Source organism: Campylobacter pinnipediorum subsp. caledonicus, from assembly GCF_002022005.1.
Classification (GTDB): Bacteria; Campylobacterota; Campylobacteria; order Campylobacterales; family Campylobacteraceae; genus Campylobacter_A; species Campylobacter_A caledonicus.
Genome location: NZ_CP017258.1, coordinates 980415 through 1211100 on the forward strand (window position 1 = coordinate 980415; position 230686 = coordinate 1211100).

The 230686-nt window shown below is 30.5% G+C and carries 240 protein-coding genes, 1 tRNA gene, 3 pseudogenes and 2 riboswitches (1 of these 246 running past the window's edge); of the genes and pseudogenes, 130 read left to right on the top strand and 114 right to left on the bottom strand.

The features are described from left to right. Positions 1-528, bottom strand: partial view of a DUF4910 domain-containing protein gene (locus tag CPIN18021_RS04950; RefSeq protein ID WP_078424554.1) — the 5' end (the start) only. It extends 756 nt beyond the left edge of the window; the window shows 528 of its 1284 coding nt (coding positions 1-528); it begins with the start codon at positions 526-528; the stop codon falls past the left edge of the window. Positions 529-716: 188 nt separating this feature from the next. On the opposite strand from CPIN18021_RS04950, the gene CPIN18021_RS04955 reads away from it, so the two are divergent. Continuing rightward, positions 717-1043 carry an L-arabinose ABC transporter gene (locus tag CPIN18021_RS04955; RefSeq protein WP_226995972.1) on the top strand — a complete coding sequence of 109 codons (327 nt, stop codon included), beginning with the start codon at positions 717-719 and terminating at the stop codon, positions 1041-1043. Beyond that, a complete protein-coding gene (locus CPIN18021_RS04960; protein ID WP_078423413.1) occupies positions 1040-1453 on the top strand; it encodes a pyridoxamine 5'-phosphate oxidase family protein in 414 nt (137 codons plus the stop codon). The genes CPIN18021_RS04955 and CPIN18021_RS04960 overlap by 4 nt, the downstream gene beginning before the upstream one ends. Before the next feature lie 28 nt (positions 1454-1481). Here the strand turns inward: CPIN18021_RS04960 and nspC are convergent, their stop codons facing one another. After that, positions 1482-2615: a carboxynorspermidine decarboxylase gene (gene nspC, locus CPIN18021_RS04965; RefSeq protein WP_078424555.1), complete on the bottom strand. Its 1134-nt coding sequence runs from the start codon at positions 2613-2615 to the stop codon at positions 1482-1484. 83 nt (positions 2616-2698) lie between these two features. On the opposite strand from nspC, the gene CPIN18021_RS04970 reads away from it, so the two are divergent. From CPIN18021_RS04970 to CPIN18021_RS04990, 5 genes are all read left to right on the top strand, one after another. Continuing rightward, the gene (locus CPIN18021_RS04970) at positions 2699-2920 is read left to right on the top strand and encodes a MoaD/ThiS family protein (RefSeq protein WP_078423415.1); all 222 of its coding nucleotides are present in this window, start codon (positions 2699-2701) and stop codon (positions 2918-2920) included. Positions 2921-2928: 8 nt separating this feature from the next. Beyond that, the gene (locus CPIN18021_RS04975) at positions 2929-3366 is read left to right on the top strand and encodes a molybdopterin synthase catalytic subunit (RefSeq protein ID WP_078423416.1); all 438 of its coding nucleotides are present in this window, start codon (positions 2929-2931) and stop codon (positions 3364-3366) included. Continuing rightward, positions 3367-4560 carry a molybdopterin molybdotransferase MoeA gene (locus CPIN18021_RS04980; protein ID WP_078423417.1) on the top strand — a complete coding sequence of 398 codons (1194 nt, stop codon included), beginning with the start codon at positions 3367-3369 and terminating at the stop codon, positions 4558-4560. It begins immediately after the preceding gene. Positions 4561-4687: 127 nt separating this feature from the next. Next, positions 4688-5770, top strand: coding sequence for a Fic family protein (locus CPIN18021_RS04985; protein ID WP_078423418.1), 1083 nt, complete (start codon positions 4688-4690; stop codon positions 5768-5770). A gap of 187 nt (positions 5771-5957) precedes the next feature. Beyond that, entirely contained in the window at positions 5958-7613 is a 1656-nt protein-coding gene (locus tag CPIN18021_RS04990; RefSeq protein ID WP_078424556.1) for a DNA polymerase III subunit gamma/tau, read from the top strand. A 2-nt stretch (positions 7614-7615) separates the two neighbouring features. Here CPIN18021_RS04990 and CPIN18021_RS04995 read toward each other — a convergent pair whose 3' ends face one another. Genes CPIN18021_RS04995 through CPIN18021_RS05005 form a run of 3 tightly spaced genes read right to left on the bottom strand, consistent with a single transcriptional unit; the run spans position 7616 to position 9906 of the window. Continuing rightward, positions 7616-7984: a hypothetical protein gene (locus CPIN18021_RS04995; RefSeq protein ID WP_078423420.1), complete on the bottom strand. Its 369-nt coding sequence runs from the start codon at positions 7982-7984 to the stop codon at positions 7616-7618. Between the two features lies 1 nt (position 7985). Next, complete coding sequence (locus tag CPIN18021_RS05000; RefSeq protein ID WP_078423421.1) at positions 7986-8801, bottom strand: phosphatidylserine decarboxylase; 816 nt, start codon at positions 8799-8801, stop codon at positions 7986-7988. Next, positions 8794-9906, bottom strand: a complete 1113-nt coding sequence (locus CPIN18021_RS05005; RefSeq protein WP_078424557.1) for a metallophosphoesterase — start codon at positions 9904-9906, stop codon at positions 8794-8796. Before CPIN18021_RS05005 ends, CPIN18021_RS05000 begins: the two co-directional genes overlap by 8 nt. 115 nt (positions 9907-10021) lie before the next feature. After that, positions 10022-10113, top strand: a riboswitch (TPP riboswitch). Positions 10114-10225: 112 nt separating this feature from the next. Between CPIN18021_RS05005 and CPIN18021_RS05010 the strand changes: the two genes are divergently transcribed. Genes CPIN18021_RS05010 through CPIN18021_RS05020 form a run of 3 tightly spaced genes read left to right on the top strand, consistent with a single transcriptional unit; the run spans position 10226 to position 12608 of the window. After that, complete coding sequence (locus CPIN18021_RS05010) at positions 10226-10897, top strand: ABC transporter permease (RefSeq protein WP_078423423.1); 672 nt, start codon at positions 10226-10228, stop codon at positions 10895-10897. A gap of 16 nt (positions 10898-10913) precedes the next feature. Then, positions 10914-11873: an ABC transporter substrate-binding protein gene (locus CPIN18021_RS05015; protein WP_078424558.1), complete on the top strand. Its 960-nt coding sequence runs from the start codon at positions 10914-10916 to the stop codon at positions 11871-11873. Between the two features lie 3 nt (positions 11874-11876). Beyond that, positions 11877-12608: an ABC transporter ATP-binding protein gene (locus CPIN18021_RS05020; protein WP_078424559.1), complete on the top strand. Its 732-nt coding sequence runs from the start codon at positions 11877-11879 to the stop codon at positions 12606-12608. A gap of 43 nt (positions 12609-12651) precedes the next feature. On the opposite strand, the gene CPIN18021_RS05025 is transcribed toward CPIN18021_RS05020, so the two are convergent. From CPIN18021_RS05025 to CPIN18021_RS05070, 10 genes are all read right to left on the bottom strand, one after another. After that, complete coding sequence (locus CPIN18021_RS05025; protein WP_078424560.1) at positions 12652-15909, bottom strand: TonB-dependent receptor domain-containing protein; 3258 nt, start codon at positions 15907-15909, stop codon at positions 12652-12654. Positions 15910-16096: 187 nt separating this feature from the next. After that, a complete protein-coding gene (locus tag CPIN18021_RS05030) occupies positions 16097-17212 on the bottom strand; it encodes a CAP domain-containing protein (protein ID WP_078424561.1) in 1116 nt (371 codons plus the stop codon). A 97-nt stretch (positions 17213-17309) separates the two neighbouring features. Continuing rightward, positions 17310-17495 carry a hypothetical protein gene (locus tag CPIN18021_RS05035; protein WP_078424562.1) on the bottom strand — a complete coding sequence of 62 codons (186 nt, stop codon included), beginning with the start codon at positions 17493-17495 and terminating at the stop codon, positions 17310-17312. Next, positions 17464-19041 carry a phosphoenolpyruvate carboxykinase (ATP) gene (gene pckA / locus CPIN18021_RS05040; protein WP_078424563.1) on the bottom strand — a complete coding sequence of 526 codons (1578 nt, stop codon included), beginning with the start codon at positions 19039-19041 and terminating at the stop codon, positions 17464-17466. The genes CPIN18021_RS05035 and pckA overlap by 32 nt, the downstream gene beginning before the upstream one ends. A 16-nt stretch (positions 19042-19057) precedes the next feature. Next, on the bottom strand, positions 19058-20383 hold the full coding sequence (locus CPIN18021_RS05045) for a sodium ion-translocating decarboxylase subunit beta (RefSeq protein ID WP_078423431.1): 1326 nt from the start codon (positions 20381-20383) through the stop codon (positions 19058-19060). After that, positions 20383-22200, bottom strand: coding sequence for a biotin/lipoyl-containing protein (locus tag CPIN18021_RS05050; protein WP_078424564.1), 1818 nt, complete (start codon positions 22198-22200; stop codon positions 20383-20385). The genes CPIN18021_RS05045 and CPIN18021_RS05050 overlap by 1 nt, the downstream gene beginning before the upstream one ends. 19 nt (positions 22201-22219) lie before the next feature. Then, the gene (locus CPIN18021_RS05055; RefSeq protein ID WP_078423433.1) at positions 22220-22456 is read right to left on the bottom strand and encodes an OadG family protein; all 237 of its coding nucleotides are present in this window, start codon (positions 22454-22456) and stop codon (positions 22220-22222) included. A 17-nt stretch (positions 22457-22473) separates the two neighbouring features. Then, positions 22474-23817 (bottom strand): sodium-dependent transporter, encoded by a 1344-nt coding sequence (locus CPIN18021_RS05060; protein ID WP_078423434.1) that lies wholly within the window; start codon positions 23815-23817, stop codon positions 22474-22476. After that, positions 23817-25148 carry a sodium-dependent transporter gene (locus tag CPIN18021_RS05065; protein WP_078424565.1) on the bottom strand — a complete coding sequence of 444 codons (1332 nt, stop codon included), beginning with the start codon at positions 25146-25148 and terminating at the stop codon, positions 23817-23819. The genes CPIN18021_RS05060 and CPIN18021_RS05065 overlap by 1 nt, the downstream gene beginning before the upstream one ends. Before the next feature lie 5 nt (positions 25149-25153). Continuing rightward, on the bottom strand, positions 25154-26488 hold the full coding sequence (locus CPIN18021_RS05070) for a sodium-dependent transporter (protein ID WP_078423436.1): 1335 nt from the start codon (positions 26486-26488) through the stop codon (positions 25154-25156). 652 nt (positions 26489-27140) lie between these two features. Between CPIN18021_RS05070 and CPIN18021_RS05075 the strand changes: the two genes are divergently transcribed. After that, positions 27141-28310: an alpha-hydroxy acid oxidase gene (locus CPIN18021_RS05075; protein WP_078423437.1), complete on the top strand. Its 1170-nt coding sequence runs from the start codon at positions 27141-27143 to the stop codon at positions 28308-28310. A 367-nt stretch (positions 28311-28677) separates the two neighbouring features. Here CPIN18021_RS05075 and CPIN18021_RS09200 read toward each other — a convergent pair whose 3' ends face one another. The 3 genes from CPIN18021_RS09200 to CPIN18021_RS05090 form a co-directional block, all read right to left on the bottom strand. After that, positions 28678-28878 (bottom strand): tyrosine-type recombinase/integrase, encoded by a 201-nt coding sequence (locus CPIN18021_RS09200; RefSeq protein WP_078424878.1) that lies wholly within the window; start codon positions 28876-28878, stop codon positions 28678-28680. A 4-nt stretch (positions 28879-28882) separates the two neighbouring features. After that, positions 28883-29134 carry an Arm DNA-binding domain-containing protein gene (locus tag CPIN18021_RS05085; protein ID WP_078424566.1) on the bottom strand — a complete coding sequence of 84 codons (252 nt, stop codon included), beginning with the start codon at positions 29132-29134 and terminating at the stop codon, positions 28883-28885. A gap of 189 nt (positions 29135-29323) precedes the next feature. Continuing rightward, positions 29324-29413: transfer RNA gene (locus tag CPIN18021_RS05090), tRNA-Ser, on the bottom strand. Positions 29414-29601: 188 nt separating this feature from the next. Here CPIN18021_RS05090 and CPIN18021_RS05095 point away from each other — a divergent pair. Next, positions 29602-30375, top strand: coding sequence for a complement resistance protein TraT (locus CPIN18021_RS05095; protein ID WP_078424567.1), 774 nt, complete (start codon positions 29602-29604; stop codon positions 30373-30375). Positions 30376-30412: 37 nt separating this feature from the next. On the opposite strand, the gene CPIN18021_RS05100 is transcribed toward CPIN18021_RS05095, so the two are convergent. The 11 genes and pseudogenes from CPIN18021_RS05100 to CPIN18021_RS05150 form a co-directional block, all read right to left on the bottom strand. Continuing rightward, positions 30413-31057, bottom strand: a complete 645-nt coding sequence (locus CPIN18021_RS05100) for a LutC/YkgG family protein (RefSeq protein WP_078423440.1) — start codon at positions 31055-31057, stop codon at positions 30413-30415. Continuing rightward, entirely contained in the window at positions 31050-32477 is a 1428-nt protein-coding gene (locus CPIN18021_RS05105; RefSeq protein WP_078423441.1) for a LutB/LldF family L-lactate oxidation iron-sulfur protein, read from the bottom strand. The genes CPIN18021_RS05100 and CPIN18021_RS05105 overlap by 8 nt, the downstream gene beginning before the upstream one ends. Continuing rightward, positions 32474-33214 (bottom strand): (Fe-S)-binding protein, encoded by a 741-nt coding sequence (locus tag CPIN18021_RS05110; RefSeq protein WP_078423442.1) that lies wholly within the window; start codon positions 33212-33214, stop codon positions 32474-32476. Before CPIN18021_RS05110 ends, CPIN18021_RS05105 begins: the two co-directional genes overlap by 4 nt. 24 nt (positions 33215-33238) lie before the next feature. Further along, complete coding sequence (locus tag CPIN18021_RS05115) at positions 33239-34894, bottom strand: L-lactate permease (protein WP_078424568.1); 1656 nt, start codon at positions 34892-34894, stop codon at positions 33239-33241. 241 nt (positions 34895-35135) lie between these two features. Continuing rightward, positions 35136-36002: a DMT family transporter gene (locus CPIN18021_RS05120; RefSeq protein ID WP_078424569.1), complete on the bottom strand. Its 867-nt coding sequence runs from the start codon at positions 36000-36002 to the stop codon at positions 35136-35138. Next, on the bottom strand, positions 36002-39019 hold the full coding sequence (locus CPIN18021_RS05125) for an efflux RND transporter permease subunit (RefSeq protein ID WP_078424570.1): 3018 nt from the start codon (positions 39017-39019) through the stop codon (positions 36002-36004). Before CPIN18021_RS05125 ends, CPIN18021_RS05120 begins: the two co-directional genes overlap by 1 nt. A 6-nt stretch (positions 39020-39025) precedes the next feature. Then, complete coding sequence (locus tag CPIN18021_RS05130) at positions 39026-39763, bottom strand: efflux RND transporter periplasmic adaptor subunit (RefSeq protein WP_157886668.1); 738 nt, start codon at positions 39761-39763, stop codon at positions 39026-39028. Further along, positions 39760-41034, bottom strand: a complete 1275-nt coding sequence (locus tag CPIN18021_RS05135) for a TolC family protein (RefSeq protein WP_078423448.1) — start codon at positions 41032-41034, stop codon at positions 39760-39762. The genes CPIN18021_RS05130 and CPIN18021_RS05135 overlap by 4 nt, the downstream gene beginning before the upstream one ends. A gap of 13 nt (positions 41035-41047) precedes the next feature. Beyond that, positions 41048-41779 carry a flagellar type III secretion system pore protein FliP gene (gene fliP, locus CPIN18021_RS05140; RefSeq protein ID WP_078387819.1) on the bottom strand — a complete coding sequence of 244 codons (732 nt, stop codon included), beginning with the start codon at positions 41777-41779 and terminating at the stop codon, positions 41048-41050. Positions 41780-41787: 8 nt separating this feature from the next. Beyond that, positions 41788-42555, bottom strand: a complete 768-nt coding sequence (locus tag CPIN18021_RS05145) for a flagellar motor protein MotB (protein ID WP_078423449.1) — start codon at positions 42553-42555, stop codon at positions 41788-41790. Positions 42556-42558: 3 nt separating this feature from the next. Then, positions 42559-43324 (bottom strand): annotated as a pseudogene (locus CPIN18021_RS05150) (motility protein A). Between the two features lie 145 nt (positions 43325-43469). Between CPIN18021_RS05150 and glmU the strand changes: the two are divergent. The 11 genes from glmU to CPIN18021_RS05205 all read left to right on the top strand — a co-directional run bounded on the left by glmU (position 43470) and on the right by CPIN18021_RS05205 (position 56670). Then, positions 43470-44768, top strand: a complete 1299-nt coding sequence (gene glmU, locus CPIN18021_RS05155) for a bifunctional UDP-N-acetylglucosamine diphosphorylase/glucosamine-1-phosphate N-acetyltransferase GlmU (protein WP_078424571.1) — start codon at positions 43470-43472, stop codon at positions 44766-44768. Next, positions 44768-45940 (top strand): bifunctional phosphopantothenoylcysteine decarboxylase/phosphopantothenate--cysteine ligase CoaBC, encoded by a 1173-nt coding sequence (coaBC, locus tag CPIN18021_RS05160; protein WP_078424879.1) that lies wholly within the window; start codon positions 44768-44770, stop codon positions 45938-45940. The genes glmU and coaBC overlap by 1 nt, the downstream gene beginning before the upstream one ends. Beyond that, on the top strand, positions 45937-46617 hold the full coding sequence (locus CPIN18021_RS05165) for a hypothetical protein (protein WP_078423452.1): 681 nt from the start codon (positions 45937-45939) through the stop codon (positions 46615-46617). The genes coaBC and CPIN18021_RS05165 overlap by 4 nt, the downstream gene beginning before the upstream one ends. Before the next feature lies 1 nt (position 46618). Continuing rightward, complete coding sequence (uppS, locus tag CPIN18021_RS05170) at positions 46619-47290, top strand: polyprenyl diphosphate synthase (protein ID WP_078424572.1); 672 nt, start codon at positions 46619-46621, stop codon at positions 47288-47290. Between the two features lie 62 nt (positions 47291-47352). Beyond that, entirely contained in the window at positions 47353-48150 is a 798-nt protein-coding gene (locus CPIN18021_RS05175) for a prepilin peptidase (protein ID WP_078424573.1), read from the top strand. Next, the gene (locus CPIN18021_RS05180; RefSeq protein ID WP_078423455.1) at positions 48143-49168 is read left to right on the top strand and encodes an LptF/LptG family permease; all 1026 of its coding nucleotides are present in this window, start codon (positions 48143-48145) and stop codon (positions 49166-49168) included. Before CPIN18021_RS05175 ends, CPIN18021_RS05180 begins: the two co-directional genes overlap by 8 nt. 1 nt (position 49169) lies before the next feature. After that, positions 49170-49892, top strand: coding sequence for a tRNA pseudouridine(38-40) synthase TruA (truA, locus tag CPIN18021_RS05185; protein ID WP_078423456.1), 723 nt, complete (start codon positions 49170-49172; stop codon positions 49890-49892). A gap of 114 nt (positions 49893-50006) precedes the next feature. Then, the gene (sstT, locus tag CPIN18021_RS05190) at positions 50007-51251 is read left to right on the top strand and encodes a serine/threonine transporter SstT (RefSeq protein WP_078423457.1); all 1245 of its coding nucleotides are present in this window, start codon (positions 50007-50009) and stop codon (positions 51249-51251) included. Then, the gene (locus tag CPIN18021_RS05195) at positions 51248-52960 is read left to right on the top strand and encodes a M3 family oligoendopeptidase (RefSeq protein ID WP_078424574.1); all 1713 of its coding nucleotides are present in this window, start codon (positions 51248-51250) and stop codon (positions 52958-52960) included. The genes sstT and CPIN18021_RS05195 overlap by 4 nt, the downstream gene beginning before the upstream one ends. 1 nt (position 52961) lies before the next feature. Continuing rightward, positions 52962-53408, top strand: coding sequence for a hypothetical protein (locus CPIN18021_RS05200; protein WP_078423459.1), 447 nt, complete (start codon positions 52962-52964; stop codon positions 53406-53408). Between the two features lie 178 nt (positions 53409-53586). Beyond that, positions 53587-56670 carry a TonB-dependent receptor domain-containing protein gene (locus CPIN18021_RS05205; protein ID WP_162273640.1) on the top strand — a complete coding sequence of 1028 codons (3084 nt, stop codon included), beginning with the start codon at positions 53587-53589 and terminating at the stop codon, positions 56668-56670. Positions 56671-56706: 36 nt separating this feature from the next. On the opposite strand, the gene CPIN18021_RS05210 is transcribed toward CPIN18021_RS05205, so the two are convergent. The 7 genes from CPIN18021_RS05210 to metK all read right to left on the bottom strand — a co-directional run bounded on the left by CPIN18021_RS05210 (position 56707) and on the right by metK (position 64648). Further along, positions 56707-57390 (bottom strand): response regulator transcription factor, encoded by a 684-nt coding sequence (locus CPIN18021_RS05210; RefSeq protein WP_078423461.1) that lies wholly within the window; start codon positions 57388-57390, stop codon positions 56707-56709. A 1-nt stretch (position 57391) separates the two neighbouring features. Next, a complete protein-coding gene (locus tag CPIN18021_RS05215; protein ID WP_078423462.1) occupies positions 57392-59002 on the bottom strand; it encodes a sensor histidine kinase in 1611 nt (536 codons plus the stop codon). A gap of 16 nt (positions 59003-59018) precedes the next feature. Then, positions 59019-59573, bottom strand: a complete 555-nt coding sequence (locus CPIN18021_RS05220; RefSeq protein WP_069636615.1) for a cytochrome c3 family protein — start codon at positions 59571-59573, stop codon at positions 59019-59021. 9 nt (positions 59574-59582) lie between these two features. Further along, positions 59583-59966: a cytochrome c3 family protein gene (locus CPIN18021_RS05225; RefSeq protein ID WP_078424576.1), complete on the bottom strand. Its 384-nt coding sequence runs from the start codon at positions 59964-59966 to the stop codon at positions 59583-59585. Between the two features lie 3 nt (positions 59967-59969). Further along, positions 59970-61517 carry a flavocytochrome c gene (locus tag CPIN18021_RS05230; RefSeq protein WP_078397951.1) on the bottom strand — a complete coding sequence of 516 codons (1548 nt, stop codon included), beginning with the start codon at positions 61515-61517 and terminating at the stop codon, positions 59970-59972. Between the two features lie 13 nt (positions 61518-61530). Then, on the bottom strand, positions 61531-63153 hold the full coding sequence (locus CPIN18021_RS05235; RefSeq protein WP_078424577.1) for an HAL/PAL/TAL family ammonia-lyase: 1623 nt from the start codon (positions 63151-63153) through the stop codon (positions 61531-61533). 295 nt (positions 63154-63448) lie between these two features. Further along, positions 63449-64648 (bottom strand): methionine adenosyltransferase, encoded by a 1200-nt coding sequence (metK, locus tag CPIN18021_RS05240; protein WP_078424578.1) that lies wholly within the window; start codon positions 64646-64648, stop codon positions 63449-63451. Between the two features lie 209 nt (positions 64649-64857). Here metK and CPIN18021_RS05245 point away from each other — a divergent pair, with 209 nt between their 5' ends. Genes CPIN18021_RS05245 through CPIN18021_RS05275 form a run of 7 tightly spaced genes read left to right on the top strand, consistent with a single transcriptional unit; the run spans position 64858 to position 71324 of the window. Next, the gene (locus tag CPIN18021_RS05245) at positions 64858-65262 is read left to right on the top strand and encodes an RrF2 family transcriptional regulator (RefSeq protein WP_069631968.1); all 405 of its coding nucleotides are present in this window, start codon (positions 64858-64860) and stop codon (positions 65260-65262) included. Positions 65263-65266: 4 nt separating this feature from the next. Then, positions 65267-67435, top strand: coding sequence for a flagellar biosynthesis protein FlhA (flhA, locus tag CPIN18021_RS05250; protein ID WP_078424579.1), 2169 nt, complete (start codon positions 65267-65269; stop codon positions 67433-67435). A gap of 9 nt (positions 67436-67444) precedes the next feature. Then, positions 67445-68455, top strand: a complete 1011-nt coding sequence (locus CPIN18021_RS05255) for a DHH family phosphoesterase (protein ID WP_078423467.1) — start codon at positions 67445-67447, stop codon at positions 68453-68455. A 2-nt stretch (positions 68456-68457) separates the two neighbouring features. Next, a complete protein-coding gene (locus tag CPIN18021_RS05260; RefSeq protein ID WP_078423468.1) occupies positions 68458-68688 on the top strand; it encodes a hypothetical protein in 231 nt (76 codons plus the stop codon). A gap of 14 nt (positions 68689-68702) precedes the next feature. Beyond that, positions 68703-69101 (top strand): tetratricopeptide repeat protein, encoded by a 399-nt coding sequence (locus CPIN18021_RS05265; protein WP_078423469.1) that lies wholly within the window; start codon positions 68703-68705, stop codon positions 69099-69101. Between the two features lie 5 nt (positions 69102-69106). Continuing rightward, the gene (locus CPIN18021_RS05270; RefSeq protein WP_078423470.1) at positions 69107-70039 is read left to right on the top strand and encodes an aspartate carbamoyltransferase catalytic subunit; all 933 of its coding nucleotides are present in this window, start codon (positions 69107-69109) and stop codon (positions 70037-70039) included. Between the two features lies 1 nt (position 70040). Next, positions 70041-71324 carry a dihydroorotase gene (locus tag CPIN18021_RS05275; protein ID WP_078424580.1) on the top strand — a complete coding sequence of 428 codons (1284 nt, stop codon included), beginning with the start codon at positions 70041-70043 and terminating at the stop codon, positions 71322-71324. Between the two features lie 70 nt (positions 71325-71394). Here the strand turns inward: CPIN18021_RS05275 and galE are convergent, their stop codons facing one another. The 5 genes and pseudogenes from galE to CPIN18021_RS08905 form a co-directional block, all read right to left on the bottom strand. Then, a complete protein-coding gene (galE, locus tag CPIN18021_RS05280) occupies positions 71395-72378 on the bottom strand; it encodes a UDP-glucose 4-epimerase GalE (RefSeq protein ID WP_078424581.1) in 984 nt (327 codons plus the stop codon). 11 nt (positions 72379-72389) lie between these two features. Further along, on the bottom strand, positions 72390-72590 hold the full coding sequence (locus tag CPIN18021_RS05285) for a thiamine phosphate synthase (RefSeq protein ID WP_078423473.1): 201 nt from the start codon (positions 72588-72590) through the stop codon (positions 72390-72392). A gap of 17 nt (positions 72591-72607) precedes the next feature. Next, positions 72608-72808: pseudogene (locus CPIN18021_RS05290) on the bottom strand (thiazole synthase); the annotation flags it as partial. 2 nt (positions 72809-72810) lie between these two features. Continuing rightward, positions 72811-73263: a sulfur carrier protein ThiS adenylyltransferase ThiF gene (gene thiF / locus CPIN18021_RS05295; protein WP_078423474.1), complete on the bottom strand. Its 453-nt coding sequence runs from the start codon at positions 73261-73263 to the stop codon at positions 72811-72813. Beyond that, positions 73227-73418: a ThiF family adenylyltransferase gene (locus tag CPIN18021_RS08905; protein ID WP_078435802.1), complete on the bottom strand. Its 192-nt coding sequence runs from the start codon at positions 73416-73418 to the stop codon at positions 73227-73229. The genes thiF and CPIN18021_RS08905 overlap by 37 nt, the downstream gene beginning before the upstream one ends. Positions 73419-73443: 25 nt before the next feature. After that, positions 73444-73544, bottom strand: a riboswitch (TPP riboswitch). Between the two features lie 268 nt (positions 73545-73812). Between CPIN18021_RS08905 and CPIN18021_RS05300 the strand changes: the two genes are divergently transcribed. Both CPIN18021_RS05300 and CPIN18021_RS05305 read left to right on the top strand, forming a co-directional pair. After that, positions 73813-75000 (top strand): tetrahydrodipicolinate N-succinyltransferase N-terminal domain-containing protein, encoded by a 1188-nt coding sequence (locus CPIN18021_RS05300; RefSeq protein ID WP_078424582.1) that lies wholly within the window; start codon positions 73813-73815, stop codon positions 74998-75000. 32 nt (positions 75001-75032) lie between these two features. Continuing rightward, on the top strand, positions 75033-75515 hold the full coding sequence (locus CPIN18021_RS05305) for a type 1 glutamine amidotransferase family protein (RefSeq protein WP_078424583.1): 483 nt from the start codon (positions 75033-75035) through the stop codon (positions 75513-75515). A 2-nt stretch (positions 75516-75517) separates the two neighbouring features. Here the strand turns inward: CPIN18021_RS05305 and CPIN18021_RS05310 are convergent, their stop codons facing one another. Genes CPIN18021_RS05310 through CPIN18021_RS05325 form a run of 4 tightly spaced genes read right to left on the bottom strand, consistent with a single transcriptional unit; the run spans position 75518 to position 78360 of the window. Continuing rightward, positions 75518-75742, bottom strand: a complete 225-nt coding sequence (locus tag CPIN18021_RS05310) for a hypothetical protein (RefSeq protein ID WP_078424584.1) — start codon at positions 75740-75742, stop codon at positions 75518-75520. Further along, complete coding sequence (fliS, locus tag CPIN18021_RS05315) at positions 75735-76115, bottom strand: flagellar export chaperone FliS (RefSeq protein WP_069631953.1); 381 nt, start codon at positions 76113-76115, stop codon at positions 75735-75737. The genes CPIN18021_RS05310 and fliS overlap by 8 nt, the downstream gene beginning before the upstream one ends. 8 nt (positions 76116-76123) lie before the next feature. Further along, complete coding sequence (gene fliD, locus CPIN18021_RS05320) at positions 76124-77971, bottom strand: flagellar filament capping protein FliD (RefSeq protein ID WP_078424585.1); 1848 nt, start codon at positions 77969-77971, stop codon at positions 76124-76126. A 2-nt stretch (positions 77972-77973) separates the two neighbouring features. Then, a complete protein-coding gene (locus CPIN18021_RS05325; RefSeq protein WP_078423479.1) occupies positions 77974-78360 on the bottom strand; it encodes a flagella length regulator FlaG in 387 nt (128 codons plus the stop codon). Between the two features lie 122 nt (positions 78361-78482). Here CPIN18021_RS05325 and CPIN18021_RS05330 point away from each other — a divergent pair, with 122 nt between their 5' ends. Further along, positions 78483-78824 (top strand): ornithine carbamoyltransferase, encoded by a 342-nt coding sequence (locus CPIN18021_RS05330; protein WP_078424586.1) that lies wholly within the window; start codon positions 78483-78485, stop codon positions 78822-78824. A 33-nt stretch (positions 78825-78857) separates the two neighbouring features. Further along, the gene (gene rsmD / locus CPIN18021_RS05335; protein WP_078424587.1) at positions 78858-79427 is read left to right on the top strand and encodes a 16S rRNA (guanine(966)-N(2))-methyltransferase RsmD; all 570 of its coding nucleotides are present in this window, start codon (positions 78858-78860) and stop codon (positions 79425-79427) included. A 34-nt stretch (positions 79428-79461) separates the two neighbouring features. Here the strand turns inward: rsmD and CPIN18021_RS05340 are convergent, their stop codons facing one another. The 3 genes from CPIN18021_RS05340 to CPIN18021_RS05350 form a co-directional block, all read right to left on the bottom strand. Next, positions 79462-81099 (bottom strand): autotransporter domain-containing protein, encoded by a 1638-nt coding sequence (locus tag CPIN18021_RS05340; protein ID WP_078424588.1) that lies wholly within the window; start codon positions 81097-81099, stop codon positions 79462-79464. A gap of 707 nt (positions 81100-81806) precedes the next feature. After that, positions 81807-82430, bottom strand: a complete 624-nt coding sequence (locus CPIN18021_RS05345; protein WP_078424589.1) for an ORF6C domain-containing protein — start codon at positions 82428-82430, stop codon at positions 81807-81809. Continuing rightward, positions 82427-82789 (bottom strand): helix-turn-helix transcriptional regulator, encoded by a 363-nt coding sequence (locus CPIN18021_RS05350; protein WP_078422779.1) that lies wholly within the window; start codon positions 82787-82789, stop codon positions 82427-82429. The genes CPIN18021_RS05345 and CPIN18021_RS05350 overlap by 4 nt, the downstream gene beginning before the upstream one ends. Before the next feature lie 119 nt (positions 82790-82908). Here CPIN18021_RS05350 and CPIN18021_RS05355 point away from each other — a divergent pair, with 119 nt between their 5' ends. The 13 genes from CPIN18021_RS05355 to CPIN18021_RS05405 all read left to right on the top strand — a co-directional run bounded on the left by CPIN18021_RS05355 (position 82909) and on the right by CPIN18021_RS05405 (position 90186). Beyond that, positions 82909-83127 (top strand): helix-turn-helix domain-containing protein, encoded by a 219-nt coding sequence (locus CPIN18021_RS05355; protein WP_078422780.1) that lies wholly within the window; start codon positions 82909-82911, stop codon positions 83125-83127. Next, a complete protein-coding gene (locus CPIN18021_RS05360) occupies positions 83127-85145 on the top strand; it encodes a TnsB C-terminal domain-containing protein (RefSeq protein WP_078422781.1) in 2019 nt (672 codons plus the stop codon). Before CPIN18021_RS05355 ends, CPIN18021_RS05360 begins: the two co-directional genes overlap by 1 nt. A 73-nt stretch (positions 85146-85218) precedes the next feature. After that, on the top strand, positions 85219-86139 hold the full coding sequence (locus tag CPIN18021_RS05365) for an AAA family ATPase (protein ID WP_078422782.1): 921 nt from the start codon (positions 85219-85221) through the stop codon (positions 86137-86139). A 14-nt stretch (positions 86140-86153) separates the two neighbouring features. Next, complete coding sequence (locus CPIN18021_RS05370) at positions 86154-86399, top strand: hypothetical protein (RefSeq protein ID WP_078422783.1); 246 nt, start codon at positions 86154-86156, stop codon at positions 86397-86399. Between the two features lie 66 nt (positions 86400-86465). Beyond that, positions 86466-86843 carry a DUF1937 family protein gene (locus CPIN18021_RS05375; protein WP_078422784.1) on the top strand — a complete coding sequence of 126 codons (378 nt, stop codon included), beginning with the start codon at positions 86466-86468 and terminating at the stop codon, positions 86841-86843. Beyond that, the gene (locus CPIN18021_RS09135) at positions 86837-86968 is read left to right on the top strand and encodes a hypothetical protein (RefSeq protein WP_257787929.1); all 132 of its coding nucleotides are present in this window, start codon (positions 86837-86839) and stop codon (positions 86966-86968) included. The genes CPIN18021_RS05375 and CPIN18021_RS09135 overlap by 7 nt, the downstream gene beginning before the upstream one ends. 64 nt (positions 86969-87032) lie before the next feature. Further along, entirely contained in the window at positions 87033-87452 is a 420-nt protein-coding gene (locus CPIN18021_RS05380) for a hypothetical protein (protein ID WP_078424590.1), read from the top strand. A gap of 78 nt (positions 87453-87530) precedes the next feature. Then, complete coding sequence (locus tag CPIN18021_RS05385; RefSeq protein ID WP_078422786.1) at positions 87531-88163, top strand: hypothetical protein; 633 nt, start codon at positions 87531-87533, stop codon at positions 88161-88163. Further along, on the top strand, positions 88160-88567 hold the full coding sequence (locus tag CPIN18021_RS05390) for a phage protein GemA/Gp16 family protein (protein ID WP_078422787.1): 408 nt from the start codon (positions 88160-88162) through the stop codon (positions 88565-88567). The genes CPIN18021_RS05385 and CPIN18021_RS05390 overlap by 4 nt, the downstream gene beginning before the upstream one ends. After that, entirely contained in the window at positions 88560-88838 is a 279-nt protein-coding gene (locus CPIN18021_RS05395; protein WP_078422788.1) for a hypothetical protein, read from the top strand. The genes CPIN18021_RS05390 and CPIN18021_RS05395 overlap by 8 nt, the downstream gene beginning before the upstream one ends. Positions 88839-88867: 29 nt before the next feature. Continuing rightward, entirely contained in the window at positions 88868-89044 is a 177-nt protein-coding gene (locus CPIN18021_RS08910; protein WP_157886643.1) for a hypothetical protein, read from the top strand. Next, entirely contained in the window at positions 89041-89727 is a 687-nt protein-coding gene (locus tag CPIN18021_RS05400; protein WP_078422789.1) for a hypothetical protein, read from the top strand. Before CPIN18021_RS08910 ends, CPIN18021_RS05400 begins: the two co-directional genes overlap by 4 nt. Positions 89728-89748: 21 nt before the next feature. Then, complete coding sequence (locus CPIN18021_RS05405) at positions 89749-90186, top strand: hypothetical protein (protein WP_078424591.1); 438 nt, start codon at positions 89749-89751, stop codon at positions 90184-90186. A 64-nt stretch (positions 90187-90250) separates the two neighbouring features. Here the strand turns inward: CPIN18021_RS05405 and CPIN18021_RS05410 are convergent, their stop codons facing one another. From CPIN18021_RS05410 to CPIN18021_RS05455, 10 genes are all read right to left on the bottom strand, one after another. Continuing rightward, on the bottom strand, positions 90251-90712 hold the full coding sequence (locus CPIN18021_RS05410; RefSeq protein WP_078424592.1) for a phage virion morphogenesis protein: 462 nt from the start codon (positions 90710-90712) through the stop codon (positions 90251-90253). A gap of 123 nt (positions 90713-90835) precedes the next feature. Further along, positions 90836-92050, bottom strand: a complete 1215-nt coding sequence (locus CPIN18021_RS05415) for a phage head morphogenesis protein (protein ID WP_078422795.1) — start codon at positions 92048-92050, stop codon at positions 90836-90838. Continuing rightward, a complete protein-coding gene (locus CPIN18021_RS05420; protein ID WP_078424593.1) occupies positions 92043-93401 on the bottom strand; it encodes a phage portal protein family protein in 1359 nt (452 codons plus the stop codon). Before CPIN18021_RS05420 ends, CPIN18021_RS05415 begins: the two co-directional genes overlap by 8 nt. Before the next feature lie 3 nt (positions 93402-93404). Next, positions 93405-95048: a phage terminase large subunit gene (gene terL / locus CPIN18021_RS05425; protein ID WP_078424594.1), complete on the bottom strand. Its 1644-nt coding sequence runs from the start codon at positions 95046-95048 to the stop codon at positions 93405-93407. Next, complete coding sequence (locus CPIN18021_RS05430; protein WP_078422798.1) at positions 95048-95545, bottom strand: DUF1804 family protein; 498 nt, start codon at positions 95543-95545, stop codon at positions 95048-95050. The genes terL and CPIN18021_RS05430 overlap by 1 nt, the downstream gene beginning before the upstream one ends. Positions 95546-95554: 9 nt before the next feature. Then, positions 95555-95950: a phage protein Gp36 family protein gene (locus CPIN18021_RS05435; protein WP_078422799.1), complete on the bottom strand. Its 396-nt coding sequence runs from the start codon at positions 95948-95950 to the stop codon at positions 95555-95557. Between the two features lie 131 nt (positions 95951-96081). Continuing rightward, positions 96082-97053 carry a major capsid protein gene (locus CPIN18021_RS05440; protein ID WP_078422800.1) on the bottom strand — a complete coding sequence of 324 codons (972 nt, stop codon included), beginning with the start codon at positions 97051-97053 and terminating at the stop codon, positions 96082-96084. Between the two features lie 3 nt (positions 97054-97056). Beyond that, on the bottom strand, positions 97057-97386 hold the full coding sequence (locus tag CPIN18021_RS05445) for a hypothetical protein (protein ID WP_078424595.1): 330 nt from the start codon (positions 97384-97386) through the stop codon (positions 97057-97059). A 2-nt stretch (positions 97387-97388) separates the two neighbouring features. Continuing rightward, positions 97389-98204 (bottom strand): phage protease, encoded by an 816-nt coding sequence (locus tag CPIN18021_RS05450; protein WP_078422802.1) that lies wholly within the window; start codon positions 98202-98204, stop codon positions 97389-97391. Further along, a complete protein-coding gene (locus CPIN18021_RS05455; RefSeq protein ID WP_078422803.1) occupies positions 98201-98689 on the bottom strand; it encodes a hypothetical protein in 489 nt (162 codons plus the stop codon). Before CPIN18021_RS05455 ends, CPIN18021_RS05450 begins: the two co-directional genes overlap by 4 nt. A gap of 110 nt (positions 98690-98799) precedes the next feature. Between CPIN18021_RS05455 and CPIN18021_RS05460 the strand changes: the two genes are divergently transcribed. The 15 genes from CPIN18021_RS05460 (at position 98800) to CPIN18021_RS05530 (ending at position 107695) form a co-directional block, all read left to right on the top strand. Beyond that, on the top strand, positions 98800-99267 hold the full coding sequence (locus CPIN18021_RS05460; protein WP_226995921.1) for a DUF5675 family protein: 468 nt from the start codon (positions 98800-98802) through the stop codon (positions 99265-99267). Then, entirely contained in the window at positions 99267-99620 is a 354-nt protein-coding gene (locus CPIN18021_RS05465) for a hypothetical protein (RefSeq protein WP_078422805.1), read from the top strand. The genes CPIN18021_RS05460 and CPIN18021_RS05465 overlap by 1 nt, the downstream gene beginning before the upstream one ends. Beyond that, on the top strand, positions 99613-99852 hold the full coding sequence (locus CPIN18021_RS05470; RefSeq protein ID WP_078422806.1) for a hypothetical protein: 240 nt from the start codon (positions 99613-99615) through the stop codon (positions 99850-99852). Before CPIN18021_RS05465 ends, CPIN18021_RS05470 begins: the two co-directional genes overlap by 8 nt. Next, positions 99849-100034, top strand: coding sequence for a hypothetical protein (locus tag CPIN18021_RS05475; RefSeq protein WP_078422807.1), 186 nt, complete (start codon positions 99849-99851; stop codon positions 100032-100034). The genes CPIN18021_RS05470 and CPIN18021_RS05475 overlap by 4 nt, the downstream gene beginning before the upstream one ends. Before the next feature lies 1 nt (position 100035). Continuing rightward, positions 100036-100308, top strand: coding sequence for a hypothetical protein (locus CPIN18021_RS05480; protein ID WP_078422808.1), 273 nt, complete (start codon positions 100036-100038; stop codon positions 100306-100308). A 3-nt stretch (positions 100309-100311) separates the two neighbouring features. Beyond that, entirely contained in the window at positions 100312-100854 is a 543-nt protein-coding gene (locus CPIN18021_RS05485) for a phage baseplate assembly protein V (protein ID WP_226995973.1), read from the top strand. A gap of 100 nt (positions 100855-100954) precedes the next feature. Then, entirely contained in the window at positions 100955-101239 is a 285-nt protein-coding gene (locus CPIN18021_RS05490) for a GPW/gp25 family protein (protein WP_078422809.1), read from the top strand. Beyond that, positions 101236-102321: a baseplate assembly protein gene (locus CPIN18021_RS05495; RefSeq protein ID WP_078422810.1), complete on the top strand. Its 1086-nt coding sequence runs from the start codon at positions 101236-101238 to the stop codon at positions 102319-102321. Before CPIN18021_RS05490 ends, CPIN18021_RS05495 begins: the two co-directional genes overlap by 4 nt. Then, complete coding sequence (locus CPIN18021_RS05500) at positions 102318-102938, top strand: phage tail protein (RefSeq protein ID WP_078422811.1); 621 nt, start codon at positions 102318-102320, stop codon at positions 102936-102938. Before CPIN18021_RS05495 ends, CPIN18021_RS05500 begins: the two co-directional genes overlap by 4 nt. Beyond that, positions 102935-104374, top strand: coding sequence for a phage tail-collar fiber domain-containing protein (locus CPIN18021_RS05505; protein WP_078424596.1), 1440 nt, complete (start codon positions 102935-102937; stop codon positions 104372-104374). Before CPIN18021_RS05500 ends, CPIN18021_RS05505 begins: the two co-directional genes overlap by 4 nt. Positions 104375-104383: 9 nt before the next feature. Next, complete coding sequence (locus CPIN18021_RS05510) at positions 104384-104995, top strand: hypothetical protein (RefSeq protein ID WP_078424597.1); 612 nt, start codon at positions 104384-104386, stop codon at positions 104993-104995. Positions 104996-104997: 2 nt separating this feature from the next. Further along, complete coding sequence (locus CPIN18021_RS05515; RefSeq protein ID WP_226995923.1) at positions 104998-105366, top strand: DUF1353 domain-containing protein; 369 nt, start codon at positions 104998-105000, stop codon at positions 105364-105366. Between the two features lie 15 nt (positions 105367-105381). After that, positions 105382-106542 carry a phage tail sheath family protein gene (locus CPIN18021_RS05520; RefSeq protein WP_078424598.1) on the top strand — a complete coding sequence of 387 codons (1161 nt, stop codon included), beginning with the start codon at positions 105382-105384 and terminating at the stop codon, positions 106540-106542. A gap of 174 nt (positions 106543-106716) precedes the next feature. Continuing rightward, positions 106717-107232: a phage major tail tube protein gene (locus CPIN18021_RS05525; protein WP_078422815.1), complete on the top strand. Its 516-nt coding sequence runs from the start codon at positions 106717-106719 to the stop codon at positions 107230-107232. Positions 107233-107452: 220 nt separating this feature from the next. Next, entirely contained in the window at positions 107453-107695 is a 243-nt protein-coding gene (locus CPIN18021_RS05530; protein WP_078424599.1) for a phage tail assembly protein, read from the top strand. Between the two features lie 311 nt (positions 107696-108006). Here the strand turns inward: CPIN18021_RS05530 and CPIN18021_RS05535 are convergent, their stop codons facing one another. Further along, entirely contained in the window at positions 108007-108300 is a 294-nt protein-coding gene (locus CPIN18021_RS05535; protein ID WP_078424600.1) for a hypothetical protein, read from the bottom strand. Positions 108301-108330: 30 nt separating this feature from the next. Between CPIN18021_RS05535 and CPIN18021_RS05540 the strand changes: the two genes are divergently transcribed. The 6 genes from CPIN18021_RS05540 to CPIN18021_RS05565 all read left to right on the top strand — a co-directional run bounded on the left by CPIN18021_RS05540 (position 108331) and on the right by CPIN18021_RS05565 (position 113735). Then, on the top strand, positions 108331-110616 hold the full coding sequence (locus tag CPIN18021_RS05540; RefSeq protein ID WP_078424601.1) for a phage tail tape measure protein: 2286 nt from the start codon (positions 108331-108333) through the stop codon (positions 110614-110616). A 4-nt stretch (positions 110617-110620) separates the two neighbouring features. Next, complete coding sequence (locus CPIN18021_RS05545; protein WP_078422819.1) at positions 110621-110992, top strand: phage tail protein; 372 nt, start codon at positions 110621-110623, stop codon at positions 110990-110992. Further along, complete coding sequence (locus CPIN18021_RS05550; RefSeq protein WP_078422820.1) at positions 110989-111180, top strand: tail protein X; 192 nt, start codon at positions 110989-110991, stop codon at positions 111178-111180. Before CPIN18021_RS05545 ends, CPIN18021_RS05550 begins: the two co-directional genes overlap by 4 nt. Then, entirely contained in the window at positions 111174-112148 is a 975-nt protein-coding gene (locus tag CPIN18021_RS05555) for a phage late control D family protein (RefSeq protein ID WP_078424602.1), read from the top strand. Before CPIN18021_RS05550 ends, CPIN18021_RS05555 begins: the two co-directional genes overlap by 7 nt. Positions 112149-112241: 93 nt before the next feature. Continuing rightward, complete coding sequence (locus CPIN18021_RS05560; RefSeq protein WP_078424603.1) at positions 112242-112997, top strand: DNA adenine methylase; 756 nt, start codon at positions 112242-112244, stop codon at positions 112995-112997. 78 nt (positions 112998-113075) lie between these two features. Continuing rightward, positions 113076-113735: a S24 family peptidase gene (locus tag CPIN18021_RS05565; RefSeq protein ID WP_078424604.1), complete on the top strand. Its 660-nt coding sequence runs from the start codon at positions 113076-113078 to the stop codon at positions 113733-113735. Between the two features lie 69 nt (positions 113736-113804). On the opposite strand, the gene CPIN18021_RS05570 is transcribed toward CPIN18021_RS05565, so the two are convergent. The 4 genes from CPIN18021_RS05570 to CPIN18021_RS05585 form a co-directional block, all read right to left on the bottom strand. After that, a complete protein-coding gene (locus tag CPIN18021_RS05570; protein ID WP_078424605.1) occupies positions 113805-114614 on the bottom strand; it encodes a hypothetical protein in 810 nt (269 codons plus the stop codon). A gap of 135 nt (positions 114615-114749) precedes the next feature. Next, entirely contained in the window at positions 114750-117437 is a 2688-nt protein-coding gene (locus CPIN18021_RS05575; RefSeq protein ID WP_078424606.1) for an autotransporter outer membrane beta-barrel domain-containing protein, read from the bottom strand. Between the two features lie 198 nt (positions 117438-117635). Then, positions 117636-119369 carry an autotransporter domain-containing protein gene (locus CPIN18021_RS05580; protein WP_078424607.1) on the bottom strand — a complete coding sequence of 578 codons (1734 nt, stop codon included), beginning with the start codon at positions 119367-119369 and terminating at the stop codon, positions 117636-117638. 168 nt (positions 119370-119537) lie between these two features. After that, complete coding sequence (locus tag CPIN18021_RS05585; protein WP_078424608.1) at positions 119538-122297, bottom strand: autotransporter outer membrane beta-barrel domain-containing protein; 2760 nt, start codon at positions 122295-122297, stop codon at positions 119538-119540. 145 nt (positions 122298-122442) lie between these two features. Between CPIN18021_RS05585 and CPIN18021_RS05590 the strand changes: the two genes are divergently transcribed. The 6 genes from CPIN18021_RS05590 to CPIN18021_RS05615 are packed head-to-tail and all read left to right on the top strand — an operon-like array spanning position 122443 to position 127129. Further along, positions 122443-123495, top strand: coding sequence for a flagellar basal body P-ring protein FlgI (locus tag CPIN18021_RS05590; RefSeq protein ID WP_078424881.1), 1053 nt, complete (start codon positions 122443-122445; stop codon positions 123493-123495). Beyond that, positions 123495-123791, top strand: a complete 297-nt coding sequence (locus CPIN18021_RS05595; RefSeq protein WP_078387845.1) for a rod-binding protein — start codon at positions 123495-123497, stop codon at positions 123789-123791. The genes CPIN18021_RS05590 and CPIN18021_RS05595 overlap by 1 nt, the downstream gene beginning before the upstream one ends. A 55-nt stretch (positions 123792-123846) precedes the next feature. Then, the gene (locus CPIN18021_RS05600) at positions 123847-124053 is read left to right on the top strand and encodes a flagellar biosynthesis anti-sigma factor FlgM (protein WP_078423488.1); all 207 of its coding nucleotides are present in this window, start codon (positions 123847-123849) and stop codon (positions 124051-124053) included. Positions 124054-124068: 15 nt separating this feature from the next. Next, a complete protein-coding gene (locus tag CPIN18021_RS05605; RefSeq protein ID WP_078424609.1) occupies positions 124069-124488 on the top strand; it encodes a flagellar biosynthesis protein FlgN in 420 nt (139 codons plus the stop codon). 2 nt (positions 124489-124490) lie between these two features. Beyond that, positions 124491-126365, top strand: coding sequence for a flagellar hook-associated protein FlgK (gene flgK / locus CPIN18021_RS05610; protein WP_078424610.1), 1875 nt, complete (start codon positions 124491-124493; stop codon positions 126363-126365). Next, positions 126362-127129, top strand: coding sequence for a TIGR02757 family protein (locus CPIN18021_RS05615; RefSeq protein ID WP_078424611.1), 768 nt, complete (start codon positions 126362-126364; stop codon positions 127127-127129). Before flgK ends, CPIN18021_RS05615 begins: the two co-directional genes overlap by 4 nt. Positions 127130-127414: 285 nt before the next feature. On the opposite strand, the gene CPIN18021_RS05620 is transcribed toward CPIN18021_RS05615, so the two are convergent. Both CPIN18021_RS05620 and pyk read right to left on the bottom strand, forming a co-directional pair. Then, positions 127415-128239, bottom strand: coding sequence for a pirin family protein (locus CPIN18021_RS05620; RefSeq protein ID WP_078424612.1), 825 nt, complete (start codon positions 128237-128239; stop codon positions 127415-127417). Between the two features lie 281 nt (positions 128240-128520). Next, a complete protein-coding gene (pyk, locus tag CPIN18021_RS05625; protein WP_078423493.1) occupies positions 128521-129969 on the bottom strand; it encodes a pyruvate kinase in 1449 nt (482 codons plus the stop codon). 279 nt (positions 129970-130248) lie between these two features. On the opposite strand from pyk, the gene CPIN18021_RS05630 reads away from it, so the two are divergent. The 9 genes from CPIN18021_RS05630 (at position 130249) to tgt (ending at position 138552) form a co-directional block, all read left to right on the top strand. Continuing rightward, positions 130249-130965 (top strand): TorD/DmsD family molecular chaperone, encoded by a 717-nt coding sequence (locus CPIN18021_RS05630; RefSeq protein ID WP_078423494.1) that lies wholly within the window; start codon positions 130249-130251, stop codon positions 130963-130965. A 20-nt stretch (positions 130966-130985) separates the two neighbouring features. After that, a complete protein-coding gene (locus CPIN18021_RS08915) occupies positions 130986-131156 on the top strand; it encodes a Tat pathway signal protein (protein ID WP_141080429.1) in 171 nt (56 codons plus the stop codon). A gap of 18 nt (positions 131157-131174) precedes the next feature. Continuing rightward, a complete protein-coding gene (locus CPIN18021_RS05640) occupies positions 131175-133991 on the top strand; it encodes a formate dehydrogenase subunit alpha (RefSeq protein WP_226995974.1) in 2817 nt (938 codons plus the stop codon). A gap of 10 nt (positions 133992-134001) precedes the next feature. Continuing rightward, positions 134002-134628 carry a formate dehydrogenase FDH3 subunit beta gene (gene fdh3B, locus CPIN18021_RS05645; RefSeq protein WP_078423497.1) on the top strand — a complete coding sequence of 209 codons (627 nt, stop codon included), beginning with the start codon at positions 134002-134004 and terminating at the stop codon, positions 134626-134628. After that, the gene (locus CPIN18021_RS05650) at positions 134625-135566 is read left to right on the top strand and encodes a formate dehydrogenase subunit gamma (RefSeq protein ID WP_078423498.1); all 942 of its coding nucleotides are present in this window, start codon (positions 134625-134627) and stop codon (positions 135564-135566) included. Before fdh3B ends, CPIN18021_RS05650 begins: the two co-directional genes overlap by 4 nt. A 48-nt stretch (positions 135567-135614) precedes the next feature. Continuing rightward, positions 135615-136397: a formate dehydrogenase accessory sulfurtransferase FdhD gene (gene fdhD / locus CPIN18021_RS05655; RefSeq protein WP_078424614.1), complete on the top strand. Its 783-nt coding sequence runs from the start codon at positions 135615-135617 to the stop codon at positions 136395-136397. Then, positions 136390-137136 (top strand): winged helix-turn-helix domain-containing protein, encoded by a 747-nt coding sequence (locus tag CPIN18021_RS05660; RefSeq protein WP_078423500.1) that lies wholly within the window; start codon positions 136390-136392, stop codon positions 137134-137136. The genes fdhD and CPIN18021_RS05660 overlap by 8 nt, the downstream gene beginning before the upstream one ends. Before the next feature lie 14 nt (positions 137137-137150). After that, positions 137151-137339, top strand: coding sequence for a sodium-dependent tyrosine transporter (locus CPIN18021_RS05665; RefSeq protein ID WP_078423501.1), 189 nt, complete (start codon positions 137151-137153; stop codon positions 137337-137339). 85 nt (positions 137340-137424) lie between these two features. Then, complete coding sequence (gene tgt / locus CPIN18021_RS05670) at positions 137425-138552, top strand: tRNA guanosine(34) transglycosylase Tgt (RefSeq protein WP_078423502.1); 1128 nt, start codon at positions 137425-137427, stop codon at positions 138550-138552. Positions 138553-138720: 168 nt separating this feature from the next. On the opposite strand, the gene prfB is transcribed toward tgt, so the two are convergent. Further along, positions 138721-139818: a peptide chain release factor 2 gene (gene prfB / locus CPIN18021_RS05675; RefSeq protein ID WP_078424882.1), complete on the bottom strand. Its 1098-nt coding sequence runs from the start codon at positions 139816-139818 to the stop codon at positions 138721-138723. Positions 139819-139911: 93 nt separating this feature from the next. On the opposite strand from prfB, the gene panC reads away from it, so the two are divergent. From panC to tilS, 3 genes are read left to right on the top strand one after another with little or no spacing between them, the layout of a single operon-like run. After that, on the top strand, positions 139912-140733 hold the full coding sequence (panC, locus tag CPIN18021_RS05680; protein WP_078424615.1) for a pantoate--beta-alanine ligase: 822 nt from the start codon (positions 139912-139914) through the stop codon (positions 140731-140733). A gap of 2 nt (positions 140734-140735) precedes the next feature. Continuing rightward, positions 140736-142043, top strand: coding sequence for a 30S ribosomal protein S12 methylthiotransferase RimO (gene rimO / locus CPIN18021_RS05685; RefSeq protein ID WP_078424616.1), 1308 nt, complete (start codon positions 140736-140738; stop codon positions 142041-142043). Positions 142044-142046: 3 nt separating this feature from the next. Further along, positions 142047-143045: a tRNA lysidine(34) synthetase TilS gene (gene tilS / locus CPIN18021_RS05690; protein ID WP_180375123.1), complete on the top strand. Its 999-nt coding sequence runs from the start codon at positions 142047-142049 to the stop codon at positions 143043-143045. Here tilS and CPIN18021_RS05695 read toward each other — a convergent pair. The 12 genes and pseudogenes from CPIN18021_RS05695 to CPIN18021_RS05750 form a co-directional block, all read right to left on the bottom strand. Next, positions 143003-143656 (bottom strand): 16S rRNA (uracil(1498)-N(3))-methyltransferase, encoded by a 654-nt coding sequence (locus CPIN18021_RS05695; RefSeq protein ID WP_078423505.1) that lies wholly within the window; start codon positions 143654-143656, stop codon positions 143003-143005. The two genes, tilS and CPIN18021_RS05695, sit on opposite strands and share 43 nt — an antisense overlap. A 1-nt stretch (position 143657) precedes the next feature. Continuing rightward, positions 143658-144059: a hypothetical protein gene (locus CPIN18021_RS05700; protein ID WP_078424617.1), complete on the bottom strand. Its 402-nt coding sequence runs from the start codon at positions 144057-144059 to the stop codon at positions 143658-143660. After that, entirely contained in the window at positions 144056-144247 is a 192-nt protein-coding gene (locus CPIN18021_RS05705; RefSeq protein ID WP_078424618.1) for a hypothetical protein, read from the bottom strand. Before CPIN18021_RS05705 ends, CPIN18021_RS05700 begins: the two co-directional genes overlap by 4 nt. Continuing rightward, on the bottom strand, positions 144247-144828 hold the full coding sequence (locus tag CPIN18021_RS05710; RefSeq protein WP_078424619.1) for a 6-pyruvoyl trahydropterin synthase family protein: 582 nt from the start codon (positions 144826-144828) through the stop codon (positions 144247-144249). The genes CPIN18021_RS05705 and CPIN18021_RS05710 overlap by 1 nt, the downstream gene beginning before the upstream one ends. Beyond that, the gene (locus tag CPIN18021_RS05715; RefSeq protein ID WP_226995956.1) at positions 144828-145586 is read right to left on the bottom strand and encodes a 7-carboxy-7-deazaguanine synthase QueE; all 759 of its coding nucleotides are present in this window, start codon (positions 145584-145586) and stop codon (positions 144828-144830) included. Before CPIN18021_RS05715 ends, CPIN18021_RS05710 begins: the two co-directional genes overlap by 1 nt. After that, positions 145586-146554 (bottom strand): GTP 3',8-cyclase MoaA, encoded by a 969-nt coding sequence (gene moaA / locus CPIN18021_RS05720; protein WP_078423507.1) that lies wholly within the window; start codon positions 146552-146554, stop codon positions 145586-145588. Before moaA ends, CPIN18021_RS05715 begins: the two co-directional genes overlap by 1 nt. Positions 146555-146678: 124 nt before the next feature. Then, positions 146679-147443, bottom strand: a complete 765-nt coding sequence (locus CPIN18021_RS05725; protein ID WP_078424620.1) for a flagellin — start codon at positions 147441-147443, stop codon at positions 146679-146681. Positions 147444-147713: 270 nt separating this feature from the next. Continuing rightward, positions 147714-148569, bottom strand: a pseudogene (locus CPIN18021_RS05730) (1-aminocyclopropane-1-carboxylate deaminase). Then, positions 148566-149678 carry an OmpA family protein gene (locus tag CPIN18021_RS05735; protein ID WP_078424621.1) on the bottom strand — a complete coding sequence of 371 codons (1113 nt, stop codon included), beginning with the start codon at positions 149676-149678 and terminating at the stop codon, positions 148566-148568. The pseudogene CPIN18021_RS05730 and the gene CPIN18021_RS05735 overlap by 4 nt, the downstream one beginning before the upstream one ends. Further along, positions 149662-150993, bottom strand: a complete 1332-nt coding sequence (locus CPIN18021_RS05740; RefSeq protein WP_078424883.1) for a MotA/TolQ/ExbB proton channel family protein — start codon at positions 150991-150993, stop codon at positions 149662-149664. Before CPIN18021_RS05740 ends, CPIN18021_RS05735 begins: the two co-directional genes overlap by 17 nt. A 3-nt stretch (positions 150994-150996) precedes the next feature. Beyond that, positions 150997-152061, bottom strand: coding sequence for a class II fructose-bisphosphate aldolase (fbaA, locus tag CPIN18021_RS05745; protein WP_078423511.1), 1065 nt, complete (start codon positions 152059-152061; stop codon positions 150997-150999). Positions 152062-152084: 23 nt separating this feature from the next. Next, positions 152085-152903, bottom strand: a complete 819-nt coding sequence (locus CPIN18021_RS05750) for a peptidylprolyl isomerase (protein ID WP_078424622.1) — start codon at positions 152901-152903, stop codon at positions 152085-152087. An 88-nt stretch (positions 152904-152991) separates the two neighbouring features. Here CPIN18021_RS05750 and nth point away from each other — a divergent pair, with 88 nt between their 5' ends. Further along, positions 152992-153615, top strand: a complete 624-nt coding sequence (nth, locus tag CPIN18021_RS05755) for an endonuclease III (RefSeq protein ID WP_078423513.1) — start codon at positions 152992-152994, stop codon at positions 153613-153615. 158 nt (positions 153616-153773) lie between these two features. On the opposite strand, the gene CPIN18021_RS05760 is transcribed toward nth, so the two are convergent. Both CPIN18021_RS05760 and CPIN18021_RS05765 read right to left on the bottom strand, forming a co-directional pair. Next, positions 153774-155801, bottom strand: coding sequence for a rhodanese-like domain-containing protein (locus tag CPIN18021_RS05760; RefSeq protein WP_078423514.1), 2028 nt, complete (start codon positions 155799-155801; stop codon positions 153774-153776). A 70-nt stretch (positions 155802-155871) separates the two neighbouring features. After that, positions 155872-157848, bottom strand: a complete 1977-nt coding sequence (locus CPIN18021_RS05765) for a cytochrome c3 family protein (RefSeq protein WP_078423515.1) — start codon at positions 157846-157848, stop codon at positions 155872-155874. A 662-nt stretch (positions 157849-158510) separates the two neighbouring features. Here CPIN18021_RS05765 and CPIN18021_RS05770 point away from each other — a divergent pair. The 4 genes from CPIN18021_RS05770 to CPIN18021_RS05785 are packed head-to-tail and all read left to right on the top strand — an operon-like array spanning position 158511 to position 162887. Then, a complete protein-coding gene (locus CPIN18021_RS05770) occupies positions 158511-160472 on the top strand; it encodes a BCCT family transporter (protein WP_078423516.1) in 1962 nt (653 codons plus the stop codon). Between the two features lie 39 nt (positions 160473-160511). After that, complete coding sequence (locus CPIN18021_RS05775; protein ID WP_069638027.1) at positions 160512-161186, top strand: response regulator transcription factor; 675 nt, start codon at positions 160512-160514, stop codon at positions 161184-161186. Continuing rightward, the gene (locus tag CPIN18021_RS05780; RefSeq protein ID WP_078423517.1) at positions 161187-162428 is read left to right on the top strand and encodes an ArsS family sensor histidine kinase; all 1242 of its coding nucleotides are present in this window, start codon (positions 161187-161189) and stop codon (positions 162426-162428) included. It begins immediately after the preceding gene. Positions 162429-162452: 24 nt separating this feature from the next. After that, a complete protein-coding gene (locus CPIN18021_RS05785) occupies positions 162453-162887 on the top strand; it encodes a pyridoxal-5'-phosphate-dependent protein (protein ID WP_078423518.1) in 435 nt (144 codons plus the stop codon). 16 nt (positions 162888-162903) lie between these two features. On the opposite strand, the gene uvrB is transcribed toward CPIN18021_RS05785, so the two are convergent. Further along, on the bottom strand, positions 162904-164883 hold the full coding sequence (gene uvrB / locus CPIN18021_RS05790; RefSeq protein ID WP_078424623.1) for an excinuclease ABC subunit UvrB: 1980 nt from the start codon (positions 164881-164883) through the stop codon (positions 162904-162906). 132 nt (positions 164884-165015) lie between these two features. On the opposite strand from uvrB, the gene CPIN18021_RS05795 reads away from it, so the two are divergent. Genes CPIN18021_RS05795 through CPIN18021_RS05820 form a run of 6 tightly spaced genes read left to right on the top strand, consistent with a single transcriptional unit; the run spans position 165016 to position 169261 of the window. Next, positions 165016-165249 (top strand): hypothetical protein, encoded by a 234-nt coding sequence (locus tag CPIN18021_RS05795; protein ID WP_069632592.1) that lies wholly within the window; start codon positions 165016-165018, stop codon positions 165247-165249. Then, on the top strand, positions 165249-165479 hold the full coding sequence (locus CPIN18021_RS05800; RefSeq protein WP_078423520.1) for a hypothetical protein: 231 nt from the start codon (positions 165249-165251) through the stop codon (positions 165477-165479). The genes CPIN18021_RS05795 and CPIN18021_RS05800 overlap by 1 nt, the downstream gene beginning before the upstream one ends. 10 nt (positions 165480-165489) lie before the next feature. Continuing rightward, positions 165490-165909 carry a type II secretion system protein gene (locus CPIN18021_RS05805; RefSeq protein ID WP_078423521.1) on the top strand — a complete coding sequence of 140 codons (420 nt, stop codon included), beginning with the start codon at positions 165490-165492 and terminating at the stop codon, positions 165907-165909. Positions 165910-165918: 9 nt separating this feature from the next. After that, the gene (locus CPIN18021_RS05810; RefSeq protein ID WP_078423522.1) at positions 165919-167814 is read left to right on the top strand and encodes a primosomal protein N'; all 1896 of its coding nucleotides are present in this window, start codon (positions 165919-165921) and stop codon (positions 167812-167814) included. 60 nt (positions 167815-167874) lie between these two features. Then, positions 167875-168438: a CheB methylesterase domain-containing protein gene (locus tag CPIN18021_RS05815; protein ID WP_069638020.1), complete on the top strand. Its 564-nt coding sequence runs from the start codon at positions 167875-167877 to the stop codon at positions 168436-168438. Next, positions 168428-169261, top strand: coding sequence for a CheR family methyltransferase (locus CPIN18021_RS05820; protein WP_078423523.1), 834 nt, complete (start codon positions 168428-168430; stop codon positions 169259-169261). The genes CPIN18021_RS05815 and CPIN18021_RS05820 overlap by 11 nt, the downstream gene beginning before the upstream one ends. A 15-nt stretch (positions 169262-169276) precedes the next feature. Here CPIN18021_RS05820 and CPIN18021_RS05825 read toward each other — a convergent pair whose 3' ends face one another. The 11 genes from CPIN18021_RS05825 to CPIN18021_RS05875 form a co-directional block, all read right to left on the bottom strand. Continuing rightward, positions 169277-171337 carry a TRAP transporter permease gene (locus CPIN18021_RS05825; protein WP_078423524.1) on the bottom strand — a complete coding sequence of 687 codons (2061 nt, stop codon included), beginning with the start codon at positions 171335-171337 and terminating at the stop codon, positions 169277-169279. A 118-nt stretch (positions 171338-171455) separates the two neighbouring features. Continuing rightward, entirely contained in the window at positions 171456-174497 is a 3042-nt protein-coding gene (locus CPIN18021_RS05830) for a cytochrome c biogenesis protein (protein ID WP_418226049.1), read from the bottom strand. A gap of 144 nt (positions 174498-174641) precedes the next feature. Beyond that, positions 174642-175346, bottom strand: coding sequence for a carboxy-S-adenosyl-L-methionine synthase CmoA (cmoA, locus tag CPIN18021_RS05835; protein ID WP_078423526.1), 705 nt, complete (start codon positions 175344-175346; stop codon positions 174642-174644). A 10-nt stretch (positions 175347-175356) separates the two neighbouring features. Beyond that, positions 175357-176208, bottom strand: a complete 852-nt coding sequence (locus tag CPIN18021_RS05840; protein ID WP_078424625.1) for a bifunctional riboflavin kinase/FAD synthetase — start codon at positions 176206-176208, stop codon at positions 175357-175359. Continuing rightward, positions 176174-176881 carry a 23S rRNA (cytidine-2'-O)-methyltransferase TlyA gene (tlyA, locus tag CPIN18021_RS05845; protein WP_078424626.1) on the bottom strand — a complete coding sequence of 236 codons (708 nt, stop codon included), beginning with the start codon at positions 176879-176881 and terminating at the stop codon, positions 176174-176176. Before tlyA ends, CPIN18021_RS05840 begins: the two co-directional genes overlap by 35 nt. After that, complete coding sequence (ligA, locus tag CPIN18021_RS05850; RefSeq protein WP_078424627.1) at positions 176871-178829, bottom strand: NAD-dependent DNA ligase LigA; 1959 nt, start codon at positions 178827-178829, stop codon at positions 176871-176873. The genes tlyA and ligA overlap by 11 nt, the downstream gene beginning before the upstream one ends. Next, positions 178823-179962, bottom strand: coding sequence for a dihydropteroate synthase (folP, locus tag CPIN18021_RS05855; protein ID WP_078423529.1), 1140 nt, complete (start codon positions 179960-179962; stop codon positions 178823-178825). Before folP ends, ligA begins: the two co-directional genes overlap by 7 nt. Positions 179963-179980: 18 nt before the next feature. Beyond that, positions 179981-180598: a DNA polymerase III subunit delta' gene (locus CPIN18021_RS05860; protein ID WP_078424628.1), complete on the bottom strand. Its 618-nt coding sequence runs from the start codon at positions 180596-180598 to the stop codon at positions 179981-179983. A 1-nt stretch (position 180599) separates the two neighbouring features. Continuing rightward, a complete protein-coding gene (locus CPIN18021_RS05865) occupies positions 180600-181142 on the bottom strand; it encodes a HobA family DNA replication regulator (RefSeq protein WP_078423531.1) in 543 nt (180 codons plus the stop codon). Then, complete coding sequence (locus CPIN18021_RS05870; RefSeq protein ID WP_069636244.1) at positions 181142-182344, bottom strand: aspartate kinase; 1203 nt, start codon at positions 182342-182344, stop codon at positions 181142-181144. Before CPIN18021_RS05870 ends, CPIN18021_RS05865 begins: the two co-directional genes overlap by 1 nt. Continuing rightward, entirely contained in the window at positions 182344-182808 is a 465-nt protein-coding gene (locus tag CPIN18021_RS05875; RefSeq protein ID WP_078423532.1) for an RNA pyrophosphohydrolase, read from the bottom strand. The genes CPIN18021_RS05870 and CPIN18021_RS05875 overlap by 1 nt, the downstream gene beginning before the upstream one ends. Before the next feature lie 144 nt (positions 182809-182952). Here CPIN18021_RS05875 and hemW point away from each other — a divergent pair, with 144 nt between their 5' ends. The 8 genes from hemW to CPIN18021_RS05915 all read left to right on the top strand — a co-directional run bounded on the left by hemW (position 182953) and on the right by CPIN18021_RS05915 (position 191010). Then, the gene (hemW, locus tag CPIN18021_RS05880) at positions 182953-184002 is read left to right on the top strand and encodes a radical SAM family heme chaperone HemW (protein ID WP_078423533.1); all 1050 of its coding nucleotides are present in this window, start codon (positions 182953-182955) and stop codon (positions 184000-184002) included. Between the two features lie 65 nt (positions 184003-184067). Next, complete coding sequence (gene tatB, locus CPIN18021_RS05885) at positions 184068-184436, top strand: Sec-independent protein translocase protein TatB (RefSeq protein WP_069638010.1); 369 nt, start codon at positions 184068-184070, stop codon at positions 184434-184436. Then, positions 184437-185204 carry a twin-arginine translocase subunit TatC gene (tatC, locus tag CPIN18021_RS05890; RefSeq protein WP_069632574.1) on the top strand — a complete coding sequence of 256 codons (768 nt, stop codon included), beginning with the start codon at positions 184437-184439 and terminating at the stop codon, positions 185202-185204. It abuts the gene before it with no gap. Beyond that, positions 185197-186216 (top strand): tRNA preQ1(34) S-adenosylmethionine ribosyltransferase-isomerase QueA, encoded by a 1020-nt coding sequence (queA, locus tag CPIN18021_RS05895; protein ID WP_193431659.1) that lies wholly within the window; start codon positions 185197-185199, stop codon positions 186214-186216. The genes tatC and queA overlap by 8 nt, the downstream gene beginning before the upstream one ends. Next, the gene (locus CPIN18021_RS05900) at positions 186213-187031 is read left to right on the top strand and encodes a hypothetical protein (RefSeq protein WP_078423534.1); all 819 of its coding nucleotides are present in this window, start codon (positions 186213-186215) and stop codon (positions 187029-187031) included. The genes queA and CPIN18021_RS05900 overlap by 4 nt, the downstream gene beginning before the upstream one ends. 471 nt (positions 187032-187502) lie before the next feature. Next, positions 187503-188903, top strand: a complete 1401-nt coding sequence (locus CPIN18021_RS05905; RefSeq protein WP_078423535.1) for an aspartate ammonia-lyase — start codon at positions 187503-187505, stop codon at positions 188901-188903. A gap of 95 nt (positions 188904-188998) precedes the next feature. Beyond that, a complete protein-coding gene (locus CPIN18021_RS05910; protein WP_078423536.1) occupies positions 188999-190339 on the top strand; it encodes an anaerobic C4-dicarboxylate transporter in 1341 nt (446 codons plus the stop codon). A 101-nt stretch (positions 190340-190440) separates the two neighbouring features. Further along, positions 190441-191010: a hydrogenase-4 component G gene (locus CPIN18021_RS05915; protein ID WP_078423537.1), complete on the top strand. Its 570-nt coding sequence runs from the start codon at positions 190441-190443 to the stop codon at positions 191008-191010. Between the two features lie 35 nt (positions 191011-191045). Here CPIN18021_RS05915 and sppA read toward each other — a convergent pair whose 3' ends face one another. Together sppA and mqnF are read right to left on the bottom strand one after the other, a co-directional pair. Continuing rightward, entirely contained in the window at positions 191046-191909 is an 864-nt protein-coding gene (sppA, locus tag CPIN18021_RS05920; RefSeq protein WP_078424629.1) for a signal peptide peptidase SppA, read from the bottom strand. Then, entirely contained in the window at positions 191897-193105 is a 1209-nt protein-coding gene (gene mqnF / locus CPIN18021_RS05925) for an aminofutalosine deaminase family hydrolase (protein ID WP_078423539.1), read from the bottom strand. The genes sppA and mqnF overlap by 13 nt, the downstream gene beginning before the upstream one ends. Positions 193106-193195: 90 nt before the next feature. Between mqnF and aroQ the strand changes: the two genes are divergently transcribed. The 12 genes from aroQ (at position 193196) to CPIN18021_RS05985 (ending at position 203664) form a co-directional block, all read left to right on the top strand. Then, positions 193196-193675 carry a type II 3-dehydroquinate dehydratase gene (gene aroQ / locus CPIN18021_RS05930; protein WP_078423540.1) on the top strand — a complete coding sequence of 160 codons (480 nt, stop codon included), beginning with the start codon at positions 193196-193198 and terminating at the stop codon, positions 193673-193675. Beyond that, a complete protein-coding gene (locus CPIN18021_RS05935) occupies positions 193672-194700 on the top strand; it encodes a M24 family metallopeptidase (protein WP_078424630.1) in 1029 nt (342 codons plus the stop codon). The genes aroQ and CPIN18021_RS05935 overlap by 4 nt, the downstream gene beginning before the upstream one ends. Beyond that, positions 194697-195173: a 2-amino-4-hydroxy-6-hydroxymethyldihydropteridine diphosphokinase gene (gene folK / locus CPIN18021_RS05940; RefSeq protein WP_078423542.1), complete on the top strand. Its 477-nt coding sequence runs from the start codon at positions 194697-194699 to the stop codon at positions 195171-195173. Before CPIN18021_RS05935 ends, folK begins: the two co-directional genes overlap by 4 nt. Positions 195174-195186: 13 nt before the next feature. Further along, on the top strand, positions 195187-196518 hold the full coding sequence (gene flhF / locus CPIN18021_RS05945) for a flagellar biosynthesis GTPase FlhF (RefSeq protein WP_078423543.1): 1332 nt from the start codon (positions 195187-195189) through the stop codon (positions 196516-196518). Then, a complete protein-coding gene (locus tag CPIN18021_RS05950; protein WP_069632563.1) occupies positions 196515-197384 on the top strand; it encodes a P-loop NTPase in 870 nt (289 codons plus the stop codon). Before flhF ends, CPIN18021_RS05950 begins: the two co-directional genes overlap by 4 nt. Before the next feature lie 9 nt (positions 197385-197393). Then, the gene (locus tag CPIN18021_RS05955) at positions 197394-197744 is read left to right on the top strand and encodes a hypothetical protein (protein ID WP_078424631.1); all 351 of its coding nucleotides are present in this window, start codon (positions 197394-197396) and stop codon (positions 197742-197744) included. After that, the gene (locus CPIN18021_RS05960; RefSeq protein WP_078423545.1) at positions 197716-198420 is read left to right on the top strand and encodes an RNA polymerase sigma factor FliA; all 705 of its coding nucleotides are present in this window, start codon (positions 197716-197718) and stop codon (positions 198418-198420) included. The genes CPIN18021_RS05955 and CPIN18021_RS05960 overlap by 29 nt, the downstream gene beginning before the upstream one ends. Beyond that, complete coding sequence (gene fliM, locus CPIN18021_RS05965; protein ID WP_078423546.1) at positions 198420-199520, top strand: flagellar motor switch protein FliM; 1101 nt, start codon at positions 198420-198422, stop codon at positions 199518-199520. The genes CPIN18021_RS05960 and fliM overlap by 1 nt, the downstream gene beginning before the upstream one ends. After that, positions 199510-200364 carry a flagellar motor switch protein FliY gene (gene fliY / locus CPIN18021_RS05970; protein ID WP_078424632.1) on the top strand — a complete coding sequence of 285 codons (855 nt, stop codon included), beginning with the start codon at positions 199510-199512 and terminating at the stop codon, positions 200362-200364. Before fliM ends, fliY begins: the two co-directional genes overlap by 11 nt. Next, positions 200361-200948 (top strand): LOG family protein, encoded by a 588-nt coding sequence (locus CPIN18021_RS05975; protein WP_078423548.1) that lies wholly within the window; start codon positions 200361-200363, stop codon positions 200946-200948. Before fliY ends, CPIN18021_RS05975 begins: the two co-directional genes overlap by 4 nt. A 48-nt stretch (positions 200949-200996) precedes the next feature. Next, positions 200997-202016 carry a tRNA 2-thiouridine(34) synthase MnmA gene (mnmA, locus tag CPIN18021_RS05980; protein ID WP_078423549.1) on the top strand — a complete coding sequence of 340 codons (1020 nt, stop codon included), beginning with the start codon at positions 200997-200999 and terminating at the stop codon, positions 202014-202016. 205 nt (positions 202017-202221) lie between these two features. Then, entirely contained in the window at positions 202222-203664 is a 1443-nt protein-coding gene (locus CPIN18021_RS05985) for a sodium:solute symporter family protein (protein WP_157886669.1), read from the top strand. 32 nt (positions 203665-203696) lie between these two features. Here CPIN18021_RS05985 and CPIN18021_RS05990 read toward each other — a convergent pair whose 3' ends face one another. Further along, positions 203697-204668 (bottom strand): putative transporter, encoded by a 972-nt coding sequence (locus CPIN18021_RS05990; RefSeq protein WP_078423551.1) that lies wholly within the window; start codon positions 204666-204668, stop codon positions 203697-203699. Positions 204669-204831: 163 nt separating this feature from the next. On the opposite strand from CPIN18021_RS05990, the gene CPIN18021_RS08920 reads away from it, so the two are divergent. From CPIN18021_RS08920 to CPIN18021_RS06020, 7 genes are all read left to right on the top strand, one after another. Next, complete coding sequence (locus CPIN18021_RS08920) at positions 204832-204996, top strand: hypothetical protein (protein WP_157888048.1); 165 nt, start codon at positions 204832-204834, stop codon at positions 204994-204996. Beyond that, a complete protein-coding gene (locus CPIN18021_RS05995; protein ID WP_078423552.1) occupies positions 204983-205483 on the top strand; it encodes a TonB-dependent receptor plug domain-containing protein in 501 nt (166 codons plus the stop codon). Before CPIN18021_RS08920 ends, CPIN18021_RS05995 begins: the two co-directional genes overlap by 14 nt. Next, on the top strand, positions 205446-207320 hold the full coding sequence (locus tag CPIN18021_RS06000; protein ID WP_078424633.1) for a TonB-dependent receptor domain-containing protein: 1875 nt from the start codon (positions 205446-205448) through the stop codon (positions 207318-207320). The genes CPIN18021_RS05995 and CPIN18021_RS06000 overlap by 38 nt, the downstream gene beginning before the upstream one ends. Then, entirely contained in the window at positions 207290-207556 is a 267-nt protein-coding gene (locus CPIN18021_RS06005) for a TonB-dependent receptor (protein ID WP_078424634.1), read from the top strand. The genes CPIN18021_RS06000 and CPIN18021_RS06005 overlap by 31 nt, the downstream gene beginning before the upstream one ends. Positions 207557-207624: 68 nt before the next feature. After that, positions 207625-208044, top strand: coding sequence for a TonB-system energizer ExbB (exbB, locus tag CPIN18021_RS06010; RefSeq protein ID WP_078423554.1), 420 nt, complete (start codon positions 207625-207627; stop codon positions 208042-208044). Between the two features lie 47 nt (positions 208045-208091). Next, positions 208092-208421 carry a TonB system transport protein ExbD gene (gene exbD / locus CPIN18021_RS06015; protein WP_372236850.1) on the top strand — a complete coding sequence of 110 codons (330 nt, stop codon included), beginning with the start codon at positions 208092-208094 and terminating at the stop codon, positions 208419-208421. A gap of 61 nt (positions 208422-208482) precedes the next feature. Further along, positions 208483-209172, top strand: a complete 690-nt coding sequence (locus tag CPIN18021_RS06020) for an energy transducer TonB (protein WP_226995975.1) — start codon at positions 208483-208485, stop codon at positions 209170-209172. 73 nt (positions 209173-209245) lie between these two features. On the opposite strand, the gene CPIN18021_RS06025 is transcribed toward CPIN18021_RS06020, so the two are convergent. The 5 genes from CPIN18021_RS06025 to CPIN18021_RS06045 all read right to left on the bottom strand — a co-directional run bounded on the left by CPIN18021_RS06025 (position 209246) and on the right by CPIN18021_RS06045 (position 212485). After that, the gene (locus CPIN18021_RS06025) at positions 209246-209533 is read right to left on the bottom strand and encodes a metal-sulfur cluster assembly factor (protein WP_078423557.1); all 288 of its coding nucleotides are present in this window, start codon (positions 209531-209533) and stop codon (positions 209246-209248) included. After that, entirely contained in the window at positions 209523-210701 is a 1179-nt protein-coding gene (locus CPIN18021_RS06030) for a peptidase M50 (protein ID WP_078424636.1), read from the bottom strand. The genes CPIN18021_RS06025 and CPIN18021_RS06030 overlap by 11 nt, the downstream gene beginning before the upstream one ends. A gap of 3 nt (positions 210702-210704) precedes the next feature. Continuing rightward, a complete protein-coding gene (locus tag CPIN18021_RS06035; RefSeq protein WP_193431642.1) occupies positions 210705-211040 on the bottom strand; it encodes a hypothetical protein in 336 nt (111 codons plus the stop codon). A gap of 87 nt (positions 211041-211127) precedes the next feature. Next, positions 211128-211571: a GatB/YqeY domain-containing protein gene (locus CPIN18021_RS06040; RefSeq protein ID WP_078423560.1), complete on the bottom strand. Its 444-nt coding sequence runs from the start codon at positions 211569-211571 to the stop codon at positions 211128-211130. Positions 211572-211582: 11 nt separating this feature from the next. Further along, positions 211583-212485 carry a Ppx/GppA phosphatase family protein gene (locus tag CPIN18021_RS06045; RefSeq protein WP_078424638.1) on the bottom strand — a complete coding sequence of 301 codons (903 nt, stop codon included), beginning with the start codon at positions 212483-212485 and terminating at the stop codon, positions 211583-211585. 97 nt (positions 212486-212582) lie between these two features. On the opposite strand from CPIN18021_RS06045, the gene CPIN18021_RS06050 reads away from it, so the two are divergent. Next, positions 212583-214121 (top strand): inorganic phosphate transporter, encoded by a 1539-nt coding sequence (locus CPIN18021_RS06050; RefSeq protein WP_069636260.1) that lies wholly within the window; start codon positions 212583-212585, stop codon positions 214119-214121. Here CPIN18021_RS06050 and mnmH read toward each other — a convergent pair. The 9 genes from mnmH to CPIN18021_RS06095 all read right to left on the bottom strand — a co-directional run bounded on the left by mnmH (position 214116) and on the right by CPIN18021_RS06095 (position 223047). After that, complete coding sequence (mnmH, locus tag CPIN18021_RS06055) at positions 214116-215129, bottom strand: tRNA 2-selenouridine(34) synthase MnmH (protein WP_078424639.1); 1014 nt, start codon at positions 215127-215129, stop codon at positions 214116-214118. The genes CPIN18021_RS06050 and mnmH overlap by 6 nt on opposite strands. Beyond that, complete coding sequence (locus CPIN18021_RS06060; RefSeq protein WP_078424640.1) at positions 215116-215601, bottom strand: HIT family protein; 486 nt, start codon at positions 215599-215601, stop codon at positions 215116-215118. The genes mnmH and CPIN18021_RS06060 overlap by 14 nt, the downstream gene beginning before the upstream one ends. A 1-nt stretch (position 215602) precedes the next feature. Continuing rightward, a complete protein-coding gene (gene trpC / locus CPIN18021_RS06065) occupies positions 215603-216385 on the bottom strand; it encodes an indole-3-glycerol phosphate synthase TrpC (protein ID WP_078424641.1) in 783 nt (260 codons plus the stop codon). Then, on the bottom strand, positions 216382-217608 hold the full coding sequence (locus CPIN18021_RS06070; protein WP_078424642.1) for a tetratricopeptide repeat protein: 1227 nt from the start codon (positions 217606-217608) through the stop codon (positions 216382-216384). The genes trpC and CPIN18021_RS06070 overlap by 4 nt, the downstream gene beginning before the upstream one ends. Then, on the bottom strand, positions 217590-217961 hold the full coding sequence (locus CPIN18021_RS06075) for a YkgJ family cysteine cluster protein (protein WP_078424643.1): 372 nt from the start codon (positions 217959-217961) through the stop codon (positions 217590-217592). Before CPIN18021_RS06075 ends, CPIN18021_RS06070 begins: the two co-directional genes overlap by 19 nt. Beyond that, positions 217949-218653 (bottom strand): tRNA1(Val) (adenine(37)-N6)-methyltransferase, encoded by a 705-nt coding sequence (locus CPIN18021_RS06080; protein ID WP_078424644.1) that lies wholly within the window; start codon positions 218651-218653, stop codon positions 217949-217951. Before CPIN18021_RS06080 ends, CPIN18021_RS06075 begins: the two co-directional genes overlap by 13 nt. After that, positions 218650-220623: a coiled-coil domain-containing protein gene (locus tag CPIN18021_RS06085; protein WP_078424645.1), complete on the bottom strand. Its 1974-nt coding sequence runs from the start codon at positions 220621-220623 to the stop codon at positions 218650-218652. Before CPIN18021_RS06085 ends, CPIN18021_RS06080 begins: the two co-directional genes overlap by 4 nt. 9 nt (positions 220624-220632) lie before the next feature. Continuing rightward, entirely contained in the window at positions 220633-221583 is a 951-nt protein-coding gene (locus CPIN18021_RS06090) for an NAD(P)-binding domain-containing protein (RefSeq protein WP_078424646.1), read from the bottom strand. Positions 221584-221706: 123 nt separating this feature from the next. Further along, the gene (locus CPIN18021_RS06095; RefSeq protein WP_078424647.1) at positions 221707-223047 is read right to left on the bottom strand and encodes a class II 3-deoxy-7-phosphoheptulonate synthase; all 1341 of its coding nucleotides are present in this window, start codon (positions 223045-223047) and stop codon (positions 221707-221709) included. A gap of 123 nt (positions 223048-223170) precedes the next feature. Here CPIN18021_RS06095 and rarD point away from each other — a divergent pair, with 123 nt between their 5' ends. The 4 genes from rarD to CPIN18021_RS06115 are packed head-to-tail and all read left to right on the top strand — an operon-like array spanning position 223171 to position 226323. Next, positions 223171-224064, top strand: coding sequence for an EamA family transporter RarD (gene rarD / locus CPIN18021_RS06100; RefSeq protein WP_078424648.1), 894 nt, complete (start codon positions 223171-223173; stop codon positions 224062-224064). After that, positions 224061-224537, top strand: coding sequence for a hypothetical protein (locus CPIN18021_RS06105; RefSeq protein WP_078424649.1), 477 nt, complete (start codon positions 224061-224063; stop codon positions 224535-224537). The genes rarD and CPIN18021_RS06105 overlap by 4 nt, the downstream gene beginning before the upstream one ends. 56 nt (positions 224538-224593) lie before the next feature. Beyond that, positions 224594-225706: an RIP metalloprotease RseP gene (gene rseP, locus CPIN18021_RS06110; RefSeq protein WP_078424650.1), complete on the top strand. Its 1113-nt coding sequence runs from the start codon at positions 224594-224596 to the stop codon at positions 225704-225706. After that, complete coding sequence (locus CPIN18021_RS06115; RefSeq protein ID WP_078424651.1) at positions 225703-226323, top strand: YggS family pyridoxal phosphate-dependent enzyme; 621 nt, start codon at positions 225703-225705, stop codon at positions 226321-226323. Before rseP ends, CPIN18021_RS06115 begins: the two co-directional genes overlap by 4 nt. A 40-nt stretch (positions 226324-226363) precedes the next feature. Here CPIN18021_RS06115 and CPIN18021_RS06120 read toward each other — a convergent pair whose 3' ends face one another. Next, positions 226364-227023 carry a thiol:disulfide interchange protein DsbA/DsbL gene (locus CPIN18021_RS06120; RefSeq protein ID WP_078424652.1) on the bottom strand — a complete coding sequence of 220 codons (660 nt, stop codon included), beginning with the start codon at positions 227021-227023 and terminating at the stop codon, positions 226364-226366. 435 nt (positions 227024-227458) lie between these two features. Between CPIN18021_RS06120 and CPIN18021_RS06125 the strand changes: the two genes are divergently transcribed. Next, positions 227459-227728, top strand: coding sequence for a hypothetical protein (locus tag CPIN18021_RS06125; RefSeq protein ID WP_078424653.1), 270 nt, complete (start codon positions 227459-227461; stop codon positions 227726-227728). Between the two features lie 179 nt (positions 227729-227907). On the opposite strand, the gene CPIN18021_RS06130 is transcribed toward CPIN18021_RS06125, so the two are convergent. Genes CPIN18021_RS06130 through CPIN18021_RS06145 form a run of 4 tightly spaced genes read right to left on the bottom strand, consistent with a single transcriptional unit; the run spans position 227908 to position 230682 of the window. Beyond that, positions 227908-228768 carry an ABC transporter ATP-binding protein gene (locus CPIN18021_RS06130; RefSeq protein ID WP_078424654.1) on the bottom strand — a complete coding sequence of 287 codons (861 nt, stop codon included), beginning with the start codon at positions 228766-228768 and terminating at the stop codon, positions 227908-227910. After that, positions 228765-229154 carry a TOBE domain-containing protein gene (locus CPIN18021_RS06135; RefSeq protein WP_078423577.1) on the bottom strand — a complete coding sequence of 130 codons (390 nt, stop codon included), beginning with the start codon at positions 229152-229154 and terminating at the stop codon, positions 228765-228767. The genes CPIN18021_RS06130 and CPIN18021_RS06135 overlap by 4 nt, the downstream gene beginning before the upstream one ends. Further along, positions 229151-229894 (bottom strand): molybdate ABC transporter substrate-binding protein, encoded by a 744-nt coding sequence (modA, locus tag CPIN18021_RS06140; protein ID WP_078423578.1) that lies wholly within the window; start codon positions 229892-229894, stop codon positions 229151-229153. Before modA ends, CPIN18021_RS06135 begins: the two co-directional genes overlap by 4 nt. Before the next feature lie 2 nt (positions 229895-229896). Continuing rightward, positions 229897-230682, bottom strand: a complete 786-nt coding sequence (locus tag CPIN18021_RS06145) for a TOBE domain-containing protein (RefSeq protein ID WP_078423579.1) — start codon at positions 230680-230682, stop codon at positions 229897-229899. Between the last annotated feature and the right edge of the window lie 4 nt (positions 230683-230686).

The window sequence follows — 230686 nt, forward strand, 5'->3', positions numbered from 1 at the left end:
AATATATGCAGAAATCAATATTTCATCTTTTATTGATTTATTTTTGCTATTTAAAACGTATTCTGCGTATACCAAAGAACCATTTTTATTGTGTTTAGAATCCACAAAAACTTTATAAATACCTTGCTTTAATTGATTTCTTTCTTTTTGAGATATACAAAAACCCCATCTTTTTTTATAATAACTTGTTACGTAAGGTATAGCTTCTTCTATTTCTGGTAAGGAGTATAGATTTTGTTGTAGTTCATTTAAAGAAATATATTTATTTATAGGCTGAGAATAATTTAAAACATGTAAATTATTCTCCTTAAAATCACATATTTTTTTTCCATCTGGAGTTATTATATATGCTTCGTTTATATTCCATTCATCTGGCACAACCCAGTCAAAAACTTTGGTTCCACTTTTAATTTTATACAGTTTTAATTCATTATCGAGTTCTTTGTTTATTATTTCCAAGCTTTCAACTACACCCTTACCTGTAATTGAACGTGATATTGGAAATAATTTTTTGATTAATTCATACATATATCTTTGCTTTTATTTGGATTTATTAAATGCGTGATTATACATTAAAAACGTTTTTTTTTTTTGAAATTTTGCAATTTTTTATAAAATTACTTTATATTTTTAAGGATTCAAAAGTTAAAATTACAAAAAGGATAAAAATGTGTTGTTTTGGTGTTAGGGTTTTTTTGCTATTTTTTATAACTATTATGAGTTTTGTATCACATAAATTTTATAATCAAATTCCAGTAATTGGATACTATTTTATATTTGCAAATATAGTTTCTATGATTATTTTTTCACTATTTTTTAACAATAAACTTCCGACATTTGTAAAAAAAGGTGCCGTTCACTACTTTTCACTTATAGGTGGTGTTATTGGTTCGTTTTTAAGTATGATTTATTTTAAACAAATTTCAAAAAATAGTTTTTTCTTTATAGAGTGTTTTTTGCTTACATTTTGGATAGTCCTTATAACCTTAACTGTAAAAAATTTAAATAATATAAATTTATTTTTAAATGGATTTTTATCATGATAGACAAAAAAATAATCAATTTTTTAAACTCTCAACATCTATGTAGTATTAGTGTAGTTTTAAAAGATGGCACCCCGCACTCATTTTCTGCATTTTATGCATTTGATGAAAAAACAAACACTATAATCATAGCCAGCAATGATGACACATCTCATATACAAGCATTAAATTTTCAAGATATAGTATCTGGAACAATGGCAAAAAACACACTCGTTGTAGCAAAGATACAGGGGATTCAGTTTAAGGGAAAGATGAGTTTTACTAACGATAAAAATGATATATACTTTAAAAAATTTCAATATGCAAAAATACTAAATCCAAAGCTATGGCAGATAAAACTATCTTGGATAAAATATACAGACAATACACTTGGTTTTGGGAAAAAAATTATCTGGCAAGATGAAAATTAAGGCTTTTTAAAAGCCTTAATAATAAATTTTAGTTTCTTTCTTCATACTCTTTAAATCCAAACTCCCTTACAACAACAGCTTCTTTATCTTCACGCAAATATACCAAATCAGGTAATTTTACCCCATTAAATGTTGTGTTTTTTACTATTGTGTAATGGATTTGATCTTCAAAAATAACCCTATCCCCTACTTTTATCTCTTCATCAAAATTATAATCAGGCTCTTGCACACTAAGACCGACTATATCACCAGCCAAACAAGTATTTGCACCAAAACGATAACTAAACTTACCGTTTTTACTCTCACCTCTTATAGCTGGTCTATAAGGCATTAAAATAGTATCTGGCATATGGGCTTCAGCTGAAACATCTAAGATAGCTATGTTTTTTTCATTTTTTACTATATCAAGCACACTAGCTACCAAATATCCACACTGCCAACCAACAGCTTCGCCTGGTTCTAATATAACCTCAACATCATATTTTTCTTTGAAATTTTTAATTAGTTTTATCAAAAGTTCTACATTATAATCTTTTCTTGTTATATGATGTCCTCCGCCAAAATTTATCCACTTCATTTTACTTATATATTTGCCAAATTTTTCTTCAAAATCAGCCAAAACAAATTCCAAACTCTCAGCACTCTCTTCACATAAAGCATGAAAATGCAATCCACTTATACCATCAAGTAAATCTTCTTTGAAATTTGCCCTTGTTATACCAAGACGACTATATCTAGCACAAGGATTATAAGCATCAACTGGAGAGGCTGAACTTTCCGGGTTTATCCTAAGACCACACTCTACATTTGAGCTTAAAGCCTTATCTTTAAATTTTTGCCACTGAGCAAAGCTATTAAAAATAATATGGTCTGAAATTTGTAAAATTTCATCTATATCATCATCTTTAAATGCTGGAGAATAAGTGCAAATTTTACCACTTAGATATTTTTTTGCAAACTTTGCCTCGTATAGTCCACTAGCGGTTGCGCCATCAAGATAACTATCTACCAAATCCATAGCCCCACTAAATGCAAACCCCTTTAAAGCAACCAATACCTTAGCTCCGCTTTGTTCTTTTACATATTTTAAAAGTTCTAAATTTTTGCGTAGTTTAGCTTCCTCACATACATAAGCTGGAGTTTTTATTTCATTTTCTTTCATATTTTATACCTTTTATTTTTTAGTGATTATATAAAAATTTTCTTACTTTTTGCTACAATAATAAAAAATCACAAAGGAAAGATATGGTAAAAGTTGAGTTTTTGGGACCTATAAATAAACCAAGTTTAGAATTAGATGTAAAAAATTTAAAAGAATTAAAAGAGATTTTAAACAAAGATGAAGAGCTAAAAGTTTGGCTAAAAGAGTGTGGTGTTGCAGTAAATGATGAGATAGTAACAAACTTAGATACAGAGCTTAAAAATGGCGATAAAGTAGTGCTTTTAGCCCCTGTATGTGGTGGGTGAGGTAAAAAATGGAACTTTATAATGGCTCATTAGATATATGCGAAATTCAAAATCGTTGGTATAAACAAAGCACTCAAAAAAATTGTGGTGCATTAATAACATTTGTTGGCATAGTAAGACAAGAAGATGGCATAGAGGCTTTAAGCTTTGATATATACGAACCAATATTAAAAAAATGGCTTGAAAAGTGGGAAGATATAGCAAAACAACAAAATGCTAGTGTCTTTTTTGCCCACTCAAAAGGCGATGTAAAAGTAAGTGAAAGCTCATATATAGCTGGTGTTTTAAGTCCTCAAAGAAAAGTTGCATTAAAGCTTATAAATGACTTTGTTGAAGACTTTAAAGCAAATGCCCCTATATGGAAATACGATGTCGTAAAAGGCGAAAGAATATATGCAAAACAAAGAAGTCATCCCGTTTTGGGTGCTGGAATTTTAGGAGATTAGATGGAATTTATGAGTTATGAAGATAGTTTAAAAATCTTAAAAGATAGTATCGTTAAGTGGGATAGAGTAGAAAAAGTAGCTATCACACAAGCCTTAGATAGACACATAGCAATAGATATTATCGCGAAAGACAACTACCCAAAACATCAGACCTCAGCTATGGATGGATATGCTTTTAAATTTCAAGAAGATATCAAAGAACTTGAGCTTTTGGCTGATTTACCAGCTGGAAGCAACAATACAATCACCATAAAAAATAACGAATGCATAAAAACATTTACAGGATCATTGATAACCCAAGGTGCGGATACACTAATTCCTATAGAAAATGTAAAGGTTGAAGGTAAAAAAGTAAGGATAATAAATCCAGTAAAAAAAGGCTTTGCTATACGAAAGATAGGAGAAAGCTATAAAAAAGATGAGATACTAATAAAAAAAGGAACAAAGCTAGGATATGCCGATATAGCACTTTTGGCTGAGCTTGGAGTATTTCATGTTAGTGTATTTGTAAAGCCAAAAGTTGCTGTTTTAGCAACTGGAAGCGAGATAAAAGACTTAGGCGAACAGCTTGAAAACGAAGCACAAATTTATAGCTCTAACCACATAGGTATAGCTATGATGGTTAATAAAATGGGTGCTGATACAATGATATGTGAAATAGTAAAAGATGAACCCGAACTTGTAAAAAACTCCATAATTAATGCACTAAAATCAGCTGATATACTAATAACAACTGGTGGTGTTAGTGTTGGGGATTATGATTTTGTAAAGACTGCATTAAAAGATGAGTTTGATGTGATAATAAATGGTGCTTTTATAAAGCCTGGAAGACATATAAAAATAGCAAAAAACAAAGAAAAATATATATTTGCATTACCTGGTTTTCCGTATTCGGCTATGGTAATGTGTGTGCTATATGTAAGAGTGCTTTTAAACTCTTGGTTTTTACAAGATGAGCCTTACATTAAGGCTATAATGGATGAAACTTATGACAAGAGATCTCCGTTTTTGGAGTTTACGGCTGTAAATTTAGAATACAAAAACGGCAATGTATACGCAAACCTAAATGGCAAAAAATTTGGAAGTTCGGCCATAGTAAATAACCTATCAAATAAAGCAGCTTTGCTGGTTGTACCAAAAGATACAAAAACGATACAAAAAGGCGAAATAGTAGATATACTACTAATGGTATAATCTTAGTGTCTAGCAAACTAGACACTTTTTTGTAAAAATTAAGTTCATATTTCTAACTAACATTAAATTTTATAAAATAAAAAAATATGCTAAAATTAAAATATATCAAACAACAAAAGAGATAAATATGAGTGGTAAAAAAGAATTTATACCAAATAAGTTACCTATCAAGATAAGTATGTCAGATAATTTATACAAAGCATTAAATACTGCTTCAAGAAGTTTAGGAGAGCTAAACGGTTTCATAAAGACTATACCAAATCAAAATATACTTATAAACTCACTTGTATTACAAGAAGCAAAAGATTCAAGTGAGATAGAAAATATAATAACAACTCACGATGATATATTTATAGCTCAAATAAATGATGATAAAATAGCTCGAAACACAAAAGAGGTAATAAACTATGAAAAGGCATTAAAATTAGGTTTTGAGTTAATACAAAAAGATAAACTACTATTAAATCGCCATATATTAAGCATACAAAAAATACTACAATCAAATAACGCAGGTTTTAGAACCCAAAGTGGAACAATTTTAAAAAATCCAGCCACGGGAGAAATTAAGCATATACCACCACAACATATAGATAATATAAATGAACTTATGGATAATTTGCAAAACTATATAAATGATGACTTAGATGACCTTGACCCATTGATAAGAATTGCCATAATACACTATCAGTTTGAAACCATACATCCATTTTATGATGGCAACGGAAGAACCGGCAGGATAATAAATGTATTATATCTAACAAAAATGGGGCTTTTAGATCTGCCAATTTTATACCTAAGTGCTTATATCATACAAAATAAAACCAAATACTATGAGCTTTTAGAAAATGTTAGTAAGTATAATAATTGGGAAGATTGGATTTTATATGTTTTAGTAGGTATAAACAAAACATCTATAGCAACAATAAAGCTTATAAGAGATATAGAATTATCAATTAAAAATTTCACATCTATATTAAAAGAAGAAGCACCAAAGATTTATAGCAAAGATTTTGTCGAACTTTTATTTTCATTCGCTTATACTAAAATTCAATCAGTAGAAGAAAAGTTAAACATAAGTAGACAAACTGCATCAAAATATCTCAAAACTTGTGAAGAACTAGGTCTTTTAAAATGTATCAAATTAAACAATATGAGTTATTATGTAAATTTATCTTTATTTGAAATTCTTAAAAAGGGCATAGTATGTTAAAATTTATTGATTTTTTTAACATACAGATATATCTTTGTTAAAATTTATTGATTTTTTTAACAAAAGCTATTTTGCAGACTTTACACACAAAGTTTACAAAATCAATCAACATTTAAAACAGTTGTATATCTTTAAATTTATATACTTTTTAGTAAAATCCAAAAAAATATTATCAAAAGGATAAAATTTGCAAGCACTAGCATTAAAATATCGTCCAAAAAATTTCAGTGAGCTTATAGGACAAGAAGCTGTAAGCAAAAGTCTAACTTATGCTTTAAAAGATCAAAGAATAAGCCACGCTTATCTGTTTTCAGGACTTAGAGGAAGTGGAAAAACTTCAAGTGCTAGGATATTTTCAAAAGCTTTGGTTTGTGAACAAGGGCCAACTCCAACACCTTGCGAAGAGTGTGCGCACTGCAAAATGGCAAATGAATCAAGGCATATGGACATAATAGAAATAGATGCTGCAAGTCATAGAAAAATAGATGATATAAGAGAGCTTATAGAGCAAACAAAATACAACCCTGCATCTGCAAGATATAAAATTTTTATCATAGATGAGGTTCATATGCTAACAAAAGAGGCATTTAATGCCCTGCTTAAAACACTTGAAGAGCCACCTCCTTATGTTAAATTTATCCTTGCGACCACAGATCCATTAAAACTACCAGCAACTATTTTATCAAGAACTCAACATTTTAGATTTAAACAGATAAACAAATATGCTATTCAAAAACATCTTGAATACATACTATCAAATGAAAATATAAGCTATGAAAAAGAGGCGATTGAAATTTTAGCTCGTAGTGGATCAGGCTCTTTAAGAGATACTCTAACGCTACTTGATCAAGCCATAATCTATAGCAATAACAAAATAACACAAGATAGTGTTGTTGAGATGCTTGGACTTCTTGAACCACAAAGGATAGAAGAGATATACAATATAGTTTTAAGTTCTGATAAAAACAGACTAAAAGAGCTTATAATGGAGCTTGAATCATACGAAGCTGAGATGATTATAGATGAGCTTATAACAAACCTAAAAGGCAAGTTTTTAAACAACGACCCTAGATTTTCACTACTTGTTTATGAGAGATTTTTTAGAATTTTTGCACAAGCTAAAGGTATGCTAAATACAACAAATGACAATAACTTTGTATTAAGTATAATGCTTTTTATGATGATAGAAGCATTAAATTTACAAACCATAGATGAAGCTATAAGCACACAAAAACAACAAACACAACAACCTATAATACAAACTCAAACAATACAGGAAATAAAACCTGAAAATATCAAAAAAGAAGAAAAACCAAAAGATGTCTATACTGTATTTTTAGAAAAAATTTATTATAGGGATTTTGATCTTGGAGAGTGTTTATCAAAAAATACAAAATTTGTTAGTTATGAAAACAATGTCCTTAGTATAACATCAAGTGCTAGCGGAAATGATCAAATGCTTTTAAGAAATAGCTCAAAGATAATAATGCAAATTTTAAAAGCAAATTTTGGAGAAAAAGCAACCATAAAAATAGTTCCAACATCAAAAGAAGCTATCAAAGAAGATGTAGAAATTCAAAAAGTGCAAGATACAAAGCAAGAAGTAGAAAAAAATAATAATCTATCAAGCTTATTAGATGAAGAGCTAGCAAGACTAGATGTAAAAGAACAAGTGCCTATAAAGATAGCTCAAAAATCAGAAACAAAACTAAGTATACAAGATGAAATTCTAAGCCTAAATGCAAACAAAACAAAAGAGGAACTTGAAAGAAATAGACAAGAAAATCTTATCAGAGAGGCAAAAAGGCTATTTGGCGAACCAGAAATTTCAAAAATACAATAAAATCAAAAAAATAACTTTATACAAATAATAGTCGCTATAATGCCAATAAAAAAGCTTATAGCACTATAAGTTATAAGTTGATTTTTGTGTATTCTTTTTGTTTTTTCCATCTGCTTTTCGTGATGTTTTTTTACCCCTTCAAATGTTAGATTCATTATCTTTTCATTTGTTTTGGTTAGTTTTTCTGTAAATTCCTTAACCTGTTCGTTATTTATGTATTGCATAGTTTTTATAGTAGTTTCGGCTAATTTTTCATAGTCATTTGACTCCTGCCAAATCTCAACTAAGTCATTGTTTTCTATAGCTTGTTTTAGCTTTATAGTATCATCTTGCAACTCATTATTTTGTAAAGAAACTACTTCATTGCTCATATTATTCTCCTAACAAAGATATTTTACCTATGCTTTGAGTAAATTTTACCTTTTGCAGCTCACTAAGATTGTATTTTATCAAACCCTTAGGGCTAATTATTACGATGGTAGAACCAAGCTCAAAATTTCCTATCTTATCACCTTTTTTGATAACCAAATCATCATATTTATATATATTTACATCATTTGCTTTTGCATTTGTTTTTATCCTACTATCAAAGACAAAATTCATCTTTCCAACATTTAAAGCACCTACAAATACAAGCCAAATTTTATGGGTATTTTCTATCTCGCATTCAAGTATCACACGTTCATTTTTTGTATAAAGACTGCTTATTTTTTTTAGTTTGCTTATGGCTACACTATATAATCTACCAGGAACATATATAGCTTTTTTTACCTTTATATCAAATGGCGAATGATAATGATGATAATCACTCGGACTAAGATAAAGATTTAAAAAATCATACCCTTTTTGCATATCATCATCACTTATAGCATTCCAAAGCAACTCACTTACACTATATTGCATTCCTTTTACACTAAATGCAAGATCGCCTACGCTACTACCACAACTAAGACAAGTGCCATCACAAGGGCTTATAAATGAGCTTTTATCACTATCGATATCTCTTGGCTTTATAAACTCTCTTGTAAAAAGCTTATTTAAGCTCTCGTAAGTGTCAGGATTCCAAAACTCACTCATATCTATCTTAAAATAGCTTACATACCATCTATTTATCATCTTTTGTATGACTTTTGGAAATTTACAACCAAAAATCGCACCAAATAAATTTGAAATCATCTTATCAAGCATTACTATCTCCATATAAATTTAATACAGCTATCTCACTTTGTGCCAAAATCCTAACAGGTGGACCCCAAAAACCGGCACCAGAGCTAACATATATCTGCATTTTATCATTATGTTGATAAAGACCATATAAATAAGGCTGTTGCAATAGTACAAGAAGTCCAAAAGGAAAAATTTGTCCAGCATGTGTATGTCCACTTAGCACAAGGTCTACATCTTTATCCATATACTCAACAAATTTTGGCTGATGAGACAACAACACAACTGGTTTATCATCATTTACGCCAGACAATGCTTGTTTTAAATCAGGCTTTAGATAATCAAATCTATATCCACTAACATCATAAACACCGCACACATTTATATCATCTAACTCTATACAATCATTTCTTAACACATTAACCCCAAGGCCTTCTATCTTTGCTAAAATCGCATCTACCCCGTGATAATACTCGTGATTTCCTGGCACATAAAACACACCGTATTTACTCTTTATGTCTTTTAACGGGTCTAAAAAATCCCCTATTTCATCGGCTTTCATATCCACCAAATCCCCAGATATAGCAACGATATCAGGCTTTGTTTTGTTTATATCATTTACAATACCTGCTAAAAACTCTTTTTGCAAAAAAGTACCTATATGTATATCTGTTATAAGGGCTATTTTTATATCTTTTTTTAGATTTTTTATCTTGATATTTTTCTCTTTTATCTTAGGTGGCATTATGGCCGAAAATAGACCTTTTAGGAAAAAGCTAACAAACAATATAACAAATGTTATATCAAGACAGATTTTTACAAACTCTCTTCTTGAACTACTAAATTTTTGCTTATTTAAGATAGTTGAGCCTAGATGATACAAAATGCTTATAGCAAACAAAAACCAAGAAAACGCCAAAAAAGTCGCACTAAATATATAAAAAGATGAGTTAAAAAACACAAATCTTAGCTGAGCTATAAACAAAACTTCAAGGATACAAACAAGTATAAAAAAGATTCTTACACTAAAAATATGATTTTTTAAAAAAGCTATCTTTGAAACAAAAAATTTATAAGAATAAAAGTTCATAAAGCACATAGCTATAAGAAAAATAAGTGTAAAAAACATTTAAATCCTTTTGTAAGTTAATTTTATTTGAATTATTATACAAAACAATTAACCAAAAATATCTTTATATCCGATAAGGTGTTTAAAATTTAGATTAAAACAGTATAATGTTGCTTTTAGTTCATTGGGGTGCTTTTATGGCTGAGATCATACCCGTATAACCTGATTTGGATAATGCCAACGTAGGAAAAAGATAGATTTCATTTTAGCACTTGCATTGACAGTTTAAAGGTTAGTGTTGAAACAGAAATTTAAAAGCTTATTAAATTTTTTATACAGATATAGTATCATATGGTTTGTTTTGCTTATATGGCAAATAATGGCGAGTTTACAGATCATACCTGAGTTTTTATTGCCATCGCCCTACTCTGTCATCAAAGCTTTTATAGATGATTTTAACCTTATAATGTATCACACAAAATACACTCTACTTGAAACATTTATAGGCATAAGTATAGCTATAGTTTTGGCATTTTTACTATCCATACTAATGGATACATTTAAAATTTGCTATGATATTTTATATCCGCCTATAATCATCACGCAAACCATACCAACCATAGCAATAGCCCCACTTTTGATAATATGGCTTGGATATCATATGACACCAAAGATAGTGCTTATAGTGCTTACTGGGTTTTTTCCTATACTTATAGCTTTGATAGATGGATACAGATCAGTAGACAAGGATAGCTTGACACTTTTAAAAAGTATGGGTGCTACAAAGTGGCAAACATACTGGCATGCAAAACTTCCAGCAAGTTTAGGGTATTTTTTCGCTGGGCTTAGGGTCTCAATATCTTATGCCTTGATATCAGCTGTGGTATCTGAGTGGCTTGGTGGTTTTTATGGGCTTGGGGTATATATGACAAGGGTAAGAAAGGCATTTGCACTTGACAAGATGTTTGCAATTATCTTTTTTGTATCTATACTAAGCTTGGTTTTAATGGCGATTATAAACTACATACATAAAAAAGTAGTTAAATACTAAAACAAGGAGAATCAAAATGAAAAAACAGATATTTTTTATACTATCTATGTTGCTATTTGTAGGGCTTAATGCTAATGATGATATGAAAAAACTAACTATCGTCTTAGACTGGGTTCCAAACACAAATCACACAGGTCTTTTTGTCGCAAAAGACAAAGGGTATTTTAAAGATGAGGGTATTGATGTAGATATAGTTCAGCCATCAGAAGATAGCTCATCAACGATAGTTGGATATGGCAGAGCAGAACTTGGGGTTTATTTTCAGCCAAATATGGTAAAAAGACTTCTTAAAAAAACTCCTATAACAGCAGTAGCGGCTATACTTCAACACAACACAGGTGGCATACTAAGCCTACAAGAAAGCAACATACTATCACCAAAAGATATGACAGGTAAAAAATACTCAACTTGGCAAGATCCCATAGATGATGCAACCATAAAATACATAGTAGACAAAGATGGTGGTAATTGGGATAAAATAAGCCTAATACCTGGTGAATCAACAGATGCAACAACAGCTTTAAGGCTTAAAATGTTTGATGCAATACTTGTTTATCAAGGCTGGGACTATATATACTCTAAGGTAAAAAATGTAAAAACAAATTTTTTCTTACTTAAAGACTATGCAAAAGAGTTTGATTACTATGCTCCTGTTATTATAGCAAACAATGATTTTTTAAAAAATAGCCCAGAGGTAGCCAAAAAAGCACTAAATGCTATCAAAAAAGGGTATGAGTTTGCCGCCAAAAATCCAGAACAAGCAGCTGAGGTTTTGATAAAAAATGCACCGGAAGGAGATGCTAATCTTATCAGAGAGAGTCAAAAATTTGTATCAACACAATACATAGCAGATGCAAAATCATGGGGCATAATAGATCCAAAAAGATGGAATGCCTTTTATGAATGGCTATACAATCAAAAGCTTATAAAGGAGCCTTTGACAAACCAAGGCTTTACAAATGAGTTTTTAAAGTAAGTCATGAAACTAAGACTAAAAGAGATATCTCATTCATTTGGCGATACACATATCTTAAAGAATATAAATTTTCATATAAATAAAAATGAAATAGTAAGTATCATAGGTCCAAGCGGATGTGGTAAAAGCACTATCTTTAACATAGCAGCAGGACTTATAAACCCAAGCTTTGGACAAGTCTTGCTTGATGATAAAGACATAACTGGCAAAAGTGGAAATGTGGGCTATATGCTACAAAAAGACCTGCTTTTGCCATTTAAAACAGTCCTTGAAAATGTAGCCCTACCACAGATAATAAAAGGTAAAAGCAAATCAGAAGCTTACAGCAAAGCTATGTCGTATTTTAAAGAATTTGGTCTTGATGGCATGCAAAACGAATATCCAAAAATGCTATCAGGTGGTATGAGACAAAGAGCGGCTTTGCTTAGGACTTATCTTTTTGAAAAAGATCTTATACTACTAGATGAGCCATTTTCGGCACTAGATGCGATGACAAAAGAGAGTATTCACAACTGGTATCTTGATGTAGTAAGAGATATGAAGCTAACCACACTTTTTATCACTCACGACATAGAAGAAGCCATACTCTTATCAGATAGGATTTATATCCTAGATAAAAAACCAGCAAGCTTATCACAAGAGATACTCGTGCCACTTTTAAGACCAAGAGATGCATTAAGTGATGATATTATAAAGATAAAAAGAGAGATAAAAAATAAGTTTTTTAGCATTTAATCATCAAGCACTTTCATAATGCTTGATGATTTTTTAATTATAATCAGTATGTAAACTCAAAATCAAGTTTGAAATTTCTTCCTGGTGCGTTAAATCTATTTATACCAAGACTATCTGTTTTTCTAACCATATTCATAGTTCCAAAAGACCTGATAGATCTAGCTGAGTCCCAAGTGATGTATTTTTCATCCGTGATATTGTATGCACCAAGTCTAAATGTAAGATTTTTCTTAGGTCTTACATAGGCTATCATATCTAAGATATTGTATTTATTACTTAGCCAGTGAGCCGATGAGTCTGTGACTAATTTTCCATTTATATAATCCCTATCATCTGGTGGAGTATTTGGTTTTTCATTTTTCCAAAACATATTATATGTTTCATTTGGTTTTTTAGCTTTCACACTTGTAAGATAAAAGTCCACACCAAAGGTATCATTTGGAGCTGTATAGCCAAAGCTATATATTGATTTTTTAGGTTGTATAGCATTCATAGGAACATTTCCATCTTGTTTTGTAAGTATACTTCCTCTTTGATTTGTAAGCTTATATCCTATATAAAATCCTGATAATTTGCTATATATATCTTCAAAATTTAGCCTAGAGCTTATCTCAAATCCATTAACAGAAGCATCTTGTCTATTTACATTTTGATAGATATCAAAGTCAAGAGAGCTATTGGTTTGAGTACCGTTATTATTTTGATTTCCTTGATTTAATTTCTCTGTTCCTTTGTATTCTAAATCCAAAAAGTCTTTATACTCTGTCTTAAAAATACTCATAGTTAAAAAGCTCATATTTTTATGCAAAGTAAGGGCTATCTCTTTTGTCTTTGCTATCTCAGGTTTTAAATCAACATTTGGCTTTATAGTAAAATCAGGATGTTTAAACGCAAGATAAAGCTCTTCATGAGTAGGCACCCTAAAGCCTTTTGAGTACTTAACCTGAACCCTTACAAACTCTGTTGGATCAAGTGTCGCTGCAAGGGCATAAGAGTTGTTTTTAAACTCTCTAGGCTGAGAAAAATACTCTATATTTTTTTGGGGGTTTGTTTCGTTTTCTTTATCAACAAGTTTATTGTATTCTACATCTTTTAAATAGTTCTTATAAGTTTTATCTTTTTCTTCAAATTCTTTAAGATCTTTATTTAATTCAGCTTCATCAATAACTTTTTTATCAGGAGGACATGTATAAGTATTTTTATTATTTTCTTTACATGATTTAAAATATTTAGGTTTATCCCTAGTTGGTTTATCCCAGCTATTTGCTTCATCTGGTGCTTTCTCCGGTAATTTTCTTTTTGGTTTTAATGGCACAAAAAGACCTTTTACCATATCATCAGCTATTTTTGGTGTTCTTCCTGGTATGTAGTTTGGTCTATACTTCACCCTATCATGTCTAAATCCTATATCTAGTGAAATTTGATCACTAAAATGTATCTCATCTTTTAGATACAAGGCACCCTCATCTGACTCAACAGGTATTAAAAAACTTGTAGGCTTTTCTGTCTTTGGACATTTCAAGGCATTACCTATATCAGTAGACTTTTCTGAGCAGTCACCATCAGAGTCAGCCCACCATTGAGGGTTTTTTGCATTATATCCAGCTTTATTTATCATGCTTTTTTTGGTACTAGCATGAGATAGTCCGTATTGTAGATAATGTTCTAAATTTTTTAGTTCTAAATTTTTTGTAAAATCAAGATTAAATTGCTTGGTATCTGTATTTAGATCTCTTTCTTTCCATTGATTTTCTATAAAACCTGGTTGATTTGGGACAAACACATATAAATCCTCATAAGGAGCTGTTACATCATTACCAAATCCGCCTTTGTATTTATATTCTGCTAATATTTTTTTATATCTTCTATTATCCTTATCTACTTTATCTTCTATTGTAAAATCAAGATTTTTACCATTTTGTGAAATATTTTGCTTTTCTTTTTTTGTCAAATCTACTTCTACTGTTTGTCTTTTTCCTGGAGCATAGTCGCTAGTATCATCTACAACTAGCTTTATCTTTTTATCAGGAGAGTCACAGTCATACAAATCACAATAAAATTTATATTCGCTTAATCTTTTTGTAGCAACAAATTTATTATAAGTGTCTTCTTCTTTGTGATTTTTTACCTTTTTAAGACCATTTTCAGAATGCAAACTTAACTCTTGATCGTCTTTATCTACAGTCTTATTGTCTTTTATGTGAAGGCCTGCATGATTTTGTATATTTTGACAACTTGGTCCCTCGCAAGTCTCATCAGTCCTAGCTCTAGCCTTTATCTTTTGATCTGAGTAAGTGATTTTTATACTATCCCAAAACGGCATTTCACTAAAAACTTCATATGTAGCACTAAAGTTTTTCCTTGTTGTTGTATCATTTGTATATCTTCTATCAGCTATTACTTTATCAATTCCTGCTGTATTTGTAATATTTTTAGGTGTAAGAGTATAAGAAAAATCATGCCCTTTTGAATTAACTTTCCCATTATCATAAGCTATGCTTATCCTTGCATTATCTGCTGGCTGAAAGCCAAACTTAAGCAAGGTACTTTCTTTTTTTATATTGTATGGATCGGCTTTTTCTCTTTCTCTACCTAACACACTATCATCATACTCATCATATCCATAGTTTTTTGTTTCTCTTAGTTTTCTTTTTGTGTTTATCAAAAGTACATCAAACCACTTGTATCTAGCAGCTAAGGTATGAGAACCATATCTTTGAGAGTTTGCTGTTGATAAACCTGTTTTAAATCCATAAAAATAGTCTTTATCTAGCAGATAATCCCTTGCGTCTTTTGTCTCAAACATAACAGAACCACCCAAAGCTCCTGAACCAGTTTTTATAGAGTCAGCTCCTTTGGTGATGGTAGCTTGTTTTAGGGTTTGTATCTCTACACCATTTCTTGTATTGTTAAAGTTACCATATCCTTCAAAGATTTCTTTAAAACCTTGGGAGCTTAATGTCTCTGCTTGATGAAGGCCATCTATGGTTATAGCAACCCTGTTTTCATCAACACCTCTTATAGCATAACCACTAGCACCAAATCTACCTGTCTCTACTACGCTTACTCCGGTTTCATATTTTACTAGATCTCTTGTATCTTGAACTTGTTCTTTTGTAAGTGTTTTAGCACTTTTTACTCTTTCACCTACTTTTTTTTGCATAGGATCGTTATCTGATTCACCAGTAACTGTTACACTATCTAGCTCAATGCTATTACTTTCTTCTATATCAACAGCTTGTAAATTTACGTTTAGACCAAGCATTAATATAGTAATCATAGAAAACCTAAGTTTGTTCATGGATGTCCTTGTTGTAATTATGATATTTATTATTTAATTTCAAGTAGATGATAATAAATATTAATTTAAATACTGGTTAAATTTTAAACAAAAAATCAATTTTTTACTAATTTATGACATAAAATTTTAAATGACTGTAAATTTGGCTTTAAAACTAGATATAAAAACATTAGCTTTTATGTAAAAGTTACTTATTTTTTTGATGCTTAAGATCAACAATCATAAACGCAAAAGAGATAAAAACCAAAATAACAAGCACTAAATAATTTAATCTAAACCAAAATATTTTAGTTACATTTTTAGAATCTTTAGCTAGTATTGCTTTAAATTTTACGCTATTATTTGTAGATATGGTGATTTTATCGCCTTTATAACCACTTAAGCTTATTCTTATCATGTTTACCCCGATATCCTTAACATATCCATCCATAAAAGTTGATTTTTTATAAGAATAACTTGTAAATACATCATTGCAATCACGAGGTTTTATAAAGATATCATAAATTCTATCAGGATATATCTCCAAGATATCTCCATCTTTAATAGAAAAATAATTAAACCGTGGTCTTAAAGTTTTAAAGCTCCACCTAATCTCTTTATCTTTATTGTTTTGAGTATATTTAAAAACAGCCAAATACTCTTTATCAAAATCAAATACTTTTTTTGAAAACAACGCAAATTGATTTTTATTAAATTTATGGTTTATATCATTTTGTTTTGTGATGATAACCGTGTCATCTATCTCTTTATTGTCCCTAAAAATTTTAAAACTTTGCATTTTTATATTTTCAATATTTGGATTAAACTCTATGCTTATAGGATTTCCCATAATCTTACAAGATGGAATCGGATCTGGTATCTCACCACTAAAATAAGCAAGCGCTGGATTTTTATATGGAAATTTAATATACTCTGGACTTTTTGGCATAGTAGCTATTTTAAAGCTATCTTGTTGTATTTTATAAATATTATTTTTATATACATTATCTATATAATAACCACTATTTTTAAAATCACCACCTTTTAAACAGATATTGTTTACATATGAATTACCTATATTATAAACATAAAACTTTTCATCACCAAAAGAAACATTCGCAAAACCTATCTCGTTAAAAGAATAGTTTAAAAAACCAAAACGATGATATATAGCGCTGAGTAAATTATCAATGGAGCTTCTTATATTTATTTGATTGTTTGATATATTTTCTATAACATAGCTTGAGCTATAGCCAGCAAACATAGCCCTTTGCGCTACATCTTCACCAGTAAAACCACTTAGATCTTTTTCTTCATCGTGCATACTTACGCTAATTTTATCTTTATTTTTAAGAAGATAATTGGCATGGTTAGTAGCAGAAATTTCTAAATTTTTATTTATACGAAACCAACCAAGGCCATTATCTTCTTATTGTATTTATATAATCAACACTGTCAAATACATTGTATTCTTTTGGTGCTTTTGCAACTAAAAGTTGCTTGTCTTTTGAATTATAAAAACCTAATATATCAGATACTATATATAAAATCAGAAGAAAAAATATAATAGTAAATTTATATTTTAGGACCGGCTTTAGCGAATTCAATGCCTTCTTTTACATCCTCATATCTTTTAAAATTTTGTTCAAACATAAAAGCTAACTTATCTCTTGAAGCCATATACTCATCTTTATTAGCCCAAGTGTTTATAGGATTTAATAACTTTGTGTCAACTCCATCTAATTGTTTTGGGATAGCAAGATTGAACTTTTCAAAATTTTCAAATTCACAAGATTTTATACTACCGTCAAGAATAGCATTTATGCAAGCTCTTGTGGCTTTTATGCTCATTCTTTTACCAACACCATAAGCACCACCGCTCCAGCCGGTATTTACAAGATAAACACTTACATTATGCTTATCTATCTTCTCACCTAATAGCTTTGCATAGACAGTTGGATGAAGTGGCATAAATGGCTCTCCAAAGCATGCACTAAATGTAGCAACAGGCTCCGTTATACCTCTTTCTGTTCCGGCAACTTTTGCTGTGTAACCACTAAGAAAATAATACATAGCTTGTTCTTTTGTAAGCTTTGAAACTGGAGGTAAAACACCAAATGCATCTGCTGTTAAAAATATTATATTGCTTGGATGACCTGCGCTTAAGCTAGGTTCGTGATTTTTAATATGTTCTATCGGATAGCTTACACGTGTGTTTTCTGTTTTGCTACCATCTGTATAATCAACAACACCATCTTTATCCAATACAACATTTTCTAAAAGTGCATTTCTTTTGATAGCTTCATAAATTTCAGGCTCACTATCTTTGTCTAAATTTATACATTTAGCATAGCAACCGCCCTCAAAATTAAACACACCTTCATCATCCCAACCATGCTCATCATCGCCTATAAGCTTTCTTTTAGGATCTGTTGATAGTGTTGTTTTTCCTGTTCCACTAAGTCCAAAAAACAGAGCTGTATCTCCATCATTGCCTACGTTTGCAGAACAATGCATACTTAGTTTTCCTTCAAGCGGTAACCAATAGTTCATCATAGAAAAAATTCCTTTTTTCATCTCTCCGCCATACCAAGTACCACCAATAACTGCAACATTTTCCTCAACATTAAAGATAACAAATACTTCTGAGTTTAGACCATCTTTTTCCCACTCATCATTTACACATTTGCAAGCATTATAAATAACAAAATCAGGTTTAAAATTTTTAAGCTCTTCTTCATTTGGTCGTATAAACATATTTTTAACAAAATGTGCTTGCCAAGCTACTTCAGTTACAAATCTAACTGATTTTTTACTCTTCTCGCTAGCACCACAAAAAGCATCTTGGACATATATATCTTTACCGCTTAATTGTTTTTTTGCTTTTGATATTAGTTTATCAAAAAGCTCTTTTGTCGTGGGCTGATTTATTTTACCCCAAGATATATATTTATTTGAAGGGTCTTGATTTACAAAATACTTATCTTTTGGGCTTCTACCTGTAAAAATACCTGTATCAACTACAAAAGTTCCATTTTCACTAACAACACCTTCGTTGTTTTTAATCTCATGCTTAAATATATCTTCATAACTTAGATTGTGATAAACACTCTTGATATTTTCCAATCCAAGCTTATTAATATCACTTAACATAATTATTTCCTTTTTTTTATTTAAATATTGATAATAATACACCGGCAGCAACAGCTGAGCCAACAACTCCGGCCACGTTAGGACCCATAGCATGCATCAACAAAATATTAGTGCAATCCTCCTTAACACCTTCTTTATTTACAACCCTAGCAGCCATAGGAACAGCACTAACACCGGCTGCACCTATCAAAGGATTTATTTTTGTTTTTGAAAATTTATTCATTATTTTTGCCATTATAACACCGCTAGCTGTTCCTATAGCAAATGCTATAAGTCCCAAAACCAATATACCAAGTGTATTTGGAACTAAAAATTTTTCAGCCGCAAGTTTTGAACCAACAGAAAGACCTAAAAATATAGTGATGATGTTTATAAGTGCATTTTGCATAGTATCACTAAGCCTTGATACTACTCCACACTCTCTAACTAAATTTCCAAATGCCAAAGCTCCTATAAGTGGTGTAGCATCTGGTAAAATAATAACACATAAAATAACAAGAGTTAAAGGAAAAAATATCTTTTCAATTTGACTAACTTCTCTTAATTGAACCATTTTTATTTTTCTTTCTTTTTGAGTTGTTAAAGCTCTCATTATAGGTGGTTGGATTATAGGAACTAAAGCCATATAAGAATAAGCAGCAACAGCTATAGCTCCAAGCAAATCAGGAGCCAGCCTAGAAGCTAAAAATATAGCAGTAGGGCCATCGGCACCACCTATGATACCTATAGCAGCAGCATCTGAAAGTGAAAAATCAAAAAATGATGTATACTGAGATAAAGCCAAAGCACCTATAAGAGTAGCAAATATACCAAACTGAGCAGCAGCACCTAGCAATGCTGTTTTTGGATTTGCAAGAAGTGGACCAAAATCAGTCATAGCCCCTACTCCCATAAATATTATAAGAGGAAATAATCCAGTAGAAATTCCAAAATTATAAATTATCCCTAAAAAACCATCAGGTCCAGCTATATCAGCTATAGGTATATTTGCAAGTAATCCACCAAATCCTATAGGAATAAGAAGTAGTGGCTCAAAACCTTTTTTAATCGCTAAATACAAAAGTAAAAAGCATATAAAAAACATTATAATTTTTCCAAAACTTTGATTAAACTTTGATATAGGGTTACCATCATGATCTTTTACATCATCGCTGGGATTTAAAAAAGTATAAATCCCAGTAGTTTTGTAAAAATTGGTAAATAATTCGCCAATACTCTTTTGTTTGTATTCAACTTTGCTGTTTTGAGAAGTTTGTTCGTTGGCAAAGGTATTTGTAAAACAAAAGCAACAAATAAAACTTAGTAGTAAAATTTTTAAAATAAATCCTTTTTTAAAAATCATTACTTAAACCTAGCCAAAATTTGACCATTTGCTACACTTTGTCCTTGTGAAACCTCTATGCTAGATATGATGCCATCTTGTGGAGACACTATCTCTATTTCCATCTTCATAGCTTCAACTACAAATACAACTTGTCCTGATTTTACGTTATCGCCAGGATTTACAAGTATTTTAAAAATACTACCAGGAAGACTTGAAGTTATACAAGCCGAGTCATCAGATGATGAGTTTGTAAATTGGTTTTGATTTGTTTCTTGACTTGAAACTTGTTTGATTTCTTTTATCTCAACACCATCAGCAAAACCTTCACTAACTTCAACATTATATCTACTTCCATTTACAACAACACTATATTTTCCAATATTTGAATTATTATTGCTATTACTTGGTGCTATAGCTGTTTTTACTGTGTTATCTATCTTTCTTACATTTACTTTAGCTTCACCTTTTAAAAATGCGATACCTTTTTCTTTACAAGCAGCAACTATAAATAAATTCTCATCAGTAACTTCTATATTTTCTTTTTCTAAAATTTGCTGAGTATATTTAAGGGTTTTTGTTTCATCAAGATCTGCTAAATCAATGGCATGTTTTGTAGTAGGTTCTAAGCCAAGCTGCTCACTTGCTAGTTTTACTATGTTTTCATCTGGTTTAACTGGTGTTTTACCAAAATAGCCAAGAACCATTTTTCCATATCCATCGGCAATTTTTTTCCATTTTCCAAACATTACATTATTAAAAGCTTGTTGGAAATAAAACTGGCTAACAGGTGTTACACTTGTTCCATATCCTCCAAGTTCTACAACCTCTCTCATGGCATCTATAACTTCTGGAAATTTATCCAAGATATTATTATCCCTCATCATTTGAGTATTTGCAGTCAATGCTCCACCTGGCATAGGAGAAAAAGGTATTATAGGGCTTACCTGAGTAGCCTCAGGCGGTATAAAATAATCTTTTAAACAATCTTTCAATGTATTTTCATATGTTAAAATTTTATCTATATCTAAACCTAGATCATAATCTTTGCCTTTTAAAGTATGAAGCATAGTAAGTATGTCTGGCTGTGATGTTCCTCCACTTACTGGACTTGCAGCTAAGTCTATACCATCTGCTCCGGCTTCTAAAGCAGCTAAATAACAAGCTATACTAACACCAGCTGTTTCATGTGTATGAAGTCTTAAATGTGTATTCTCTGGAAGCAATTTTCTTGCCATTTTGATAGTTTCATATACTTTTTGTGGATTTGAAGTACCACTCGCATCTTTAAAACAGACGCTATGATAAGGAATACCGGCATCTAGAATTTCTCTTAATATCCTCTCATAAAAAGCAACATCATGAGCGCCAATACATTTTGGAGGAAGATCCATCATAGTTACAACTACCTCGTGTTTTAAACCATGATGGAATATCCTTTCTCCTGAATATTTTAAATTTTCAACATCATTGAGTGCATCAAAATTTCTTACAGTAGTAGTTCCGTGTTTTTTAAACATCTTAGCATGAAGGTCTATTATTTCACGACTTCCAGTATCAAGTGTCACTGTATTTACACCGCGAGCTAAAGTTTGTAAATTTGCATCTTCTCCTACTATCTGTCTAAATTTATCCATCATAACAAAAGCATCTTCATTTAGATAAAAATAAAGACTTTGAAATCTAGCGCCCCCACCAAATTCAAAATGTTTTATACCTGCATTTTTTGCCGCTTCAACTGCCGGAAAAAAATCATCCATAAGAACTCTAGCTCCAAATACAGACTGGAATCCATCTCTAAAAGTTGTATCCATCACATCTATAAATTTCTTAGCCATCTAAATGCTCCCTTAAATTTTATCTTTTTTTAAAATTAGATATAGCAACACTAATAGCTGCAACCAACTCGTTGTTATCCTCTTTTTTAAAACATATTGTTTTGTTATCGTTGTCTATTATTTCATTTTTTATAAATTTATTTATAATCCTACCTTGAATGCTAAGTGTAAAAATCATAATAACTAAAAATAAAAATACGGAACTCATACCAAGAACCATAAAACTAAAACCCTCAGAAACAAGATTTATATTCATAATTCACTCTTTCTTAACTAGTTGAAAAAAATTATGTTAATCATAATAGCAAGAATGCTTATTGGTGCAACAAATTTTATAATAAAATACCATATGTTAAATACTAATTTTGTTGTATATGGAGCAAAAAGTGTTTGCAATGCCTCTTTTTTTATAATATAACCAACAAAAACAGCTCCACCTATTCCACCTATAGGAGAAAGTATATTAGAAGCAACATAATCAAGAAAATCAAAGAAATTCTTACCAAAAAATAAAATGCTATCTCCAACATCTTTTATATATGATAATATACAAAATACCCCTATTATGAATATAGCTAAGCTAACTATAAAAAGTGCTTTTTGTCTTTGTATTTTAAATTCCCTAATCATAAAAAACACGAATGGCTCTATAAGAGAAATAGCAGAAGTTATAGCAGCAAAACTAAGAGATATAAAAAACAAAACTGCTAATGCATTTCCAACAATACCGAGCTTTGAGAATAACGTAGGTAGCGATATAAACACAAGACCTGGTCCTTGAGAAGGCTCTCCTCCAAACTCAAATACAAATGTAAATATAATAAGCCCCATCATTATAGCAAGTAAAATATTTATAGCTACTATACTTATAGTAGATGTAACAAAGTTTGTTTCATTTGACAAAGATGCTGAATATGTAATGATAATAGACATACCTAAAGACATCGTAAAAAATGCAAGACCAAGAGCTAAAAATAGTGAATTTAAAGTTATTTTACTAAAATCAGGAATAAGCAAAAACTTAGCCGAATCAACAAATCCATCCATTGTAAAAGAATAAGCAAGCATCGCCAAAAGAGTAATAAAAAGTCCTGGCATCATCCAAAAACTAATCTTTTCGATACCGCTTTTTACGCCTTTAGAAAGTATAACGATACAAATCAAAAATGCTAATATAAAGAAAAATATTTGTCCATAAATATCAGTTGTTATAAAATCCATAAATAATGTTTTAGAGCTTTCAATATCACTAGGCAATGTTAAAAAAGATATATATATGTATTTTAAAACCCATCCGACTATAACAATATAATAACTAGCAATAATAGCAGCTGTAATCATAGTAAGCATGCCGAAATATCCCCATATTTTTTTATTTTTAGGAGCTAGTTTTCTAAATGAATTAACACTATCACTTTCGCTAAGCTTTCCGATACTAAGTTCCCCTAAAAATACAGGAACTCCTATTAGAAAACATATAAAAACGTAAAGCAAAACAAACGCCGATCCACCATTTTCTCCAACAATATATGGGAATTTCCAAGCACTACCAAGACCAACAGCAGATCCAGCCACTGCTAATACATAACCTAACTTACTAAAATACTCTTTTGCCACTAAATTATTCCTCCAATCAAAACTAAAAATACACAAACTGGCGCTACAAAACGCAATAAAAAATACCAAATTTGAAATATATATTTTCCCATATAAGGTATAAACAATTCCTTTAAACTCTCATATTTCATAAAATATCCAACAAAGACACAAAATATAATACCGCCCAATGGAAGCATGATATTTGAGCTTATAAAATCTAATAAATCAAAAAAACCTTTTCCAAAAAATACTAAATCATCTTTTACCCCATCTATGTTTGATAAAGCACATAAAACTCCGAGTATATAAACAAAACTTCCTACTACAAATATAGCTTTTGTTCTTGTTAGATTGAAATTTTGTGTTAAAAATAATATACAAGGCTCAACCATTGAAATAGCAGATGTAAGACCCGCAAAAACAAGCGCAAGAAAAAACACAAAGCATAAAATATTACCAAGGAATCCAAGCTTTGCAAATAAAGTAGGTAATGAAACAAAAGCAAGTCCTACGCCATCGGCTGGAGATGAATTAAATTCAAAAACAAATGTAAATACTATAAGTCCTATAATTATACTTATTACTACATTTAAAACAACAACATACAAAGATGATGTAAATAAATTTGTCTTATTATTAAGATTTGTAGAGTAACTAAGAACGGCCCCTATTCCGACGCACATAGTAAAAAAAGCAAGTCCTAAAGCCATAAAAATAGTATGAGAGTTTATCTTAGAAAAATCAGGAACCAATAAAAACTCAGCAGCCTTAGAAAAGCCATCCATACTAAAAGAATAACCTAGCATTAACATTAAAAGTAAAAAAATTGTAGGTATTAACCATAAATTTATCTTTTCTATGCCGGCCTTAACACCTTTTGTTAATACAAAAAAATATGCAATAAATGCTATAGTAAAATACAAAATCTGTTCAAAAGAATTTTTTGAAATAAAATCATTAAAAATCTTTCCAGAAATGGCAATATCATTAGGCAAGGTAGAAAAAGATAAAACTACATACTTTATAACCCAACCTATTATAAGAGTATAAAATGATGCGACCAAAACACCTGTTATCATAACTATGCCGGCAAATTTCCATATATTTGGACCTTTGGTAGCTAATGTTTTAAATGCATTAACAGTATCTTTTTGTGAAATTTTACCCATAGCCATCTCAGCAAAAAATATACTAAGACCAACAATCAAAGCAAAAATAAGATAAATAAGAACAAAAGCTGATCCACCATTAACCCCTACCATATATGGAAATTTCCAAGCATTTCCAAGACCTATGGCAGCCCCAACTATAGATAATATAAAACCTATTTTAGAAAATTTATCATTCATTTGCATTACTTATAAATTTGATATATCATAATTAACAAAATAGCTACAGGAGTAACAAACCTTAATAAAAAATACCAAATTTCAAAAAATGTTTTATTCATAAATGAGCTAAATAAAATATAAAGCCCATCTTTTTTGACAACAAACCCAACAAAAAAACTAAATACTATAGCGCCAATTGGCATTATTATGTTTGATGTCAAATAATCAAGAATATCAAAAAATGGATTACCAAAAACCTTAAATGAAGTAGGCTCATAAAATGATAATATACACATAAAACCAAGAATATAAACAAAACAAGCTATGTATAACAAAGCTCTTTTTCTGGAAATTTTTAGTTTATTTATAAGGTAAAAAGTAAAAGGCTCTATCATAGAAACAGCACTTGTTATACCAGCAAATAATAATGAGATAAAAAACATAAAAGATAAAATATTTCCTATAATTCCTAGCTTTGCAAATAAAGTTGCAAGACTTACAAAGATAAGTCCAGGTCCGCCTTGTGTAGTATCTCCACCGTATTCAAATACAAATGTAAATACAACAAGCCCCATCATAATACCAACTAAAATATTGATAGCTATTATTGATAATGTTGATTTAACCAAGTTTGTTCCATCTGGTAAACTAGCAGCATATGTAGGAACAGTGCAAACACCCATAGAAAGTGAAAAAAAAGCAAGCCCTAATGCTTGAAGTATGATATCAGGCGTTATTTTGCTAAAATCAGGGACAAATAAAAATGAAGCGGCTTTTATAAAACCATCACTTATTGATAAAGAATAAGCAAGCATGATTATAAGCAAAATAAAAAGACTTGGCATCATCCAAAAATTTAACTTTTCAATACCGCTTTTTATGCCTTTTGAAACAACAAAAAAAACCATTAAAAATACAACGCTAAAACATAAAAAAGAATTAAAAAATTCATTTGAGATCAAACTATTAAATGCTTTTCCAGCCTCTTGTGTTGTAGTAGGAAGTTTATAAAAACTGAGCATAACATATTTTAAAATCCACCCTATAACAAGTAAATAAAAAGATGCTATCAAGATGCCACCTATCATAAAAAATCCAGCTAAAGACCACTGTTTTTTGTATTTAGGTGCAAGTTTTTCAAAAGAATGCACAGGATCTGTTTCTCCTAATTTTCCTATACTTAATTCTGCTAAAAAAGCAACAAAAGCTACAAAAAATGTGAGTAGTAGATATATAACTATAAAAGCTGAACCGCCATTATTTCCAACCATAGTTGGAAATTTCCATGCATTTCCAAGGCCAACCGCAGAACCAGCCATAGCCAAAACAAATCCTATTTTTGAAAATTTATCTGTCATATAACTCCCAAGATATTACTTAATACAAAAGTAACAAAATATCATAGTACGATACCATAAAAAACTTTTGTTTTATCTAAATAATAAATATTTTTTTAATACTTTTATACACACTGTGTTTTTTTGAAACAAAAGATATTAATTATCGCGTATTTATCCCTTATATAACTATCAAGCAAATAAACTACATTAACAAATAAAATACCATTTTATCCCGCAAAAAAATACAACAAGCAAAACTATCTATACTATAAACCCTAGTAGTGCAAAAACTAGATTTGATATAAATGTAAATAATAAAAATGTGCTTGGTAAAAAAAATAAAAAGTAGAGAAAAATAGTTGATGTGTAAAGTTAAATTTTATTTCAAAAGTTGAGAATTTGAAAACATTTATTTAAACATGCGCACAGCTTGCTGCATCAAGCAAAACCAAGCGGTAGCAATAATAATAAAATAAATTTAGCAATTATTAATTAATCCATAATATATCTATGATGTAATTTTTAAATATAGATGGTTATAATAGCTATCTTTTTTTGATTATTAAAAAACGTTTGTTTACAATTAATAAATAAAAAATTCATTATCATTATTATTTTTAATATATAATAACAAAAAAATTATTTTTTTTATTTTTTCAAGGAGATATAAATGGGTAGACCTCAAAAACCTTTTAACATTGATGTAAGGTATCCAAGCGTAGAACATTTGCGTATAAAAGCAAAAAAAAGAATGCCTCGTTTCGCATATGATTATTTAACAGAAGGTTGTAACGATGATTTAAATGTTACTAAAAATACATCTGAAATCAGAGAGATAGAAATGGTTTCAAGATACTTGACTGATTTTAGAGATTCAGATCCTCAAGTGGAGTTATTTGGTGAAACTTATGACGCGCCATTTGGTATAAGTGCTGTTGGGCTTCAATCTCTCATGTGGCCTAAAACTCCACAATATTTGGCTAAAGCAGCAAAAGAACACAATATACCTTTTATGCTTTCAACAGTTACAACTATGTCTATAGAAGAAACGGCTAAGATTACAGATGGTAAGTTTTGGTTTCAGCTTTACTATCCAAAAGACAAAGACCGCCGCGAAGATATTTTAAAGCGTGCATGGGATAATGGTTGCAAGGTTCTATGTCTTCTTTCTGATGTTCCTACTTTTGGTTATAGACCAAAAGATGTTTACAATGGTCTTGGTATGCCTCCTGCTATGTATATAAGAAATATATTAAACGCTATGACTAAACCAACTTGGGCCTTTGAAACACTTTTAAATGGTGGTATGCCTCGTTTTGAGACATTAGAAAAATACATGACAGAAAAGATGAATCTTCAACAACTTGGTATGTTTATGGATGATTTCTTTGATGGAAAACTAACAGTTGATAGGATAAAAGATATTCAAGATATTTGGCCTGGAAAAATAGTCATAAAAGGTATATCAACTGTTGAAGATACCCAAACAGCTATAGATTTGGGTGTTGATGGCATCATAGTATCTAACCACGGCGGAAGACAACTAGATGCTGGTCCAACGAGTATAAAAACGCTTCCTGATATAGTAAAAGTAGGCAAAGGTAAGATAAAAATCATGATAGATAGTGGTATGAGAACAGGACCTGATATAGCAAGAGTTATAGCTTCTGGTGCTGAGTTTTGTTTCTTAGGAAGACCATTTATGTATGGAACTGGAGCTCTTGGCTCTAAAGGCGGCGATCAAGTAGCCCAAATCCTAAAAAGAGAGTTTATACAAGTTATGCAACAGCTAAACTGCCCTAAAGTAGAAGATCTACCAAATTTCTTATACAAAAAATAAGATACTTAGCCCACTTTTTTCGTGGGCTAAAGCATATAAATTATATACTTATAAATTAAAAATATACTAACTTTTAATTATCGCAATATGATTACTTTTTTATATGTATATATTTTATAATATTTTTTAATATATGCATTTTTTAGAAATTTTATAAAAATAAAATAGTTAATAGCATAATAAATTTCTCTTTCATCTTCATATCTTCTGCTTTTATTATTCGCTCTTTCTTATCTAAATCTATATCTTAACATTTGGCAAACCTAGCATTGCTTGGGCGAAGAGCATAGAGTATGACATAAAACCCTGTACTCATTTATACTAGATATTAAATCTTTGAATTTATCTATATCTGTTATTGCTTTTCTTACAAAGGCAAAAATGCGTTTATAATATCTTTTCTTGTTATGTTGTTTATATCTACCGTAGCAAATTTTGGCAATATAAACCTATCAAATATGCTTTTTATCCTTTGCAGGTGCTTAGGTGTTATATCGTTTCTTGTTTTTATATACTCTTGATAAATTGTTTGAAAATCTTTGTAATTTTGCTCTTGTAAAATATCTATACCATTATTTACTAATTTTTGTAACTCTGTTCTTTTTTTCTCTTGCTTCGCTTAAACTCATTGTTGGATATGTTCCTATTGTATGTCGCCTACGTTTATTTGTCTTTGGACTTTTATATATAAATACAAAAGTTTTATTTCCGTTCGGAGCGACTTTAACTAACATATTAAAACCATCACTTATAAAGTATGGCTTATCTTTTGGCTTTAAATTTTTGATTGATATTGCAGTTAATGTATTTGCGATTTTTGGCATATTTTATCCTTTACTTGTTGACTAAATGCAAAATTTAACTAATTATTTTTTAGTAGTCAATAAAACAGTCAACAAAAAAATATTAAAAGAATTGAAAAGCATAGCAAAGCATTGAAAGGTATAAAGGCTTTAAAAGTTCGATTTTATAAGGCTTTGTGAAAGGTTTTGAAAGGTATTTAAAAGTATTAGTGGCGGACAGAGAGGGATTTGAACCCTCGAGCCCCGTTAAGAGCTGCACCCTTAGCAGGGGTGTGGTTTCAGCCACTCACCCATCTGTCCATTACCAAAGATGAATTGAGATTATAGCTAAATAACATAATTTTTTGCTTAAATTTTTAATTATTTTATAATTTTATTTTATAAATACAAAAATATATTATAAAATAATCATATAAAATTATATTTTTTTGATATAATCTTTGCATTGGATATCAATCTAAAATTTAAAACGTTAAGGAAATAAAGTAATGAAATCAGTAAAAATTATAACATCGGTGGCATTAGCTTCTGTATTATTTGTTGGTTGTGCAACAATTCAATTACAAACAAATGCAAAAATGAGCCAAAGCATATTTATAAATCCTGTCGCTAGTAGCAAAAAGTTAATTTTTATTGCGACAAAAAATACAAGTGGCCAAAATGTAAACATACAAAATCAAATAGAAAATCTTTTAACACAAAGAGGCTATAAAATAGTAGATGATCCGGAAATGGCAACATATATTTTAATGAGCAATATACTTTACTGTGATAAAAAAAGCGAAAATAATGCAGCTGGAGCCGCAGTAACAGGTGGAGCGATAGGAAGTAGCATTGGCGCATATAACCATGGCTCTATAACAGGAACTATTGCAGGTGGAGCTATAGGAGCTGCAGTAACAGGCATAATAGGAAAACTAACAGAAGATACAATATACCAAATGCAAGTTGATATTATCGTAAGAGAAAAAGCAAAAGGAAAAGTTACTGCAAACAAAGGAAATGTTTCTGGTCAAGCAAGTGTAGCTGATAAAAGAAAATCAGGATTTTTAAATGAATTTGGTGGAGAAATAAGAAGAGATGAGGCTAGTGGAAACTTTAATTCAAACTCAACAAATTATGACAACCAAGTATTTGAAAGAGATTATGTAGAACAAAAAACAACAATTTTTGCAGAAGCTACAAAAAGTGGTCTTAATTTAAACGAGGCTATACCAATCCTAGAAAACAAAATAGCTTCACAAATAGCTGGATTGTTTTAATAACCAAAAAAAGGGCTTTTTAAAAGCCCTTTAAATTTTAGTATACTATAACATATGCTATCTGAGAGCCGTGAACACCTATAATAGTTTGAAGCTCTATATCTGCTGTTCTAGATGGACCAGTTATAAAGATTGTATTTGTTGGCAACCTTCCACCCTCTTCTTCCTTAACTTTATGCAAAGCCTCGCTCAAGCTTTTAACTATAGTATCTTTTTTAACAAGCATTACACATATTTTTGGAGATAAGCTCATCATTCTTGGCTGAGTCTTGCTAGAAGCTATACAACAAGTACCATGAGAGCTAACAGCATATCTTGCACTTATAATAGACATATCAAAATCAAAAATTTGTTGTTTAAACTGCTCAATAGGCTTATCGAATTTAAATTTCTTTTCTATATCTAAAGTTTCTGCATCGAAAGGGAGTTTTTCATCTGAATATATAAGATGTTTTGCGCCTTCTTTTTTGATTATGCCATTGATTTCCTCAGCTAATTTATCTTCAGTTGTTTTTATAACAATCGATCTATTTTCTGTGATTCTATCTATAAATTCCTTATACATATCGCCACTTGGCTCTCTTTTAATAAACTGAACTGGATCTGCTGTTGGAGCGTCATCAATCATTTGCATATTATGCTTACCACTTCTTATGCGGTGTAAAATTTCTTCTTTACTCATAGATTACTCCTTCCATTTTTGATATAACATCATTTGTATTAAAGTTAAATGGTGGCAAATCCTTATGCTCAAACCATAATTTTAGCACAGGAATATTTTTACCTTGTGATTGGATTAAGCCATTAAATATCCTAGCACTTGTCATAGCTGTACGCCACATAAATCCACTTGTAGCTACCATAGTAAAACCTTTAAAGCCCATTCTTTCAACAGCACTATGATTTATATTATCTGCACCATAAGGAGGATTTTTGCCATCTCCTACTTTGTCTCTTCTTAGTTTTCTAATCAAATCAGCTAAAGGAATTTCAACAGGACAAACTTCGCTACATCTTCCGCAAAGCGAACAAAGCGAAACAACATCTCCATTTATATCCATGCCAAATATTTGAGGGCTAATAACCGCACCTATAGGACCAGGATATACTGACTGATATGAGTGTCCACTAATCTTATCATAGACAGGACAGAAATTCATACAAGCGCCACAGCGAATACAGCGAAGAGCTTCATAATAATCCTCATGGGCTAGCATATTTGTTCTATGATTATCAAATAAAATTATATGACACTCTTTTGGACCATCAAGCTCACCTTCTCTTCTTGGGCCTGATATAATATTATTATAGTTTGCTATAAATTGACCTGTTGCAGATGGAGTCAATAAACCAACTAGGTTAGATGCATCTTCAATAGTATCACATACTTTTTCTATACCGCAAATTGATACCAAAACATCTGGTATAGTAGTAGACATTCTACCGTTACCTTCATTTTCAACTAACCATATAGCACCTTCTTCTGCTATAGCGAAGTTTGCACCACAAATACCTATAGTTCCGGTTTTAAAATGCTGACGCATATAATCACGAGCAATTGCATTTAATTTTTCTGGCTCATTTTCTAACGGAGCGCCTATTTTTTCATGAAATATCTCGCCTACTTGATATCTATTTTTATGAATAGCTGGAACAACAATATGAACAGGTTTTTCATCAACTAGTTGTATAATTACCTCTCCAAGGTCTGTTTCAAGAGATTTTTTCCCTCTTTTTTCTAGATAATGATTTAACCCAACTTCTTCTGAAGCCATTGATTTTTGTTTGATAACTTTATCAGCACCTTTTTCTAGCATAAGCTGATAAACTATTTCGCATACATCATCGCCAGTATTTGCCCAGTGAACAATCCATCCGTTTTTCTTAGCTTTTTCTTCAAACTTCAATAGTCTTTCATCTAAGCGATAAAGACTATTGTTTTTAGCATGTTTTGCACTATGTCTTTGTTCTTGCCAGTTATTATATTTATTCTCTATAACACGAGCCCTATTACCTTGTAATAAGTGCATAGCATCACCTAAATTTTTTCTTAATTGTTGATCATTTAAGCTTATATTTACTATATTTTCATGATTATTCATAGTGCCTCTCCTTGAATACGGTTCAATAAGAAGTCATAAAGATGTATTAGTTTTACATCTGATTTTTGGCGTTTAAGTGTGCCATATATATTTAACATACATCCACCATCCGCACTGACTAAATACTTGACACCTGCATTATTTATATCATTCATTTTCTCTATAGCCATGGCATGTGAAATTTCAGGCTCTTTTACAGAAAAGGTTCCACCAAATCCGCAGCACTCTTCTTCATATTTTAACTCAACAAGTTCTACATTGCTAAGCTGTTTTAATAGATTCTTAGAACTATCTATACTTTTTGCAACACGAAGTGCGTGACAATTTGAATGCCAAGTTATCTTAACAGGCTCGCCTTTATCTTCATACTTAACACCTAAGACTTGATCAAGATAAACACTCAATTCAACGACACGTGAACTAAATTCTTTTATCTTTTCTTCATTTTTATCGCCATGAAAAAGCTCTAAATAATCGTGCTTCATTACCCCCGTACAAGAACCACTTGGAACCAAGATAGGATAATCACCTTTAAACAAATCAGCATTATAAAGAGCTATTTTTTTACTCTCTTCAAAATACCCTGTATTATAACTAGGTTGTCCGCAACAGGTTTGATCTTTTTTATAGATCACCTCAATACCCTCTCTTTGAAGTAACTTTATAGCACTTACCAAGGTTCTACCCATAGTAGCAGAACCAAGACAAGTAGAATAAAGATAAACTTTTTTACTCATTATACTCTCCTTTATTTTGATTGGTTATATAACACCTAATAAAACATAACCTACACCTACAGCCAAAACGGTGTAAAATAAACACGGTAATAAACTATATGTAAGCAGTCTTCCTTCGCCTTTACCAAGCAGACCAACTGTCGCACATACAGCAACTATATTATTTATACACACCATATGTCCAATAGAACCGCCAACATTTTGCAATGCTAAAATAACTTGGGTGTTTAAACCCACCAATGAAGCAGTTTCATACTGAAGACCTCCGAATAAAATATTTGATACAGTATTAGAACCAGAAAAGAAACTCCCCAATATACCTATCAATGGAGAAACTATTATATAACCTTGACCTGATAAGTCAGCAAAGAACTTAGCCATAATCTTAACCATTGTAAAGCCTTCTTGGGTTCCATATGTAAATTTAAAATCTTTTAAAATATAAACCATTGCAACACCAGCTGCCAGAGGTATAACAGCTTTTGAAACTTGTCCAAAAGTAACACTCCAAGCAGATTTTACATCTTCAATTTTCATTTTATGTAAAAATATTATAATAATGGCAACTAAAATAAATGGTATAGTTCCTGGTAAATAAGCATACTCAAAATCATAAGCTGTCCCCGAAACATCCATAATTGCTGGAAATTCTATTTTTAAGCTTTTTAAAAAATCTTTTAATCCAAATTGCGGAATACGAGTAATAACAAGAACAAGAGATATAATCACATAAGGCAACCAAGCCATAAATAGTGACATATTTTGAGTAACAGTTTCTTTTTTTTCTGAAGATGTATTGATAGGAGCCTTCCAAAAATCTGGCCAAGCTTCAATAGGCTCAAAATCCCATTTATCTTTTGGCACCAAAAATCCAATTTTAGCAGCTAAAACTAATATACCTAAAGATATAAGACCACCAAGCAACGCAGGTAACTCAAAACCAGCAAATTTGGCCATTAAAAAAAATGGAACTATAAAACTAATACTAGCTAATAAACAAAATGGTAAGACTGGAAGCACATCTTTAAAACTTTTGTTTTTACCAAAAATTTTAACCATCATAGCAACAACCAAAAAAGGCACAAATAAAGCACAGACTGAATGTATAGTAGCTGTATATATGCTAACATCTTTCATATAAGCATCCAATGTTGCGGGATCAGGCAAAAAAGAATTTAAAGCCTGTTGGATACCAAAAGTTGGAGTTCCAACTGCACCATAACTAACAGGTGAACTATTTAAGATAAGAGTGGTTATAGCTGCACCAAAAGCAGGAAAGCCAAGTCCCACCAAAAGCGGAGCTGCTAAAGCTGCTGGAGCACCAAATCCAGCTGCACCCTCTATAAATGCACCAAATGACCAACCTATAATAATTACTTGAATACGACGATCTGTCGTAATCTTTGTAAAGCCATTATTTATAGCATTCATGGCACCTGAATACTTCATAGTATTTAATATAAGGATCGCTCCGAATATAATTACGAGTATATCAAAAGCTTTAAGAAAGCCAAACAAAACCCTTGCACTAAGTTCGGTAACACTAGCACCAAACGAAAAATATGAAATAAGCAGAGCAAAGGCTAAAGCGACACTAAGTGAAAGCTTTGAACTCTTTTTAAAACCTATCATCATAACAAGTATTACAATAATAGGAAAAAAAGCTAAGAAAGAATACATAAAATCTCCTTATATTAAAATCGTTTTTTATTTATTTATATTTTAATAAAAAAACCAAAAAACATATACTAAATGTGTAATTATTTTTAAGATTAAAATTAATATGTGAATATTGGTAACATAAAATAATCAACAAAATTAACAGTATTGTTATTTAAACACACTTATGCTAATTAATCATGTTTATATTTTAATAATCAAAATCAAGAATGTGCCACTAAAAGTAACATTAGAAAAATATTTAATTTACATTTGTATTGTAATATTTAATAATTTTATTGTGAATTATAAGTGAAATATAAAGAATAGAACTACCTATAATTAATTTAAACAAATCTGTGTCTTTTTGCCAAAATAATAAATTTACCAATATAGCAGCCGGTATTAAAGCATTATTCATAATAGCCAAAACTCCGCTATCAACATCACAAGCGCCTTTATTCCATAAAAAATAACCTATTCCACTTGCAACAACGCCAAGCCAAATCAATGTTAAAGTCTGAGTTAAATTTGGATTTACTTTTTCAAAATTCCCAAATAAAGCAAATGCTATCAAAACAACTATAAAAGCACCAAAATGAAAATATCCAAATATATCCCTTTGATTAAATCCATTAAATTTTTCAATTAAAATTTTATATAGGCTCTGACCTGCTCCAAAGCATAAGTTTGCACCCTGAACTAACAAAAAACCTTTTAATGAATTATTATTTATGCCGTCATATTTGATAATAAATGCTCCCAAAAAAGCGATACCTATACTAACTAAATATAATTTTTTAAATTTCAAAGAAAAAGCATCATAAACCAAAGTAACATAAAATGGGGTAAAAATAGTAAATAAAGCTACTTCTGCAACACTTAAATACAAAAAAGAATTATAATAAAACAAATACATCAAACCAATCTGAATAGCACCTATAAACATAATACTAAAAGATAATTTTAATGGTATATTTTTAAATTTTGTAAATGGCAAAAAAACAATACTAGCCAAAGCAACACGAACAAGAACAAAAAAATAGCTATCTATCTTTCCAGCTAGAAACTCACCTATCAAGCTAAAACTAAAAGCCCATATAAAAGTAACTAGAACTAAATTTTTCACTATATTTTTTCTCGTTCGTAAAATCTTTTAAAGTATTTATCTAGCTTATACGCAAATGAAAAAAGTGCTGGAACTATCAAAAGTGTTAATATAGTAGAGCTTATAAGGCCTGATATTATAGCTATAGACATAGGCGAGTTTGCTTCATAACCAGCACCTTTTGAAATAGCAAGTGGAAGCATAGCAAATATCATGGCAAAAGTTGTCATCAAAATCGCATGAAGCCTCATAATTCCTGCTTTTTTTATAGCTTCATTTAAATCAATTCCGCTATTTGCATATTTATTGGCAAAATCAACTACTAAAATAGCATTTTTACCAACCATGCCAAAAAGCAAAATAGAACCAACCATAACAAAAAGACTAAAAGAATTTCCACTCATTAAAAGTCCAACAACAACTCCAGCAAAAGCAAGAGGCATAGATATCATGATAACAAATGGCAAAACAAAACTCTCATAAAGAGCGGCAAGTATCATATAAATAAGTAATGCGCTAAGGCTTATAGTAAAGATAAAAGCCTCATTTGTATTTTTCATAAGCTTAATAAAACCGGTATATTTCTTGCTATATCCTTGCGGTAAAATCTCAGGCATATTTTTATCAAGATATGCAGATACATTACCAAGCGGTATATTGTCCAAATTTGCTAAAATTTTTAATTCATTTTGTTTGTTATATCTTGGTATAAACAAAATATCTTTTTTTATCTCAAAATTAGCGATATTATCTAAAGTAAAAAATTCGCCAAAAGCATTTTTTACTCTTATTTTCTTAAGCTCTTGTATATCTTTTTTAAACTTATCATCAAATCCTATCACGATATCATATTGATTAACACCATTATCATACAAACTTATAGTATTTTGAGAAAAAGATGTGTTGATTATCGTAGCTACTTCGTATTTACTAATGTGAAGTTTTGAAAGCTTTTCTCTGTCCATGCTGATTTTTATCTGCTCGCTTTTATCTTCATTTTTGCTTTTTATATCAATAACGCCACCAAAATCAGTAAGCATTTTTTTGACTTTTAAAAATATATTTTCAAGCTCATCAAAACTATCGCCAGTAACTATAACCTGAATAGGTTCATTATCACCGGTATCAACTATAGGCAAATCAGTAATGCTGATATTTAAATCAGAAAAATCAAGTTTACTTCTATAATCAGCCATTATATCTTTTTGTCTTTGATTTCTTTTAGATACAGGAACCAAATGAGCATAGATTTTAGCCTTATAAGCTTGTTTTGCATCATCATAACCAACAAGTGTATAAAAATACTCAATACGTTTATCCTCTTTGATTGTATTTATGATAGGTTGTAATTTATCTTGCATGAAGTCAATTGATGAACTTGGGTCTGCTTTTATGAAAATATTAAACTCGCTATTATCTTCACTTGGCATAAAATCAATACCAACTTTTCCTGCAAACGATATACAAAAAGCAAATATACAAAAAGTAATAATTATAAAAATAACCTTAAATTTCAAAATAAGATCTAAAACCTTACCATATGAATTATCCAAAGCTTCAAATAAAAAACTACTTTTATTATAAAAATAACTTTTTTTTGTATTTAAAAATCTAGTGCAAAGTGCCGGGATAAGCATTATACAAACAAAAAAAGAAACAACAATTCCACCAGCAACACTAATAGCAAAAGAGTTAAAATATCTACCAACAATACCATCCATAAATGCTATCGGAATAAAGACACAAAGTAACACTAATGATATTCCAAGAACACTAAATGCTATCTCACGAACACCATCAAAACCAGCTATAAGTGGATTTTTTTCACCATTTTCTATTTTCTTTGATATATTTTCAATGACAACTATAGCATCATCGACAAATATACCAATCCCGAGCGTCAAAGCTACAAGAGTTAAGCGGTTTATGTCATAACCTAAAATATCCATTATAAAAAATGTCCCTATAATACTCACAGGAATTGCAATAGTTGATATTATAGTTGATGAAACACTTCTTAAAAATAAAAAAACTATCAAAGCAGTAAGAAAAATACCAAGAACCATATCAGAAGCCACTTGCTTTATATGTTTTAAGACAATCTCACTCTCATCAAAAGCTATATTAAAATCAAGTTCATCACCAATCAAATATTTAAAATCTTTTAAACTTTCTTTTATGGCTTTTATTGTATTTATTGTATTTATGCCGTTTATTTTTTTAATTTCAAGCATAACACCATCTTTACCATCCATAATCGCCAGACTATCTGTTTTTGCATAAGAAAAGGAGACATCAGCTATATCTTTTAAAAACAAGCCATCTTTGATTCTTAAATTTTTTAGCTCATCTATACTTTTTGCATTAAAATCAGAACTTAAAACTATTTTTTTATCATCTGTTTGCAAATTACCAAGAGGCATTTGAAAATTTTGTAAATTTATGATTTGTGCCACATCTTTAGCATTTAAATTAAACTTATTTAATAAAAATGGATTTAGTAAGATATTTACTTGTGGCTTTAAAAATCCTACTTTATTTATTCCACCTACCCCATTTATTCTTTGCAAAAATGTTATAGCTTTTTCATCTACAACTTTCATTAAATTTGTTGTATTTTTATCTTTAGAACTTACAAAAATACTAAAAATTGGCTTATCGGAACCAGATACTTTTTCTGTTATACTTTTTACTGGCAAACCAGCTTTTGAAATTTTATCCCTTATATCATTTAAAGCTATTTCAATATTTTTTTCAAGATCAAACTCAATTAAAACAACGCTTAGGTTATCATAACTAACAGAATTTATATTTTTAATACCATCTATTGAAGAAACTTCATCTTCAAGTTTTTTTGTAATTTTGTTATTTATATAGTTTTTATCGCCTTTTGCAAATGTTGTAATTTTAACAAGCGGAATTTCAACATTGGGAAACAAACTTATGCTCATTGTTCTTATAGATATAATTCCAAAAACAAAAAGTGATAAAAAAATCATCAAAGTAGTAATTGGTCTATTTATAGCAAATTTATACACTAGTAATCACTTTATTTTTATAAAACCTTCACCATAACTTCCGATTGTTAAACCATCAGTATAGGCTTCAGCTTTAAATTTTCTAGTTTTGATATCTATTATTGGATAAATAGTTGATATTTTTACTACTTGTCTATCTCCATCTTTTTTATCAAAACAAAACTCATCTCCAACTTTTATCTTGTCAATATAACTTCCATCTATATACATTACAATCTTAACTTCAGGATAAGATACGAGTTCTAGCACACTAGAATTAAGTGCTATGACACCACTTCCGATTTCAGTATTTTTAGCAACTATAACTCCACTAAAAGGAGCAATAAGAGTCTTTTTAGAAAGTCTATTTTTTATATTTTCAACCGCTATTTGAGCTTTTTTTACAACAATTAAAGCATTTTCATAATCAAATTTTACCTTTTCAAAATCATATTTTGATATATCGTCTTCAACTTGTTTAAATTTATTTAAAGTTTGTAATTTAAAATCTTTAACCAATTTTGCATTTTCAAGCTCATTTTGCGCTATCTTTAAAGCTATTTTTTCATCTAAATCATCAAGCAAAACAAGCTTATCACCTTTTTTTACAACACTAGAAACATCTACATTTATTTTTTTTACAATTCCATTTGCTTCAAATACGAGTTTTGAATCCTTAACGGCCAAAACATCAAAATTTGCATATATTTGCTCATCAGCAAAAGAAAAATTTAAAAAAATAAGTAATATAAAAATAAATCTCAAAATCCTATCCTCTCTAAAATATCAACTCCACTTTCAAAATAATATTCAGCTTTTTTTATCTCAAGCTCATTTTTAGCTGTTATCAAACTGCTTTTAGCCCCAAATTCATTAGCAAGTGATAACAAAAAGTCATTATACCCAACAAGTCCTGATTTATACTTATTATCTATCGCTTTTAAACTTGTTTGAGATGATTTTAAATAAAGCTCATTTGCTAGTATTTTATCTTTTAAATTCTGTATCTCTTGTTTTATGTTTTTTAAACTTAATTCATTTTCTCTTTTTTTATAATTTAGATTAAGCATTGCTTGTGCTTTTTTTACTCTTTGAGTCTCTATTTTTTTAAGATTAGATCCGAAATCAAAAATTTTCCATTTAAATCCAATCATAAACTCATTATTTTTTTCCCAATCTTCTTTTAATAAATCATCAGCATAAGATTTAAAAATAGCAATATTACTATTAAGAGAACCTCCTAATTTACTCTTTGTATACATAAATGTATTTTGTAAAAATATATGTGGCAAATACTCAGAATAAGACTCTTTTATACTATCCTCAATAGCAAAAAGTTCTTTACTCATGGCTTTTAACTGCACTTTATCACTTGAAATATTATAATCAGGTTCTTTTAAAGATATAAAATCAAAGCTAGAAACATCTGTATTTGATAAAAGATTGATTGAATTTTTTATTTTGTTTAGTTTTTGTTTTAGTTCAAGCTCCTCGCTTAAACTCAGGTAATACTTAGCTAAAATACTTTCATACTCGCTACTTGAACCAAGTCCAGCATCTTTAAATGATTTTAAACGCTCCAAAGTAGCACTCAAATAGTTTTTCTCACCCTCTTTTGCTTTAATTATGCCAACCAAAGATAAAGCATTATAATAAAGCCTAACAATATTTAAAGATAGATAATTTTTGTATTCATCATTTTTATAAATTTCACTTTGATTTAAATTCGACAAAGCTCTTATCCTGGCCTCTCTTGCACCACCATCATATATCAAAAAATCAAGTTTGGCATAGATGCTATTTATCTCTTTTGGTCTTAAAATCAACTTTTCATCTGAGTTTGTTTTATACCCTCCTCCTATTGAAATGCTAGGAAGATAACCAAGTAAAACATTTTGTTTATTTAACTCAGATTTCACAACATCATATTTTTTTATATTTGCTAATTCTGAGTTTTGAGTGTTTAAAATAACATCTTTTAAACTTGTAGCATTTAAAACCAAGCAAAATAAACATAAAAATAAAAATCTAATCATTTATATACTTCTTTCAGTGAAAACTTTCAACTAAATTTCCAACTAGTAAATTCCACCCGTCAACCAAAACAAAAATAAGTAGTTTAAAAGGTAGTGATATCATAACGGGTGGCAACATCATCATACCCATAGACATAAGAACAGAGCTTACAACCATATCTATAACTAAAAATGGCAGATAAAGCAAAAAAGCTATTTCAAAAGCTGTTTTTAACTCACTTATCGCAAAAGCTGACATCGCTATAGTAAGTGGAATTTCATCTATATTTGCTGGATTTTGTAAATTTCTTATCCTAAAAAAAAGTGCCAAATCTTTTTCTCTTGTATTTCTAACCATAAATTCCTTAAACGGCTTTATACTTTTATCAAAAGACTCTTCATAACCAATCTGTTCTGCCAAATAAGGCTTTATTCCATTTTCATAACTCTGCTTTGCAACTGGTTCCATTATAAAAAATGTAAGAACCATAGCTATAGATATCAAAAGTGTAGAAGGTGGCATTTGCTGAGTACCCATAGCTTGACGCAAAAATGAAAACACTATGACAAGTCTTAAAAAACTTGTCATCATAAATATAAGACCTGGCGCTAATGTTAAAACCGTTAAGGCTATTAAAACATTTAAAGAAGTTACTAATTGTGTTGGGTTGTTTGGAGCTGTTAGGCTTAAATTTATCGTTGGAATTTCAACATCAGCTGAAAATCCAAATAGACCAAAAACAGATAATAAAAATAGTATCCTCATATTAAAATTTAATCCAATATACTTTTACGAGCAGCTTCTTTTTTCTCTTTATCCAAGGATATAAACTTTATCTCTACTCTATTATTTTGAACTCTACCCTCTTGTGTTGAGTTTAGGGCTATGGGCTCATAAGATGCTCTTCCTGATGCTATTAGCTTTTTTGCCTCAACACCATCTTTTAATAATTCATCAACAACACTCATTGCACGAGCTGTTGACAACTGCCAATTGTTTTTATAAATAGAATTAAGATCCGGCTCTAAATCATCAGTATGACCAACAACATTTATATCAATATATGGTGGCAACTTTGTTGCTATCATAGAAATGCGTTTTATAAACAATTTTGCATCGTCACTTTGTATCTCAGCCTTACCATGCTCAAACAATAAACTAGCAGGTAATCGAATAATAAAACCGTCCTCGCTATCTTTCATAACAACCTCAGGAGAGCCAGTAGCATTCAAAAGCTCATTTATAGCCTTTACAGCTTGAGAAAAGCTATTTTCTGATTGTGATTGAATCTTTTCTTTTTTGATTTTAGATTGAAGCTCTATCTCTTGTTCTTTTTGAGTTTCCGGCCTTGCACCGCCTTCTAAGACACTCATAGCTCCTGCTAAAGAACCAACAGCCATTTCAAGCTTTTTTGCATCCATAGTACTCATTGATAATAACAATACAAAAAAGCATAGCAAAAGTGACATCAAATCACCAAATGCAGCAAGCCATTCAGGCATACATTTTGGGCATTCGCTTGGATCTATTTTTTTTGCCATATCTTACTCAAATTGTGATTTTCTATCTTTTGGAGGTAAATAAGACAACAACTTACTTTCAAGTGTTCTTGGATTATCTCCAGCCTGAATTGACATAATACCTTCTAATATAACTTCTTTTTCTAGCATTTCATCATTATTTCTAATAGATAATATATTTGCAACCGGACCACCTATAATATTTCCAATCATAGCACCATAAAGTGTAGTAAGCAACGCAACCGCCATTGAAGGACCAATAGCACTAGGATCTGACATGTTTAAAAGCATAGCAACCAAACCTATAAGTGTTCCTATCATACCCATAGCACCAGAAAAACCACCAACTTGTTCAAAAATTTTAATATTTGAACCATGCCTTGAACTTGTTTGATCCATGTCTATTTCAAGCAAAGATCTTACAGCATCTGGCTCATTGCCATCAACAGCCATGGATAGACCTTTTTTTTAAAAATTCATTAACTTCATTATTTACATCATTTTCAAGAGCAAGTATTCCATCTCTTCTAGCTTTTGTAGAATAATCAACTATTTTTTTTATAGTTTCAGCTAAATTTACTTGACCTGGCTTGACAGCAACACCATAAAATGTAAAAATCTTTTTTAATTGTTCCATTTTAAAACCAACAAGCAAACAACCAGTGGTTCCACCAAAAACAATCATAACTGATGGTACATCAACATATGGTCCTATACCAACACCTATAGCCATGGAGCCAAAAAGTAAAACTACTATCAAAACCCAACCGACAACGGTTCCTAAATCCATATCAACTCTCTTTAAAATTCAGATAAAAACAATATTTTATTAGCTTTTAGTTAAAAATAGCATAAATTCAAATATTTATTTGTCTTTTTTTGATACAATCAAGGACTAAGTTTTGAAAAAATACATTATTTTAAGGTTTTATAAAGTGAAAGAAACTTCTATAATTATACTAGCGGCTGGTCTTGGAACAAGAATGAAATCAAAAACCCCAAAAGTTATGTTTGAAATTTGTGGAGTAAGCATGATATCTCACATACTAAACAAGGCTTACAAAATAACAGATGATGTATGCGTTGTGTTGCATCACCAAAAAGATATGATACAAGAACATATCCTAAAAAACTATCCGAATACAAAAATCCATATACAAGATTTTGAAAATTTTCCAGGAACCGCAGGTGCGTTAATAGGAGCTATTTCAAAAACAAAAAAAACAATAATTTTATGTGGAGATATGCCACTAATAACACAAAATGAACTTGAAAATCTAGCAAAAAGCGATCTTGACCTAACAATAAGTAGCTTTAATACCGAAAATCCTTTCGGATATGGAAGAATTATAAGCGAAAATAATCAAGTTTTATCCATAGTAGAAGAAAAAGATGCAAGTGAAAATGAAAAAAAAATAAAAAGTGTAAATGCTGGATGTTATGCATTTAAAACAGATGCTTTAGAGAAAATTCTACCACTTATAAAAAACAATAATGCACAAAATGAATACTATCTAACAGATGCTGTAAAAATAGCAAACAAACTAAGACTGAAATGTGGCATTATGGAGGTAAAAGAACAAAATTTTATGGGTATAAATGACAAATTTCAACTTAGCATAGCAGAAAAAATAATGCAAGATGAAATAAAAAAAGATTTGATGAAAAACGGCGTATTAATGCGTATGCCAAATACAACATATATAGATTGTAGAGCTAAATTTGAAGGTGAATGTGTCATAGAAGAAAATGTAAGCATAATAGGAGAATGCTTAATAAAAAATAGCATTGTAAAAAGTTCTAGTGTAATAGAATATAGTGAAATACAAAACTCAAGCGTTGGTCCATTAGCCAGAATAAGACCAAAAAGCAAAATAAAAAACACGCGAATTGGAAATTTTGTTGAAACAAAAAATGCAAATTTAGATGGTGTAAAAGCTGGACATTTAAGCTATCTTGGTGATTGTGAAGCGCAAGAAGGAACAAATATCGGTTGTGGTTTTATAACCTGCAATTATGATGGCAAAAACAAATATCAAACAAAAATAGGCAAAAATGTATTTGTAGGTTCAGATACTCAAGTAATAGCGCCTGTAACAATACAAGATGATGTTATGATAGCTGCAGGAAGCACGATAACAAAAGATATTCCAAGTGGAGCATTAGCCGTTTCTAGAACAAAACAGATAAATAAAGATGGGTTTTTTTATAAATTTTTTAAAGAAGAAAAATGATGTTAAAAGATAAAAAAATTTTACTGGGTGTTTGTGGTAGTGTTTCATTTTATAAAGCATACGAGCTAGTATCAAACCTTAAAAAGCTCGGTGCTGATGTAAAGGTTATGTTAAGTGATGGGGCTTTGAAATTTTGCAATCCTTTATCCTTTGAAGCTATCACAAATCATCCGGTTTTATGCACAGGAAACGAGGATTGGCAAAAAAAAATAAGCCATATAGAGTATGCAAAAGTAGATCTTATTTTGATAGCTCCAGCTTCTGTAAATACTATAAATAGCCTTGCTAGTGGGGTTTGTTCAAGTATATTTATGCAAACTCTAATCGCTTCAAATGCACCTATGATAATAGCACCTGCGGCAAACAATAAAATGTTAGAGCATTTTTCTACGGTAAAAAATTTAGATTTTTTGAAAAAAAATGGCGTAAAAGTAGTTGAACCTGTAACAAAAATGTTAGCTTGTAAAGACATAGGAAAAGGTGGTTTGGCAGACATATCAAACATACTATATGAAGTAAAAAAAGCTTTTTTTAATCAAATTTTTAAAGGAAAAAAAGTAATAATAACAGGCGGTGCAACAACTGAAAAAATAGATGATGTAAGAGCCATCACAAATCATTCTAGTGGAAAAATGTCAAAAGCCTTATCTGATGCTTTTTTCTTTTTAGGCGCAGATGTTATGCTTATCTCAAGCGTAAAGTATGAAAATTTACCATATAAATCTTGTGAGTTTAAAAACACAGATGAATTATTATCTTTATGTAAAGCAGAATGCAAAGACTCTGATTTATTAGTCATGTGCGTGGCTGTTAGTGATTATATATGCAAACAAAATTATGATTTTAAGCTTAAAAAAAGTGAATTAGGAAAAGAGTGGAGCTTAGAGTTAAAACAAAATATTGATGTTTTATCAAGTCTAAAAGACTTCAAATGCAAAAAAATAGGCTTTAAATTAGAATACGATAAAAATAGTGCTTATAATAATGCAAAAAATATGCTAATAGACAAAAACCTAGATGCTGTTTGTCTAAATATAATAGAAAAAGAAAATAGTTTTGGAAGTGAAAAAAATAAGATAAACTTTATAACAAAAGAAAAAGACACACTTTTAGAAATTGACACCAAAGAAAACATAGCTATAAAAATAGCAAATTTGGCAAGTGAGTTATGATTTCAAGTATTCAAAAAATACAAAAAATAACAAATAATAAAATAAGCACAATATCGCTAAATACATCATTGCCAGTAAGCTTGTTTGTAAGTGAGAAAATATCTTTTAATAGATATATTTTGAAATTTAGAAATAAAGATTTGGTAACAAAAAGCGCAAAAAGGCTTAAAGTTGGAGCTAAATACTGGGGAGAGATAAAAAGCACAAGTGATAACATAGTCATAAATAATCTTTATGAAAAACCTGATTTCTTGGATTGTGGTTTAGAAAATGGTATTTTTTTGATTGAAAGATTTGTTAGTGAAGAAAACACCAAGTGGTTTCACAAAGAAATAATAAAAAATCTCTCATCAAATATAAGCAAAGATGAGTTTGAAATTTATACAAATATGCTACTAGCTTTAAATCAAAAAATAGTTCATATACCATTTATATACAATGATAATTTCAATCTTTTTCAATTCAAAAAAGATAAAAATAAATCACATATTTATTTGGTGTTTTCAAATTTTGCACCTTTACTTTTTGAGTTTGTTGATGGAATTTTAGATACAATTAAAACCCCATTTCAAAAAGTATCTAGCGTCTTAAAAGAAAATTTTTCATGCAAAATAGAAATTTGCGATATAGATGCGATATGGAAAAAAAATAGAAATTTAATTGATTTTAAGGGATAAGATGAATGAATTAAACCATTTAGCCATTATTATGGATGGCAATGGAAGATGGGCAAAAAAACGCGGTTTTTTAAGGACAAAAGGGCATGAAAGCGGTGCTTTAGTGGTTGAAAAAATTTGTGATTTTTGCATATTAAATAAGATAAAAATCTTAACTCTTTATGCATTTAGTACAGAAAATTGGAAAAGACCAAAAAATGAGATTGATTTTTTACTAGATTTGTTAAAAAAATTTTTAATTTCAAGAAGAGAAAACTTTATAAAAAACGGTATCTTTTTTAATACAGTAGGAGATATAGAAATCTTCAATGATGATTTAAAATTAGAGATAAAAAAATTAAAAAATCTAACAAAAGATAATAAAAAATTAAAATTTAATCTTGCTATAAACTATGGTGCAAAAGATGAAATAATAAGAGCAACAAAAAGCTTAATATCTCAAAAAAAAGAGATAAACGAAGAAAACTTAAACGAGTTTCTTGATGAAAAAGAGCAAATAGACCTACTTATAAGAACCGGCGGTGAACAAAGACTTTCAAATTTTATGCTCTGGCAGGCAAGCTATGCAGAACTTGCCTTTACAGATACGCTTTGGCCCGATTTTGAAAAAGAAGAACTACAAAATATAGTTGACAATTTTAAACTAAAAAATAGGCGTTTTGGTGCAATTTAATATATATATAATCAATAAAATGGCAAATTTACGCACTAAAATATTATATAACTAGGATAATTATGGATAGCCTTAATATAACTTTGTCTATTTTTTTATTTATTTTTGGAATTTGTTTTGGATCTTTTTCAAATGTTTTAATATATCGTTTGCCAAAATTTCAAAGTGTAAGTTTTCCAAGCTCACATTGCACAATATGCAATACACCATTAAAATGGTATCACAATATACCTATTTTTTCTTGGATTTTTCTAAAAGGAAAATGTAGCTTTTGTAAAACAAAAATAAGCATAGTATATCCAATAGCAGAAATAGCTGGTGGTTTTTTTATGCTTATTGGGTTTTATAAAGAAGTTGGCATTTATGTTTTTGATGTAAAAGAGCTTATTTTGGCATTTATCGTTGGTTTGTCTTTTATAAATTTACTTGCACTATCAGTTATTGATATAAGATACAAAGCTGTTCCTGATCAACTTTTATATACGGGATTAGTCCTTGCATTTGCATACGCGGTGCTAAAAAACATAACTCAAAATGATAATTTTTACGATAATTTATTATGTTCTTTTGTGTTTGCATTTGCATTTTGGTTGCTTAGATTTTTAGTTAGTTTTTTTCTAAAAAAAGAGGCTATGGGAAGTGCTGATATTTTTATAGCTGCTGTTATAGGAGCAATGCTTGGATATAAGCTTGGATTGGCAGCTGTTTATCTATCAGCTGTATTGACTTTACCGGTTTATGCGATAGTAAGGAAAAAAAATTACGAATTAGCATTTGTTCCATTTTTAAGTTTAGCATTATTGCTGGTTTATTATTTTGATGATTTTTTTCTAGCTATAATAAAGATGATTTATGTCTAATATAAACAAATATCTTTTAAATAATTTTATAAGCACATTTGCGTCTTTATTTAGTACACTATTTTTAATAATGTCAATTGTCTTTTTTATACAAATAGCAAGAATCACGTCATATATAGAAATAACATTTTTTGAACTAGCAAAATTATATCTATTTTTGCTTCCTAGAATATTGTTATTTGTAATTCCTATATCTTTTTTTGTAGCTATAGCTATGACACTTTTTAGACTATCAAAGGAAAACGAGAGTATCGTTATATTTACACTTGGATACTCTCCGGCAAAGATAAGTAAATTTTTTATATGGCTATCTGGTATTTTTACAATTTTTTTATTAGTTATTGCTATCTTCTTTATACCAAAAGCAGCAGAATTAAACTCTAACTTTATAGACTACAAAAAAACAGTTGCCAAACTAAACCTAAAAGGTGGGAAATTTGGACAAAAATTTTCAGATTGGATGGTGTATATAAACGATGAAGCAAAAGACAAAAATGGAACAATCTATAAAGATATAATAATGTATAATCCTCAAAAAGATGCAAACCGCCTTATAATAGCAAAAACAGCTACAATATCAAATCTAAACTCAATGATTCAGCTTGTTTTGGAAGATGGTAAAATTTATGATATAAAAGATAACATTTATCATCAAAGTAGTTTTAGTTCAATGAAAATAAGAACAGACCAAGACAACAAAATAAGTAAAGTTGGAAATTTCATTCACTACTGGCTACAAGCAAAAACAGATAAAAAAAGAAATAAAGATCTAAACACATATATCTTAATATCACTTTTTCCGTTAGCTTCTGTTTTATTTGCGATAAGTTTTGGAATAGTAACTTACAGATACGATAAAGGTAGCGTTTATACTGGAACTTTTGGTGTTTTGTTTGCATACTTTGCGATAATTATGCTTTTAAGCTCTTATTCGCAAATAATAATACCTATAGTATTTTTTCTATTTATGATGTGCGGTTTTGCATTTTATAAATACAAAATAGTATTGAAATATTGATATGAAAATTCAGCTCATACTAAGCTATGATGGCTCTAAATTTCAAGGTTCACAAACACAACCTCATAAAAATTCTGTTGAAGATGTTTTAAAACAAGCATTGTCACATGTAGGTATTTTTTCAAAGATAGTTTCTAGCTCTAGAACAGATAAAGGAGTTCATGCAAACAATCAAAGCGTATGTGTAGAGTGTGGGGAGCATTTCAATGATTTTAATAGATTAAAACAACTAATAAATCGCCATTCACACCCCTTTATACACATAAAATCAATAAAAAAAGTAGATGATAGTTTTCAGGCTAGATATGATGCAAAAGCAAGAAAATATAGATACATCATAAGCCATGATGAATTTGATGTTTTTAGAAGTAATTATTGTCTATTTTTACCAAAAATAGACATAAAAAAGGCAAATGAATTACTAAAATTATTTATAGGTGAACATGATTTTAGTTTATTTATGAAGGTAGGAAGTGACACAAAAAGCCCTATAAGAACAGTGTATAAAGCTTTTTGTTATAGTCATAAAAACAAAACTATTATAGTTTTTAAGGCGAATGGTTTTTTAAGAGCGCAAGTAAGACTTATGGTATCTGCTGTATTAAAAGGCTTAAAATATGATAATGGAAAAAATCTCATACAAGATCAATTACAAAATAAAAAAATTTTTACAAGAATGCCGGTATCTCCGAACGGTCTTTATCTAAATAAAGTTTTTTACTAACTTAATTTATCATAAAACTTAAAAAAATTAAATAATACTTTTTAAGTTAAAACTTATTTTAACATTTTATTAGATATACTTAATTAAATATTATACAATCAAAAGGGCTATATAATGGGCATTTTTTCAAAATTTATACACTCATATAAAGATGGAAACTTAATAATTCAAATAATAATAGGTATGGTTTGCGGAGCTATGCTCGGTTTTATAGCATTCAAATCTGATTCACAAAGCATAAAACAAATAGTTATGAGTATTTCTATACTCGGAGATCTATTTGTAGGTGGCTTAAAAGCAGTAGCGCCAATACTTGTTTTTGTTTTAATTGTATCTGCAATATCCACAAGAAACATAGATAGCGAATCAAAAGGTTTTAAAAGTGTAATTTTTTACTACGTTGTGGGAACTTTAGGTGCAGCGCTTATAGCTGTCGGAGCTAGCTTTTTGTTTCCAGTATCATTAACTCTTGATGGAGTTGATGCCGTAAGCAAAGCCGCTCCAAAAGAGATATCCGATGTTTTAAAAACACTTCTTTTAAAAATAGTAGATAACCCAGTAAATGCGGTAGCTAGTGCCAACTATATAGGAATTTTAGCTTGGGCTATAGGATTTGGGGTAGTCTTAAGACATTCATCAGGCGAAACAAAAACAATGATAATAAATGTTTCTGATGCTGTTACAAAAATAGTTAGATTTATCATAAGACTTGCTCCATTTGGAATTTTTGGTATAGTTGCTTTTAGTGTATATGATAGCGGCGGAAGCTCTTTGTTGGAATATGCAAAATTATTGATTTTACTAGTTGGTGTAATGCTTACAGTTGCATTGGTTGTCAATCCTCTAATAGTATTTTTATCACTAAGAAAAAATCCATATCCTTTAGTTTTTACTTGCTTGAAAGAGAGTGGAATAACAGCATTTTTTACTAGAAGTTCTGCAGCAAATATACCTATAAATCTAAATTTATGTAAAAAATTAAATATAAAAGAAGAAATTTACTCTGTTTCTATACCGCTTGGTGCAAGTATGAATATGGCTGGAGCAGCTATTACTATAAGTGTTTTAGCATTAGCAGCTGTAAATAGTGTTGATAGCATTAATGTAAGTTTTGCAAATGCATTTATGCTAAGCGTTCTTTCATCGGTATCAGCTTGTGGTGCATCAGGAGTTCCAGGTGGCTCACTTATGCTTATACCTCTTGCTTGCTCACTATTTAATATACCAAACGATGTTGCTATGCAAGTTGTGGCGATAGGCGTAGCGATAGGCGTTATACAAGATTCAGTTGAAACAGCACTAAATAGCTCATCTGATGTATTATTTACAGCAGTAGCTTCTATGAAGGATGAAAAATGATTTGGGACTTAACAGCATTATTTAAAGATCAAAAAGAGCTTGAAAGTTATCTTTCAAATTTACAAAAAGATGTTAAAAATTTTAGCGAGACATATAAGGGCAAGATTGCAAATTTAGACGAAAAAGACTTTATAAAAGCAATGAATGAGTATCAAAGACTTGTTAGTTCTATTTCTAAAATAATGACTTATGCATTTTTGATTTTTGCAAAAGACACAAAACAAGGTGCTTTTTACTCAAAATACGAAGAAGAATGCAACAAGATACAAGAGTATATTTTATTTTTTGAATTAGAGTTCAATACTTTAGAAAACAAAATTCAAGATAAATTTATAGCTTCTTGTAGTGATTTTTCTTACTATCTTTCAAATCTCAAACAGCACAAAAAGCACCAGCTTAGCTTAGAACAAGAACAAGTATTGTTAAGAACTTCAAACACCGGAGCTCAAGCATTTGCAAGGCTTTTTGATGAAACTATGAGTACTATAAAATTTAAGTTTAAAGAAGAATTACTAAGCGAAGAAGAAGTTCTTAGTAAACTTCATAGCCAAGATAGAGAAGAAAGAAGACTAGCTGCTATAAGTTTAAGTGATGAGCTTACAAAACATCAACATCTTTTGGGTTATATTTACAATATGATAAAAACAGATTTATCTACAAGTTGTGAATTAAGAAATTTTGAAAATCCAGAAGACCCAAGACATCTAGATAATCAAATAAGCAAAAAAAGCGTAGATGCACTTATAAAAGCTTGCGAGAACAACTTTGAACTCTCTTATAAATTTTACAATAAAAAAAGAGAAATCTTAGGCTACGAAAAACTTTATGATTATGATAGATATGCACCGTTATCTCAAAACAAAACAAAATATGAGTATAACACAGCAAAGGATATAGTCTTAAAAGCATTTGGAAACTTTAGCTTGGAGTTTCAAAAAATAGCACAAGAAGCATTTGATAATGGCTGGATAGATGTATATCCAAGCGATGCAAAAAGAGGTGGTGCATTTTCTCATTCCGGCTCAAGTGATGCACATCCTTATGTTTTACTAAACTATACAGATGAAAGCAGAGATCTTTTTACATTAGCTCATGAACTAGGACATGCAATACACCAAAAACTAAGCTATAGTGTTGGATTTTTAAACTCAGATACTCCACTTACTACAGCAGAGACAGCATCTGTTTTTTGTGAGATGTTAGTATTTGATTATATCATCAAAGATATAGATAAAAAAGAAAAACAGGCACTTTTAGCAAGAAAAATAGAAGATATTTTTGCAACATTTTTTAGACAAATAAACTTTACAACATTTGAAAGAAGAGTTCACTCACACAAAGGTGAAATATCACTTGATACACTAAATAATATATGGTATGAAGAAAGCACAAAAATGTTCAAAGATAGCATTGTGCTAAATGATTATTATAAAATATGGTGGAGTTATATACCACATTTTATACATTCGCCATTTTATTGCTATGCTTATTCTTATGCACAACTTTTAGTTTTAACTTTATTTGGACTTTACAAAAGCAACAAATGTGAAAATTTTGTTGAAATTTATACTAAATTTTTAAGCAGTGGTGGAAGCAAGAGTCCAAAAGAACTCGTAAATATGTTTGGTTTTGACATAGATGATGAAGATTTTTGGCTTATAGGGCTTAAACAAATTTCAAATATGGTTGATGAGTTTTTGGAGTTATAAAATGCTAGAAAAAGTTTCAAATGATGAAAATTTTGGATTATTGATGAAAAGACATATTTACGAATGTTTAGATTATCTTTTGCAAAACGGCATTGATTTTTATATTTTTTCTGATATATCACTGATAAGCTTTGCACCTGAGCTACCAGAAGAGATAAAAAAGACATTCAAAGCACCTATTGTTATGTTTGTTCTGTCAGGATATACATTTCAAAGTGCTATACTATCAAAAGAAGAGATTAGTTTCGAGGCTGGATTTGGAAAAGATAATTTTGCATCCGTTGTAAAAGTCCCTCTTAACGCTATAGTTCAAATTGGAATTGAAAATCAAGGAATTTTAACAAACATTTCAAATCCAAAAAAACCAATTTCGAAGACAGATAATACTCAAAAATCTCTCTCTATATTTAAATCAAATCCAAACAATAAACATATTATAAAAAAATAAAATATATTCAATAATTCAAAAAAAAATAAATTTGAATTATTGAATTTTTAATAAAATATTTAAAATTTTAAATCAATATTGTATTTTTATTTATATTTTTAACCAGTATTTAAATTAATATCTATTATCATATATCTTATTTTAAAGAATGAATATCATAATTACAATAAGGATAAATATGAACAAGCTTAGGTTTTCTATGGTTGCTCTATTAGTTCTTGGTTTTGGTGTAAATTTGCATGCTGCAGATATATCATCAAATCAAGTTGAACTAGACAGTGTAACAGTTACTGGTGAATCAGAAAATGATCCTACTCAAAAGAAAGTAGGAGAAAGAGTAAAAAGTGCCAAAACACTTACAAAAGAACAAGTCCAAGATACAAGAGATCTAGTAAAATATGAAACCGGAGTAAGTGTAGTAGAAACAGGTAGATTTGGTGCTAGTGGATACTCTATAAGAGGTGTTGATGAAAACAGGGTTGCTATAACCATAGATGGCCTTCATCAAGCAGAAACATTAAGCTCTCAAGGATTTAAAGAACTCTTTGAGGGATATGGTAACTTTAACAATACAAGAAATGGTGTAGAGGTAGAAACACTTAAACAAGTAAGAATAACTAAAGGAGCTGACTCTATAAAAACAGGTTCAGGGGCTCTTGGTGGTTCTGTTATGTTTGAAACAAAAGATGCAAGAGATTATCTACTAGATAAAGACTATTTTTATGGATTTAAAACAGGATACTCTACTGCTAACTCACAAAAATATAACTCTCACACATTAGCTGCAAAACACAAGTGGTTTGATATATTGTTTATTCGCACGGATAGAAAAGGACATGAAACTAAAAACTATGGATACGATGAGTATGATGATAGTGTAGTTGCAGCAGAAAGAGAAAAAGCTGATCCATATACCATCAAAAAAGAGAGCAATCTTTTAAAATTTGGCTTTAGCCCAACTGATACTACAAGAGTTACCGCTGGGCTTGATTATTATAAAGATAACCCAAAAGGTCATGATTATTCTTATAATCTTAGTTTAAGTCAATTTTCTGATACAGTTGAAGAAGAAAAAAGATACACAAATGATTTATCTACTAGAAAAAATTATTTTGTAACTTTTGAAAATTTTAATGAAACACCTTTTTGGGATAGTGCGAAGCTTACATTATCACATCAAAAGACAAAAACAAGAGCAAAAACAGAAGAGAGATGTTTTGGCGATAACTGCAGAGATATAAACAACCAAGCTGGTTTGCATTTGGATGAAAACAATAACTACTTAGATAAAGATAATAAATTACTTAAACTTGTAAAAGAAAAAGACCCTGCAAGTCCTTTAGGACCAGAGTATATATATTTAAAAAGTGATGATGGAACTAAATACAAAGAAGGAGATAAATTTAGAACTTCAGGCAAAGATGCTATAGCTACAACATTTGCTTTTGATTGTAATTTTTTTAATTGCGAAAAACCTGTAAATTTAATTTTTGAAGATAAACCTATAAGTATAGATTTATCTTCTAAAAACGAAACAATATTTGATCGTAGTTATGAAGGTTGGGATAAAAAACAAAGAAAAGATATTTATCATGTAACTGTTGAAACTATAAATAAAAACAACAAAATATATAAAAAAATAAATTCGATACGCGAATATACAAGTTGGGATGGAACTGAGAAAAAAGATCAGGACAACTCATTTTATATACCCTTACCATACTCAGCTGGATTTTCAAAAAATGATTGGAAACAAAGAGATTTAGATAATGAAACCAAGCAAGTAAATTTGGATTTTGAAAAAAGCATAGACACTGAAAACATAGATCATTTTTTAAGCTATGGTGGTTTGTATGGTATAAACAAAAAAAGCATGACAAATATAGAAGGAAGCAATGGTTCAAATGTCAAATGGTGGGCTAACTCCTATAAAGAAGATTGTAAATCAGGCGGAAACACTCTTCAATGTCCTATTTTTTCAGGAGAAGAATCTTTTTTAGTCCCAACAACCAAAACACAAAAGGCATTTTATATAGCAGATGATATAAAAATAAATGATTTTATAGTATTAAAAGGAGGATTTAGAAAAGACTTTATAAAATATAGAGTAGATTATGAAGAAGGCAAGAGTCCAAAAATACCAGATGGATTTTTAGGAGCATTAGCAAAACATGACATAGAAAAACCAAGATACACAGATCCTAAATATATTGGAACCGATCCTAAGAAGAGTGGAGAAAATCATCCACAATATTTAGCTGATCGTAAAAAGTTTATAGAAAGTGCCAGGATAGACAAAAAATATAAAGGAAATATTTTTAATCAAACTTCTCATTTTATAAGTTTAGATTTAGATCCGATTGATTTTCTAAGAGTTCAAGGAAAATACTCAAAAGGTTTTAGAGCTCCAACTCCTGATGAATTGTATTTCAACTTTAGATTTCCAGGATTTATAATTGTTCCAAATACAAAATTAAAACCAGAGATCTCAAAAACAAAAGAAGTGGCACTCACGCTTTATAATAATTTAAGCTTTATAACAGTTAGTGGTTTTGAGACAAAATACAAAGACTTTTTGGATTTTAGATACGTTGGTGCAGCAAAAACAAACAAACATGTTGACAACGGCATTGCATTATCAACTGATTTAGTCGGATACCAAAATGTAAATAGAGCAGTTGCAAAAGTAACAGGTATAGAAATAGACTCTAAGATAAACCTAAAAGATATAAAAGCTGATTTGCCTGGATTTTATTTTGGTGTTAAATATACAAGACAAAAAGGTAAGATTTTAGTAACAGAAGATGGTAAGGATGTGTTTAGACCAATGAATGCTATTCAGCCAAATAAATTTGTCTATAACATAGGTTATACTGCACCTAATGATAAATTTGGAGCAGATATTTTTATAACACACGCCAATGCAAAAAAACCAGGAGATACTTACAATATGTTTTGGCTTAGCGAGAAAAGAGAAGACATTATAGTAAACAATAAAAAAGTACAAGACTCATCAGCCCACTGGTTAAGCAACAAATACACAACTATAGATCTTATAAGCTATGTAAGACCTAGAAAAAATATAACATTTAGACTTGGTGCTTATAATCTAACTGATAAAAAATACATCAATTGGGAAAGTGCAAGATCCATAAGATCATTTGGAACAACAAATAGAGTAAGAAAATCAGACAGCCTTGGTCTAAATAGATTTAATGCCCCTGGAAGAAATTTCAAACTTGATTTTGAAATAACATTTTAATCAAAAAGCCGGGCATCTTAGTATGCTCGGCTACATCTAAGTACAAATCCTATAACCAACACCTGATATGTTTTCTATCAAGTTTTGATCTGTTTTAAGTCTTATTTTTTTAACAACCATTCTTAAAGCTTCATTGCTCATAGCTTTATCATTCCAAACAAAATCCTCAATAACATCATAGCCAACTGTCTTATTAGCATTGCTTGCAAGTAGATAAAATAGCTTTGATTCTATCTTTGTCATCACAACTTCTTCTTTGTTTTTAAGCAAAATTTTATCAATCAAATCATACTCATAGCTATCTTTTATAAGTATTTTATTTTCATACATTCCTTTTGTGGCCATCAAAATAGTTGTCTGAAGTTCTTCTATCTTAAAAGGTTTTCTTAGGTAGTTATACGCTCCAAGCTCTATACTAGCCAACATATTTTCACTTGTATCGTATGATGTTATAATGATTGATTTTAGATGTGGTGCTCTTTTTTTGATCTCTTCAAGCATTTCAAGACCATTTAGATTTGGTAGGTTTATATCAGTTATCACTATATCAAAATCTCCACTAAAATACTCATTAAAACCTCCAAGACCATCATCTACACTTACAATCTTTTTGCAATAAAACTGCAAAGATTGGGTTATAGCTATCCTTGTGTTTTCATCATCTTCAACAAGCAATACAGAGATGTTTTTGAGTTTTGAAAGTATATTTACATCTATCATTTTATACCTTTTTTGCTATTTTTAGTAAAAATATGGTTGGTCGCTTGGATTGTGCTAAAATCAAATCACCATTGCATTTTTTATATGCTATAAGTTTTGATATATAAAGACCAAGCCCACTACTGTTTTTAGTGCTTAAAAATGGCTTGAAAATTTTATCCTTATAATCATCAGCTATACCACCTGCATTATCTATAACTCTTATTAAAAAGTGCGTTTCATTGCTTCTTACAGAGATTACTATTTTTGCATTTTTTCTTATTTGATTAGACAAAAATGCTTGTTTTGAGTTTTGTATCAAACAAGCAATTATTTGCTTAAATTCATTCAAATAGTTTTCGCATTCTAAATCAATCTTATTTGATACATTTACTTTTATATCTATTTTTGAATGCTGTGAAAAAAGTATAAAAATAGTATCCAAGATGGCTTGTTTTACATTAAAAATTTGCTTTTTATCCTGAAATTTGTAAAAGTTTTTAAAAGTATTCATAGTATCATTCATATAGTCTATATTTTTCAAAGACCTAGAAATATTATCATAAAAAATATCATCGGTTAAAGCACCTAGCTTTTTAAACTGCACTAAATTTCCAAGAAAAATACCAAGTGAGTTTAAAGGCTGTATCCATTGGTGAGATATAGAAGCTATCATCTGACCAAGTTCTGCCATTTTTGTTTGCGAAAAGAGTAAGACCTCATACTCTCTTTTTGTTTTTTCAAGCAATTCTTCTTGCTTTTTTATCTTTTTGTTATAAAAAAATGCAAGTGTAAAAAACAGAAATATACTGATCGTATAAATAACCAAATTCATTAAAAATTGTTTATTTATCCTAGCATATATATTGTTTTTAAAAGTTTGTGCGACTAGTATAAGATGAGAATTTGATAGTGTTTTAAAAGTTAAAATTTCATCATCTGTTTCATAGTTTGATGTTTGTTTTATACTTGGGTTTTTTATGTCAAAGTTTGCTTTTTGTAGCTGAAATTTATCATTTGGGTGAAATAAAATATTGAAGTTTTCATCCATCAAAAAGACATATCCACTATTTTCTAACCTCAAATCCAAAATTTCATTTTTTACATCATTAAAAGACAAAATTCCACATAAAACACCTTTTATCTTTGTCTCATTTTTTACATTTTGACATATTGAAATAACAGGTATATTTAGACCTACATCTACATATGGTTTTGTTATATAAAACTTATCTTCTTTTATTGTATTTTTATACCAAGGGCGATTGGTTGGTATATAGTTTTTTGGTTTATTAAAAATTTTACTTGATATAGTTATGTTGTTTTCATAACCAACATAAACACTTGAAAAACCGGCTATCTCTTCACTTTTTTGTAAAACATCTTTGATGGTTTTTTCATCTTTTATGGGGTCATAGTTTAATATTATAGTATTTATAGCAAAAAGGCTTAATTTTTTATCATCTATCCAGCTCTCTATTCTATCGCTTGAGTTTTTTAGTATATTTAGTTGTTCGTTTATCAATATCTCTTTGACAAACGAACGATTTAGATAGTAATTGACTATCATTAAAGAGAGAAAAATGATAGAAAAAAATATAAAAACACGATTTTTGTAGATATTTTCTATCATCAACTCCCTTTATTTATCACCAAGCTCCAACCGGTGGATGTTTTAACTCATAAAGAGTTTTTCCAAGCTCTTTATGTCCCACATTTTTATGACAAGTAACACAATCCAATTTCTCTTTTGGATCATTTTTAAACTTAACATAAAGATTATGCATATCTTTTATGTTTTGATTTGTTGAATTTATATCTAAAATAGTTTTATGACAGCTTAAACAACCGGTATCAAAAACAAATTTAGATCTATTTTTTCTATTTTCTTGCCATTTTGCATCTTTTGCATCATTAAATGCCATATGCGTAACTTCATTAAAGCCATTTAATGCTTTTTGGAAGATGTATTTTACATGATTATCGTGTGGCAAATGGCACTCTACACACTTTGCTTTAAAGCCATTTTTATTTGCACCGCCGTGCGAACTATGAGCATAAGTATCCACAAAAGGATCCATCCACTCATGACAAACAACACAAAAAGTATCTTCTTGCGTAGAATGAACAAGTGCATTCCCACCAAAAAACACCACAAAGGCAAACACCAAAGCAAAACAAATTTTTAAAAGTATATTTTTCATAATGTCTCCTTATGGCACCAATAGTTTTTTCATACTGTCTTGTGAATGACACATAACACAGTAGTTTTTAGATGGTTTGTGTGTTTGATGACAAAGATTGCAATCCATATTTGGATAGTGTGGACTTGCATGAATATTATCATCATAACCAAGATGGCCGGTTTGTTCAGCTAACTTTTTATAACTCTTATGACAACTTAAACAATCATTTGTTGTCAAGTTTTTATACTCTTTTGGATTTTGCTCTTTATGACAGCTTTTACAATCAAAATGTAATTTATCATGGGCCTTAAATGGATAATTTTCTTTACTAAATTTATCTACTTCTGCCGCAAATAAACTAACACCACAAGCAATCAAAAGGATTAAAAATATATTTGATATTTTTCTCATTTCTTATCCTTTCTTTGCCAAATTTGCAGCATTTTTACCTGCAATTCTTCCAAATACCAAACAATCAGGTATAGCACAACTTCCAAGCCTACTAGCACCGTGAGGTCCGCCCACAGCTTCACCAGCTGCAAAAAGTCCTTCTATCGGTTTATCATCGTTGTCATACACCCTAGCCTCAGTATCTATTTTAACACCGCCCATTGTGTGATGAACTTTTGGTAATGCTCTCCATGCATAAAATGGTGGCTTTGTAAGATCAGGTATTACATCTTTAAATTTAAAAAATGGCTTTCCAAACTCTTCATCTTTGCCATTTCTAGCATATTTTGTGTAGTTATCCACACTTTGTTTTAACCCTTCATAAGGAATATTATAAAAATCAGCAAGTTCTTTTAATGTATCAAAAACCTTAATAACATTTTTATGAATGCCTCTATAAACATTGGCTTTTGTTGTTCCTTGCGCGCCTACACTATCACAAATTACCACAGGATGAGTTATGCTTCCATCAGGGTTTTTATGCATTTTTAAAATAGCATCTGAACGAATTTTTCTATCCGCCAACTCGTTTACAAATCTTTTTCCAGTCCTTGCATCAACCATAATTCCATAAGAAAAAGCAGGTATTGCAAACACCGGAGCTATACCAAAACCTTTTTCATCAGGGCTTCCCCAAGGACCGAGTTGAATCCATTTTAAATCAACTGTCTTAACGTTGTTTCTCATCATTGTTTTTAGAGCATATGCGGTTGCACCATAGTGGTTTGTACAATCAAGCTCAGGTGTTATAGCAGGGTCTATCTCTTGTCTAAATTTAACATCATAAGAAAAACCGCCAGTAGCCATAACAATACCACCTTTTATCTTATAAAATTTAACTGTTCCGCTTTTGTTATCAGCTTCATCTTTGGTAGTATCAAAGTCAAAATCATAATTTTCTCTAACTTTTGCACCTATGATTTTACCTGATTCATCTCTTACAAAATCATCTAAAATAACTCTAGTTCTTATTGTTGCGCCATTTTTCATAGCAAACTCTTGAAGAGGTATTGTTATTTTACCACCTGAGTTTATTTCAGGCCAAATTGTTCTAGGAACGCTATGTCCGCCAAATTGGCCTAAAGCATTTCTATAATAAACCCCCTTTTGCAAAGTCCACTCATAAGCACTGTTACCATTTTTTGCAATAACTTCAACCAAATCCATTCTATTTAGTCCAAGTCCGGCTTTTAAAATATCTTTTACGTAAAGCTCATAAGAGTCTTTTATACCTCTATCTTTTTGAAAGCTTGAGTTTACGACAGCAATAGCTCCACCATTTATAGCTGAGTTGCCGCCAAGAACAGGCATCTTGTCTATCATTAGTGTTTTTGCACCCTCTTCTATAGCCTGACAGGTTGCAGCAGATCCAGCAAAACCGGATCCTACAACCAACACATCCCACTCTTCATCCCATTTTATGCTATTTTCATTAGCAAAAAGTGATGTTTGAGTCATTGATGCTGCACCAAAGAGCATCATACCATTTAAAAAATCTCTTCTACTAGCCATTTTTATCTCTTTTTTATTTATATTCTTTTAAAAATTTAGCTGAGTTTCTAAAATCATCAGTTAAAGGTCTATCTATATCCATGAATTTAACAACTTTTCTATATTCGTTATATAACTTTTCTGTCTGTTTAGATAGTTTTAAATTTGGATTTTTTTGTTTTCTAAGATCAATTGCTTGAGCTGCATGCATAAGCTCCATGCCTAAAATATGATAGTAATTATTTATCTGTTTTTGAAGTTTTTGAACAACAAAAGGTGCATTAGTAGCAACATCTTCTATCTCTCCAGCAACAGGTGTATAATCAAGTGAAATAGGATTTGCTAGATATTCATTCTCTCCGGCTAAAGCTACAAAAGGTTTTTGCATTGCACCAAAGGCATGAACTGTTTTATCTGTACCTAAAAATCTAGTAAGATGGGTAAAACCATCATTTGAAAGTTTGATAGTTCTTAAAGCACTTGCTTTTGAATTATGAGCCAATACAATAGAGGCTTTTTCAAACTCAACTACCCATATAATTGGTTCAAAATTTGATGTTGGAACAACAGCACCATTCTTAGTAAATAACTTAGTCTCTTGGAATTTATCAGTTTCTGGATTCATTGAAAGAGAAATTCCAGGATTATCATCTGATGTATTTAATTGAATCTTCATCAAATTTTCAAGTGTATTTATAGTGCCTTTAAGAGTTGCAAAAAAGTATGAAGCATCTCTATAGCTTAGTGGATCTTGTAAAGCTCTTTCATTATCTTGATCCCACAAATAGCTATCTTTTAAAATTTCTCTTATCTCTTTTGTTGTAGATATAAAGTCAGGAAAAGCTCTAAGTTCTGAAGCTTCTTTTGTAAAAGGAGCAACATTACCATTAAACGCTTCCAAACTCAAAGCAAATACAAGTTTAGAAAGTTCCAATGTATGTTTTAAATCCTCAACCGCTATTGAAGCAAGTGCAGCAGAGTAAGCATTTGAACTTAATATACTAAGGCTATCTTTTCCAAAAGGTGATAATTTTTTCAAACCAGCTTTTTTTAAAGCCTCACTAGCTGGCATTTTTTTACCCTTATAATAAACATCTCCTTCGCCAAGCATAGCAAGCCCAACATGACCTAAAATAGTAATATCTGCTTCCCCCATAGAACCTTTGCTAGGCATTACTGGAATTATGTCTTTGTTTAAAAATTCCTTATATAAATTTACAACATCACTCTGAACTCCAGCGCCAGCATAAAGCATATTGTTAAGTCTTGTAGCAAGAACAGCGCGAGCTGTTTTCAACGGCATATCTTCACCAACACCACCACAGTGTGCATGAATTAGTCCTATGTTAAATTTAGTAGAAGCACCTATAACTTCTTTGTCTAAATTTCCTTTTGCATCAACAAATTTTTTGTCTTTATTTAGACCAACACCTACGGTTAATCCATAAATTTTCTGACCATCTTTTGCAGCCTCTAATAAAACATCGTGTGCTTTATTTACTTTAGTTAAAGCATCTTTGCCAATCTCAACTTTTGCACCATTTGATATCAAAACTATATCTTTTGGCGTTACACTATTGCCATTAAGCAATATACTTTGAGCGTTTAAACCAAGTGCTAAAACAGCAGCTAAAGATAAAAACTTAAAACTTCTCATATACCCCTCCTAAATAGATTATAAATATAATTTTAAATAAAAATAATTTCCAAAAAGTAATTTTTGTGATATATTATAAATTAATTATATAATTTTTTAATTAAAAAAAATAATTTTAGAATTTAAGATTAAAGAAATATGCAGTAAATTATACTTATTTATATATTTTTTAAACAATTTATAAAATAATTATTTAAGAGTAAAAAATTATGTTTTAAGTGTGTGGTATAACAAGAAATATTATTAAATGTAAATTTTAGCTTGTCATACAAAAAGCATAACAAGCTAATAAAAATTATATTAAGGTTTTAAATAGCTCAACGCTATCTAATTGTTCCCAAGGATATTTTGAGTTACCTACTTGACCAAAAGCAGCAACTTTTGCATACAAAAATGTATCATCACTTGGCTTATCTAAACCAAATTTATTTATTATCCATTTTGGAGTAAGAGAGAAATTATCCATAACAAAATTTGAAAGTTTGTCATCATCAACAGATGCTACATTTGTCCCCATAGTATCAACACTAACAGATGTTGGCTTTGCGACACCTATCGCATAGCTTAACTGAACTATACATTTTTTTGCAAGTCCGGCAGCTACTATATTTTTTGCTATATATCTTGCAGCATAAAGACCACTTCTATCAACCTTAGTATAGTCCTTAGAGCTTTGCGCTCCACCGCCTATTGGAGCATATCCACCAAAGCTATCAACTATAAGTTTTCTACCAGTTAAACCACTATCGTGCAATGAGCTATGATTTACATATCTACCTGTAGGATTTATATATATAATAGTCTTTTGTTTATCATAAAGATTGGTAGGCAGACCAGAATCATCTATCAAAGTCTGAATAAGCTCTCTTAACTCATTTATATCCATGCTTTCAACACAAGGAGCTGAAACAACTATTGTATGTATACTTTGTGGCTTACAATTTTCAAAATTATCTTTAGTGCCATAATCAATACTAACCTGAGTTTTGATATCAACACCTAATTTATCAGGGTTTTCTTTTGCAAATTTATATACTTTATCGCAAAGCATTCTTGCATAAGTTATTGCAGCCGGCATATACTCATCGGCTTCACAACTTGCAAAACCAAACATAATACCCTGATCTCCGGCTCCTATCTCACCATCTTTTTGATCAACACCTTGGTTTATATCAGAACTTTGTTGATTTATATAAACACTTACATTAATATCATCAGGATGTAAACACTGTTCTTTTGTAAAATAAGGTAATCCCTTATAGCCTATATTAAAAAGAGCATCTTTTACGATATTTTCATAATCTTTTTGCTCTAATTTTAACTTTGAGTTTATCTCTCCACCTATAACTATATTTTTTCCTGCTACAAAAACTTCACTAGCTACACGACCATTAGAATCAGCCATTAAAATTTTATCAACTATACTATCTGCTATTATATCTGCGCATTTATCTGGATGTCCTGGGCTAACAACCTCTGAAGTAAAAAGATACATAAAAACACCTTTTGTTATTTAAAAATTTCGACATGACATTATAGGGGTTTTAAATTTAATTTTTGGTTAATTTTCCTTAAAATAAATTTATTTTTAACTCTAATAAAAAATATTTTTTATATAAATAACAATAAGTTTTGAAACTTTAATAAAAAATCTAGCATTTTTTGTATAAAATAATAACCAATTTATAAGTATAAGGATTTAATGTGCTTTTCACCAAAGCTAGCGAATATGCCCTGCTCTCTTTGATATTTTTATCACAAAAAACACAACCGATAGATGTTGATACAATGTCAAATGAATTGCAAATTTCAAAGAGTTTTTTGGCAAAAATTTTACAAAGCCTTGCAAAAGATAAAATTTTAAATTCATTCAAAGGTGCAAACGGAGGATTTTCTTTAAATATAAATCCATCTGAACTTACAATAAAAAAAATAATAGAATGTGTAGAAAAACGCCCTACGACAGTTTTTGAATGTTCAAATTCCATAGATGACTGCCCTAGTAATCAAGCAACAAGCTGTCAAATATGGACAACACTAAATTCTCTACAAATAAAAATAGACAATATGCTTGATAATATAACCTTGCAAGATATAACAACAAAGTAAGTTTATGGCAAAAAATAAAATTTTAGTTCTTGTAGCTCCATTTTTAGCGCCCATAATAAAATTTAAAAGCTTAAGTATAGTAGGTCTTATTGTTGCTATTTTGGCAATAATAATAGTTCCATTACCAAGCGGAGTTCTTGATTTTTTTTTGGCTCTTTCTATATCTATATCTGTTTTAATAATACTTATTTCAATCTATGTCCCAAAACCAACAGACCTTAGCACTTTTCCAACTCTAATACTTATCATAACTCTATTTAGGCTATCTTTAAATATAGCAACAACACGTATGATACTAAGCAAAGGACACAATGGTCCAGAAGCTGTAAGTGATATCATATCTAGCTTTGGTGCGTTTGTTGTTGGCGGAAATTATGTGATAGGAATCATAGTTTTTTGTATCTTGGTTCTTATAAATTTTATGGTTGTAACCAAAGGTTCAACCCGTGTTTCAGAGGTTCAAGCTCGTTTTACACTAGATGCTATGCCAGGTAAACAAATGGCAATAGATGCTGATTTAAATGCTGGATTGATAGATGAAAAAACAGCAAGAGAGAGAAGACAAGCTATAATTAGCGAAGCAAACTTTTATGGAGCGATGGATGGTTCATCTAAGTTTATAAAAGGCGATGCGGTAGCCGGTATTATCATAACAATAATAAATATAATAGGTGGCTTTGCTATAGGCTCATTTCAGTTTGATTTAGATATGGCAACATCTGCACAAAACTACACTATATTAACGATAGGCGATGGCTTGGTTGGTCAAATACCAGCTTTAATAACATCAACAGCAACAGCGATCATAATAACAAGAGCAAGTAAAGATGATGATAACTTTGCAGAAGGAACATTAAACCAACTACTTGGGGATTATAAGACACTTTTTATAGTTGGATTTATACTATTTATTTTTGCTTTAGTTCCGGGTCTTCCTACCTTTTCACTTGGATTTATATCGTTTTTGTTTTTAGGTCTTGGATATATGGTAAAACAAGCTCAAGATGGAAATCTAATAATGCCAACCACTACTATGAGTGAATCAAAAAGCAAACCAGATGATCCAAACTCACCAACAGCACAAAACCAGACAAAGCCCATAAAAAAAAGCGAAGAAGAGATCGCAAGAGAAGAAGAAAATAAAATAAATGACATTTTAAAACTTGAAATTTTAGAGCTGGATTTGGGATATGGGTTATTAAAACTAGCCGATGTTGATCTAATAGAAAGAATTAGAGCTATGCGTAGAAACATAGCAACTCAACTTGGATTTTTAATGCCAAAAATAAGAATAAGAGATAATCTTCAACTACCACCAAATGAATATAGATTTAAATTAAAAGGTGTTATTATAGGTCAAGGAGAAATTTATGCTGATAAATTTCTTGCTATGGATAGCGGTCTGGTAAGCGAAGATATAGAAGGAATTCCAACAAAAGAACCAGCCTTTGGACTAGATGCACTTTGGATAGACACAAATATAAAAGAAGATGCGATACTAAGTGGTTATACGATAGTTGATCCAGCAAGTGTTATATCAACGCATATGAGCGAACTAATCAAACAAAACTCAGCCGAACTTCTAACAAGACAAGAAACACAAATCCTACTAGATAAACTCAAAAATGACTATCCGGTTATAGTAGATGATACACTCAAAATAGCAAGTATAGGTCTGATACAAAAAGTTCTTAAAGCACTATTAAAAGACAATATACCTATAAAAGATATGCTAAGTATATTAGAGTCTATAAGCGATATAGCCGAAGTAAGCAAAAACCTAGATATCATAATAGAGCACGTTAGATCATCTTTATCAAGGATAATCACATCAATTTATAAAAATGAAAATGGCGAGTTAAATTTTTATATCCTTGAAACATCTGCTCAACAAAAACTTATGGAAGCGGTTCAATATAAAGATGGCAACTATCATCTTATGATAAATGTTGCGCAAACATCTGCTATAGTTCAAGCACTAAGAAACGAAAAACAAAAAAGACCAATAAGTCAAAGTGGCCCGATGATACTATGTGTTGAGCCTAGTTTAAGAAAATTCATAGCCGATATTTGCTCTAATTTTAGTATAGATATAGTTATATTAAGCTTTGCGGAAATTTCGCCAAATACGCCATTTGAAACAGTTGGCGTTATAGAAATACAAAATTTATAAAGGAAACAAATGAAATTTTTTCACCTCTCTCATACTGATTTAGATGGGTATGGAGCACAATTTATAACAAAATACTATTTTAAAGATGTTATTTATTCAAACTCAAATTACGGAAGAGAGATAGATGATAAATTTAATACGATATTATCAAAACTAACAGATGAAGAGAGCATTATTTTAATAACAGATTTAAACTTAACAAAAGAGCAATGTATAGATTTTACAGAAAAGTTAAAAGACAAAAACGCAAAATTATTTTTACTAGACCATCACCAAAGCGGTGCAGAATGCGCATGTGAGTTTGATTGGTATTTTTTAGATTCTAGCAGATGTGCTACAAAAATAACTTATGATTTTTTTGCAAATATGCTTGGAAAAAATGAAGAGTTAGAACTTTTTAGTGATGTTGTAAACTCGGTTGATATATGGCTAAAAGAAAGCAAGCATTTTGAGATGGGAAAGGTATGTCTTGGACTTGTAGCAAATGCCAAGGATATAAACAAAGTAATGTTTGAAAATGAAAATAATCTTTATATGTTTCATCTTCTTGAAAATGCTAGAAAATTTTTCAATGATAAAAACGACTATATAGGTCTTGATATGGCTATACACGGAATAAAAAAAGATTTTTTCAAACAAGACAAAGATGAGACTTTAAGCAATTTAATATCAAATTATGTGGTAACCTTGCTAAGCAAAAAAAGAGAAAATTTAACAATACACTATAAAGACTTTAAGGGGATACTAACTTACAATATAGGCAACACATCTGTTATAGGAAATGATTTTTTAGTTGCAAACCCTGATTATGATTTTTTCTTAGATATCACAAATAAAAAAACAATGAGTTTTAGAGCAAATGGAAAAGTAGATGTTAGCTTAATGGCTAAAAATCTAGTTGGTGGTGGCGGACATGTGAATGCCAGTGGTGGCTTATTTGCTGGTTTTAAAGATAGTTTTGATTATAAAATTATCAAAGAACAAGTAACTGAGCTAATAAACAAAAAAACACAGGAGTAAAAATGAGAGAAGAAGAAGTTAGTATTGATGAATTGAGCTATGAGCTTAGTATGGTTTTAGAAGGTTTACTCTATTATGCTGGAGTTAAAAAATCAAACTTAGAAGAAGCTGCAAATATATATGTGCAAAGCATAGATGATGCACTCGAAAACTCAGAAGCAACCGGTGTTGATGAAGTGATTGAAATCATAGAATACATGAAAAAACATCATAAAAAAATTTTTGAAAAATAAAAAAGGAAAAAGCAATGATAAAAAAATATCTAATTAGTATATGCATGATTGGTATTGCATTAGTTGCAAATGATAATTTTGACAAAGCGACAGAACAATTTAACAAAAAAGATTATAAAAATGCATATTTAAATTTCAATAAAGCTTGTGAAGAAGGCATTAAAAAAGCTTGCACAATGAATGCTATAATGCTTTTTAATGGTAGTGGGATTGCAAAAGATAATGCTAAAGCTGAACAAATTTTTGAAAAAATGTGTAATGAAAACGAGGCTATGGCTTGTGAAAAACTTGGAGAAATGTATGCTTATGGACTCACAAAAGATAAACAAAAAGATGAAGAAAAAACAAAAGCACTTTTTAAAAAATCTTGTGATGGCGGATACAAACCAGCTTGTGAATTAGTAAAAGAATAATCAAAATGTATAGTTATAAACGCAAAGATTTATTAGGAACGATAGACCTTAGCAAAGATGAAATACTATATTTTTTAGACAAGGCTAAAGAATTTAAACAGCTAAATCTACAAGATATAAAAAAATCAGATAGTCTAAGAGGAAAGACAACAATAAATGCTTTTTTTGAAAACTCAACCAGAACAAGAACATCTTTTGAAATAGCAGCAAAAAGACTTGGTGCAGATGCTGTTAATTTTACGGCATCAAGTTCTAGTGTAAAAAAAGGTGAAACTCTAATAGACACTATAAAAAATATGGCTGCTATGAAAACTGATATTATAGTCATAAGACATTATAGTTCAGGAGCTGCGATACTTGCAGCAAACAATACAGAAGCTAGTATAGTAAATGCTGGAGATGGTCTAAACGAACATCCATCACAATCCCTACTTGATCTTTTTACTATAAGCGAACACAATAAAAAGCTTGATAAAAGCACAACAGTTGCAATCATAGGAGATATAGCAAGATCAAGGGTAGCAAGATCAAATATATGGGCTATGAAAACATTGGGTATAAATGTAAAACTATTTGCACCTGCCATGATGATGCCAAAAGATGCCGAAGTATTTGGTTGTCAAATTTGCAAAAATATGGAAGAGGCTTGTGAAGGAAGCGATGTTATAATAATGCTTAGGATCCAGCTAGAAAGGTCTGATGGTGATGTTGCATTTCCTAGCTCAAGAGAGTATTCTAAATTTTTTGGATTAAATAAAGATAGAGCAAAATTAGCAAATAAAAATGCAATAATACTACATCCAGGTCCAATAAACAGAGGAGTTGAGATAAACTCTGATGTAGCAGATTCTGATTGCTCTGTGATTTTAAATCAAGTTGAAAATGGTGTTGCTATAAGAATGGCGATCCTTCATACGCTAGCACAAAACAGGAACTAAAATGAAAATAGCTATAAATAATGGACTAATTATAAATCACGATAAAACACTCAAAGCAAATGTACTAATAGAAGATGAAAAAATAATATCAGTATCAAATGAAAATTTTGATGCAGATATACAAATAGATGCAAAAGATAAATATGTGCTTCCAGGGCTTATAGATATGCATGTTCATTTTAGGGACCCTGGGTATGAATACAAGGACGATATTATATCTGGTTCTCATGCAGCTGTTGCTGGTGGTGTTACAACTTGTCTTCCAATGGCAAATACAAATCCAGTAAATGACAATGCTTCAATAACAAAAGAGATGATAAGAAAAGCTAAAGAATGTGGACTTATAGACTTACTTCCAATAGGTGCCATAACTAAAAGTTTAAACGGAAATGAATTAGTTGAAATGGGCGATATGCTTGAAGCTGGAGCGGTTGCTTTTAGCGATGATGGCTTACCTGTAAGTAGTTCAAGTGTAATGAGAGCAGCGCTTGAATACTCAAAAATGTTTGGAAGTTTTTGTATATCTCATTCTGAGGATTGTTCGCTTTGTAGACAGGGTGTTATGCACGAAGGAAAGGTGTCAGCTATTCTTGGGCTTAAAGGGATGGCTAGAGAGAAAGAGGAAATTTCAGTTAGTAGAGATATGCTTTTAGCAAAACTTACCGGCGGTCATGTTCATATAGCACATGTTAGTTCAGCCTACTCGCTAAAAATCATACAGATGGCAAAACAAGATGGGATAAAAATAACCTGCGAGGCAACACCTCATCATTTTACTTTTACGGATGATGAAATTTTGCAAAACAAATACGACACAAATTTCAAAATGTCCCCACCGCTAAGAGAGATAAGCGATGTAAAAGCTATAAGAGAAGGGCTAAAAAATGGCACGATAGATGTTATAGCAACAGATCATGCGCCACATCACGATGATGAAAAATGCGTTGAGTTTGACAAAGCACCATTTGGAATAATAGGACTTCAAACACTCATACCACTAACATTAAGGCTTGTTGATGAAGGAGTTATTAGCCTAGAGCAAATGGTAGCGCTAACCTCTAAAAATCCAGCAAAAATTCTAAACCTAAAAGACAAAGGTGAGATAAAAGAGGGAATGTTGGCTGATATTGCTATAATAGACCCAAATTTAGAATACATATACGATAAAAAATTAAATCGTTCAAAATCAGTAAATTCGCCACTAATAGGCAAAAAGCTAAAAGGTGCAGCTATAAAAACAATAAAAAGCGGTCGTATAGTTTTTGATTTTTTCAAAGAGTGCTAGGAAATTCCTAGCACTTTATTTTATAAATTTTAAGTTCAAAAAAGATTTTATACATTTTATAACAAAAAATCTATATCTTTCTCTCCCATTCTAAAGCCGTTTTTATAATTAATTCAAGATTATCTCTTTTTGGTTTCCAGCCAGTAAGAGCCTTTATCTTTTCTGATTTTGCTATAAGTGTAGCTGGATCTCCATCTCTTCTTGGATTGTCAAGAACACTAAAATCAACCCCACTAACATCTTTTACCTTATTTATAACCTCTTTTACACTAAAACCTTTACCGTATCCAACATTAAAAATCTCACTTGAATTGTTTTGTATATATTCTAAAGCACTAAGATGAGCATCAGCCAAGTCATTTACGTGGATATAGTCCCTTATACAAGTGCCATCTTTGGTATCATAATCACTTCCAAATATAGCCATATTATCTCGTTTTTTTAGAGCTGTTTGTGTTGCTATTTTTATAAGGTGTGTCGCATTTGGATAGTTTTGTCCGAGCAAACCATCCTCATCAGCACCCGCAACATTAAAATACCTTAAAATAGCAAATCTGAAATTTTTATTTGAAACAGCGTAATCTTGTATAATTTTTTCACTCATTAACTTACTCATACCGTATGGATTTATAGGCAAAGTATTGTCTCTTTCGCCTACTTCAGAGACATCTGGTTCTCCATAAACAGCCGCAGTTGAACTAAATACAAATTTATCCACGCCAAATTCCTTACAATACCTTAAAATTTTAGCAACATTTGCTGTATTGTTAAGATAATATTTAAGTGGATCTTTTGTGCTTTCAAAAACCTCTATAAAGGCAGCAAAATGAATAATCGCATCAAATTTACCTTTGGTAAAAATTTCACTCAAATCATCTTCCAAACTTGCCTTTATAAAATCAAACTTTCCAACACTAAGCAAAGTATCAATAGCTTTTTTTGAACCTTTTGATAAATTGTCTATCACAGTAATATTGTGCTTATTTTCTTTTAAAAAAGCCTTTAAAGTATGGCTTCCTATATACCCTGCCCCGCCTGTTATTAATATATTCATTACTATCCTTTTTAAATTCTATCAAGTATGCATCTCATCATACAAGCACCATTTGCTTTTGCTTGCATAATAATATCTAAATTTTCAAAGTTTATTCCACCTATTGCATATACTTTTATCTTGCTATTTTGACAAATTTTTTCTAAAAACTCAACCCCTCTTGGGTTTTCATCTTTATGACTTTTAGTATCAAATATATGACCAACTATCACATAATCAACACCACAAGAATGATAGTTATACCTTTTGGTATATAATCAAGTATATTATCACTGCCTCCATCATCAACTCTTCTTAAAGCAAGTGTTACCATTTGAGCTTTTGCTTCGTTTATCGCAGCATTTAATAAACCCAAAGAAAACTTACCCGAACCAAGAATAAATCTAGATTTAAACTCATACTCTCCTATTTTTAAAATATCATCATTCACTTTTATCCCCTTTCAAGCGATAATTTTAGTATCAAATTAGCCATATTTCCGGCACATATACTAACCCTAGGACTCATAACGCCGATACTCATATCACTAACTCCATCACCACAAAGATAGAAATTTTCATTTATCTTTTTTGTTTTTATATCACCATCCAAGCCTGACATTCCACTACTAGCGATAATTAGTGAATTTTTGAAACTTAACAATACATAATTTGTCAAAAATGCCTTTTGAGAAGCATCATCAAATGCTTCACAAATAATATCAAATCCACTTAAAATTTCTTTTGCATTTTCTTGTGTTATTTTTTGATTAATATCATCTACACAAACATCATCAATTTCAGTTAATACACTTTTTAAAGCCTTGACTTTTGGCATACCAAGATGTTTTTTAAAATAATATTGTCTATTTAAATTGCTTTGTTCAACAATATCAAAATCAACAATGCTAAGATTTTAAGACCCGAACGAACAAGCATGACAGCTAAATTTGAGCCTATGCCACCAGCACCGCAAATTATTATTTTTTGTCTATTTAAAAGATACTCATCAACACTTTTGTTTAAAAAATCATCTTCTATTTTTCCATTGATAACTAACATATTAGCTCTTTTTAGATTATTTGTATCAGCAGATGAGAGATCTTCCTACGGTGGCATTACCCACTTCAGGTTTTAAGGGTTTAAGGTAAAAACCTATTCTCAGCCTAAGCTCCCCTGATACTATTTATAATTATACAAATTTTTTATTAATTCAAACATCTATTGTTTAATTTATTTTGTTTTGTATTATAATCATACTTTATTATTTAAGGATATATTATAAGCATAGCGGTTATAAAAAATAAAAACTTCAACCACTTAGCCTTTAAAAATATAATGTTTTATCTTAATTATATCACAAGAAAAAAATTATAATTTTTCAAACAAATATATTATTTTATAATATTTATTTTGATAGACTAAATAAAAATATAATTTAATTTTTGGAGAGATAATGCTAGAAAATATATCAGAAAATTTTACACAACTATGTAAAAATATGCAAAACTCAGATGGCTATAAAGACCCTATAGCATTTTCAATAGCAAGAATAACACGTGGTAAGGTTGACAAAAATGCCATATTGTCAGCTGATTATTCTGTTGTAAATTTCAAAGAAAACTTACTATCAGCAGCGGCTATACTTTTGGCATTTAAACAATCAGGAGTAAGTCTTGATTTTAGCAAAAGCGAACTTGTGCTGGATTTTACAAAAGATGTAGTTAAAAAGGCTTGGGAAATTTTTAGTGTTTTTGAAAATGAAATACAAAAACATAAAAATGTGCAGGTTATAAAAGCTGTATTTGATGCGATAAATAAAGATGAAAATTCTGACAAATTTAGAGCTGTTTTTATATTTGAAGATGAAAAACCTCAAAGTGTTGAAGTTGTATATCTTAAACTATACCTGCTTAGCCTAAATAAAGCTCCAATTAGATCGCTTTGTCTTGATGGTGCTTTTGGTGTGTTAAAAAATGTAGCTTGGGACATAAATAACAAGCCAATAGAGCTTGAATGGCTTAGAGAAAATGAGATAGAGCTTAAAATGAATGGAGCATATCCAGCCATACTAAGTGTTGATAAATTTCCAAGATATCTAAATCATATCATACCATCAGATAACACAAGAATACTAGAAACATCAAAAGTAAGAATGGGTGCTAGTTTACATCCAGGAACAACGATAATGCCAGGTGCAGCATATGTGAACTTTAATGCTGGAACAACCGGAAGCGTTATGGTTGAAGGTAGAGTTAGTAGCTCTGTTATCGTTGGAGAAGGAAGCGATGTAGGCGGTGGAGCATCTATACTTGGAGTTCTTAGTGGAACAAATGGAAATCCTGTAAGCATAGGTAAAAACTGTTTACTTGGTGCAAACTCAGTAACAGGAATACCTTTTGGAGATAGATGCATAATAGACGCTGGAATTGCTATCTTAGAAGGAACAAAGATATTTATAAACGAAAAAGATAGAAAACTGCTTGGCGATGTAAATCCTGATTTTAAATTTGACAAAGATACTTATAAGGGTCTTGAACTAGCTGGATTAAATGGTCTTCATTTTAGGCAAAATAGCCAAACCGGACAGATAGTAGCTAGTATATCAAAAAGAGCAATAAAACTAAACGAGGATTTACACTAAAATAATTTAAAGGGCTTAAAAAAGGTAAAAAGATGAATGTCGCTATTGTTATGTATGATAAGATGAATTTATTAAGTTTTTCAAATGTGCTTAGTTTTTTGCACTCTTTTGATGATATAAATATCAAAACTTGTGCTTTTAAGCAAGAGATAAAAGATGAATTTGGAGTTAGAATACATCCTGATGTATATGCAGAAAGTATATATGGAGCTGACGTCATCATAATACCAGATGGGATTGGAGCCCTTACACTTCGTTATGATGAGATTTTTTTATCTTGGATAAAATCAGCTTCAAAAACACAAATAAAAATCGGACTAAACTTAGGAACACTGATACTTGCCGGTGCTGGTTTTTTACAAGGTAAAGAAGCAAGTATAAGGGGCGGATACAAAAACGCATTAGGTGAGTATTGTAAAGTGAGCGATTTAAAGGCTTTAAAAAGTAAGGATATAATAAGCGCTAGCGAATGGGCAGATGAAATAAAAGAAAAGCTATATGAAATTTTTAAATAATTTTATTTCGTATATCGTTTAACATTTTGAAGTTTTTTTATCTCGCCCTCTAATGAAATTTGCTCTTGTTTAAAAATTTCACGAACCTCTAAAATAAGACTAGAAGCTTCATTTAACTCATCTAAGTTTTTAAAGTTATCTTTATCAAATTCAGATATGAGTTTTATCAAAGTATCTATGTCTTTATTTAAAAATGAAATTTTAAAACTCTTGAGCCAATCACTCATCGCTTGTAACCTCTCTCCAAGCCTCATTTAGTTGTTTAACAACATTTGTTATCTCATTTAAAATTTCAACATCATTTTTTATATTGGCCATTGCTAAAAGCTGAATTTGGCGAGTATAAAGCCCACTTAGATAGTGAGCCACATCGCCTTGAGAATAATCAAGAGAGTTTAAAAGCTCAACAAAGATAGCATTGGTTCTATTTATATAATACACTTTTTGCTCAAAATCGCCAGCTTCTATGGCTTTTTTTGTTCTAAAAATAAAACGCAATATTCCATCATAAAGCATTTGTATAAGCTTTGTTGGAGATTCTATACCTCCAACACTTGATTGTGCGTATGCTGCATAAGCTAGATTGCTATTTGTAGCCATTTTTACCTCTATTTTTTATTTATTTCAAAATCTATCATTGTTTTTAGTGTAGAAAACTGATTTTCCAAAGCCGTTATTTGCTGTGCATACAAAGCCCATCTCTCTCTCATTGTATCATACTTTTGATTTAAAGATGTTTCTATTTTTTCTTTTTCATCACTTAGCTTTTTACTCTCTTCATTAAGCCTAGCCTCATAAATACTCAAAGAACCATCTCTACCAACCAACTCATCTAATTTAGTATTTAACCTAGAAAACAAACCAACAATCTTAGTTTCACTGGCTGTAAGCGAAGTCTCACTCATACCTAATTTTTGAAGTTTATCAGCCTTTCCGGTTATATTTATAGATGTTCCATCGTCTGTTTTTAAAACAATGCTTTTTTTATCGATGCTTAAACTAGCATAAACACCATCTATCTTTGCTTGTTTTATAGCAGTAATTAAAGCTAGCGCATTATCTTCTGCTGTTGCATTATCTTTTGTTTCTAGCTTTATAGAGATATCATTTATTTTTAGATCATCTTTATCTATAGTAAACTTTCCAGTTTGAACCTGAGAATTTGCACTATAAGCCAGTTCTCCATACTTTGTATATCCAACAAAGAAATTTCTAACATCTTCTACACTACTTTGAAGCTTATCGTTTAGTTTCTTACTATCAAGATGCAAAACACCCTTTTCATCAAATGTTATACCGTATTGGTCTAAACTTTTTCCCTCTGAGTTTTGACTTGAAAATATTCTATTTAAGCTAGAACGTATAGTTGTGATATCATTTACACCCTGAAATGCGCCAGAGTCACCAGTCTTATCATCATATCCTGTTGTTATATTTAAATTTGCGATAAGAGTATTATAAGATGAAACCATATTCTCTAAGTTTTTGGCTATATCTTCTGTGTCTTCAACTACCGCAAAATTAGAAACACCAGTCTCTTTTAAATTTATAGTAACACCAGTGCGTAAATCATCAATGGTATTTTTATCTCTTACAACTTCCAAACCATTGTAGTCAAAAATAGCATTTTGTGCTGTTGTAAGTCTATTTTTTTCAAGGTTTGTTATTTTAGTAGTCTTTCCATCTTCTCCAGCAACCTCCTCTGCCTGATTATCATCCCAGCCAAGAGTCTTTAATATGCCATTCGTTATAGGTGTTCTTTGTGGTGTAACTGTCTCAGATGATGTGCTTGGTTTTGTTTTGTCTGTTGCTTTTTCTGTTGATTTGTCTTCATAAGAAAATGAAATTTTATTATCAGCTCCAACTCTTTGCGATTGCAATACTAGTTGATAAGGTTTATCTCCACCTACTTTTATTATCCTAGCCTGGACATCAAAACCAGCTGTTTTATTTATACTATCGGCTAGATCTTGTAGTGTCGCACCTTTGGCTACTTCTATCTTGTGAGAAACACCTCTTATTTCAATATTAAAGCTAGTATCCTTCTCAACACCCAGCAAACTTGCCGAGTCTTTAAATCTTGAAGATTGAAAACTATCTTTTTGTGCTACTTGTTTTACATCAAGATTAAAATTTTGGATATTAACACCTGGAATAACACTAACAGAAGCGCTAGAACCTGATGAGTTTACCTTTCTTTTAAAATATAAAGCCTCGTTGTTTAACTCTTTAAAACTGGCGTTTACATTATCCATAAGAGTCATTAAAGCAGATAATTCTTGTTTTTGAAATGAATTATTTTCTACTTTTTTCTTTATAGGATCTACCTGTGCTCTACTATCAGCTGCTTTTAATTTTCCTATTAGTTCATCATTTAAAGCAGCGCTACCTCTACTCCCAAGACCCATAATCCCTTTTGTGTTTGTTGTGCTTGAAACTGAATCAGTTGTTGGCATTTTTAACTCTCCTTGTCAAAAAGCAAACCTATGCTTTCTTTAAAATATCTTGCTATCCTTAACGCTTCTTTCGTAGGCAACTCTCTGATAACCGCTCCCGTATCAGCCTCTCTGACCTGAACAACCATAGTGCTTTCTTCTGCATTGTAGCTAAATCTAATATTTGTATTTAGTTGTTGCATTTGAAAATTTAGCTCAGTTGTTATATCTTTAAGTTTTTTATCCATTTCGCCAGAAGAAAGCTTATCAAGTTTATCTGGCTCATTGTTTTTATCTACTAAATTCTTTTGAATTTTAACACTCTCAACTTCTCTTGTTTGAGTATTGTGATTTGAATTTATTGATACTGAAGTATCTAGCTGTTGAGCTGCGGCTTTGAAAATTTCCATTTTCACTCCTTGAAAACATCATTAATTAATAACTATACTTTTAAAATCGGTAAAAAATCATTTTTCTTTAGGCTATTTAAATTTAAATTTGATAAAATGACAAAAATTATATAAGGACTTGTATGAAAATTTCATTTGAATGCGAATGCATTATACTGCAAAAAACCATGTTTTTGTTTTGTAGTGAGTATGTAAGTGAGCGATTTGAATGCGATTTTATAGTATCTGATAAAAAAATTCAAACAAAAAAACCGCTATTTTTAATAGGAACTGAAAATCAGCACATAAACTTACCATTTACAAAAAAAACACTTATAAACACTCTTGAAGAATTTTACTCCGCTATACAAGTTCAAAACATCACAAAAGATCAAGCAACAGATACTTTTGAAGAAAAACTGGATATACTTTTAAATAATTTCAAACAAGATATTGTTAAGCTTATACAAGAATCAAAACAATAATTATTAAATTAAAAACATAACAGGATATCAAAAATGTCAAAAATTTTTACAACCATATCTAGTGGAAAATTTAAAGGAAAAAAACTTGAACTACCTAGTCTAAAAACAACTAGAAGCACAAAAAGCATAGTAAAAGAGTCATTTTTTAATAGCGTAAGATATGAGTTAAGACCATTGGTTTTTATAGAAGGCTTTGGCGGAAGTGGCGTTATGGCATGTGAAGCTTTTAGCAATGGAGTAAAAAATGCATTAGCTATAGAGATAGATAACGAAGCCTTTAAGCTAACACAAAAAAACCTAAACTCCATAGATAATACAAATCTAAAAGCTATAAAAGGAGATAGTTTTAAGCTACTTCCTGACATCATAAACAAAAGCTCGGATAAAATTTTATTATATCTTGATCCGCCTTTTGATTTTAGAGATGGCTTTAAAGATATTTATAACAATCTTATCGATCTGATATCAAGTCTAAATAAACAAAATATATATATGATAGTCTTTGAGCATTCGAGTGATTTTAAATTTGAAGAAAGCTTGGCAACTTTCAAACTAATAAAAACAAAAAAATTTGGAGCTACTACACTTAGTTATTTTATATAAAACAACCCCTAAAAAGGGGTCGTTTATCTAGACATTAAAACTTATAAGAAAGTCCTACAGTTCCATTGTAGTATTTTGATTCTGATTTAGCTTTTACGCCAAAGTTTATATTTGTAGATAGATTATCAGTTAGTTTCATCTCTGCACCTGTTTTAAGTGTAAAGAATGTATGCTTATCTTTTTTAGATGCATATTTGATATTTTCTGTTGAGTTTACAAATGCTAGTTCTGTATCTTTCATACTTTTACGTAACTCTTTTTGGATACCTGGAGTTATGTATAAGAAGTTACCGTTTGCTATGTATTTTCTAAACTCTACTGCTGCTTTAGCTGATAGTGTTTTTACAGTAGTTCCTTTAAAGCTTACAGGAACTTTACCAGTTTCTTTAAAGCCTTTAGTACTTACATGGCTATACTCTAAACCAATCATTGGTTTCATAAAAGAGTTGTTGTTTGTATCAAATATATGACCATAATCAATACTTGCATCAAAGAATTTAGTATTATATTTACCATTAGCATCAAAGTCTGGATCTATAATTACTTTTCTATCTAGTTTGTTTTTACCTTTACCATAAGATACTTTAGCATCTATTTCGTTTTGATCAATATACATTCTAGTATAAGCACCAAAGTGGTAGTTATCTGATTTGGTTGTTAGTGTATTGCTTGATGACTTAGCATTAGTATATCCAGCATATCCACCAATTATCATATTATCAAATGCTTTATCATAACCTAGCATAAATCCATAGGTATTTGTATTTGCTTGAGATTTTAATTTAGCTTTACCACCCATGATATTTCCCCATAGGTTGCTGTCATAGTTAAATCTATTTGTATACTCTTTTACTACACTTGAAAGAGTATCTGCATTATCTGCAAATTTATTATCACTTAGATTTTTTATAGCATAAGCTAAAGCTAAATCATCATTTAATGGATTGCTTAGTTTAGCAAGTCTTGAGTTTATAGCTGAACCAACACTTGATAAAAGTGTATCTACTGTTTTATTGTCTTTAAACTCTTTTGAAACTTCTTCTAATGTGCTATTTATATTTTTAGCTAAAGTAGCTATGTCTTTGGCTTTAACATTAAGTAGTAAATTTTCAACCTCTTTATTATTAACAACAGATAATAAAGATGATGTTGTTTGAGCTTCATCTTTGTTTAGTTCTAAATTTTTATCACTTGATATAGCCTCTGCTCTATCTTTTTTGGCTTGATCTAGTTTTTTATCTAGTTCTGCTAAGGCTTTAGCTTTTGCTTCTGGGTCTTTTGCTAATTTAGCTAGTTCTTGGGCTTGTTTTAGTTCTTTTTCGGCTTTTTTTAGTTCTTTAAGTTTTTCTTGGGCTTGTTTAAGTTCTTTTTCGGCTTGTTGTGCTTCTTTTGTTTTTTGTTGTGCTTGTTGTTCTTGTTGTGTTATTTTTTCGGTTTTTTCTGCGATTTCTTTGTCATTAGCTTCTATTGTTTTAGTTTGTTCTACTATTTTTTGCTTTTGTGTTTCAACTTCTTTTTTTTGTTTTTCAAATTCTGCTTCTTTTTCTGTGATTATTTTTTCTTTTTCTTTGACTTCTACTTCTTCTTCTGTAATTATTTGTTGTTTTTCATTTGCTATTTTTTGTTGTTTTGTGATTTTATTAGTTTCTTCTTGTATTTTATCTCTAGCCATAATTATTGCTTCTAATTCTTTTTTAATTTTATCTGCATCTTGTCTTATATCTCCTATTAATACTCTTAAACCTTCACTATTATTTTTACCAATAATTTCATTTAGCCATGGTGTTAAAGCTTGTTTATTATTAGCGTCTTGTTGTTCTTTAAGTTCTTTAAACTTATTTTCTTGAACCAGACCTATTTTATATAGTTTTTCTATTATTTCTAATTTGTGAGGGGGTAAAAGAAATGAGAGTGATAAATTTTAGCGATTGTTTTGTTAAAATGCCTATATTGTGGGCTTTGGTGTGTTTTGCACTTGCATTTTAAATATTAAAAAATTACTACTGAAAATTCCCTATATTCCCAAAATACACTTTTTATCCCTAAAACAATAGAAAATAATAGCAATTTTAAAAGCATTAAAGCCCTTTTAATCGGAGTTTAAAAGCTTTTTAAAGGGTTACCTTATAATTGGAAAAACAAGCTAGAAAATGGCAATAATTGTATAAAATTTAGATAGTATTATGGTTAAGTTTTTACTGATTAAGGGACACAAATTAAATAAAAATGTCCCTTAATAAAACTTAATGTCCGTTAATACCTTTGTTAGCTCGTAGAATTGGGTTTTTAAATTAAGGGACATGTATTTTTAGTATTTAAAAAATAAATAAATCTTAAAAAAATATCATTTGATTATTAAGGGACATTTTAAGATTTGGTTTATATTTTTTTATCTTTTTTCTCTTTTTTATTTTTTTGATACATAACTTTATTATACAAATTGTCTATATCGTTTACCGATAATTTATCAATAGAAGTAATCTTTTTATTTAATTTTATATTAGCAAAATCACATAATTTTATGTCCATGTTTAGCATATCCCAATTTTTTATTATTGCATCGATTGTATACTGCTTAAAACGTTTCGCATTAATTAGCTTAAGCTTCTTTCTGTTAATTGATCTTTGTATATATAAGAATTTTTTTACTTCATTGTATTTATCTTTAGGTATTAGTGAATATTTTGGAACCTTAAATTTATTTTTTAAAGTTGTAAAAATTTCTTTATAATAATTTATTTTTTCATAATCTCCCATCATTGTGGCTATATCTTCTACAAAATTTCTTATGTTTTGTTGTTGCTCTTTTGAAATATGTATCTCGCCGTTATATTGATGATCTTCAATTACTTTTATTACTTTTGGTTTTTCTGATAATGTATAGTGATTTATATTTATATTCTCACCTATAATTTGATTATTATTATTTTCACTAATAGAGAAATTATTTGATGGGTTTTTTAAAAATTTTTCCAAAGAAAATTTTACTTTGTCGTTTTTCATGATAGCTCTTTTATTTTTAATAATTTTTCTTTTAAATCGGACAACATTTTTGGGTTTGCGTATTCTTTTAAAAGTTCAACAATTTCTAAAAAATCTTTATCATAACCATTGTTATCTCTTACAGAGATATTGTTTCCTGATATTTGTGTATTATTATTTCCAGTAATATTTTGGTATCCAAATAGATAATCTAAAGTTTCTCCACTAATTTCTGATATTCGCTTTAAAATTTTACTTGGTATATTTCTTTTACCATTTTCATATCGAATATATGTTTGTTTGTGGATACCTAGTTTTTCAGCCATTTTTTCTTGCGTATAACCAAAATCCGTTCTAACTTTTTTTAAAATATTATCCATTTGGTTTCCTTACTATTGACTTTTATTATCCGTTTGGATAAAATTACTTAAAAATTTGTTTAAATTGTATCTAAAAAAAGTTATTTAAACAAATTTTTAAATTAAATAAAGGTATCAATATGTCAATAAAAGATTATTTTCAAAATAACAACATTAATATATCAGCATTTGCACGTAAATACAATGTTGATAAAAATACTCTTTGGAAAATCATAAATGGAAAATTAACTGGAAAAAGAAATACCAATGGAAATACAAGAAAAATTTTTGAATTATTTTTTCAACTAGAAATTATAAAAGAACTCCCAGAAGCTTTAAAAGACATTAAGGCTAGCTGATGTTATATATTGAAACAAGAGTTGCTGCTATAGCTTTTAATATAGGTGTTGAAACATTAAAAAAATCTACTCAACGAAATTCAGATAAATATCCATTTATCAGAATAAAAGATGTTGGAAATAGATCTCGTGGTGGTGTTAAGTTATTGTTTGAAGCTAGTGTTGCAGATATTAGCTTACTTGTTAAAAATAACAAAGTAGATGAAGATGTTGGTGTTTATGTTTTTGAAAATAATGAGTGTAAGAGAGTTAAATTTAGTGAGATAAAACCACAAGAAAAATTAAGCAATAACGACAATGAAATAAATGATGTGTATCTTGATGCAAGTGATGAAGAAATACAAGATGCAAGAGAAAAAAGAGAAATAATAAAAGAATATGAAAAAGCAAAGATGAATTCTTTGTCATCTAAAAAGTTTTGTGAAATGCTAGGTATTAGCGAAGCAAGCCTTTTTAGATGGCAAAAAGCTTATAAAAACAAAGGACTTCGTGGTCTTATTGATCGCCGTGGAAAGAAAAAAGGTAGCTATAAGCTAGATGAGTGGATGAAGGAGTTTATATTAACTCAGTTTAGGGCTTATGGTGCTGGGGATTTTAATGTTACACAGGTATGGAAGGATTTACACGAAACTTATGGCAAAAAAACTGGAAAGTTTAACAGATATGAGTTTTTAAGTGGAAGTGTAAAGCCGTTGTTTGATACCGGTGTGATATCTAGATTTATAAAAGAGTATTATGCAAATAAACGATTAGAATACACATTAATTACAAAAGGTACTGATAAGGCAACAAGCTACCACGACCCAGCACACGGAAATCAAGGAATTTTCGTAACTAGAAGAAATCAAGTGTGGCAAATAGATAGTTCAAAACTTGATGTTATCGTAAGAGATGGCAAAGGTGGAGAGCAGATAAGACCTAGTATATTAAGCATTATAGATGTGTATAGCGGAAGATGTGTTGCGACTCTTGCTGAAACATCAAATGCTCTTAGTCTTGTTAGATTGCTTTGGAAAGCAATAAAAATACTTGGCAAGCCCGAATGTATAAAAGGCGACAACGGAAAAGATTATGTAAGTGAGCAATTTTTAAGTTTGCTTGAGGGTATTGGCATTGATTATGATGCAGCTCGTGCTTATCATGGTAGAGATAAAGGATATGTTGAAAGGCATTTTAAGACACTACAAAGAAGTAAATTAGCTCACACACCAGGCTATATAGGTGGAAGTTTAGCAAAACGTGAAAACATAGAGCAACAAACTGCGAAAAAAGAAAGATCGGCGAAAGATGAGTATGGTCATATAGTAAAAACTCATCAAAAAAATTTACTTACATATGATGATATGAAAATGCGTTTTGAAACGGTAGTGCTTGAATGGGATATAACTGCCATTAAACGTAAGAAAACAGCACCTATAGTAATGTGGAACAGTGATAATACACCATTAAAAGGTTTGGACTATGAAAGCTTTATCTTATATGCTGGTAGCAAAGGTATTTTAAAAGTTAGTAAAAAAGGCATAAATATAAACGGTGTTCATTATGTTTCAAGGCATTTGCCAAGTGTGGGAACTAGTGTAAGGGTTAGTATAAATATAGACAATATATCTGAGGCTTTTATATTTGATTTACAGGGTAAGTTTATTTGCAAGGCAAAAGATAGTGAAGTAATGAGCTTTAGTGCTGAAGAATTTAATGCTGCTACTAAGATATTTAAAGATGATTTAAAAGCAATAAGAAAGACTATCAAACAAAACAAGATAAGTGAGTTTAGTAGGCTAAATATAGAGTATGACTTAAAACTAGCAAAAGAGGCACACGAACTAGCACTTAAAAAAGAAGATAGGATTTATGATAGTTCAAAAATACAAGAGATAAAACAAAAGATGCAAGAACAAGATGAGATAAACAAGATAAAAGATGGGGCTTTTGATTATGAGAGTTATAAGCTAAAAGAGAACAAAACAAAGCATATGAGCCTTATAGATGTAGCTATAGAAAAAGCTAGTGGTGAGTAGAAGTTTTTAAAAGCTTTAAAAACGATTTTTAGGGCTTTTAAAAGGTTTTAAATTTAGAAAAAAAGGAGAGAAAATGCAGTTAGCTAATGAGATTAGCAGTTTTTTAGCAAAGACTGGAATGAGTCAAAACAAATTTGCAAATATATTAGGGGTAAATGGTGCATATGTTAGTGGTTATCTTAAAGAGGGTTCAAACTACAAGTATGCAGACAAAGTAGAGAACCCAGCAAAAAATTACATCGATAATTATATCGTAAAAAATGAAATTTCAGATGATGAATTGCCATTTTTAGTAACAAAAGATGTAAAAAGCATAAATGCTGTTATTAATTGGGCTGTAAAAGATAGAGATATGGCTGTGATAAGTGGTGTGGCTGGGTCTGGTAAAAGTAGAGCGATAGCTGAGTTTTGCAAAAAGCACCCTGAAGCTATACTAATAGAGGCTACTATAAACACAAGTGCAAAGACACTTTTAAAGATGTTGGCAAATAGGCTAAATGTGGACAGCAAGGGCAGTATAGATGAGCTTATAAGGGTTTGTGCTGATACATTAAGCAAGTTTAATAAGATAATCATAATAGATGAAGCAGAGCATTTACCGTATAGAGCTTTGGAAAGTATAAGAAGGCTTTATGACTTTTCTAAAAGTACGCTTGTGCTTGTGGGGACTAATAAGCTTTTGTTAAACCTAACAAGCTCCAAGAATGGAAACGAGCTAGAGCAACTTAGCTCTAGGGTGGGTAGCAAGTGGGTGCTTAGGGGACTTAGCTACTACGAGCAAAATAACAAAAACAATGATGATTTAAAAGAGCTTTGTTTGAAGTTTGGGATAAATGATGATAAGTGCATTAGCCTTGTTGAAAGCTTATCAAGAGGAAACTTTAGAAAAAGTGTAAAGCTTTTAAATAGGGCAAAGCTTTTAAGTGAGAATGCAAACATAGAGCTAAACGAACAAGCTATTAGCGAAGCTACAAAAATGCTTTTGTTAAATTAATGAAAGGATATGAAATGAAGTATTTAAGAACACAAGCTGCTAGATTGGAAGAGATTGTAAATGATTTTGTTTGCAATATGAATGCAAGGGGTTTTGAAATAAAAGTAAATAATGGACGAGTTTTTGGTCGAAAAATCAAAAATAGAGAGAAAAAAATCAATGGGGTAAGAGCTGATTATAGTGCTGAGTTTTTTATGCTTATTGATGATTTCATAATTCACAAATCAACAAATAAAATAGTTGATGTTGTAAGGAGATAGATTTGATTTTACAAAGGGCAAGTTATTTGCCCTTGATAAAGTTAAATTTTATTTTAAAGGAGAAAAATGAGAACAAGAGCAGGCAAATTTGTATATGTTGCTACACCTTATGCCGGGCTTGGACTTGATAAAATAGGCACATCTGTTGTTGGTGTTAAATTAGCAAAAGATACTTGCAAGATGATAAAAGATGCTGGTTATGTGCCGATAAGTCCTGTGCTTTGTTTTGACGGAGTGTATGATGAGCTAAAAGATAGAGATGATGTAATGCAAAACTGCTTATATTTTATGAGTCTTTGTGATTATGTATATTTTAGCTCTCATCCAGCTTCAAAAAATAGCAAAGGGATGAAGCGTGAGAGGCAAGAGGCTAGCAGGATTGGGCTAACTGAACTTAGCTTTGATATTAATTGTAAATTAACACCTGTGCTTGGGCTATGTTAAGAATAGTTAAAAAGGTAAAGCAAAAAAACAAATGCAAGATAAATCATGCTGTTTGTTTTATTTATGGATTTGTTTGTAAGCATAGATTTGCAAGAAGATTTAATTTTTTTAAGGAAGAAATATGAGTTTACATAAAAAACTAGCCAAAGGTATGCAAAAGAAAGGCAAAAAACAAAAAAGGAGTAAAAAATGATAGTAAAAATAGGCAAACAAGAGATAAATTTAACAGATAAAAAGCTTGGTAGAAATATTGAAGATTTTTGCGAGATAAAAGCACAAGTAGATGCTTTAAATAATAAGCTAAAAGACATAAAAGAATATATAGCCTTTAGGGCTAATGAGCTTTTAGCAGATAGCGATGCAAACACCATAAGCCTAATAGTGGATAATTATAATGGTGTGAAGGTTAACTTAGGGCAAGATATTGTTATAAAAGACAATGAGCTTTTAAAAGAGCTTTTGGGTGATAAGTTTGATATGCTTGTAAAAACTGAAGTAGTTTATAAGCCTGAGCGAAAATTAAAAGAATTGGCTCTTGATGATGATGGATTAAAAGAGTGCTTAAGCATAAAACAAAAAACACCAGCAGTTTCAATGTTAAGGGGGTAAAACCCCTTGCTTTTAAAGCCTTTTAATAAGTCTTTAAACGTGGTTTAAAGACTTATTAAAGAGTTAAAAAGGTGGCAAATGGATAGTAAAAGATTAAAGATTATAGCTGATTTGTTTGGTGACAGTAAGGGCTTTTTGCCACAATCAAAGCTAATGAAATTTGATAAAAAACTAAGTAGTATAAAGACTGATGAGCTTATAAGCTTTGCTATATTTGCTGATAGATTTAGGGGAAATTTTGTAAATAATGATCTTGTTATCCATAAGGCTTTGATGTTTTGGCATAAAAAAATGCTGGAAGAACAAGCAAGACCCGATGTGAAATACTTTAAAAACATAGATGATATGATAGCTTATTGCAAAGAAGTATATAAAAATGAAGAGCTTTGTTCCGGTTGTCCCGGTAAAGGTGGCAATGGCTTTTTAGAATTTGTTGTTATAAGAGTAGATAATGATGGGGTGCTTAGAAACTCTTTTGTAGTTACAGATAATGGAGTATATCAAAGACTTGATGCAAATGAGACTAATATAGTGTATAGATACTTATTTGATAATCAACATATGATAGGCAAGATAAAAAGAATAAGCGAACAAGAGTTTGCAAGACTAACTTACAAACAAGAAGAGCCAAAACAAGAGGAAGTGAAAGAAATGAGCCCTAAGGCTAGAAAGCTGTTGGCAAATTTGCTAGATAAAAAGGTGGTAAAATGACTAAAGAAACTGAGCTTAAAAAATACTATATAAAAATGATACATACATTAAAGCATAATTATTTTGTAGATGATGAATGTAGAAAGGCTTATCTGAAAAGTCGTTATGGTAAAGATAGCTTAAAAGAGCTAGGTATAAGCGAACTAAGGGACATTTTAACCCTTTTAGGATATAAAAAAAGGTATAATTCTTTTGTGTGCGTTGGTAAGGCAACAAAAAGACAGATAAAAACTATATACGGCATTTGGAATGAGGTTGCAAGAGATAAAAGCGAGTGGGCTTTGAGAAACTTTTGTTTTAGAATAGTGAAAAAAAGACCACTATACCTTGAATTTCTTGACACAAAAGAAGCTAGTAATTTAATACTTGCATTGAAAAATATGAAGAAAGAGAGTGATGCTTAATAACTTAGACCTGTTTGAAAACTTTTTCTATGATGTAAAAAAGTGTGAAGATATGAGTGAAATTTTAAAGGCGTACGGTGGGTCAAGTATATATGTGCCTAGTTTTAAAAACACTTATAGAAACAATGAGATCGTAGATGAATATTTAACCTTGTTAAATAGTGGTGTTGAAAATTCTCTAGCCATCAGACAAATAGCAAAAAAACATAATCTAAGTGTAAATTCTGTGTATAACATCACAAAAGATGCAAGAGAGCCTAGACTGTTTTAGTCTAAAAACTAAATAAAAAAGGGTGCAAAATGCAAGAAGAAATCGTAGACATATTAAGAGAAATTGATACAAGAATAAGTATAATTAAGAAAAAATTCTACAGTGGCAAAATTACTATAAATGATGAAACCTTAGTTATTTTAAAATATCTAAAAACACAAATAGATGATATGAACGCTGTTGGTAAATTGTTGGAGAAAAAATGACACCAAAAGAAATAATGCTAAGTATAAAAGACAAACATACACAAAGCCAAGATCTAAATACAATTGATTTTTTAAAAGATGTGTTTAAAGAGTATGACAATATAAAACTTTTGAAACTAAGAGCTGGTTTTGTAAGTGAGACCCAACGCATTATAGAAGAGCTTGATGATGTAATTGATGATAGCTCTATTGAGGTATGCAATGATTTTTGTGGTGTTTTTGCTAGTGCGTCCTTGATAAATCCATTAAGGACATTTAATAGTGTTGTTAATAAGGCTTATATAACAACAGTTTTAAATGTAATAACCTTACACGAACAAAAAGAAAAATATACTAAGACCCTAAGCACGGAAGAATTTGAAGAGATAGTAGTGCAAATACAAGAAAGCCTAGAAGATGAAGATGAGGACATACAAGAAATAGTAAAAACTCAAATCATAGAAGAAGTAAAACAGGCACTTTTGGAGCATAAGATTGTAGGAGATAAAGCCTATAAAAAACTAAATGAAAGTCTTATAGCTAAGTTTTTTATATATAAAAACAAGCTAAAAAACATAAAAAGCGAAAAGCTAAAAGATAGCATAAAAAAGCTTTGGGATGCCAGTGCTAAGTATCACGATATATACAAAAAAATAGTGGAAATGTCAGGCGATGCAGTAAAGCTAATAGGCTTTCTTAGTTAAAATACGATACAAGGGCATAAAATGCAAGAAAACAATATAGAAAAATTTGACATATTAACAGCTAAGATACTAGCAAAGCTTTATGCAAATTTTCCTGTGCCTGTTACTCTTATTTCTAGCGAGTTTGGTATAAAGGATGAAGTAGAGGAGTTTTTGTCAAGCGAAACCGTAACATTTATCAATGACAAAAACGATGAGAATATATTTTTTAGCTCTACCATAAAATGGCTACTGAAAAATGAAATAATAGATGCTAAACAAAACGGAAGCTCTAGCTTTTATGATGTTTGTCTTACTTTTAAGGGTTTAAAGTTGCTTAAAAAAGTACCAAAAAGCATAAACGAACAAGGCAAAAATATAGGCGAGTATTTAAAAAGTGGTGTTAAAAGTGCTAATAATGAGCTTTTAAAATTAGCAATAAATAGCTTATATAGCTACGGTGTAGATATAATAAAGTAATAAAATAGAAAAAAAGAAAATCTAATAAAACAAACTTGTAAAGAGTTTGAAAGCCAAAGCTTTGTTAATTTATGGTGTTTTTTATAAAATCCATCATAGCTTTTTCAACTAAGTCCTCTTGTTTTTTTACAAGCTGGTTGTTTTTTGTTATAGGTAAAAATGGTCTTGCTGGTATGTTCTTAGTGCCGTATTGATGAGATAAGCCATAAGCAAAGCCTTTAAATTTTGTGTTATTTGAAACTTTTACACTGTTGTTGCCGGCTTTTACTACCCAGTTATCTGATAAATTTCCATCACGCCTTAGTATTTTGTTTGATTTTTTGTGTTTTGCTTTGTATTTTATGGTGGATGGTTTTAAAGCTTTCCATTTTTTGCCCTCAGGGCTTGTTTCATTTTCAAAGCTATCTTCTATGGAGTTTGATAAGATGTTTCCTACTGTATGCATTAGCGGGGTGGTATTGTTTCCTAAACTGGCTAGCTTGTTTAGCTTTTTTCTTAAAGTTTCAAGACCTTTTAAATCTGTCATTTGATTTTTAATCCTTTTTTTGTTAGAATTTCACAAGTAAGGCAAGAGATGCTGGCAGATTTGGCAGCCAGATACTTACTTTATGTAACTATTTATGACTTGGGTTCGATGCCCGACCTTGCCTTATTTTAATTTTATATATCTTTTTTTATCACTCAATATTGATCTATAATTCCTCATAGGCACTTTATTTATAGTCGCTAGAAAATTATCCGTCTTAAATTTTTTCAAAACATAGTCCAAATTAACTACAGCCGAATTTACCATACTATCATCTTGTAAAGATGGATAAAAATATATTAGGTTTTCATTTTTGCTATCATAAAAGCAATGTTTTGCCTTATCAAAAACACCTACAACAGCTTTTATTTCACTAGCATTCGGTTCTTTATGGCTAGGCTTTGTATCTCTTAAAATATGTGAGATTGTGTTTTGGTATATTGAGATACTTTTTGCTTGTGGTTGTACACCTATGGTGTTTAATTTGTTCTCTATGGCTTGACTTAGTTCTCCAACCTGTGCTACTTGCAGTGCTTTATCTTTTATAATGTTGCCTTTTGCTACATTATCAACCATATTATCTAAGCTCTTTTGCCAAACATATAAATTTCTTGCTGTCTTAAAACTACTTAGATTATCACTTAGTCCAGCTTTTGTCATCTTGTTTTGCAAGATAGTATCTAGTGTATCAACCTTACCCGGGTTATATGCAAAATCTTTGCTAGCCACTGGTTTTAGATGTGTATTATTTGGTATTAAACCCCTTGCTTTTATCTCTTCTTCGCTAAGAACTTGCACTTTACAGCGACAACGCCAATCATTTGGTGGGTAGTTTGTATCCCAAAAGGGATCAGTCTTTGGTAATATAAGTCCGTGTAGATTTTTGTGTTTTGGTCTAGTTTTGTTATCAAGAACGGCTGTATATCTAAAATACTCTCCTAAAGATTGCATTTGCGAGTTATATCTAGCTTTTGCATAAGCTGTTCTCATATTTGTATCGTATATGGTTTTTAGCCTGCTTGAGCCTACATAAATTTCTTTTTCTTCTTTGGTCTTTGGATTTATTACCTTTGTTTTGCCAAACCAGCCTTTTTTTTGCAAGGTGGGCTTAATAGTCTTTTTCCATTCATCAAAGCCTACCCCGTCTTTGTAAGCATTGGATAAACTGTTTTTTATGTCTTTTAATAAATCAGCCCTTGTTATCTTTGCTACTGTAAATACTCTTTTATGAGTATCGTGCATAATCTCATCATAATCAAAGTGTAGTTCTTCTTTTTTTGAGCTTAGATAATTAACAACTTCGCTTGGTTCTTCCCAAAAGCTAAAGGCACTATTCATCAACAAAACCTGCTATGCTGGAGTTAGCCATAAGTTTAAACATATGCTTTTCAAGCTCTTCAAGTGGATAATCACTATAAAGCTTGTTAAATTTTTCAAAGGCTTCTTCATATGTAGAACATTTTGATAATATATCGTTTAATGCAAACTCTAGCTCTTTGTCTATATCTTGTGAGTGTTTGTTAAACTCTTTACTATCTAGACTTTTATCAAATCTATCAAGGTGTTTTGGCAATGTTTTATCTTTTAAAGATATTTTATTTGATATTGGGTTTTGTGGGGATTTTTCTTCAAGTTCTATATTGTATGTTGAAGTTATGTATTTTTGTGTTGGAGTAAAACCCATATCAAAAAGGCTTTTATCTCGTTCGGCTCTTTCTTTATTAACAAGGTCTTCATCAAAAAGCTTAGCCTTTAGTTCTTTGTTGTAGCCATTTACTTGTTTGAAAAACTCAATGGCTTTGTTCATAACAAATCTTAATATTTTAGCATCATTTGCTGCCAGGTCTTCTCTTATTTCATTATGTGTTTTGCTTGCAGCATATGAGCCACCACTCACATCACTTGTTAAGTTTGCCCCTAAAATAACCTTACTTATTTGATTATCAAAATATAAAGGTAGTTTTGAAAAATCAATGTTTGATGTTGGTTGTATTAAGTTTAATTCTTCATCTTTGTCAATTATGGCTGTATCTCCAGCTAACATAGCTTGAACTTCTTTTGCTAGTCCTTCTGGGTCAATATCTGTTTTACCTACCGCCCATGGGGAGCCAAATTTTTCTAAAAATCTAAACCAAAATTTTAAAGATGCATTTTTCATCTTTACAGGAAAATAGAGTTTTTTAAGAAGTCCATCACCGTATATTTTTCTAAAATTTGCCCTATTTAGTGCATAAATAACTTTGTTTTGTAAGATCTTTTGCTCTGATCCGTTAGCATTATAAACAAACTCACCAATGTCGTTAAATTTAAATTGCCTAAAATCCCTTTGGATAAGTCTTGGATATAAAAGATCTCCAATTTGTTTATAATTTACTTCAAATACATTAAGCCCGTAAAGGTATGTTTCTAGTATTTGAGACACTATGTCAGGGTTAAATATCTTGTAAAATTCGTTTTTTATCTCATCATTATCACAAAGTATTTGTATCTCTTTTTTCTCTGTTACGGCTTTTCTACTTACATCGCACTGGGTTACAGTAAGATCGCTTAGTATCATATCTATATCGGTGTCACTAATACTTGAAACACCTGCATTTACAACCATATCTATAAGTGTTGTATTGTGAGATATAAGGTTTATGCTTCTTTGTTTTTTTGTTTCATTTTTTAATCTAATCTTTTTTCTCATATTTTAAAGTCTCCGCCTTGCTCTATTTTTTGCTAGTTTTGTTAAGCTATAAGCTCCAGCAAGTGAATCTGGTGCATCATCGTTTTTAGCTTCAGGATATTCTAAAAGCTGAGAGATAAGCAGTGTTTGGCTTTTATGAAAAAGTATCTCCCCATCATCAATAGGAACTTCAAGCTCTTCTATCCTAAGACCTTTGTTTGCTACATTATTTACACCCTTTAAAGGTAACTTAACACCTAAATCAAAAGCTTTATCTCTTATCCAACCTCTAAAAAACTCCTGACCACCATTTGTTTCTATGGCTAAGACTCTGCATTTATACACCTGATGAAGTCTTATAATCTCTTTTATTGTCTTTTTTGTTTTCATAACAGCGACTATACTTTCAGCTATATAGATCTTAGCTTCTTTCTTATCTACGCCTAAAACTGTTATGGCTGTGTAGTCTGATTTTTTCTTCTCGCCAGCCGGATCTATATACATAACAAAATAATCAATTTTTGGTAGTTCTTTGTAAAAATGTAAAGACTCTTTTGTAAATATCTGTGTTTCGCTTCTTGGGTCGTTTTGTTGTTCTTTGTTAAAGGATTTTAGATTTTCAGCCCTTTTTTGCATAAGCTTTAGTATGTTTAATGCCTCTTGCCAAAGCACAACAGAGCCCTCATCCATAAGACTCTTACGCCTTATATAATACTCATCGCTAGCATCTCTTGATACATTTTTATATATATTGCTCCACTCTTCCCATAAATCCATTCGTTTTGGATATTCTATGATGGATTGGTATTTTTTTGCATTCCAAAACTTAAGCTTTAGCTTTCTTGCTAAAACACTATCTGTATGTAATATAGTTCCTATATAAAGCACATCAAGGCTTCCGTCTACACTACCAAGATTAAGCACAGCTTCATCAAGCCAAGCTTCAAGCTTATCTCTTTGTTCTTTGCTCCTAACATTTGTATCGTTTTCTAAATCATCAAGGATAGCTAAGTCCGGTCTATAAACTCCGTATTTTATACCCCTTAGTCTTTTGCCGCTACCAAAGGCTTTTAGTTTAACACCGTTTTTGGAGATAAACTCGCCTATCTTCCAGTTTTTAGAAATACCACAAACATTAGGAAAATCCATTTTTAAATTTGCATTATCTTCAAGCTCAGTCTTAATAGCCTCCAAACAAGCTTCAACAAGTTCCACAGAGTCTGATATTTCAACTATAAATTTCTTTTTATTAAAACAAATGCACCACAAAGGAAAAAGTTGTGAGCAATAAGTAGTTTTAGCATGTCCTCTTGGTGCTGCATAAGCATACTTATCGCCGCTTTTACTTGATGAAATTTTCTCAAATGTTGCACTTAAATCTTTATGTAAGGCACAAGCTCCATCAATGCTAAAATAATGTGGAAAATATGTTCTTGCAAAGTATTCAAAATCAAACTCAGCTTTTAAAACACGATCTTTTTTGCCTTTTGGATCTAATAAGCTATTTGATAAAATTTGTTCCTTTAGGTCTGTTTTTAGATCATCAAGCCATATTCCAAAATCTCTTCTTGTTAGCTTTGTTATGTCTGCTTTTGAATAGCCTTCATCTTGGTATTTTGTTTGGCTTTGTTCTAAGAAGGCATTTAGTTCATCTTTTGAAAATAGCACTAGGCACTCTCCAAATCTTCAATAGCTTTTATAAATTTCTCACTATCCATAAGCTCAACTAGCTTTTTAATACAGTCTTTGTTCTCATCATCTTTAAATCTATCAGCTATTAAGGTAATCACCTTTTTTGCTATGCTTAGCTTATATGCTGATGGGTCTTCATAGCTGGCAACCTTACTCATCTTCACAAAACTATCGCCTATTTTTGATAAAGCATCAGCTTTTTTAGCGGGCGGTATATCACTTTGTCTTATATCTTTAACGGCAAGTCTCATTTCATCTATAAAGTTTTGATATAAGGCACCTTTGTCGTTACTGCCTTGATTGATATAACTCAGTGTTTTTAGCTCGTCCCAATTAGCATCACTTGATTTATAATTTCTTATAGTCTTTGTTGTTTTGTTTAAAATTTCTGCTATTTTTTCTACACTAAAACCTTTTAGGTAAAGCTCTTTTGCTAATTCTTTTGATTTTATAGTATTTGTATTTTGACCCATTTATTGCCCTTAGCTGTTTAAATTTTCTAAATCCATCTTTTCGTTGCTGTGTTTAAATGCTCTAAGCACTGCTTTTGGCTCATCATTTTCCTGTATTGTTGTCGGTATCTTTTTAGCAGCCATTTTTAAAAGCAAACTATCACATTTATCTAGCTGTTCTTTTAGTGCTTCTTTTGGAAAGTTATTTCTCTTTTTTAATTCTATTATAGTAAGATCGCAACATATATCTTTTAGTAATGGTGTTGGCTCTTGTGGTATTTTTATAAATGATGATATATAAGATAAGGCATCATTTATACTATCATCTATAATATCTTGATTTATGTCCTCAGCACCTTCAAAATCACTAAGTTCTATTAGCTCCTTTAAAGATAGCTCTTTTAATAAATCATCATTGTTTATCATATGCCATCCTTTTACTTAAACCTAAAATGCACTTTTAAAGCTTTTAAAAGGCTTTTAAAACTTTAAAAATATATTTTTAATACTATCTATCCAGTTTATAGCTAAAAGGGCTTTATAGCCCTTTATTTTATTTATTCCATTTTTAGATCTATGATCGCATCAAGTCTATTGCATATTGGAAGTGGTCTGGACTCACTAACAATAGCCCAGCCTTTGCCCTTATCTAGCACTTCGGGTGCAGGTGCAAAAAACTTAGTCGGTGCTTTGCCAATGGCTGCTGTGTGGTTTGCCCTGGTGTATACTATTTCAAATATAGAATCATCAAGTGGGACGGCTACGCCTTTTTTACCACTCATATAGCTAGTAGGCTTGCCTTTGGTATTTTTATAACTTGCTTCGTAAGGCATAAATGTTTTACCAAAAACACTAAGAGATAAAACATTGTTTTTGTTAATAATCTCTGCTGTTTTGTTTTTAAACATCTCATCTTGTTGTGCTTTTTCAAGAAGCTTATTGTATAACTCGCCTGTTACAAGTGCTATGTAAGGCTTTGTAGTGCCAAGAACTTTTATCTGTTTTTGTTCTATATTTCTTACTAAATCAAGAAGGCTCATTTGCTCTGTTATTGTAATCTCTTCTCTATTGGCATTTAGATTAAATAAGACATTGCCCTTGCCATCCATAACCTTGCCAAAAATTGCACCTATAGCCATATACTCAATAGTATTTGTTATATTGCTCTTTTGCTTTGCTAATCTTTTACCAATAGCGGCTGATAAGCTTTTTGTCTGTTCTTTTTCTGTGTTTAATGTTTTTAGCAAATTCATTTCACTTGCTGGTAATATGTCTGATTGCGGAAACCTTGGCAAAGGCACAGATATGATAGTCTCATCATCATTTTGTGTTACTAAATGCTCGCCATTTTCACTAACACTTTCCAATATTATACCTTCGCCTTTGCTTATGATAATCTCGTGATTTGTTGCTAGAGTTGGCACCCATTTTTTAAAAAATGTATCTGTTATGAAATGCTCATCAACCTTTCTTTGGTTTATGATCTCAGTCATAGCCGTGATTGAAAAACGCTTTAATAATTCATCCATACTTTATCCTTTTATTACAATTTTTTGTTTAAATAATGCTATTTTTAGCTCAGATGCAATATCAGCAAGATTAAGTTCACCTGCTATTAAAACAGCACTCTCTCCTGCAGCTTCAATACCATCAAGCAAGACACCAAAGCAAGCATTTTGGTTTGATATTGTGCTTGTTTGATTTTCGCTTGTTAATTCCGCAAAGCTTTCGCCACCATTTATACTAAACACAATAGCTCCTGCTTTTAAGGGCTTTGATATTTCAATTTTTGCATTTATAGACATAAGATCTTTAGCAACTATGTCGCTATAAATTTCTCCTCTTTTTGTTTCGTTTGGCATTTCTACTCTCCTAATGCATATTTAACTACATCTATATCTTCACTAATGTTTTTGTTTGCATAAACATCGTTTGGGATATTTACTTGTTTTTTGTCTTCTTTAACACCTTTTAAAAACTCTTTAAAGCCATTTAAATCAGTATTTGCATATTTTAAAGCCCACTCTTTTTGAGTGTCACTTATTTTATTTGCAAAAATGGCACTTTCAACACAATCTTTTGCTAATTGTGCTTTTAGCTCGCTATTTTGTGTTTTTAGCTCAGCATTTTGTTTTAAAGATTGTTCTAATTCGGTTTTTAAAGCAACAATCTCATCATTTTGTTTAGCCAAATTTTCTGGCATATCGTTCTCCTTTGAAATAAAATTTTTATTTGCTCTAACCTCTTTTAGCTCATCTAAAAAAGGTGTATTTGTAAGTGCTACACTTTCAAGCTCACAACCAATCCAAGCACCAGTTTTTTTATCTACAGCTGCAAAGTTAAAAACCGGGCTTAAATATTTATATTCGCCGTTTTTAATGTATTCTTTGGCTCTTTTTGTCCACTCAACCATGCCATAAAGCGAGTTGTCTTTGATATTTAAAGATTTTATCCATCCAGCCGCAGGGGCTTCTACCCCCATAAGTGTTTGATGTTCATAATCAACAACAAGATCTATTTTCTTGCTATCAAAATTAATCTTCATCTTTTCAATATCTGCAATATCTACACGAAAAGTTCCTTGCGGATGACCTTTCCACTCGCCAACAACGGCAAGTAAAATTTCTACTAACTCGCCACTATCTTGCTTTAAAGCAATCAAGTCTGTGCCAAATCTCATATTATTCCTTTGTTAAAAAATTCGTTTTGTTCTGAAAGTTCGTTATCATCTAGTAAAAATTCATCTTTTTCCAAGAGTTCACTTTCTATCTCTCTTGTTAAAATGTGCGTATATCCATACTGGGTAATCTCGTTAAGAGATACCTTTAGGCTTTTTGGTTGTAATCTAAATTCATTACATAAGACAGAGTTTCTAAGCTTTTCATCTATTTTTTCACACAATAAAAGACCAGCATATCTGTTATTTTGTCTGTATTTTTGTGTTTTTGATGATGAAGATGTAAATATATGTATATTGTATATAACACTTCTTGATACCGGATTTATATATCTTTCACTTACAAACTCAACAAAGACATAGGCTTCTAGACCTTTTACTAAAAGTTCTAGCTCTTCTTTGTTGTCAAACTCGCCCATATAAGGAGAAGTATTTGGATGAACTTCTTTTATAGTTTGTATTAGCTCTTGTTCGTATGTTTCTATCATTAAAAACCTTTTTTTGCCGTAATTATGTATAAAAAACACAACAAGAATCTAGCAAAAAATTTTATTACAGTTTTTTAGCAAAATTTTTTTGCAAAAAACTGTAATAGATTTTGAGAATAGAAAAAGCATACAATGCACAGCAAAAAAATGGTGAAAATATGAAAAAACTATACATAAAACGCTTTAAAAATATAGATGACGGCACACTTGGTGAGTTTGTTTTAGCAAGTGATGATAAGCCTATTTTAAAAGGATATACATTAGAACCAGCCGGAGCTGACACTATAAAAGCAAATCAAGATAAAAGAATACCGGCTGGAGAGTATGGGGCTACTTGGTCTTATTCGCCTAAATTTAATAAAAAACTACCACTTTTATATAATGAGCTGGTATCTAAAGAAAGAAGAATACTAATACACTCCGGTAACTTTGCAGATGATACATTAGGCTGTGTTTTAGTGGGTAGTAGCTATGATGATAATGGCATATATCACAGTAAAGAAACACTAAATAAGCTCATAGGTCTTGCAAAAGATAATGATTTTATAGTTGTTATATCAAACAACAAGGGTGTGTGATGGGTTTTTTGTTTAAATTTATTAGCTCAAAGATGCTTAATATGCCTGTGGTTTGTGCTGTTGTTCTTATGATCGTAGTTCTTTGCCAAAATGTAAAAATAGCAAATTTAAAAGATGAAAATAGTGAGTTAGAAAAGCAAGCGAGTGGTTTAAGAAATGAGTTAATAAACTTATCAAGCAATCTAAGTGCTTGCAATGCACTTATATCTATACAAAACAAGGCTATAAAAGAAAATGAGATAAAACAAGAAAATAAGATAAGTAAAAACGAGCAAAGAGTGCAAAAAATCTATATAAAAGATGATAGTTGTAAGGCTGAGCTAAAAGCCTATAAGGAGCTATTTAATGAATAAATTAATGCTTATATGTTTTTTACTTGTGCTTATTTTAAGTGGTTGTGCAAACGACGTAAAAAACATAGAGCCAAGATATATATACAAAGATGTTTATGTGCCTATCAAGTGCCAATCTAGTATGCCACAAAAACCACAAAATAATGGAAGCTTTGAAAGCCACAAACAAATAATGCTTTATCTTTTAGAGTGTGAAAGGCTTTTAAAAGAGTGTTTAGGAGTTGGTGAATGAAAAAGGCATTTATTTTATTAGCTGGGGCAATTGCAGTATTTGCATTAAGTATCTTTTCATATACATTTTATGAGTGGTTATTTTACAACAAAGATATAGCTATGACTGCTTGGGCTTTGACAATTGGGGTTTTTAATGGGTTTTTTAGCCCTGCAAGACTTTTAAGCATTTTTAGGTTTTAGTATGGAGCTTAGCTATCTTTTTTATATCGTGATGGTTGGCTTGATGGGTTCTAGTGTGAGTTTTTTACATAACCCAAATAAAAGCTTTAGGGGCTTTTTAAATAGGGTTTTTGAAGGTTGTTTTGTAGCATATATTGTTTATGAAATAAGTTTTTTTAATTTTCATAACACGAGACTAAGTCTTAGCCTTTGTGGTTTTGGTGCTTGGATGGGTAGTGATGGACTTATATTTATAAGAGATATAGTTACTGATTTTTTTAAGAAAAAGGTGTAGGAAGTGGACTTTATAGAAGTAGGCATTATTAGTGAAGTAAAGGACGATAGAGCAAGGGTAAGCATTGGCTCTATGGTGACTGACTTTTTACCAGTAATTCAAATGGCAAATGAATTTGCTTGTGGTTTTGTGCCAACTAGGGTTGGAGAACAAGTTGTTGTTTTGCCTATTAGGGGTAGTTTAAATGCTGGTGTTGTGCTTAGATCTATCTATCAAACAGCTCACGAAGCACCTGGTGTAGACACAAAAGAACAGCTTTTTGTGTTTGAAGATGGTATAAAGATGAGTTACAACACAGCTTCAAGCACACTTACGATAAGTTCGCCAAAGCAGATAAATATAAAATGTGTTAATGTAGATCTTAATGCAAAAAACATTAATGCAACAGCACAAAATACTACTTTAAAAAGTCATAGCATAAGTTTTACAGGCGATATGAGACTTAATGGTAATTTAAATGTATCTGGGAATATAACAGATATAAAAGGTGATCTTACAGGACATAGCCACAGCGATAGTGATGGAGGCACAAGTTTACCACGATGAGAAGCGTTAAAAAAACGATAACTGCTTATCGTTTGTAGCTTCGCAAGGCAAGGCGATGTTGCAAAGCAACCGCCGAAGTAGTTTAAAAAAAGGAATACATTTGAAACATTTAGCAAGTATAGAAGAGAGCATAAAAGATATTTTGCTTACGCCACTTGGGGCAAGGGTTATGTTGCCTGAGTATGGTAGCAAGATTTATGAGCTTGTGGATAAGAAAGTAGATGATGTGTTTAGGGCTGATCTTGCTTGCTATGTTATAGAGGCTGTTGAAAAATGGGAAAAGCGTGTAAAGATAGATGAAGTTAGACTAGTAAGTGCAAAAGATTACAAACTAAGCTTTAAAATAATGCTTGTTGGTGGCGGTGAGATAGGAGTAAATATATGAGCTTTTTAAAAAAATTACCAGCACCAAAGATGATAGAAGAGCTTGATTTTAATAGTGTTTTAAACGATGTTAAAAAGCTTTTTAAAAGCTATTTAAACGATGATGAGATAGAACTGCTTGAAAGTGATAGATTTGCTGCATTGCTTGAAGTTATTGCATATAGAGAGTTATTGCTTAGAGCTAGAATAAACGAAGCTGTAAAATCAATGCTTCTTGGGTTTGCTAAAGAAAGTGATTTGGATAATGTTGTAGCTATCTATGGTATAGAGAGACTAAAAGGAGAAAAGCCTCACTCTAGTGTTAAATTTACACTATCAAGCACAAGAGAAAGCAACACATTAATCCCAAAAGGCACAATACTAGTAAGTGATGATGCCAAAAAAGCAATGTTAAAAGATGATGTAATTATTGCAAAAGGCGAGTTAGAAGCCGAAGGCAAGATGATACTTAATGAGTTTGTTAAAGAAAGCAAAGTAAAGTGCGAATTTATCCAAACACCTTTTCCATTTGTACTAAAAGCAAAGCAATTAAGCGGATTTGATGGTGGGACAGATGCAGAGAATGATGAGAGATTAAGAGAACGGGCAATACTATCACTTGAACGATTTAGCACAGCTGGTGCTAAGAAAGCATATATCTATCAAGCTATGTCAGCTACACCAAAAGTAGAGGAAGTAAGTGTAAGTAATGGTGGGGCTGGGGTTGTAAATGTGTTTTTAAAAACAACAGATATGAGCGAAAACACAAGGGAAGAGGTGGCAACATATTTAAACGCTGAAAGAAGAAGACCGTTAACTGATAATGTAGTGGTAAAAAATGCAACTATAAACGAGATAACTATAAGAGCAGAGCTTGAGCTACATGATATGTTTATGCAAGACGAAATAGACAAAAACATAAAAGAGAATAAGAAAAGCCTGTCTTTAGGAGAGGATTTAAATCTTAGCTATGTATATAAAATCTTGCATACAAGTGGGGTTTATAGGGTAAATTTAAGCGAACCTAGTGCTGATATAAAGATAAGTGATGATAGCTTTGTTAGGATAAATTATGAACTAAGTTATACAAGGGCTAAGCTATGAGCATACTACCAAAGCACAAGCAAAACTTAGATAAAAAGATAGATGAACTTTTTGGAATAAAAATAGATGAACTTGATGTAAGCACCATAAATATACTAGCTAAGAGCTGTGATGAGAGATTGTTAAAGCATTTAGCTGTCTCTTTTGATGTGGATATAGATGGGCTTAGTGTAGATGAAGCTAGAAAGATGGTTGCTAATGCTTTTGAAATTCATCTTTATTCAGGAACATTTTATGGTTTGGCTAAGGCTCTTAAAGCGTCTTATGCTGGTGCAAAGCCACTTGAATGGTTTGAGTATGATGGTGAGCCATTCCATTTTAAATTAGAAATTGATACCGGTAATAAAGGCGTTAAATTTAACGAGCTTCAAAAAGTAGATGAGGTAGCAAACACATATAAAAATGTGCGTTCGGTTTTTGATGGGGCAACAATAAAATTAGGCATAAATACAAATTTAAATACAGGGTGCCTTGTATCAACGGCTGAAGAGATAAAGATATATCCAACATCAATTAAGAATATAAGCACAAAAGACAACTACTTTATAGGGGCTTATGCAAAACTAGCTGAGATCATAAATATACAAATAATAAATTTAAAAGGAGAGCTTGAATGAGTGGCACAATGATAACTAATGTTGGGCTTAGTAAGCTAATACAAGCAACATCAAATAACAACACTATACAGCTTACACATATGGCAGTAGGAGACGGACAAGGCGAAATAAACCAAGATATGACATCTTTGCAAAATGAGAAACATAGATTTAGCATAAATGCAATAACTATAAACGTACAAGATAATCATATACTTGATGTAGAGGGCGTTATAAATGCTAGTATTGGAGGCTTTTATATAAGAGAAGCTGGTATATTTTGTGATGATGGTAGTTTATTTGCCATAGCAAAGGTAGCTGAAAGCTATAAGCCTTTACTTGATGAAGGAAGTGCAAAAGATATAACCATAAGCTTTAAAATTCAAGTTTCAAATACAAACTTAATAAATCTAGTAGTTGATAATAATGTAGTTTTAGCCACTAGAAAATGGGTAAGTGCTGAATATTATACAAAAACAAAAACAGATGAGTTATTTTTAAAAACAGAAACAGCAGAACAAAGATATCTTAAAAAAACAGATACAATAGATGCTTACACAAAACAAGAATCAAATAGTAAATTCGCACTAAGCTCAGCCTTATCTTCTTATCTTACAAAAGTAGATGCTAGTAGCACTTATGCAACTAAGAGTGAATTAAACAATAAAGCAGATAACAGCAGAAGCTATACTAAAAGTGAAAGTGATAGCCGTTTTGTAAAGAATTCTGACACAACAGATAGCCCAAATGCTTATAAGATAGCAAAATATAACAGTAACTCACATCTAAAAGCATATCAATTTCAAATGACTAAAAGCAGTGATAGTGGTATGAATAGTTCTAGTTACATACCTTATATGAACAGCGACGGCTTAATATTTAAATCAAGTATAAGTAATTTTAGAAATGCGATAAGTATATATAGCAAAAGTGAAAGTGATGAAAGATACACCACTAAAAGCGAAAGCAATAGCAAATATGCAACTAAGAGCGAGTTAAGCGATAGTGGAGTTCCGGCTGGAACTGTTATAGCATTTGCTGGCTCATTATCAAATAAGCCAGATGGGTTTTTGCACTGTGATGGGTCAAGTCTGAGCAAATCTACCTACTCAAAACTTTATCATGCCATAGGCACAACTTATGGTGGAAGTGGAAGTAACTTTAATCTTCCAGATTTTAGAGGTATATTTTTGCGTGGTGTTGGAGGGAATGCTGCAAGTTTAGGTACAAAACAATCGGACGAGTTTAAAAAACATAAACATAGAATACCTGTGGCGGATACTAGAGACCAAAATTATTATTGGAATAGTTTTAGAAGTAATAATAATTATAGACAAGTGCTTTTACACTTTGGCTCACAACAAGGGTCAGCAAAAACTGATAGTGATGATACTGCAGAAGGTGGGGTAGAAACACGACCACAAAACTATGCAATATATTGGTTAATTAAATATTAAGGACATATAATGAAAGTATATAACTATAATGGAGATACAAAAGAGTACTTATACGAAAATGAAGCAGAACTAAGCCCACTTGAGGAGGGCGTTTATCTTATACCGGCGAACGCTACTGAGATAAGACCATTAGATAGCAAGGACGGCTTTGCTGTATGTTTTAATGACAATGAGTGGGTTTATAAGAAGGACTTAAGAGGTAAGACTCTTTTTCACACACAAACACAAGAGCGGGTACAAGTTGAAATACTCGATTTTGATGAGAATGAATATACAGAATTAGAGCCGTTTGATGATAGTCATTGGGACGGCAAAAAATGGGTTAAAAATCCTATCACAAAAGAAAAGCTTATAAATGAATTTAAAGAAAAAGTTCAAAAGCACTTAGATAAGAAAGCACAAGAGCATGGCTATGATAATATTTTAAGTGCAAGCTCTTATGCTGGGTATGAAAATGATTTTCAAGAAGAAGGTAAAGCATTTGGTGTGTGGAAGGCTAAGGTGTGGAAGGCTGGGTATATGTTTTTAGCTGAAAAAGGAAATCAAGACCCTAATACGATAAAGATTGATGAACTTTTAGAAGACTTACCAAAATTAGAACTACCAAAAGCGAGTAAATAGATATGAAAGATATAAAGCGTGTAATCGTTAAGCCTTTTAGTAAAGACAAGTTTGAACTTATGCAGGACTTTATCTTTGATGGTGTAAAGATACCAAAAGGTTATAAAACAAATGGGGCAAACATACCTAGAATTTTATGGTGTTTCTTTCCTCCAAATAGTCCTGAGTATTTATCGGCTATTGTCGTACATGATTATTTATGTGATGTAGCTGATGGAACAATCAAAAATGATACGTTAAAAGATATAAGCTTTAAATACGCTGATGATATGCTTTTGAAAGCTCTTTTATCTTTAGGGGTTGGAAAATTTAAGTCTAAGCTATTTTATTATAGTTGTAGATTTTATCACAAATTTAAATATGAAATTTAATAAAAGGAGTGAATTATGGCAGCAAAATATGGTGTAAATGTAACCATAAGTGCCGAGGCGGCAAGACCTATAGCAGTAGAAAGTACTACACCTATAGGCATAGCAGGATATGAGGAAGTGCTAGAAGATGGGATACATTTTTATATGACAACCAAAAAGGCACTTGAGGCACTTGATGAAAAGTACGAGCAGAAAAAATCAAGCTCACAAACTTTTAAAAAAGGTAGTATCTATAAGGCTTTAAAAGCAATTGACGATCAAGCAGTAAATACTCAAATCATCTTATCTGTTTTTAGCAAAGATGATGATGAAGACACCACCGATGAAATAACTGCTTGCAAACAAGCTATAAATAACTTTAAGAATGCAAAGGCTAAAACAGCTTATAGACCAAATATCATAATAGCACCTGGATTTAGTCACGAAGACGCTATTAAGGGCGAAATTGAAAGCACGGCTAAAAAGCTAAAAGCTACTGGTATAGTAGATATAAAAGCAAATAGTGCAAGTGAGGCTATAGGTAAAATGGGTGCTTTTGGAACAAGAAGGCTAATAGCTGCTTATCCAAACGTAAAAACTTGGGATGAGGAGAATAATCAGTATGAATATACTCCACAATCAGCTCGCATTGCTGGGATGATAGCTTATGTTGATGGACAAAGTGAGTTTGGTTATAGTGATAGCTACTCAAACAGAGTAATGGGTGGTGTGTTTGGCACCGAAGTTGATATAGACTTTGAACTAGGCGAAACCTGCACGGCTGATGAGCTTCGTGGGGCAAAAATCTCAACTGTGATAAGAGAGCAAGGCTTTCGTGCTTGGGGCGGTGAAACAAGTGATATAGATACGATATGGCAAGATTTAGCAAGAGTTAGGATATTTGATCGCATAAGTGAAGCAGCTCAAAAAGGTGTGCTTTTTGCAATAGATAGAAAAGCCAGTGAGTTATATCATGCTAAAAGAAGTGTAGAAGAGCTTTTAAGATCACTAGTTGGTGCTAAGGTCTTGCTTGGCTTTGAGCTATCTTGGAGTGAGAAAAACACAGATGCAACAGTAACTGCTGGTAAGTTTTATCTTGATGTTAGAATGCAAAACAACCCTATAGTAAAACAGCTAACACTAGATTTTATCTATGTGGATAGCTACTCTAAGTTGTTATTGGAAGATTTGAAGTAAGGCTGTAAGGTGTGGTTTAGCTACACCTGCGAAGTAAAAACCTTACTTGGTGTGATTAAGATTTGTGAAACAAATCGTATCACAGTCCTTTAGGGGTTTTGAAAGGGCTTTAGCCCTTCATCGTAAAGGTGAATTTTATTCACCTGCGAAGTAAAGATAAATAAGGAATAAATGATGGCAAAAAGACAAATACCTCAAATAGTTCAAGAAGCTAATGTGTATGTTGATGGGCAAGGTTACCTAGGAGTAACCAAAAAGCTAAAGCTTCCAACCATAGAGTTTGAAACACTAGAAACTAAAGGTGCTTTGAGTGCTGAGTATTCAATGGGTGTATTAAAGGCAACAGAGATTGAGTTTACTATAAATAAAATAGATAAAAACGAGTTTAATGCACTTGGCATTAATGTGTTTAAAAACAGAGTGCCTTTACTGTTTAAAGCATCTATATATGAAAGCGGAAAAGAAAAGAAAGCACCACTATCTTTGGCAATTACAGGTGATTTTAAAAGCTATGAGATAACAGAGCTTGAGAGTGGAAAAGAACTTGAAATAACAGCAAAGATGTCAGCTCATTTTATAGATCTAAAAATAGACAATACACAACTAATACTAAAAGATGTAGAAAATATGATTTGTGTTGTTGGTGGGGTTGATTATATGGCTGATGTAAGAGCAAATTTAGGAGAATGAGAAGCGTTAAAAAAACGACAACTGCTTGTCGTTTTTAGCTTCGCAAGGCAAGGCGATGTTGCAAAGCAACCGCCGAAGTTAGAAGCGTTAAGGCAAGGCGATGTTGCTCTCCGCGGGTGATTGCAGAGCAATATCACCCTTGGTTACAAGCCTATAAATGCCAAGCAGTTGGCATTTATAAACGGCTTTCACCGCAGAAGTAAGTAAAAAAGGACAACAAATGAGAAAAACAACAGTTAAATTAGAAGTAAAAGGCGAAGAGATAGAAGTTTGTGCTCCAACAGTACGAGCTGTAAGAATGGCAAGTAATGATTCTAAAAGTGAAATAGAACAGTCTATTAAAATATGTGCTGTGTGTGCGAATATGACAGAAAAAGAGATTGATGAGCTTGATATGCAAGATTTTAATGCTATACAAAAAGTGGTGCAGGATTTTTTAGGCGTGGCAGGGGTTGTAGCTTAGAAGCTATAGCCCTTGTGGCTTATACACTTCACTTTGGTTATGAAGAGATAAATAATATGTCTTATGATGAATTTAGTGAGTTTGTAAAGATTTGTGAAGAGATTAATGAGAAGCATTAAGCAAACGACATAAATATCTAAAATACGGCGTTGTCTAAAGCAACGTTGTGCTTTAGGTGGGTGAGAGCCTTTAAACAAACGATAACTGCTTATCGTTTGTAGGCTCGCAAGGCAAGGCGATGTTGCAAAGCAACCGCCGAAGTAATAAGTCGCAAAGATGAGCTTGGCTCATCTGCTAAGTAAAAAAGTAAGCTATATGTCTTTGTAAGTATAATATTCTTGTTTTGCTTTGTTTTTACTAAATAGTTTTTTTGTAAAAAAGCCTAGTATAGGTAAAACAATCTCTTTAAAGGTTGCAAAGCAAAAAATAAGTATAGGTGATAAGAATAGATACACCAAAACAGACACAAAAAATGTAGCTAGAGATTTAATAAAAAGCTCATCTTTCGGTGCAAAAGGAACGTTTATGAATAATGCTATAAATATTATAGTAAAGCTTATAGCTATATATAAATTTAATTGTGTTGTTTCATCTAAATTTTTCATAGGCACATTATAACAAAAAAAGGAATTAAAATGCAAAATGCACTAATTGGCATATCTATTGGCTTAGCACTTAAAGGTTTAAGTTCTGTAAAACTTGGTGAGAATAGCTTTAATAAACTACAAAAGGCTATAGATAGTGCAGGAGAAAAAGCAAAAAAGCTAAATAGCATTTTAAACAAAGTAAAACTAAGCAATATAAAAATAGATGGCTTAGAAAGCAAAATGTCTAACTTTAAATCAAGTATAGCCGAAAAGCTAGCACTTGGAGCTTCTGTTGTTATGCCTATAAAATTAGGTGCTGAATTTGAAAACGATATGGCTAGAGTAAAGGCATTATCTGGTGCAAATACTGATGAGTTTGAAAAGCTAAAACAAACAGCTAAAGATCTTGGTGCTTCTACTACCTTTTCAGCTCAGGAGGTAGCAGAAGGTATGCAGTTTTTGTCTATGGCTGGTTTTAAAGCTAATGAAACCGTGCAAGCTATGCCAGGTCTTTTAGCACTTGCAAGTGCAGGAGCAACAGATCTAGCTACTACATCTGATATAGCCTCAAACATCTTAACAGGATTTGGTCTTAAAGCTAGCGAGATGGGTCGTGTGGCTGATGTAATGTCAAAGGCTATGAGTAGTGCAAATGTTGATACTACTATGCTTGGTGATACTATGAAATATGTAGCTCCAGTTGCTAGTGGTCTTGGGGCATCAATTGAAGAAGTCGCAGCACTTAGTGCAAAGCTTGGGGATGTTGGCATACAAGGCAGTATGGCAGGAACAACGCTAAGAAGTATGTATGCAAGAATGGCAGCACCACCGAGTGAGGCAAGAAAAATACTTGAAGAGCTTGGCGTATCAACTACTACCGCTGATGGAAAAATGAAAGATATGATAACTATCATCGGCGAATTAAACAATAGAATGGCTTTGATGAGCGAAAGTGAAAAATCAGAAGTTATAAAAAATCTTTTTGGAATGGAAGCAATTGGTGGAGCAACTGCTCTTTTAAAACAAGGGTCTAAAAACCTAAGAGACTATGAAGCACAGTTAAAAAAGTCACAAGGGTCGGCTAAAAAGATAGCAAAAGATCAAAACGATACAGCAATGGGTGATTTTAAAGCACTTGGGTCTGTTTTTAGTGGTATAGCTATAAATATAAGTGAGTTATTGTTGCCATCAATAAGGTCATTAACTCAAGGACTTACAAAAGTAGGTGTTTGGATAAATAGTTTTATTGAAAAACATAAAACACTTGCAAAGATTATATCTTATGCAGTAGTTGGCTTTATAAGTTTTAGTGTTGTGCTTCCTACTATTGGTTTTTTGATGATGGGTGTTAGCGTGGCTAGTCTTAGAGCGATGAATACTTTTAGGTTATTAAAAATAGCATCATCACTTTTATTTAGTGGGCTTGGTAAACTTGTTCTAGCTATCAGATCTCAAAATATAGCAATGATGATAGCTGGGCTTAGATTAAAGGCTGCTATAGTTTTAACAAGTGCTTACAATGTTGCTAATAAGGCTTTGACTGCTTCTTTTGCCATACTTCGCACTGGTGTGCTTGCTGGTGCTGGTGCTATGAAAATATTAAAAATAGCTCTTATTTCTACAGGTATCGGAGCGATTGTTGTTGGTATAGGTATGGCGGCTGCTTTTTTGATAGCTAATTGGGATAAAGTTAAGATATATTTTAATAAATTTGTGTCTTGGGCTAAAAGTACCTTTGGTGGTCTAGTTGAAAGTATAAAGAGCTTATTTAACAAGGTTGTAGGCTTTGTTTCATCTGCATTTAGCCCTACAGCAAATGTAATTAGTGGTGTTTTTGGTAGTGTAGCTGGTTTATTTAGCTCTATGTTTGATGATATAAAAGGTGCTTTTAGCTCTGTGGCTTCTTGGTTTGAAGGTGTGTTTGGTGGCTTGTTTGATTGGTTTAGTGATAAGTTTAGCTGGGTTAGTGATACTTTAAAAACAGTAACTGATAATATAGGTAGTGTTTGGAGTGGCACAAAAAGCTTTTTTGGTTTTGGTAATGATGATACAACAAAACAAATATCAGATCAAGAACCATTAGTAAATAAAAATAAAGAGTTTAAGCCCTGGTATCAAAAAGAAAAAGAACCTAAAAAAGCTGAAACATTTGCAACTAAGGCTATGAATGCAGTAAATCAAGCTATAAACATAAGCTTTAATGGTGGTATAAACATAGCTACAAGTGATGGTAAGTTTGATATGGCAGAGTTTGAAAAGGCTGTTTTAATAAGTGTTAAAAGGGCTTTAAAGTTTGAGGCTATGAATGAAAAAAATACAAGCATAGTGGGGTAAAAAAATGGTATTAAGTCTTGGAGATTTTAAATTTAACTGGGACCAGACAAATAGCATTGCTTTGCAAAGTGAGTTTGGCATAAGTAAAAATGAAAGGATAAATAACAATCCTGCCTTCTTTAGGCAAACTTTGCAAAGTCAAAGCATAACGATAGAAGGTAAAACTCTACCCTATAAAAGAGATAAACAAAGTGGTCTTAAAAAGCTTTATGAGTTAGCTGATAGCGGTAAGAGCCATATACTTGTAACCGGATATGGTAAGTATCTAGGTAGGTTTGCAATAATGAGTATAAATGAAAATCAGTCTATCTTTACTGATAATGGATTGTTTTTTACACAAAGCTTTAGCTTAGAACTTGTAAGGGATTATGAATGAAGATATATATAGCAAAAGATGGAGATAGGCTTGATAGTGTGGTGCAGGCTTATTATGGGCATCTTAGGTTTTTTGAAATGGTGCTTGAACTAAATACAAAGCTAAAATATGTGCTAAGTGCTGGGGATAACGTGCTTTTGCCAGAAATAAAAGAAGAAACAAAGCAAACGGAGAGTGCCTTGTGGTAAATGTTGGTGATTTTAAGCTACTTGCTAATGGAGCTGATGTAACTGCAAAGATAAGGGCTAATCTAATAAATCTAAGCTATGATGACAAAGAAGGTGATAAAAGCGATGAGATAAGCTTTGTTGTGAATGGACTTTATAAAAAGCCATTTTTTGGGGATAATTTGGAGCTTTGGCTTGGTTATGTAGACAGGCTTTATCATTGTGGTAAATTTAGTGTTCAAACAGTCGCAAAGGACTATAAAGCAAACACAACAGAGGTAAGAGCTACTGCTGTAAATTTTGCTAGTAAGCAAAAAGAGGCTAAAAGAAGGACTTGGGAAAACACGACACTTTTTAGCATAGCAAAGAAGATAGCTGATGAGAATAAGCTTAATTTTAAAGGTGTGGGTGCTGATATACCGGTACTGTCAAAACTTCAAAACAATGTGTCTGATATAGAGTTTTTATATACTCTTTCATCTGAACTTGGTTATCTTATGGGTATTAAAAACAATACTATTATAATCACTTCAAAAGAAGGTAAAGCCAAGGCTCTTAACGGTGCTGGTGTGAGTGCAAAAAATGAGAGTTTGCCTAGATTTGTAGTGTCTTTGAGTGAGTGTGCGAGTCTAATCATAACAGAGGCAAACAGGCATAGCTATGATAGTGTAGTGGTAGGATGGCATGATAACAAGAGCGGTAAAGACAATGAAGTAAAAGTAGGCAAAGGTAAACAAGTATATAAAATGCAAATACCAGAACCAAAGGCTGACAGCGAGGCTTTAAAGATGGGAGAGTCAAAGCTAAATGAGTTACAGCGTGGCGGGCTTAGCGGGAGTTGTTCCTTGCTTGGTAGAGAGCTAAGAGCTGGTGGAAAGATAAGTTTTAAAGGTGCTAGTGGTGTAGATAATATAGAATTTAGCATAAAAAGCGTAAGGCATAATCTAAGCACTAGTGGTTACTTTATAGATGTTGAGTTTGAGGGTTAGGAGCATAAAAGCCCCCTCTTATAAACAAGCAAAGCAATAATAGCAAAACTTCTTATAAACAAGCAAAAATATTTTATTTTGTAAGGAGTTTGTATGCAAACAACAAAAGCAGCATTTGGCTGGGTAGGCGGCAAAAGTAAGCTAGCAAAAGACATAATAGCTTTAATGCCTAAGCACGATAAGTATGTAGAAGTTTTTGGTGGAGCTTTATCTGTGTTTTATCAAAAAGAACCATCAAAAATTGAAGTCGTTAATGACATCAATGGTGAACTTATAAATTTACACAGGGTAATAAAAACTAGACCACAAAGCCTAAGTGTAGAGCTTAATAACATGCTAAGAAGTAGAGAGATTTTTTATCTCATAAAAGACAAAAAAATAAAACCAAGAAACAACATACAAAGGGCAGCTTTTTACTTTTATCTTATAAGTCTTAGTTTTGGGGCTAAGGGCAATAACTTTGCTATGTGTAAGGGTAGAAATTCTAAAAACATTTATCGGGATTTTACATTGCAGTCAAGAAAGCTTAAACGTGCCGTCATAGAAAATATGAGTTATGAAAGATTAATAAAAGAGTATGACAGCAACGATACTTTGTTTTATTTAGACCCGCCGTATGTGGGTACTGAAAGCTATTATAAAACACCAAAAGATTTTAATATAGCAGATCATAAAAATTTATCTTATATGTTAAACAATATAAATGCTAAATTTATACTTTCTTATAATGATTGCGACTTAGTAAGAGAGCTTTATAGTGATTTTATAATCAAAGAGCTAAACATAAGATATACACTTAATGCTAAAACAAATAAAATCAACAAAGAATTGCTTATTATGAATTTTTAGTATCATTACAAATTGTAATATTTTTAGATATTATTTGAAAATATGTTTAAATTCATTATAAAATTTAAAGGTATTACAATGAATATGAATGAGATAAATGAAAGACTTAAAGATATACTAGCCACCGAAGGTAGAAAGAATATAAAAGATGCTGATGTGGCTAGGGAGCTTGGTATAAGCCCAAACTCTTATGCTCAAATGAAGTTTAGAAATACTATCCCTTATAAAGAGATAATGGACTTCTTATCAAAGCGGAACATATCTATAAATTTATTCTTTTATAATCAAGACGGAGATAGCCTCAGTGGGTCAGAAAAAAGATATAAGACACTAAAGATGTTTAATGTAAAAGCTAGTCTTGGTGGAGGTGGATATAATGATGATGAAGAGTTTGAAGAGGTGGTAATGGATAAAAAGATATTAAAGCACTTTGGTAAGGGTAATCGTGGTGATATGTATGAGGTAGATATAATATCAGCTATGGGAGATAGTATGCAACCACATATATGCGATGGCGATTTATGTGTTATAGGTAAAGCAATGCCTTTTAAAGATGGTAATATCTATGCTGTAAATACTGATGATGGCTTAGTTATAAAAGAGTGTTATAAGCAAAAAGATGAGCTAATGCTTGTATCTTATAATCCAAGCTATACTCCTATAAGACTTAAAGAATATGAATATAAAATAGTAGGTATGTTTGTTGGACTTATGAGAAATATAATACCTATAAAATGATTTTTAAAAAGGTTTTAAAAGGTGTTTAAAATGATAGTAGTTTTATATGATATTTGACTTACTATCATTTTAAATGCAAGATACTTTCGTTTTAAATGTTCGGATACATAATTTTTGTTCATTTTGATTGCCAGCTGAATCTTGATATAATTCAACTAATTTATAATCAAGATATTTACTATCATTAAAAACTTCAATAGCTTTTTCAAGATCTTGTTTAGAGCCTTTAAAATTGTTACTACTTAATTTTTGAAAGGTGTCTCCCAATACATTATCTTTTTCAATTATTTCATTTAATTCTTTTGTTTTTCCACTATTGCCAAATGCTTGTCCTTCAGCTTCTGTTTTTTGTTGTTCTGCTTCTTTTTTTGCTCGTTCTGCTGCTTGTCGTGCTTGTTGTGCTTGTTGTTTTTCTTGTTTTGCAGTTTCTAGAGATTGTTTGGCTTGCTCTTTTGCAGTATTGGCTTCATCTCTTGCTTGTTCTGCTGCTGTTTTTGCTTTATTGGCTTCATCTCTTGCTTGTTCTGCTGCTGTTTTTGCTTTATTGGCTTCATCTCTTGCTTGTTCTGCTGCTGTTTTTGCTTTATTGGCTTCATCTCTTGCTTGTTCTGCTGCTGTTTTTGCTTTATTGGCTTCATCTCTTGCTCGTTCTGCTGCTGTTTTTTGTTGTTGGGCTTGTTCTTTTTCTTGTTGTTTTTTTAATTGTTCTTGTTTAAGGTTTTCAAGAAATCCATCTTTACTAACTTCTTCTAGTTTTTTTATAAAGTCTGATTTTTCTTTTTGTGCATTATTTATTTCATCCAAAGATGAACCACCATAAGCATTTATTGTCATCATTGCACCTATAATAGTTGCACTAGCAATCATTGAAATTTTCATTTTTTCTCCTTAAATAAATTTAGCTAGGTATTTTACCCCCCCCCATATTAAAATAAGATAAATATTTGATATAAATTTGTATGTTTTTAACCACAACCCTTGGTTAGAGTTGTGGTTTGTAGTTTAGTTGTGTTCTTAGAACTTGTATTTAAGTCCTACAGTTCCATCAAAGTATTGTTGTTTTGATTTAGCTTTTACGCCAAAGTTAACATTTGTAGATAAAGCATCTGTTAGTTTTAATTCTGCACCTGTTTTAAGTGTAACAAATCTTCCTTTTTTATCATCTGCTTTTAGTTTGATGTCTTTGTTTGAACCTATAAATCTAGCTACAGGATCTTTTACATCTTTGTATACTTCTGCTTCAAATCCTGGAGTTATATATAAGTAGTTTCCATTGTCTACATATTTTCTAAATTCTAAACCTAGTTTAGCATTTAAAGATTTTGAAGTAACACCATTAAATGACAATGGTAGATCTCCACTTTCTTTGAAAGCTTTTGATTTAGAGTGAGAATAATCAAGTCCTACTAATGGTTTCATAAATAAGCTATCGCTTAGATTCATTACATAACCATAATCAACTGCAAATGATGTATATGCAGTATCATATTTACCATCTTGGGTTAGCATTTTGCCATTAAGTATAACATTTCTACTTAATTTGTTTTTAGCTTTACCAAATGATACTCTTGTATCTATTTCGCTATTGTCTATATATGTTCTAGCATATAGACCAAATTGATAATTGCTTGCTTTTGTGTTGATTAGTTTAGAATCAGCTTTTGATTTAGCAAGAGTCATATATCCACCCACTATTGTGTTATCAAATGCTCTATCATAACCTATACTAAAGCCATGTAGTTCTGGATTAGAACTATCTTTTACTTTACCTTTTGCACCTATAACGTTTGCCCATATATTGTTGTCATTGTTAAATCTATCTGTATATGATTTTATTACAGATGATACACTATCACCATTATCAGCAAATTTATCATTGCTTAGTTTATTTATAGCAGATGCTAATGCTAAGTCTTCATTGAATGGGTTGCTTAATTTAGCAAGTCTTGTTTGTGTTGATAGTTGATTACTGAAATTAACCATATCTAGATTAGATACTTTGCCTATTTCGTTTGTTGCTGATTGGATTGAGTCTTCGTTTGATTTGATGAAAGATACTAAAGAATTTTTGTCTAAAATTAAAGCTTTTTCTGCCACATCATTAGAATTTACCATATCAAATATAATTGAGATAACATCTTTACCCATTGATGACAGAGGGGTTTTGGGGTCTTTTGTAAAGGCATCTTTTCTTAAATCTAAACTATCATTATATGCTTGTTCAGCATTTTCTAAATATTCTTCTTCAATTACTATGTTTCTGATGTGTTCATCATCGTTGCCCGATACTTTTTCTTTAGCTTCTTTTACTTTTGTTTTTAGTTTCTCTGCTTTTTTTTCTTCTTCGCCAGTAATAACAACACCAGCTGCTTTTGCTTTTGCTAGTGCTTCATCAAATGCTTTTTTCTTTTCAGCATCTGGATTCTTGGCTGAAGCTTCATAGCCATTTGCAGCACCATTTAAAACTTTTTCGATTTCTTCTAAAGCTCTTTTTTGCGCTACAAGCTCTTTGGGTGTAGATTTTAGAGTTATTTTTAATTCATTACCTTTCTTTTTATTATTATCTTCAACTTCTTTTATAAAATCTTTATGGTCTTCAAGAGCTTTTTTGAGTCGTTTCTTTTTTTCTTCCCTACTTGTATACATCACACTAATCATTTTATCATTTTGATTAAATTTATACAAATCATCTCTTATAATAAGAGCTATCACAGCATCTTTTACTTTTTTATCAGCATCAAATTTATTATTATAAACTGTATTAAAATCTTTTATATCTAAAGCTTCTTTTACTTTACTAGTATCAGTGATATCGTTAATGTTTTTGTTATCTTTTAGTTTTACTCCAGCATCCATAAGAGCTTTAGCTGCTTTTTTTGCATCTTCTAATTTTACATCATGAGAGTTCAATACAGATATGGCATCATAAAGTACTTTTGCATGTTCTGCATCTTTGATAGTTATCTCTACTTCTTTATTGGCACTATTATTGCCTATTTTAAGCTTATAATTAGTACCAAGAGCTTCTGCAGTCTCTTTTAGCTCTCTAGGCAGGTCACTTAATATTTTTTTTATAGCATCGGTGTCTTTTTTTAAAAATTCATTTGTGCCATCTTTGTTAATTTCATCGATATAGTCTTTTTCTTTTTCAATAACCTTATCTTCTCTTACTTCAACAGCTTCGTGGAATTTTTTGATAAAACCATCCATAAGACCAAGTACGATTTGTTTATTGGCAAAGAATGTATTGAAATCATCCTTAGTAGCCCCACCATTTAAAGCAAAATTCTTAGGACTCGGTTGATCTTTTATCGTAATCTCTACTTTTTCTCCATCTTTTGTAAGCTTGACTTTATTACCATTACCATCATCATATTCTATATAGTCCTTGCCATTTTCATATTTAATATCTCCTACATGCATCAGCCCTTGTCTGGCTCTATCAATTCGTTCTATCAATTCGCCTATAATTTTTGCATTACCATTATCGTGTTTTTCTGGATCATAATTTTTCAGATCATCTACATATTTTTTAAGCTCTTTTAGTGCAGATGAAATTTCCTTTTCTGATCTTTGAGATGTTTCTAGTTTTGATTTTTCTGCTTCATAATCCCCGCGCTGTTCTTCAGCACTCTGAGCAAATCCCCCTTGTGTTAATGCAACAGCAAATAGTGTCGCACTAGCAATCTTTGAAATTTTCATTTTTTCTCCTTTTATATAGATTATATCTATATTTAATATGCATTTATAGATATAAAAACTATATTTTACCCCCCCCCCTATTAAAATAAGCTAAATATTTGATATAAATTTGTATGTTTTATAATGTTTTATAAGATTAGTGTTGTTTATGTATTGTGTGATAACCACAACCCTTGGTTAGAGTTGTGGTTTGTGTAATTAAAACTTATAAGAAAGTCCTACAGTTCCATTGTAGTATTTTGATTCTGATTTAGCTTTTACGCCAAAGTTTATATTTGTAGATAGATTATCAGTTAGTTTCATCTCTGCACCTGTTTTAAGTGTAAAGAATGTATGTTTATCTTTTTTAGATGCATATTTGATATTTTCTGTTGAGTTTACAAATGCTAGTTCTGTATCTTTCATACTTTTACGTAACTCTTTTTGTATACCTGGAGTTATGTATAAGAAGTTACCGTTTGCTATGTATTTTCTAAACTCTACTGCTGCTTTAGCTGATAGTGTTTTTACAGTAGTTCCTTTAAAGCTTACAGGAACTTTACCAGTTTCTTTAAAGCCTTTAGTACTTACATGGCTATATTCTAAACCAATCATTGGTTTCATAAAAGAGTTGTTGTTTGTATCAAATATATAACCATAATCAATACTTGCATCAAAGAATTTAGTATTATATTTACCATTAGCATCAAAGTCTGGGTTTGTAGTTACTTTTCTATCTAGTTTGTTTTTACCTTTACCATAAGATACTTTAGCATCTATTTCGTTTTGATCAATATACATTCTAGTATAAGCACCAAAGTGATAGTTATCTGATTTGGTTGTTAGTGTATTGCTTGATGACTTAGCATTAGTATATCCAGCATATCCACCAATTATCATATTATCAAATGCTTTATCATAACCTAGCATAAATCCATAAGTATTTGTATTTGCTTGAGATTTTAATTTAGCTTTACCACCCATGATATTTCCCCATAGGTTACTGTCATAGTTAAATCTATTTGTATACTCTTTTACTACACTTGAAAGAGTATCTGCATTATCTGCAAATTTATTATCACTTAGATTTTTTATAGCATAAGCTAAAGCTAGATCATCATTTAATGGATTGCTTAGTTTAGCAAGTCTTGAGTTTATAGCTGAACCGGTATTTGATATTATAGCATCTATAGTATCGATATTGTTAAAGCCACTGGTAATATCTTCTAAAGATTTATTCATCACTTTACCTAACATAGCTATATCATCAGCTTTAGTTTTTAATAATAAATCATTAACTTGTTCATTATTAGTAACAGATAATAAAGATGATGTTGTTTGAGCTTCGTTGTTATTTAATTTCAAACTTTTATCAGCAACTATAACTTTTGCTCTATCTTTTTTAGCTTGATCTAGTTTTGCATCTAATTCTTTATTGAAATCTTCTATGATTTTAGCTCTTGCTTCTGAGTTTTCTTTTGCTTTAAGTGCTTTATCTGCTTTTTCTACTATTTCTTGTTTTTGTGTGATTATTTCTTGTTTTTGTGTGATTATTTCTTGTTTTTGTGTGATTATTTTGTCTTGTTCTGTTATTTTATCATCCAATGCTTCTAAATTTAGTTTTGGATATTGTTGGCCTTTTTTTATTCCTTTTTTTAATCCTTCAAATTCTATTTTTAATTTTTCGAAAACTTTTTTTGCCTCTTCAGCTTTTTGTTTTTCTTTTTCAGCTTTTTGTTTTTCTTCTTCAGCTTTTTGTTTTTCTTCTTCAAATTTCTTAGTATATCCATCTTTATTTTGTGCGACTTCTTTAAGTTCTTGTTTTCTATCTTGTATCTTTTTTTCTATATTTTTTATTTCATCTAAAGATGATCCAGATGTTCCATCACCATAAGCATTTATAGCTATCATTGTGCCTAATAATGTGCTACATGCAATCTTTGAAATTTTCATTTTTTCTCCTTTTATATAGATTATATCTATCATTTAATATATAAATAGATATAAAAACTATATTTTACCCCCCCCCCATATTAAAATAAGATAAATATTTGGTATAAATTTGTATGTTTTTAACCACAACCCTTGGTTAGAGTTGTGGTTTGTGGTTTAGTTGTATTCTTAGAACTTGTATTTAAGTCCTACAGTTCCATCAAAGTATTGTTGTTTTGATTTAGCTTTTACGCCAAAGTTAACATTTGTAGATAAAGCATCTGTTAGTTTTAATTCTGCACCTGTTTTAAGTGTAACAAATCTTCCTTTTTTATCATCTGCTTTTAGTTTGATGTCTTTGTTTGAACCTATAAATCTAGCTACAGGATCTTTTACATCTTTGTATACTTCTGCTTCAAATCCTGGAGTTATATATAAGTAGTTTCCATTGTCTACATATTTTCTAAATTCTAAACCTAGTTTAGCATTTAAAGATTTTGAAGTAACACCATTAAATGACAATGGTAGATCTCCACTTTCTTTGAAAGCTTTTGATTTAGAGTGAGAATAATCTAAACCTACTAATGGTTTCATAAACAAGCTATCACTTAGATTCATTACATAACCATAATCAACTGCTAATGATGTATATGCAGTATCATATTTACCGTTTTGAGTTAATACATTACCATCATTTTTTACATATCTATCAATTTTGTTTTTAGCTTTACCAAATGATACTCTTGTATCTATTTCGCTATTGTCTATATATGTTCTAGCATATAGACCAAATTGATAATTGCTTGCTTTTGTGTTGATTAGGCTAGAATCAGCTTTTGATTTAGCAAGAGTCATATATCCACCTACTATTGTGTTATCAAATGCTCTATCATAACCTATACTAAAGCCATGTAGTTCTGGATTAGAACTATCTTTTACTTTACCTTTTGCACCTATAACATTTGCCCATATATTGTTGTCATTGTTAAATCTATCTGTATATGATTTTATTACAGATGATACACTATCACCATTATCAGCAAATTTATCATTGCTTAGTTTATTTATAGCAGATGCTAATGCTAAGTCTTCATTGAATGGATTGCTTAGTTTAGCAAGTCTTGTTTGTGTTGATAGTTGACTACTGAAATTAACCATATCTAGATTAGATACTTTGCCTATTTCGTTTGTTGCTGATTGGATTGAGGTTTCGTTTGATTTGATGAAAGATACTAAAGAATTTTTTATCAATGATACCATGTTTTGATGTATTATCTTGTTTTTAAGAAGATTTTTATCATTCATACTAGAAATTATATCTTTAGCTGCTGAAGATAGAGAGTTTTTAGGATTTTCTATAAGGGTATTAGCTCTTAAAGACACACTATCATAAAATGTTTTTTCAGCTTCTTCAAATGCTTGTTGTGCCTCTACTACTACTTTAATTTGATCGTTACCATTATTGCCATTAAATACATTTAAAGCATCAGTTACTTTTGTTTTTAAGCTCTCTGCTTTTTTAGACTCATTGCCAGTATCAGTAATAACAACACCAGCTGCTTTTGCTTTTGCTAGAGCTTCATCAAATGCTTTTTTCTTTGCTTCATCTTGGTTGTTTTGTGTTCCATCATATCCATTTGCAGCACCATTAGCCTCTAAAACTTTTTTGATTTCTTCTAAAGCTCTTTTTTGCTCTGCAAGTTTTTTAGGATCTGTATTTAGGGTTATTTTTAACTGGCCATTTTGTTTTTTGTTGTTTTCAGCTATTTGTTTTGTAAATTTATTTTCTTGACCATCTTTGTCTTCAAGAGCATTTTTTAATTTTGTTTTTTCTTCAGTTATCTGTTCATTAAAATAAGAAGTCATTGAACTATCTTCATTAAAATTAAATAATTGATCTCTTAGTGTAAGGGCTTGCACAGCTTCTTTTACTTTTTTGTCATTATTAAATTTATCATTATAAACTTTATCAAACTCTTTTATATCTAAAGCATCTTTTACTTGTTTAGTATCAGTAATCTTGCTAAGATCTTGTCCTGCTTTTAGCTTCACTCCAGCATTCATAAGAACTTTGGCTGCAGCTCTTACTTCTTCTATTTTTTTGCCATTAGGTGTTTTTAATGTATCTATGGCATCAGAAAGTGCTTTTGCATGCTCTGCATTTTTGATAGTTATAACTACATCTTTTTTATTATCTGCACCATTATCTTTGTATAAAGTAAACTTATGGTTAGTACCTAAAGCATCTGAAGTTTCTTTAATCTCTCTAATCAAATCTTTGGATATTGAGTTGATAGCATCCATATCTTGCTTAGAATACTTATATGCATCAACAGTAAGCTCATAAATATAGTCCTTTTCTCTTTCAACAACCTTATCTTCTCTTGCTTCAACAGCTTCATGGAATTTTTTAATAAAACCGTCTATAAGACCCTCTATAATTTTCTGGTCATTAAAGAATCTTTTAAAATCATCTGCTGTTGCCATACCATTTAAAGCAAAATTCTTTCCTTTACCATTTTCTAAAGTTTTTATAGCAATCTTAAACTCAGCTCCTCCTCGTGTAAGAGTAATCTTATTTCCTTTTTTATCCTCATATTCGATATCATGCTTGCCATTACCATCATAATCAACACCTTTTCCTATATGATTATTTATAGGTTTTCTAGCATCTTTAATCTTTTTAAGTATTTTATATACTATTTGTGAATCACCAGTATCATGATTCTTTGGATCATAGGTTTTAAGTTTATCTACATTTTGTTTAAGCTCTTGTAGTGCAGACGAGATCTCTTTTTCTGCTTTTTGAGATTTTTCAAGTCTCATTTTTTCTGCATCATAAACATGTCGTTCTTTATCAGCATTAAGCAGTTCATCATCATCCGCAAAAGCACCAGTAGCGATAATAGCACCTAATAATGTGCTGCACGCAATCATTGAAATTTTCATTTCTTCTCCTTTTAAAAGTTAAAATTCAAGTATATATTTTACTTTTGGATAGATTAAATTTAACTTAAATGATATTTTAATGTTTATTTCAAAAGATGGAACAGTTCTTGCTTGTATGCTTAAAAAATCAAAAATAAGGTCTTATATGAAAAAGATTATTTTTCTTACGCTTATCTTAGCGACATTTCAAAGTGTTTTTGCTACTCAGATAAAAGATATAGCAAATGTTTTGGGTGTAAGAGAAAACCAGCTCATAGGATACGGACTTGTAGTCGGACTAAATGGAACCGGCGATGGCTCTACATCTGAGTTTACGATACAATCTTTATCAAATATGCTACAAACAGTAAACGTCAAGATAAACCCAGATGATATAAAATCAAAAAATACAGCAGCCGTGATAGTAACAGCAGCCTTGCCTCCATTTGCAAGACAAGGCGATCAGCTTGATGTTACGATATCATCTATAGGAGATGCAAAAAGCCTTCAAGGAGGAACACTTCTAATGACACCTTTAAAGGGTGTTGATGGCGACATATATGCATTAGCACAAGGTTCGCTTAGTATAGGCGGAAAGATCTTAGGTAGAGGTGGCGATAAACATATGACAGCCGGACTTATACTAAATGGTGCTTTGGTAGAAAAAGAGGTAGCTTATGATATATACAATCAACAAAGTTTTACTTTAAGTCTAAAAACTTCAAATTTTAAAGCGGCTATGGATACACAAAATACCATAAACTCGGCTTTAGGGACAGAAACAGCATCAGCAATAGATCCAAAAACTATAATCATAAAAAAACCATATGAAGCAAACTTGATAGACATAATAAGCACTGTGTTAAACCTAGATATAGACTATACTACTGATGATAAAGTCGTTATAGACGAAAGAAGCGGAACGATAGTAAGTGGTATAAATGTAAGCGTGGATCCTGTCATACTAACACATGGCGATATAACTATAAAGATAGAACCAAATTCATATAACAAAAAAAGCGAGACTGATTTTGATTTGCAAGATGGCTCAGCTATATCCCCAAAAACAAATTTACTAAGGATAGAGGATCAAAAAACAACACTAGCAACAGTAACAAGAGCTTTAAACAAACTTGGTGCTTCGCCTAGTGACATAATAGCGATTATTCAAAATTTAAAGCGTGTTGGTGCGATACACGTGGATGTAAAGGTAATGTAATGTATACAGACAATACTCTAGCTATAAATTCATTTAATAGCATAAATACAGATAGATTAAAATCAAATGCAAAACAGGATAAATTACTAAAAGAACAAACAGATGCTTTTGAGTCTTTTTTGGTTAAAGAGGTGCTTGATATAGCATTAAAAGAGGATGAAAAAAGCTCGATCTTTCCAAAATCAGCTGGATCTGACATATATAAGTCAATGTATAATGATACTATGAGCAAGGCTCTTAGTGGTGGGCTTGGGTTTAGTGAGCTTTTATTTAATTTTTTAAAAGAGAGGTCTTAAGAAAAAATATTTTATGCCGATTTGGTTTTTGTAAATCAAACTAAAAGGTTTTAAAATGATAGGTAATGTAAGTGGTTTTTCATCAAGCTTAAGCACAAATATAGCAAACAAAAGCTTGAATACAAACAAAGATAATGAAATACAAAATATATCTAAGCAAGAAAATACAAAGTTGCAAGATATAAAAGATGCTATCAAAGATGGCACATATAAGATAGATATGAAAAAAACAGCAGGAGCTATACTAGATACTCTTGTATGATTATGAAGGATTAAGATGTTAAATGGATATTTAAACGAAGCTATTATGACTCTTGAGGAATTGATAGAGATCACAAAACAAGATATTTTAAATATAAAAGAGGCAAAACACTCACTTGTAGATGAGAGTGTAAGAAAAAAAGGGCTTCTTGTAAAAAAATTTGAAGAGACAAAGAGAAATATCGATAAAGAGTTGGTTAAAATATCACAAACATCATCAAGCATAACAGAGACTTTAGACGATGAAGCAAAGTCAAAACTTGTAACAATGCGCGAAAGGCTTGAAAGTCTAAACGAAGTAAATAAAAAATATGCAAAACATGTAGTTGTAGTAAAAGAATTTTTTGATAGTTTGACAAAAGAGATGTTTGACATAGACTCAAATACATATTCTAAAAATTTAAATACAAATACCTTATATAAAGCAAAGGTTTAAAAATGGCAAATATTTTTATGTCTTTAAATACAGGTGTTTCGGGACTAAACGCCGCACAAGTTCAAATATCTACAACTGGAAATAATATAGCAAATGCCGACTCCACATACTATACAAGACAAAGAGTTGTCCAAACCTCAGCGATATCTTTGTATAATGTTGAGGGTGGTGTTGGTACGGGAACACAAGTAGAAACCACTGTAAGAATACACGATGAATTTACCTATGCAAGACTTAAATCAGCATCATCAAATTTAGAAAATACAGCTTTTAAACAAAGGATCATGCAAGAATTAGCACAAAATTTTCCGGATTTGCAGGATTCTGGAATAAGCAGAGATATGACAAATTATTTTAATGCATGGAATAAATTTGCTTCAAATCCTAATGATTCGGCACAAAAATTAAACCTTATAAATATGACTTCTGTATTTACCAAAGGCATATCAAGAACAGCTACAAAACTTGATGATCTTCAAGCAGAAGTAGATAGACTAATGAAAATAAATGTTGAAGAGGTAAATAAAATAGGCGAGCAAATAGCAAACCTAAACAAAGAGATAAGAAGAGTAGAATCAGGTGCCGACTCGGGCATAAAAGTAAACGCAAATGATTTAAGAGATAAAAGAGATGAGTTAGAACTTGCCTTATCAAAACTTATAAATATAGATACTTTTAAGAGTGATTTAAAAAGCAATACAAGAGTAGACAGCGGAATCACTGATGAGGGAAGGTTTTATAACCTAAATATAGGTGGTGTAAGCATAGTAGATGGTGTTAATTTTCATCCTCTTGTTATGAATAAAGCTGATTCAAAAGGACAATTTACTGGAATTTTTTATGAGATGCAAGATGGCAGACTGATAAAAATGGAAGATAAAATTTATAATGGCAAGATAGGCGCACAGCTTGATCTTCGTGGTAGGCACTATGATCCTTTGGCTCAAAAATTTACAGAAGGCTCTGTTCAAAAGTATATAGACAACCTTGATACACTTGCAAAAACAATCATACACAATACAAATAATATCTATGCACAATCAGCAGTAGAGATATCAAATACCAAAGAATTTGACTTCTTGGAAAATGATAAAACATTGATGAATTTTAGTAAAGATGTTCAGAACGGGACTTTTGATGTTATCGTATATGATAACACAGGAAAAGAAATAGCCAAAAAAACAATAGATGTTAATGGAACAACAACTATGAATGATCTAACTTATGGAAACTCTATAATGCACGATTTTAACTCAAACTCAGATGATAATAATGATAACAATATGTCAAATGATGTAAATGATTATTTTGAAGCATCTTATTTTTATGATAAATTGTCAAATAAAGGAACATTTGCTGTTATACCTAAACAGACAAAAGGACTTTATAGCATTGCTTTTGTAGATCACGGAACAAATGTTCCAGGCGTTCTTGGACTAAATAGATTTTTTGATGGTGAAAGAGCAAGAGATATGGCTATAAATAGTGATTTTCTCTCAGATCATACAAAGCTTAGAGCATACTCAAAACCTGTTTCAGGAAACAATGATGTTGCTAATAAAATGGTTCAACTACAATATGATAAATTAAAATTTTATTCGCATGGAATAGCACAAGATAGAGATGATACTATAGATGGGTATTATAGATTTTTAACGACAGATATAGCAAGTGATACAGAAGCAAACAACAACTTTAATGAAACAAACACATCTCTTTTTAAAACAGCAGAACAAGAGTTTCAATCTATAAGTGGTGTTGATACAAATGAAGAATTGACAAATTTAATTAGATTTCAGGCTAGTTACGGAGCAGCAGCAAAGATAGTAACAACTGTAAATCAAATGTTGGAAACACTGCTTACCTTAAAACAATGATTAAAAATATATTAGATGGTTATGTTTTTGATAAAAACAGACAAGATGAGCTATTTTCTTATGCTGATCCTTTGCAAATAGCGACAAAGCTAAAAGAGCCTGTTTCTTGTCTTTTGTGTGCTTTGTTTGCATATGGAAATGCAAAACTTATAGTAAAGTTTTTAAACTCTCTTGATTTTTCTTTGCTAGATGAGACAGAAAAAGAGATAACAAAAAGCATAACAACACACAAATATAGGTTTCAAAATACAAAAGATGTGCAAAATATATTTATAACTTTAAGTAGATTGAAAAAAGATTTGGATATAGAGCATATACTTAAAAAAGGTTTTAAAAACGGTGGAATGTGCTATGCTATAAACGAGCTTATAAAAGAAATTTATAAACTAAACCCGTATAAAACAGATGGGTATGAGTTCTTTTTTGCAAGGCCTTTTGTTAAAGAGCCAAGATCTCCATATAAAAGATACAATATGTATCTAAGATGGATGGTAAGAGATACTGATATAGATTTGGGACTTTTTAAGAGTTTGGATAAAAGAGAACTTTTAATACCCCTAGATGTTCATACACATAGAGTTTCGCTATCTCTTGGGCTTGTTAAGAGAAAGACTTATGACTTTAAATCTGTTTTAGAACTCACAAATAGACTAAAAACATTTGACAGAAATGACCCTATCAAATATGACTTTGCCCTTTATAGGATAGGACAAAGTGGGGAGTTAAAAAATGTCATATCTATGCTAAATCAGCAACACTCTTAAAATTTTAGACTCTATTAAAATACTTATATGATACTTTGTTGATTTTTACGAACTATTTTTAGTGCTTTTAAATTTAAAGAAATTATACCTTCTTAATAAATCAAATTTATAAAACAATCCAAGGTATTATTAGAAAGTGCAAAATCAAATACTTAAGATAAAAGTCAATAAATTTTAAAATGTTTTAAAAGTAAACACAATCAATAAATAGTTTTTTATAATATATCTTTATAAAATTAGATATCAGTTAAAGCTTGCTGGATAAACCCAACAAGCTTTTTAAATTTATTTTATAAAAGTTCCTGTCTTTAACTCAAAGAATGCATGTCTTAGCTCTTCTTCAGTGTTCATAACTATAGGCCCGCCCCAAGATATGCTTTCATCTAGTCTTTTAGAACCCATAAACAAAAATTTTGCTTTTTTATCCAAAGCTTTTATAGTTACACTATCGCCCTCTGTAAGTTTTACAGCTGTTTTTTCTCTTATATGCTCACCGCTTACCTCTGCATCAGATAAAAGCGTAAATAGCATAATAGAATCATCGCTTTTTGTATCTATAGTTATACTAGCATTTGGCTCTAACTCTATATCATAGTAGTTTAGAGGAAGATATTTTCCTTGATAGCCTTTGTGATCTTTGTATTCCCCAGCAAGTAGTCTTACCATACCACCATCAAAAGGTATCTCTTTTATCTGTTCATTTTTTATCGCATTATACTCTGGTTTTACCATTTTGTATTTGGCTGGTAAGTTTAACCATAACTGAACGCCCAACATTCTTTCACTAGCCGGAAGTCTCTCTTCGTGCAATATACCAGAACCAGCAGTCATCCACTGAACTTCGCCATCGCCTATTGTATCTTGAAATCCTAAGTTGTCTTTGTGCATCATTCTGCCTTTAAAAACATAACTTACTGTTTCTATTCCTCTATGTGGATGCATAGGAAAACCTGCTGTATAATCATCGGGATTTACACTATCAAAAGAGTCTAGCATAAGTATAGGATCAAACTCATCCGTTGTTGCGTGTCCTAAAACCCTAACAAGTTTTACACCTGCACCATCCATAGTTCTAAATCCATTAACCTGAGTTTTTACTTTTCTTTCCATCGTTTTCTCCTATTTTTTATTTAATGAAAGTATCGTATTTTATTTTTAAATTTGGATTAATGCAGTATAAATAAAATCTTAATTAAGAAAATATATTAATAAGAGTTGTTTAAGCTCGTTTTTATGGAGTATTATCATAACTTATTTATTTTGATACAAGATTTTAAACAAGTTTGTATTAATAATCTGTTGTTAGTGTAAATTAAATTTTCTAAAATAATGGATATTTTGATAAAAAAGGGTTAAAAATAGTAAATTTAAAACCCTTTAAAAAAGATATTTTATAGTGATAAATAATGCTCTATCTGCTCTTTTCTTAGAATTCTCATAAAGTTCGTACTACCTTCAACACCAGTAGGAAAACCAGCTGTAACAAGATATGTTTTATCTTTATCTATTATTTTATTTTTGACAGCTTCTTTTACCATTATCATTAAAAGTTCTGTTATGGTATTGCACTTTGGTAATACAAAATTTGCAGAGCCAACACCCCAAGCAAGTGTTAAAGAACCAGATATTTGATGATCGTGAGTAACTGCTATAATATCCATATTAACCCTATTTCTAGCTATTTTTATAGCTGATTTACCAGAGCCAGTTATAGATATGATAGCATCCGCATTTAGCCTATATGCCAATGCCGCTGCACTTGAAGCAATCATATCTGTTTCATCTAAAAACTCAAACTGATCAAATTTATTGTATGGATATATCTTTTGTGCTTGAAGTATAGTATTACTCATAGCTTTTACAACCGCTATTGGGTTTATGCCAACTGCGCTCTCTTCACTCAACATAACAGCATCTGTCCCATCTAAAACTGCATTTGCCACATCACTTATCTCTGCTCTTGTAGCTGTTTCATGCTCCGCCATTGATAGCATCATTTGAGTTGCAGTTATAACAGGCTTGCTGGCTATATTTGCTTTTTTTATTATTGATTTTTGGATGGTAGGCACTTCATAATAAGGAATCTCTATACCAAGATCTCCACGAGCTATCATAATGCCATCACTTACTTTTATAATGTCATCTATATTTTCAACTGCATCAAATTTTTCTATCTTTGAAAGCAATCTTGATTTTGAACCTAATGAGTTTAATATATCTTTCGCTTTTTTTACATCATTGGCATTTTGAACAAAACTAATAGCAACAAAATCAACTTTTTCTTTTGCTCCAAATTCCATATCTTCTTTGTCTTTTGGTGTAATAACATCTATACCAAGTCTTGTGTTTGGGAAATTTACACCCTTATTTGAGTTTAATACACCACTATTTTTAACTACAGTTTGAACCATGGTCTCATCAACACTTACAACTTTAACTCTTATATTTCCATCATAAAGATAGATATATTGATCTTTTTGTAACATCTTTAAAATTTGTGGCTGATTTATAGATGTTTTATAGTGATTTTCAGCTACCTTAACACCAAGTATATCTTGTGTGTAAATATCAAGTCTATCATTTGGTTTTAATTCAAATTTTTCTTCTAATTTTCCTATGCGAATTTTTGGACCACATATATCTTGAAGTATTCCTATTCTTATATCTAGTTCTTTTTCAACTTCTCTTACTTTTCGTATGTTTTCTTTATGATACTCATGTGTTCCGTGGCTAAAGTTTAAGCGAAACACATTTACACCAGCTAAAACCATCTCTTTTATAGTATTTATATTGTCGCTAGCAGGCCCTAAAGTTGCTACAATTTTTATCTTTTTATCCATTCATTGTCCTCATTTTGTATTATTTTTTATATTATAATACAATATTTTATTTTAAAAGCACATATAAGTATAATTTTACAATGATAATCAATATGCACCTAAGGCATATTTAATAAAATTTGAATTATTAAAACTTATATTTTTTAAAGACTACTCACTAAGCAAATTTAAGATAAAGTTTCATAGTAGAAAATCTAAATTATCATGTTTAATCGCTTTTATTTAGATTTTTAACTACATTTTTAAGTGTAAATTAAAAATGTATTTTAAGGAAAAACAATGACAAAAGAGGATAAAAACAATGTTTTAAATGCCAGAAAGATCTATTATCTTCTATTTTCAAAATTATTTGTATTTAACAATACAAAAGATAGATACGATGGTGTTTTAGATATTTTGAACATAATAAAGCAATCGCCTCTTGATGAGACAAGCTCTATTGGAATAAATAATTTTTTAGAAAATTTTACTGATTTTGATACTTTGGCCGATGAATATGATGATATATTTCACGCCCCTCCTAGACCTTTACACAATACATTTTCTTATTATGAAGAGGGCTATAGCTCTGGCTCTGCTTGTGTTAGAGTTAGAAAAATTTTATCAAAAACAAACATTAGAAGAGACGAAAAAGAGTTTAAAGAAAATGAAGATAATATAGGATTTGTATTTTCACTAATGTTTGATTTTATATCATACGCATTAAATAAAAATGAAAAATACGAAGAGTTTTCAAAAGAGTTATTTAAAACCACTATAAATCCTTTTATTGATGAGTTTATATTAAATTTATATAACCATCAAAACTCTAAAAGTTACAAATCAATATGTTTAATACTTCAATCATTTATAGAATTTGAAAGACTATATTATGGTATCAACAAACCAAATTATGAAAATGAAAAAAATATAAAAACTCAAAATGGAATTTCAAGATCTGAAATGATAAGAAGAGAAGCAAATAGAGCAAGAAGAAAAGCTGAAGAACAAATATAAAAATCAAAGAAAGGAAAAGTATGCAAAAAAATAGACGCGAGTTTTTAAAAAAACTTATGGTAGGGACATCTGTTGGACTTGCTTCTACAAGTGTTTTAGCCAAAGACAAAGCAAAAAAAACAGAAAAAGGCGAAGAAATTTTATACTCAAGAAATAAAACTTGGGAATTTTATTATAAACAATCAAATTAATTTTAGAAAGGATGTATTATGCAAAACGATTTAGCTTTATCTCGTGTTGGTAGGCGTTCGTTTTTAAAAATGGCATCTCTTGGTATGGCTGCTGGAGCAACTGGAATTTATGCCAGCGGAGTAACTAGAGAAGCTACTAAAAATGAATTAAAAAATCCATTTCCTGATTCAAAAATGGTAAAAACAGTTTGCACGGCGTGCTCTGTTGGATGTGGTATAATGGCTGAAGTTTCAAACGGTGTTTGGGTTCGCCAAGAGGTAGCTCAAGATCACCCTGTAAGTGCCGGTGGTCACTGCTGTAAGGGAAGCGATATGATCGACATGGTTCGCTCACAAGTTCGCTTAAAATACCCTATGGTAAAAGAAAATGGAAAATGGAAACGCATTAGTTATGAAGAAGCTCTTGATAGAATAGGAACACAACTTAAAAAATACAGAGATGAAAATCCTGAACAAGTTATGTTTTTGGGTTCTGCAAAAGTAAGCAATGAGCAAAGTTACTATATACGTAAATTTGCTGCAATGTTTGGGACAAATAACCTAGATCATCAAGCTAGAATTTGACATAGCACAACAGTCGCCGGTGTGGCGAATACTTGGGGTTATGGCGCTATGACAAATCATCTTGGAGATATCCAAAACTCAAAAGCTATGATAATATTTGGAGCAAATCCTGCAGTTAATCACCCTGTTGGATTTAGACATTTCTTAAAAGCAAAAGAAAACAACAGATCAAAACTAATAGTTATTGATCCAAGATATACAAGAACAGCTGCCAAGGCTGATTATTTTGCTCAAATAAGACCAGGAACAGATATACCATTTATGTATGGAATGCTAAATTTGATATTTGAAAATGGCTGGGAAGATAAGAAATTTATAAATGATCGTGTTTACGGCATGGATGAGATAAGAAAAGAAGCAAAAAACTGGACACCTGATATAGTAGAAGATGTTACTGGTGTAAAAGCTGAATTATTAAAAGAAATTACAGAAGTATATGCAAAAAATGCTCCAGGAACTTTAATATGGGCAATGGGACTAACTCAACACTCAATAGGAAGCTCAAACACTCGTATAGCACCTATTTTACAACTTGCACTAGGCAATATGGGAATAGAAGGCGGTGGCTGTAATATTCTTCGTGGTCATGACAATGTCCAAGGTGCAACAGACATGGCAAACTTACCTGATAATCTACCTGGCTATTATGGAATAGCAGAAGGTGCTTGGAAGTATTTTGCAAAGATGTGGAAAGTTGATTTTGATTGGCTTCAAGGAAACTTTGTAAAACCAGAGTGGATGAATAAACCAGGATTTACATTAGCTCGCTGGTGGGCTGGTTCGCTTGGTGGTAAAGATGGTAATGATCCTATTGAAAATAGCGGAACAAATTTAAAAGCGCTATTTGTTATAGGAAATGGAATCACTTCAACAGCTCAACAAGTAAAAGTTCAAGAAGGTCTTGATAATCTTGAATTATTGGTTCTTGCAGATCCTTTTGTAAACGAAGCAGCTGTTATTACTCATAAGAAAGATAATATATTTTTATTACCATCAGCTACACAATTTGAATCTAGCGGGACAGTTGTTGCAACAAATCGCTCTGGACAATGGAGATTTCAAGTAACAGATCCTCTATATGAAAGCAAACAAGATCAAGAAATTTTATTTGAACTTGCAAAAAGACTTGGATTTTACGAAGAGCTTACAAGAACAATAAGAGATGAAAATGGTAACATCCAATGGCCAGAAGCAGCAACAAAAGAAATAGCAAATACCATAAAGACAATAGGACTTACAGGATGGACTCCTGAAAGACTTAAAAATCATGTATTAAACTGGGATAAATTTGATGAAAAAACACTTCTTGGAAAAGAAGGGACCGATGTAGCTGGCGAATACTATGGTCTTCCTTGGCCTTGCTGGAGTACATCACACTGCGGAAGTCCAAATTTATACAATGTAAACTTACCTGTAAGTAAAGGCGGAATGGGATTTAGAAATCGTTATGGTTTGGAGCATAATGGTGTAAATTTATTAGCTGAAGATGGATCGGCTCCGGTTGATTCGCCTATAAATGGTGGATATCCAGAGATAACAAAAGACAATATAGAAAAAGTTTTAAATATCAAACTTACAGAAGATGAAAAAGCAAGAATGGGTGCTAATTGGAAAGTTGATGATAGTAATATAATAGCTGAAAAATGTATGCAAAAAGGTATAGCTCCTTATGGTAATGCAAAAGCTAGAGCTATAGTTTGGACCTTTATAGATCAAATTCCAAAACATAGAGAACCTATACACTCTCAAAGATCTGACTTGGCAAAAAAATATCCTAGTTTTAACGATAAGCCAAATCATTATAGGGTTTATACAAAATATGAAAGCTTGCAACAAAGCAAGGACTTTGCAAAAGACTTCCCTATAAATCTAATCACAGCTCGTCTTGTAAACCTAAATGGAGCTGGAATGGAAAACAGAGCAAGTAAATATCTTGCACGTTTAACACCTGAGATGTTTGCAGATATTCACCCAGAATTAGCACAAAAAAAAGGTATATCAAATGGTGATATGATATGGATTCATTCACCTGAAGGCACAAAAATAAAAGTAAAAGCTAGACTTGCTCCATCTGTGCTTCCAGATATGATTTTCTTACCATTTCACTTTGCGGGTGTAATGCAAGGTGTTGATATGACTGATAATTTCCCTGAAGGAACAAAACCATACGCATCAGGTGAAAGTGCAAACACAATCGCAAACTATGGTTATGATATCATAACTCAAATCCCTGAAACAAAAGGCGGATTATGCCGCATAGAAAAAGCTTAAGGAGCGATAAATGAATCAAAGCTTTACTAGATTAAAATTTTATTGCGATACAGATCGTTGTATAGATTGTAATGGTTGCTCTGTCGCTTGTGATGAAGCTCATGAGCTACCAATAGGAATAAGAAGAAGAAAAGTTGTAACACTAAATGAAGGCATACCAGGAAAAGAAATATCTACATCTATATCCTGTATGCACTGTGAAGATGCTCCTTGTTCTTTAGTTTGTCCTGTTGATTGCTTTCATACAAGAGAAGATGGGGTCGTGCTACACGATAAGGATATATGTATAGGTTGTGGATATTGTCTTTATGCTTGTCCATTTGGTGCTCCACAATTTCCTAGAGATGGTGCTTTCGGTGTAAAAGGAAGTATGGATAAATGCACAATGTGTGCCGGCGGTGTAAATATACAAACAAATTCGGAAGAAGAATTTGAAGAGTATGGTCAAAATAGAATAGCAGAAGGAAAAGTTCCTGTATGCGCAGCTATGTGTTCAACCAAAGCTTTACTTGTGGGAGAATCTGATATAATACAAAAAATTTACGAAGATAGAGTTAATGCTAGGGGTTATGGAATAAAAGACATAAAAGAGTCTCTAACTTGGAAAATAGCTTACTACAAGAAGGATAGAATATGAGATTATTATCTGTATTATTTTTTATCGTTAATGCCTTTGCACTACATATACCTGATGGAACAAATCAATATGATAGCAATGTTTGGGCCTCAGCTAGAGTAGAAAACATAAAGGGTTACGAGGGTGGTTTTGGTGAGCTTTTCACTTTTTTGCAAGGAAATGAATATTTTGCTTATAGCGTTATTATAGCTGTATTGGGAGTGCTTATAGGCTTTACACTACATTTTTTGGTTGTTGGGCCAAAGCATTTTAGCCACGATGGCAAAAAAGTATATGCTTTTAATATAATAGAAAGAGTTATGCACGGTATAGCAGCTGTTTCTTGGATAGTATTAGTTCCAACAGGTATAATAATGATGTGGGGAAGTGCATTTGGTGGCGGAACCTTTGTAAGACTTATGAAAAATTCTCACGGAATAGCGACTTTGTTCTTTGCCTTTTCAGTAATTCCTTTGTTCCTTTACTGGACAAAAAGAATGCTACCGGCCATTTATGATATAAAATGGTTGATGATAGTTGGTGGTTATTTATCAAAGAAAAAAGCATGTATTCCGGCTGGAAAATTTAATGCAGGACAAAAGGCTTGGTATTGGATAGCTATACCTGGTGGAATAGTCATGATAGCGACTGGAGCAGCTATGTATTTTCTAGATTTTAAACAACCTGGCGTTGCAACTTGGCTTGGAATAAGCCAGATAGAACTACTTAGATTATCAGCTATTATTCACAATGTTTTAGGTGTTGTATGTGCTGTATTTTTCTTGGTTCATATATATATGGCTGCTATAGCTATACACGGCGCTATTTGGTCTATGATAACTGGATATAAAGAAGAAGAAGAGGTCTATGTTCTTCATCATTATTGGTATCAAGAACTTATATCAAAAGATCAAATACCAGTATCAGAATACGAAAAAGTTTATCCTAAACTAAAATAATTTTTTAGCTTCACCAAAAAATGGTGAAGCTATCTTTCAAGGGAATACGTGGAACCTATTTTTAAAACGCAAATAACAAAATATATCGGAGATGATTTCTCTAATTGTGATGATATATTAGTAAGAGAGATAAAATTAGACATTATAGTAAATGACAAAAAAGTTGGCTCTATGATGGCTACGCCGGTTGATTTAGAAGCACTAGCCGTAGGATACTTACTTAGTGAGAATATTATATTAAATCACAAAGATATATCTGATATAAATTTCAATGAAAAAAAGTTATGTGTAGAAATAAAAGCAAAGATAAATGAAGAAAGCTTAAAAACATTAAACCACGAAAGCATAATAATAAGTGGCTGTGGTAGAAGCGTTACTGCAAATGTAAATTTAGAAACACTAAGTGCAAAGCTCATAAATCAAGATATTAAATTCAAAAGAAGTGATATATCAAATCAAATGAGTGAGTTTTACACTCAGTGCGAATTATATGAAAAAACTGGCTGTGTGCATACAGCAAAACTTTTTACAGATAATCAAAAATTTTATATAGGAGAAGATATAGCTCAACACAATACGATAGACAAAGCTATCGGAAAAGCTACATTAGATAATGCTGATTTAAAAAATAGCTTTTTGATGGTCAGTGGAAGACTTAGCTCTGAAATGGTTGTAAAAGCTGTTATGAACTCAATACCATTACTTGTTTCAAGAACAGCTCCAACAAGTCTTGGTGTTTTGATAGCTAGAAAATTTAATCTAACTTTATGCGGATTTGCTCGTGGTAACAAACTAAATATTTATAGCTGTGAAAGTAGAATTTATGCATAAAGAGATAGAAGAACTAATAATAAAATTTAAAAACAAAAATGGAAGATTAGACTGTGGAGTTGCATTTAAAATAGCAAAAAAATTAGATGTTGATATCGGTGAAGTTGGAAAAACAGCTACAAACATTGGCATCAAAATAGACTCATGCGAACTTGGCCAATTTGGCAAATTAGAAAAATCAGATGGTAGTTATATAATATACAATAATCTCAAACCAAAGATTGATGAAAAAAGCAGGATAACCTGCAAGGATGCAAGAGATGCTGGAGTTGGGGTTGGTCTTAAAAAGATAAGATCAACACTAAAAAACTATAACATAGATGTTAAATACTGCCAACTTGGATGCTTCAAAGAGAAGAAAGGTAAAAAAATGATAGTAAAAACAAAAACTTGGATAGAAAACAGCGACGGGGATTTGCTTTTTGGTAAGGGAAAAACTGAGATATTGGAAGTGATAGCCGAATCTGGCTCTATGTCAAAAGCTGCTGAAATTTTAGGAATGAATTATAAAAAATGCTGGAGTCATATACAAATTTTATCAAAAAATATGGGAGAAGACTTAGTAAACACAAAGCAAGGTGGTGGAGATAATGCCGGCACAACTCTAAATCCTCGTGCATATGAGCTTATAAAATCATACAAACAACTCCAAAGAGACATAGAAGAGTATGCAAATAAACGCTTTAAAGAACTTTTCTTGAGCGATCAAGAAGACAGAATTAAAAAAGACAAAATTTAAAGAAAGGAAAAAATATGTTTGTAAAATTAAACGATAGAGTGTATCTAAATACAGATAAAATAACTCGTGTAAAAATAGACAATGTTCAAGATGGAATACGCATACGTTTTTATGAAGGCGTTGCTCAAGTTGCTAAAAGTGGTAAATTTGAAACTTTTGAATCAGCACAAGCTTGGCTTGAGAAATATTTCGTAAAATCTTAATTTAAATTATAGCTAAAAAAAATTTTTAGCTATAACCTGCTACAATTAATCCAAATAAATATAATACTTAATTTAAAGGGCAAAAATGAAATTTGATATAGTTGCTAAAGATTCTAATGCTAGAGCTGGTGTTATACAAACAGCACATTCCACGATACAAACTCCTGTTTTTATGCCAGTTGGAACTGTTGGGGCTGTAAAAAGTCTAGATGCTTTAGACATGAAAGAAACACTAAATGCAAATATCATACTAGCAAATACATATCATATGTATCTACGCCCTGGAAGTAAAATCGTAAAAGAGTTTGGTGGTCTTCATGGATTTACAAAATTTGATAGAAGTTTTTTGACTGACAGCGGTGGTTTTCAAGCATTTTCATTAAGATCAAACACAAAAAACGATGATGGCGGAATTAAATTTAAAAGCCATATAGATGGCTCAATGCACTATTTTACTCCAAAATCCGTTCTTGATACTCAGTATGATTTTGGTAGTGATATAATGATGATACTTGATGATTTGGTTGCACTTCCAGCCGATAAAAAAAGAGTCGAGTTAAGCCTACATCGAACCATAAAATGGGCAAAAGAGGCTATTGATTATCATAAGTTCAAACAATCTCAAGGCATAGGGGTTAATCAAAATATATTTGGAATAATTCAAGGCGGAACAGACTATGAAGCTAGAAAAAAATGTGCGATTGAAATTTCACAAATGGATTTTGATGGACTTGCGATAGGCGGACTTAGTGTTGGTGAAAGCAATCAAGAGATGTATGATACAGTTGAGGCTGTTATGCCATTTATTGACAAAAACAGACCAAGATATCTAATGGGAGTTGGAACACCTGAGGATTTGGTTGAAAATGTTGAGCGTGGAGTTGATATGTTTGACTGTGTTATGCCTACAAGAAATGCAAGAAATGGGACTCTTTTTACAAGTTTTGGAAAGATAAACATAAAATCAGCAAAATTTATAAATGATCATATGCCAATAGATCCTGAATGCCAATGCTATACTTGCAAAAATTATTCTCGTGGGTATCTAAATCATCTTTTTAAAGCAAGGGAGCTTACATTTTTTAGATTAGCGAGTTTGCATAATTTGCATTATTATCTAAATTTAATGAAAGAGATTAGAGAGTCTATAATAAAAGGCGAATTTACTAAGTTTAAAATAAAATTTTATGCAAAAAGAAATATACAAAAATAATAACTATTTTTTAAGCTTTTAAATTTTTAAAACAAATTTTTGGTATTTTTTAAGCTATCTTTGGATTTTCAAGATAGCTTAACTGTAAAAATTGCCAAATAAACATCAAAAACTATATTTATTTTAGAAAAATTTATTCATCCTAAGAGCGTTGATTTGACTCTTAGATCAAATACTTTTTTGACTTATCAAAACACCTTCTATCATCTTTTTGATATCGCCATCAAGTATCGCATCTGTTTGAGAGTAAGCCTGTCCACTACGATTGTCTTTTACTTGCTGATAAGGGAAAAGCACATAAGAACGAATCTGATGCCCCCACCCTATTTCGCTCTTTTCGACACTAGTACTAGCCTCTTGTTGTTTTATAAGCTCAAGCTCATAAAGCCTTGATTTTAGCATTTTCATAGCCGTAGCTCTATTTTTATGCTGAGATCTATCATTTTGACATTGCACTACTATACCTGTTGGGACATGTGTTATTCTTATTGCACTTTCTGTTTTATTTACATGCTGACCACCAGCCCCACTGGCTCTATATGTATCTATTTTTAGATCTTTTTCATCTATATTTATCTCTATGTCATCATCTATTTCGGGACTTACCATAACACTTGAAAAACTAGTATGACGCCTACCAGCACTATCAAAAGGGCTTGTTCTAACAAGTCTATGAATGCCATTTTCAGCTTTTAAATACCCGTAAGCATTCTCACCCTTCACAATAAAACTTACATCTTTAAGACCTGCTTCATCACCCTCTTGAAAGTCAAGAGTTTCTACCTTAAACCCCTCTCTTTCACAAAAACGAAGATACATTCTATAAAGCATACTAGCCCAGTCATTACTCTCTGTTCCACCAGCACCAGGATGTATGGAAACAATAGCATTCTTGCTATCATCATCTCCACTAAGAAGCATAACGATTTCTAAATTTATAATATGATCTTGTAAATTTTGTGCATCATCAAACAATGACTGTATAGTTTCAGTATCATTTTCTGAATTTGCTAATTCATAAAGATCCTTAGCATCATCAACAGCCTGTTTTGCAGAGTTAAATTTATCAAGCATTGAATTAATCTTTGATTTTTCTTTTGCTATAACACCAGCTTTTGATATATCTTGCCAAAAATCAGGATCATTTTCTAACGAATTGATCTCATCAAGTCTGTTTTTTAAGCTATATGGTTTAACAACCTGAGCGATATTTTCAACCTTTGTGTTTAGTGTTTTTAATAATTCCGTATATTCATAATTATCCAATTTCATTATCTCCATAATTTTTTTGCCTATTTTACCAAATTTAATTTTTATTTTGATAAAATGACAGGTTAAAATACAAAAAAAGAGTGAAAAATGAAAATAATAAAAACTATTGAAGAACTTAAAGAATTTAGATCTAGTCTTGATGGCAGTGTTGGATTTGTCCCTACAATGGGTGCTTTACACGATGGGCATAAAAGCCTTATACAAAAATCAGTAGATCAAAATGATCATACGATTGTGTCTGTTTTTGTAAATCCAACACAATTCTTGCCCGGAGAGGATTTAGAAAAATATCCAAGAAAAGAAGAAGATGATACAAAAATTTGCGAAACCTGTGGAGCTAGCGCTATTTTTATACCTGATGCAAACATTATGTATTCTGATAAAGAGCCATTAGTTTTAGCACCAAATAAATTTGCAAATATACTAGAAGGAAAGACAAGACCGGGTCATTTTGATGGTGTTTTAAGGGTGCTTACTAAATTTTTCAACCTAGTAAAACCAAACAGAGCATATTTTGGAAAAAAAGACACACAACAACTTTTAATAATACAAAACTATATAAATACAATGTTTTTGGATATAGAAATAATTCCTTGTGATATAGTAAGAGAAAGGGATGGCCTAGCTCTTTCAAGCAGAAATGCGTATCTTAGCGAAGAAGAAAAATGTATGGCTCTTCGCATATCAAAATCATTGCAAAACACTTTAAATTTTGTAGAAAATGGAGATCTTGATAGCAGATCTATCAAAGAAGAGATGCTAAGGATATTAGAGCCTTTAAAATTAGACTATGTGGCAATAGTAAACAAAGAACTTGAAGAGATACAAAAAGTAGAAGAAGGAAACACCATAATACTTGTAGCAGCTTATGTTGGTAAAACTAGACTTATTGACAACATGTGGATATAAGAATGCAAAAAGTTCATCTAATATCACTTGGTTGTAATAAAAATTTAGTAGATAGCGAGATAATGCTTGGTCGTTTAAAAAACTATAGCATAACAGATGATGTAAATAGTGCTGATGTTATCATAGTAAACACATGTGGTTTTATAGAATCAGCAAAACAAGAGAGTATACAAACCATACTTGAAGTAGCAGAAAGCAAAAAACAAGACGCTACTCTTGTTGTAACTGGCTGTTTGATGCAAAGATACAAAGAGGAGCTTATAAAAGAACTACCTGAAGTTGATTTGTTTACTGGTGTTGGGGATTATGATAAGATAGATGAAATTTTACTAAAAAAGACAAATTTATTTAGCCCTGATACATATCTGCAAAGCACAGAAGACAGAGTTATAACAGGTTCAAATTATCACGCATATATAAAAATTTCAGAGGGTTGTAATCAAAGATGTAGTTTTTGTGCTATACCAACCTTTAAAGGAAAATTAAAATCAAGAAATTTAGAAGATATTATAGATGAAGTAAAAAAGCTAGTTCAAAAAGGCTTTTATGATTTTAGCTTTTTATCTCAGGACTCTAGCTCTTTTTTAAAAGACAAATCAACAAACGATGGCTTAATAAAGCTTATTGATGCCATAGAAAAAATAGATGGTGTAAAAAGTGCAAGAATACTATATCTTTATCCAAGCACAACATCAAATGAGTTAATTTCAAAAATAATATCTTCAAATGTTTTTCATAACTATTTTGATATGCCTATACAACATATAAGCGACAATATGCTAAAAACAATGAGAAGAGGAAGTGGTGAAAAGAGGCTAAGAGAGCTTTTGGATATAATGAGAAAAGCACCAAATTCTTTCTTAAGAACTGGAATCATAATAGGACATCCAGGAGAAACCAACGAAGACTTTGACACACTATGTGAGTTTTTAAGTGAGTTTTCATTTGATAGAGTTTCAGCATTTGCTTACTCAAAAGAAGAAGATACAAAAGCTTATGAAATGGAGCAAGTTCCAACAAAAATAGTATCTCAAAGATTAAGCAAAATAGAGAAAATCATAGACAAGACAATATCAAAAAGTCTTGATAGTATGATAGACAAAGAATATATCGTAACACTTGATGGAGTAAGTAGCGAAGGAGAGATGTTTTTTGGAGCTAAACTTGACATATGGGATAAAGATATAGATGGCGAGGTTTTGATAAACGAAAGTGACATTAGTGATTTGCAAGTAGGAAAAAGATATATTTGCAAAATAACACAAAGAGCCGATAAAAAGTTACTTGGGACTATTTTAAAAGAAGTTTAAATTTTGATTAGTAAAAATTGTTTAACTCATCTAAAAAATGGTAAAAATTTGCTAGCATTTTCTTATGGTGTTGACAGCGCGGCACTTTTTTACCTTTTAGAAGAGTCAGGTATTAAATTTGACATAGCTATCATAAACTATAACACTAGAGAAAATAGCACAGTAGAAGCAACAAGTGCAAAAAACTTAGCATATAAATTTAATAAAAAATGCTTTTTAAAAAGTGTTAAACTTCAAAATAAAAACTTTGAAAGCGAAGCAAGAAAGATAAGATATGATTTTTTTAAAGAAATTTGTATAAACGAAAAGTATACAAATTTGATTTTAGCACATCAGCTAAATGATATGTTTGAATGGTTTTTAATGCAATTTAGCAAAGGTGCTGGACTAAACGAACTAATAGGAATGCAAGAGATAGAAAAAAAAGAGTATTATACGCTCATAAGACCAATTTTAAACATACAAAAAGATGAACTTAATAAATATTTAGATAAAAATAATTATAAATATTTTGTTGATGAAAGTAATTTTTCAGACAAATATACAAGAAATCATTTTAGACTTGAATTTTCAAACCAATTCATAAAACAATACTCAAACGGAGTTAAAAAAAGTTTTGAGTTTTTAAACCAAGACTACAATCAGCTAAAACCAAAATATAAAAAAATAAAAGATGATTTTTATCTAGTCTATAATGACAAAAATGCAATAAGAGGCATAGATAAAGTTTGCAAAAAGCTTGGTGTATTGATGAGTCAAAATCAAAGACTAGCAGCACTAAAAGATGGTGTAATAAGCGGTAAAATTGCCATTGGTATAAAAGATGATATTGTATTTATATCACCTTTTGTAAAAGATGCAATGGATAAAAAATTTAAAGAAAAATGCAGAAAAGCTTTAATCCCAAAATTAATAAGACCTTATTTATTTCAAATAAATTTTGAAATAGAAAAATTAAATTATAATAAAATTTTTGATACAACAGATGTTATAGCTGTTTGAGATTTTAATATATGCTTAGTTTTTAAACCAAATTTTTTAGTAAATAATTCTATTTCTCTTTGAGAAAATCCACCCTCAGGACCTACAAATAAAAGCTCATCTTTATATAAGCTTATATCATCTCCTCCGAAATTAACAAGGGCTATATTATCATATTTCAAAGAAAAATCATCCACACTATCATAAATTTCAAATTCCATCAAAGCATCTCTACCACATTGTTCGCACGACAAAGCGCAAATATATTCAAATCTTTTAATATCTATTTTGAAATTTGCTTGTGAAAAATCAGTATAGACAAAAATAATCTTACCTACACCAAGCTCGTTTAAATAAGGCAGTGTTTTTTCTATTGTTTTTGGGTCAATGACAGACCAAGCTATCTTAAAATCATAGTTTGGCTTTTCATTTAAACTAGCAAAAACAAGGGATAAGGAGGCACTTCTTCTTTCAAGACTTTCAATTTCATAAAGATATCTTTTACTATCTTTTAGATTTCTTACCTCTATCCTATCGCCTACCTTAACTCTTCTTGCTTTTAGATGTAAAAATGGCTCATTTTCAACAATTAATCGTTCATTTCCGGCATTTTTATCATACAAGAACTGCATATCACAATCCAGCAAAAAGCACAAAAAATATCTCTCCTAAAATTTGGAAAAATGCAAATTTTCTAAATTTACCAAGTTCATTTAAAGGAGCATATTTTTTTAACTTCTTATATCCAATTATATTTAAAGTAACTAAACCAATAAAAGATATAATCATTCTAGCTATATGCCAAGTTAGACTAAAATTTAAAGCAACAAGCATTAAAACACCTGTAAAAAACACAACAGCAAAAGCTAAGTGGTATAAAGGTAGAAAATACCTTATCCTAAGCACATAATTTTTAGTATTTATGCCTATTTGTGTTAAGACCAAATGTATAACAACAAGTGTTAAAAGCAAGTGCATCATTCCTTTATGAAAAGGGTAAATGGCTGAGTGTAATTCTTGTAAGTGTTCGATCATTCTTGTTTCTCCATAACTGGTTCCGGTGGGAAATTTTCATCAATAGTAGTATTTGTTTCACCTTGAGATATAGGAATATCTGTTGGCACCTTATCATTTGTATTGTTTATATTATTGGTTTTATTATCATTACATCCTATAACAAACATAAAAATCATTAGAAATAAGCTATAAAAAACTTTTTTCATCAAACTTCCTTTGGATTTAAAATTTTAGTTTTTGTCTTTATTTTATCAAAAAGGTTCTTGTCCTCCCATTCATCTATTATAGCATCTGAAAACACTATATTATCTAAGCTTATGATACCCATATTTTCATTATAAGCATCTTGTTTAAAGCATTGAGCATATCCTGTATCTGTTTCGTGAACTATTATACTATCAAGAGTTACACCCTGCTCTGCATTTTGCATTATTGTATTTTGTAACAAAGTATCTATAATAACAAAAAATATTCTACAAAATTGTTCAGCAGATGGATTAACAGGTATACTTACCCATCTTGCAGAGTGTTTTTTTATGTCATCTATATACTCTTTGTTGTCTAATGAATATATAGTCGTACTATGATCAAAGCTATCAATTATGGTTTTAATATTTTTCTTCATTAAGCCAAAGTCATAAACCATACCGGCATTATCTAAAAAATCTGATTTTAGCAAAACTTCTGCTTTGTAACTATGTCCATGAATACTTGTTCTACAACGCTTAGAGCTACAAAACCTAACTATATGTGCATTTTCAAATTTAAAAAGCTTTCTAATTATCATTAAACACCCTCTTTATTATCCCAAATCCTAATATGCATACGATCACTATAATTAAATCCATTTTTTATAGCAAAATTGGCTACATTTAAAGCATTTTTTTCTAATTCGATTTTATTTGAACCCATTGGCATACACCAAACATCTTGATTATAAATTTTAAGTATGTCATTAATCTCATCAAGTTCTTTGTCTTTTCCTAAAATAACAAATTTATAAAAACTATCATAAGAATTTTCACAAATAGCCTTTATGGCTTCTTTATTTATTCTTTTTTCATACTTTTCACCACTATTTTTAAGCTTAACACTCATAGCAAAACTACATTTTTTATAAATTGGAAATTTCTCAAAATCAACAAAAATACTAGAATTTGTTTCAAATTGAATCTTAAAACCACTATTTATCAACTTTGAAACTAAATTAATAAAGATTTTATTTTTATGATGCAAAAGAGGTTCTCCACCTGTAATAACTATCATAGGCAGTTTTTTCAAACCTTTTATTCTTGCATTAACTAAGTTTAAAATTTCATCTTCAGTTTGTATCTGAGTAGCATCAAAATGAGATGTAAAAACAGCTCTAATTGTATCACAGCCAATTAAAGTATCACCAGTCTTATTAGATATTTGTTTTACATCAAAGCCGTAACAATTTAAATTGCACCCAAAAAATCGTAAAAAAATAGCAAGGTGACCTTGATATTTTCCCTCTCCTTGTATGCTTATAAACTCTTCAACCAAACTCAAACTAGCCAATATCACCCACCAGTTTGATAAAATGCTCTGCTTGAAGTTTCATTTTGTTCGCCTATTTCCCACTTATTTTTTTCAGGTTTGTTTATCAAAACCTGTCTTAAAACCTCTGCAGCACCAGCAACATCACCCTTTGTAACAGCATCTTTTATACTCATAGCATCTTCAAAATATAAACAAGGTATCAAAAACCCTTCCGCAGTTAGTCTTATTCTATTACAACTTTCACAAAAATCGTGCTTATGTGGATCTATAATCCCAAACTTATAACCATCTTCAAGTTTATATATAGAAGCTGGTGCATTTGGTAATTTATCATCTTTTGTAATTTTGTATTTTTTTGAAATTATAGATAGTATCTCATCGCTTTTTAAGCCTTTTAACTCATCATTTGCATGTGAGTTTTCCATATACTCTATAAATCTAATCTGACAATTTCTAAACTTAGCAAACTCGAGCAAATTTATAATCTCGTTATCGTTAATGCCTTTTAAAGCAACGGTATTAATCTTAACACTAAGACCAGCATCTAAAGCTTCTTCAAACCCAGCTAAAACTTCATGCAAAACACTCTTTTGAGCTATAATTTTCGCAACTTCTGGTTTTAAGGTATCAAGAGACATGTTTATTCTTTTAAGACCTGCTTCTTTTAGTCTTTTTGCATAGTGTTTCAGCATAAATCCATTAGTAGTTAGGGCTAAGTCCACATTTGGATTATAATCATTTATCATCTTTATAAATACATCCAAATCTTTGCGAAGTAATGGCTCTCCACCAGTTATACGAATTTTTTTTACACCTTCATCAATTGCAACTTTTATAAATAAAAACAACTCTTCAAAACTTAGTAAATTTTCTTTTGGGGTCCATTCAAATGGTGTTTTTGGCATACAATATCTGCAACGAAAGTTACACCTTTGGGTAACAGATACACGAAGATAATCAACAACTCTACCATGGCCATCTATTAACATAACCAGAACCTCTTTATTATTTTTTATAATACATATCTATAAAAGAATATATTTAATGCAAAAGTAGAATAAAAATCTAAACCATATAACAATTATTTATAAACATATGGTTTAGATTTGATAATTAAGCCAAAAGTCTATCTATCTGAGATTGCAAATTTGCAACATTATGGCTTTGAGCCAATATAGAAGCATTAAGCTTTAATTTTTCATTGTTTTGTTCATTTAAATTTTTAGATATATCATTATTTTGCAAACCACTTTCACTTTGTCTTAAAGCAACATTTTGCTTTAAAGATGAATTTATATCAGCAACTATACCGTTTTGGACAGAACCAATCTCTCCTCTTAATCTATTAACATCATTTATAAAATCATTAATGCCATTTTGATTGGATATATCCAAATTATTAGCACCAGATCTTACGCTATTTTCTGATAGATTGATATTTTGAGTTGCATTTCCAGTATAAAAATTTGACATATCACCAAATACATTTTTGCCATTAAATGTCGAGTTATCTATGCTTTGACCTATAGACTCTTTTAATCTATCAGCCTCACGGTTTAATATACCGCGTTCTCTATCTGACAATGCTGGGTTATTACTTTTAACAGATAATTCATTTAATCTATCAGCAGTTTGAGTAATATTATTTAAAGTAGAGTCAGCAATATTTAAAGCACCGATTGCATCATTTGCATTAGCTATACCTTGATTTATTACATTAGCTTGTGATAATAAACTATCAGCTATGGCAAGATTTGCACTATCAACACCACTTAACGCACGATTAGCAGATATGTTTTGCAAAGCCTTATCTTGTGCCTGTTTAGCTTTATCGGCACTATTTAAATATTGAGTTGAAGATATATTGTTTACTTTCATATTATTCTCCTTAGTTGCATATATCATACATCAAAAAATATAAATTTATCCTTTATTTTTGTCATTAATCTTTTTTTCAATTAAGTTCAATTAAATAGTTAAATAAAAAATTGCAACTAGAATTATAATTATTTTTTACACAGACAAAAAAGCTTCAATAATAAAATCATAAACAATTTTATATCCAACACTTAAAATATAGCAAGTAAAGCATTATTAAATACCAAAAAAACATAAAGGCATTCAGGATAAAATACCAGAAAATTACACTTAAATATTTTTGTATATTTTTTTAAATTTTCTTTCGTATCTCTGTTTTTGACTTATATTCCCCATAACTCCACCTTGATGAATATACAATACATCGTTTTTAAACTTATCTAAATTATTAAAAAGCGTTATAAAACCAACTGGATCATAGATTAGATCAAATTCTATATTCGTTGATTCTTTTAACTCTTTATAAATTTCAAATAACTCAATCTTCAAATCACCAAAATGATATTTTTTAGGAGGTTTTAAAATTTTAACTTTGGAGTTAGAAACTAAATTTTGTATTTGCAACTTTAAATATTCATCATCGCCAACACAAGGACAGGTATAAACATCAAAATCTATATTTTTTGACAAAAAACTAGCACTTGTACCTGTTCCACTTGGTAAAAAAATATCAAATTTAAGTGAATTTTTTAATGCAAAATTTTTTATCTCAGAAGCCTGGGTCTTAAAACCATATTCTGCCTCAGGAATAGCAACACCCTCTTGAATAAAAAATAAATTTTTATCTTTTGCTATTTGTTTTGCATAATATTCTCTACTATCTTTTATATAAAGTTTCATTCCATTTTCAAGTGAAGCTAAAAAATTTCCAACTGGATTTTTTTGTAGATTCTCGTTTAAATAAGAAACCACATAATGAAATTCTATTTTTTTTTAATTTAGCAAAAACACTAAGAGAATACATAGCATTTGATTGACTAGAGCCGTGAGATACTATACCTTTTATTCCTAGATCATTTTGTAAAAAATACTCTAATTTCCTAGCCTTATTGCCATTAAATTCACCAAGCAAATCATCTCTTAAAATATAAAACTCAAAATCTCTAAATAAAATCTTTTGTATCATTGTTTTTGTTCTAAAAGTTTTTCTATCTGTTCTAAAGCATCTTTATTTGATATCGAAAATTTAATCTCTATGCGTCTTGAAGCCTCTTTATCTTCTTTGCCATCCTTTAATACAAGATTATTAAAACTTCTTCCACTAGCCACCAAAAGTTTACTTAATTTTTTATCAGAATTATAAGAATTAATAAATCTCATAACTTCGTAAGCCCTGCGCTGAGATAACTCAAGATTATACAAATAACTTCCGTCACTATCGGTAAAACCCTCTATCATAACTTGATCAATATTTTTGCTTATATCTGGATCATTAAGCAAAACATCAAAATATTTTTGCAGTGTATCTTTTAAATCAGATTTTGCTTCATCTTTCAATTTTGCTTCATTTTTATTAAATAATACAGACGAGCGAAGCTTTAATGCACCAGATACTGGATCTATTTCTATACTTTTTCCGAGCTTATCTTTTAGAGCTGTTATAACTTTAACCCTTATACCGGTTAAGCTTTTAATGTGATTTTTGGTTATATTTAAATCTTTTAATAACACATTATACTTATCATCTTTATCGCTAATTTGATAGGTTAATTCATCTATTATTTTTAAATTTTGATTATTTTGCATATTTAAATTAGTAGCATTAACTTCTGCATTACTAAGCTTGTTTTCAATAGATACTATTTTTGAATTTAGATCGGCTATATTCTCACTAAGCTCATAATTATTTGATTTTAATCCGTCTATATCAGCCATATATTCACTATTTGTATCTGACAATATCTGTAATTTTGATTTTAAATCTGCAACAACTGAAGTTAAATTTTTATTCAGTTCCTGAAGCTCAATATTATTAGCATTTGCTTTTAGAATTTCATTTTTTAAAATAGCATTGAGCTTATCAAGGCTTAGGTTTTTGCCTTGTTCATCCTTTAAATTTTCTAGTGTTTTTATAATAGTTTGCTCTTTGTTGGCTAGTATATTTTGAGACAAGACATATTTAACCACAATAGCGCCAACAATAAGCATAAAAACAAATAACAAACCCGCCATTAAATCAGCATAAGATATCCAAAAAGTTTGGTTATTTTCTTCTTGATTATTTTGAAATCTCATCTTCTAAATTTGAACTTTCTATATTTTGCATAACCCTTTGAACTTCACCATCTAATTCATTAGCGTTCTTTTTTAAATCCTGCAAAGCTATCTCTCTTTCTAGCTCTGACTTAGTTAGAGTTTTTTCTTGTTCATAGACTTCTTTAAAAGCAGATATTCCTTCCAATAGACCGACTTTAAATGCTTGCATGGCATTGTTTTGTTCACTAATAATCTTAGTGGCAAATTCTTTTAAACTTAAATCAAGTGTCTTAAGATTTAAATCGAATTTATTAACACTTTTTTCAAAACCATTAACCTTATCTTGCATAAGTTCATTTAGTCTATTATATTCAGTAGAAAATGATTTTTGCATATCTTTTAATGATAGGTTTAAATCGATAGTAGCTTTTAGTATTTCTGTGTGAATTTTAACAAATTCATCTTGTCTTGAGCCTGCTTTATTTAAAAGTCTAATATTTTGATCAAATTTTATTTGGGATTCACTTATCATTCTTTGTTCTAAATTTTGTAGCTCAGAATATGATTTAAATTTATTACCGACAACATTATCTAAATTCTTAAAAAAATCTTCGTTGCTTATTCTTGAAAATACAGATCTGATATCATCAAAATGTTCACCGGCAACACTCATAAATCTTTGTTCCAGCTCATCTTTTTGCCAAAAAAATTCTTTACTTAACTCTTTTTGCTCTCTTGAAAAATTATCAAATTTAGTTACACCAAATTTTTCAAAAAACATCCACCAAATAGCCAAAAATATACCATAAATTGATACATAAAAGGCAGTGCCTACACCATTTAACAGTATACCTATTTCTTTTTCCAGTCCAAGAGAATCACTTGAACTAAAAGATGGCATTGAAATAGCTATACTAATAAAAGTTCCCAAAATTCCAAGCATAGGAAATATAGAATATCCCATACCAGCAATATGTGAATTTCTTAAACCTTTTATATAATTACTCAAAAAATCATCAAAGCATACATTTGATTTTTTTACGCCTGAAATTTCAAGTAAATTTGATACTATAAAATCTTTTAAGCTACTCTTAAAATCAGCACTCTTTTTTGACAACACAGAAAAAGCAAAATCAGCATTATGTCTTGCAAAAAACAAAGCTATGACGAGTATCATACCCATCATAATAAGGCTATGAATTTCTATGTTAAAATTTATAACATTAAAATATCCTAGCAAAGCAGCAGTATATATCAAAACTGGCACTAGTACAATTTTAATATATGTAAAAATTGAGCTATCAGACTCTGGTTTTGGTAGTGTTAAATCAGAATAATCATTTCTAATGGCCATCAATTAGTTCCTATTTAAGCAGTTTAAGTCTGAAAAAGCAATCTGCAAACGCTCCACCATACTCTCTTCGCCAGCTCTCAACCATTTTCTTGGATCATAGTATTTTTTATTTGGTTTATCTTCACCATCTGGATTTCCTATTTGAGCTTGCAAATAATCCCTATTTTTAAGCTCATATTTTCTTACACCATCCCAAAAAGACCACTGCGTATCGGTATCTATATTCATTTTAATAACGCCATAACTTACAGCATCTTTTATATCTCTTATCTCACTTCCACTTCCTCCGTGAAATACAAAATTCACAGGTTTTTTGTTGCTTGTATTAAACTTATTTGAAACATATTCTTGAGAATTTTTAAGTATCTCTGGTCTTAAAACCACATTTCCGGGTTTATATACACCATGGACATTACCAAAACTAGCAGCTATACTAAATTTATCGCTAATTTTGCCAAGCCTTTCATAAGCAAGAGCTACATCTTCTGGTTGAGTATAAAGTAAAGAATTATCAACACCTGTGTTGTCAACACCATCTTCCTCTCCGCCAGTAACACCGAGTTCTATCTCAAGGCTAATGTCAAGCTCACTCATTTTTTTCAGATACTCTTCACAAGTTTGTAAATTTTCCTCTAAACTCTCTTCGCTTAGATCAAGCATATGAGAGCTAAAAAGAGGAATTCCGAAACTTTTTTTATGCTCAGCAGAAGCTATTATAAGCTCATCTATCCATGGTAATAATTTTCTAGCAGCATGGTCTGTATGTAAAACAACAGGAACGCCATAAGCGTTAGCTAAAGAGTGAACATGTTTGGCACCAGCTATAGCACCAAGAACATCAGCATTTTTACATGATTTTCCTGCATAAAAGCTAGCACCACCATTACTAAATTGAATTATAACGGGTGAATTTGCAATTTTAGCTGCTTCCAAAACAGCATTGACAGAATCACTACCAACTACATTAACAGCAGGTATAGCAAATCCTTGCTCTTTTGCATAAGAGTAAAGCTTTGTTACATCATCTCCTGTCAAAACACCAGCTTTAACGATATCTAAAACACCCATTTTAATTCCTCTTTTTTAATTAATTATTTATATTGAACTTTTGCTTTTGAGCGAAGAGTATCTGTTTTTTGTTTAATAACTTCTTGAAATTTTTGCATTTTAACATTTTGCTCAATTTGTTCTTTAACATCTTTGAAAGGTATAATTCCAGCTGGTTTCATATCTTCTTTTAAAATTATATGATAACCAAATTGTGATTTAACCGGATTTTTAGAAACTTCACCCTTAGTCATAGAAAAAACAGCATCAGCAAAAGGTTTTACCATTTGTGATTGACCAAACCAACCAAGCTCTCCTCCTCTTACAGCAGAACCTTTATCTATAGATTTTTCTTTTGCAATTTCTTCAAATTTTTTATTTAAGGCATCACCTTTTAATTTTTTAAGTGATGAAATTATAGATTTAGCATCTTCTTCTTTTTCAACTAATATATGTCTTGCTTGAACACTTGCTGGTTGATTAAAATTTTCTTTATTTTCATCATAAAATTTTTTAACTTCAGCATCATTAACTTTTATAGTATCAAAAATCTTTTTAAAATATAACTCTCCAGCTATATTTTCACGAGCAATATCAAGAGCTTTTTTAAACTCAGGATCTTTTTCTATTCCTGATGATTTAGCTTCTTTTAACAATAATTTTCTTCCAACTATATCATCTATAACTTTCTTTTTTAAATCATCGTTTAACTTTGAAGTATCTACACCAGGCATAGCTTGGCTTAAAAGAATCTGAATATCATCATCTGTTATATTTTCTCCATCAACAGTAGCAACAACAGCAGCACTCAAACTCATTGCCGCAACAAAACTTAAAGCAGTAAAAAATATCTTTTTTTTCATGATTATTCCTTGTAAAATATTTTGGTTTTTAAAATTAAAAGTGGATATTATACATTAAGTTTATAAAATTTTTGCTAAAATTAAAAACATGAATAAAAAAGATAGAATTTTAATAATAAAAAATAGATTTTTAAAACACTTTGAAGGTGCAAAAAGTGAATTAATTTGGAAAAACAACTATGAACTTATAGTTTGTGTTATGCTTTCAGCACAATGCACAGACAAAAGAGTAAATTTAATAACTCCAAGGTTATTTGAAGAATACCCAAGTATAGATGATTTGGCAAATGCAAATTTAACATCCCTCAAACTTTTAATAAACTCATGTAGTTTTTTTAATAATAAAGCCACCAACCTAATAAAAATGGCAAAATCAGTTGTAGAGTTGCATAATTCAGAAATTCCTCTTAACGAAAAAGACTTGATAAACTTAGCAGGTGTTGGACAAAAAACAGCACATGTGGTTTTATTAGAAGCAGTAGGAGCAAATGTAATGGCTGTTGATACACATGTTTTTAGGGTTTCTCATAGATTAAATTTAAGCAATAAAAAAACTCCCGAGCTAGTAGAAAAAGATCTATGCAAAACATTTAAAACAGAGCTTGGAAAGCTTCATCAGGCTATGGTATTATTTGGTAGATATACATGTAAAGCTATAAAACCGCAATGTAATGAGTGTATATTAAATGATATTTGTCAAAGTAAAACATAAAAAATAAATAGGTTTTTAATTGGGGTAAAGAATTTAACATCGGTTCAAAAGATATAGATAATAAATATAAAAAGTTAGTTGAAATTTCAATAAACTCAGAAATGAATTGTCATATGAAAAAATAATAAATACCCCTTCTTAATAAAGGGGTATTTTAATTAAAATATACTTATTATATAAGCATATATCATCATAAACAAGAACACAAGTCCTGTAATAAGCATGGCAAATCCAGCAAATTTTGCTATCGGCTTATACCAAGCATAATTTTCATTTTCATGATATAACCTTTTAAGGTCTCCATTTTTAACCAATCTGTCATACCAATGCTTTCTCTCTTGTTTAATCTCTTCTTCTGTTAAAGTTCCACTAAATATAACCATATCCATAGGGAAACGATCAGCTCTAAAGTGGGTATTAAAGAAGTGAATAGCAAATATAAATCCAGTAGCAAGCAATGCTTCATCTGAATGGACTAATGTGCTTAGGTTTATCATCCAACCTGGCATAAAGTTAGAGAAGAATGTAGGGAACCATAAAACAAGTCCACTAAATCCAATAATAAACATACCCCAGAATACCGCAATATAGTCAAATTTTTCCCAATAAGTCCATCTGTCAAATTGTGGTCTTTCTCCCTTTCCAAAGAACCATAAGAAGTGAGCTTTCATATCTTTAAAGTCTTGAATTCTAGGCATAAGAGAATCAGCATCAAACAAGCGACTAAAAAATCCTTTTCCTTTTCTTGTCTGAACCACAATAATCTCAGCAATATGGCTAAAGAATACAGCAAACATAACAACAGCAGACAAGTGATGTATAAATGTAGCTACTTCAATACCACCCATTAATTCTATCATTTTGTTAGCCCATGGAGCTGTATAGAATTTCTGTGGTAATCCAGAAAATGCAAGTCCTAAGAAACTAGAAGCCATAAATAAATGCTGGATTAGGTGTAAAGTACTAAATCTCTTGACTGTCATTTTGTCATTATGAGCTTTTTGTTTAGCTTCTTTCCACTCTTTAGGATACGCCATTCTTGTTTGGATAAGTTTCATTGACCATAACAATGTGTGAATTCCAAAGAATAAAAATACAACTATCACAAGTCCTGTCATAAATACATAAGCTGTATGTAGTAATGGATATTTTTTAGCATCTGTGTGGTCTGCGTGAGCTATAAAACCAACGAAATTTATATTTGAGTCAACATGGCACTCACCACAAGTTTTAACTCTGTTATTTATATGTAGCGTTGATTCTTCTTTGTCCATATTTAAAACATTATGCGCACCGTGACAATCATAACAAGCAGCAACTCTTATTGCATCGCCGGGCTTATTAAGTAAAAGCGCTTTACCGTGAAATGTTTCATGGTATAAACTTTGTTGTTTTTCATGACATACACCACAATTTTCTTGGCTTAATTGCTTTAATTCTTTATGAACTTTACCATTTTTATCAGCTATATGAACACCGTGACAATCTGTACAGTTTGGTAGTTTTCTACCCTCTTTTAAATCTTGTGTAACAAAAGGACTATGCACACTTTTTTCAAAATGAGACTTTTCCTTCTTGTGACAAGTTTTACAATTATCATTCACAAACTCTTTATCTCTAAAAAGCTCCTCTTTATCTTGCTTTGTTGCATACACTACTTTTGGTGATGTATGACAATCTCTACAAGCAGGCAAATTTGCAAACAACAAATCATCGTGAATACCATCTTTGTAATTTTGTATTTTTTTCTGGGTTAATCTCTCAGTCTTATGAAAAATACTATCTACTTTTCTACCTGATAAAGCCCAAGCATCAATACCTTCTAGCATATAATAAAGATTATTATATCCATCTTTTTGCAAGATAATCGCAATCTCTGTTGGTTCAACAGATGCTGAGTTTAAACCATATAAAACTATTTTTATATTTTTATTATCTGGTAAAAAACTTAGCACATTACTTACATTAACATTTATAGCATTAGGAATATGCCTTTGTTTATAAACTCTTTCATCGTTTGCATCCAAAAAATATACATCTTTCTCTTTGCTTAATTTTTCTGCTTCATTTAAACTTATAGGATTAGCACCATCTAAACTTAAATTTATCTCCATAGGCATAGAAGCAAAAGTATCAGGTAAAATGATGAATGCAAATATAATAAAAAATCGGGCTATAAATTTCATGGCCGTCTTTCTCCTTAAATTATTTGTTATTAAAGAGAGAGAATCATCTCCCTCTTTTTGCTATTTTGACCTATTTACTCTTACCATCAATGATATCTTGAGCATAATTAGCGTATGTCAATGCTTCATCTATAAGTTTTTTAGCATATTTTGGTCCATGAACACCCCAAGAACCATCTTTTTTAATCCTGTCTAAGATATCTTGAGCTTGTTTAGCATAGCTTAGAACTTTTGTTTTTGACTCATTTGATATCTTTTTATTTTCAATCAAAGATTTATCTATTTTTCTAAGAATTTGCTCGATATTAGCATATCCATCTTTAACAGGATTTTGCCATTTCATAACATCTTCATATATACTAGCTTGATCTTTATAATGAAGCTCTTTTGGAAGTGTTGATTGAATTACACTATGGCATCCACTTGCACCTGGTTTTACCAAATTTGGATCTTCAAAGCTTGTTCTACCACAACTCCACATAAGGTCAACAAAGAATCTTCCATCTTCACGAGCTAGTCTCCAGCCTTTAACCTTAGGATCCCTAGCTTTTCCAGCAGGTGGGTTTAGTGTCTTTTTATCTTTATCAACTAATATTTTCCAAATATGAGATGCTCTAACGTTATCAAACCCTGCAAGATCTGGATTTTGTATAGCTGGGAAGTTTTCGCAACTCATCATATTTGGCATATGACAACCAGTACAATTATCTTTAGCATGAGGTCCACCATATTTAAACATTTCGGCTTGAGGTTCATGACAATCTTTACAATTTTTCTTTAATCCAGTCAATGTATAAGAGTCTTTCCAGTCATTAGCTGTAACCTCATGTGGATCATGACAAGTGCTGCATCTTAATCCTTTATCATAATGCATACTACTATACATTTGAGAACCCTCTGTTCCGCAAGCAGGACAAGATGATTTAAAGTAAGCATTAAATTCTTTTCTTGGATTTAGCTTAGCATCATCTTCATGGTATTGAAATCTTTGATGACATCTTTCACAATTTGAAGCCATACCAGCACCTCTAGCACCATACAAGTGAGCACCAGCGCCATGACACTCTTCGCAAGATATGCCTTTTGAAATAGTATGTTTTCTAAGTTCTTTTGCATCCCCTAATGCACCCAAGAATTCCTCTTTGCTTTTAAAATCAAATTTGAAGCTGTGACAAACTTCACAGTAAGCACTTGCTGGCTGAAATTTAAATGATTTTTTATAACTAGCACCGTATGAGTTCATGCCCCATATATAAGAACCGTTTCCACCAAACTCTTCCATTTTAGTCGGGAAGCTTGGAACTACTTCATCTTTTATTTTTTGTGCAACTTCAGGAGTTAAGAATTTAGTCCAATTCAGAGAGAATTGATTACCACCAGCAACTATTTTTGAGTTTGGATCATCTAATGTACCATCAACCACATGGTAAGTTCCACGAACAAGCCATTTATCTAAAAAGCCATATTTTGTTCTAGGAGTTCCTATAATAGCAAAAACATCATCTGGTCTTACACCTTTAGCAAGAATAGTAACATCAGTGCCATACATACCCTGTTTTACATCACCACCAACTTCTTCTAATTCCTCTGGCCATCTTAATGTTTTAGCATGACGAGATCTTTCCCACTGGGCATATTGAGCTGGGTGACACTCACCACATTTTTGTGGTCCAACGAATTTATTTGGAAAATCCAAAAAAGATTCCATAGCAAGACGATAAGTAATAGCAGTTGGTCTACCAGCTTTTTGTGCATATTGCTTACCGCCACCAAAATCTACAAATTCTTCATCACGATTAGAAAGTTTATATTTTCCGATCAAGCGACCTTCTTTTTCAAACTTAAAAACAGGGTGATTTTCTTTCAAATAATCCCAAAAATACTTATCTTCTTTTGTCACATCAATTAAAGTTCTAGGCTTATAGCCATCATTTTGAAATGTATTTTTAACATCTTTGTCATTTGCTTGCAATGTAGAAAATCCAACAAACGAACAAAAGGCTACAATACAGGCTTTTGATAAAATATTTAATGATTTTCGTTTCATAATACGTGCTCCTTAGTTTAAGCAATTTTAAAAGACTCTAAAAAGTCTAACTTACCCCCAAACAACCACTATAATGCAAAGTGTAAATATTTCTTTTGCATTTAATTGCATTAATAATAAAAATTTTATATCCTCCTTTAACCTTTAACATTTATTTAATATAATTTTAATACTTTAAATTAAAATTTATCTTAATAAGATATTTTTTGTATTATTTCTTAATTGAAATTTAATTTCAAAAAATAATAAAATATTACAAAATTTTACATTATTTTTACATTGATATTATTTTTTTCATTAATTTATCGTTATTTTTACATTATTTTTACAAAGATCAAAAAATATATTTTTATAACAATAAATTAATAAATGTGTAAATTTGAAACAAAATACATATTTTTATAATTTAATTCTTATAAAAATATATTAATTATTATATTTATTTAATTCAATAAATATTAAAAATATATATAAAAAAATCATATAATTGTTTTAAAATACATACATGTAGTTTATATATATTATATATCCAAGGATATATTTATGTGTATATTTTAATTTAATTTTAATTTAATTTATGCTATTTTTATCACACGAAGTAGCGATTGTAATTTAATGTATAAAACATTAAATAATTTAATAAAAAACAAACAAGGAGTGACATGGAAACTAATTTTAAACAATCACATAGTTTTATAGTATTTAATGGTTCTATAATAGTTTCTCTGGCGATCTTGATATTATCAATGATTTTTCCGGAAGCAACTTTAAAATATCTAAAGGATATTCAAAATTTTCTAAGCATAAAATTTAGCTGGTTTTATACGCTTAGTATAACAGTTATATTCTTTAGTATTTTATATCTTTGTATTTCCAAATTTGGAAGCATAAAGCTTGGACCAGATCACGCCAAACCACAATATGATAACATATCTTGGTTTGCTATGCTTTTTTCAGCTGGAATGGGTATAGGTATAATGTTTTTTGGAGTTGGCGAACCACTTATGCACTTCATAAGTCCTCCAAATGCGGAACCTCAAAGTATTCAAGCTGCAAGAGAAGCCATGAAAATAACATTTTTTCACTGGGGCTTTTCAGCTTGGGCTGTTTATGGAATAGTGGCAATAGTTCTTGCATTTTTCGCATATAGACACAATCTGCCGCTTACATTAAGATCAGCATTTTATCCGATAGTTGGAGATAAAATTTATGGCAAATTTGGTGATATTGTAGATATTTTTGCTGTTGTATCGACTCTTTTTGGTGTTACAACATCACTTGGATATGGTGTTTTGCAAGTAAATGCTGGCTTTAATCATTTATTTGGAGTGCCAATTTCAACAACAACTCAAATAATATTTATAGCAATAATAACCGTTTTGGTTACCATATCTGTTTTATCTGGTCTTGATAAAGGCATAAAAATCTTAAGTAATACAAATATGGCTTTGGCTATATTGTTTTTATTCTTTATATTGTTTTTAGGAAACACAACAGAGCTTTTAAAAGCACTTGTTGAAAACACAGGAAATTATATCTCATCCTTTGTTGGTGATACATTCAAGCTATATGCGTATAAAAAACAAAATGATGCTTGGCTTGGTGGTTGGACTATATTATATTGGACTTGGTGGCTATCATGGTCTCCATTTGTTGGTCTTTTTATAGCAAAAATTTCTCGCGGTAGAAGTATAAGAGAATTTGTTGTTGGTGTTTTATTTGTTCCAGCTGGTTTTACATTTATGTGGATGAGCTTTTTTGGAAATAGCGCAATAAGTCTAGTTCAAGGTGGATTTACTGAACTTGTTGGAATGGTAAATAAAGATGTTTCCTTGGCATTATTTATATTTTTAGAGAAGTTCCCACTAAGTTCTGTTTTATCTTTAATAGCGACATTTATGATTATTCTATTTTTTATAACTTCTGCTGATTCAGCTGCATTAGTTATGGATATGTTATGCCTTAGAGGAAGCAATAAACAAGTAAAATGGCAAAGAGCTTTTTGGGCAATAATGATAGGTGTATTATCTGCAACTCTTTTATATATAGGTGGGCTATCAGCCCTTCAGAGCATGACAATGATAGCGGCTTTACCACTAACATTAGCCCTACTTGGATCTATATACGGATTATTTAAGGCTCTTAATGTTGATATATACAAAAAGGATAGTCAAAATACAATAGTAGCCTCATTTGCAAGAGGTGGTACATATGACTGGAAAGAGAGATTAAAAGGTATTATAGAACACCCTGACAAAGATGATGCAAAAGGATTTTTAAATACAGTAGCTCGCCCAGCCTTTAAAGAGGTATGTGATGAGTTTAAAAACAATAATCTAGATGCAAATCTTACATATAATATAAAAGATAACAAAATAGAAGTTGTTGTAAAACTTGGTGAAGAGCAAGATTTTATATATGGAGTAAAACTTATAAAAACGCAAATGCCTGAGTTTGCTTCAGATATGCTTGATATGTATTACAGAGGAGAAGTTTATCTTGCTGAGGGTGGTCAAGACTATGATGTTATTGGATGGAGCAAAGGTGCTATCATTAATGATATCGTTGAGCAATATGCAAAACATATACACTTTTTATATAAAGTTAGGCAAGATTTAAACTAATAAAGTTATAATATGAACTAAAAATTTTGGAGTAATTTTATGAGCGAAATTTTAATGATAGAAGATGATTTAGAATTAGCCGAAATTTTAAGCGAATATTTACAAAGTAATGATTTTAGTGTAACAATAGTAGCAGAGCCTTATCTTGGGCTCTCTACCTTAAATACTAAAAAATTTGATCTTATTATATTGGATCTAACACTGCCGGGCATAGATGGTCTTGAATTATGTAAAGAAATAAGAAAAGCTCATAATATACCAATTATTATATCAAGTGCAAGACATGATATAACAGATAAAGTAAATGCGCTTGATAATGGTGCTGATGATTATTTACCAAAACCATACGATCCGCAAGAGTTATTAGCAAGAATAAAAAGCCACCTTAGAAGAGAAAATATAAAAACAGAGATAGAAAACAAAGAAAAAAAAGACTTAATATTAAAAGAGTATGAACACGAAATACTTTTTAAAGATAAACCACTTAATTTAACAGTAGCTGAATACGATATATTAAGATATCTCATGATAAAACAAGGTGGAGCTGTAAGCAGAGAAGAGCTTATATACAACTGTGAAAGCATAAACGAAGATACAACAAATAAGAGCATAGATGTAATAATAAGCAGAATAAGAGCTAAAATAGGAGAAAATCCAAAAGAGCCAAAATATATCCATGCCATTAGGGGTATAGGATACAAGTTAGTAATTTAAATGCAACGCTCTTCTATATTTATAACAATAACAACTATATTTTTACTTGCATTTGGAAGTATACTAGTTGCATTCTTGTGGCTTATAGACTACGATAAACAAAACTATGCAAGAGAGCTAAATAACAAATACTCAAATGTAGCACAAACAAACATTTTTTATATGAGTGGAATAATAACTGAAGAAAAATACAAACAAAGTATGCAAAATGTTGATATGCCCGAGATAGAAGATGAAAAAACAAAAGATACGATTTTAAACAAGTCAACAACTATAGAGGAAATTTCTGATGATTTGGGAACTGTTGCTATATTACTTTATCAGAAAAATCACTATCTTAAAATAGTTCATCTTGATGAGATAAAACTATTAAAAGATAAAGAATTTCAACCATATAGATATGAAGTTATAAAAGTTATTTTTTGGATAATTTCATTTATACTACTACTTGCCTATATTTTTGTAATATATAAATTAAAACCACTAAGAAAACTAAAACGTCAAATAAATAAATTTGCACAAAACGACCTTGAAAATATAGAAAATGTAAGTAGCGGAAATGATGAAATTTCAGATGTTGCACAAGCGTTTTATGATGCTGTATTGCAGATTAAAACACTAAATGACTCTAGACATTTGTTTTTACGAAATATTATGCATGAACTCAAAACGCCTATAACCAAAGGAAGGTTGGTCGCTGAAATGATGGATCATTGTAAAAGTAAAGAGCGTTTTATATCAATTTTTGATAAGCTTGAAAACTTAATAAACGAATTAGCTGCTATAGAACAAACAACATCAAAAATAGAACTTGAGAATAAGACAACTTGCTTTGTAGATGATATAATAGATGAAGCGATAGATATAGCGATGATAGAAAAAGATAGTGTTGAAATAAAAGAAAATCAAAATCTAAAAATAAATGTGGATTTTAAACTTTTTAGTATAGCTGTAAAAAACATGATAGATAATGGAATAAAATACTCTACAGATAAAAAAGTGCAAATTATAGTAAATGAAGAAAACATCAAATTTATAAGCAAAGGGGAGAAATTAAAAAACGATCTTAATTTCTTTATACAACCATTTATTAAAGGTAATAACTCACAAAAAAGTTTTGGTCTAGGGCTTTATATTGTAAATAATATTTTAAACTCTCATAAATTAAATTTAAACTATGAACATAAAAATGGATTAAATATATTTATTTTTGATAATTTAAAAGTTATAATAAGAAAATAAAATCAAATTTGCATAGGAGAAGTTATGTCAGCAAAAAAATTTGAATCTAAAGATCTAAAATCATTAATAGACTTAGAAATTGCAGTTATAAAGAGATATTATCAACATACAAAAGAAGTCAACTCCTTTTCTTTAATATATTTCAAACTTCCAGATCCGATATATTGGTATGAAGAGATATTTGAAAGAATACTAAGAAATACAGATGCTGTAGTTAATGAAGGCAATCATTTTATTGCTATTTTATATGCAACAAATAAAAATGGAGCTAGCAAACTTTTAGCTGGAATCCAAGAGTTTTTAAATGAAAAGCCTATAGATCTTGTTATATCTTATCCAAACGACGGAAAAGATACAAACACGATACTAAATAAAATACAAGATGAAATAATAGACAACTATGGAATTTCACTTGAATGCTTAAAAATAGAAGAACCAATAGATATTTTTGAACTTTAATTTAAAATATATTATTTTATATTTGTCTAAGCTTTGCTATCTCATCGCGGATAGCAGCTGCTTTTTCAAATTCAAGCGCATTTGCTGCTTCAAACATCTGTTTCTTAAGCTCTTTTATTATTTTAGCTCTTTCTATAGCTGGCATTTTTTCTAATTTCTTAGCTTTTGTATACAAATTTGCATCATCATTTTGATGCAAACTATCTTCTAAATTTCTTGTTGCACTTTTTGGAGTTATACCATTTATCTTATTATATTCATCTTGTAGTTTTCTTCTTTGAGTGGTTATGTCTATTGCTTCTTGCATTGATTTTGTAATTTTTTTACAAAACATAACAACTCTTCCGTTCACATTTCTTGCTGCCCTACCCATAGTTTGTATAAGACTAGTTCTTGAACGCAAAAATCCTTCTTTGTCGGCATCCATTATCGCTATCAAGCTTACTTCTGGCAGATCAAGTCCTTCTCTTAATAAATTTATACCTATTAAAATATCATAATCTCCATTCCTAAGCCCACGAATAAGCTCATTTCTTTCAATAGCATCTATATCAGAGTGCATATACTTGACCATAAGTCCAAGCTCAGTATAATATCTACTTAATTCTTCTGCCATTTTTTTTGTTAGAACAGTGATTAAAACCCTCTCTTTACGAGCTATAACCTCTTTAGCCATATCATATAAAGTTTCAACTTGATTATCACTATCTTTGATATCTATAATAGGATCTAGCAATCCTGTAGGTCTTAGTATTTGTTCATAAACATGTCCTTTTGAAAGTTCTACTTCTAGTTCATTTGGAGTAGCAGATACAAACAAAAAATTTGCATTTTTATTTATAAACTCATCAAATTTCAAAGGGCGGTTATCAAGAGCTGATGGTAACCTAAATCCATACTCTACAAGAGTCTCTTTTCTACTTCTATCGCCAGCATACATGCCTCTAAATTGTGGCAGACTAACATGAGATTCATCAACTATAACCAAAAACTCACCACCATTTAAAAGCTCAAAATAATCAAACATCGTATAAGGAGTAGCACCGCTTTTAAGTCCCGTAAGATGCCTTGCATAATTTTCAACACCCTTACAAATACCAGTTGAAGAAAGCATTTCCAAATCAAACTCAACCCTTTGTTTTAGGCGTTGCATTTCTACAAGCTTACCCTCTTTTTGATAGAATTCAAGCCTATCGTTAAGCTCATCTTCTATGCCTTTAATTGCTGTTTTTAATCTATCTTCTCTAACTATAAATTGACTTGTTGCATAAAGGGTAAATTTAGAAATATCTTTTAGCTTTTTATTATCCAAGACTTCAAAATGATACATTTGTTCTATCTCATCACCAAAAAACTCAACCCTCAAAGCTTCATCACCCCAATAAGCAGGATAAATATCCACAACATCGCCATTGACTCTAAAATTTCCACGATCAAAAAAAGAATCATTTCTTGTATAACCCATATCAACAAGCCTACTTAAGAGCTTTTTTTGACTTATCTCATCACCAACATTAAGGTATTGAATCATACCCTGATACTCACTAGGGTCACCAAGGCCATAGTTGGCAGAAACAGAAGCTATAACAATAACATCATCGAAACTAAGCAAACTAGCGGTCGTGCTAAGTCTAAGTCTTTCAAGCTCATCGTTTATAGAGCTATCTTTTTCTATATAAATATCACTTCTTGGTATATAAGCCTCAGGCTGATAATAATCATAATAACTTATAAAATACTCAACGTGATTTTTCGGGAAAAATCCCTTAAATTCACTATAAAGTTGAGCGGCCAATGATTTGTTATGAGTCATTATTAGTGTTGGCATTTTTAAGTTTGCAATAACATTTGCCATAGTAAAAGTTTTACCGCTTCCAGTTACACCAAGAAGCGTATTGTATTTATTTCCACCTTTTATACTCTTTACTATCGAACTTATAGCCTTTTTTTGATCTTCTCCTGGCTTAAATTTTGATGAAATTTTAAAATCAGACAAATTTTCCTTCTTATATATTTTGTATTTATAAAATTTATTTTATATATTTTAACACAACTTTTTTATTTATTATGAAAATTTTATAGACTATATGATAAAATACGGCTTCAAATTTTATACAAAGGCAAAATTATGTTTGATGATGAAAAAGTACTAACAACTTTAACAGGTAAAGTTAATGATTTATTGGTAAGATATGAAGATTTATGCAAAGATAATGAAGAATTACACAATCAAATAGTAACATTAAAAGCTCAAAACGAAGCAAAAACAAATCAAATTATGCGTTTAGAAGAAGAACTAAATAAAAAGACAAATGAAACAGATGATGTTTTAAAGAAAATAGAAGCAGTTTTAAATAAATAATGAAAAACGAAATCACGCTCACAATATCATCAAAAGACTACGTAATAACAATAGAAGATGATGAATTTGCACGAGTGCTGGAGCGTGATTTTGGTGGTTTTGTTGGAGGTAGAAAATTCCTTACACCAAAAGAGCTATTAGATGCTTATGTTCAAAAGTGCTATGATAACTACATAAATGAGTGCCATATAAAAGAAGTCCTTGAAAATGTAGAAAAGAATTTAAAATAAGGGTTAGTGTATGAGAAAAGCTTTTACGATGATAGAATTGGTTTTTATAATTACAATTATAGGAATCTTATCTGGCGTAGCTATCATGAAAATGAATTTTGGAAGAACTGATGCTGAAATACAAAACGCAAAAGTTCAATTAGCATCCGTAAAATCGGCAATAATGGTATATTATAACGATAAGTTACTATTTGGAAAGCCTCAATATCCAGAAACTTTAGATAAAGGTGGAAAATTATTTGGAGCTATCTTGCCAATAGGTAGTATCAAACCTAGTACTGGAAAAAATGGCTGGAAGACAACAAAAACCGATGGAGAATATACCTTTACAGTATCAGGAAGAAGTGTAAAATTTAAATACGACAAAGCAAAAGGTACTTTAACTTGCGAACCAAACCCTGATACCACTCTTTGTTCTCAATTAGAATAATATAAAGTTTTGCAAAGTAATTTTTATTATAAAATTTCATTTCCTGGACTAAACTTAGAAATACTAACCTATAAAAGCAAGGTAGAAATATGCTTATTTAAAGCTGTGTTAGTATCTTTAAGATCAAAAAAAATAATGGGTTTTGTGATTTCAGAAACTACAGAACCTGAGTTTAAAACACTAGAAATTTTAGAAGTTCTACCTTTTTGTTTAACAAGCACGCAAATAGAACTTTGCAAGTTTATAAGTTATTATTACACTTGTGAGTTTGGGGCTTCTCTTTCTTTGTTTGAGCCAAAAATAGATAATCAACAAAAAAAATACAACTTTACAATAAGCAACAATAGGCAAAAAATATTTAAAATTGTAAATTTTGCAAAAAAACCACTTCTAAGCAAAGAGCAACAAAAAGCATTTGAGTTTATAAAAAATGAAAAAAATAGCTTATTGTTTGGAGATACTGGCAGTGGAAAAAGTGAAATTTACATAAGTTTGATAAGAGAGGTTTTAAATGATAACAACCAAGCACTCTTTTTAATGCCTGAAATTTCATTAACACCACAAATGCAAACAAGACTTGAAAACTATTTTGGAGACAGTATCGGTATTTGGCATTCAAAAATAACAAAGAAAAAAAAAGAACAAATTTTAAAAGATTTAATATCTGGCAAAATAAAACTAATAGCAGGAGCTAGGTCTGCGCTATTTTTACCATTTGAAAGGCTAAAAATCATAATAGTTGATGAAGAGCATGATGATAGTTATAAAAATTCGATATCAAATCCACACTATAATGCAAGAGATTTAGCTGTATTTTTATCATCGAAATCAGACATAAAAACAGTTCTTGGTAGTGCCACTCCAAATATTACTAGCTTTTACAAATTTCCTCATTTTAGACTAAAAGGCACATTTTTTAAATCAAATAAAAATATAATATACGATGAAACCGAAACCGGATTATCACAAACAATAATTAACCAATTACAAAAAACACTTGCAAACAAAAAACAAGCAATAATCTGTCTTCCAACAAGGGCAAACTTTAGATACCTAACATGCAAAGAATGTGCAGATACAATAAAATGTCCATTTTGTAGCATAGGAATGAGTTTTTACAAAAAAGAAAACATACTAAAATGCCAATACTGCGAGTTTAAAATGTCCGTTCCAAACACATGTGATAAATGTGGAAGCGATATGATAGAAGCAAAAAAAATTGGCACAAGTGAACTTTTAGAACAACTACAAAATGAATTCGCAAATGCAAATATTATGAAATTTGATAGAGATGAAATAACAACACAAAATAAGCTTGTAAAAATTTTAAAAGATTTCAACAACAAAAAAATAGATATTTTGGTTGGAACACAAATGTTAAGTAAGGGACATGATTATCATAATGTTGATTTAGCTATAGTAATGGGGGTAGATGAGCTGCTTACTTATCCTGATTTTCGTGCGTATGAAAAAACCCTATCATTGGTAAAACAAGTTTCAGGAAGAGCCGGAAGAAAAGGCGATGGTACTATAATACTACAAACAAGACAAAAAGATTTTTTTAAAAAATACCTAGATGACTATGATAAATTTATACAATACGACTTAGAATGTAGAAATAATTTATATCCACCGTTTTATAGAATTTTAAGAGTTATTATATCCCATCAAAACGATAACACAGCCAATGAAATATTAAACAACTTAATAAGTATAATAACAAAACAAAAAAACATAAATTTAATAGGTTATGGTAAGTGTAGTATAGAAAAGATAGGTTCAAGATTTAGATATGAAATTTTAATTCGCTCAAAATCATATAAAAGCTTAATAAACACGGCTCAAAAACTAAAATATAAATATAAATATATAGATATAGATATAGATCCTGTTAATTTTTCTTAATTTTATCAATATTTTGTTATAATTAAAAAAACATATTTAAAAATAAAAAAAGGCTATTTTATGTCTCAAAAACTTATAGTCATAGGTGCTTCAACCGGAGGACCGGGACACATCAAAAAACTTCTAAAAGATATAAATCTAAATGGTGCAACAGTTGTAATAGCACAACACATGAACAAAATGTTTATACCATCTTTTGCTGCACAAATTGCAAAAGAGTGCAGTATAAAACTTGAAATTTTAAAAGAAAAAACTATTTTAAAAGAAAAAGTATATGTTTGTGAGAAAAATTTTGTAATATCAGACACTCTCCCATTGTCAGCTAAACCTAATTCAGAAAACAAAACAACTTTTACACCAAATGTTGATATGCTTTTTGATTCTTGCGTTAATATATCTAAAAGTATTGATTTAATGGCGATACTTCTTACAGGAATAGGAGATGATGGAGCTAGCGGACTAGATAAACTCCAAAAAGCTGGAGCAAAATGTATAGCAGAAAATGAAGAAAGTGCGATAGTTTATGGCATGCCAAAACGTGCTAAAGAGCTAAATCCAACAATAAAGTCATTAAATTTAACAAATATAAAAAAAGAGCTGGAGGGCTTTTTAAATGTTATTTAAGAAAAATAATCAGGAAACAAATAACAACAATCAAACAGAATTTCCATTACCAACCGATATAGATGGGATTGATGATTTTATAAAAAATATAAAGGTGTTATCAGGTGTTGATCTTGAACCAAAAAGAGAAATAACAATCCAAAGACTTGAAGCTTTTGCAAAAAATAAAAGGATAAAAACTTTTAAAGAGATAGCTTCTATAATAAAATATAACTCTGAAACCAGACAAGATATCTTAAATCTAATAACAGTAAACGAGACATATTTTTACAGAGAGCTACCCCAATTAAAAGATGTAATAACTTACGCAAAAGAACTTCCCAACGCAAATATACTTTGTGCTCCATGTTCTACAGGAGATGAAGTCTACTCGCTAGCAATGATAGCTAATGAAATGGGGATGGACCCAAAATTACTAAATATAATAGGAATAGATATTAACTCTCAAGCTATAAAACAAGCCAACTCTGGTGTTTATAACGATAGAAATTTACATAGACTTAATGATTTTCAAAAAAATAAGTTTTTTGAGCTCCAAAATGATAAATATAGTATCAAAAAACACAACTTAGCAAAATGTGAATTTAAAGTGTTAAATGTATTTGATGATTCTATATTTAATATAGGGAAATTTGATATTATCTTATCAAGAAACATGATGATTTATTTTGATGATAATTTTAGATTAAAATGCATAGAAAGACTACACAAGATACTAAAAGATGATGGTAGACTGTATACAGGTCATGCTGATTTAATACCTTATACCTCGATATATAAAAAGAAATTTGGTAATGGAGTTACCTTTTACGAGAAAGACTAACATATATAGACTGCTTTAAGAGCAGTCTATGGTATTATCATTCTTGGATTTTATCCATTGTGTTAAAAATACAAATCCGTAAATAATAGCACAAATAATATAACTAATATATTCGTTGGGTATTATTAAATACTTAGCACATACATTTGGAACAAGTGCTAAAGGAACAACTGGAATAAGCAATAATCTTTCCCATATTCTAAGATTTGTAATAAAATAACCTTGCAATAAAGATGCAAAAGCAAACATTCCAACAACTGCCATAGCAAAAACAACAACTATCTCAATAGGATTGTTCAACCAGACAATACCTTTTGCATCATAAGGATTTAATGGATCAACAGACTCAATTAATAATAATTTATTATTAAAGAAAAAGGCAAAAGGCAAAATAGCAGTTCTTAAATCATAAAAAAATCCCTGAACTCCAACTATAACTGGATTTGCTTTTGCTATACCAGCGGCCGCATAAGCTGCTATACCAACAGGAGGAGTATCATCGGCTAAAATACCAAAATAAAATACAAACAAATGAACAGCAATGGCTGGAATCAAAAATCCATTTTTGGCAGCAAGTAAAAGTATAACAGGAGCCACCAAGCTAGACACAACTATATAATTTGCTGTTGTTGGAAGACCCATACCAAGCAACAAAGACATTAAAGCAGTTAAAAATAAAATAAGTATTATGTTATCTCCTGCCAACTGTTCAACCACCTCAGATAAAACCTGACCAAGGCCTGTAAGCGATATAGAGCCAACTATAATACCAGCCAAAGCTGTGGCTGCAGCTATAGTAGTCATATTTTTAGCAGCTGTAACCATAGCCCAAAAAATATCACTAAAGCCTATTGATATATCTTCTATGCCTACCTTTTCTCCCATGGTAAGCTTTTTTACTGGTTCTTGAAAAATCATTATTAAAAACAATAATAAAATAGCATTAAAAGCAGCAGATATAGCTGATTGTTTGGCTATCAAAAGAGTATATAAAAGCATTAAAATAGGAAGTATATAATGAAGTCCACTTACAAATATTTTAAATTTTGATTGATATTCGTTATCTTTTATTCCTTTAAGACCAAGCTTACAACTTTCCAAATGCACTATAAAAAATAAAGATATATAACACGCAAAAGCAGGAATAATGGCAGCTATCATAACATTTGTATAACTCATACCTAAAAACTCAGCTATTATAAATGCCGCCGCACCCATAATAGGAGGCATAAGCTGGCCATTAACACCTGCAGCGACCTCTATAGCACCAGCTTTTACCCTTGTAAGTCCGGCTTTTTTCATCAAAGGTATAGTAAATGTTCCAACTGTTACAACATTTGCAGTAGAGCTTCCGCTAACCATACCTGTAAGACCACTAGCTATAACAGATGCTTTTGCTGGACCTCCTTTAAAACGACCAAGTAAAGCAAATGCTACATTTATAAAATACTGACCTGCCCCAGCTCTTTCAAGCAAAGATCCAAAAAGAACAAAAAGATATATAAAACTTACACTAACACCTATAGGAACACCAAAAACACCCTCTGTTGTTAAAAACATATGTCCAGCAAGCTTTTGTATACTAGCACCTTGGTGCGATATAAGATCAGGCATATACTGACCAAAATAATCATACATTAAGAATATACCACAAATAATACCCAAAGCTGGTCCTAAAACTCTTCTTCCAGCTTCTATAATCACAAAAACAGCTATACATGAGACAGTTATATCTCTTTGTAAATAATCACCAGGTCTTGAAGCAAGCCCATAAAAATCAACAGCTGGATAAACAACAACACCTATACCAACCACAAATAGCAAAATATCATAAAATGGTAATTTAAAATGGGCTTTTTTATGTATTTTTATAGGATAAAGTAAAAATATCAACGCTATAGCAAAAGATAAATGTATAGAGCGAGAAATAGTAGTATTTAATGGAAAATAAGCAACATATAGCTGAAAGACAGACCATACAAAACATATACTAATCACAAAATAATTATAAAAATTAGAGTCAATTTCTCTAGTTTTAACCTCAACAAATTCTTCTTTTTCTGATGGATAACTCATGCTTATTCTTATGCCTTTAATCAAATTTAAGTATAAGATTATATCAAAAAAGTTTTAAGTAGCTTATAATATATCGATATTAAGTAGAAAACACCCCCTGCAATAGAGGGTATTTGGATTATATTTTAGTACAAATTTTTCTATTAAAATATGCAAGAACACTAACAAAAATCATTACGCCGATTATAACCCATATAAAGTTAGGGATAGGAAAACTATCGCCGGCAGCATAAGAGTGCATACCAGCTAAATAAAAGTTAACACCAAAGTATGTCATAATAATGGACCAATAAGCAAACATAGATAAAACAGCAAAAGCATATTGACTATTTATTTTTGCAACAAATCTAATATGCAATACAGCAGCATACACAAGAATAGAAACTAAAGCCCATGTCTCTTTACTATCCCATCCCCAGTATCTTCCCCAGCTTTCATTTGCCCATACACCACCAAGAAAGTTACCAAGGGTTAATAAACTTATACCAAGTATCATAGCCATCTCGTTTATTCTTGTTGCTTCTGTTATATTTTTTAGAATTTGCGGATTTGGTTTTTTTGTATTTGATAGTCCTATTAATACTAAGACAAAAAATCCAAGTAATGCACAAAGACCTAAAAATCCATAGCTAGCAGTTATAACAGAAACATGTATTGTAAGCCAATAGCTTTGCAAAACAGGAACTAGGTTTGTTATTTGAGGATCCATCCAGCTAAGATGAGCAACAAATAATGTAACACCAGCTAAAATAGATGTTAATGCCATTGCTATAGGACTTTGTTTTGAAAAAATTATACCTGATAAACTTAATGCCCAAGCTATATAAACCATAGATTCATAAGCATTACTCCAAGGAGCATGTTCTGATATATACCATCTTACACCAAGACCTACTGTATGAATTATAAATGCCAAGATATTTAGATAATAAATTCCCTTAAAAACACCATTTATATTTGCACGAGGTATTAGCATTTTTATAAACACAAATATTAATAGCACAAATCCAGCTAATAAATATACAGGAGTAAGCCTATCAAATATATTAAGGCGATTAAACAATATCTCTGTATCTAGTCTTGTTTTTGAAGGCATTATCGCTGAACCATATTTTTGTTGATAATCACTTATAGTTTGAAGTGCCAAATCAGCTTTTGACCAGTCATTACTAACAATAGCTTCATCAACAGAAACAAAATAATCTTTCATCATATTTGCTATCTCATTTGCTTCAGTCATAGGCATACTAATGAGTGCTGAGTTTGGTGCATACCAAGTATTTGATGGATCATCTTGTTTTGGGAAAATTTTAAACATTTCGCCAGTAAATACCATGTAAAAGACATTTAATCTCTCATCTATTTTAATAACATCTTTATCAAAAGTACCTCTTGAACCAGGATGCTTTCTGTTTGCCACATCAGCATATCTTGTAAGTTTATACTCACTGCTATCATCTTTTACAATAAAAAAGTCATTGAAATTTGCATATTTTTGTTTTTCATCTACGCCAAGAACTTTTTTAACCTCTTTGCTTGTTCCAATAGAAATTATATTTTCTTGTCTCCAATAAGGCGGATCAACCATTATAGATAAAACAACTTGATTTGAGTTCAAAGAGCCTATATTATCGCTTCTATGAATTTTATTTAAAACCTCTTTACTTACAGTATCAAAAGGCTTCATTCTTCCATCTTGACTTTGAACTAGCAATCTTCCTAATTTTTCGGCATGCTCTTTACTGATATTTGGTAAAAAGTCAGCAGCATTAACACTTGTTGTATTTAAAGCAAAACAGGTAAAAAATACAAAAATAGCTGTCTTTTTTATAGAGTCTTGATTTATCAATCTAGCAAGTTTCATAAATCTTGAGTTTGGATTTATGATGTTTAACAAAAGTCCCAAACCAAGTAAAAAATAACTAATATAAGTAGGTATTTTACCTGGGTCTTTATTTACAGAAAGAATAGTTCCGCGCTCATCCATATCATATGAACTCTGGAAAAATCTATATCCAGCATAATCAAGAACGTGATTCATATAAATTCTATAATCAAATTCTTTATTGTTAGGATCTTTTACCACAACATCACTAGCATAACTCATAGGTGAGTTTGAGCCAGGATATCTTTTTAGTTCAAAATCTTTAAGATACAGGCTAAAAGGTAATTTAATCTGCTGAAAACCCCATGAAGCACTAAACACTTGAGTGCCTATGATAGCCTTGGCTGGTTCTATTAGATTGTGAAAAAGAACCATCTCTTTATCTTCACCTTCATAGCTTAAATTTGCAATGATTGCATCAAACTCGCTATTTTTATCCGGAACCAATCTTCTTGCAGCACTAGAAGATAAAAACTTAGCAGAAAAATTAACACCGCCTACTGTAAAAAGATTTAAAGTTTGTAAATCAACTTTTGTATCAGCAGGCAAAGTTGTCTTTGCATTATCAGCCATAGAAAATTTTGAAATTTCTGTATTTGAGGTAATGTAAAATTTATCATCTTTTAACTCAAATAATACATATTTTTGACCATCTTTTGGCGTAGCATTAAATAAAAAGCTAACATTTCCAGCTACAACTTCTTCTCCATCAAGCAAACTAACTTCTTCTCTTTCGCTTGCATTAGAAATAACCAACTCTATAACAGGCTTTCCGCTTTTTTCATCAACAAATTTATAACTAGCATTTGGAACATATTCTAAAAATTTAAGCTTAGCTTGTTTTCCTTCAAGGTCAAGAGTCAAATCAAATCCACTCTTGCCAAGAACCTCAAGCTCACGTGGAATAGAAACAGAATAATCCTTACCATTAAGTTTTGTTTCAAAGTTTATATAAGAACCTCTTGTGGTTATTATATTTGTCTCTGTATTTTCTCTAATATGAACATTACCCTCAAAACCAAAATATCTAGTTATACCAGCTCCTAGTAAAATTCCTAAAAAACTCAAATGGAATAAAAAAGATGGTAATTTCTTTAAATTTATAAGCTTATATCTAAATATATTATAAGCCAAATTCATACCAAGTAAAAGTTGAACAGCTGCAAACCAACCAGCGCCATAAACATAGCTCCAAGCCATTTGGGTAGATGTTTTGCTCTCTATAATCGTTGCAGCACCACTAGCAAAAGCAAAGATTATTAGCAAAATTATCATTGATCCCATACTAAAAAAATTCTTTAGAAACATTGTTAGCCTTTTTAAATATAATCATTTCAAAAAAATTATATACTATTTTTTTAAATGTAAGTTAAGTTTTTTAAATGATTTAAATTTATAGTGTAAATTTAAATCATTTATTTACTTAAAAGCTATAAAACTCATAAAATTACCCCACTTAAAAATACTCTCAACTCTTTTAAATCCAGCTTTTAAAACTAGGGTTTTATTCTCTTCTTCAGTATATGGAATTAATACATTTTCAAGAGCTTCTCTTTTTTGAGAAATTTCATAACGAGAGTAACCTTGATTTTCTTTATATTGTTCGTATATTTCAATCATCTGTTTTGCAAATTTTTTATCTTCATAGATAATTTTCTCACTAAAAATAAAAAATCCATTATCATTTAAACCATTATAGATATTTTTTACAAGTGTTTCTCTTTTTATTGGTCTTATAAATTGCAATGTATAATTTAACAAAACAGCATCAAAATTATCAAGCTCATATTCCAATATATCACATACTTTCAGATCAATTCCAGCACCATAAGCTTTTGATTTTTGTGATGCGAGTTGTATCATGGCTTCTGAATTATCAACACCAAATAATCTCAAATCATCTCTTAAATTATAAATAGATATCAAGCTTGTGGCTGTTGAACAACCAAGGTCTATTAGCTTTGCATTACTTGGCAAAAGTTTAGATAAAATATCAGCTATAAGCCCTAAAGATACATCATAAAATGGAACGCTTCTACCTATCATATCATCAAAAACACTAGCAACAGATGAATCAAACTCAAATTGTTTATCTATCGGTTTTGTAAAAATCTTATCTTTCATATATCACAACCTATAATGATAACTTGCAAGCAAGAGATATTATTCTCGCATTATTTATATCTTCTTGTATTGCTTTTTTTAGCTCTTCCAAGCTTTCAAATTTAATATTATTTCTTAATTTTGATATAAAACAAACAGAAACTTTTTTTGGAGCATGCTCTATCATTTCATCTATAATATGAGTTTCTAAACTAAACTTACCATCAGTGCTAAGCCTATCTCCTATAAATGTTACAGAGCCAAATATCTTATTTCCTATTTTTGTCTTGGTGGCATACACGCCATCGCTAGGCAAAACATATCCCAAATCACGTAAATTAAGTGTAGCTACAAGTTTTTTAGAACCTATTCCTTGACCACTTATAACTTCACCCTCTATTGAATACTCTCTACCCAAAAACATATTTGCTCTTTGTATGCTACCTTTTTTTATAAGCTCTCTAATAATAGAACTATGAACACCAATGCCATCAAAACAATATTCATCAACGATAACAACTTCGCCATCAAACATATCTTTTAAATCATACCTATTCCAAGCTCTATCTTTTCCAAATCTAAAGTCAAATCCAACAACAATTTTATTTAAATGCTTAAAATCTTTTTTTAAAAGCTTTATAAAATCATAACCAGAAAGAGATTTTATATCTTCAAATTCATACAAAAAACAGGGATAATTAGAATACTCAGCCCTTTTTAGCCTTGGAGTTATATTTGCAAAATTCTTATCTATAACAACAAGTCCGCCATACTCCCCAAGATGTTTTAAAAGCTCTTTATGACCTTTGTGAATTCCATCAAAATGACCAATTGCGACCGCGGTTATATTATCTTTTGTTAAAAGCGTAGAAAAATTCGGCATTTCCTTCCTTTCCCTTTAACTCACACTCTTTTGTTTCAATAAGTATCCAACCTAAATTTGCACATTCACGTTCAAAATTTTTCATAGTAAGCCCTATAGATTTTTTATCTACAACAACTCCTTTTTTATTTCTCTTAACACCTTTTCCAACTTCATATTGTGGTTTAAATAACAAAATAGCAGTTGAATCAACAGACATAAATCTATCAATATCTTTTAAAATTTGCAAAATAGATATAAAAGAAACATCGCAGGTTATAATATCAAATTTATTATCATTTTTAAACTCTCTAATATCAGTTTCTTCATAAATTTCAACACGACTATCGTCTCTTAGACTTTTATCAAGCTGATCTTTACCTACATCGATTCCTACGACTTTATCAATGCCATTTTCAAGCAAAATTTGCATAAAACCACCGGTAGAGCTTCCTACATCAAGAGCATTTTTACCTTTTAAATCTAAGTTAAGACACTTTAAAAAACCTTTTAACTTTAAAGCTCCACGACCAACATAAATTTCATCTAAAAGCTTGATATCAGCATTTTCTATCTCAAAAGCAGGTTTTGATAAAATTTCACCATCAAACATAACTTTTGAGTTTTTTATAAGTTCGCTTGCTTTATTTCTACTTATACCAAGCTTTGTTGACACAAAGATATCAGCTCTCATTTATCATTCTTTCTAATTCATCTTCTGATATAACCTTAATCCCTAAACTTAAGGCTTTTTCAAGTTTGCTTCCAGCATCTGCCCCAGCCAATACAAAATCAGTTTTTTTAGATACAGAGCTTAAAACCTTTGCACCGAAACTTTCCAACATATCTTTTATCTCATCTCTTGATTTACTAAGTGTGCCAGTTATAACAAAAGTTTTATCTGTAATCAAACTTTGCTTCACTTCACTAATTACAGCTTTTGGGTTTACTATGTTTATTAAATTTATTATTGTTTCTTTATTAATTTCAATAAATTCAATAAAACTTTTACTCATTTCATCACCAAAACCATCAAGTAAAAAAACATCTTCATAGCTAACATTTAACCAATTATCACCAAAAGCAAAAGCTATCTTTTTAGCAGCCACTTCGCCTATATGCTCGCACCCTAGCCCATTTATAAATCTTGACAAATCACAATTTTTACTATTTTCAATAGCATTTAGTAAATTTTTTACCTTCTTATCTTTGAAGCCTTCAAGACAGATTAAATCCTCATATTTAAGATGATAGATATCTGTTATATTTTTTATGAGATTTTTTTCAAAAAGCAAATTTACTATCGCATCTCCAAGACCATCTATATTTAGACATTTTTTTGAAGCATAATATATAATTGAGTTTATAACCCTTGCTTTGCATTCTAAGTTTTGACACTTTACAAAAACACCTTCATCAAGCAAATGAGACCCGCATTTAGGACAATACTTAGGACGCTCTATCGCAAGCTCAGAGCCATCTCTTCTATCTTTATAAACACCTGTTATCTTTGGTATTACATCGCCTGAGCGTATTATACTAACATAATCATTTTTCATAATACCAAGTCTTTGTATTTCATCAAAATTATGAAGTGTTGCTGATTTTACCCTAGCGCCATCTATAACAACCTCTTCTAAAACACCAACAGGAGTAACAACACCACTTCTTCCAACCTGAAAAGATACATCTATGAGTTTTGTTGTTTTTTGTATGGCTGGAAATTTAAAAGCAACCATAAATTTTGGAAATTTAACGGTATAGCCAAGATCGTTTGAGCCATCAAGTTCATCAACTCTAACAACCATACCATCCATTAAAATAGGCTTTTCATCCCTTAAACTCAAAAGCTCTTCATAACACTTATAAATTTCATCAACATTATAAGCAATCTTAAAAAAATCATCAAAATAAAATCCAAGTTTTTTTATAAAATCCATTATATCGCTATGTTTTTTAAACCCTAGCTCATGTTCTCCAACTCCCCAAGGCACAAACAAAAGTCTTCTGCTGGCAGTTATTTTACTATCAAGTTGTCTTAAACTTCCAGCAGCAGCATTTCTTGGATTTGACAAAAGCTGTTCTGAGTTTTTTGCTCTTTGCTCGTTTAAGGCATCAAAATCAGATTTTTTTATAACAACCTCACCTCTTATTTCTATCTTGCCTTTATAATCAATACTTAAAGGAATACTTTTTATAACCTTTGCGTTTTGTGTTACATCTTCTCCAACAAGCCCATCGCCTCTTGTTATAGCTTTAACCAAAATTCCATTTTCATAAAGCAAATTTAAACTTGCTCCATCAAATTTTGGCTCAACTACAAAGCTAAATCTACACTTATCCCCTCTTTTTAGCCAAGCAATAAGCTCATCTTTGCTAAAAATATCTTCCATGCTCCACATTTGTTTTATATGGCTTGCTTTACTAAATTTATCGCTTATCTCTCCACCTATTTTGTTTGTTGGTGAAAATATAGAAACCTTACTTGGATTTTGTTTTTCATATTCAAGCACCTTGTGATAAAGCTCATCATACTCTTCATCGCTAGCTAATGGTTTGTCATCCGTATAGTATGCCTTAGCCCATTTGTTTAAAATTTCAATGGATTTTTCATAATCATTTTGACCTGATATTTTTACCATAAATTTACACTCTCCATAGCGCTATGCATCGCAAAAAGTTGCTTATGTTCCGCTACATCATGGGTTCTAATAACACAAGCGCCATTTTCAAATGATTTTAGATGAAGATATAAGCTACCGCTAAGTCTATCTTTGACATCACTTTTATAATAATGATTTATAACTGATTTTCTGCTAGCTCCTACAAGCAATGGATAGCCAAAATGAGTAAAATGCTCCAAGTGCTTCATTAAAAGCAAATTATGCTCTGGAGTCTTACCAAAACCTATTCCAACATCTAAAAATATCTTTTTAGCGCCATTATACAACGCCTTATTTATTCTTTCTTCAAAAAAACTATCAATTTCTCTTATTAAATCATCATATCTGGGATTGTTTTGCATAGTTTTTGGATCATTTTGCATATGCATCATGCAAAACTCAGCATCGTATTTACAGGCAAGTTTTGCTAATTCAGTATTTGATGTAATATCATTTATCATAGCAAATCCACGATCTAGTGCATACTCAAGACAATACTCATCAAAACTATCAAGGCTAAATTTCACTCTATCATATAATTTTTCTTTATATATAAGATCCACAACATCTTTAATACGTCTAAATTCCTCATCTCTTCCAACATACTCGCTTCCAGGTCTAGAACTAACACCACCTATATCTATATAATCAGCCCCATCTTCAATGAATTTTAAAATTCTCTCTAAGCTATCTTCCATACTTATACGACTACTTGGATTAAAGCTATCCTCATTAATATTTAGCACTCCCATTATTAGTGGTTTTTTGGGTTTGTTAAATTTTAAAGATAAGAAATTAGATAAATTTTTAAGGCCAAAATCTTGCAATTTTTCTTTCTTGCAAAGTTGTTTTAATTGCGCATCAGTTCCTATAAGCAAGGCATTACTTGGTTCATCTTTGCCAAAAATAGTATTTTTATTTGTCACTAATTCGGCTCCGACACTCAATGCATCTTGCTTTAAGATATTTGCCGCTGGAGATTTAATATTTTTAATAAAAAAAAAGTTTATATTTGATTTTTTTTTCATCATATCTTGACCAGATAAGCTTGGAGATATTTGCTTACAAATTTCATCAAAATTTGATTCTTTATTTATTTTATAAATTGTCATTTTTCCAACCTTTAAATTTTATTTTTTACTTTTATTTAAAATATTTAATAAAAGTGGCGTTAATATGCTATGTGCCTTAGAATTTAAAGAAGCTAAATTTACTATCTTATAAAAATAAGATAGCTCATCTTCACTAAATTTAAACCCAGCCTCTAATGCTTCTAAAATAATAACGCTTAAAATTTCTTTTAGCTCATTTTTACCAAAATCATCACTACGTTCTTTTGTCTCTATTGTCTGTATAAAATTATAAATTTCTTTTAACTCTAGCTGTCTAAGGTTTAACCCTGAGCTAATTTTTTTTCTTTTTCTATTTTTATATTCTACTATCAAACGAGAACAAATAGTAGGAAGTAAAGCATTTTTACTAGGTGCAACAATATAAAAAAATATATTTCTAGGTGGCTCTTCTATAACTTTTAGCAGTGAATTTTGAGCCTCTATGCGAAAACTCTTAGCCATCAAAACTAATAGTTTATCTTGTTCTTCAGATATATAAGCTTCGTTTATGACATTATTTGCATTTTCTATTAAAAAATCATCACTTATAAAAAATTTAACATTATGTTTTAATTCTATCTCAAGCTCATTTTTAATACCATCAAAGTCATCTGAAATAATGATTTTGCTACGCATTTTATAAGCTTAATTCAGCAAAAAGAGTCGCATCTATGCTTTTATCAAGCAAATTATACAAACTTATAAGTTTTGTATCTAATTTATCATCACTCGAGCTAAGATAAAAGCTATTTTGAACTTGTTCATCAAAAAGCCACATATAACTATCATCATTTAACTTTGCAATTTGTGATTTTTTATCAGAACTTTTTCCAATATAAAAATAAACATATCCGTTTGGAAAAACTATACTAAGCATATCTTCAAGCAACATTATCTGCTCTTTTGAACTAATGTCATCCAAAGATGGATATATTGATTTTAGGCTTACAAATGGTAGCAATGGACGAGCAGAATTTACACTATTGATTTTTTTCAAAAGGTATGTCTCAAACCACTCTCTATCATCATCAGTAAAAACAATAAAAGTTCGACCATTAAGCAAATATTTTAAGCGTGGAGCCAAAAGATTTGCCCACTCAACACGCTTTTCTTCCATCCAACTAAGTAAAAGACCTTCGGAGCGTATAGCATCCAAAGTCCATTTCATAAACTCTTGCATTATTTTTCTAACTGATAAGCATTATGCAAAACACGAACAGCTAGCTCTGCATACTTTTGATCTACTATCACAGAGAGTTTTATCTCGCTTGTAGAAATCATTTGTATATTAATACCCTCTTTTGCAAGTGTTTCAAACGCAAGACAAGCTATACCACTATGACTTTTCATACCAACGCCAACTATAGACACCTTAACGATTTGATCATCATATTCAATATGCTTTGCGGCAGCTAGAGTACTCATAGTTTGTTTAGTAAGCTCTAGCTCATTTTGCGGAACTGTAAAACCTAAATTTGTAGTGCCATCTTGTCCAACGTTTTGAATAATCATATCAACATTTATATTTTTTTCAGCCAAAACTGTAAAAATATCAGCAGCAATACCAGGTTTATCAACAACGCCTCTTAAAGTAACCCTTGCTTGATTTTTATCCAAAGCTATACCACTTACCAAAACCGCTTCCATACTAACATCCTCTCCTGTTATCAAAGTCCCTTCGTTATGATTAAAACTATTTCTAGTTATAAGTTTTACATTTAATTTTTTTGCAAGTTCCACAGATCTATTTTGAAGAACTTTAGCCCCAGCACTTGCCAGCTCTAACATTTCATCATAGCTAATTGTATTTAATTTTTTTGCTCTTTTTTCTACCCTAGGATCTGTTGTATAAACACCATCTACATCTGTAAAAATTTCACACAAATCAGCATCCAAAGCACCAGATAAAGCAACAGCACTAAGATCGCTTCCGCCACGACCAAGAGTAGTGATATCTCCACCTTTTGTAATACCTTGAAAACCCGCAACTATTACTATTTTTCCATCACGAAGCTCTCTTTTTATTCTAGATGTATTTATGTTTTCTATTCTAGCTTTTGTGTGAATATCATCTGTATATATTCCAGCCATGGCACCTGTTAAACCAACCGCTGGATAGCCCATCTCATTTAAAGCTATAGTTAAAAGCGATGTAGTTACCTGCTCGCCTGAGCTTAAAAGCATATCCATAGCTATCGGATTTGGTTGTTTTGAAAAGTGTTCGCCGTATTCAACTAATTGATTAGTAACACCACTCATCGCAGAAACAACAACTACGACATCGGCACCACTTTTTTTAGTTTCTATAACTCTTTTTGCAGTTGCTTCTATTCGTTCAAGCGTTCCAACACTCGTTCCTCCAAATTTTTGAACGACTAGCATTAAAAAAATCCTTTCTCTTTAAAATATGTCAAAACCTTTGTATATATCGGTCTTTTAAAGTGATTTATATCATTAAAAATTTTATTAACATCAACAAATTTATACTTACTAAACTCTGGAAATTTAGTATTTAAATCAATCTTAGCACCACCTTTTAGTTTTACTAAAAAATACTTTTGTGTTTGTCCATCATAAGGATACATCTTAGTTGGTGCACTGTTTGGAAAATCGTAACTCAACCAATCAGGATATTCATCTAAAATTTCAATTTGGTTTGTTCCTATCTCTTCTTTTAACTCTCTTAAAAGAGCATCTTTGGGATTTTCTCCCTCATCTATACCACCCTGTGGAAACTGCCATACATGCTCTAAATCAACCCTATTTCCTATAAAAACATCACATTTTAAAGGATAGGCTGATGACAAAATAACAGCTGCCACATTGGGTCTATATTTTTTTTTCATGATTTAACCCATTTATTATTTTTTAATTATGCGAGATTTTATCCAAAAAGAGTTTACATGGTGTTTAAAACGAACCTTGATAATAATTTAATTTTTTTATGTAAAATGATAAAAAATTAATTAAAAAGATTGGATACTTTAATATTGCTACTATATATTCATATACCATTTTGTGAAAGCAAATGCCCATATTGTGCATTTGGTTCTGTTGTAGGAAAAGACTCAAAAGCTAATAGTTATTTTAAAGCTTTAGTAAAAGATTTAAAATTTCAAATATCAAATTTTAAAAACCTTAAAATTAAAACTGTTTTTATAGGCGGCGGAACACCTAGTGTTATAAATGCAAATTTATACCAAGAAATTTTTGATATATTTTTGCCGTATTGTTCAAAAAATGTTGAGATAACAAGTGAAGCAAATCCAAACTCAGCATCTTTGGAATGGCTAAAAAAAATGAAAGAGATAGGTGTAAATAGGATAAGTTTTGGGGTTCAAAGTTTTAATGAAAAAAAATTAAAATTATTAGGAAGAACACATAACGCTCAAGATGCAAAAAATGCTGTAATAAATGCAAAAAATGCTGGGTTTAAAAATATCAATGTAGATATAATTTATTCCACAAAATTTGATAACAAAAAACTTTTAAAACAAGAAATTGAAAGCATAAAACAACTAAAAATAAATCATTTAAGCGCTTACTCACTAACACTTGAAGAAAACACACCATTTTACAAAAAAACACAATATCAAAACAATAGCCCAATTTTAGCAAATTTTATAATTTCTGAGATAAAAAAAGCTGGGTTTAATCAATATGAAATTTCCAACTTTGGAAAAGCTTGTCAACATAATCTAAACTACTGGAAAGGAGATGAATATATAGGCATAGGGGCTTACTCTGTGGGGTTTTACGATAAAAAAAGATTATACGCTAGTGAAAATATGAATAATTACATTAAAAATCCACTAGAAAGAAAAATTGAAAACTTATCAAAAGATGATTTATTGCTAGAACATATATTTTTAGGAGCTAGAAGCAAAATAGGAATAGATAAAAAAAAATTAAGCCAAGAACAACTCAAAAAAGCTGAAATTTTAAAAAAATCTAGAAAAATTATGGAAAAAAACGGAAGATATTTTGTAAGAAATTTTCTTTTAGCCGATGAAATTGCTCTTTTTATAAATGAAAATTAATCAAATTTTGAGAAAAATAAAGCTAAAATAGACACCTTAAATTGATAAAAGTATAGGACAAAAATATGTTTGGAATGAGTCTTCCTGAAATAATAATGATAGCAGTTGTTGCTGTAATAGTCCTAGGTCCTGATAAGCTTCCACAGACTATGGTTAGTATAGCCAAGGTACTAAAAAACATTAAAAAAAGTGTCAATGATGCAAAAGTAAGCTTTGATCAAGAGATAAAGATAGCAGAGCTAAAAGAAGATGCTAAAAAATACAAAGAAAGTATAGAAAAAACAACTCAAAATGTTAGGAAAAAACTCACTTTTGAAGAGCTAGATGAGCTAAAAAAAGGTGTAACTAAAGATATAAATACAATACAAGAGAGTATAAAAAACCCAACAAAAACGATAAAAAACACAATACTAAACGATAAAGAAGAAAAATAAATGTTTGAAGAATTAAAACCTCATTTAGCAGAACTCAGAAAAAGACTTACAATAAGCTTTGTTAGCGTAATAATTGGTTTTTTTGTGTGTTTTAGTTTCTGGAATCCGATACTAGCTTGGATGAGCGAGCCATTAAAAGAGGTATTGCCAGAAGGAAGCAATATAATTTTTACACAGATACAAGAGCCGTTTTTCACAGCTATGAAAGTTGCCTTTTTTACAGGTCTTATTTTAACACTACCTATAATTTTTTGGCAATTTTGGTTATTTGTAGCTCCTGGACTTTATGAAAATGAAAAAAAATACGTTATACCTTTTGTGCTTTCAGCGACTTTAATGTTTTTATGTGGTGCTTCATTTTGTTACTATGTTGTTGTCCCACTTGGTTTTAAATTCCTAGTAAATTTTGGCGGTCAATTATTTACAGCGCTTCCAAGCATAGGTGAATATGTTGGATTTTTTACAAAAATATTAGTAGCATTTGGACTAGCATTTGAGCTTCCTGTAATTACATTCTTCTTTGCAAAACTTGGATTAGTTGATGATCAGATGCTTAAAAACTATTCAAGACATGCAATAGTTATTATTTTTATATTTGCAGCCGTTATGACACCACCTGATGTTATAAGCCAACTTCTCATGGCTTTTCCACTTCTTGGCCTTTACGGAATATCTATAATGATAGCAAAAAAAGTAAACCCCTATAAGAGTGATAATGAAGAAGATGAAACACAATCAAATTCAACACAAAACAATGCCAATGAATGATATAAATGCCCTTTCTAGTTACGACTATAATTTACCAAATGAATTAATAGCAAATGAACCAATTATGCCAAAAGAGGACGCAAAACTCTTGGTATACCATAAAAACAGCAAAAAAATACAACATCTAAAATTTGGAGACTTGGCAGATATCTTACCTGAATGTGCTGTCATTTTTAATGATACAAAAGTTATAAAAGCAAGAATCATAGGCAAAAAACAAAGTGGTGGTCAAACAGAAATAATGCTAAATCAACCACTTGGTGATGGTAAATTTAGTGCATACATAAGAGGCAAAGTAAATCAAGGAAGCATGCTAATCTTTGATAACGATATAAATGCGGAAGTCTTAAAGCTAAATGATGATGGAACAAGAGTGGTTAGTTTTTTAAAATCAAATAAAAAATTAGACACAAATGAGATATTTAAAGAGCTAGAAATTATAGGACATATACCTCTACCTCCATATATAAAAAGACCAGATACAAAAGAAGATGAAAGCTGGTATCAAAGCATATTTGCACAAAATTCTGGTGCAGTTGCAGCACCAACAGCAAGTCTTCACTTTTCTAATGAAATGCTTGAAAAAATAAAAAAAGCGCACAAAACATCATATATAACTCTTCATGTTGGGGCTGGAACATTTAAAGGTGTTGAAAGCGAAAATATAAATGAGCACAAAATGCATAGTGAGTTTTTTAGTATACCACAAGCAACACTAGACATAATAAACTCAAACACACCTATATTAGGTGTTGGAACAACTGTAACTAGATGTATAGAAGAGTATGCTAGAAGCAAAAAAGAGAGTGGTTTTTGCAATCTTTTTTTAAATTTAAACAATCCGCCTATAAGACAACAATATCTACTTACAAATTTTCATTTGCCAAAATCAACATTAATAATGTTAGTAAGTAGCTTTATAGGGCTAGATGAAACTATGGAAATTTATAAAACAGCTATAGAAAATAAGTATAGATTTTACTCCTATGGAGATGGGATGATAATAATATGAAAGAGTTTGATCTAGTAAGTGGTTTGAATTTTTTGCTTGAAACACTTTACTATGATGCTATATCTACAAATAATAAAATTTTATTTGATTATGATTTGTCCTATCCTAGAGTTTTTGTCGGAGAAAAAGAGAGGCTTATTAAAACATTAGAATATTCGGCAAAATCTCTTCTTTATGCAAACACACAATCACAAATAATAATATCATTTAAATTAACGAATTATGATAGAAATAGAGTATTTTTTAGAATAACTATAAATTTAAATCAAAACAAACAAAGCGACAATAATCTAGATAAAAAAAATATACAATACCTAAATAAGTGGATAAAATATTCAGATTATGAAGTAATTATAAAAAACAACAAAATAATATTAGATATAAAATTAACATTAGGTTCTAAAAGAGATAGCTTTTATGAATTTTTTCACCTAAACAGTCATTTTGAAAAATCAAAAAAATATCATGCCATAGTTGCCTATGAAAACAAAGACGGTTTCAATATCTTAAAGAATCAATTACTCTCAATGGATATAAACATAATTCAAAAAAATGACTATGAAACTTTTATGAAACATATGAAAGATGCTATATATAAGCCAAATTTAATATTTTTGTATCAAAATTTTTTAACAAAAAAAAATATTTTTGAAGAGATATATAAAATACAAAAAATTAAAAACTTTTCAATAATCATTATATGCGACAACGAAAATAATATAGACAAAAAAATAATAAAAGATAGCATAATACTCAGACAACCATATACATATGATTTATTAATTGCGATTTTAAATTTAACACAAAACAAATAACACAAAAACTAAGTGTTATCTAACATTATTACAATAAAAAATTTATTAAATTTATTTAATTTAAAAATAACAAAATAATATATGTAAAAATAAAATCCAAAAGTTTATATAAAATTAAATTATTTTTATATAAACCAATTAATATAAATTAATTAGTTTTTGTTATTTATATGCGTATATAATAAATATTTTTTGTTAGATATATATAATTTTTATATTCTTTCCTTAAAAAATATTATTTTTTTACTGAATTTTATGGCTATTTGTATAACAAAAAAGTTATTTTTTATGTTTTATAGCTGTTTTTATAACTATTTTAATTAAATTTTACTTATAAGATTAAAGTAATATATATTTATAATACTAAAAATGGATATTTAGATAAAAACTTAAAATATAAAATAAAAATTAAACTTTTTTACTAAAAATTATATTATAATTTCAAAATATTTTTTACACAAAGGATATAAAATGGCTACTAGAAAAGAGCATGATTTTATAGGAGAACTTGAAATAGACGACAGTGTCTATTATGGTGTGCAAACATTTAGAGCACTTGAAAATTTTGTAATTAGTGGAAAAACACTAAAAGAATATCCATTTTTCATTAAAGCTTTTGCTCAAATAAAAAAAGCAGCTGCTTTATCAAACAAAGAAGTCGGAGTATTAGAAGCAGACAAAGCTGATTTTTTAGCGAAAGCTTGCGATAAGATAATAAATGGCGAGTTCGCAGATCAATTTGTAGTAGATATGATTCAAGGTGGTGCTGGAACATCAACAAATATGAACTTAAATGAAGTTATTACGAATATCGCGCTTGAACTTATGGGACATAAAAAAGGCGAATACCAATATCTACATCCAAACGACCATACAAATTTAGGTCAAAGCACAAATGACACATATCCTAGTTCTATAAAAGTTGCAGTTTATTCCAAAATGACTGATTTATTAGATGCTATGAACTTATTAAAAGATGAGCTTGAAAAGAAAGCAAAAGAGTTTAAAGATATAATAAAAATGGGAAGAACCGAGCTAGAAGATGCAGTTCCTACAACTCTTGGAAATACATTTAATGCATTTGCAACTTATATAAAAAGCGATATAGAAAAAATTACAGCAGCAAGAGAATCAATGAGATATCTAAATATGGGTGCTACTGCTATAGGAACTGGTATAAATTGCCATCCTGATTACAAAAATGTAATAGAAAAAAAATTAAGTGAGATAGTTGGTGTTGAGTTTAAAAAAGCTAATGATTTTATAGCTGCTACACAAGATACTGCTGATTTTGTTCATGTAAGTGGAGCTTTAAAAACAGCTGCCGTTAGACTAAGTAAAATAGCAAACGATTTGCGTTTAATGAACTCTGGACCAAGATGTGGATTAGGAGAGATAAATTTACCACAAATGCAACCGGGAAGTTCTATAATGCCTGGAAAGGTAAATCCTGTAATATGTGAAGTTGTAGGAGAAGCTTGCTACGAAGTAATAGGTAACGATACAACAATTATGCTTTGTTCTGAAAGAGGAGAATTTGAATTAAATGCTTTTGAACCAGGTATAGCATATGCCTTATTTAATTCACTAATTATATTAGAAAATGCTATGAAAACTATGGCAACAAAAGCTATAAAACATTTAACTGCAAATCCAGAAGCTTGTTTAAAATCAGTGCTTGGTTCTGTAGGTATAGTAACAGCATTTAATCCGCATATAGGATATGAAAAGTCAGCAAGTATTGCAAAAGAAGCTCTAAAAACTGGAAAACCAGTTGGAGAAATATGCCTAGAAAGAGGATATTTAACAAAAGAGGAAATAGATAAAATTTTAGAGCCAAAAAATATGCTAAATCCTAGCATGACAAGATAGTTTTAGTAATTAATCTAAGTGTAACAATAAATTTGCTATTATTTTTACATTGTTTAAAGCAATATTTTAAATAAATTTAAGGAAGGAGATATTACATGGATATAATGTTAATTTTACAAATCATAGTCCTTTTTGGTGGTATCTATTTAGGTGTTAAATTAGGTGGTATGGGCATAGGCTATGCTGGAGGTCTTGGTGTTATTGTATTAACAATTGGTCTTGGCATGAAGCCAGCTAATCTACCTTGGGATGTTATTTTAATCATTGCATCGGTAATATCTGCAATAACAGCTATGCAAGTCGCCGGTGGACTTGATTATATGGTTCAAATAGCAGAAAAGTTTTTAAGAAAAAATCCGAAATACATAAACTATCTAGCACCAATAGTAACATACTTATTAACAGTATTTGCAGGAACTGGACATACTGCATTTTCAATACTACCAGTTATTACAGAAGTTGCGAAAGGACAAAATATAAAGCCATCCGCTCCACTTGCATTATCAGTTGTATCATCTCAAGTAGCAATTACAGCAAGTCCTATAAGCGCTGCTTTTGTTGCTATGACTGGTGTTTGCGAACCACTAGGAGTTAGCTACCCAATATTGTTATTAATTTGTATTTCTACAACATTTGGGGCTTGCTTAATCACGTCTTTTATAGTAAATAAATTTTATGACTTAGATCTTTCAAAAGACCCTATATATCAAGAAAGATTAAAAAAAGGTCTTATAAAAGAGCTAAAAGGACAAGAACATAAAGAACTTCTTCCTTATGCAAAAAGATCAGTTGCAATATTTGGTATAGGTGTTTTAGCTGTTGTTATATATGCACTAGCCATATCAAATAGTATTAAGCTAATAGATCCTGTAATACTTGGTAGAGATGGCGCAATAATGAGCTTTATGCTAACAATAGGTGCATTTATAGTAATATTTTGTAAAGTTGATACGAGCAAACTTTTATCAACTAGCACATTTCAAAGCGGTATGAATGCGTGCATATGTGTTCTTGGTATAGCTTGGCTTGGAAGCACATTTGTTGCTGGACACATAGATTCAATAAAAGAAATAGCATCTGAAGTAGTAACCAAATATCCTTATATATTAGCAATTGCTCTTTATTTTGTAAGTTGTCTTCTTTATTCACAAGCAGCAACAACAAAGATAATGATGCCAGCTGTTGCAATTGCCATGGGAATGACTACTCCTGAAAACTCAGGACAAATTTGGATTTTAGTAGCATCATTTGCTGCCGTTTCTGGTCTATTTGTTCTTCCTACATATCCAACAACACTTGGAGCTATTGCAATGGACGACACAGGAACAACAAAGGTTGGTAAATTTATAATAAACCACTCATTTTTTATTCCTGGCACAATAATGGTAACTATATCTGTTATGCTTGGATTTATTGTTGCACCAATTTTAATCTAACCCAAATTATCAAGCTGAGATAAAATTCTCGGCTTGATAAATTAAAAAAATAATCTTTTTTGCCGATATATATATATAAATTAAGCAATAAAGGATTATATATGCAAATCAACTCATCTTTTTCAAACATTAATCAGCAAAATATAAATAAAACTAAGCAAAATGAAAATAAATTTGAAAATTTAGATGCAACAATGAATGCAAAACAAATTTCAAATTCATATTTTTTACAATACTCTAAACAAATAGAGCAAACAAGTTCATCAAGCATAAATGCACAATCATCTATTTTTGGTATATCAAATATAAATATACCAGATAATTTAGCTGAAATTTTAAAAGATATAGATCTAGATAAAATTGGCTATAACGGCAAAAATATAACAGAATTATCAAAAGAAGAAGCGGCTGAACTTGTAAGTGAAAATGGTTTTTTTGGAATATCGCAAACATCAGAAAGAATAGCAAATTTTATAATAAATGGTGCTGGAGATGATGTAGAAAAATTAAGAGCTGGTAAAGAAGGAATGTTAAGAGGTTTTAAAGAAGCTGAAAAATTATGGGGTTCAAAACTTCCTGAAATTTCGCAAAAAACAATTAAAAAATCAATACAAGAGGTTGATAAAAAACTAGCTGTGCTTGGCGCCGATGTTTTAAATGTGTCAGCTTAATAAAATTTTGTCCTAAATTTATTAGGACAAAATTATTATTTTATCTTTGGTGAAAAAATTAGACTTATAAAAGAATTAACACTATCAGATGTTATTTTTTGTATTATTTTTTCTATTTTTGGTGTCTCTTGCCAAATTGGTATATCAACATTTGATATATTTTCAAGCTCTTTTTTAGCATCAAAATAACCACCAAGCTCATCTATAAGGCCAACTTTTATAGCATCACCTGCTAAAAATACCCTTGCATTAGCCCATTCATTTATATTTTCTAATTTCAAATTTCTAGCCAAAGAAACATCAGTAGTAAAAAGCTCATATGATTTATCAACCAACTCTTGAATACTTTGTCTTTCAACCTCACTCCACTCTCTAGTAAATGTTCCGGCCTCTTTAAACTCACCAGCCTTTACCACTTGTTCTTTTATACCTATTTTACTAGCAAGTTCTGATATATTTGGGGCTTGCATTATAACACCTATAGAGCCTATAAAAGAGCCTGGATTGGCTATTATTTTATCAGCGTTCACACCGGCATAATAACTACCGCTCGTCATACTTCCGGCCGCATAAGAGACAACTTTTTTTTCAAGTTTTAGTTTTTTAACCTCCATAGCTATCTCAACACTAGGGCTTAAAGAACCACCGGGGCTATCTATATAAAGCAAAACACCTTTTATGTTTTTATCATTTCTTATATTTTCAAGCTTTTTAATAACCTCATCGGCATTAAAAATAGCACCTCTTATATCAACTTGCGCTAAATTTGAACTTTTTACATCAGTTTCAGGTGAAAAAACCAAAAACAAGATTAATAAAAAAATCAAAGCCTTAAAATAGTTATTTATAAACTTAAAAATAGCAATTATTGGTAAAAAAATATTTTTTAAAAATTGCACTCATTTCCTCCTATATAAAGTTTTTTTACATTTTTTGTTTGTAAAAGCATCTGTGTTAAAAGTGAGCTTTCATCGCATTGTGGTGCTTTTAAAACCATGATATCAGAATTATACCCTTTTTTAAGCACTCCGTTATTTAAACTTAAAGCATTAGCACCTCCAATAGTAGCAGCTTTAAATAATTTTTTACAAAGCTCATTTAAGCTCAAATCACAATGGGTAAAAATAGCCGCCCTAATCTCATCAAACATATTTAAACTCAAATTTGAACTAAGACCATCTGTTCCTATATTTAAAGACACATCAAAATCAAGCACACTTTTTAGATCAAGCCTCCTATCTCCAAGAAGTCTATTTGAACGAGGACAATGTGTTATACTATGATTCTTATCAAAATCTTTTAAATTTGAAGCATAAACACAATGTGTAAAAAGAGTCTTTAATCCTTTGAAATTTGCAAAAAATTCATCAGGATTATACATAGGCTTTGGATTATCAATAAATTTTTTGAGATGATTTTCAAAATTCCCCCTACCCTCTTCAAGCCACTGTTTTTCGTATTTGCTCTCTAAAAAATGAGTAGACAAAACTAGCTTTTCTTTTTTTGCAAAATCTAATGATTTTTGCAAAAGCTTAGGATGAACCGAATAAGGCGAATGTATAGCCATTGCAGGTATAAATCTCTCGCTTTTATACTTTACGCTTTCGCTAAAACGCTTTAAAAATAAATCAAAACTTTGTTCACAATAAAGCTCATTTGAACCTAAAATTTCATTAAACATAACTACATTTAAAGGTGAGTTTGCCAAAGACTTAATATCATTACCAAAACTTGATATCGCACCAACACTTGCTATTCCACTTTTTAGCATTGATTTTATAGCTTTTTCAATTACTTTTGGCGTTCCTTTTTTCACCAAAAAAGCTGAGTTTTTAACAATAGAACCAAGCCATACAATAAAATCACCATAAACCAAACTACTTTTATTTGCACTAAATTCCAAATGAACATGTGTATTTACAAAAGCTGGAGCTATGATAGAGTTTTTCATATCAATCACTTCGGCATTATTATATTTTTTTATAATTGTATCAGCATCGCCCATATCTATAATATGCTTTTGAAAAACAATAGCATGGTCTTTTAAAAAATTTAAATTTTCATCTATTAAGTATTTTGCTTTTAATATCTTCATATTTTACCCCTAAAAGTTGAGTATTGTAGCAAAAATTTAGAAATAAAAATGTATAATCTAGCTACATTTTATCAATGAAAGGTTATAAACGTGGATAAGAAATTTAAAATAATGGTTATTCAAGGACCAAATATCAATATGCTAGGTGTTAGAGATCCTGGTATGTATGGAAGTATGAAGATGGAAGATATCCATTCTCAAATGAAAGTAGTTGCAGAACAATACGGAGCCGATATTGAGTTTTTCCAAAGCAATTTTGAAGGTGAATTGGTAGATAAAATACAAGAATGTTTAGGTGAAGTTGATGGAATCATAATAAACCCAGCTGCATATTCTCATACTTCAATAGCAATAAGAGATGCTATAAGTGCTGTTGGATTACCTGCAATAGAAGTTCATATAAGCAATATCTACAGAAGAGAAGAGTTTAGAGAAAAAAGCTTGATAGCACCTGTATGTGCTGGTCATATTGCTGGTTTTGGACCTGTGGGATATCATTTAGCTATGATAGGAATGTTACAAATTTTTGATCAAATCAAAGCCTTGGAAGCAGCAAATCAAAATCAATGAAAAATTATATCCTAAGAGATGAAAACGCTGTATTTTTTGAATGCGGATACAGCTGTGATAATGAAATTTTTATCTGCGTAAATGGATATAAATTTTTTATCACTGATGCAAGATATGCCATAGAAGCACAAGAGTTTGCAAAATCAGATGTTAGTATTATATGCACACAAACAAGCGTCATCAAAGAGGCTAGATTTTTATTAAGAAAACTTAAGCCAAAAAATCTAGTTTTTGATCCATTTGATTTTAGCTATGCTGATTTTAACCAACTCTCTTCATCTCTTGGGGTTCATTTTATACAAAAACCAAATTTTTCAAAGCTAAAAAGAATTATTAAAAGCCAAGAAGAGATCCAACTCTTGCAACAAGCAGCAAAATTTGGAGAAAAATGTTTTGATGAATTTGCTGATTTTATCAGAAAAAATGGCGAAAACATGAGCGAAGAAGAGCTATTTTTTAATGCAAATTTGATTTTTCGTCAAAAAAATACACTAGGACTAAGTTTTGAGCCGATAGTGGCTATAAATGAAAATGCGGCAAAAGCACATGCTTTACCAAGTAAAAAAAAGCTAAAATATGGAGATTTACTCTTAGTTGATGCAGGTGTTAGATATAAAAAATACTGCTCTGATAGAACAAGAACGGCTTGTTTTGATGAGAATTTCAACTTCTCAAAAGAGCAAAAATTTAAAAATCAAAAACAACAAGATGTATATGAGATAGTAAAACAAGCTCAAATAAAAGCCATAAACATCATAAAACCAGGAGTAAAAGCAAAAGAGATAGACTTAGCAGCTAGAAATTTCATAGCAAAAGCTGGTTATGAAAAAGAGTTTTTTCACTCAACCGGACATGGAGTTGGGATAGATATACACGAGTTTCCAAATATAAATAAAAGAGAAGAAACCATCATTAAAGAAGGTATGATTTTTAGTGTGGAGCCTGGAATTTATATACAAAATGAATTTGGTGTTAGGATAGAGGATGTGGTTTTAGTAACCAAAGATGGAGCGTTGATTTTATGATGGCAGATGGAGCAAGATCTATCACAAGCTCATCTTTTTTTCCAAAATATTTTGGATTTAAGAATAATTTTAAATTTAATACATTGATAGGAGTTGGTGGAAATATAGGAAATACAAAAAAAATATTTGATAGATTTATAAGAGCATTAAAAGAAGATAAAAGATTTCACATAGTTGAAACATCTCCAATACTTATAAATAAGGCATTTGGATATATATATCAAAATGATTTTAGTAATGCTGTTATAAATTTACAAACTAGTGTAAGTCCATATAATTTATTAAAAATAATGCAAAATTATGAGAAAATTTTTAGGCGGACAAGAAGTTTTAAAAATGCACCAAGAACACTTGATTTGGATATATTATATTTTAGTCAGAAAGTTAGAAAAACAGAAAAACTGACAATACCACATATCGGAGCAAATCAAAGACTTAGTGTTATAATTCCGCTTGGACTTATGAAAGCTTAAAAAAGGGACTTTAATGGCAACCAAAATGTATTCGGTTACAGCAGAAAGTAGTATAGAGGCGTTAAAAAAAGCAAGAGAACTTTATGGTGATAACGCTATTCATGTTACAACCAAACAAATACAGCCTAAAACTATAAATAAAAAGCCTATATTTGAAGTTGTTGTAAGTGTTGAAGAAGCTGATGAGATAAAGCAAAAACCAAATCCTGTAGTATTAAATTATGAAAATGCTTATTCTAAATTCAACCAAAAACAAGAACCAGCAAAACCGAAATTTAGTATAACAGAAACAAAACAAGAGCCAGTAAAACAAAATAAATTAAATAGCGAAGATGTAATGCTTAGCATATCAAATATGGCAAAAGAGATAAGTGAAATAGCAAATATTCCAGCTGTTGAACCCACTAAAAAAGAACAAAACCAAACAAATAAAAAAATGGATGAAGTTGCAAAACAGGTAAACATCTTGAGCGAAAAGGTAAATCTCATAACCGATATGTTTTGGGATGAAAGAGCCGCTAGTAGAAACAATCTAGCAATTCCACCTGAGTTTGCCACTATATACAAAGCAGCAAAAAGTAGTGGCATGAAAGAAGAGCATTTAGAGGCTATAATGCACACAACCTTAACAAACATGCCAACAAGTATGAAAGCAAATCCAACCGCTGTAAAAAGATATTTTTACTCTTTACTTAGAAATATGCTTCCTTGTAGAAAAGAAAAAAAGCATTCAAAACAAAGAATAATGATGCTAGTTGGTCCAACAGGGGTTGGCAAGACAACTACACTAGCAAAACTTGCAGCAAGGTTTGCATATAGCAGCGAAAAAAGATACACAACAGGCATAATAACACTTGATACATATAGAATAGGAGCTGTTGAACAACTATTTCAATATGCAAAAATGATGAAACTTCCAATTCTTGATGTTATTGAAATAGATGATTTTAAAGATGCTATAAGAAGGCTAAATCATTGTGATATTATACTTGTTGATACAACCGGAAACTCGCAATACGACAAAGAAAAATTAGATAAGCTTGATAAGTTTTTAAGAGCAAGTGAGGCACAAATAGATGTAAGTTTAGTTCTTAGTGCTGGGTCAAAAGTAGATGATCTGATAGAAATTTATAATGGTTTTTCTTTTTTGGATATAGACACGCTAATCATAACAAAGTTTGATGAAACAAGAGTGTTTGGAAATGTATTTTCTTTGATATATGAGACAAATACACCTGTTAGCTATTTTTGTGTTGGACAAGAAGTTCCTGATGATTTGATAGAAGCAAAAAGTGATTTTTTGGTTTCTTGTGTCTTAGAAGGTTTTAAAAAGGATGTTTTATGATAAATCAAGCACATAAGTTAAAAAACCTAGTTTCAAATGCTACAAATCAAACACAAAAAAGAACACATTTTATAGCTATAACAAGCGGTAAAGGCGGGGTTGGCAAAAGCACTATTAGTGCAAATATAGCAAATGTTTTAGCTACAAATGGATACAAGGTCGCACTTTTAGATGCTGATATAGGACTTGCTAATTTAGATGTTATCTTAAATGTAAAAATGGGTAAAAATTTATTAAACGTATTAAAAGGTGAATGCTCCTTAAAAGAGATACTAATAGAAGTTAAAAAAAATTTAATACTAATACCTGGCGAAAGCGGAGATGAGATATTAAAGTTTAATAATCAATTTTTATATGAGAGATTTTTAACTGAGGCAAACGAGCTTGATGAACTTGATTTTATGATAATAGATACAGGTGCTGGCATAGGCGGAAGCACTCAACTTTTTTTAGAAGCCGCGGATGAGGTTGTTGTTGTAACTATACCAGACCCAGCAGCGATAACTGATGCATATGCGGTTATAAAAATATTATCAAAATTTAAAAGCAACCCTTTACTTCTTTTAAATATGGTAAAAAATGAAAATGAAGCCACAAAGATATTTGAAAATATCAAAAAAGTAGCTGTAGCAAATATAAAAAATGAATTGGATCTTGAATTTATAGGGCATTTAAATGCTGATAAAATAATATCAAAAAGTATAAAACAAAGGACACTGTTCAGCGATGATGCCCCGTATAGCAATTCAACATCTGAGCTAAAAGATATTGTGTCAAAAATTTTATATAAACTGGAACGAAAAGTGCTTGTAAATGAAAATCACAGTTTTAGTGGATTTTTCAAACGATTAATAGAGCAATTTTAAGGAATTAAGGTGAGAGCGGAAAATTATATAGCATTTTTTACTGTTTGTGGTTTTTTTACCGGAATAATATGGTCTTTTATAAAAGCACAAGAGGCTATTGATATGCTTATATACACCGTCTTAATCACTTTTTTTTACTATCTTATTATACACATAATAATTATGAATTATGTTGACATAAAAACAACAATAAAGAAATTTTTTGACAAAGAAAAACATGAAGAAATTGCCGATTATTTGCTTAGCGAATTAGCGATAAGAGAAAAGCGAATAGAACACCTAATTATCATGCAAGAGCCTGAGACAAAGCAAAAAACAACAGGTAAAACAAATGCAAGAGCCAAAGCAAAAGCAGCCTAATCCTTATCAAAATGCTATTAAAAAAGAACAAGATGAAATTGTTTTATCATATATGCCTGCATTAAAAACAATGGCATTTCGCCTAAAAGAGAGACTTCCGGCAAATATAGAAGTAAGTGAGCTTATAAGCATAGGTGTGGAAGAGATGATAAAACTCAGCAGAAAATATGACAAAACACAAAATAATTCTTTTTGGGGATACGCTAGAAAAAGAGTTTATGGCTCCATGCTTGATTATCTAAGAAGTCTTGATCTAGTAAGTAGATCAAACAGAAAACTCATCCGCCAAATAAATAAAGCCGTAGATGAGTATTTTAATAAATTTGAAGAAGAGCCTGATGATGAATATCTGGCTAAAGTCTTAAATGAAGATATAGAAAAGATAAAAAATGCAAGAAATGCAAATATGGTAAGTTCTGTTTTATCGCTAGATGAGCAAATAGGCACTTTAAGTAGTGAAAACACAGAAGAAACTGTCTCAAGAGATGACTTGATTCAAAAAATTGAAAATGTTTTAAATAACTTTACACAAAGAGAACAACTTATAATACAACTTTATTATTATGAAGAGCTGAGTTTAAAGGAAATAAGTGAAATTTTAGAAATAAGTGAAGGTAGAATTTCTCAAATTCACAAAAGACTATTAACTAAAATAAGAGAAAATTTGGAGGGTTAATGGCTGATATTTTAAGTCAAGAAGAGATAGATGCGTTACTTGAGGTTGTTGATGGAGACACAGAGCCACATGATATAGAATCACACTCTAGCGACAACAGTGAACAAAAACAAATCATTATATATGACTTTAAGCGTCCAAATCGTGTATCAAAAGAGCAACTTCGTGCAATAAAAGGGATACACGATAAACTAGCCAGAAACCTAGCTTCTCAAATTTCTAGTGTCATGAGAAGCATAGTTGAAATTAGGCTTCATAGTGTGGATCAAATGACATACGGCGAGTTTTTGATGAGTCTTCCAAGCCCCACAAGTTTTAATGTGTTTTCTATAAAACCACTTGATGGAAATTGTATATTAGAAATAAATCCAAGTATTGCATTTCCTATGATAGACAGATTGCTTGGTGGAAATGGCGAAAGTTTTGAAACCAACAGAGAACTAACAGAAATAGAGATAAACTTACTTGATGCTATACTAAGAATGATAATGCAAAGACTAAAAGAGAGTTGGTCTATGATAACTGATATGTATCCAAATGTTGAGGCCAAGGAAAGTAGCCCGAATGTTGTTCAAATCGTATCTCAAAATGAAATTGTAATAATGGTAGTAATGGAGATAATAGTAGGAAACTCGAGCGGAATGATAAATATATGTTATCCTGTAATATATCTTGAACCTATCTTATCTCGCTTGGCAAATAGAGATATAATGCTTGGGGAAACAAGCGCTAAAAAAAGTAGAAATAAAGAACTAAAAACATTGATAGGAAGAGCTGAAATTTTATACGAAGCCATACTCGGAAAAACAGTAATTAGTGTAAATGAATTTCTTGATTTGAAAGAAGGAGATATATTAAGGCTCGATAGAGGAGCTGATGATAAAGCAATAGTTGCCATTGATAAAAAAGAGGTATTTTTAGCAGAAGTTGGGCTTTATAGATTTAGAAAATCTATAAAAATAGAACAATTAATAAGATCAGATAAAGATGAAATAAAAAATATACTAGAAAAATACGAAGAGGAAAGAAAAGCAAAACTTTTAGCATACGAGCAAGAAGAGAAACAAAGACAAGAGGAAGAACAACGCAATGATGAATGAATTTTTTAATATATTCTCAAATGAAATAAAGGCTACAGTTGAAGGGCTTACAGGTAAAATACCAGAGATTGGAGAGAGAAATGACTTTGATGCAAAAACGCAAAATGGCATTAAAACACCTCTTGCAACTTCAAACATAGCCATAAAAGGCGAATGCAATGCAAAAGGGATGCTTGTTTGCACACCTGTACTCATAAGTGCTATTGGCGAATGGATGATGGGCGAGGAAGAGATAACAAAAAATGAAAATTTAAGTGAAGATGACCTAGATGCAGCAAAAGAGATTTTTTCAAATCTTATAGGTGCATTTAATACATCATTGGGTGCTCAAAAAAATCTACCAAAACTAAGCTTTGAAGTCCTTGGTGTAAATTTTTTAAAAGAAGATGATAATTTAAATCTAAGTGACTTTGAAAAATTATATCTTTTTAATATAAAGATAGAAGATTTAGATGAATATATAGGATTTGTTGGGGACATAGAATTTAATCAAGCAATAGATCCAAGCCAAAAAAAAGAAGAAAGTAAACAACCACAAAAACAAAACACAACAAACAATTCAGGAAATTTAACAACAGAAGAGATGAGAAATATAGGTCTTATAATGGATGTAAGACTACCTATAAGGGTAAGAATAGGCTCTAAGAGAATGCTGTTAAAAGATGTTTTATCAATGGATATAGGATCTGTAATAGAGCTAAATCAACTTGCAAATGATCCTCTTGAAATTTTAATAGGTGATAAAGTGATAGCATATGGAGAGGTTGTTATTGTTGATGGAAACTTTGGTATACAAATCACACAAATAGGCTCAAAAAGAGAAAGGCTTGAACAATTAAAATGAAATTTATAAATGAATTTACAAGCTATAAAGATAAGATTAAAATATCTGAAAATAGCGTAACTTTTTTTGGCTCAGCAAGATTTAAATCCGATAATAAATATTGTAAAAGCGCAAAAGAATTAGCTTTTATGTTAAGTGAAAATGGTATAAACATAATCACTGGTGGTGGCGATGGAATAATGGGAGCGGCAAACGAAGGTGCATACAAAAGCAAAAAATCACAAAGCATAGGCTTTAATATAAAACTACCCTTTGAACAACAAATAAATAACTTTACTAGCTATAGTTTTATATTTTCAAACTTCTTGCCTAGAAAATTTGCACTTATACAACATTCAAAAGCCTTTGTTGTATTTCCTGGAGGATTTGGAACTCTTGATGAGCTATTTGAGGTCTTAGTTTTATCACAAACAAAACTCAAAAAAGCAAAAATTTTCTTATATGGTGTTGATTTTTGGGAAAAACTTGATGATTTTATAAAAACTACATTATTAAACGAAAATGCGATAGATACAGACAGTTTGAAACTATATAAAATCACAGATGATTTAGACTTTATTAAAAACGAAATTTTAAATATTTAAAAAAATAAAATATAATCCAAATTTCAAAATTTAAAATAAAAGGTTCACATGAAAATAATGGTTGCAATGAGTGGCGGAGTAGATAGCACTATGACCGCTAAATTTTTAAAAGAGCAAGGACATGAAGTACAAGGTTGTTATATGAAACTTCATTCCAAGCCAGGATATCACGAAGAAAATATAAGAAAAGTTAAAAAAGTTGGTGAATATCTTGGTATAAAGGTTCACATTTTGGATTTGCAAGATGAGTTTAACAAATATGTCTATGATCCATTTATAAATCTATATAAAAATGGAAAAACACCAAACCCTTGCGCATTATGTAATAAATTTATAAAACTTGGTGCTTTGCTTGATTTTGCAAAGGAAAATGACTGTGAAAAACTAGCTACAGGTCACTATATACAAATAATTGATGGCTTAATAACATCAGCAAAAGATGACACCAAAGATCAAAGTTATTTCTTAGCTCAGGTTCCAAGAGAGATACTAAAAGATGTTCTCTTCCCACTTGGAGATAAATTTAAAAAAGACATAAAAGAACTTGCAAAAAGTGTTGATGTGCTTAAAGAATTTGGAGAACAAGCTGAAAGTAGCGAGATATGCTTTGTTGATAAAACATATATAGAGGTATTGCAAAAACACTATAATACAAGCTTGCCTGGGAAAGTTGTTGATAAAAGTGGCAAAGAGATAGGGACACACCAAGGATATATGCACTACACTATCGGGAAAAGACGTGGCTTTGAAATACACGGCGCGCACGAACCACATTTTGTGCTTAAAATCAATGCTGACAAAAACGAGATAGTCGTGGGTTCAAAAGATGATTTAAAAGAGAACAAAGTAACACTTGAAAACGTAAATATGTTTATAGATGATTTAGAGTTCGATTGTGATGTAAAAATAAGATATAGAAGCCCTAAAATCAAAGCAAGAGCAAAAATAGACACGATAAATAATACTGCTATATTAAACTTAAGCGAAGATGCCTACGGAGTAGCGCAAGGACAACTTTGTGTTATGTATAAAGGCGATCAAGTTATAGCAAGTGGTTTTATTGTTTAACAAAATCTCATTAATTAGTCCTAAAATATAGGACTAATTTTAACTTATTTAACAATAATTATTAAATAAACAATATAATTCTTATCTTAATTTATAAATTTTTATCTGTTTACAAAACATAAATTATTGTAATAAATTTCATAACTACAATTTTTTACAATATAAGGTTGTAATTTTAGATAGATACAAAATTCAAGGAGTTTTATTGAGTACCTTACAGACCATATCGTTAGCTGGCTTGGTTATATATTTTGCTGTGTTACTTTTTATAGTAGCAAAAGAAAAGAAAAACAACAATACTATTGATTACTTTTTTGCAGGCAGGTCTTTGCCATTTTGGGCTTTGTCTATAACCTTTATAGCATCTTGGTGGGGTGCTGGTTCGGCACTATCCACAGCAGACCTTGCCTACTCAGATGGACTTGGTGCATTTTGGTATTATGGTGTGCCTGTGCTTATATCTACTTTTTTGATGATAGTTGGCTCAAAAGCTATAAGAAGGGTTGAGTATTTAACACAAGGTGAGATGATGGAAGCTAGATACTCAAAAATCACTTCTAAATTTCTTTCAATTATGATACTTATTTTTATGACATTTACAGCAGCATCTCAGATGGTAGGCATAGGAAATTTTTTTGGCACATATCTAGAAATGCAATATGAAACGGCCGTAATAATAGGCGCTGTTATAGTTTTGATATATTCAACATTTGGCGGTTTTCGTGGTGTTGTTTTGACAGACATTATACAATTTGTTTTACTTGGGATTTCAGCCATAGCTGTATTTGTAGTAGCTATAAGCAATACTGGTGGCTTTTTAGATATAGCAACTACAGCAAAAAGCCTAGGTAAAGATAACTATATGAGCATAAGCGATGGAGCATCAAAATATATGATGTATGTTATAACCTTTGGTTGTGCTTGGATGATACAAGCAAATGTTTGGCAAAGAATTTCAGCAACAAAAAGCGATAAAGATGCTTATAAAATGACAGTTATGAGCTTTTTTGCTTATATTCCACTTTATTTAATAGTAGTTTTTACAGGCATGGCCGGGATAGTTCTTTTTGATAAAATGCCAGAAGGCGGTGTTGTAACGGCCATAGTTACGGAGTATATGTCACCAATTCTTGGGGCTATTGTTTTTGTTGGAATTTCAGCAGCTATTATGTCTACTATGGACTCACTTATAAATACGGGTGCAATGACACTTACCATGGATTTAGCCGAAAAAGAAAAAAGCGAAAAAGAAAAACTAGCATTTTCTCGTATAGCAACGCTTATAGTCACCATTATAGCACTTGTTATTTCTTTAAGGATTAGATCTATTTTGGAGATTTCTTGGATAGCCTCTGATATCATAACAACTGGTGTTTTTATACCTTTGGTTTTTGGTTTTATTTATAGAAGAGGGAATTCAAAAGGAGCGATAGCTTCTATGGGATTTGGACTTATTTATTGTCTTTACAATCTTATTAGAAGTTTTGAGCCGTCTATGCCAGCATTTTGGGAGCCAAACTCAACAGCACAAGTCATAATCGGAGTAAGTAGCTCAGCCATAATATATTTTATAGTTAGTGCTTTAACAAAACCAGAATATGAAAAAGCTGATAAATTCATCAAAATGGCAAACATATTTAAAAAATAGTTTTTATTCCACCAAAAAAAGGTGGAATAAATTTATTTTTTCTTATACTCTATACTAATTTCAAATTCTTTTAAACGCTTATGAATAGATCTAAGCTCAGTTATAGTCTTCCAGTTATCTATAAAAATACTAAAACTTGAACGAACTTGTGAAAATGCATTACTTACCTGAACCAAGATACCAAGCGTTATAAGCCCAGTAAAAAGCCCCTCTCCCATGATAATATACGGAACAATAACCAAAATTTGAGAAAAAGAATAAAGCCAAATATTAAAATAACCATAATGCAAAAATAGTCTTGAATAATTAAATTTCAAGCCAATAAAAAGCTCGGTTATAGTCTTTGTATCAGCATAATTGATCTTATCTTCTTCTGCATAAACAAGTTCTTTTCTAAAAGCAGCTTCTACTTTTTGATTGTTGTATTCCAAATTTGGCAATTTAATCCCAACCAACCAAGATAATATAAGCCCACCAATACTCACAAATAAGGCTATCCAGACTAAAGAACCAGGTATATCTTGTATATAATCAAGCTCAACTTTTTTACTAAGTTCCCACAAAATAGGAGTAAAGGCAATAAGTGTCATTATAGAATCTAAAATCTGAACACCCAAGCTTTCCATTATAGTACCAAATCTATATATATCCTCTTGCATACGCTGAGAACTTCCTTCTATATCTTTTTTTGACTTTTGCCAAAATTTTAAATAATCAAAAGTCATAGCCTCACGCCATCTAAAAACCCAATGGCTAGAAAAAAAACTGATTATCATTCTTACTAATATGTAAGGCATAACTATATATATAAATATCCTTATTGAAGCCCAAAAATCATCAATAGTGTGGTCTTTTATATTTTGCATAATGTCATAAAAATTTTTATACCAATCATTTATTTGGAGATTTAGATAAGTTTGAAATATCAACAATAATACTATAAATGCAAAACCTCCATAAGCCCACATAGCCCATTTTTTACTATAAAAAAAAGATGAAAACAACAGCACTCCTTGAGTTAAATTTATGGCGATAATATCTAAAAAAATATTAACAAATACAAAAATTTGATATTTATTAATATTTTTTATGATTATTTAAAAAGATTAAATGTAGAATTGCAACTTAGTTGCAAATATATTCAAATTAAAAAATCAAAGGAATTCAATGCTACAAAATGCATTAAAAACTGTATTTATCTTACTAATGTCTATCATAACAGCAAATGCTTTAGATAGTATAGAACTTGATAAAGTAGAAGCAATAGGAAAAGAAGAAACTTATTTTAAATCTAAAGCAGTAAGCACGAGAGATTTTAATGAAAAAAAGTAGTAAAAACATAGATGATGCAGTAAGAAGTATTGCTGGTGCTTTTACAAATATAGATAACACACAAGGAACGATAAATATAAATATAAGAGGAATGAGTGGTCTTGGAAGAACAAATATGATGATAGATGGTGTTACTCAAACTTTTTATTCAACCTCTTCTGACAACGGTAATCTAAACGGAGGAACATCTACTTTCGGGGTCATGATAGATCCAATATTTTTAAAATCAATAGATGTTGAAAAAGGTAGTTTTAGCGGGAAAGGTGGAGCAAATTCACTAATGGGTTCAGCCAATATGAGAACTGTTAGAGTTGATGATATTATAAAAGATAATAAAAATTTCGGATATATTTTAGACACTCATTTTGGAAACAATTCCATCGGACAAAGGTATTCTGGACTCATAGCTTTTAAAGAAAAATTTAATACTTTTTATATTGGTGGATTATTTGGATACAGCAAGAAAAAAGGTTTCACAAAGTTTTAGAGTTGGAGGAGGAGACAATGTAGAAGGAGAAACTTTTCAGCCAAAACTAGACGATGATGGAAATATACAAAGAGATCCTTCGGGTGATATCATATATCTAGATTCAAAAGGAAATGAGCATTTTATATCTGGTTTTCCTCCATACAGTCCAGAATCTTTGAGTCAAAAACCAAAAAGCACATTAACAAAATTAGAATACAAAGATGAGTTGAGCAACATTATATTATCATACAGAAACTATAAAACAGCTCTAGCAGGAAGAAAAGTAAAACAAGATAATTATCAACTAGAATACAATCTAAATCCACAAGATATAAAACAATTAGATTTTAATTTATTATATGCAATCAACACAGGGGAACAAATATACGCACCACATTCTAGATTTGCCGGAGTTGAATTATTAAAAAATATAAAAACAAAAAATATCGGAAAAACAATAGATATAAGCAATACTTTTACCCATGATTTTAAATCTGATTCGAATTTAAAAACGACAATAGGTGTAAATTTATTAAAAAATGAATATAAAAAGAGCAGACACCCATCTGAATTAAATTTCATTGAAGATAGCCTCAAAGATGCTATAGGTATTGCGGCTAGTAAATCAGGACGCGAAGCAAATACTCTTTATCCGGAAGGCGAGCAAAAATTTAATACAATTTATATAGATAATGAATTAAACAATGGCCCTTTTACGTTTAATATGAGTGTTAATTACTCAAAAAATAAATTTAAAGGAGAAAAATATTATTATTATGGATTAGATAATGATGATATTGGGATACAATATCTAAAAGATAGATATGGGGAAGATTTATTAACATCAAATGATCCGGATAAAAAAGCTATATTAGAAAAGTATTATGAATTTGACTCTGATGTATATCAAAACACATTAAAAAGAAATAAAGCAATCAACGATAAAGATTATAAAAATCCTATATTAAAATATTTTAGATGTCCAAATAGTAGACTTTGTAAAGTCCAAGATGAGAGTATAGAAAATTTTTTAACCCCTATACAAAAAGAAGTTAATGGAGGGTCTAGGAATAAAATTACAGAACTAGATAATGAAAAAATGTATGACAATGGCTCACATAAACATTTTAACTATTCATTTGGTGCTTCTGTATACATAAATGATTTATTTAGCCCGTTTGTTAATTATTCAAAAACACATAGAGAGCCAAATATAAAAGAGATGTTTTTTTCTGATCTTGGGCATTATGGTGTAAACTCGAAATTAAAACCCGAAACAGCCACAACAAAACAGATAGGTTTTAATTCATTTAAGGATGGATTATTTACAGAAGATGATGAATTTGGGCTAAAATTTATTAGGTATAAAACTGAAATAAAAGACTATATTCACAATGTAAGATACAAAGAACCACATATAATAAGCAACTATCCATACATAAAACACTATAATTTTGAAAAATTAGTAACAATACAAGGGTATGAAATAGAAGCAAGTTATGACAATGGAACTTTTTATGCAAATCTAGCATACTCAAGACAAAAAACAAATCAACCATTAAACTTTACAGACTCTAGCCCTAGAGTTGATGAGTCCAAAAGCGATACTGAGATAGATTTCCAAGGATATGGTCTTACAAAAATAACAATATTGCCAAAAGATTATGCCACTTTAGATATTGGAACAAGATTTGGAAATAAAAAATTTACATTGGGCAGTACAATAAAATACTATGGAAAGAGTAGGATTACTTCTAATACCGTAGAAACTCTTTATTGTGATGGAACCGTGATAAAAAAAGGAGATACAACACAAAATCCAATTTGTGGAAATGTAAAAAAGAACAAGAAATAAACAGACAACCTTTTATTTTTGACCTTTACACTATTGCAAATATAAGCAATAATTTAACAATAAAATTTGAAATTAAAAATCTTTTTGATAAAAAATATATAAACCCGCTTGATTCAAATAATGACTCAGCTGGTCAGTTTATATTTGACCTTGGTGTTGGAGACACTTATCAATTTGCAAACAATAACTTTGCAAGAGGAAGGACGGCAATGATGAGTATAAACTATAAATATTAGTTATATATTTTATATTGACAATAAATATCGTAATTGATATAATACGCAAAAATGACTTGGAGGAATTTATGGAGTTTTTGAAAGAAAATATAGACTATTTTATTATTGCTATACTAGGTTTTATGAGCTTTTTGGTTGTATGGTTTACAATAGAAAGACTTTTATTTTATAAAAACATTAATTTTGAAAACTATAAGAGCAAAGATGAACTAGAAGAAAGTTTAACAAATCACTTAACAACTCTTTATATAATATATTCAAATGCTCCTTATATAGGTCTTTTAGGAACTGTTGCTGGTATCATGATAACATTTTACGATATGGGTATGAGTGGCGGAATAGACACGAAAAGTATAATGGTTGGTCTGTCTTTAGCACTAAAAGCAACAGCATTTGGTCTTTTGGTGGCGATACCTACACTTATGATTTATAATGGTTTTATTAGAAAAGTTGATGTTATGATGAATAGATATAAGGCAATGCAGTGAGTTTACCTAAAAAAGAGGGATTAAACGTAATCCCACTAATTGATATCATGTTGGTTTTACTTGCTATTGTTTTAAGTATCTCTACCTTTATAGCTCAAGGAAATATACCAGTAGATCTACCAAGTAGCGAGAGTGCGACACAAAATAAAGAAGACAATAAAATAACTGTAACCATAAATAAAGACAATGAGTTTTTTATAGAAGATGAAAAAATAGCAGAAGATGAGCTACAGCAACGCTTAAATGAAATAGATCAAAAGACTTTGATTCAACTAAAAAGCGATAAAGAAAGCAAGTTTGAAATGTTTGTAAAAATAATAGATATATTGAAAGAAAAAAATCATGAGAATTTTGCAATTACAACTCTCAAGGAGTAAAAAGTGTAATCTGGGCGGATTTTGTGTATCTGCTCTATTCCATGCTGTTTTATTTACAGCCTTGATACATTTTCATTCCGAGATAAAACATACAGGCAAAGAAAAAATCATAAAAATAAGTTTAGGAACTTTTAATCCAGCTCCAATACCACCTGCTCCAACACCTACTCCACCGGCACCACCACAACCTAAACCAGAACCTGTAGTAAAACCAGAACCAATAAAACCTAAACCCATAGAAAAACCTAAACCAAAAAAGATAGTTAAGAAAAAGGTTGAAAAACAACCTGTTCCAAAACCTATACAAAAACCAATTGAAAAACAAGAAGAAGTTGTTGAAGAAACAACAGCTGAAGCAACAGTAGAACCGCAGGCAACATCAGCACCTTCAGCAACAAACAATAGCAACTCTTCTGCTACTACAAGTTCAAATGCTGCACCAACGATAAAAGAATTTAACTTTGCTACATCTGCAGGAGATGAGAGATTTTCTAAAATTCAAAGAGAAATTTACAAAAAACATAAAGATAATTATCCAAAAAATGCACAAAAAATGAGAAAACAAGGTATCGTTGAAGTTAGTTTCTTACTTAAAAAAAGCGGTGCAGTTGAAAATATAAAAGTAGTTAGTAGTTCAGGGATTGATATACTTGATAATGCAGCTATGAAAACAATCAAACTAGCATCTAAATATTTTCCAATATTAGACGAAGATTATCTTATAAAAATCCCAATGAAATACAAACTATAATAATTATATTTTTTGCATATAAGCTTATTTTTATTTTAAGCTTATATGTAAATATCAAATTATTTTAAAATTTCTAACCTAGCTTTGCTTTAACCTCATCGCTAGCCATAGTTACATTCCACTGTGGTTCCCAAACCAAATTTATATCACACTCTTTTACTCCATCTACCCTCATAACAGCATCTTCTACCCAATTAAGTATAAGTTCGTGTAAAGGGCATGATTTGGTAGATAAAGTCATTGTAACTTTAGCTTTTCCTTCATCACAAGAAACATCATATATAAGACCCAAAGAGACTATATCAAAACCAACCTCAGGATCAACTATTTTTGAAAGCTCGTTATAAATTTTATCCTTCATTTTTTACTCCAAATTTTGTAAATTTAAATATATGCAATGTGTTAACACAAACCAAAAAAATACTAAAAAACAAAAATAATATTGATATTTTCAACCAAAAAAATGACAAAAATATAGCAAATAAATTAAGCCTAAAAGCTGAATATGCTATATTTTTTTTAACCATATCATCAAGAAGTGGAACATCTTGTTTTCCAACAAATGGTGAAATATAATGATACCAAACCAAAAAAGGAACTATTTTATAAAAATGAGCAACTACAAAAGGATATAAAAATCCATAAGCTATTATAAAAACACTATAAGAATTGTCAAATTTATCAAAACCAAAACAAAAAACAATTAAACTTATAAATGACAAAAATAGATTTAAATTCCAATAATCAAAAGCCTTTCTAGCTCTATTTTTAAGTATCAAAATAGCCTGAACAACAAAAAGTAAAAATGAAATTATTATCATTATTGCAGAAATTTCAACATTCCAAAAAACAAAAAAGCCAGACAATATATAAGTTGTGATAGATATCTTTGAAATCAAAAAATTCACTTTATGGGACAAAGCAAACATAGGCAAAAGAACACTTCCTGCACCAACAATTACAAAAAATATAAATCCAATAACAAAATATATATGATAGTGAAGCATAAGCTCAAAATCCAAACTTACTTTACCAGCAAAAATCAAAGCCAAAAAAAGACCAAAAATAAGCCCCAATATCAAAAACAAAGATGAAGCAAATAATGAAAAAGAGGCAAAGCTTCTTTTATTGCTCTTTAAAAAACTAAGAAAAAAAGTGATAGCAAAAAACAAAAGAGAGGAAAATAGTATCTTTGAGCCAATATGCAAAAACTTATTATTTGCAAACACCATACCAGCAGAAAAAAATAAAAGAGATGTGGCATATATAAATAAATTTAAATATGCCCCTTTTATGCTAAAAAATGCACTCTCCAATATAACCGAGGTTAGCTGATATAAAGCGCCTATAATAATACTTAAAACAAATCCAACAAAAAATACATGAAAAAAACCAGCGGTATTTAAAGATGTCAATGCATCAAAATCAGCATAAAAAAATAAAAAAATGCTAATCAACAAATAAAATAAACCTACCAAAAAATATCCACCTACCAATCTAAATGGTGGAGCAAATGTATTTAATATCATGTCTTATCCGTGGCAAATTTGTTTTGTTTCAAAATTTGGTAAAGAAGCATTTTGTTTTAATGTAAAGATAAGTTTAACTTCACCATTTTCCAAATCTTCACGCTCTATATCAAATTTATCTTCAATCTTTGGTATAAGCCCAACTGGAAATTTGTGATTTATCATTATGATTTTTGTATTTTTGTCTTTAACTAGATTCAAAGCAACCATGGCATTTACCATAGGCTCGGGAGGCATACATTTTCTTGAATCAAAACCTATAAAATCATCTTTTTTATAAAAACTAACACTTGCACCTTCTGTTGCAAACTCTTGCCAACCATTAAAAAAACTCATCATATACTCCTAAATATTAAATAATTTAGGAGCATTATACTCTTTAATAAATTTTATTCATTGATTTAGCTCAATAAATAAAATTTTAAATCAAGATAGGAATTTTTTAGCCATATCGCTTATTCTTTTTGGGTCAGCACTTGCACCTAGTCTCTCTTTTGCTATCTTGATGACATCACCTAGTTTAGCTATACTGCAAGCACCAACCTCGGTTATAATTTTTCTTAAGTTGTCTTTTAACTCTTCATCGCTAAGCTGAGCTGGAAGATATTTGTTTATGATATCCATCTCGTTTTGCTCTTTTTGTGCAAGGTCTTCACGCTCACCCTTTAAAAAAAGCTCTTTAGCATCATTTCTTTTTTTGATCTCTTTTTGCAATAAAGGCAATACCACATCATCTGTAAGCTCTATTCTATTATCAACTTCAACTTGCTTTAAAGCGGCATTAAGAGTTCTTAAAGTATCTCTTTTAAACTCATCTTTTTCTTTCATAGCTACTTTAATATCATCTAAAATTTGTTCTCTTATTGTCATTTTAACCCCTTTCAGTTTTTTAAAATTTTATCAAACTCACGCTTAAAATAAGCAACTACAATTCCCTCTCTAAGCCCATCATCTATAGTAATAATCTTAACGCTTTCATCTTTTAAAAGCTCTTTTAATAAAATCATACCGGCAACAACAAGCATTTTTCTATTTTTTCCAACAACAATATCAGCCTTATCATCACAAAGTTCTATTAACATCTGTTTTAAATCAGTAAAATCTTGTATATCCAAAGAACAACCATTTATCAAATTTGCATCATAATCATCATAATCAATCCCGAGCTTTAAAGCAGCCATAGTAGTAGCAACTCCGGATGTTAACACAATAAAATCTTTTTTAAATGATGACAAAAACTCCTTAGCCTGCTTAACAACGCTTGATACATTTTCGCTCATATCTTTTATAGTTTTAAACTCTTCAAAAAATGTAATAATACCAAATTTAAAACTCCTAAAAGTATTTCCATCACTTATCTCACTACTAGCTCCACCAAGATCTATACAAACATAGTTTTTATTAGGTATTTCAAGCCTATTTAAGGCATTTTTAACACCTAGATTTATATATCTAGCTTCACTATCTCCGCTAATAATTTGAAATTTTATACCAAATAATTCTTGAATTTGTTTAAAGATGATATCTGAGTTTTTTGCTATCCTAAATGCAGCTGTAGCCACAGCTATATGCTCAAACAAAGAAAAATCAAACTCCTCTTTTGCAAGTTTTAAAGCATTAAAAATACGCTCTTTAGCCTCATCGCTAATTAGCATATTTTCACGAAGCCCTCTAGCACTTCCAACAATAGCTTCAAAACTCTTTTCAACAAAACAAATTCCATTTTCGTGTTTTATAAGTGCTATTCTTAATGTATTTGAACCCAAATCAATACCTATAATCATCCTTAACCTTTATAAAATTTTATTTTTGGTAAATTTTATCAAATTTCAATAAACATAAAGATATAATCAACAAATATTTTTAAATCAAGGACACAACTTGACACGAGACAACCTGATAGCCTTTGTTATATTTATAATTACTATAGTATGCTTTTTTACGTGGGGAATCAACACTATACCAAATAGCAAATATTTTATATTTTTTATAGCAAGTCTTTTTGGTATATTTATGGCATTTAATATAGGCGGAAACGATGTAGCAAATAGCTTTGGAACTAGTGTCGGAGCAAAAACTTTAACAATAAAACAAGCCCTTATAATAGCTGCTATATTTGAGCTAAGCGGTGCTGTTTTTGCTGGTGCAGAAGTAACAAATACGATAAGAAACGGTATCATAAACTTTTCAGATAAAAATGTAATACCGGAAAAATTTGTAGCCATAATGATGTCAGCACTTCTAAGTTCTGGGCTTTGGCTATTTTTCGCATCAAAAAAAGGACTTCCTGTCTCTACAACCCACTCGATAGTAGGTGGCATAGTCGGCGCTGGTATTATGATGGGTTATACAAGCTATGGCGCAAAAGAAGCATTTGAAATGGTAACTTGGAGCGAAATAGGCAAAATAGCAATAAGCTGGGTCATCTCACCACTAATGGGCGGTGTGTTATCATTTTTAGTATTTGGCTATATCAAGAAAAATATCATAAATCCCACAAGACAACTTAGAATTTCAATTAAAACACTAAAAAAAGAGAGAAAAATCTTTAAACGTAACTTCATAAAAGAACTAAAAACAAAACCGGAAAGTGAACAAATAAAAACACTTTCAAACATGATTTTAATCGATGAAGATGATACAAAAAGCACAAAATACAGCGAATACAGATCGCAAATTAAAGCAATGAAAGAGAGAGAAAAACAGATAGACTCCTTTGCTGCGATGAAAAAACATATCCCATTGATAGCCGGTTTTGCTGCGATGGTTATATCATCCATGATGATTTTTAAGGGCTTAAAGAATATAAATTTAGATATAAGCATAATACAAAGCATATGGATACTCTTTGTTATAGGTGTTTTAGCATATCTTGCCAGTTTTGCATTCATTAAAGTAATGAATAAAAATGATGCCGAAAAAAGCATAAATCGTGTATTTTCTTGGTTTCAAATTTTTACAGCTTCATCGTTTGCATTTTCACACGGAGCAAACGATATAGCAAACGCAATCGGCCCTTTTGTTGCGATACTTGATGTATTGAAAACAGGGGTTATAAACAAAGCTTCTACTATACCTAGTGTTGTTATGATTACTTTTGGAATTTCTTTAGTTGTTGGTTTATGGTTTTTAGGAAAAGAAGTTATCTCCACTATAGGCTCCAAACTTGCCGAAATTTTACCAACAACCGGATTTAGCGCTGAACTTGGTGCTAGTATGGTTATACTTCTAGCAACAAAATTTGGAATTCCGGTAAGCTCAACACATATACTTATAGGTGCTGTATTAGGAATAGGCATAATAAACAAAAACGCAAACTGGGCCATGGTAAAACCAATACTTCTAGCTTGGGTTATAACACTCCCTGCTTCGGCTATACTATCTGGTGCATTTTATTTTAGTGTTTTAAAATTTTTATAATTTTAATTGTTTATTGTAGATTTGCATAAGCTCTGATTTTGCCAGTTCAAAATCATCTGAACTTATAGTATAATCTATCTTTTGTGGCTTTTTGTAAACCTTATCATAGTATTTAACTAAGAGTATCTCGCAAACCTTGTGTATGTCATTATTTTCATAAGCATTTATAGCATCATCTCTTGCCTCTTTTGATATAAAAGGGCTAATTTTTTTCATACAAGAGTAAAAGAACTTACTATCTACACTCTTATAATCTTTCATAATACACTCTACTCTATTTTCAAGACTAGCCACTATCTCAACATTTACACCACTTCTCATAGAAGTATGCAAACTAGAAGGAACAGTCAAAGAACCTATACGCCTACTCTCACCTTCTATAAAACATGCTTTTTTATCTTTTAGTAAAATAAGCTCTTCAAATAAGTTATCTTCAAACTCTTTTTGACTAGGCTGTTTTCCATTTATCTCACCAAAAACAGAGCCTAAATGATTTGCTATATGTTCCAAATCCAAAGATGGTTGTAGTGATCTTATGAGCTTGGTTTTACTACTTCCGGTATTTCCAAAAAGTGTTATAAATTTCAAATCAATAGGTTTTTCAAGCTCATCCAAAACATTTTTTCTATATGATTTATATCCATCAATAAGTCTTTCAACCCTATAACCAATCATACTTAAAATTTGCGAAATAGAGTTAGAACGCATTCCTCCTCTTGAGCAATAAACACCTATAAGAGAGCCGACTTTTACTGTCTCGTATATCTTTGTCAAATGTTCGCTTGTATTTATACAAACATATCTAGCGCCAAGAACCTTTGCTAAAGATCTATTTTGTTTATAAAGAGTGCCTATTTCATTATGTTCTTTATCATTTAATACATATAAATTTATAGCACCTTTTATACGAGAATACGCAAACTCGCTAGGACTTCTAGCATCAATGATAAGGTCAAATTTATCTCTATTTTTTAACCAATTATCTATATTTAATTCAACTAAACTCACTAAATGCTCTTTTTAATTTTTCAAATAATGGATAAAAAGGTGCTCCATTTACCCTAACATCAGCTATTGTGGTGATAAAATTTGTATCTCTTTCCCATCTAGGCACTAAATGATAATGAACGTGTTCAGCTATTCCAGCTCCGGCTGCTTTTCCAAGATTCATACCTATATTTACACCATCAGCTTTCAACTCATCTTTTAAAACCTTAACGCCTCTTTTTACATAATGCGACATCTCTTGCCAGACCTCATCATCTAGTGATTCTATATTATCAAAATGAGAAAAAGGTATAATCATAAAATGTCCCGGAGAATACGGAAAACGATTCATGATTCCGTAACAAAACTTAGCTCTAAACAAAACCCCATTTTGCATATCATCATCAAGGTTGTCTTTTATCGAACAAAAAACACAACCAGTTGGCTTACTATTAAAGTATTCAGACCTCCACGGTGCACATAAATGTTGCATATTAATATCCTCTAAGCTTACTAAAAGCTAAATTTATATTATTTTGTCTCATAAAGTATTCACCTATCAAAAAGGCATCTACACCTAATTCATTAAGGTATTGTAGCTGAGATTTTTCATAAATTCCACTCTCAGCAACTATAATTTTATCCTTTGGTATTGATGGTATTAGCTTTTCACAAAGACTCATATCCATCTCAAAAGTCTTTAAATTTCTATGATTAATCCCTATAATATTAGCATTTACATAAATAGCTTTTTGCAAATCATCTTCATCATGAATTTCGAGTAAAACTTCAAGTCCCAAACTACGAGAATAATCAAAAAGTATTTTTAACTCTTCTTTTGTTAATGCCTTTGCTATAAGCAAAACAAAATCAGCACCAAAAATCAAAGCTTCTAAAATTTGATATTTATCAACTATAAAATCTTTTCTCAATATTGGTGTTTTTATATATCTTCTTATTTGAGTTATGTATTCTAAATCACCTTTAAACCATTTAGGCTCAGTAATAACACTTATCGCATTTGCTCCACTATCTTGATACTCTCTAGCTATTTTTAGTGGTTCAAAATCTTCTCTTATTATGCCATTTTCGGGACTTGCTTTTTTAACTTCGGCTATTATCCTATATGGATTATCTTTTGTGCTTTTTAGTGAAGAGATAATATCTCTTGGTTTATAAGAGCTTTTATAAGTCTCCTCTAGCCACTTAGCAGGAATTTTTTGTTTTTTAATTTTTAAATTTTGCTTTGTATTGTCTATGATTTCATCAAGTGTCATTTTTTAATCTTTAAGCATTTATCTATCTCTTTTGAGTGTAATATAGCTTCATCTTGCTTTGAAAAGTCTTCATCTTTTAAAACTTCATCCATTATCTCTTTTGCCTTTTTACACTCATTGATTTTAAAATATCCCCAAGCCAAAGAGTCAAGATAAGCTGAAGATTTAGGATCTATTTTTAAGGCTTTTTCAACCAAAGATATACCCTTTTTATAATCAACATCGTGATCTATCATTAAATATCCATAATAATTTAAAAAGATAGGATTATTTAGTTTAACAGCACTTTTTTCAAAATTTGATATTATATGATTAAGCTTTTGTTTATCAGGCTTTGAGTCATATTTTTCATACTCAAAAACAGCCATCATTGAAAGATAAAAAATATCCTTAGTATCATCGTAGGCATTTTTAGCTACATCATAAGCATCTTCATATCTTTTCATAGAGGCATAAACATCTATAGTAGTGTTGTTATCAAAATCACCATTTTTAAGAAGCTCTATAGCCTTATCATTATTTTTTGAAAAAAGCAAAATCCCCAAAGATAGCTCTTTAAATTTATAATCACCCGTAACTTCAAATAACTCAGTATAGATTCCAGACAGTTTTATATATTCTTTATTCTCTAAATACATATTTGCAAGTTTTGAGCAAACCGATAAGCTACAACCATTTTTATCTTTATAATCTTTTAATAATTCAAAACTTTTACTAGACTCATCAAGCGTAGTCAATTTCAGAAGATTGTCTTCGCTTTGGTCTAAATCATACGCTTTTTGAAAATTTACAAGAGCTGTTTTTTCATCTTTTTCAAATAATGCTATATCACCAAGCATAAGATGATTTTTTGGATCTTTATCTGTTTTTAAAAGCTCATTAAGAAGTTTTTTGGCACTTACTAAATCACCTTTTCTTATTTTTTTAGCTGAAAGAAGTCTCACATAAAAAGGGTCTTTTTTAAATTTTTCATCAGCCTTACCCATAAGTTCATCAACTTTATCATCACTAAAACTTACAGCTAATTTTAATTCTTCCTTTAAAAATTGAGAATCTTTTGTCTGCTTATACAAATCATCATAAACAGCGATCGCCAAATCATAGTTGCCATTATTTGTAAATTCTAATGCTTTTAAAATTTCAAGATTTATATCTTTTGCATTTAAATTACTTATAAAAAAAATCAAAAAACTTAAAAAAAATATTATTTTATCCCTATGCATTCTTCTTTTAACTCCTTTAAATTATCCTTAAAATAATCCCAAAATGGAAATGTCCTGCACTGACTTGGTCTATACTCATATATTGAACACATTTTTTTTGACATATCAAAAAACACACAAGCATAGCCGGTTTTATAATCAACCTCTTTTATACTAAATCTATTTTGGACTTTTATCAAATACTTCTCTTGAACTTGTTTAAAATCCAAATTCAAAAAATCAGCTAATCTTAATATCTCCTCTTTGCTTATCCAGATATATCCACTATCTCCTATACAACATTTTCCACCACATTCGCTACATTTTGAACTATCAAAAGTATAATTATATCCATCTTGTGTTAAAATTGACACATTAAACTCTTTGTATTTGCTTTTTTATAAATTTCATCAGCTCTTAAGCTATTTTTATCACCATCTTGCAAAATTAATGGTGTCATAACATCACAAGTTGAACGAGAGCTTTTTTTTGCTCTAATCAAAACTAAATTTGATTTTTTCTCTTTTTTTGGATGCACAAAACAAACATTACAACAAGTAAATTTAAATTCACTTAAGATTTGCATAATAACTTGTAATTGTAAGCTCTCATAACAAAATATTATCTCGGCTCTTGGCTTTAAAATTTTATTTGATGTGCTTAAAAATGCCTTCAGAGAAAGTTCATCAGCATAACGACTAATAGCTAAATGGGTATTTGTACTTTTTGTAACACCATCGCGATAATAAGGTGGGTTTGAAACTATCAGATCAAATTTCTTATCTGTTTTGATTTTTAAAAAATCACACTCTATTAAATTTGCTGATAGATTATTTGCAATTAAATTTTTTTCACATAACATAATATTTATATGTTGAATATCAAGTAATGATAGATCAATTTTATCAAAATCACGCTTTAACAAAAGTCCAACAACCCCGCAACCGCAACCAACATCTAAAACACTTCCTTTGTAGTTTGGATTCAAAAAAGATGAAACAAAATCATACAAAATCAATGAATCGCTATTATAATGATAGCCATCTTTTAGTTGATAAAGTATCATCTGTAAGCTTTTATAATGAAGCCTCTAGAATCTTTTCTTCTCAAAACTTCGGTACTATAGCTAATTCTTGAAAAATCACCAAATTCATCTCTTATGAGTTTTGCTGCCATTTCACTTCTTTCTTTGCCTATGCCAAAATCAACATAAGAATTTAGTCTGCTTAATTCAATTTTACTTATATTAGAAGTCACTTGATATGGTAAAGCATATCCACGACCATCAACTATAGATGTAATCTCATATAAATAGTTTGAATTATACCTACTTAAAAACTCGCTAACACGATTCTTACACATCATAGTTATGCCATTTTTATCCATATCAAAACACTCAACTTGTGAAACAAAAACAAGTTTTTTAGGAACTTCCGGCTTTGTTTGGGTTTCTAATATCTTTTTTAAATTTATATTTTCATCTTCTAATATATCTTGTTTGTCAATTGAATTTTGTATCTCTTGTTGCAAGCCTTCTAATTTATCTAAAAAAGCTTGAGTGGATATATTTTTGGTCTGCATACTCTTAAGTTCATTTTTTAAATCAATCATCTCATCTTGCAGTTTTTTTATCATCAAATTTCTATCAGCTAAAGTCCTTAACTCTTCTATTTGAGTTTTTAAAATAGCATAGTTTCGCATATCTGTTTTAGAAGATTGTTTTTGTGTATCAAGTTCTTCTTGTGTTTTATCTAATATAAGCTTTAAACTAGTCGCATTATTTTCATTTTTAAGACTTAGCTGTTTAAAAACCTCGACTTGATTTTGCGTTTTGTTTAAATCAAAGCTAAGCTTTTGGATATCTGCACTTAGCTCTTTTATCTCAACGTTTTTTTGAGCAATAGTATTGTTGCTAGTGTTTAAATCCATTTTTAGTGAGTTGTTTTCATTTTGTTGAAGTTTAATATTATTTTTAAATTCCTGAGCGTCTTTATTTAAAGCTAAAATTTGATTTTTTAAACTAAAAATATCTTTATCTTTTTGATTATTTGTTGAATTTAGATCTTTATTTACATCATTTAAACCAACTATAAAAGAATTTAGTTGCTGGATTTGTGTATCTAAATTTTTGATTTTAGTATCACTATTTTTTATATCATATTCAAGTTTTTTAATCTCTGCTTTTAAATCAATTATATTATTTGATTTTTTTGATAGTTCATCTTCAAGAGTTAACCGCTGAATGTCAAATCCATCCTGAATACGTTTTAACTCTTTTTTATGTAAAAAATCAAGTTTTTGAATTTCATTTTTTTCTACTTTAATCTCTTCTTTTAGGTCTTTTAGCTCTTTTTTTGAACTCTGTTGTGCATTATCCTTTTTATTTAATAATGCTATTTTGTTTTGAAGTTCAAGATTTTTGTTTTGCAAAATAGATGTATTTTTATCATAATTAACAGCCAAAGATGATATATTTTGCTCTAACTGTATTATCTTTCTTTCATATCTTGACATCATCTCAAGACCTTGTTTTTGATTTTCTGCTAGCTCGTTTGTTAAATTTTCTATACGGTCAGTAAGTGTTTTTTCTTTATTTTTAAAATTTTCAAGATTTTTTTCTTCTATTTTTTTTTCTTTAGATAAAAATTGCATTTTTATACTATCAATCTTTGAAATCAAATCAAGATTTTTCTTAGCTATGTCTACATTGTCTTTAATTAAAACCCTGTTTTTTTCAACTATATCTTTAAAATCAGCTTTTAATTTATCAATATCATTAGTCAAATTTTCATCAAAAACAACATCAAAATTTTCAATATAGCTCTTTGCGGTTATATAACCACCATACTCAAAAAGTTGATCTTTACTTATATATTTCTCTTTTTCTTCTTCCGACAAATCATCAAATTTAAGAGAGTAAATTTTATACTCTCTTTCCGAAGCTTGTTCTTTTTTTATTTGCGAAAAGTTAATAAAAATATAACTAGCCGCAAATAAAATAAAAAAAACTAGAAAAAATCTCTTATATTCTCTCAAACTTTATACTCATTTTTTTATAATATTTTGGACAACTTTATAAGCATGGTTTAATCCAATTACTATTGAACCACCATTTTTTAATGTTATATCACCACCAGCATAAAGACCAGCGATATCGCTTTCACAAGCATCATTTACTAAAGCATTGCCTTTATCATCCATTTTGATTCCACATTTTTGCAAGAAATCAACTGGGCTTGAACCACCTATTGCATATACAACTCTATCATAAACTCTTGTTTTATCATTTGAAAAATTAACAACAACCTTACCATTATCGTTATCAAGACTTACGATATCGTGGTTTAATCTAACTTTTAATTTATTATCTTTTTCTAAAATTTCAAGATTTTCTTTATTTGTATCATTAACTCTTGCAAAAGTATCTCTTCTGTATGCCAATGTAGTTTCATTGTTTTTACAGAGATCTATAGCATACTCAACAGCTGAGTTTCCACCACCAACTACCAGTATCTTTTCCCCACTGCCACATTTGTCTAAGTTGAAGTTAACAACACCATTTAATGGTAAAGGAATTTTATAATCAGGCTTATTTGGTTTACCCATTTTACCTATACTTACAAGCACATTTTTAGACTTATAAATATCTTTTGTAGTAGTTATCTCAAACAAATCTCCAACTTTTTTTACACTTTCAACTTCGCATTTAAAAACACATTCTATATTATTTTCGGCAATGATTTTATCAAAAAACTCTATTGTAGTCTCTTTTGTTCCATCTTGAAAAGCTACAACTCCATAAATAGTACTTTCTTGTCCTTTATACTCTTTATCAACACGCTTGTTATCTTTGTAAAACTTTCTAATAGTTTGCAGATTTTCTTCGCCCTTTTCAAGCATTAAAACATTATTAAGACCATTAGCCTTAGCCTCAATAGCGGCACCTATACCACAAGGCCCGGCACCTATAACAACTAAATCATAAATTACTGACATAAATTTCTCCTAAAATAATAAAAAATATTAATTAAATGAATTTATCACAAAAAATATTAAAATCCAAGAAATAAAAAAATAACTTCTTAAAATAAAAAATACTCTTTGTAATAAAAAAATAAATCAACCTATCTGTTTTTTTAATAACTCTGCAACCAAGAATGCAAGCTCTAAAGCTTGGTCCGAATTTAGTCTTGGATCGCATTGTGTTTCGTAACGCTCTTTTAAACTTTGTTCTGTTACATTAAAAACACCGCCCATACACTCTGTTACATCCTGACCTGTCATCTCAAGATGAATACCTCCAGCATACATACCTTCAGACTTAGTTATATCAAAAAAACTTTTTACTTCGCTGATAATTTTATCAAATTCTCTAGTTTTATAATTACCAGCTTTTGTTGTATTTCCGTGCATAGGATCTATGCTATAAACTATATTTAAGCCTTCTTTTTTGATATCTCTTAACAACTTAGGTAAATTTTCTTGAATTTTTTGAACACCCATTCTTATTATTATATTAAGTCTTCCAGCTTCGTTTTCTGGATTTAATTTTTCTGATAATTTTAATATATCTGATGAGTTTGCACTAGGTCCTATTTTAACACCTATTGGATTTTTTACACCACTTAAGAAATGAACGTGAGCATCATCAATACCCCTTGTTCTCTCACCTATCCAAAGCATATGCGCAGAACAGTCATACCATTCATTACTCAAACTATCTTCTCTTGTCATAGCTTCTTCATAAGGCAATAATAAAGCTTCATGTGATGTATAAAATGAAGTTTGATTTATAGCTGGGGTATTTTCAGATGTCATTCCACAAGCTTTCATAAACCCAAGTGTTTTAGTAATACTATCTGTTAGTTCTGAGTATTTTTCATGTATCTCAGCCCTTTTAGCAAAGCCCAAATTCCACTTATTGATTTGATGTAAATCAGCCAACCCGCCACGAGAAAAGGCACGCAATAGGTTCATAGTAAAAGCACTTTGATAATAAGCTTCTATCATTCTTTGCGGGTCAGGCACACGAGCAGATTCATCAAATGTAAAACCATTTATAATATCACCACGATAACTAGGAAGACTAACTCCATTAATCTCTTCAAAATCCGAACTTCTAGGCTTTGCAAATTGACCTGCAACGCGACCTACTTTTACTATCGGACGACCACCTGCAAATGTCAAAACTATAGCCATTTGAAGCATTACTTTAAACATATCTCTTATATTATTTGCATTAAAATTTAAAAAACTTTCGGCACAATCACCGCCTTGAAGCAAAAAAGCCTCACTATTACAAACCTTAGCAAGCTCTTTTTTTAAATTTCTAGCCTCTCCAGCAAATACCAATGGTGGTAAATTTTTTAATTTTTCTTCCACTTCATTTAATTTATCTTTGTCTGGATATTTTGGCTGTTGAAGTATATTGTATTTTCTCCAACTATCTTTACTCCACATTCGTTACATAACCTCGTTTTCTAAATTTTGATATATTTCCGATTATAACATTAAAAACTTAAAATTTTATGCTTTATTAATATATATAAAATTATAATCTATGCTTTAATTTAAGGCTTTGGTATGAATTTAAAAAACGAAGAAACACAGGGTTTGTTTCTTGCAATAATTGCTTTTACAATCTGGGGTTTTTACCCTTTATATTTTAAATTATTTAGTGAAGATGTAGGTTCGGTTGAAATTTTGGCACATAGGGTATTATGGTCTTTGATTTTTATGAGCGTATTTTTATATCTAAAATCCGGTTTTAGAAACATAAAAATTCTTTTAAAAAATAAAAAAATTAGAAATCTTTTATTTCTTAGTGGTGCCATGATAAGCATAAATTGGGGATTATACATATATGCCGTAAATACATCTCATATAGTAGAAGCTAGCCTTGGGTATTTTATAAATCCACTTATGAATATTCTAGTTGGGTTTTTGATTTTTAAAGAACACCCAAGCAAGGTTGAAAAAATTGCTGTTTTGCTTGTGTGTGTTTCTGTTTTTATTCAGATATACTATGTAGGCAAGATACCCTTTATCTCAATAATTCTACCGGTATCAATGGCTATTTATGTATCTATAAGGAAATTTATAAAGTTACGAGCTATAGATGGACTTTTTATAGAAACATTGATGATTTCATTTTTAGCTTTTGGATATTTTTTATATCTTTGTTTTACCCATCAAAACAATTTTAAAGCTGATTTTAATGGAATTTTGATGATACTTTCTGGTATAGTTACGATTTTACCACTTGTGATGTTTAATGCAGCAGCAAATAGAATAAAACTAAGCACATTAGGATATATTCATTATCTAAGCCCAACACTTACATTAGCTATCGCTGTTTTGGTATTTAATGAGAGTTTGGATCATACGAAGATAATATCTTTTATACTTATTTGGAGTGGCTTAATAGTAGTAAGTTTAGAAAAAATATATTTAAAAAATAAAAAAGGACATAAATGAATGACATAACCATAGCTTTCTTGATCTCAATAGCAGTTGCTTTTGCACTTTATATGCAAATACAAAAAATGACACAAAATATAGACATGGATGAAGCCTTAAACGGCAATTTAAAAGAAGATAATAAAAACAAAAACAGTGAATTATTATCAGAAGATAATACAGATAAATACAAATCTTTTTGCGATGAAATAGATGAACAAATAAGGGATTTAAGACAAAAAGTAAAAGATAATGATTTATTTATAAGCGATGATGTAAAAGATGAGTTTATGGCGGAACTATCACAGCTTAGCAGAAAGCTTACTTTTATACAAAATATGAACACAAAAAAAGACACCAAAAGCTGGGAGAAAGAGCTATTTGATATCTTAAGTTCACTTGAAAACTCAGTCCAAAAAAGCCTAAAAAATCCAGATGAGATAAATGAAAATATAAGAGAAAATTTAAAAGAAAGTTTTGAAAAACTTTGAAATTAAATTTACAATAAAATGATAAAGTTATAAATATTTAATATAAAAGGAATAATTTGAAAAGTATAATTTTTGTTATTTTAATGCTTATAGTTGGAATTTATGCCTATTCATGGCATTTTTTTGTTACTATCTTTGTTATATCTTTTTTAATATTTTTTCACGAATTAGGACATTTTTTAGTTGCTCGTTTTTTTGGAGTTTGTGTTAATACTTTTAGCATTGGATTTGGTGAAAAGATTTTTACAAAACGTGTTAACAATACTGATTATTGTATAAGTGCGATACCACTTGGTGGATATGTCCAGCTCAAAGGGCAAGATGACACAGATCCTAAAAATAAAAATTATGATGATGATAGCTACAACACACTAAGCCCTATAAAAAGGATTCTTATACTTTTTGCTGGACCATTTTTTAACCTTATATTGGCATTTTTTATATACATATCACTTGGTTTTATGGGAAATGAAAAACTAGCACCCGTTGTAGGAACTGTACTAGATAACTCGGCAGCAAAACAAGCTGGCATAATGGTAGATGATAAAATTCTAATAATAAATAACAAAACCATAAAAGAGTGGGATGATATAGGAAAACAAGTAAGTATAAATCCAACAAAAATAATACTACAAAGAGATGGTAAACAACTCACAATAAATCTAACACCAAAGATAGGAGAGAGTAAAAATATGTTTGGAGAAACTATACAAAAGCCACTTATAGGCATATCTCCAAAAGGCGATTTTGTAAAGGTTTATCATACTGGATTTAGCTCTATATCATATGCTTTTGATGAGACCATAAAAGCATCTAAGCTTATATTTTTAGGCTTTGAAAAGATAATAACTGGCATAGTTCCCATAAAAGAAATGGGTGGTATAGTTCAAATAACAGATATAACATCAAAAGCTGCAAAAACAGATATGGCGATACTTCTTTTAATAACAGCACTTATATCTGTGAATTTAGGTATTTTAAATTTATTACCTATACCGGCACTTGATGGAGGGCATATTATATTTAACACATACGAGCTAATATTTAAAAAAGAGGTAAGCGAAAAAGTATTTGCTTGGCTCACATATCTTGGCTGGGCTATACTTTTAACAATGATGCTTGTTGCTACTTTTAATGACATAATGAGACTTGGTGGATTTTATAAATGATAAATTTAAAAGAACTTTATGAAAAAATAGGCGATGTAAGGCTTATAGCCGTAAGCAAAAATGTAACCAGCAAAGAGGTTATAGAGCTTATAAATCAAGGTCAGATAGAATTTGGCGAAAACAGGGTTCAAGAGATGGCTAAAAAGCAAACAGAACTAGCAAGCTTTGGTCCAAAATGGCATATGATAGGAAGATTGCAAGATAATAAAATAAATCAACTTATATCACTTCGCCCTACTCTATGGCAAAGTTGTGATAGTTTAAAAAAGGCAGTTGCGGTAGACAAAAGGCTTGATTATAAGCTAGATACACTTTTGCAAATAAACTCAGCAAACGAAGATAGCAAACAAGGTGTAAGCACAAGCCAAGCGACAGAAGAATATCTAAAAATCAAACAAGAATGCAAAAATATAAATCTTATCGGTGTCATGAGCATAGGTGCTAATGTTGATGATGAAAAACAGATACAAAAAAGCTTTGAGCAAACATATAAAATTTATGAGAGTTTAAAATCTAGTGGAGCTAAAATATGTTCTATGGGAATGAGTTCTGATTTTATGTTGGCAATAAAATGCGGTTCAAATATGATTCGTTTGGGGACTATGCTATATAAATAATTTCTACGGCACTTATAATCGTAAATGCCGTATATTTAATTTATTTTGCCAACAAATCTTTAACTAATCTAGCAATACCTTCTATTGATTTAACATTATCTATGTTGATAAGATATTTGCCATTTACAACAAAAGCAGGAACACCTTGAAGCTTGGCCACATCATAAGCAGCGTCCCATTTTGATAAAATTTCAATAACTTTTGGATTGTTTAGTTCTTTATTGTAATCATCCACACTCATACCAACAGCATCAAGACCAGTCTTTAAAAATCCATCTTTATCTTTTCCATCATTCCATGTCTCTTTTTTATCATGATATGCTCTATAATATGCAAATTTAGCTTTCTTAAATAAAGACTTATCATCTAATAAACTAATTCCATTTTCATTATCCTTGGCTATCAAAACAGCAAAAACTTTACTGATAGTCTCTCCAAAACTACCTTTTGTTTTTAAATGATATGGGACAAATTTTATGCCTGGTAATTTTTGCATTAATTTTGAAACAACACTTTTATCGTATTTGTAGCAATGCGGACAAGCATAGCTAAAAACTTTTACTAAGGTGTTATTTTCTACTGGCAAAGGTTGTTCTAGCTTAACATAGTCTTCGCCTTCTGTAAATGCATTTGCGCTCAAAGCACCAAAAAGGGCAACAACTGATAAAAATTTAACTGTCTTTAAAAATAAAGATCTCATCTAAAGCTCCTATATTTAAAATTACTATATTTAGTATTTTAACAAATTGTGATTAAATAAAAAATTTAATCATATAAATTTTATGTAACTTTAAAAAATATTATATCTATAAGTCTGCAACAAAAGAGTATTTAAGAGCTACTCTCATAACCCTTAAATGTTTTTATTTTAATTAAAAGCTATATTTTAAACCAATGTTTCCATTGTAGTATTTTTCTTTAGATCTTGTTTTAGCTCCAAAGTTTATATTTAGTATTAATGCTTCACTTATCACCTTTTATCTTAGCTTTAGATCCTATTATATTTCCCCATACATTGTTATCGTTATTAAATCTATCTGTATAAGCTTTAACTAAATTTGATAAACCATTACCAGCATCAGCAAATTTATTATCTTTTAGATTGTTTATAGCATAAGCTAATGCTAGATCATTATTGTATAGATTTGTAAGTTTAGCAAGTCTTGTTTGTGTTGAAAGATTTGATGAAAACTTAGCAACATCTGTTGCAGATGATGTTGTTAAAGAATTTGTAGTATCTTTAACAGATGTTGTTAGTTCTTTTACAAAGTTAATTGTTTTTTGCTTACCTTATTATTTTTTAGTGTTACTATCTAAAAAACGTAAAGCTATGCCATCAATTTTAACCGTTTTATATGGCTTATTCCACTACTATTTTACCTATAAAATTAAATACCTTTTTTAAATTTACTTTGTTTTATCCAAAATGTTAAAACTTATTTGGTTATTAATAAAATTAAAAGTTTTATCTTTAGGTATTGTCTGATAATCAATTGCTTCTTTTGTATTTATATCTGCAAACAAACTAACAGCAACACCACTTAGCAACACTATACATAAAATTTTAGAAATCCTCAATTATTATTAATGTATTTTTTGCACATTTACACCAAAAGCTTTTATGTTAAGCACTATGTCATCGCCTACATTTAAGTCTTTTAGTTCATTTTTTGATAATACGACTTTGCAAAGCTGATTTGATACAAAAACTAAGACTACAAAGGCTGCATCTGTAGGTTTTATGTCTAAAATTTTTGCATTAAAAGCTAGTTTTTGAGAGCCTTGTTTTTTTAAGAACATCTCTCTTGGGGTTCCAGATTTTACTATCTTACCATTATCTAAAAAAAAGACTTTATCACATAATTTATAAATTTCAGCGACATCGTGACTTATTATTATGGTTGTAATTTTTAATTGTTTGTTTATCTTTATAAGATACTCTTGAAGTTTTTCACGAGTCTGGGCATCCAATGCACTAAGTGGCTCATCAAGCAAAAGTATCTTTGGTTCTATCATCAAAGCCCTAGCTAAAGCTACTCTTTGTTTTTGACCACCTGAAAGGTTTGTTATGCTTTGATTTTTCAAGCTTGATATATCCATTATATCTAGTAGTTCGTTTGCTAAGCTTATATCTTTTTTGGCAAAAAGTAGATTTTTTATCACACTCATATTTTCAAATAAGGCATAGTCTTGAAATAAAAATCCTATATTTCTTTTTTGAATAGCTAGGGATTTTTTATCCTTATAAAAAATAGTATCATTGGCCAAGATAGCACCACTATCAGGGGTTTCAAAACCAGCCAAAAGCCTTAGTATAGTTGTCTTGCCGCTTCCGCTTTTACCATAGATGGCTACAAACTCACCATCTTTTATACTAAGCTTTGCATCTAATAAAAACTTTCCATTAGCACTATTTAGAGTTTTTTGAACATTTATATCTATCATAAAATTTCACTTATATAAATTGATGTTGATTTTATATAGGCAAATACCATATCGTTAAGCTTTAAACTTAGACTTTTTGCTGATTCTGATGTGATGATACTTTCAAACTCAATGTCTTTGTATCTAAGCAAAATAACGGATAAAATTTTTCCTATTTGTATATCTATTATCTTACAATATATCTCATTTTTAATAGAAAAATTTTCAATCTTATTTTTAGATATAGATACATTTGAACTTTTAAAACCAAGCTTAACCTTATCTTTTGGCTTTAAGTTCACATTATCAAGTGATAGCATGGACAAAACTAAAACTTCATCTATACTAAATTTAACCAAGCTAACATCATCAAATGTTATTATTTTTTCAACTATAGCTTTTATCATTTAGGTGTTATATATCCGAATTTATTAAAAATATCTTTTGCATTATCGCTTAAAATAAAGTCATAAAAAGCCTTTGCTTCTTTGTTATTTTCAGCCCTTTTTAGCAAAACCATACCTTGGTCTATAGGCTTATATAGATTTTTATCAACAAAAACATAATTAACACCCTCTTTATACTTTGACATTTTCTTATCATACAAAGCACTAGCAGCTATAAATCCAATATCAGCAGCACTTAAAGCTTGCGAAAGTGTCTCTGAAATTTTTTGAGTATAGATTATCTTTTTTTCTATATATTTAAAAAGATTTGCATTTTTTAAAGCCTCCATACTAGCCTCTCCATAAGGCGCACTTTTTGGATTTGCTATAGATATGGTTTTTACATCTTTTAAAACATCAAGTCCTTTTTTTAGTTTAAAATCCCTTACAGTAAATATAGCAAGAGAGCCTTGAGCATATACAACTGGCTTAGAAACACCAAATCCACTCTCATAAACCTTATCTGCAAAACCCATATTTGCAGCCATAAATATATCAGCCGGAGCTCCGTTTTGTATCTGAGAAGTAAGTCCGCCACTAGAACCTAGACTAAGTTCTACTTTTGTATCTGGGTAAAGTTCGTTAAATTTCTTCAAAAGCTCTTCAAAAGCATAAGATGTATTTGCTGCAGCAAGCACCCTAATCTCCCCCGCAAACAAAGCACAAGCACTAATCGCTAATGCAATTAAAATTTTTTTCATTTTTACACTCCTATTATAATGTCTGATGATTTGACCAAAGCTTTTAATTTATCTCCAACACCTATTTTTAGTTCCATAACAACATCTTTTGAAACTATCGCACTTAGATTTTGATAATCACTCAAACGTATTATCACATCTGCATTTTTAGAGCCTATTTTTACAGATATAACCTCGCCATTTAGTTGATTTATACTATCATCTTTTATAACCTCATCTTTTTTTACAAGGCTAACACAAGGTGCTTTAAAGATAAAAACAACTTTTTTACCAATGATAAGATTTAAATTTTTTTCACTTTCAAGGGTAATACTAGAATGCAAAATATCATCGTTGCTTAATTTTGCAAAAATCTGAGAGCTAACCGCACCTGATTTTACATCTACTATCTCACAGTTTAGCTGATTTCTAGCACTCAGGTTGTTGCTTAGTCTAGAAAAATTTATTATTTCAGAGTTTGAAATATCAAGATTTTCACATACCTTTGTTAAAAAATCATTTTGTAAACCAAGCAACTTTTCATAAATTTCAATCATCTTGTGGCCGTATTCGGTTAATTCTGTGCCACTATTTTTTTTCCTTCCATTTGCTCTACTTACAAGTGGTTTATCGCTTTTGTTATTTAATATATCTATACTATCCCAAGCATTTTTATATGATATACCAATAGCCTGAGCGGCTTTTGTTATACTTTTTGTAGAATCAATGGCTTTTAGTAATTTTATATGTTTTTGTAAAACAGATACATTATCGCCTAAAAAAATTTCCAAATCAATACTAGCTTTCATAAAA

What these genes read in the sequence shown, in the direction of transcription:
- CPIN18021_RS04955 (WP_226995972.1), top strand. Translation starts at nt 717, where the DNA reads ATGAGTTTTGTATCACATAAATTTTATAATCAAATTCCAGTAATTGGA.
- CPIN18021_RS04960 (WP_078423413.1), top strand. Translation starts at nt 1,040, where the DNA reads ATGATAGACAAAAAAATAATCAATTTTTTAAACTCTCAACATCTATGT.
- nspC (WP_078424555.1), bottom strand. Translation starts at nt 2,615, where the DNA reads ATGAAAGAAAATGAAATAAAAACTCCAGCTTATGTATGTGAGGAAGCT.
- CPIN18021_RS04970 (WP_078423415.1), top strand. Translation starts at nt 2,699, where the DNA reads ATGGTAAAAGTTGAGTTTTTGGGACCTATAAATAAACCAAGTTTAGAA.
- CPIN18021_RS04975 (WP_078423416.1), top strand. Translation starts at nt 2,929, where the DNA reads ATGGAACTTTATAATGGCTCATTAGATATATGCGAAATTCAAAATCGT.
- CPIN18021_RS04980 (WP_078423417.1), top strand. Translation starts at nt 3,367, where the DNA reads ATGGAATTTATGAGTTATGAAGATAGTTTAAAAATCTTAAAAGATAGT.
- CPIN18021_RS04985 (WP_078423418.1), top strand. Translation starts at nt 4,688, where the DNA reads ATGAGTGGTAAAAAAGAATTTATACCAAATAAGTTACCTATCAAGATA.
- CPIN18021_RS04995 (WP_078423420.1), bottom strand. Translation starts at nt 7,984, where the DNA reads ATGAGCAATGAAGTAGTTTCTTTACAAAATAATGAGTTGCAAGATGAT.
- CPIN18021_RS05000 (WP_078423421.1), bottom strand. Translation starts at nt 8,801, where the DNA reads ATGCTTGATAAGATGATTTCAAATTTATTTGGTGCGATTTTTGGTTGT.
- CPIN18021_RS05005 (WP_078424557.1), bottom strand. Translation starts at nt 9,906, where the DNA reads ATGTTTTTTACACTTATTTTTCTTATAGCTATGTGCTTTATGAACTTT.
- CPIN18021_RS05010 (WP_078423423.1), top strand. Translation starts at nt 10,226, where the DNA reads ATGGCGAGTTTACAGATCATACCTGAGTTTTTATTGCCATCGCCCTAC.
- CPIN18021_RS05015 (WP_078424558.1), top strand. Translation starts at nt 10,914, where the DNA reads ATGAAAAAACAGATATTTTTTATACTATCTATGTTGCTATTTGTAGGG.
- CPIN18021_RS05020 (WP_078424559.1), top strand. Translation starts at nt 11,877, where the DNA reads ATGAAACTAAGACTAAAAGAGATATCTCATTCATTTGGCGATACACAT.
- CPIN18021_RS05025 (WP_078424560.1), bottom strand. Translation starts at nt 15,909, where the DNA reads ATGAACAAACTTAGGTTTTCTATGATTACTATATTAATGCTTGGTCTA.
- CPIN18021_RS05030 (WP_078424561.1), bottom strand. Translation starts at nt 17,212, where the DNA reads ATGCACGATGAAGAAAAAGATCTAAGTGGTTTTACTGGTGAAGATGTA.
- pckA (WP_078424563.1), bottom strand. Translation starts at nt 19,041, where the DNA reads ATGTTAAGTGATATTAATAAGCTTGGATTGGAAAATATCAAGAGTGTT.
- CPIN18021_RS05045 (WP_078423431.1), bottom strand. Translation starts at nt 20,383, where the DNA reads ATGATTTTTAAAAAAGGATTTATTTTAAAAATTTTACTACTAAGTTTT.
- CPIN18021_RS05050 (WP_078424564.1), bottom strand. Translation starts at nt 22,200, where the DNA reads ATGGCTAAGAAATTTATAGATGTGATGGATACAACTTTTAGAGATGGA.
- CPIN18021_RS05055 (WP_078423433.1), bottom strand. Translation starts at nt 22,456, where the DNA reads ATGAATATAAATCTTGTTTCTGAGGGTTTTAGTTTTATGGTTCTTGGT.
- CPIN18021_RS05065 (WP_078424565.1), bottom strand. Translation starts at nt 25,148, where the DNA reads ATGAATGATAAATTTTCTAAAATAGGTTTTATATTATCTATAGTTGGG.
- CPIN18021_RS05070 (WP_078423436.1), bottom strand. Translation starts at nt 26,488, where the DNA reads ATGACAGATAAATTTTCAAAAATAGGATTTGTTTTGGCTATGGCTGGT.
- CPIN18021_RS05075 (WP_078423437.1), top strand. Translation starts at nt 27,141, where the DNA reads ATGGGTAGACCTCAAAAACCTTTTAACATTGATGTAAGGTATCCAAGC.
- CPIN18021_RS05085 (WP_078424566.1), bottom strand. Translation starts at nt 29,134, where the DNA reads ATGCCAAAAATCGCAAATACATTAACTGCAATATCAATCAAAAATTTA.
- CPIN18021_RS05095 (WP_078424567.1), top strand. Translation starts at nt 29,602, where the DNA reads ATGAAATCAGTAAAAATTATAACATCGGTGGCATTAGCTTCTGTATTA.
- CPIN18021_RS05100 (WP_078423440.1), bottom strand. Translation starts at nt 31,057, where the DNA reads ATGAGTAAAGAAGAAATTTTACACCGCATAAGAAGTGGTAAGCATAAT.
- CPIN18021_RS05105 (WP_078423441.1), bottom strand. Translation starts at nt 32,477, where the DNA reads ATGAATAATCATGAAAATATAGTAAATATAAGCTTAAATGATCAACAA.
- CPIN18021_RS05110 (WP_078423442.1), bottom strand. Translation starts at nt 33,214, where the DNA reads ATGAGTAAAAAAGTTTATCTTTATTCTACTTGTCTTGGTTCTGCTACT.
- CPIN18021_RS05115 (WP_078424568.1), bottom strand. Translation starts at nt 34,894, where the DNA reads ATGTATTCTTTCTTAGCTTTTTTTCCTATTATTGTAATACTTGTTATG.
- CPIN18021_RS05135 (WP_078423448.1), bottom strand. Translation starts at nt 41,034, where the DNA reads ATGATTAGATTTTTATTTTTATGTTTATTTTGCTTGGTTTTAAATGCT.
- fliP (WP_078387819.1), bottom strand. Translation starts at nt 41,779, where the DNA reads ATGAGGATACTATTTTTATTATCTGTTTTTGGTCTATTTGGATTTTCA.
- CPIN18021_RS05145 (WP_078423449.1), bottom strand. Translation starts at nt 42,555, where the DNA reads ATGGCAAAAAAAATAGATCCAAGCGAATGCCCAAAATGTATGCCTGAA.
- coaBC (WP_078424879.1), top strand. Translation starts at nt 44,768, where the DNA reads ATGTTAAAAGATAAAAAAATTTTACTGGGTGTTTGTGGTAGTGTTTCA.
- CPIN18021_RS05165 (WP_078423452.1), top strand. Translation starts at nt 45,937, where the DNA reads ATGATTTCAAGTATTCAAAAAATACAAAAAATAACAAATAATAAAATA.
- uppS (WP_078424572.1), top strand. Translation starts at nt 46,619, where the DNA reads ATGAATGAATTAAACCATTTAGCCATTATTATGGATGGCAATGGAAGA.
- CPIN18021_RS05175 (WP_078424573.1), top strand. Translation starts at nt 47,353, where the DNA reads ATGGATAGCCTTAATATAACTTTGTCTATTTTTTTATTTATTTTTGGA.
- CPIN18021_RS05180 (WP_078423455.1), top strand. Translation starts at nt 48,143, where the DNA reads ATGTCTAATATAAACAAATATCTTTTAAATAATTTTATAAGCACATTT.
- truA (WP_078423456.1), top strand. Translation starts at nt 49,170, where the DNA reads ATGAAAATTCAGCTCATACTAAGCTATGATGGCTCTAAATTTCAAGGT.
- sstT (WP_078423457.1), top strand. Translation starts at nt 50,007, where the DNA reads ATGGGCATTTTTTCAAAATTTATACACTCATATAAAGATGGAAACTTA.
- CPIN18021_RS05195 (WP_078424574.1), top strand. Translation starts at nt 51,248, where the DNA reads ATGATTTGGGACTTAACAGCATTATTTAAAGATCAAAAAGAGCTTGAA.
- CPIN18021_RS05200 (WP_078423459.1), top strand. Translation starts at nt 52,962, where the DNA reads ATGCTAGAAAAAGTTTCAAATGATGAAAATTTTGGATTATTGATGAAA.
- CPIN18021_RS05205 (WP_162273640.1), top strand. Translation starts at nt 53,587, where the DNA reads ATGAACAAGCTTAGGTTTTCTATGGTTGCTCTATTAGTTCTTGGTTTT.
- CPIN18021_RS05210 (WP_078423461.1), bottom strand. Translation starts at nt 57,390, where the DNA reads ATGATAGATGTAAATATACTTTCAAAACTCAAAAACATCTCTGTATTG.
- CPIN18021_RS05215 (WP_078423462.1), bottom strand. Translation starts at nt 59,002, where the DNA reads ATGATAGAAAATATCTACAAAAATCGTGTTTTTATATTTTTTTCTATC.
- CPIN18021_RS05220 (WP_069636615.1), bottom strand. Translation starts at nt 59,573, where the DNA reads ATGAAAAATATACTTTTAAAAATTTGTTTTGCTTTGGTGTTTGCCTTT.
- CPIN18021_RS05225 (WP_078424576.1), bottom strand. Translation starts at nt 59,966, where the DNA reads ATGAGAAAAATATCAAATATATTTTTAATCCTTTTGATTGCTTGTGGT.
- CPIN18021_RS05230 (WP_078397951.1), bottom strand. Translation starts at nt 61,517, where the DNA reads ATGGCTAGTAGAAGAGATTTTTTAAATGGTATGATGCTCTTTGGTGCA.
- CPIN18021_RS05235 (WP_078424577.1), bottom strand. Translation starts at nt 63,153, where the DNA reads ATGAGAAGTTTTAAGTTTTTATCTTTAGCTGCTGTTTTAGCACTTGGT.
- metK (WP_078424578.1), bottom strand. Translation starts at nt 64,648, where the DNA reads ATGTATCTTTTTACTTCAGAGGTTGTTAGCCCAGGACATCCAGATAAA.
- flhA (WP_078424579.1), top strand. Translation starts at nt 65,267, where the DNA reads ATGGCAAAAAATAAAATTTTAGTTCTTGTAGCTCCATTTTTAGCGCCC.
- CPIN18021_RS05255 (WP_078423467.1), top strand. Translation starts at nt 67,445, where the DNA reads ATGAAATTTTTTCACCTCTCTCATACTGATTTAGATGGGTATGGAGCA.
- CPIN18021_RS05260 (WP_078423468.1), top strand. Translation starts at nt 68,458, where the DNA reads ATGAGAGAAGAAGAAGTTAGTATTGATGAATTGAGCTATGAGCTTAGT.
- CPIN18021_RS05265 (WP_078423469.1), top strand. Translation starts at nt 68,703, where the DNA reads ATGATAAAAAAATATCTAATTAGTATATGCATGATTGGTATTGCATTA.
- CPIN18021_RS05270 (WP_078423470.1), top strand. Translation starts at nt 69,107, where the DNA reads ATGTATAGTTATAAACGCAAAGATTTATTAGGAACGATAGACCTTAGC.
- CPIN18021_RS05275 (WP_078424580.1), top strand. Translation starts at nt 70,041, where the DNA reads ATGAAAATAGCTATAAATAATGGACTAATTATAAATCACGATAAAACA.
- galE (WP_078424581.1), bottom strand. Translation starts at nt 72,378, where the DNA reads ATGAATATATTAATAACAGGCGGGGCAGGGTATATAGGAAGCCATACT.
- CPIN18021_RS08905 (WP_078435802.1), bottom strand. Translation starts at nt 73,418, where the DNA reads ATGTTAGTTATCAATGGAAAAATAGAAGATGATTTTTTAAACAAAAGT.
- CPIN18021_RS05300 (WP_078424582.1), top strand. Translation starts at nt 73,813, where the DNA reads ATGCTAGAAAATATATCAGAAAATTTTACACAACTATGTAAAAATATG.
- CPIN18021_RS05305 (WP_078424583.1), top strand. Translation starts at nt 75,033, where the DNA reads ATGAATGTCGCTATTGTTATGTATGATAAGATGAATTTATTAAGTTTT.
- CPIN18021_RS05310 (WP_078424584.1), bottom strand. Translation starts at nt 75,742, where the DNA reads ATGAGTGATTGGCTCAAGAGTTTTAAAATTTCATTTTTAAATAAAGAC.
- fliS (WP_069631953.1), bottom strand. Translation starts at nt 76,115, where the DNA reads ATGGCTACAAATAGCAATCTAGCTTATGCAGCATACGCACAATCAAGT.
- fliD (WP_078424585.1), bottom strand. Translation starts at nt 77,971, where the DNA reads ATGCCAACAACTGATTCAGTTTCAAGCACAACAAACACAAAAGGGATT.
- CPIN18021_RS05325 (WP_078423479.1), bottom strand. Translation starts at nt 78,360, where the DNA reads ATGGAAATTTTCAAAGCCGCAGCTCAACAGCTAGATACTTCAGTATCA.
- CPIN18021_RS05330 (WP_078424586.1), top strand. Translation starts at nt 78,483, where the DNA reads ATGAAAATTTCATTTGAATGCGAATGCATTATACTGCAAAAAACCATG.
- rsmD (WP_078424587.1), top strand. Translation starts at nt 78,858, where the DNA reads ATGTCAAAAATTTTTACAACCATATCTAGTGGAAAATTTAAAGGAAAA.
- CPIN18021_RS05340 (WP_078424588.1), bottom strand. Translation starts at nt 81,099, where the DNA reads ATGGCTAGAGATAAAATACAAGAAGAAACTAATAAAATCACAAAACAA.
- CPIN18021_RS05345 (WP_078424589.1), bottom strand. Translation starts at nt 82,430, where the DNA reads ATGAAAAACGACAAAGTAAAATTTTCTTTGGAAAAATTTTTAAAAAAC.
- CPIN18021_RS05350 (WP_078422779.1), bottom strand. Translation starts at nt 82,789, where the DNA reads ATGGATAATATTTTAAAAAAAGTTAGAACGGATTTTGGTTATACGCAA.
- CPIN18021_RS05355 (WP_078422780.1), top strand. Translation starts at nt 82,909, where the DNA reads ATGTCAATAAAAGATTATTTTCAAAATAACAACATTAATATATCAGCA.
- CPIN18021_RS05360 (WP_078422781.1), top strand. Translation starts at nt 83,127, where the DNA reads ATGTTATATATTGAAACAAGAGTTGCTGCTATAGCTTTTAATATAGGT.
- CPIN18021_RS05365 (WP_078422782.1), top strand. Translation starts at nt 85,219, where the DNA reads ATGCAGTTAGCTAATGAGATTAGCAGTTTTTTAGCAAAGACTGGAATG.
- CPIN18021_RS05370 (WP_078422783.1), top strand. Translation starts at nt 86,154, where the DNA reads ATGAAGTATTTAAGAACACAAGCTGCTAGATTGGAAGAGATTGTAAAT.
- CPIN18021_RS05375 (WP_078422784.1), top strand. Translation starts at nt 86,466, where the DNA reads ATGAGAACAAGAGCAGGCAAATTTGTATATGTTGCTACACCTTATGCC.
- CPIN18021_RS09135 (WP_257787929.1), top strand. Translation starts at nt 86,837, where the DNA reads ATGTTAAGAATAGTTAAAAAGGTAAAGCAAAAAAACAAATGCAAGATA.
- CPIN18021_RS05380 (WP_078424590.1), top strand. Translation starts at nt 87,033, where the DNA reads ATGATAGTAAAAATAGGCAAACAAGAGATAAATTTAACAGATAAAAAG.
- CPIN18021_RS05385 (WP_078422786.1), top strand. Translation starts at nt 87,531, where the DNA reads ATGGATAGTAAAAGATTAAAGATTATAGCTGATTTGTTTGGTGACAGT.
- CPIN18021_RS05390 (WP_078422787.1), top strand. Translation starts at nt 88,160, where the DNA reads ATGACTAAAGAAACTGAGCTTAAAAAATACTATATAAAAATGATACAT.
- CPIN18021_RS05395 (WP_078422788.1), top strand. Translation starts at nt 88,560, where the DNA reads ATGCTTAATAACTTAGACCTGTTTGAAAACTTTTTCTATGATGTAAAA.
- CPIN18021_RS08910 (WP_157886643.1), top strand. Translation starts at nt 88,868, where the DNA reads ATGCAAGAAGAAATCGTAGACATATTAAGAGAAATTGATACAAGAATA.
- CPIN18021_RS05400 (WP_078422789.1), top strand. Translation starts at nt 89,041, where the DNA reads ATGACACCAAAAGAAATAATGCTAAGTATAAAAGACAAACATACACAA.
- CPIN18021_RS05405 (WP_078424591.1), top strand. Translation starts at nt 89,749, where the DNA reads ATGCAAGAAAACAATATAGAAAAATTTGACATATTAACAGCTAAGATA.
- CPIN18021_RS05410 (WP_078424592.1), bottom strand. Translation starts at nt 90,712, where the DNA reads ATGACAGATTTAAAAGGTCTTGAAACTTTAAGAAAAAAGCTAAACAAG.
- CPIN18021_RS05415 (WP_078422795.1), bottom strand. Translation starts at nt 92,050, where the DNA reads ATGAATAGTGCCTTTAGCTTTTGGGAAGAACCAAGCGAAGTTGTTAAT.
- CPIN18021_RS05420 (WP_078424593.1), bottom strand. Translation starts at nt 93,401, where the DNA reads ATGAGAAAAAAGATTAGATTAAAAAATGAAACAAAAAAACAAAGAAGC.
- CPIN18021_RS05430 (WP_078422798.1), bottom strand. Translation starts at nt 95,545, where the DNA reads ATGGGTCAAAATACAAATACTATAAAATCAAAAGAATTAGCAAAAGAG.
- CPIN18021_RS05435 (WP_078422799.1), bottom strand. Translation starts at nt 95,950, where the DNA reads ATGATAAACAATGATGATTTATTAAAAGAGCTATCTTTAAAGGAGCTA.
- CPIN18021_RS05440 (WP_078422800.1), bottom strand. Translation starts at nt 97,053, where the DNA reads ATGGATGAATTATTAAAGCGTTTTTCAATCACGGCTATGACTGAGATC.
- CPIN18021_RS05445 (WP_078424595.1), bottom strand. Translation starts at nt 97,386, where the DNA reads ATGCCAAACGAAACAAAAAGAGGAGAAATTTATAGCGACATAGTTGCT.
- CPIN18021_RS05450 (WP_078422802.1), bottom strand. Translation starts at nt 98,204, where the DNA reads ATGAGATTTGGCACAGACTTGATTGCTTTAAAGCAAGATAGTGGCGAG.
- CPIN18021_RS05455 (WP_078422803.1), bottom strand. Translation starts at nt 98,689, where the DNA reads ATGATAGAAACATACGAACAAGAGCTAATACAAACTATAAAAGAAGTT.
- CPIN18021_RS05465 (WP_078422805.1), top strand. Translation starts at nt 99,267, where the DNA reads ATGGGTTTTTTGTTTAAATTTATTAGCTCAAAGATGCTTAATATGCCT.
- CPIN18021_RS05470 (WP_078422806.1), top strand. Translation starts at nt 99,613, where the DNA reads ATGAATAAATTAATGCTTATATGTTTTTTACTTGTGCTTATTTTAAGT.
- CPIN18021_RS05475 (WP_078422807.1), top strand. Translation starts at nt 99,849, where the DNA reads ATGAAAAAGGCATTTATTTTATTAGCTGGGGCAATTGCAGTATTTGCA.
- CPIN18021_RS05480 (WP_078422808.1), top strand. Translation starts at nt 100,036, where the DNA reads ATGGAGCTTAGCTATCTTTTTTATATCGTGATGGTTGGCTTGATGGGT.
- CPIN18021_RS05495 (WP_078422810.1), top strand. Translation starts at nt 101,236, where the DNA reads ATGAGCTTTTTAAAAAAATTACCAGCACCAAAGATGATAGAAGAGCTT.
- CPIN18021_RS05500 (WP_078422811.1), top strand. Translation starts at nt 102,318, where the DNA reads ATGAGCATACTACCAAAGCACAAGCAAAACTTAGATAAAAAGATAGAT.
- CPIN18021_RS05505 (WP_078424596.1), top strand. Translation starts at nt 102,935, where the DNA reads ATGAGTGGCACAATGATAACTAATGTTGGGCTTAGTAAGCTAATACAA.
- CPIN18021_RS05510 (WP_078424597.1), top strand. Translation starts at nt 104,384, where the DNA reads ATGAAAGTATATAACTATAATGGAGATACAAAAGAGTACTTATACGAA.
- CPIN18021_RS05515 (WP_226995923.1), top strand. Translation starts at nt 104,998, where the DNA reads ATGAAAGATATAAAGCGTGTAATCGTTAAGCCTTTTAGTAAAGACAAG.
- CPIN18021_RS05520 (WP_078424598.1), top strand. Translation starts at nt 105,382, where the DNA reads ATGGCAGCAAAATATGGTGTAAATGTAACCATAAGTGCCGAGGCGGCA.
- CPIN18021_RS05525 (WP_078422815.1), top strand. Translation starts at nt 106,717, where the DNA reads ATGGCAAAAAGACAAATACCTCAAATAGTTCAAGAAGCTAATGTGTAT.
- CPIN18021_RS05530 (WP_078424599.1), top strand. Translation starts at nt 107,453, where the DNA reads ATGAGAAAAACAACAGTTAAATTAGAAGTAAAAGGCGAAGAGATAGAA.
- CPIN18021_RS05535 (WP_078424600.1), bottom strand. Translation starts at nt 108,300, where the DNA reads ATGAAAAATTTAGATGAAACAACACAATTAAATTTATATATAGCTATA.
- CPIN18021_RS05540 (WP_078424601.1), top strand. Translation starts at nt 108,331, where the DNA reads ATGCAAAATGCACTAATTGGCATATCTATTGGCTTAGCACTTAAAGGT.
- CPIN18021_RS05545 (WP_078422819.1), top strand. Translation starts at nt 110,621, where the DNA reads ATGGTATTAAGTCTTGGAGATTTTAAATTTAACTGGGACCAGACAAAT.
- CPIN18021_RS05550 (WP_078422820.1), top strand. Translation starts at nt 110,989, where the DNA reads ATGAAGATATATATAGCAAAAGATGGAGATAGGCTTGATAGTGTGGTG.
- CPIN18021_RS05560 (WP_078424603.1), top strand. Translation starts at nt 112,242, where the DNA reads ATGCAAACAACAAAAGCAGCATTTGGCTGGGTAGGCGGCAAAAGTAAG.
- CPIN18021_RS05565 (WP_078424604.1), top strand. Translation starts at nt 113,076, where the DNA reads ATGAATATGAATGAGATAAATGAAAGACTTAAAGATATACTAGCCACC.
- CPIN18021_RS05570 (WP_078424605.1), bottom strand. Translation starts at nt 114,614, where the DNA reads ATGAAAATTTCAATGATTGCTAGTGCAACTATTATAGGTGCAATGATG.
- CPIN18021_RS05575 (WP_078424606.1), bottom strand. Translation starts at nt 117,437, where the DNA reads ATGAAAATTTCAAAGATTGCTAGTGCGACACTATTTGCTGTTGCATTA.
- CPIN18021_RS05580 (WP_078424607.1), bottom strand. Translation starts at nt 119,369, where the DNA reads ATGAAAATTTCAAAGATTGCATGTAGCACATTATTAGGCACAATGATA.
- CPIN18021_RS05585 (WP_078424608.1), bottom strand. Translation starts at nt 122,297, where the DNA reads ATGAAAATTTCAATGATTGCGTGCAGCACATTATTAGGTGCTATTATC.
- CPIN18021_RS05590 (WP_078424881.1), top strand. Translation starts at nt 122,443, where the DNA reads ATGAAAAAGATTATTTTTCTTACGCTTATCTTAGCGACATTTCAAAGT.
- CPIN18021_RS05595 (WP_078387845.1), top strand. Translation starts at nt 123,495, where the DNA reads ATGTATACAGACAATACTCTAGCTATAAATTCATTTAATAGCATAAAT.
- CPIN18021_RS05600 (WP_078423488.1), top strand. Translation starts at nt 123,847, where the DNA reads ATGATAGGTAATGTAAGTGGTTTTTCATCAAGCTTAAGCACAAATATA.
- CPIN18021_RS05605 (WP_078424609.1), top strand. Translation starts at nt 124,069, where the DNA reads ATGTTAAATGGATATTTAAACGAAGCTATTATGACTCTTGAGGAATTG.
- flgK (WP_078424610.1), top strand. Translation starts at nt 124,491, where the DNA reads ATGGCAAATATTTTTATGTCTTTAAATACAGGTGTTTCGGGACTAAAC.
- CPIN18021_RS05615 (WP_078424611.1), top strand. Translation starts at nt 126,362, where the DNA reads ATGATTAAAAATATATTAGATGGTTATGTTTTTGATAAAAACAGACAA.
- CPIN18021_RS05620 (WP_078424612.1), bottom strand. Translation starts at nt 128,239, where the DNA reads ATGGAAAGAAAAGTAAAAACTCAGGTTAATGGATTTAGAACTATGGAT.
- pyk (WP_078423493.1), bottom strand. Translation starts at nt 129,969, where the DNA reads ATGGATAAAAAGATAAAAATTGTAGCAACTTTAGGGCCTGCTAGCGAC.
- CPIN18021_RS05630 (WP_078423494.1), top strand. Translation starts at nt 130,249, where the DNA reads ATGACAAAAGAGGATAAAAACAATGTTTTAAATGCCAGAAAGATCTAT.
- CPIN18021_RS08915 (WP_141080429.1), top strand. Translation starts at nt 130,986, where the DNA reads ATGCAAAAAAATAGACGCGAGTTTTTAAAAAAACTTATGGTAGGGACA.
- fdh3B (WP_078423497.1), top strand. Translation starts at nt 134,002, where the DNA reads ATGAATCAAAGCTTTACTAGATTAAAATTTTATTGCGATACAGATCGT.
- CPIN18021_RS05650 (WP_078423498.1), top strand. Translation starts at nt 134,625, where the DNA reads ATGAGATTATTATCTGTATTATTTTTTATCGTTAATGCCTTTGCACTA.
- CPIN18021_RS05660 (WP_078423500.1), top strand. Translation starts at nt 136,390, where the DNA reads ATGCATAAAGAGATAGAAGAACTAATAATAAAATTTAAAAACAAAAAT.
- CPIN18021_RS05665 (WP_078423501.1), top strand. Translation starts at nt 137,151, where the DNA reads ATGTTTGTAAAATTAAACGATAGAGTGTATCTAAATACAGATAAAATA.
- tgt (WP_078423502.1), top strand. Translation starts at nt 137,425, where the DNA reads ATGAAATTTGATATAGTTGCTAAAGATTCTAATGCTAGAGCTGGTGTT.
- panC (WP_078424615.1), top strand. Translation starts at nt 139,912, where the DNA reads ATGAAAATAATAAAAACTATTGAAGAACTTAAAGAATTTAGATCTAGT.
- rimO (WP_078424616.1), top strand. Translation starts at nt 140,736, where the DNA reads ATGCAAAAAGTTCATCTAATATCACTTGGTTGTAATAAAAATTTAGTA.
- CPIN18021_RS05695 (WP_078423505.1), bottom strand. Translation starts at nt 143,656, where the DNA reads ATGCAGTTCTTGTATGATAAAAATGCCGGAAATGAACGATTAATTGTT.
- CPIN18021_RS05700 (WP_078424617.1), bottom strand. Translation starts at nt 144,059, where the DNA reads ATGATCGAACACTTACAAGAATTACACTCAGCCATTTACCCTTTTCAT.
- CPIN18021_RS05705 (WP_078424618.1), bottom strand. Translation starts at nt 144,247, where the DNA reads ATGAAAAAAGTTTTTTATAGCTTATTTCTAATGATTTTTATGTTTGTT.
- CPIN18021_RS05710 (WP_078424619.1), bottom strand. Translation starts at nt 144,828, where the DNA reads ATGATAATTAGAAAGCTTTTTAAATTTGAAAATGCACATATAGTTAGG.
- moaA (WP_078423507.1), bottom strand. Translation starts at nt 146,554, where the DNA reads ATGTTAATAGATGGCCATGGTAGAGTTGTTGATTATCTTCGTGTATCT.
- CPIN18021_RS05725 (WP_078424620.1), bottom strand. Translation starts at nt 147,443, where the DNA reads ATGAAAGTAAACAATATATCTTCAACTCAATATTTAAATAGTGCCGAT.
- CPIN18021_RS05735 (WP_078424621.1), bottom strand. Translation starts at nt 149,678, where the DNA reads ATGAGATTTCAAAATAATCAAGAAGAAAATAACCAAACTTTTTGGATA.
- CPIN18021_RS05740 (WP_078424883.1), bottom strand. Translation starts at nt 150,993, where the DNA reads ATGGCCATTAGAAATGATTATTCTGATTTAACACTACCAAAACCAGAG.
- fbaA (WP_078423511.1), bottom strand. Translation starts at nt 152,061, where the DNA reads ATGGGTGTTTTAGATATCGTTAAAGCTGGTGTTTTGACAGGAGATGAT.
- CPIN18021_RS05750 (WP_078424622.1), bottom strand. Translation starts at nt 152,903, where the DNA reads ATGAAAAAAAAGATATTTTTTACTGCTTTAAGTTTTGTTGCGGCAATG.
- nth (WP_078423513.1), top strand. Translation starts at nt 152,992, where the DNA reads ATGAATAAAAAAGATAGAATTTTAATAATAAAAAATAGATTTTTAAAA.
- CPIN18021_RS05760 (WP_078423514.1), bottom strand. Translation starts at nt 155,801, where the DNA reads ATGAAATTTATAGCCCGATTTTTTATTATATTTGCATTCATCATTTTA.
- CPIN18021_RS05765 (WP_078423515.1), bottom strand. Translation starts at nt 157,848, where the DNA reads ATGAAACGAAAATCATTAAATATTTTATCAAAAGCCTGTATTGTAGCC.
- CPIN18021_RS05770 (WP_078423516.1), top strand. Translation starts at nt 158,511, where the DNA reads ATGGAAACTAATTTTAAACAATCACATAGTTTTATAGTATTTAATGGT.
- CPIN18021_RS05775 (WP_069638027.1), top strand. Translation starts at nt 160,512, where the DNA reads ATGAGCGAAATTTTAATGATAGAAGATGATTTAGAATTAGCCGAAATT.
- CPIN18021_RS05780 (WP_078423517.1), top strand. Translation starts at nt 161,187, where the DNA reads ATGCAACGCTCTTCTATATTTATAACAATAACAACTATATTTTTACTT.
- CPIN18021_RS05785 (WP_078423518.1), top strand. Translation starts at nt 162,453, where the DNA reads ATGTCAGCAAAAAAATTTGAATCTAAAGATCTAAAATCATTAATAGAC.
- CPIN18021_RS05795 (WP_069632592.1), top strand. Translation starts at nt 165,016, where the DNA reads ATGTTTGATGATGAAAAAGTACTAACAACTTTAACAGGTAAAGTTAAT.
- CPIN18021_RS05800 (WP_078423520.1), top strand. Translation starts at nt 165,249, where the DNA reads ATGAAAAACGAAATCACGCTCACAATATCATCAAAAGACTACGTAATA.
- CPIN18021_RS05805 (WP_078423521.1), top strand. Translation starts at nt 165,490, where the DNA reads ATGAGAAAAGCTTTTACGATGATAGAATTGGTTTTTATAATTACAATT.
- CPIN18021_RS05815 (WP_069638020.1), top strand. Translation starts at nt 167,875, where the DNA reads ATGTCTCAAAAACTTATAGTCATAGGTGCTTCAACCGGAGGACCGGGA.
- CPIN18021_RS05820 (WP_078423523.1), top strand. Translation starts at nt 168,428, where the DNA reads ATGTTATTTAAGAAAAATAATCAGGAAACAAATAACAACAATCAAACA.
- CPIN18021_RS05825 (WP_078423524.1), bottom strand. Translation starts at nt 171,337, where the DNA reads ATGAGTTATCCATCAGAAAAAGAAGAATTTGTTGAGGTTAAAACTAGA.
- CPIN18021_RS05830 (WP_418226049.1), bottom strand. Translation starts at nt 174,497, where the DNA reads ATGATAATTTTGCTAATAATCTTTGCTTTTGCTAGTGGTGCTGCAACG.
- cmoA (WP_078423526.1), bottom strand. Translation starts at nt 175,346, where the DNA reads ATGAAAGATAAGATTTTTACAAAACCGATAGATAAACAATTTGAGTTT.
- CPIN18021_RS05840 (WP_078424625.1), bottom strand. Translation starts at nt 176,208, where the DNA reads ATGCCGAATTTTTCTACGCTTTTAACAAAAGATAATATAACCGCGGTC.
- tlyA (WP_078424626.1), bottom strand. Translation starts at nt 176,881, where the DNA reads ATGAGAGCTGATATCTTTGTGTCAACAAAGCTTGGTATAAGTAGAAAT.
- ligA (WP_078424627.1), bottom strand. Translation starts at nt 178,829, where the DNA reads ATGGTAAAAATATCAGGTCAAAATGATTATGAAAAATCCATTGAAATT.
- folP (WP_078423529.1), bottom strand. Translation starts at nt 179,962, where the DNA reads ATGACAATTTATAAAATAAATAAAGAATCAAATTTTGATGAAATTTGT.
- CPIN18021_RS05860 (WP_078424628.1), bottom strand. Translation starts at nt 180,598, where the DNA reads ATGCGTAGCAAAATCATTATTTCAGATGACTTTGATGGTATTAAAAAT.
- CPIN18021_RS05865 (WP_078423531.1), bottom strand. Translation starts at nt 181,142, where the DNA reads ATGCAAGAGTTTATGAAATGGACTTTGGATGCTATACGCTCCGAAGGT.
- CPIN18021_RS05870 (WP_069636244.1), bottom strand. Translation starts at nt 182,344, where the DNA reads ATGCTAGTCGTTCAAAAATTTGGAGGAACGAGTGTTGGAACGCTTGAA.
- CPIN18021_RS05875 (WP_078423532.1), bottom strand. Translation starts at nt 182,808, where the DNA reads ATGAAAAAAAAATATAGACCCAATGTGGCAGCTGTTATTTTGTCATCA.
- tatB (WP_069638010.1), top strand. Translation starts at nt 184,068, where the DNA reads ATGTTTGGAATGAGTCTTCCTGAAATAATAATGATAGCAGTTGTTGCT.
- tatC (WP_069632574.1), top strand. Translation starts at nt 184,437, where the DNA reads ATGTTTGAAGAATTAAAACCTCATTTAGCAGAACTCAGAAAAAGACTT.
- queA (WP_193431659.1), top strand. Translation starts at nt 185,197, where the DNA reads ATGAATGATATAAATGCCCTTTCTAGTTACGACTATAATTTACCAAAT.
- CPIN18021_RS05900 (WP_078423534.1), top strand. Translation starts at nt 186,213, where the DNA reads ATGAAAGAGTTTGATCTAGTAAGTGGTTTGAATTTTTTGCTTGAAACA.
- CPIN18021_RS05905 (WP_078423535.1), top strand. Translation starts at nt 187,503, where the DNA reads ATGGCTACTAGAAAAGAGCATGATTTTATAGGAGAACTTGAAATAGAC.
- CPIN18021_RS05910 (WP_078423536.1), top strand. Translation starts at nt 188,999, where the DNA reads ATGGATATAATGTTAATTTTACAAATCATAGTCCTTTTTGGTGGTATC.
- CPIN18021_RS05915 (WP_078423537.1), top strand. Translation starts at nt 190,441, where the DNA reads ATGCAAATCAACTCATCTTTTTCAAACATTAATCAGCAAAATATAAAT.
- mqnF (WP_078423539.1), bottom strand. Translation starts at nt 193,105, where the DNA reads ATGAAGATATTAAAAGCAAAATACTTAATAGATGAAAATTTAAATTTT.
- CPIN18021_RS05935 (WP_078424630.1), top strand. Translation starts at nt 193,672, where the DNA reads ATGAAAAATTATATCCTAAGAGATGAAAACGCTGTATTTTTTGAATGC.
- folK (WP_078423542.1), top strand. Translation starts at nt 194,697, where the DNA reads ATGATGGCAGATGGAGCAAGATCTATCACAAGCTCATCTTTTTTTCCA.
- flhF (WP_078423543.1), top strand. Translation starts at nt 195,187, where the DNA reads ATGGCAACCAAAATGTATTCGGTTACAGCAGAAAGTAGTATAGAGGCG.
- CPIN18021_RS05950 (WP_069632563.1), top strand. Translation starts at nt 196,515, where the DNA reads ATGATAAATCAAGCACATAAGTTAAAAAACCTAGTTTCAAATGCTACA.
- CPIN18021_RS05960 (WP_078423545.1), top strand. Translation starts at nt 197,716, where the DNA reads ATGCAAGAGCCAAAGCAAAAGCAGCCTAATCCTTATCAAAATGCTATT.
- fliM (WP_078423546.1), top strand. Translation starts at nt 198,420, where the DNA reads ATGGCTGATATTTTAAGTCAAGAAGAGATAGATGCGTTACTTGAGGTT.
- fliY (WP_078424632.1), top strand. Translation starts at nt 199,510, where the DNA reads ATGATGAATGAATTTTTTAATATATTCTCAAATGAAATAAAGGCTACA.
- CPIN18021_RS05975 (WP_078423548.1), top strand. Translation starts at nt 200,361, where the DNA reads ATGAAATTTATAAATGAATTTACAAGCTATAAAGATAAGATTAAAATA.
- mnmA (WP_078423549.1), top strand. Translation starts at nt 200,997, where the DNA reads ATGAAAATAATGGTTGCAATGAGTGGCGGAGTAGATAGCACTATGACC.
- CPIN18021_RS08920 (WP_157888048.1), top strand. Translation starts at nt 204,832, where the DNA reads ATGCTACAAAATGCATTAAAAACTGTATTTATCTTACTAATGTCTATC.
- CPIN18021_RS05995 (WP_078423552.1), top strand. Translation starts at nt 204,983, where the DNA reads ATGAAAAAAAGTAGTAAAAACATAGATGATGCAGTAAGAAGTATTGCT.
- exbB (WP_078423554.1), top strand. Translation starts at nt 207,625, where the DNA reads ATGGAGTTTTTGAAAGAAAATATAGACTATTTTATTATTGCTATACTA.
- exbD (WP_372236850.1), top strand. Translation starts at nt 208,092, where the DNA reads ATGTTGGTTTTACTTGCTATTGTTTTAAGTATCTCTACCTTTATAGCT.
- CPIN18021_RS06025 (WP_078423557.1), bottom strand. Translation starts at nt 209,533, where the DNA reads ATGAAGGATAAAATTTATAACGAGCTTTCAAAAATAGTTGATCCTGAG.
- CPIN18021_RS06030 (WP_078424636.1), bottom strand. Translation starts at nt 210,701, where the DNA reads ATGATATTAAATACATTTGCTCCACCATTTAGATTGGTAGGTGGATAT.
- CPIN18021_RS06035 (WP_193431642.1), bottom strand. Translation starts at nt 211,040, where the DNA reads ATGATGAGTTTTTTTAATGGTTGGCAAGAGTTTGCAACAGAAGGTGCA.
- CPIN18021_RS06040 (WP_078423560.1), bottom strand. Translation starts at nt 211,571, where the DNA reads ATGACAATAAGAGAACAAATTTTAGATGATATTAAAGTAGCTATGAAA.
- CPIN18021_RS06045 (WP_078424638.1), bottom strand. Translation starts at nt 212,485, where the DNA reads ATGATTATAGGTATTGATTTGGGTTCAAATACATTAAGAATAGCACTT.
- CPIN18021_RS06060 (WP_078424640.1), bottom strand. Translation starts at nt 215,601, where the DNA reads ATGCAACATTTATGTGCACCGTGGAGGTCTGAATACTTTAATAGTAAG.
- trpC (WP_078424641.1), bottom strand. Translation starts at nt 216,385, where the DNA reads ATGACACTTGATGAAATCATAGACAATACAAAGCAAAATTTAAAAATT.
- CPIN18021_RS06070 (WP_078424642.1), bottom strand. Translation starts at nt 217,608, where the DNA reads ATGCATAGGGATAAAATAATATTTTTTTTAAGTTTTTTGATTTTTTTT.
- CPIN18021_RS06080 (WP_078424644.1), bottom strand. Translation starts at nt 218,653, where the DNA reads ATGATACTTTATCAACTAAAAGATGGCTATCATTATAATAGCGATTCA.
- CPIN18021_RS06090 (WP_078424646.1), bottom strand. Translation starts at nt 221,583, where the DNA reads ATGTCAGTAATTTATGATTTAGTTGTTATAGGTGCCGGGCCTTGTGGT.
- CPIN18021_RS06095 (WP_078424647.1), bottom strand. Translation starts at nt 223,047, where the DNA reads ATGTGGAGTAAAGATAGTTGGAGAAAATACAATATACTTCAACAGCCA.
- rarD (WP_078424648.1), top strand. Translation starts at nt 223,171, where the DNA reads ATGAATTTAAAAAACGAAGAAACACAGGGTTTGTTTCTTGCAATAATT.
- CPIN18021_RS06105 (WP_078424649.1), top strand. Translation starts at nt 224,061, where the DNA reads ATGAATGACATAACCATAGCTTTCTTGATCTCAATAGCAGTTGCTTTT.
- CPIN18021_RS06115 (WP_078424651.1), top strand. Translation starts at nt 225,703, where the DNA reads ATGATAAATTTAAAAGAACTTTATGAAAAAATAGGCGATGTAAGGCTT.
- CPIN18021_RS06120 (WP_078424652.1), bottom strand. Translation starts at nt 227,023, where the DNA reads ATGAGATCTTTATTTTTAAAGACAGTTAAATTTTTATCAGTTGTTGCC.
- CPIN18021_RS06130 (WP_078424654.1), bottom strand. Translation starts at nt 228,768, where the DNA reads ATGATAGATATAAATGTTCAAAAAACTCTAAATAGTGCTAATGGAAAG.
- CPIN18021_RS06135 (WP_078423577.1), bottom strand. Translation starts at nt 229,154, where the DNA reads ATGATAAAAGCTATAGTTGAAAAAATAATAACATTTGATGATGTTAGC.
- modA (WP_078423578.1), bottom strand. Translation starts at nt 229,894, where the DNA reads ATGAAAAAAATTTTAATTGCATTAGCGATTAGTGCTTGTGCTTTGTTT.
- CPIN18021_RS06145 (WP_078423579.1), bottom strand. Translation starts at nt 230,682, where the DNA reads ATGAAAGCTAGTATTGATTTGGAAATTTTTTTAGGCGATAATGTATCT.